Below are 230,686 nucleotides of genomic sequence, written 5' to 3'. Positions count from 1 at the left end.
GCTTCGCCTAGACGCATGATGGCGTTGCCTTTGTCGAGGGCCAGCTGGTGGCGGCGCAGGTGCTGGTCGCGCTTTACGAGCAGCTTGCCCACCTTCACCGAGTCGGGGCGGGCGGCCTGAATGCGCTTGCGGTATTCGAGGCGCTCATCTTCGAGGCGCTTCTGCACCTTGGCGCGGTCGTAGAACGTGCTGCCCAGCTGGTAGATGGCCAGCTTTGGCAACGGAAAGCGGGAGTTGGGCTCTTGCTGATACAGGGCTTGCAGGCTAAGCGCGTCGGCCTGCTCTACGCCCGTGAGCTTATTGGCGCGCAGCAGATTACGGCCGGGCGGCAGCAGGCGCGTGGGCGTACAGCTGTCCAGCAGCCCGATGAGCAGAACTGCCAGCCAGACAACGCGGCTTTTCTCCTTAAAAAAGCCCCCCAGCGGGCCTGGCAACGGCGAATATGGTTTCAAAAGCGGTAGCGAAGTACATGCACGTATGGCACCTGAAAAAGCGTCGGCTCCGGCACGCTGCTCTCCGGTGTGAGGAAAGCAAAACAGTGTTGGCGCTGCTAAATTCCACCTTTTTACTGGAATACGCTGGAATCGGTTAGCTCAACCAGATAGGAACCTGTTTTCCAGTGGAAAGCCAGGAAAGCAGACCGGACTAATTTAATCAGTTTCGCGCTTTGAAGGCATGGCAAAATGCTGCTTTATGCACCTGAGGGCTGCGGTGGTATAGCCGCATATCCTTTAATTTGTGGCAAAGCCTTTTACCTCAGGCTGTCGGCGCACTCATAAATAATAGTGGAGGCTTCGGCCTTGCAGCATCGCTAACGCTGCGAGGCCGAAACCTCCACGAGTGCATTTTCCTTACTCCTTTCCAGTATGATTTGTATTGTAATGGGCGTGTCGGGCAGTGGCAAAACCACCGTTGGCCGCGAGCTGGCCCAGGCTCTGAGCTTGCCCTTTTATGACGCCGACGACTTTCACTCGGCGGCCAACGTGGAGAAAATGCGCCAGGGCACCCCGCTGACCGATGAAGACCGGCACGGCTGGCTCGCGGCCCTGGCCGCGGGCATCACGAAGTGGGAAAAGGCGGGCGGCGCGGTGCTGGCCTGCTCGGCGCTGAAAGAGAAATACCGGGCCGTATTGCAGGCAGCCGCCGCGCACGCTGTTTTCTGGGTGGTGCTGGAGGGGAGTAAGGAGCTGCTGGTGTCCCGGATGCGGACCCGCTCGGGCCACTATATGAAGGAGCAGATGCTCAATTCGCAACTGGCTGACTATGAGTCGCCGACTTATGGGCTGCACCTCAGTATTGAGGCATCGCCCGAAGAGCTGGTGAGGCAAACCGTGGAGTTTTTGAGAAAACAAAAGGGTGAAAAAGCCCCCCGCTGATTCTATCCAACGGCCCCCGGCTTAAGCGGCTGGAAGCGCTACAAGGACGCCTGCTCGAACTGCTCCCGGTGGTCACTGTTAGGCCGCAGCAGCAGCCGATTGTGCGGGTAGTCGATGATCAGATCGAAGCGGCGCAGCACATCGAAGCCGAGCGTTCCACTGCGGGGCACCGTCACGCGGTCAACCAGATTGTGGGGGTCGGGGAAGGCCGTCAGCAGGGAGCGGAGTTGATAGGCGCCCAGCTGCAACAGCGCTATGGGGCCCAGATAGCCCTGAATCAGACCGCTGAAGCCATAGCCCAGGTCGGCACGCTGGCGCTCGGGGGGCAAAGACAGCCGCGGATCGGAAGCGGTTTCCAGCGAGAGGGCGTGGTTGGCGCCCGTATCCAGCATCAAGCGTAAGGGTATTGCCTGTGAGCCCGTTAGGGAAATATTGGTGGTAATGTAGGGTCGGGAGTCATCCAGCTCGATGGGCAGGCTGCTCCAGCTGTCGTCCGTTGTGGGGCGTGGAGCGGTGGGCTCAGTAAAGGTGATTTGACCCAACGTGGGGTGAATGGAAACAATGAAGCTGCGAAACAGATCATAGCCCAAAATGCCATGAATTTGTATGCCTAACAGCGCTTCGAACGCTACGACCTGTTTGGTGACGATGATAAAGTTGATGGACGGCGCTTCAATGCCCGCAAACTCAACCCGCACGGAGTTCGTTCTGTGGGCCAGAACCGGCGCTTTCTTTCCTACTCCGGATAAGTTGTAGGCTTTGGTTGTCTGTACGCCCAGCTGTCGGCCAAGCTTGGGGTTGGTAATGAGGGAGGTGGCAATGCCGGTATCGAGCAGAAAATTATACGGCCCTTTGCCATTAAGAAAAACCGGAATGATGAGCAGGTTGCCGTGGGCTTTATACTCCATGGAAACCTGCTGCTGGCTGGCCTTTTTGAAGCGAAACGGCGAATCGATAAAAACCTCTGCATCCGGTGGCGCCGCAGTGGCAAACGCCGGCCAGGCAGCCAGTAAAAAAAGCCCCCCAAGTAACCCACAGATACTACGGCAAGCCCCCAGGCTAATGCAAAAGGAAAGGAATTGCTGGAGGGTGGCTATCGGCGCTTCGAGCAAGCGCAGCCAAGGCGAGATAGTAGCCATAGAGGCAGGTGGCTCGGTGCCGCCGACACCCCCGTGGTGCCTTTTGCCCGAAATCCGCCCCTATACACTCACTTTCAGACGCCTGCTTCAATGATTATTCTTTGAGGTGCCCGATTCAGCCCGTAAGCTGCCCGTTTTGACGCCAGAAAGAAGAGCCAAAGTAGCACTAGCGAGCAGCTTTCTGCCACACAAAAAAAACGGCCTATACGCAACGGGTAGGCCGTTTTTGTAGATATTTTGACGGCTATTGAAAGGCGTCAAAAAAGCAAAAAAGGACACAGCGAGGCGTCCAGCTTTTGCTGGGGCAGGTGTGGAAATTCACTCACCATTTTTCTACGCCTGCCGGGGAGTTGCAGCTCCCTGCCTCGCTGTGTCCTTTTCTGCTACTGCCCTGGGGCAGCTATCGATTCTTGGAGGTGTGTTTGTTTGATTATTAATATAGGCCCAACCTGCGCGGTGGCTTAAACAAAGCCTGCTGCCAAGCACTGGGGGGCTTTTTAGTCAATATTTTCCGTGTCTTGCAAGGGCTGTAACTACTTGTTTCTGGTGATGAACGCCTTCACGTTATCGCGGTAAAAACGGGTCCATTTCAGCGTGTGGCCGCCGGTGAGCTTCACCAGGTACTCTCCGTTGAAATACCCCTCGAGCTCTTCCACATAATTCAGATTGATCAGATAGGAGCGGTGGATGCGCGCAAAGTCCGTCGGATCGAGGCGCTGGGCCAGCTGGGTCAGGCTCTCGTACAGCACGTAGGAGCGCTGCAGCGTGTGCAGGGTGATGTAGCTGCCGTCGGCATCGAAGTAGAGAATATCATCGACCTTAATAAAAAACAGTTTATGCTGCTCCTTGACCAGCAGACGCTTTAATGGGGGGCGCGGCCCTGGCAACTCCTCACCGGGCCTGCCCCCTTCTGGCGAGGGCTGGGATTGGGTTACATTGGCTTTCATAGGATAAAGCAGTTAACAATTCAGCGCTTAGTTTTTAAGGATAAAATCAGGCATTCCGAAAGGAAACCCGGCATCGCGCCGGCCTGCGGAGGGCGCTGGCTTTTTCGTGCCAGCACCCGCCCCATCAGGGGCGGCGCGTCATTCTGCTTGTCAGGGACACCTTTTGTTTCGGTACCGCCTGCCAAGACCGTGTTCCTGCTTTATTCCTCCACGTGAGGAGTAAATATGTGCTGTCGTGGTTAGTTAGTAAGTGAAAGACCAGTAGTCTGGAAAGAGGCTGCATCCACGATACGAATAAATTCGTACTATCTGTTCAGCTTCTTGATTTGCCCCCCACCAGCCGACCAGCCGCTTGTTAGCCGAAGGTGTAATTATCTGCTGCTCTTTGCATTCGGATAGGGGCGGAGTATGTGCGTCTGCCGGGGATACCGACCAAAGTGGCAAACGTTACAGAAAACCTCGATTTTATTTGTCTACGGCTTGCTACGGGTAGTACTGCGAGTGAAACATGGGGTAAGGTGCATGGCCGCTTTGTTGGTTTCAGGAAACATACAGGCAGCTGAAGCGCTCAAATATTCGCCTGTATACTATATGTTCAGAAAGATGATGCCATCAATATAACGTTCTTATTATCAGCGCTATTGCAAAGACGCAGCGTTGTTATAATCCTGATCTGTTCGATTTCGATACACCCGTTGTCCGGTTATGATACGCTGGTGATCGGCCACAAAAAAGCCGCTTCGGGGAAGAAGCGGCTTTCTGGTATGGGTAGGATAGGGGCTTACTGGGCCGTGAAGGTGGTGCGGGTGACGGTGGTTACGCCACTTACCGTTTCCGTGTCCACGAGGATAAGCCGGGTTTGGTTCAGTTCCTCAATCGTGCCGGTCAGCTCAACATCATAGACAAAGCCCGGAGCGGCGGTGAAGCTGACGGCGCCCGAAAGCGTCTGGTCGTTGTTGGACAGGCTCCATTGGCCCGTCAGGGTTTGAGGGCTGGCGCTGAAGCACTTGGTTTTGCCCTCATCCACAACAAATGCATTGCTGGCCTGAAACTTATACAAGTTGTCTTTAAAGCAGGCATCCTCGCTGGTAAAGATGTCTACGGCCGCCTTGGTGCCTTCCTTTTCCGTGACGGCAGTTACCATCCAGGTCTTGGCCATGAGCTTCTCGGTGGCCGTCTGGTTTGTGGGTTGAGGATCGTTGTTGTTGTCGTCGCCGCAGCTAACGAGTGCCCCGGTCAGGGCCAGGGATACAGCAAAAGAGAAGAGCTTGTTCATAAAGGGCAAACGAGATAAAAGGAATAAAATTACTGGCGGACAAACCTAGCTATACTACGCGTTGGGGCTGCACTATTTTGCCCCCCAGCGGCAAATCAAATGCCAGCAAGCTCGGCTATGGATAGAAAAGGTAGCTGAAGTTCAGCAACACAAAATCTATACAATACCGGCACCTTTTTTTGCCACGGCACGCGTCTTTGCCTGGTTGAGAGGCAAGGTGATCAGAATATCGGTGCCTTCTCCTTCCCGCGATTCAAAGGTGAGGGTGCCGCCATGCCCTTTGGTAACGATATCGTAGCTGAGGGAGAGGCCCAGTCCTGTGCCTTCGCCGGGGGGCTTTGTCGTGAAAAATGGTTGGAATACCTTCTTTGCCACGTCCGCGGGCATGCCCATACCGTTGTCGCGCACTCGCAGCTCTACTTGCCCATTGCTTTGGCGGGTGCTCACCTGCACCTGCGGCTGGTAGTCCGGATCAGTAACCGCGGCTTTCTGCTGCACGGCATAAAAAGCGTTGGTATACAGGTTCAGGAGCACCCGCCCGATGTCGGGGGGAACCAGTGCCACGGGCTCCAGGCCAGCCTCAAAGTCGGTAATTAGCTCTACTTCAAATGCGGGAGCTTTGGCGCGCAAGCTTTCATAGGCCAGATTCAGGTACTCTGTGGCCAGGGCGTTCAGGTCGGTGGGTTTGCGCTCACTGGTACTCGGCCGCGCATGTTCCAGCATGCCTTTGATAATAGCGGAGGCCCGCTGCCCGTGTTGGGTGATTTTGCTCAGATTCTGTTCCAGCTCGGCAGCCAGCTCTTCCACCTCCTGAAAGTTTCCCGCGCGGGCTTCGGTCTGCAACTCCTGGCTGATGTCGGCCGACACGTCGGCGAAATTGGTGACGAAGTTTAGTGGGTTCTGAATTTCGTGGGCGATGCCGGCGGTCAGCTCGCCTAGTGCCGCCAGCTTTTCCGCTTGCACCAGTTGCGCCTGGGTGGCTTTCAGTTCTTCCTGTTGGCGCTGAAGTTGGGCATTGGACCGCTGTTTTTGCTGATTGTTGAGCCAGAGCAGAACGCTCAGTCCGGCTACTATTACCAGGGCCGCCAACGAGCCCAGCAGGAGCAGACGCTGCTGACTATTTTGCTGGCGAATCAGCTGTTGGTTGTGCGTCAGGAGTTGAATCTGCGACTGCTTCTTTTCCAACGCATACTGGTACTGGAGCGCGGCCGTGCGGCGGGTCACTTCCTGATTGTCGAGGCTGTCACGGTAGGCTATGAACATGGCGAGGTAGCGATACGCTTCGTCGAAGCGGCCACGGGCTGAGCTAGCTTGGGCCAGCACATCACTGGCGTCGCGAATCGTGCTTTTGTTGCCGGTGCGCTGGCCCGCCAGCAGCGCCTCGCGCCCGTACACCCAAGCACTATCGGGCTGCTCCGTATCGAGGTAAGCGCGGGCCAGAATGAGCTGCACCAGGGGCATTCTGCCTACGTCATCCAGTTGCTTCATGCGTTGCAGGGCCCGAAAAGCCGCAGAAAAAGCTGCCCGGTAGTTGCCCAGACGCTCATCCATATCGGCAATGCTATATAGACTCATGGTAATGCCGCCTTGATTATTCAATTCTTTCGCCAGCACGGCGCCCTGCTCAAAATAGCTCCGCGCCTGCGCCCACTGGCCCTGAATGCGGCACAGCTCGCCTAGCCCCGATACGCAATGGGCAATGCCGTCCTGGTCGCCTACGCCCCGCGCCAACTTGAGGCCCCGCACAAAGTACTGCCGGGCCTTTTGGTATTCGCCCAGCGCGATGCTCGTATTGCCAAGCTGGCTGTTGAGAAGTGTCAGCCACTTCTGGCTGGGTATTGCATCTGCCAGCTTCAGGCCCTGAAAGCTATAAGCCATGGCCTGCGCATAGTTGCCCTGCCCGGAAGCGGTGTACGAGAGGTTGTACAAACACGAAATCTCATGCAGGTGGTCATTGAGCCGGACAAACAGCTTTCGAGCCTTATGAGTGTAGTCCAAGGAAAGCTCGTACTGATTGCGGAAGCGGTAATAAAAGCCTAAACCCAGCAAAGCGCGGGCTTCGCCAAACGTGTAGCCTATCTCCCGCGACAGGTTTAGGGCTTCTTCATAAGCGGTTTTGGTTTGCTGGGGGGCATTTGCGCGCTGTACGAATGCCAGCGTGTTGAGGCGGTTTACTCGGCCTGTATCACGCTGCGGATGCGCCTCCACCGCGGCTTGCCAGCGCCTGCCCACTGAGTCTTGCGTCCTTGCTTCAAAAGACAGGAAACTCAGCAAGCAAAGCAACAAGAGCGTTTTCATACATAATCACTTGTCCAAAAATAACTTGATAATAAGGTATTGATTCAAGCGGACTTAGCAAAGAAAGAAACTCTTGCCTAAGCTAAAATAGTCATATTAAATCTTGTTTTTTGAACACGTATTAATAGCGCGACTTCCATCTATTGCGCCAAAAAAGCCAACAGGAGCGAGGGCTACCAATGTCTTTGCGAACAGACCAGTAAATCTTCAGGTCGCGGCTCTCGACAAAGTGGCTTCGCTTTCGTATCTTCTCTTTCTCAGCGTAACCCTGCCGTGGTTGTGGCAAATTTCAGGTGTGCTGGGGGCAATTATGCTATACCAACTGTGCTACGTGAGTCGGGCCGTGACACCGCTGAGCTACCCGGAACTGCGCGCCCTGGTGGCCCAGGCCCGTGCCTATAACGCGGCGCACGGCATCACCGGCATCCTGTTTTATGGCGAGGGCAATTTTGCCCAGGTGCTGGAAGGCGAGCAGGCAGAGGTGGAGCGCCTGTTCGACTGCATTCAGCACGATGCACGGCACTACGACGTGACGGTGATTACGCGCGTGACCCGTCCCCGGCGCACCTATCCGCAGTGGGGCATGGCAGGCCATCGGTTGGCAGAAGCACAGTTTGCTGAGCTGGTTAAGTACCTGCCCGAAGAAGCAGACGCGCCGCCGTTGGAAGCTCGCCTGGAGGCATTCGTTAGTAAGAGTGAGCAATTGTAAGCTTTGCCTACTGCGCCTCAACTACCTAGCTCTACTGTACGTAAGGCAATGACCAATCCTTACACCTAACACCCCCTCTTATGAATTATTCTTTCCTTCGCCCGGCCGGTCTGGCTGGACTGATGGCTCCTGCCTTGGCGAGCTGCCTGCTGTTAAGCAGCTGTGATACCAAGCCGAAAGCCACCGAAACCGACACCCAGGCCACAGCGGCCGATAGCACTGCCACCGCAACGACCGGCGAAGTGAAGCCCACCGGCGCCAAACCGGCGTGGGGGCCAAATCTGAAGCCTGAGATGCAGGCAGTCATTGAGCAGCTAATGAGCTTCAACAATAAGCCGCTGCCTGAGTTGACTGCCGTTCAGGCCCGCAAGCAGCCGAGCCCTGCCGACGCGGCCATGAAGCAGATGCAGGCCAGCAATATCACGCCCCCGCCCATGCAGGTGGACACAGCCAGCCAAACCCTAATGCCCGGCGTGAAGGCGCGCATTTATACGCCCAAGGCCGGCGCAGCTCCCTTTCCAGTAATTGTGTATTACCATGGCGGCGGCTGGGTAATTGCCACCATCGACACATATCATGCTTCCGCGCAGGCATTGACCGAGCAAACCGGGGCCGTGGTAGTATCGGTAGAGTATCGCAAGGGGCCGGAGCATAAGTTCCCGACGGCCCACGACGACGCATTCGCCGCTTATCAGTGGGCGCTGAAAAATGCCGCCAGCATTAAAGGTGATCCGAAGCGAGTAGCGGTGGCGGGCGAAAGCGCCGGCGGTGGTCTGGCGTGCGCCGTGAGCATGCAGGCCCGCGACAAAGGCGTGGCGCTGCCCAAGCATCAGCTGTTGGTGTACCCCATTGCGGGCTCCGACACTAATACGCCTTCTTACCAAAAGAACACGGAGACCGCGCCGCTTAATAAAGCAGGCATGGAGTGGTTCTTCAAGAACTACCTGCGTACTCCCGCTGACGGAAAGGACCCACGCATCAACCTGGTGGCCGCGAATCTGAAAGGCTTGCCGCCGACCACCATCATCGCCGCCGAATACGACCCGCTGACGAGCGAAGGCAAAACCCTCGCTGATAAGCTCACAGCCGCCGGCGTGAAAGTGAATTATAAGCTCTACGATGGCACCACTCACGAATTCTTCGGGATGGCGGCTGTAGTACCCGAGGCCAAGCAGGCCCAGGGCGTGGCAGTAGCGGATCTGAAGGGCGCGCTGAAGTAAACCTAGCTGCTCTCTGTAAAAAAAGCCCCCCGCTTGTTGAAGTGGGGGCTTTTTTTGCGAAGTGTAAAAGCAGCAGCAGACTACTGCAATCGTGTGGTCAGCGTTCTTCTTACTCTCGTGAACAGCGGCGGCTAGGTTGGGCTAAAAGGTCAGATTGCCTTCGTTAGCTTTGTAGCGCGGCCGAGCGGCAGCTCGCAGGGGCCGTTGTTGGGGCAGAATTTCGTGCCTGACAGTGAAAAAAAAGGGGCGTAATCTCCGGCAAAGTAACAGGCAACAGCACAGCTCCTATGGTCAGTAAAGCGTTAAAAAGCCGCGTAGAGCAGCTCAAACAAAAGAAATACCGCAAACGCTTGGGGCTGTTTCTGGTGGAGGGCGGCAAAAGCGTGCTGGAGCTGCTGGCATCGGATTTAGTAACCGAACGCGTATTTCTGACGGCTGAGTACGCCGCCAAAATTCCGCCACTACCGACGGCTGTGCCTTTCGAGCTGGTATCGGAAGAAGAGCTAACTCGCCTCGGGACCCTGGCCACCAATACAACAGCCCTGGCCATCGCCCATCTGCCGGCCGAGCCGCCGCTTTTGTCCCCCACAAACACCTTATTGCTGGCGTTGGACCAGGTGCGCGACCCCGGCAACATGGGCACGCTCATTCGGCTGGCCGACTGGTACGGCCTACAAGGCGTGGTGTGCTCCGATACCTGCGCCGACCCATGGGCGCCCAAAACCATAGCCTCCACCATGGGCTCGTTCGCCCGCGTGCCCGTCTGGCAGCGCGATTTGCCCGAGTGGCTCGACAATTTGCCCCCCAGCGTGCCCCGCTACGGTGCCCACCTCGAAGGCGACAACGTGCACCGCCTCACCCTGCAACCGTCGGGCGTGCTCATCATGGGCAGCGAGTCGCACGGCCCGCGGCCGGAGGTGCTGGAGCGCCTCACGCAGCGGCTCTACATTCCGGGCGCTGGCGGCGCCGAAAGCCTGAACGTGGCTATTTCAGCGGCGATTCTGCTGGATAACTTTCACCGGGAACTGTAATGAGTAGTTGTCAGATCAATGAAATGATATGAAGCTCGTAGTTGAACTCAGCTGCAAGCTATTCGGCCATTACTTCCAGTAGCGACAACCAATTGTCAGTCATTGCGTCAAAACTGGAGAAGCTGTAAAAAAGCCCCCGGTAGCCTCTGCAGAGGCTACCGGGGGCTTTTTTACAGCTGCGCGAATGATTGCACAATGCATCACTTGCCTCAGCAAAGTGGCCGTGCGTCGGGGCTTTAGCCATCGATGGCTGGCACTACCAGCACGGGCACCGGGCTGCGCATCAGCAGCTGACTGGTGATGCTACGGTGAAAAAAGCCCCCCAGCACACTGCGCCGCCGGGCCAGCAGAATCAGACAGTCGGCCTTGGTGGAAGCCAGCGCTTCCAGAATGCCTAAATCGGGGTGAATGGCATAATAGCCTTCCACTGAAAGTCGGGGCCCGTCGGTGGGTAGTAGGCCGCTGTTGCCCACATAATGCAGGGCCGAGGCGCAGGCCATATCATTTTGCATAGCGGCTGCCGTGATAACCGTGGTGCGCTGGGGCCGCAGCTTGTGCAGAATGTGGGGCGCCAGCGCATGAGGCGGTAGCGCAAAGGCCTCGGCATCAGCGGCAATTGCCACGTGCTGCGGAGCGGCCGGACCCGTGTAGGATTGGGGCACCAACAGCAGCGGCAGCTCCACATTGCGGAGCACATCCAGCGTGGCGGCCCCCAGATCGAAGTCGGCGCGCTCCGCATGGGGGCGACCCAGCACAAACAGCGCCGGATGGTAGCGCCGGGCCAGGTCGTTGATGACAGCGGGAAAAAGATCGGTGGCTAACTCGATGGTGGTCGGCGAATCCAGGCCGGCGGCCATTTCCTGCAGCGCCTGCTCCAGGTATACGGTGGATTGCTGATCTGCCGGGGCTTTGCTGGTTTTCCGCAGCAGACCCCGATGATTGGAGTGCAGCAGCACCAGCCGGGCCCCGAGCGGCGCGGCCAATTCGTTCGCAAACTGCACCGCCCGCCTGCTTTCAGGGAAAAAACTGGTCAGCACAATGAAGGTGATAGTCGTGCTGTCAGCGGCCGTCGGCTCGGCGGAAGTAGCAGGCTTTGGGGGAGTATCCATCATGAGAGAAGCTGTTATCCGTGGTGAAGGCTTAGCGTTGGGAAGAGTGGGCCTACAGTGCGGAGCGTGAAGGGTAAACAGGCCGCCACCAGTCATACAGTGTCGGATGTTAAGTATAAGCAAAGCTGTACACAAATGGAGAGGTAATGCCATGATCCCACTCAGGCAGTAAGGTGAGGTAAGTCATGGCAGGTTTCGGTGGTCACAGCGATGTTTACGGACCAGGCTGGCCGGCTGGTGCCGACATGCTCGTGGGGGGCTTTTCTGGGGAAATTGAAGCCCCGAGCAACCGGAAAAACTCGGTTTCGCCTCTGTTATTCTTACTTCAATAGCTGCCCGCATGCTGAATCTGGCCACTGACATTCTGGGTTTTCTGTTTTGCACCGGCATCATTGTCGTAAGCGGTACGAAGCTGTCGAAATACGGCGATCAGCTTGCTATCCTAACCGGTATCAGTCGGGCGTGGCTGGGCCTGGTGCTGCTGGCATCGGTTACGTCGTTGCCGGAGCTGCTTACCAGCATCAGCGCGGTAGCCATCGTGGGCGCTCCTGACCTGGCCATGGGCAACATTCTGGGCAGCTGCGCCTTCAATATTCTGATTCTGGCCTGGGTGTATTTATTTGCCCCCCAGCGGGCGTTGCGGCTGCCGGTGAGTGCGGAACACACGCTTTCCGCCTCTCTGGGTGTGCTGATGCTGAGCGTGGTAGGAGTAGGCTTTCTTGCCCCGGAAGCCTTCGGAACCTTGGGCTGGATGGGCGGCTACAGCGTGGTGCTGGCGCTGCTGTACTTCCTGTCGATGTATAGCATTTTTCAATACGGAAACACCACCGCACCCGCATCGGAAGCAGGCCCCGCCGCATTTAAAGCCGATACTAAGCTGCAACCGGTGGTGCTTCAGCTGCTTCTGCACGCCGGACTGGTGGTGCTCAGCGCGCTGGCGCTCCCTTATTTTAGCGAGCATCTGGCCGAGGCCAGCGGTTTGGGCGAAAGCTTCTTCGGTTCATTTTTTCTGGCCATTACCACTTCCCTGCCCGAAATCGTGGTGTCGCTGGCGGCAGTGCGGCTGGGCAGCATCGATATGGCGCTGGGCAACTTATTTGGCAGCAACTTATTTAATCTATTTGTTCTGAGCCTGAGTGATATGGCCTTTCTGTCCGGCCCAATTATCGCGCACGTAAGCACCAGCCATCTGCTCACAGTGATGGGGGGTATTATCCTGACGGCTCTCAGTATTATGAGCCTGTTGCCGCACCCTGGTCAGGTTCTTCGGTTGTCACCGGGGGCCCTCAGTATAGTGCTCATCTATGGCTTGCTGACCCTGCTGCTGTATCACAATCGCTAGGGTTGGGCGGCCGGCTGCCTGCGCAATTTCTCTGCATTTTGCCCCCTATGCAGCAGCCATCCAAGTAGTTGGCCCAGTACCAGCACCAGCACAGCCGGGGCCAGAATCAGTACAAGCAGGGAGGTGCTCAGGGGCTGAATGCCCAGCAGATTGCGCAGCAGCGGCAGGAAGTAAGTCAGCAGCAGCAGACCCGTGCACAGGGCCAGGGCCAGCCACACGTAGCGGTTGCGCAACACGTCGTTGTGTCTCAAGGGCGTAGCAATACCGGCCATGTTGAACACGTGCAGCAGCTGCGCCCCGGCCAGGCCATAAAACAGAAGATTGTTGCCGACTTCTTCTGCTACCCCATAGTACTGACGGGCAATGTAATAGCTGCCCAGCAATACCACGGTCATCAGGGCCGCGTAGGCAACGGCCAGTCGCCAGTCGCCGGGGCGCATGATGGGGCCCTGCGGATCGCGCGGCGGGTGCTGCATCACTCGCGAACTACCTTTGCCCACGCCCAGCGCCAGCGCCGGGAACACGTCGGTAAGCAGGTTCAAAAACAGGATTTGCAGCGGCAGCAGCCCCAGGCCAGCCCCCAGCAAACCAGCCGCCGTCACTACCAGAATCTCGCTCAGATTGCAGGAAACCAGATACAGCACAAAGCGCCGGATGTTGGTAAAGATGATGCGACCCTGCTCCACCGCCGCCACGATGGACGCGAACGAATCATCGCGCAACACCAGGGCGGCCGCCTCACTGGCTACCTGCGTGCCCCGCAGGCCCATGGCCACCCCGATATCTGCTTTTTTAAGGGCCGGCGCGTCATTTACGCCGTCGCCGGTCATGGCTACGATGTGGCCGTGCTGCTGATATAGGCTGATCAAATCCAGCTTTTGCGCGGGGCTTACACGGGCAAATACGGCGGTGTGCGCCAGTCGGCCTCCCTCACCATCGGGGTCCGAAAACAAGCTGGGTAGCTCCGCGCCAGTGATGGCAATGGCTTCCTTGTCGGTAGTCAGGCCCACCTGATGGGCAACGGTGAGGGCAGTAGCTGGGTGGTCGCCGGTTACCATAATCACCCGGATACCAGCTTGTTGGCAGGAAGCCAGCGCCGGAATTACTTCGGGTCGGGGCGGATCCAGAAAAGCAACTATCCCCAGCCACACCAGCTCATTGGTCCAGTCGGATTGGTGCTCATCGGGCAACAGCCGGTAAGCGAAGCCCAGCGTCCGCAGCCCGCTTCGGGCCAGCTCTTCGGCGTGGAGCAGGTATTGAGCCCGCTGTTCCGCGCTAAGAGGCTGAGGGCCGCTGGGGGGCATTTCCAGATAGGTGCAGCTGCGCAATACTTCTTCGGCAGCCCCTTTTACGGCCACCCACACCTGCCCATCAGGGTGCTCATGCACCGTGGCCATCAGGCGGGTATCGGAGTTGAAGGGCTGCTCCGCCAGGCGGTTGGCGGTGGCGTGCGCGCCGGGTACATCGAAGCGGCTGGTATGGGCAAAGGTCAGCAGGGCTACTTCCAGCGGGTCGCCCAGGGCGGTATCCGGATCGGTGTGCGAGTAAGTGGCATTATTGCAAAGCGCAGCCACACGCAGCAGCTTCTGAAAGGTGTCGCTGCTGAGCAGTGCCGGTTCAATTTCGGCGGCGTCGGGCTTCACTTCCACGCGGCCCTCGGGAAGCCAGATGGTGTGCACGGCCATCTGATTCTGGGTGAGCGTGCCCGTTTTGTCCGTGAAGATGACGTCGGTGCCGCCGAGCGTTTCCACGGCCGCTAACCGCTTTACCAGCACTTTGCGCTCGGCCAGACGCAGCATGCCATAGGCCAGCGCCAGCGTAGCCACAATGGACATGCCCTCCGGAATAGCTGCCACGGCCAGCACAATAGCCGTTTTGAACAGCACATAAACCGATTTTCCTTCCAGCAGCCCCCCCACTACAAACAGCGTAGCCAGCCCGAAAGTGATAAAAACCAACTGCCGCGCCAGCTTATTCAGCTTGGCTTCCAGCGGCGTAGCGGTGTGCTTGGCCTCCTGCACCAGCTGGGCGATGGTGCCCAGCTGCGTTTTGCCCCCCACACCGGTTACAAAGGCCCGGCCCGTGCCATTGACTACGGCCGTGCCCTTAAATAAGTGGTTGGTCTGCTCGGCGAGGTGCGCCGCCGGGTCGGTAGGTTCCAACTGCTTGCTGACCGGCATCGATTCGCCAGTGAGGGCCGACTCGTTGACTTGCAACTGCTGGGCGTCGAAAAGCTGGGCGTCGGCGGCTACTACCTCGCCGGCTTCCACCAGCAGCACATCGCCCATCGTAATATCATCAGCCGGAATGGCGCGCACCTGCCCATCGCGCAGCACCCGGGCGCTGGTTGCGCCCATGCGGCGCAGGGCTATCATAGACGCCTGCGCATTCCACTCCAGCCAGAAGCCAATCAGGGCGTTAATGAGAATAACGGCCAGGATGGCGTAACCTTCGGCAAAGTCCTGAAACGCAAAGGAAAAGACAGCCGCGCCACCCAAAACGGCCACAATCATGCTCTTGAACTGGCGCAGCAATACCCGCGCCCAGCTTTCCTGTACGGCCGTTTCTACGGTGTTGGGGCCATAAATACTCAACCGCCGCTGGGCTTCCGCCTCAGTGAGGCCAGTAGTCGGCGACGTGGCTGAGTCAGTAAGGGGTGGTACGCTGTTGATGGTGGCTTGCTGCATAGAGTAAGGAGTAAGCAACGAGCACAGTGGAACCCCTGGTCCGAAGCGTACTCCAATCTAGCTAAAAAGCAGCTTTTGAGAACTGTGGTTCGCGCTTTAACGAGTAGAGGGGGACTCTTAAATCGCCCTGTCAAGCACACCGTTATAATAGTAATTAGCGCGAAGCCACCGACTAGTTTACGGGCAACACCAGCACTGGCACCGGACTGCGGGCAATGATGTGGGCCGTGACGCTGTGGTGAAAAAGCCCCCCAAGGTAGTTGCGCGACCGCGACAGCACCACCACTAAGTCGGGGCTGACCTGGGTAATGGCTTCGAGCACGCCCACCGCCGGATCGGAGTGGAGAAAGCCGCGTAAGTCCACCGACCGGACGCCCTTGGTTAGGCCGCTTGCCTGCACGTGCATCAGCGCGCGGGCGCAGCCGGCATCGTCTTCCAGAGCAGTTACGTGCACGACCGTTACCTCCGCTTTTATGTTTTGGAGCAGCTCAATGACGGCGCCGGCGTTGGCGAGCACAAAGTTCTCCTGATCCACGGCTATCATCACGCGGCGCGGCTGGACCGCGGCCGGGGTAGCGTCGGGCACGACCAGCACCGGAAACTGCGCTGCCCGCAGCAGATCGAGGGTGGTGGCACTCAACTGCTCGGGCGATGCGTGATTGGCCGCCGGCAATCCTACCACGAACAGGCCTGACGGATAGCGGGTCACCAGATCGTGCGCCACTTCCGGCAGCAGATCGGTGGCCAGCTCCACGGTAGCCGGGGTGTGCAGCTGTGTGGCCAGTCGCTCCAGCAAAGTCGCCGTGTCGGCATCCCGGTCAAGCTCCTGGCGCCGCCAGCCTTCCCCGGCAAACATATAGAGGTCGTAGAGGGAAGAGCGGTTTACGTGCAGCAGCACCAGTCGGCCGCCCTGGGCGCAAGCCAATGCATCGGCATAGTGCAGGGCCCGCAGGGCAGCCGGGTAAAAGTTGGTGAGCACAATCAGGGAAATGCCCATGGCAGTACCGGTTGTTAGGCGACGTGGGTGCGGCGTGAACTAATCCATAGCCGGAATCAGCAGAACCGGAATAGGGCTTTCGCCGATAATCTGGGCCGTAACGCTGCGATGAAACAGGCCGCCGAGCAGACTATGGCGCCGCGCAATCACGACCAGCAGATCGGCCTCCAGCTCGGCCGCGCCCTGCAAAATTCCCTCCGCCACGCTGGTGTGGTACACGATGCGAACCGGGTCAGTTTCTTTCACCGATAGCAGACCGCTTTTCCGCACACTGTGCAAGGCATCCTGGCCGGCGGCCGCGCCGGGGTCTTTTTGGTCCGTTACGTGGATAATGGTGAGCGTGGCCTGCAACGAGAGCAAGAGGTGCTGGAGGATATCCTGGTTTTCATACAGCATAAAATCCTCGCCATCAACGGCTAACAGTAAGCGGCGCGGTGGAAAAGTGTCCCAGCCCACGGTGGGCACCGTGAGCAGCGGGTGGGGCACATGGCGCAGCAGATCCATGGCCGCATTAACGATGCCTTCGGCCGGCATAACCGCTGTGCCCGGCCGCCCCAGCACCAGCAGCTGCGGATGATGCTGGCGCACGGCCTCCGTCACGGCATCGGGCAGGTAGCCTTCCGAAATTTCCACCTGAGTAGGCACGGGTTGGCTGCTGGCCAGCTTCGTCAGCGCTTCGAGGGTTTCGCGCTCATTGTGGTGGGCTCCGCGGTTGGTGTACTCTTCGGGCGAAAGCAGCCCGTCGTGGCGCACGTGCAGCAGCACCAGCTGCGACTGCAAGGGCAACGCCAAGCCAGCGGCGTAGGAAAGAGCGCGGTTGGAAACGGCGAAGAAATCGGTCAGAACAACGATAGGAGATGTCATGGTGGCGAGCTGATAGACGTGACAGACAGGTTTAAAACTGGCTTAAAATAACGCTGGGGGGCTTTTGTGGGGAACAAATACGCGACGTACGCAGGCGCTAAGCGGCCGCCAGCGCCTTGGTCGTGGTGTTGTCATGCGTGATATAGCCATCCCGATAGCTATGCTGTTGAGCCAGCTGCCAGTGCGCGAGCATGGTGGCCAGATTGAGCACGTGGCCCTGAGCGGCGGTGGCTTCGGGCCCCTCAAAATTGTGGTCAAAGGTGTATTTCAGCAGCCGGCACCAACGCTCATACAGCGGGCCGATGTAGGGATGCACATGGGTGGCCCGCAACGGCCGGCCCTGATAGCATTCACCCGCCAGCGCAGCTTCCCACCACGCCAGATGCTCCTGCTGGGCCGCGCTGCGGCTGTAGGCGTTCATGGGGTTGCCAAAAACCGAGCTCAGCACTTCATCATTAGCCAGCCGATCCATAAACTGGCTGACAAGCTGCTGGCGCCGGGCTGGCGTATCCAGATCAGGGAGGGAATGCATATTCATGGGGAAAGTGATGAAATGCAAGCTGTTAGCTCGCCGTGGAAGAATCGTGCGAAGCCTGACGCTGGTGCCAGACGATGCCGGTCAGCGTGAGGAAGAGGAGCCAGAACCAAAAAGCGGGTGTGATCATAGCGCAGAAATGAGGCAGTGAATACTTCGCTGTTAAGGGCGATTACAGGGTAAAATTCGGGATTGGAGGCCCACTAAAGAATGGCCTTCGTCACCGTAAGTCTTGATTTTAATCATCCTAAATTTTATTGCATAAATCATATTTTGCCAGAGGTTAGACCAGCATACTGCGCCTAGATTCCTGTGAACAGCTTGGCCGATTCCCGGTATTCGGGCACGATTACCGAAGACCATTTTAAGTCGTGACGCATACTCTCCGCCAGGGAGTTAGCTGCTGCGGGCTCGCCATGTACCACGAAAGTGCGCTTGGGGGGCTTTTTGAAATTGCGCAGCCAGCGCAGCAGCTCCGAGCGGTCGGCGTGGGCCGAGAAGCCGTCGAGCTCGGCCACGTGGCAGTGCACGGGCACCCATTGCCCAAACATCTTGATCTGCGGAGCGCCGTCTTGCAGGTCGCGGCCCCGGGTGCCTTCGGCCTGGTAGCCCACCAGCAAAAGCGTGTCCTGGGGCCGGGGCAGCCGATGATACAGGTGATGGATAATGCGCCCGCCCGTAAGCATACCGCTCGACGAGATGATGATAGCCGAACCCATCAGCTGATTCAGAGCTTTCGACTGCTGCTGCTCGCTCACAAACGTCAGGTTCTCAAAATAAAACGGGTTGTTCTCGCCCAGCCGGTGTGCCCCGGCATGGTGCTGAAAAAGAGACGTGACGCGGATGCCCATGGGGCTGTCGACGTAGATGGGCACCGTGGGCACGCGGCCTTCCTGCCGGAGTTTTTTGAGGTAGTAAAGCAGGGTTTGGGTGCGGCCCACGGCAAAAGCCGCAATGAGCAGTACGCCCCCGCGCCCCAGCGCCTCATTTACCAGCCGGGCCAGCTCCTGCTCGGGGTCCTGAATGCGGGTGTCCCGGTCGCCGTACGTAGACTCTACCAGCAGCACATCGGCCGTTTCAATGGGCGTCGGGTCGAATAATACGGGATTGTCGTAGCGGCCCAGGTCGCCGGAAAAAACCAGCTTTTTCGATTGCTGAAGCCCTTTTACGGTCATCTCGGCAATGGCGGAGCCCAGAATATGGCCCGCGTCGCGGAACACCACCTGCACCTGATCGGTGACCTCCACGGGCAGATCGTAGGGCACTGAGCGCAGGAGCGTAAGCACTTGCCGCGCGTCGGCGGTGGTATACAGCGGCTCGGCGGGGTGGTGCTTGGAGTAGCCTTTGGCGTTGGCGTATACGGCCTCTTCTTCCTGTAGCTTGGCCGAGTCGAGCAGCATTATCTCGAGCAGATCGGCGGTGGCATCGGTGCAGAAAATTGCCCCCCGGAACCCCTCACGCACCAGTCGGGGCAGGTAGCCGCTATGATCGATGTGGGCGTGGGTAAGCACCACGGCCTCCAGATCGGGAACGGGCAGCGGCAGCGGCTCCCAGTTGCGCAGGCGCAGCTCTTTCAGGCCCTGAAACAGCCCGCAATCTATCATCAGCTGCCGCCGCTTGGGGCCTTTGTCCAGGGTCAGCAGGTACTTGGAGCCCGTAACGCAATGCGCGGCGCCCAGAAAAGTCAGGCTTACATCGAGCAGCGACTCCTCAAAGGGAATCCAGGGCTCCACTATCGACTCAGCCGAGTGCGTGGCCGGGCGGGCTACCTGCGCCTTTTCACTCGAAGCAGACGGCATCAACCAGGGTTTAAAAGGGGAAAGCGGACGAATGGGACGTACCTGGCGCATGGCATCTGGGATAAGGGTGGCAGCGAATTGGAGAGCAGAAGAGATATGGTGTTCCGGACAACATCACATTTACAATATATTGAAGCCTGAACCCAGAGTCTATGATCTAAATCATCTCCTTGGGTAATCATTCTCACATAGTGCCCGCCATTGAAGAGGTAGCGTTTTGCAGGCCAGACTACCCAAAAAAAGCCCCCCAGCCTTATGGCTGGGGGGCTTTTTTTGCTTGTTGCGAGCCGTGATGAGAAAGCCAGATAAGCGACCAGCAAGCCCAGCCGGACGCAAGGTTCGCGGGCCAGCGCTTTCAGGTGAGGCGCCCCAGCCAGCTCGGCGTACTGGGGCCTTGCGCGGGGAGCAGTAGCACCGGTATCGGGCTTTGGCGCAGCACTTGGGCCGTGACGCTAAAGTGGAACAGCTGCCCCAGAAAACTATGCGGCCGGACGATGAGCACCAGCAAATCGGCCTGAACATCTGACACGGCCTGCATAATGCCTTCGGCGGGCGGCAGACTTTTTTCCTCGTACAGCTCCAGGGCCGTGGCGGGCGGAAGCAGCTGGCTCAGGCGCACATTTGCTAGGGCCCGCTGGCCCGGAAATGCCTGCCGCTCATTCGGCGCTTCGGCGTGCAACACGGTATACGCAGCTTGCCAGGACGCCAGCAAGGGCGCCATGGCCCGGCTGGCGGGGTTCAGCACAAAAGGATCGGCATCGACTGCCAGCGCGATGCGGCGCGGAACCTGCGTGGTGGTGGCCGCTTCCGGCACTATCAGCAAGGGCCAGTGCGTGTCGCGCAGTACTTGGTTTTGCCACAGCAGGTCCAGCAGGCTGGTGTCGGTGTGCGTGCCCATCACCAGCAGGAGCGGGTGGTAGCGTTCCACGGCCTCCGCCACCATCTCTACTTCCGCGTGGGTGGACGTCACAATTTGGGTGGTCGCGGGCAACTGCCGGGTCAGGCGCTGCAAGGCGGCGTCCATGTCTGCCTGACTGCGGTAAGTATCGGTTGCGGTCATGGTCACCAGTTCGGGGTCGGGAGTTGCCTCGCGGTACTGATGCAGCAGGATGAGGCGCGCCTGAAGCGGCTCACTCAGCACGGCGGCATACCGGGCGGCATGTTCCGAGGCCGCCGACAGATTAGCTAGCACAACGATAGACGGGCTCATATCAGGCATATACAAGTACAATAAGTGGCAAGAAACCGAAAACAGCCGCGGCTGGGGGGCTTTAGTCCTGGGCGGGCAAAATCAGCAGTGGAATCGGGCTTTCCTCAATAAGCTGAGCCGTGATGCTCTGGTGAAACAAGCCGCCCAGCAGACTGTGGCGGCGGGCTACTACTACCAGCAGGTCGGTTTTTTGGCGGGCGGCTTCCTGCAAAATGCCCCCCACCAGGGAAGGCTGATATACCTCATGCACCTTGGTTTCCGGCAAGGCCGGCAGCAGGTTGGTATCCTGAATGGTGCGCTGGATAGTGGCGGTATCCGGCCTCATGTGCTCGTCGTCGGTTACGTGCACCACATCCAGCGTGCCTTGGGTTGCGTGCAGCAGCCGGCGCATCACATCCTGATGCTCCACCAGGTGAAACGGCTCCCCGTCGACGGCCAGGAGCATGCGGCGCGGCGGGAGCGTATCGGCCCCATTCGCCGGCACAATCAGCAGGGGATGAGGCTCGTGGCGCAGCAAGTCCATGGCGGTGCTGGTCACAATTTCCGGCGGCAGGGTGGCCGGCGTCGGCCGGCCCAGCACCAGCAGAAGCGGATGATGACGCTGCACCATTTCCTGCACTGCATCAGGCAGAAATTCATCGGAGATGGCTACTTCAGCAGGCACTGGCTGGGTGGCGGCCAGCTGCTCAAGCTGGTGGGTGGTTTGGCGCTCCGCCCTCCGGGACCGACGGCTGCGGAACTCCTCCGGCGAGAGCGGCCCATCCTGGCGCAGGTGCAGGAGCACCAAATGTGCCTCCAGGGGCACTGCCAGGCCCGCCGCATACGTGAGAGCCCGGTTTGTGAGGTCAAAGAAATCGGTCAGGACAACAAGTGAAGGATTCATGGCCGGCAGATATTAGGAAAGAATAAGACAGCGTATCCGGGGTCTGGGGGGCATTTCGTCGGGGCTACGTAGCGCCGGCGGTTAGGCCGAAGCTTTATGACTGCCGCGCAGGTAGGAGCTCATCAGGGCCAGGGCCGTCAGGAGAAAAATGGGCAGGATGAGAAGGAAAGAGTTCATGAGGGTAGCGAAAGTGGGGCACAGCGCGCTGGCCCCGGGTGGAAAAAATGATACTATAAACATCCACTTTTCGAAAGCATAAAGCCATGATGTAAATTAGCTTAGTATCTGATTTATATCATGTTTGCCTTTCCCCGGTGCGCCTACCCAACAAGGCGGGCGGACAAGGCGCAGGGTCCTGGTGGGTATCCTCAACATTAACTTCTTGTCTATGCCATCCGACACCACTTCTGCCAGGTCTGCTGTGCGGGCCGAACGACGGTTTTTGGCGGGCCCGCGGAGCCGCCGCAGCGAGCTGCGCTTTATGTGGACGGTGGTGCGGGAGTTTTTGCGCGGCTTTCGGGTGCTGCACTTCGTGGGGCCGTGCGTATCCGTGTTTGGCTCCGCCAGAGTAACCGCAGGCTCGCCGTTTTATGAGCTGGCCCGGGAGTTGGGCGCGGGCCTTAGCCAGCAAGGATTTACGGTGCTTACGGGTGGTGGGCCGGGCATTATGGAGGCCGCCAACCGGGGCGCCCGCGATATGGGCGGCCCCTCCGTGGGGTGCAATATTGAGCTGCCCGAGGAGCAGCATCACAACCCCTACCTGGATACGTGGCTGAGCTGCCGCTACTTTTTTGTGCGCAAAGTGCTGCTGGTCAAGTATTCCTACGCCTTTGTAATCATGCCCGGCGGCCTCGGCACCCTCGATGAGCTGTTTGAAGCCCTGACGCTTATCCAAAACAAGAAGATTCTTGATTTTCCGGTGGTAGTGGTGGGCCGCGACTACTGGCAGCCCCTGCTGGAGCTGCTTACCCAAATGGAGGAGCACGGCATGATAGCGCCCGCCGATGTGCGGCTGCTCACCTTCACCGACTCGGTGGAGGAAGCCTTGGCCCACATTGAGCATCACGCCGTCGTGAAATTCAAGCTGTTACCCGGCCGCGAGCCCCGGCGCTGGTGGTGGTTTGGCGAGTAGCTAGTAGGCGTCCGTTTGGTTATACTCCAGCTCCAGGAGCTGAAATCTGGCGTAGGGCCGGGGCTGGCCATCTACTATCCAGCTCGCCTCTGCCTGCGTAGGCACCCGCACACCGCGTATGGTTTGATACTCGGCGAAACGCCCCACCCAGGGCAGGGCGGCGGTGTCGCTCTGGTAGCGTTCGGCTTCGCATTGCACTAGCTCATTGCGCTCATTAAAGCGCACCAGGTACGAAATTGCCTGCCCCTGATACGTGAAGGTGAGCGTAGCGGAGTGCTCGTCCTGAGCCATCCAGCTAACCCGCTCGCTGGGCAGCAGGGCAGTAGGGAGCCAGGCAAGCTCACCCAGCCAGCGCATCAGCTCTGCCCGGTCGTAGCGCGGGCCGCGACCGCACATGACCGGTGCCAACCCAAACAGGCGCACGAGCAGCTGGCCGCGCCCGGCTACATATTCATCCCGGGCAGCAAAGAGGGTGGTGGTGCCCTGCCAGATGAAGCCCGGCGGATCGGCAGTGAGGTATTCTTGCCCCGAAATTGCCCCCCAGTCGCCATCCAGTGAGGTTTTAAACTGGCCCGTATGCCGCAGCCGTACGGAGCGCAGGTAGGGCTGGCCGTTGGGCAGCACGTGGCGGAAGTAGCGCTGCACCGGCGCCGGCAAATCAGCCAGCTGCGTTTCGTGGTAGATGCTGGTGGTTACGTCGGTGGAATTGCGCAGGAGGCGCCGCGCATCCTGGCGTAATTGGCGCCCTACCAGGGCACGGCCAACGCCAAACCCAGCGGCAGCGGCCGCCAGCACCCCCGATACCAGCAGCCACGGCTTGTTTTCATTTATAGCCATAATCAATTTGGGTTTGTAGGAATGCCCTTTTTTAGAAGTAGGTGCTGATAATTAGCCAAGAATATGTTCGTAAAATTATATATATTACTCTCTCAGGTACATGACGACCATGGTAGTCATCGCATGATAAAAATCAAGCGCACAGGCGGATGCGGCGCATAGCGATGCTGCCGGCCTGATGGTTTCTTGCCAGTAGCTTTACTTTCTAGCCGCTCCTGCTCATGGTTCCTTCCCTGCTCATTCTGACCGATTTCTTTCAGGCGGCCAACCGGGCGCTCGACTACGCCACCAATCTGGCCGATCCGCTTGGGGCCCGGCTGGTGCTGCTGCACGTGCGCCGCAACTCCGTGCTGGACCCTGAAATGATGAGGGGAGAGTTGTCCAACCTTAGTAGGGAAGCTATTTCGCTGGCTATGAGCAGTGTAGCGCGCCAGCTGGCCGTGCCGGTAGTGGCTGAGGTAGGCTACGGGCGGGTGGCTGCCGCCGTGGCCGATGCCGTCAGTCGGCACCATCCCGAACTAATCGTGCTGGGCCGGCCCGATTATTCTACCACCCCCGCCGAAATGGTGGAAACTACGTCCCTGGATATTCTGCGGGCCGCCCCTTACCCCATGCTGCTGGTGCCCCACACGGTAGTGAGCAGCGCGCCGCCCTCGCGCCTGCTGTTAGCGGTTGATGGTCAGGCTTTTGATTTGGGTGAACACGCCGGCGTTGTCCACCGGCTGCTGGCCGAGCTCATGGCTTCGCTCACGGTGCTGTACGTAGCCGCCCACTCCGACTACGACAAAAAGCCCCCCACGACCCTGGAAACGGTAGTGCGCACCGGTCTGAAGCTGGAAGCGACGCCGATCGAAATTCGCACCATCAGTAGCCGCAACCCTGCACAGGGCATTTTGGAGGAAGCCAATGCGAAGGAGTTTGACATGATCGTAGTCATCTCTCGGCGCCGCAACTTTCTGGGGCAGCTGTTTCACCGCAGCGTCACGGCCCAGGTGCTGATGCACAGCGAGTTGCCCGTGCTGGTGCTGCCTGCTCTCTGATAAAGTGCTCCCTGCCCGCAACCCGAAAGCCTGGGCCGGGCAAGGAGTGATGAAGATCATGAATGGCTATGTTATTTCTCATTTTTATCGAGTGCCGGATCAAGCATTTTTGAGCTGAAAGCACCGCATCAAAGCGCCCGATCGGTCAGCCAAAAAGCCCCCCAGACGCGCTGCCTGCTTTCCGGATAATTGTCTGACTCAGAAAACGATGAACGATTAACTCGGGGAGAAGCCAGCTTTGCCTGCATGAAGCTTGACGCCCTTTTACCCATCCAGCACTCTATCACTATGGCACAGGAAACATACACGCGGTTTTTTCGGGAGCTCACCAATCAAAACGTGGCGCTGGTAGGAGGGAAGAACGCCTCCCTGGGCGAGCTTTTCAACCAGCTTACCCCGAAAGGAATAAATGTGCCCAATGGGTTTGCCACCACGGCCGCCGCCTATTGGCTGTTTCTGGATGAAAATCAGCTGCGGCAGCCCCTTACCGCGCTGCTGGCTAGCCTCGACGAGAAGGAGTTGACCAACCTGCCGGCCGTGGGCACCCAGGCGCGGGCCTTGATAACGCAGGCCAAAATGCCCCCCAGCGTGGCGGAGGCCATCGGGCAGGCGTACCGGGAGCTTTCGGCGGGCCACGCCGGCGGCCTGGCGGTGGCCGTGCGCAGTAGTGCCACGGCCGAAGATCTGCCCACGGCCAGCTTTGCCGGGCAGCACGACTCGTTCCTGAATGTGCAGGGCGAGGAGGCTGTGTTGCAGGCTTGTCAGAAGTGCTTTGTGTCGCTGTTCAACGACCGGGCTATCAAGTACCGGCTCCAGAATGGCTTTGATCATCTGCGCGTTGCCTTGTCGGTGGGCGTGCAGATGATGGTGCGCTCTGATGTGGGCTCGGCGGGCGTGGCGTTTACTATCGAGCCCGAAACCGGCCACGCCAACCTTATCTACCTCACCGGCAGCTGGGGCCTGGGCGAAAATGTAGTGCAGGGAGCTGTGAATCCCGACGAGTTTTACCTGTTCAAACCCTCTTTGCGGAGCGGTCATCGGGCCCTGGTAACCCGCAAGCTGGGCGACAAAGCCAAGACTATGCGCTACGCCCAAACCGGCATTGAAAACTCCGACACCCCACCCGAGAAGCGCGCGGCTTTCGTGCTCTCTGATGCGGAGGCGGAAGAACTGGGGCGCTGGTGTCTGCTCATTGAAGATCACTACGGCATGCCCATGGATATTGAGTGGGCCAAAGATGGCCTCACCAATACGCTCTACATCGTGCAGGCCCGGCCCGAAACCATTCATCATGGCAGCCAGGCGCTGCGCCTGCACGAGTACCACCTGACCCAGAAAGGCCCGGTGCTGGCTACGGGCAAGGCAGTCGGCAATCAGATTGCCACGGGCGTGGCGCGCATTATCGCCTCGCCCGCCGACGGGCACCGATTGCAGCCGGGCGAAATCCTGATTACCGACATTACCAGCCCCGACTGGAACGCGGTGCTGCGTAAGGCGGCCGTCATTGTGACGAACAAAGGCGGGCGCACCAGCCACGCGGCCATTGTGGCGCGGGAACTGGGCCTCTCGGCCGTGGTGGGCACGCTCAATGCCACCGAAAAAGTGCAGGATGGGCAGCTCATCACGGTTTCCTGCGCCGAGGGCGACGAAGGTCAGGTGTTTGCGGGCAAGCTGGCCTGGCAGGAAACCGACATCGACCTGGAGCGCGTGGAAATGCCCCACACTAAGCCCCTGCTCATTCTGGCCGACCCCGACCGCGCCCTGCAACTCGCCCGTTACCCCAGCCAGGGCGTGGGGCTGATGCGGATGGAGTTCGTAATTAATAGCGCCATCCGCATTCACCCCATGGCCCTGGTCGATTTTGATAAGCTGCAGGATGCGCCGGCCCGTCAGGAAATTGAGCAGCTTACCACCCACTATTCCAGCAAGCCGGAGTACTTCGTGGATAAGCTGGCACAGGCCATCGGGTTTGTAGCGGCCGCATTTTACCCGCGCCAAGTGATTGTACGCCTCAGCGACTTCAAAACCAACGAGTACGCTAACCTGGTTGGCGGTCGGCAGTTTGAGCCAGAAGAAGAAAACCCCATGCTTGGCTTCCGGGGCGCCTCACGCTACTACAGTCCGCAGTACCGCGAAGGGTTCCGGCTGGAGTGCGAAGCGCTGCGGCGGGTGCGCCTCGATTGGGGCCTGACCAACGTGAAAGTGATGGTGCCTTTCTGCCGCACCGTGGCTGAGGGCAAGCAGGTGGTGGCCCTCATGGAGGAGTTCGGGCTAAAGCGGGGCGAGCAGGGGCTGGAGGTGTACGTAATGGCTGAAATTCCCAGCAATGTTATTCTGGCTGAAGATTTTGCCGCTGTCTTCAATGGGTTCTCCATCGGCTCCAACGACCTCACCCAGCTTACCCTGGGCATCGACCGCGACTCAGCTATTGTGAGCCATCTGTTCGACGAAAACAACGAGGCCGTAACTCGCATGCTCGCCCAGGTTATTCGGACGGCCAAAGCCTGCGGCCGACCCATCGGGCTGTGCGGCCAAGCTCCCAGCGACTACCCCGCGTTTGCTCAGTTCCTGGTGGAGCAAGGCATTGACAGCATCTCGTTTACCCCCGATGCCCTGCTGAAGGGAATGACCAATATGGTGCAGGCCGAGCATGCTCTGAGCCCCCGCCAAGCCGCCCCGGAAGTAGGAGCGTAGGTATCGGGTTAAGCTGGCCTAGGGGGCTTTTTCAGCGCCGAAAGCAAAGAAGGGAGTCGAAGGTTCCGGCGCTAGTGCCGGAACCTTCGACTCCCTTCTTTGCTCTGAATATTGCCTTAAGCCGTGGTGGGCAGCACCAGCACGGGCACCGGGCTGCGGCGCAGGATATCGGCCGTGACGCTATGGTGAAAAAGCCCCCCAAGAAACGTATGCGGCCGCGCCAGCATTACGATAAGCTGGGCCTTCAGCTCCGATGCAGCGTGCAGAATGCCGTCGGCCGGCGCTTCTTCGCATACCTCGTACAGGCTGTTATCGGTCAGATGGCCAAACAGCCCCGTGCGCATTGCGGAGGCCAGGCCCACATCGGCACGCGAAGGGCCGGCTGCCTCGGCCACATGAACGACGGTAGTAGTAGGTTTCAGACTGGCCATAAGCTCGGTGAGGGCTAGCGAAGGCGCACTCAGCCAAAACGCTTTATCATCGGTGGCCACCACCACGCGCTGGGGCAGGGAGGTATCCTTCCACACTTCGGGCACCACCAGCAGCGGATGCTGGGCCTGCTGCAAAAAGGGCAGCGCCCAATTGCCCATCAGCCTGTCCAGCAGATTGAAGGGCTCCTCCCGCCCAAACGCCAGCAGCACGGGCTTGTGGCGTTTTACCACGTCAGCCAAGGCCGGGCTTAGCATATCCAACACTATTTCGGCCTCAGCCGGAACAGGCAGCTCCTCTGCTCGCTGTACCATGTACGCCATCGTCTCCTTGCGGCTGGTTACCGTAATGGGCGAGGCCATGGCGGCAGCCTCCGGCGCGAGCATCGGGTCGAGGTATACGTGGAGCAGCACCATCCGTCCATGCAGGAGTTGGGCCAGGCGGGTGGTATACGTCAGGGCTACCTCGGCGGAAGCTGACATATCCGTTAAGACAACGAAGGTAGGCTGCATATACAATAGAGTAATAGGTAGGGAAATGGAAGTCGGTGAGTGCCCTGTTTGCCGCTACGGCCATTACAGGGTAGCCACGGAAGCCACAGCGCAAGGTCGGCAAAGGCAGGCTTTATCAGCGAATGAAGTCAGCTCCGCGATTGGTGATGCGTGGCAATGCCCAGCAGGGAATAAAAGGGGCAATAGCCGGCAATGCCCGTCAGCAACAGCGTGAGCGGAACAAGCAGCCAGGCCAGTAGAACGGGAGTGCTGAAGCCTTGCCGTACCAGAAAGCCGGTAAGAAAGGTTGCCAGGAGAATGCGAATCACCCGGTCGTAGGAACTTAAATTCTGACGCATGATTGATAAGCAGTTAAGTGAAAATGAGAAGTGACAGCGGGGGCTGGCCTCCAGACCAGAGTGGTCTTGACAGCAGCCGGAAAAGCTTGCGTAAAAACAAGCAAGCGGGCGGCCAGCTACTCCCGGCTTGCTTCTCCAACTGGCCTGAGAGAAGCAGTTGAGCCGGCCATCCACTGATCAGAAGATTTTCTGAAAAACCGTGGGCGCGGGCCTCATCTGGTGGCGGCCTGCATCAACTGCGCCGCATGATTGTGTACATAGTAGGTGCTGGATTTTACTTCGAATATCCTTATTAATTAAGGATGGTAATATGATGGGTGTCAAGCAGCTGGATGATTTATGTTATGCGCTTTTCCGCCGCGCAGACCCGGTCGCCGATGCACATTTCCAGTTACACGGCAGTCGAGGCTATTGGGGGGTAATTCAGCCTGATTTGCGCTTTATCAGCCGGCGAAAAGAACACTATGGGTGAGGTAGGTAGCTGTTTCACCCCAAACACCCGTAGAGCTTGTCTATACTTCATTTCACGCACTATTCTACCAGCTCATTTACACAACCAGTGTGCTATGTCACTTACTAACAGTCTACTAAACACAGTCCTGCGTCAGGCCGGCCAGGAAGTATCGCGTAAAGAATTCTTGACCATGGCCGGGCGGGGCCTGGCCGTAGGAGTCGCCGCCAGCACGTTTGCCAGCTGCCAGGATAAGGCGGGTGGGGAGGCGGCCAAAGCCACTACCCCGACCACCGGCACCCCAGCCTCGGAGGCAACTGCCGCCACCGTCTATACGGGCCCCGGTGGCCAGCAAGTGCCCTCATCGGAAGCCGTGTCGCCACCAGCGAAAGTGCCGGCGGGGGTAGAGAAGCCCATTGAGCTGGAAGCCTGGAAGTCGGATGTAGACCCCCAATCGGGCCCCACGCCCACGCCTTTGCCCCCCGATCAGCGGGTGGGCTACGCGCTGGTCGGGTTGGGCCACCTCACGCTGGAAGAGCTGCTGCCGGCTTTCGGCGAGTGCAAAAAATCCAGGCCAATAGCCTTAGTCAGCGGCTCGCCGGAGAAGCTGCAAAAGGTGGCGAAGCAATACGGCATCAAGCCCGAAAGCTGCTACAGCTACGCGGATTATGACAAGCTCAAGGACAATGCGGAGGTGCAAGTGATTTATATCGTGCTGCCCAACTCCATGCACGCCGAGTACACCATTCGGGGGGCGCAGGCGGGCAAGCACATTCTCTGCGAAAAGCCCATGGCCAACTCCGCAGCCGAGTGCGAGGCCATGATTGCGGCCTGCAAAAAAGCCAACCGCAAGCTCATGATTGCCTACCGCATTCAGTATGAGCCCTACAACCGCTTGGTGCGCAGCATGGTGCGGGAAAACAAGTGGGGCAAAACCAAGTACATTCAGGCTCAGAACAGCCAAAGCTCCGCCAACCCCGACCATTGGCGCCATAAAAAAGCTCTGGCTGGCGGCGGCGCCCTGCCGGATATAGGCCTGTACTGCCTGAACACCTCGCGCTTCCTGCTGGGCACTGAGCCGACGGAAGTATTTGGCTACTCCTACAGCACGCCCGGCAACCCGCTGTTTAAGGAAGTAGAGGAAGTAATGTCGTGGCAGATGCGCTTTCCGGGGGGCATTTTGGTCGACTGCATCACGCACTACAACACCCACGACTCGCGCTTCTACCGCGTCAACGGGGAGAAAGGCTGGATGCACCTGAACAATGCCTACGCCTACCAGGGCCAGCAGCTGCAAACCTCCCACGCCGAGGGCCCCGCCAAGATGCAGAACCAGATTACCATCAGCCCGGTAAATCAGTTTGCGGCCGAAATGGACCACTTTTCCGCCTGCGTGCTGGAAGACAAGCAGCCCCATACGCCCGGCGAGGAAGGCTTACAGGACCAGCGCATTATGGAAGCCATCTACCAGTCGGCCCGCGAAGGCCGGCCGGTAAAATTGCCCCCCGTAGACGGTACGGACGTGTTTCGCGGGCCGGAGCCGAAGGATAACGCGTAGGCTTGCTTGTGAGTAGCTCACAAAAGTTTTCAGTGTAAGAAATATAAAAAGCCCCCGCTCAGGAGCGGGGGCTTTTTACTGAACTAGATAAAGCGAAATAGTAAACCTTAGAAGCCCAAGCCTAATGCGAAGCCACTAGGTATCCAATTCGATCCATCGATTCCAGGAATATTAATCGACCGAGCGAACGTACGCGCCCCTGTAGACAGGTTGAGCGTATTAATCTGGTACATATTGGGGCCGTTGACAGTGTTAACAAACATATAGGCGGTGTTGCTGGTGCCCCCAATATCCAGGTCGCGTACGTCGGCGGTTACATCACCTATTTGTCTCAGATTATCAGGCCCAGTTACGAGGGGAATAATTTGGTAGAGCTTACTGATGAGATTAACGGAGTATTCAATACCATAAAGGTTGCTTGCCGTGGCACCCACAAAATTATTATCGTGGGCAATTGTTCGAGGATTAACGGGTAGATTACTACCTACAGGAATACCGAAAGAAGGATCAGCAGTAGTGAAGCCGGTAGTTGGATTTACGCGGAAATTCTGGCCGTATGAACTCGCCAGGCGAATCATGTCTGTAACAGGATCAAAGTCAAAATTACCCGCACTTACTACTGTCACATTAGCGTTTAAATCAGCCACGCGGGTAGCTGCGCCAGTGGCCAAGTCAATGGTATAAAGCCGGCTACTTGACCTGTCTCTCGCTATTACGATGGTGTACAGCTGACCTGTAGCGGGCCTAAAGTCTACACCAATAGTACTTTCACCCACACCAATACCAGTAACGCTCTTTGTCGTGTAACTGTTTGAGTCCGTGGGGTCAATAATAGTAAACGTATTAAATGTTACATCGAGCCCGTTTCTTACATTGGTGACAATATAAGCTACAGGTCGTGTAGGAATAGCTAAACCAGTGTAGTTCAAACTTGTGCTGTAGCTAGCCAACGTGCGAGCTGCACCTGTGGTCAGATCCACGGTAAAAAGTGTGGGGCTGCCATTAACTGAATATAGGCCCAGCGCGGTACCCGTTTTGGCGTCAATATCAAAGCCACCGTCGCCACTAACGTTCAAGTTCAGATTGCCCACGGCTACGAGCGTGCCGTTGTTAGGCGGGTTAACCAAGTAAAGCTGCTGGTTCTGCGTGTTGATGCCATAGAGGGCAGTCGTGCTAGCACCGGCTACGTTGTTGGTGTAAGCCACACCCGTTACAGTCGCGCCTGCGGCCCCGTTGATATTGCCATCAGTAGCGGCCACTGCCCCGGTTTCTGGATGTATTCGCAGATTTTGGCCCGTACTCGTGACCAGCCGAATGCGGTCGACCGCAGGGTTGAAATCAAAACTCACCACATTGCCCCCCAACGCTGGCGAAAAGGCCCCCGCCCCAATAACGTGAGCCTTACCCGTGTTCTGGTTAATCACATAAATACGGCTGCCACTGCTGACCCCATAGAGCTGCCCAGTACCTGGCCGGAAGTCAATAGCTAGGATTCGTTCACTGCTCTGTAAGCCGGTTATAGAAACCGAGGCTGTACGGGTTGCAGGATCTTTTGTGGAATAAGCATCGAGCCTTGTGCCACCGGATAAGGCATAAAAGGGAATGTCTAATCCTAAATTTGGAGGAGTTGGATTAGTAGGTGGCGGGGTAGGTTTGGGAAAGTACTGCTCCAGGATGTCTTCGCAGCCTGTAAGCGACGACAATAACAGTACGGCCACGCCCCATTTGGCGAGGGATAAGTGTTTTAGCATACAAACAAGATTATAAAATGAAAGAAAGAATAAATTGAATGATTCGCTTTAACCACTACGGTGTGCTAAGGTCATAAGATGCGAGGTTGTCAAAATAAAATCCAAGTTCTCATTCTATTTGTTGCCTTCTTTTCTTCCCTCTCAACCTTTCATGTTGGACGCATAAAATGCTGCAAAGGCCACTGGTTAGAATTGCGAAAATCTCGAAAGCATTTGCCCCTCCACTAAGCTTGAGCCCTTGAACAAGAAAAAGCCCCCTGCTCTTAAGTAGGGGGCTTTTTCTTATTATCCTAAGGAAAGGAAAATTACAGGCCTAACCCGAGCGTGAAGCCTGTGATGAAGGGCGCGAAGACGAAGCCTGGCGTGGGCGACGGCCTGATAGGTGGAAAGCCGAAGTCTCCTAATTCTGTGGCCGCGCCGGTTGTCAAATTGATCGAATACAAACGCCCCACATTCGGGCCGCTCATGACCGCGTAAGCCTTCTTACTAGTGGCGCCAATATCGAAACTGCCATCGGAGAGGAAGTTGATACTTAAGGGACCAATTTCTGTGATCGTCCCGGCATTGGGCGGGTTCATTAAGTAAAGCTTATCCTCTGTGAAATCTAGCGCGTACAAGTTAGTGGAGGTAGCGCCAGCCACGTTATTATCGTAGGCTAAGCCCACCACTCTATTGGCGTTGCCTCCATTAATACGCCCATCTTCAATTGCTACGCCGTCAACCGGATTCACCCGAAGGTTTTGACCTGAGTTGGTCACAATCCGAATCCTATCCACGACGGGGTTAAAATCGAACCCAAGGGTAAGGGACCCACTGAGGGGAATGCTGACGGGTGCGACCAGCGTAGCAGCTCCATTGGCGGGGTTAATAGTATACAGGCGGCCATCGGTCGCACTGGTCGTGGCAACCAGAGCATAGAGTTGGCCGGTGGCGGGGCGTATATCGAGCCCAAAGATGCGGTCGGTTACAGCGCTCAAGCCCGTAATCGGCATTTCCTGGATTTTCGCCAGCGTAATAGGATTGAAAATAATCAATCCATTCTGCCATGCCCCATCGCCGGACCCTGGTGTAACAGCGTCAGCGTAGGTTGTGTATGCTACCGTCTGGATAGGACTAGTAGGTAGGGTAGGCGTGGGCTTGGGGAAATACTGGTCTAGTATATCCTCGCAGCTACTCAGCGAGGACAATAATAGCACAGCCACGCCCCATTTGGCGAGGGAAGAGAATTTTAGCATAGAACTGAGAAGATAGGATGGAAAGAAGAATGAATATGATTCATGTAATTTTTCATACGTAGCTCGGCAATTCATAGCTGATTGGGCTACTATAATTATTCAAATACCTGAATACAGATTGCGATAAAGCAGATTAGCATTCTTAAAAACCTGATCCTTTCTCTCATAGGCATTGGGTTTGCAAGGCTCAGCATAATTCTGTACCACACCAGCCTGCGCTGATTTGTTGACGATAAGGTGGTGTTTAATAAACAGCGTAGTAAGATCAGAAACCCAGCCCCACAGCTAGGCCAATGGGCGTGACGCTATTGTAGGAGGAACTGGCGAGCGTTACTTGGCCGGTCGCTAAATCAACCTTGTATAAGGCCGAGTTGCCGGCCGCGTTGAGAATGGCATAGCCCGTATTGGTGGTGCCGCCAATGTCAAAACTGCCCGTCAGGACGGCTGGGATGCCCAGATCACCGACTCTTACCAGTGTGCCCTCCTGGGGGGGCATCTGTTGATACAGCGTACCAACCGTGGGAAAGTTGCCCTGGCTCCCACTCACGCGGCCCATGACATAGAGCGTAGACGTTGGGGTACCCGTGAAGTTGTTCGAGTAGGCGGCTGTATAAATTCCTAGGTCGGGAGGCGTGAGGGGGCGCTCGACGGTGGCCGTACCATCGCTGGGATTTATGCTCAGGTTCTGGCCTGAACTGCTTACCACCCGAAGGCGGTCGGTAATGGGATCAAAGTCAAACCCGGGGTCGTCGGAGTCAACTATTACTGGTACATGGCTCACATAATCGGTATCCCCCGTGGCGGGATTAATAGTATATAGGTCATTACCACCCCCCACGATTCGAGCCAGGGCATAGAGCTGGCCATTCGAAGGTCGAAAATCCAGCCCTATCCACCTTAGAACGGCCGCGCCGCCGACGGCCGCGCCTATCCTGATGTCTATAGACGGGTTGGTCAAGTCAATAACCAGGAGCCCGCCGCGTGCTACCCCCCAAAAAGTATAGGCCACAGGCCGGGTCGGAATAGCGATACTGGTATAGCCCAGGCTGGCATTGTACTGGGCTAAGGGGCGGGCGGCGCCGGTGGACAGGTTCAGCGTGAAGAGCGTGGGCTTCTTATTGACCGGAAAAAGACCTAAGGCCGTGCCGGTCCTGGCATCAATGTCGAAGCCTCCATCGCCGCTGATAGGCAGGTTCAATTTGCCCACTGGCACCAACCGGCTCTCGTCCAGAGCAGAACTGGAGCTAGGATTGGGCGGGGTGAGCAGGTAGAGCTGTTGGTTCTGCGAGTCAATGACATATAGCTCTGTCGTTTTGGCTCCCGCGACATTGTTCGTATAGGCCACCGCTGTGAAGGTTGCCCCGTCCGGTCCGAAGATTGTTCCAGGAAATCTAATCGCGCCCGGAACGGGGTCTACGAACACTCTCTGGCCCATGTTTGTCACCAGACGAATGAGGTCTTGGGTGGGATTGAAGTCAAACCCGAATAAGTCGCCGGCAAGGCTGGGGTTGAAGGCTTGCGTTCCTAGCGCACGGGCTACCCCGGTGTTCTGGTTGATGACGTAGAGGCGGTCAGCGTTGCTGACCCCATAAAGTTGACCCGTGGCGGGGCGGAAGTCCATGGCTAGGATTCGTTCGCCGCTTGGTAAGCCGGTAATTGCCACGGAGCCCGTACGGGTTGCGGGATCTTTCGTGGAATAGGCATCCAGCCGCGTGCCACCGGATAAGGCATAAAAAGGAATGTCCTGCCCTAGGGGAGGAAAGGTGGGCGTAGCAGGTGGCGGGGGAGTAGGCTTGGGTAAGTAATGCTCCAAGATGTCCTCGCAGCTAGAGAGTGACCCCAGCAGCAAGGCCGCGGCCCCGAGCTTGGCAAGCGAAACACGTGTTTTCATAGCGGTATAGTAAAGAGATAGCATTTGAAGAAAATTTAACTAACCCGCTCATGCTGTGGCTGTAGCCTCCAACATCATCCGTAGCGCTTGGACTTCTGCATCAACATAGGGGTAATAGGTAATAGTTGAGGTAGGGAATGGCTGGCTAGAAGCCAAGGCCAAGCGCAAAACCAAAGCCGAGACTGGCAGGATAATGAGCCACAAATGTGGTGGGAGGGGCAGATGGCGAATTCAGATTAATGGTATAGAGATCGGGGCCACTCCCCGCGAATTTAATTAACAGGGCATAGGGCGTATTGCTGGTACCGCCAATATCCATACTGCCCCCGATAATTTGTTCCAGTCCCAATTCTCGCAGTTCTACCGACTGATTCTCACTGGGCCCTGTTAACTGAGTGATCCAAATTCTGGAATCATTCTTATTAAATGGCTCATATTTAAGGCCGTACAAAGTCGTGCTCGTCGCCCCGGCGAAGCTGTTAGTGTGGGCACAGGTAAAAGGAATATCCTCTGAAGGCGTGATAGGGGTGTCCTCTACCACCTCGCCAGTAGTGGGATTAATCAGTAGGTTACGGGATGGGTCATTGCCTCCTCTCCCCATAAAAAGGCGGATACGGTCGGTAACGGGATTAAAATCCATATCCCTTACGCTTAGGTTGGATCCGGGGAGACTAATTGGAGACACGAGCGTCGCGGCTCCCGTAGCCGGATTGATGGTGTAAAGCCGGGTCCTCGGGATATTAGACGAGGTCGCGAGGCCATATAACTGACCGGTGGCGGGGCGAAAATCCAACATGAACACGCCCCCATCCTCACCTAGTCCCGTAATAGGCTTAACAACGAGCGGGGCAGGGTTTGTGGCCGAGGATGGCGTGGTGGGATTAAAAATCACGAGGCTGCTCCCGGCACTGACATAGGCAACCGGCTGGGTAGGAATGGCAATCCCCGTATAGCCCGAACCGGAAGCATATTGGGCGAGGCGCCGCGCCGCGCCGGTGGCTAAGTCTACCGTGAAGAGGGTGGGGCTGCCATTAACTGAATACAAACCCAAAGCAGTACCCGTTTTGGCGTCTATGTCAAAACCCCCGTCGCCGCTAACGTTCAAGTTCAGGTTACCCACGGCTACGAGCGTACCATTGTTAGGCGGGTTAACTAAATAAAGCTGCTGGTTGTGCGTGTTAATGGCATAGAGGGTCGTCGTGGTAGCGCCGGCCGTGTTGTTGGTGTAAGCCGCCCCGGTCACAACCGCGCCCGCTGCGCCATTTATCGCACCATCAATGGCTGCGACGGTGCCCGTCTCCGGATTGAGGCGCAGAAACTGGCCGGTGCTGGTTACCACCCGAATCCAATCTGTGGTTGGATTAAAATCAAAGCCCAACAGATTACCCCTCAGCTCCGGAAAGAAGGTTCCCGTACCGATTGCGCGCGCTACGCCGGTACTCTGGTTGATGACGTAGAGGCGATCAGCATTGCTGACCCCATAAAGCTGGCCCGTAGCCGGTCGGAAGTCCATGGCTAGGATTCGTTCGCCACTAACTAGGCCGGTAATAGCGACGGAAGCCGTGCGCGTGGCGGGGTCCGTCGTGGAATAGGCATCAAGACGAGTGCCGCCGGACAAAGCATAAAAAGGAATGTCCAGGCCTAAGGGAGGGAAGGTAGGGATACTAGGCGGGGTAGGCTTAGGGAAGTACTGCTCCAAGATGTCTTGGCAACTCGTGAGCGAGGCTAGGAGCAAAGCAGCCACGCCACACCTAGCGAGATAATAGAAGGCTTTCATATAATATCATATTAATATTTTATTAAAAATTATAATAATTTTAATTATTGTACAAGTTAAAATGTGCATATCATTCTAAATCACTCGTATAGCTGCACACTGCATAACAACTTTATATGATACTAATAAGCTGTGTTTCAACATTTTATAATAACAAACTGAGCGGACGGGTTCATAAGCCAGTATAAGGCTAAGCGGTGTGGTCATTAAGTCCTGACATTAGTAAGTGCTTAATGACCATGTTCTTGTAGCGTAAGCACCCAAAAAAGCCCCCCAGACACGTCTGGGGGGCTTTTTTGGGTGCTTAATTGGAAGCTAAGCTTATATTCCTCCGAACGTTACACCGAAGCTGAGCGTCTGGGCCTGGGGGCCGCGGCCGTCTTTGAACAGCTCGTTCAGATTGTACTTGACGAACAAATCCATGCCGCCAATTCCGACTAAGCCTTGCAGGCCGTAGTTGAAATCTTCCAGGTTAAAGCTGCCGCGGTCTTTGTCTTTGCGATTGCGGCCGTCGTTGTCATATTTGATTTTGGTGTGGCTGCCCAGGCGGTAGCCTGCAAAGCCTCCTGCGCCAAGGCGGAAACCGTCGTCGTTGCCTTTCTTATTTTTGGTGTTGAGCACCAGCATGAGGGGCAGATTGATGGTGGTAGTAGAGAGCTTGCTTTTATCAAGGTCAAGGATTGGCTCTGTTTCGATGACCGTGCCGGTGCCGGTGGGCGGGTTGAACAGGCGACGGTTGTTATCGAACATGTAGTTATTGAAGGACAACTCGGGGCCGGTGAGCAGGCGCACGGGGCTGCCCTGAGGGCCTAGGCGGTACAGGTAGTGCCAGTTGAAGCTGATATAGCGCGAGCCGAAGGGGCGCAGGTCGAAGTCTTCGGCGGTGGTGGCATTGCGATTTACCAGCGCGTTCAGCCCCACGTCGATGCCGAAGTCGCTGTGGCCGGGGCGGGCGGCGCGCTCTTGCCGTTTGGCCTCACGCTGGGCGTTGCGGGTGGAGTCGTCGATGGCTGAGGTGCCTACTTTGATGGAAACGTGGTCATCATCGCCATTCTCCACTACCGATACCCCGAAGGCGCGGCCCAACACTACATCTACCCGCTCCGTGTCGCTCTTTTTGCCTTCGTCGGTGCGCACCGTCACCCGAATCTGCTCGGGTACCTGCTTGCCGGGCTGGTCTTTGGCGGGGTAGAACTCCATCGTTACCGTCTCCGTCTTGGAGGTTTTGCCGGCGGCTTCGGCCTGGGTGATGTAGGTATCCAGCAGGATCATCAGCGAGTCGAGCTTGTAGTTGCGCAGCTCGCGCAGCTGGGCTTTGTTCTTGACAAACAGCGTCATTGTAGCCTGGTTGGGCAGTTTTACCACAATGGTGTCATCGGGAGCAGGGGCGGCGGCCAGGGTGCGGCAAGGCGCGGCCAGGGCTAGCAGCACTACTGCCAGCAGGGTGTAGAAGCGGTTCATGATGGAGGAGAAATTAGAGTTGAATGACTAGGGCGTGGTTGGCGCCCGGAGGCCGTACCGTCACGGTCACGTCCTCGGGTAAGCGGGGTAAGGATACTGGTTCGCCGCGCAGAGCATTGGTTACCTGACGCATCACCTGCCCACCGAGGCGGCCCCGGCGCGGCGCCGCCTGGCTGGCTGCCAGGGCCGCCGTTGCTGACGACTGGCGCACTTCCACTTCTATTGGTCCCGTAGGCGCGGCTGAGGTAGTAGTGGCAGCGGCTACGGTTGGGAGCTGCTGGGGGGCTTTTAGCTGCGTTTCCTCGGCCACGGGGCGCTCCGGTTGCGCTTTGGTGGGGGTGAGGGAAGCTACCATGGTGTTCTGCGCGGGTTTGGTACTTAGCTTTTTAGGTGATGATGAGCGGGGAACTGCTGTAGCGCGGGCCAGTTGGCGAGTAGCGGCTGGCTTGGAACGAAGCGGCTGCGTTGGTTGCGCATCCAACGCGGGCTGTTTCGTAGGAGCCGTTGCTACGGCGGCTTCTGATGGGGTAGATGGCTGGGCGGTGGGAAGGGTTGCCTGAGAAGATGAATTTTTCGAAGAAACCGCTTCGGTCGTTTTAGCAGCGGGCTGCGTAGTAATTTTTGCTGCCGTACCCACAGCGGGGTCCAGATTTGCCCCCCGCCACAGCCACGCGCCGCCGGCCAGCATGAGCAGCGTAATCACGGCTGCCGAGGCGTAGAGCCACATAACGGGGCGCTTGCGGGCGGGCTGCAACTCGGCTTCGAGCTGAGCCCAGAGGTAGTCGGGCGGCGGGGGCGCGTGGCGCTCCAGCTTTTCCCGAAACAGCTTATCAATATCTTCCGGTTGCATAATATTCTTTGGGTGAGGAGGTGGAGGCTGCGGCATTGCTGGCCCCGCCTAAGCGGCGCTGAAGCATGGCCCGAGCCTTACTCAGCTGCGATTTACTGGTGCCCTCCGTAATGCCCAGCAGCTCGGCAATTTCGGGGTGAGTGTAGCCCTCTACGGCGTAAAGGTTAAATACGGTACGATAACCGGCGGGCAATTGGGTAAGCATGTGCATCAAATCGGCCGCGTTCAGATCACTTTCCGCGTCGGCCGCCGTGATGGCTACGTCTACGGGGTAATCGTCGATGGCCAGGTGGAGCGGTTCTTTGCGGCGGAGCTGGCCCAGGGCCTCGTTCACCATTATCTTCCGGATCCACCCTTCAAAGCTGCCTTCGTGGCGGTATTGATCCAAGGCTTTAAATACTTTCACAAAACCCATCAGCATCACTTCTTCCGCGTCTTCGCGGTGGCGCAGGTAGCGTGAGCACACCGACAGCATCAGGCCCGCGAACCGCTCGTAGAGCAGCTTCTGGGCGCGGCTGTTACCTTGGCGGCAAGCAGCAATGAGGTCGGCGTCAGTCACGAGAAAAGCGGAGTAGAAAGAGACAGTAGCAGGGCGTTTGATGGGGTAGATGCAACCTTTGCGGGAGGGGTTGCCTCTGGGGGGCTTTTTTTGTGAAAAAAGATTGCTTTCGGCTTTTTGGCAGTAGGCGCCGGGGGGTGAGGCCCACGCCAGAACCAAAAAGCCCCCCAGGAATACTTCTGGGGGGCTTTTTTATACATCAGCTTACACTTAGTAATTGCCAATCGACAGCATTACCAGCGTGCAGGCTTCTTCCGTTTGAATACCGCGCTCCTGGGCCATGCGCTCCAGTTCCGGGTTTTCAGTGCCAGGATTAAAAATGATGCGCTTGGGCTTCAAATCCAGGATGTAGTCATACCAGGTGGGCTGATTTTGCGGACCTACATAGAGCGTTACGGTGTCTATTTCGGAGTCGGTGGGGCGGTCGGTGTGGATGTCGATGCCGGCAATCTGGCCTTTGCGCAGGCCCACGGGCACTACGTCGTGGCCGTGGCGCTTCAGGGAGTGAACAGCTTTATAGGCATAGCGCGCAGGGTTGTCGCTGGCGCCAAGAACGAGAGTCTTTTTCATATGGCAGGAAGGTGCGTAGAAACGCACCCCATTAGTTGTATAAAGAGTAAACAGCGGAGCTGCCGTTGAGTGTTTATACGGTAAAGAGCAAGGTAGGGAGGATTTCTAGGCTAGCACCGCCAATACTGCCTCCGCGCACCGCTCTCCGTCCATTGCTGCCGACACGATGCCGCCCGCGAAGCCCGCGCCTTCGCCACAGGGAAACAGGCCCGTGATTTCCGGGTGCTGCAAGGTGGCTGGGTCGCGGGGGATGCGCACGGGGGCGGAGGTGCGGCTTTCTACCCCCACAATCTGGGCTGCGTTGGTGGTGTAGCCGGGAATCTTTTGGCCGAACGCCTTGAAGCCCTGACGCAAACGGTCCGTAAGCCCGACGCCCAGCACCTGACTCATGGGCACTGATACCAGGCCCGGCTGGTAAGAGGTTTCCAACAGTTCAGGAGAAAGCTTGTCTTTTAGAAAATCGCCCAGGCGCTGGGCCGGGGCAGCCTGCGAATTGCCCCCCAGCGCACAGGCGCGCTGCTCAATTTCCTGCTGCAAGCGCAAACCGGCCAGCGCTCCGTGTCGCTTCAGGTCCATTTCTTCCAGCTCCACGGCTACCACAATGCCCGAATTGGCAAAGCGCGAGTCGCGGCGGCTCGGCGACATACCGTTCACGACTACCTCGCCGGGAGCCGTGGCGGCGGGCACAATAAAGCCCCCCGGACACATGCAAAACGAGAAAACGCCCCGCTGCTGTCCGCGCCACTGCGTTTGGTGCACCAAAGAATACGAAGCCGCCGGCAGCGGCCCGCGGTCCTGGCGGCGGTACTGGGCCTGGTCGATAAGAGCCTGTGGATGCTCCACGCGCACACCGAGAGCGAAAGGCTTAGCCTCTACGCGCACACCGCGGCGGTGCAAGAGCTCATAAATGTCGCGGGCCGAGTGGCCGGTAGCCAGAATAACCGCATCCGCCTCCACCGCTTCGCCCGTGGCCGTGACAACCCCACGCAGGTGGTTTTTTTCGAGAATCAAATCTTCAACCCGCGTTTCAAACCGCACTTCGCCGCCGGCCTGGCGCACGGAGTCGCGCAGGGCAGCTACCACCTGGGGCAGCTTATTGGTGCCGATGTGGGGGTGGGCATCGACGAGAATATCGGGAGTGGCACCGTGCTGCACCAACAGCTTCAGAATACGGCCCACGTCGCCGCGCTTGGTGGCGCGGGTATAGAGCTTGCCATCGGAGTAAGTGCCCGCGCCGCCTTCGCCGAAGCAGTAGTTGGAGTCGGGATTCACGACGTGGTCTTTGTTCAGGGCCGCTAAGTCGCGGCGGCGGGTACGCACGTCCTTGCCGCGCTCCAGCACGATGGGCCTGATACCCAGCTCAATAGCCCGCAAAGCTGCAAACAAGCCAGCCGGCCCAGCTCCCACAATAATAACCGAGCGCCGAGCCTGACTTACATCAGGATACCGAAACCAGGGACCAAAAATATCGGCGGGCGGGGGCTGAAACCATATATCGGCGCGCAGGCGAACGAGGGGCTGCCGGCCGCGCGCATCGATGGAGCGCTTGCGCAGGTGCACAAAATCGGCCTCGCCGGGCTGGGCGCCCACGGCGTTGAGCAGGGCGCGGTAGCGGGCAAATTCGTCGTAGGCTACTTCGGGCGGAAGAAGCACTTCAATTTCTTTCTTATCGAACATGGGGCGAAAGGGAGTTAACCTTTAAACCGTGAGAAAACGTTGCTGGGGGGCAAATATACGCATGGAACACCGCCACGGGCCGCTTAGTGCACATGGTAGTTCCCTCGTAGCACAATCGGCTGAAAAAAGCGCTAACGGCGCAGACGAGGGGATTCCAACTATTGCGTCTCTACCCCGTTTCAGCGGACCTTCTAAGAAACTTTGCTTGATGAGTGGGGCCGTCTTTACTTACGCTTTGCGCGCTCATATTGCACGGGCCAGGCCAAATCCACATCGAGTTTCTGGGCCGCGTGCAGGGGAAAATATGGGTCGCGCAGAAACTCGCGGGCCAGCAGCACCAGATCAGCCTGCCCGCTGGCCAGAATCTCCTCTGCTTGCTCTGCCGTGGTAATGATGCCAACCGAGCCCGTAGGCATGCCGGTTTCCTGCCGAATGCGCTCAGCAAACTCCACCTGGTAGCCCGGTCCGGCCGGTATCTTGGCATCGGGCACGTTGCCTCCGGTTGAGGCGTCAATCAGGTCCACGCCGTGGTTTTTCAGTTCGCGGGCCAAGGCTACGGAATCGTCGATTGTCCAGCCCCCATCGACCCAATCGGTGGCCGAAATGCGGACGAATAGCGGGTACTCCGCGGGCCAGGTTTCGCGGACAGCAGCCGTTACTTCCAGCAGCAGCCGGATGCGGTTCTCGAAGGAGCCGCCGTAAGCATCGGTGCGCTGGTTGCTGAGGGGCGAAAAAAACTCGTGCAGCAGGTAGCCGTGAGCCCCGTGAATTTCTATCACCTTAAAACCAGCAGTCAGCGCCCGCTGGGTGGCGGCCCGGAAGTCATCTTTTACTTTCTGCAAACCAGCCTCATCCAGAGCCAGCGGCGTGGGGTCGGTGGGGCGGAAGGGGAGGGGGCTGGGCGCTACCGTCTGCCAGCCGCCTTCGGCAACTGGTACTGGCTGGTTGCCTTTCCAGGGGCTGCTGATGCTGGCTTTGCGGCCGGCATGAGCCAACTGCACGCCCGGCACGGCGCCCTGCGCGGTGATAAACGAGGTAATACGCTGCAAGCCAGCAATGTGCTCGTCTTTCCAAAGGCCCAGATCATCGGGCGTGATGCGGCCTTCGGGCGATACGGCAGTGGCTTCAAAGATGATAAGGCCAGCGCCGCCCACGGCTCGGCTACCCAGATGCACTATGTGCCAGTCATTGGCAAACCCATCCTCCGAGGAGTACTGGCACATGGGCGAAACCACAATGCGATTTTTCAACTCAACTCCCCGCAAACGCAGCGGGCTAAAAAGGGTAGCAGCCATATAAAATTGTCAAATGAATTTGTAAAAAAGCCCCCCAGATCTGATCCTACTACATCAGAACGTCATGCAGAGCGGTAGCGAAGCATCTCGCGTGCTGATGTGAGGAGTGCTAATCAACAAAAGAGAACGTCATGCTGAGCCTGTCGAAGCATCTCTACTGGTTACTAACCAATGGCATTACAACGAAGCGGGAGAGATGCTTCGACTCCGCTCAGCATGACGGTTAGCTTGGCAACCTCAGCACGCGAGATGCTTCGCTACCGCTCTGCATGACGGTCTGGGGGGCTTTTTTACCCCAAAATTTCCTCAATCGTGCTCAATTGCTCCGCGCTAAACTCCGGGCTTTGCAGGCACTGCAACGAATCCTGGAGCTGGGCGGGGCGGCTGGCGCCGATGAGCACCGATGTCACGCGCGGATCTTTCAGCACCCAGGCCAGCGCCATTTGGGCCAGACTTTGGTTGCGCTCCTGGGCCAGCTGATGCAGGCGGCTGATCTGAGTGAGGCGCTCGGGCGTGAGCTGGTCTTCTTTGAGCGATGGTCCGCCGCGCCCAGCCCGCGAGTCGGCCGGAATGCCGTGTAGGTATTTGTCTGTTAATAGGCCCTGGGCCAGGGGCGAAAACGGGATGCAGCCCACGCCTTCGGCTTCCAGCAAGTCCAGCAGGCCATCTTCTACCCAGCGCTCAAACATGGAGTATTTGGGCTGATGAATCAGGCAGTGCGTGCCTAGCTCGCCCAGAAGCTTGATGGCTTGGGCCGCTTCGGCGGGCTGGTAGTTGGATATACCCACGTACAGGGCCTTGCCCTGACGCACAATCAGGTCGAGGGCGGCCATGGTTTCCTCCAGGGGCGTTTCGGGATCGGGGCGGTGGTGGTAGAAGATGTCCACATAGTCGAGCTTCATGCGGCGCAGGCTTTGGTCGAGGCTGGAAACCAGGTATTTCTTGGAGCCCCAGTCGCCGTAGGGGCCGTCCCACATGGTGTAGCCCGCTTTGGTGGAGATAATCAGCTCGTCGCGGTAGGCCCGGAAGTCTTCTTTCAGGATGCGGCCAAAGTTGGTTTCGGCCGTGCCGGGGGGCGGACCGTAATTATTGGCTAGATCGAAATGCGTCACGCCGTGGTCGAAGGCCAGGCGCAGGGTAGCGCGGAAGTTTTCGAGCACATCAACGTCGCCAAAGTTCTGCCACAAGCCCAGCGACACGGCCGGCAGCTTCAGGCCGCTGCGGCCGCAGCGACGGTACTGCATAATGGAAGAATAGCGCTCCGGGTTGGCGAGGTAAGTCATACAGACGAGGTGAAAACGGACAAGATGGATGGCTTCCGGAGTGCTTCGGCGCTGGTTTGGAATTTCACAAACCACAGCCCCAAGCCCAAAAAAGCCCCCCAGTAAGCCAACCATACGGTTGAACCGGGTTTTAAGCTACAGGCGCCCTTCGGCAGGCCACAATTTTGGTGTCAACTACAACAACCTGTTGGTGAATATTGCGTCATTCACCCTGCTGTTCAATCCTTTACTCATTGCTCGTCTATAACAAAGCGGGCTGAGTTGGTTGTACTGGCATTTCTTTCACTCTAACTACCCAAAACCGTATGAAAACCCCCACTCCCAAATTCCTGCTTCTCTTCGTCTGGGTTATGCTACTGTTCGTGGGCAGCGCCGTTGCTCAAACGACCACCAAAAAAGCCCCCGAAGATAAAAGCAAGCGGCCTAGTCCGCCCGCCACGGTTACCGGCCCCAACTTTACCATCGAGTACAGCCGGCCATCCATGAACGGCCGCAAGATATTCGGCGAGCTGGAGCCCTATGGCAAAGTGTGGCGTACGGGGGCGAATGAGGCCACCACGTTTGAAGCCAAACAGGCCGTTACCATCAACGGGCAGACGCTGCCCGCTGGCAAATACGCTCTGTTCACCATCCCCAATGATCAGGAATGGACGATTATCTTCAATAAAACCGCCAACCAGTGGGGCGCCTTCAAATACGACGAAAAGCAGGATGCCCTGCGCGTAAAAGTGAAGCCCACCAAGACCGCGCAACCCGTGGAGCAGTTCACCATCAAAGCCGATAAAGCCGGCACCGTAACCATGGCCTGGGAAAACTCGCAGGTTGCTTTTAAAGTAGCTGGCGCTGCGAAGGCGCAGTTGTAGCTGTAGTATTTGCTACGGAAGCTGCTTAGAGAGTAACGTAGAATCCAGAATACAACAGAACGTCATGCTGAGCTTGTCGAAGCATCTCTACCGAGTAGTAATCAGTACTATCTCAACGAAGCGATAGAGATGCTTCGACAAGCTCAGCATGACGGTCTTTTAATTTCATAAAGTCTCCAGTAAACACATCGGCCGCCGTTCTTGCTTTGGAAGCAGGAGCGGCGGCCGATGTGTTTTAGCTAACGTGAGGCGTCAAGCAACCATTTTCTAATTTAAGTTATTCGGAACCTGCGCTTCCCCCAACACTTCCTCAACCCAAGCTTTGCCCCATTCCTCCAACTCCTGCTGGGTCCAAAGCTGAGGGTAGAAGATGCGGCGCTGGAACTTGGGGGGCAAATATTTCTTCCAGTTGGTGCCGCCCGTCGCGGCAATGGCGGTAGGGTCGCGCTCCAGGTAGCGCACCGCTGATTTGTAGTGCATCAGGGGCCAGTTCACGTTCACGTTGGCGTCGAGCTGGCGCAGGGCGCGCACCATGCGCGGGTGGCGCTGATCTTCGGCGGGCAGGCGCTCCAGCACGGTCCACACGTTGCGGGTGCGGTAGTGGGCGGCGTGGTCGTGGAGAGTTTGGGTGTATTTCTCCTCAAACTGAATCAGCGTCAGGGCTTTAGCGCCCGATTCCTCGATGGTGGCGCCGGCTTTCCAGTAGATGCAGCCCATCAGCTCCTCGTGGGCGGCCGCTTCGCCCAGCAGGCGGCGCTTCTCCTTATCCACTAGTTTATCGAGGGAAGTAGAAGCCAGCTCAATCATGCGGTACTGCACGCTTTGGAAGCCTGAAGCCGGCATCAAGGCCATGCGGAATTGCAGAAACTGCTGCTTGTCCATGCCGTCCACCATCACGTCGAACGAGTCGATCAGGTTCTCGAAGTAGCGGTTGATACGGTTGATGCGCAGTACTAGCTCGCCCACCGTGGGCTGCTGCAACTCGCCTATCTGTTCGTACTCGCAGAGGCAAAGCTTAAAGTACAACTCCGTGATCTGGTGATACATGATGAAAATCCGCTCGTCCGGAATCTGGGTGAGCGGGCGCTGTAAGCTCAGCAGGGTGTCCAGCTCAATGTAGTCCCAGTAGTTGACGTAGTCGGCGTAAAAGAGGCCTTCGAGGTAAGCAGCCAGGTCCTGGCCGTCGGCGGCGTACTTTGCTTGCAGGCGACGCAGCTGTTCCATCACCTGAGGCGTGAATTCGGACTGGTTGGGGGGCATTTCCATAGGAATAGGAGAGCTAAAAAGAACATTTGTAGAGACACATATTTGTGTCTTCTCGCTGAACAAAGGCGTTGTATGATTCACGACCGGGTTGTTCATCGAGGTGACACAAATATGTGTCTCTACCGCGTTCTGGTACTAGGTTTGGCAACAAAGAACGAAAAACCTATCGAAAGCCGGCAGCGCAGGCAACTCTTCTGCACTTACTGGTATCTATATCCATAAGGCCTGAAAAGCCCCCCACCCAGCTCCACCGTGGCGGGTCAGACCGCGCGTTGTTTTCCCGACCGAAACATCTACTTTTACCGCTATTATGGCCGAGAAAAGCAGCATTTTTGACATGATTGGACCGGTGATGATTGGGCCCAGCAGCTCGCACACGGCCGGAGTAGTGCGCATCGCGGGCGCCGCGATTCGCATTCTGGGGTCGTTGCCCACGCACGCGACCATCACTTTTTACAACTCTTTCGCCCGCACCTACGAAGGCCACGGCTCCGACCGCGCCATCGTGGCCGGCCTGCTGGGCTACGCCACCGACGACAAGCGCATCCGCGATGCCTTCGACCACGCCAAAGAAGCCGGCCTGCAATACACGTTTCAGAGTGTGGGCAACGCTTCTACCATGCATCCGAACACGATAAAAGTGCAGCTGCGCGACGAGCGCACCGGCCACGCGACGGAGGTTATCGGCCAGAGCAGGGGCGGGGGCGTCATTCGCATAGTGGAGGTAGATGGCTTTCCGGCCGACTTTTCCGCTTCTCTGCACACGCTGATTGTAGACGCCGACGACCGGCAGGGCTCCATTGCCTTCATCGCCTCCGTTATCGCTCACGACGACTGCAACATCGCCACCATGTTCGTGTCGCGCAAAGGCCGCAACGATTTGGCCCGTCAGTTTATCGAGATGGACTCGGGCATCAAGCCAATTACCCTCGAATATCTGCGCCAGCTCAGCTGGGTTCATCAGGTAACCTACATTCCCACCGTCGAATAGGCTGTGTGCGGGGCGGAAAAAGCCCCCCAGAAATCGGCTGTCTATATTTTATCAGATAATAACATAGGTACTTTGTGTTGCATAGTACCTTTTATTATATTTAGGCCCTGATCCCGCTCATACTCAGTTTCAAGCGAAGCCTAAAGTCCTAGTTGCCAGAACTCTTACGTCATCAAGACCAAACACACATGAAACGAACTCGTACTCCGCTTTTCTATCGAGTGGCTGCCGTGGGGGCAAGCACTTGGTTGTTGCTGGCCGTACCAGGGTTGGCTCAAACGACTACGCCCGCTCAGCCGCCCGCTGGCACGATTGCCGCCCCGGCGTCCGTGCCCAGCGGCCCCTGGACGCTGCAGCGCGCCGTGGACTACGCCGTGCAGAACAACCTGAACGTGCGTCAAAGCTCGCTTTCAGCTGAGCTCAGCGATGCTGATCTGCGTCAAAGCCGGGCGGCTTTACTACCTACGGCGAACGTGAATGGCACCCAAGCTTGGAACTATGGTACCGGCCTCGACCCGCTGACCAACGACTTCGTGAGTCAGACAATTCGTTCCAACAACTTCTCGGCTAATACCCAGCTGAATGTTTTCTCGGGGTTTCAGCTGCGCAATACCGTGAAGCGCAATGTATTAGACTACAAGGCAAGCCTGGCCGACATCGAGCAGGCCCGCAATGACTTGTCGCTGAATGTGGCCGCGGCCTTTCTGCAGCTTGTCTTAAATCAGGAGTTGGTGCGCACAAATGAGTTGCGGGTAAATACCACCCAGCAGCAGTTGGAACGGACCAAAAAACTGCTCGCGGCTGGCAGCGTGGCCGAAAGCAATCTGCTGGATACCCAGGCGCAGCTGGCTTCCGACGAGCTGAACTTAGTAACCGCGCAAAACCAGCGCGACATTTCGCGCCTGCAGCTAGCCCAGCTGCTTAATCTGGACCCCGCCAGTGCCGCTGCCTTCCAGATTGAAGTACCTAACCTGCCGGACCCCGACGAGCAATCGACGCTAAACTTTGATCCTAACGCCACCTACCAGACAGCACAGGGTTTTTTGCCGCAGATACAAGCAGCCGACCTGCGCGTGCAAAGCTCTATTCGGGGCGTTGAGGTGGCGCGGGGGGCTTATTATCCTCGCCTGTTTTTTGGAGCTAGCGTTTTCTCCGGTTTCTCCTCGGCCCGGCTTGCGCGGGTGCTTACCGGCGACTCCATAGCGGGCGCTGCGCTGCCTGTATTTCAGATTGACCCAATAGCTGGGCCGCGCCCCACTAATTTTGCGGTACTCACGCCTCGTCAGCCCAATTTTGAGTTGCTTCCTACCTCGTTCAGCGACCAGGTAAAGGATAATATTGGCCGTGCCCTGCAATTCTCCCTACAAATCCCGATTCTGAATGGCTTGCAGACCCGTACGAACGTGCAGCGCTCCCAGATCGCGGTAAAGCAGGCCGAGCTACGGGCCGCTCAGACGCGCTTGCAGCTTCAGCAAACCATTCAGCAGGCCTACGCCGATGCGGTAGCAGCCCAGCGCCGGTTTGCCTCGGCCAGCCGCCAGGTGGAGGCGCTGAACACCGCCTACAAGAATGCCGAAATTCGCTTCAACAACGGCCTGCTGAACGGCACGGAGTTTAACATTGCCAAAAACAACCTCAACGGAGCTGAATCGAGCATGATTCAGGCAAAGTATGAGTTTATTTTCCGTCGGAAGGTGTTAGAGTTTTACCAGGGCAACCCGCTGACTTTATAAGACTGCCGGAGTTCGGGCTTAGGGCAGAAAGCTGGGGGGCAAAAAAGCCCCCCAGCCATCAGAAGGCCCTCAGCGCGGCTGAAATAGATGGGTAAAAAGGCCGTGCGAAGCTCCAGCGTAAGACAGCCATAGAAAACCAGCTACAGGGACACTCTTAGTTTAGTATTAATTGATTTATTTGCCTTCTCTTTCCCTACGCTGGACTTCTTTTCGAACATGAAAAACAACCGCTTACTATACATTCTGCTGGGAGTACTGGTGTTATTAATAGCCGGGTACATGGTGGCCAAAAAGCAAGGATGGATAGGCCAGCCTGCTGGTACCGAAGTTATTACGGCGAAAGCCGGGCCAGCGACTATCGTAGAAAAAGTAAGCGCCTCAGGCAAAGTGCAGCCCGAAACTGAAGTGAAAATATCGCCCGACGTATCGGGGGAAATCACGGAGCTGTATGTGGCCGAAGGCGACTCGGTGAAAAAAGGCCAGCTGCTGCTGCGCATCCGGCCCGACAACTACCAAGCGATGGTCAACATGCAGTCGGCTTCGGTAAACACCCAGCGGGCCAACGTCGGTCAGACCCGGGCGCGGCTTCAGCAGCTGCTGGCTAATGCCAAGCAAACCGAGCTGGCTTATCGTCGCAACGCTTCGCTTTATAAGCAGAAGGTGATTTCTCAGGCTGACTACGAGGCCAGCAAAGCCGCCTACGACGCCAGCCAGGAAGAAATCAACAGTGCGCGCCAGAGCATTCGCGGAGCGCAGTCGGGGGTGGCCAGTGCGCAGGCCTCACTGGATGAGGCCCGCCGCAACCTGGAGAAAACCACTATTTATGCGCCCGTCAGCGGCACCGTCAGCAAGCTGAACGTGGAGCGTGGAGAGCGCGTGGTTGGCACCTCGCAAATGGCTGGTACCGAAATCATGCGCATCGCCGACCTGAACTCGATGGAGGTGCGGGTAAACGTAAACGAGAACCAGATCATCGACGTGAACCTGGGCGACTCAGTGAACGTGGATGTGGACTCGTACGCCAACAAGGACGAGAAATTCCGGGGCATCGTGACCAGCGTGGCCAACACGGCCAAAGACGCACTGACGGCCGAGGCGGTAACCGAGTTTGAAGTGCGGATCCGGCTGGTGCCCGAGTCCTATCAGCACCTAGTGCGCAATGTGGGTGGCCGTACGATTGTCCCGTTCCGCCCCGGTATGACAGCTTCCGTCGACATTATCACCGACCGCAAAAGCAACGTGCTGAGCGTGCCGCTGAATGCCGTAACTACCAAAACCGACAGCTCGGCCATTGCCGGCCCCGACAAAGCCGATGGTCCAAGCGTGCGTGTAGGCCGGGGCGGCGGGGGGAATGCGGAGGAAACCGCCCAGGCTGCGCCGACTGATGTGCAGGAAGTGGTATTCGTGATTCGCGACGGTAAGGCCGTGATGGTGCCCGTAAAAACCGGAATCAGCGACATCACCAATATTGAAATCCTCAGCGGCCTGAAAGCGGGCGACGAAGTAGCCAGTGGCCCCTACGCCACGGTGCATAAGAAGCTGAAAGACGGGGCAGTAGTCGTAGTGAAGGATGCAAAATCCATCAACAAAGCAGCCCTGAAAGAAGAAGTCGCCGATGCTGATTAAGCAACCTTAACAGGGCTTATTAGTAAGCAAATGAGAGGCTGGGGGGCTTTTTTACCCCAGCCTCTCATTTTTTTTGTCTAAACTCGTCCTTGCGACAAGGTTTGCCGCTGCTGCACCTGCGTTTGGATGCGAGGCCGGTTTAAGTCGTTTAACTAGAGAAGGTGCTACTGCGCCTTCCAATACGTTTGTTTGGTGGAAAAAATAGCCATGATCGGCGGGGGCTCCTGGGCCACTGCTTTGACAAAAATACTATCTGAAAATGGGGCTCAAGTGGGCTGGTGGCTGCGCTCCAAAGATGATGTGCAGCACTTGCTGCGCACCCGTCACAACCCGCGCTACCTCTCGTCGGTGGCCTTCGATTTGAATCGCGTTTTCCCCTCCACCGACCTGAAGGAAGTAGTGGAGGATGCCGACTGGCTGGTGCTGGCCGTGCCCGCCGCCTTTGTGCAGGGCGCCCTCGACAAGCTCGACCGCGACGCCCTCCGCGACAAGCGCGTCATTTCGGCCATCAAGGGCATGATTCCGGGCAAAAACGTGCTGGTAACTGACTACGTGGCCGAGCGTTTCCGCCTCGACGTGGAGCAGCTGGGCGTGGTGGCCGGCCCTTGTCATGCGGAGGAAGTAGCGCTGGAAAAGCAGAGCTACCTCACCATCGGCGGCCCCGATCTGGAACTGGCCGAAGACTTCTGCCAGCTCCTGCGCAACCGCTACGTGAAGGCGCACCCCGCCGCCGACCTCGACGGCATTGAGTACTGCGCCGTGATGAAAAATATCATCGCCCTGACCTGCGGCATCGCCCACGGCCTGGGCTACGGCGACAATTTTCAGGCAGTATTGGTCAGCAACGCGGTGCAGGAAATCCGGCGCTTTCTCTACGCCCTCAGCCCCAACCAGCGCGACCTCAGCGCCAGCGCCTACCTCGGCGACTTACTAGTTACGGCTTACTCTCAGTTCTCCCGCAACCGCACCTTCGGCAACATGGTGGGCCGCGGCTACTCCGTGAAGTCGGCGCAGATGGAGATGAACATGGTGGCCGAAGGCTACTACGCCGTCAAGAGTATTTATGAGCTGAATAAGAAACTGAAAGTGAGCATGCCGATTACCAACGCGGCCTATCACATTCTCTACGAGAAGATTTCGCCCGCCGTGGAGCTGGAGATTCTGAAGGAGAAGCTTAAGTAGGTGCCTAAAATCATTCGGCGAAATGCTGACCAATAAAGATGGCGATCATTACCGCAACTAAAAAGAGCATTAGATAGGGGGTAGCCCGCTCAAAATCTGAATCTAAGGTGAAGTTTTTGGGGTTACTAGCTTCATAGTAAACGGTTACTTTCTCCCCTTTACTATAGACCGGAATAGATATTCCGGTATACCCTTCAACCTCTATAACATCACCCAATTGGGTTGTAAATTGGATTCGTGGGTGCACAGTAGTCGTTCTGCTCCAACGTATTTTGGAGCCTATAACTACGCCAGTAGTTTTGATTCCGTCCTTTCTCAGCCTTGTTGCATCGCGGATATGCTTAATGATTTTAAAAATAAATAAGGCTAGAATACCTCCCCAGATAACAAAAAAGAAGTCCATACGGTAAAGCTACCGTACTAGCTATAAACCTTAACTATACACCGCATGGGAACCTGGGGCTACTACAACTTCGACAACGACGCGGCGGCCGACTTCGCCGAAGACTTCCGCGATAATCACAACGAAGCGAAACTGCTGGAAGCGCTGGTTGCAGTGGCTGAGGAAGAAGACTTTATCGATGGAGACGCGGCCAGCGAAGCTCTGGCTGCCGCCGAAATTGTAGCCGCCATTCTGGGCAAGCCGTCCCGCGATTTCCCCGCCGATCTGATTCCGGTGATCAAGAAGCTCGACGCCGCCGAAAGCGAAGACCTGCGCGAGATGGCCCAGCAAGCCGTGCAGGCCGTGGCCAAAAAATCGCAGCTGCAGGAGATGTGGTCCAAGAATGAGGCAGCCGAAGACTGGCAGCATACCCAGCAGGATTTATTACACCGCCTGACTTAAAGCCGGCTGCATGAACTGGCTTTTACTGGCGGTCATCACGGCCTTTTGCCTGGGGCTCTACAATTTCTTTATCAAGCTGGCCTCGGGCAATATTCACCAGGTTGCCGGCGCTGTGCTGTTGCAACTCGTTGCGGCGGCGGTGGGGGGCTTTTTGCTGCTTTATATCAAGACGACGCGGCAGACAGTGAGCATTTCCCAAACGGGCGTACTGTATTCCTGCCTGGCCGGCCTGAGCGTGGGTGTCGCCGAAATTCTGACCTTTTACGTGTTCACCAAAGGAGCGCCGACCTCGGTGGGTACGCCCATCATCGTGGGTGGCTCCGTGGCTATAGCCGCCGTGCTGGGCTGGTTGGTGCTGCGCGAGCAGATTACGCTGGGCCAGGTGCTGGGCGTGGGGTTGATAATAGCCGGCGTTGTATTGCTCGCCAGGGGGCATTGATAATTTCCATATGAACTATCGACGGTTCAGTTAAGTAGCTTCATGCAGAGCGGCAGCGAAGCATCTCGCTCGCGCCGTTAGATTAGTAATCCATCGTCAGCACGCCAGATGCTTCGGTTCCGCCTCTGCATGACTACCTCTTCTAAATAATTTGAACAGAAGAGACGGTCAATTGCGGCCTTCCGCGGTTATAGTGCCACGCGTCTGTTCTGGCGTTTGCTCACTAGCCCAACCATAACTAAGCGAATTAACTCCGCTCAATTTGCCCCCCATGAAGCGCATTCAAGCCCAGGATATTGAGGCGATGGAGAAGATTTTCCGTCTCAATCTGATTAACTCCATCACCGGCTACAAGCCTGCAAACCTCGTCGGGACGGCCGCGCCTGATGGCCGCACCAATCTGGCAATGTACAGCTCCGTGGTGCATCTGGGCTCCAATCCGCCTTACATCGGCATTTTTACCCGTCCTACCAGCGTGGCGCGCCACACCTACGACAACATCAAGACCAGCGGCTGCTACACCATCAACCACGTACACGCCGACTTTACAGCGGCGGCCCACTACACGTCGGCACCTTTCCCGGAGGATGAATCTGAGTTTGAGAAGTGTGGACTGGGGGCTGAATTTCTGGACGGCTTTCCGGCGCCGTACGTGCGCGAAAGCCAGATAAAAATGGGCCTGCGGCTGGTGGAGGAAATACCCATAAAGGCCACTGGAACCACCTTGCTGGTGGGCAAAATTGAACAAATATACCTGCCCGTCGATTTGCTGGCCGCCGACGGCACGCTTAATCTAGGTGAGGCTGGAACAGCCTGCGTCTCCGGCCTCGATACTTACCATACAGCCCAGGAAATAGGTGCGTATGCCTATGCCCGCGTAGGCGAGGGGCCGCAGCCAAAGTAAGCCTGCACCTTAGGAAAATCAGACAGCCACCAACCCCAGTTTCGCCAGCTCCTCCCACACCCGATGCACGGGCAAGCCCATTACATTGAAGTAGGAGCCTTCCAGACGCGTCACGCCTACCATACCCACCCAATCCTGGGCACCGTAAGCGCCGGCTTTGTCGAGGGGGCTGAAGTTGCGCACATAAAACTCAATTTCGGCAGGGGAGAGGGCGCGAAAATGAACGCGGGTCTGGTCGGAGAAAACCGTGCGCTGGCCGTTGCCGCTGAGCAAACAGACGCCCGTAAATACGTCGTGGGCGCGGCCTTGCAGGCGAGAGAGCATGTGTTTGGCTTCGGCCTCGTCGGCGGGCTTGTTGAGCACGTCATCTTCCAGACACACAATGGTATCGGCCGTGAGGACTACTTCGTGGGGGGCTAAATCGGGGGCGTAAGCGGCGGCTTTGTGAGCCGCTAAGTATTCAGCAACCTCGGCGCGACGCAGATGATCGGGGTAGGTTTCATCTACCTCCTGCAGGCGGATTTCGTAGGTCATGCCCAGATCGGTGAGCAGCTGGCGGCGGCGCGGCGAGTTGGACGCCAGCACTAGTTTGGTGACTACACTCATACCTGAAACGGGTGGTCAGCTTCCTCATCGTGAATAGAAGTGAACAGGAAACCACCGATGGTTTTGGGATAAAAGAAAGTGGACTTGGGGGGCATTACGGCTCCGCTATGGCACACGCGCTCCACCTCGGCCATGGTTACCTCATTGGTTATGAAGGCGGCACGCGCCTCTCCCCGGTCGACGCGGGTAAGGCATTCGGTGAAGCTGCGCACGTACGCAATGCCCGGCCACGAGCGCTGCGCATCGGGCCCTGCGATACCCAGCACGCGCTCCAGTACGAAGTAGTGCAACACGGTCAGATCCAGGGCTTTTACTTCAGGCGTAGTATCCCAGGCGAGTTGCGCGTGCACTTCGGGCCGCAGCCGGATTTTGTAAGAATTGCCCCCCAGATACAGTCCAAAGGCCCAAGGCTTGCCCGCAATTATTTCGGGTAAATCGTAGGCGTCGTCTTTGGGCAAAATGGTGAAATAAGGTTCGAGGCGGGTGATGAACTCCTCATCGCTGAGGGCATTGGGCATCTCGAGCAGCAAGCGGTGGGTAGGCAGAATGCGCAGGTCGTTGGCCGCCGAATTGGTCAGATACATCAAATGATAATTCCAGGGCTCTTTTCCCGTGGCCTGCGGGTCAGCGGCCAGGCGCGCCTGACGGTAAGCCAGACTGCCTTCGTAGCGGTGGTGGCCATCGGCCAGAATCACCTGCCGGGGTTCCAGAATCTCCTGAAATCGCCGAATAATAGCCGCATCCTGAATAACCGCCAGCACGTCGCGAGCGCCCTGGTAGTCTTCCTCGGTCTGATACAGCGGGTCGCGCATGGCCTCGTCGAGGTAGCGCTCCAGCTCAAAATCTTCGTCGCGGTAAAGCCCGTGGGTGGCGCTGGTTTGGAACTCGGTGCGTGCCAGCAGCTCAGCGCGGTCATTTACGGAGGCAGGCAAGGTGTTTTCGTGGCGTAGTACTACCTCATCACTCCAGTCATAGGCCCGGATGTGGCACATGAATCCTTTGCGGCAATACTCCTGGGTGTTGCCCGGCAACCGGAAATACTGATAATAGGCATAAATACCCGGCAGCTCATCTTGGCACAACACGCCCTTGGCCTTCCACACTGCCAACCGACGCTCCGCTTCAGTAGCGGCATCCTCCCCGCGTGGCACCGATAAATGAATGCTGTTTAACGGGTTGCGGTACAGCGCCTCCCGCTGCTTGGCCGATACTACATCGAACAATGGCGACACGTAATCATCGATATGCTGACTTAACTCTGAATTATAGCGCCAGCCGCGCACGGGTTGAATTTCAGCCACTCGGAAAGGATAAATATGGAGGCGTAAAGGTAGTAGGCGCGGTCTGACCGGCTAATTTTACTTGGTGTGATGCTCAGGGAGCCAAACGGCTGCGCTTCCACTTGTTGCCAACCCGCTCGTACAAAATGCGGTCGTGGAGGCGGCTGGGGCGGCCCTGCCAGAACTCCACGCGGTGGGGGCGCAAAATAAAGCCACCCCAGTGCGGCGGGAGCGGCAGCGGGTTTTCATTTGCAAAGCGCTGCTCTACTTCACGCTCCCGCTGCTCCAACTCCTCCCGGCTCCCGATTACCTGACTTTGCGGGGAGGCCCAGGCTCCTACCTGGCTGGCCCGCGGCCGGCTCTGAAAATACTGATCTGATAGCTCCTGGGGGGCTTTTTCCACGCGTCCTTCCACCCGCACCTGGCGCTCCAGGCCGGGCCAGAAAAAGTTAAGCGCTGCCTGCGGATGGGAGGCTAATTCGTGCCCTTTGCGACTGTTGTAATTGGTATAAAACAAAAACCCGGCGTCGTCGGGGAGGCCTTTGAGGAGCACCACGCGCGTGGTAGGCTGCCCGTCGTCGCCAACAGTGGCCAAGGTCATGGCCGTGGGCTCATCGAGGTGGGCAGCGAGGGCCTCATTTAGCCAGGTCCTAAACTGGTGCACGGCATCGGGCAGCACATCAGCCTCCGTGAGTGTGTGTTGAGCGTACGATTTGCGCAGGTCGGCCAGTTGCTGGTCAGTCATAGAATGCGAATTTTGAATGCGTTAACGGCACTTTGGGTACCAGGCATAAACCGACCAAGTCCCTTACCGATGCAGCAGATGCAGATTTTGCTCGCCAAAAAGCCGGCGCTACGTTCAAATATGGCCAGCTTATCGGGCATGGTTGCAGTTGATAACGGGCGCAAATTATTCAGAAATTAGTTCAGGCACCTTCACCATTTATATGCCACCGCGCCGTTGTAATGAGCATGGCGGGCACCAGGCTATTTTGCGCGGCCGGTTTATTTCCGGGAACCTTAGCCTATTCCCCCGACGTACCAATAATATATACCTGTAATTGAGGCAGACCACAGAATCGTAGCGGAAGGTCAGTGTTAGCGGTCTGTAAGGTTAGGCTGATTAAATTAACGTATTCTAAAAAGAAGCTTGACCTATGAAAGCTGGAAGCCTATTGATTTCGCAGCCCTTCCTGGGCGATCCTAATTTTGAGCGCAGCGTAGTGCTGCTGTGCCGCCACACCGATGAGGAAGGCTCATTTGGCTTAGTGCTTAATCGGGACACCAACCTGCTGCTGGGCGATGTGCTGGAGCTGCCCGGTGGCGATGTGCTGCCCGCCGCCCGCCTGCCCCTGGGCCTGGGCGGGCCCGTGCAGCCCGATACGCTCCATTATCTGCACCGCCGCGCCGATGTGCCGGGTGCCGTAGCGCTGGGGCACGATGTCTATTGGGGCGGCGACTTCGAAGTGCTGCTGGGCTTGCTGCTCAGTGGCGAGGTTGGGGAAGAAGACGTGCGCCTGTACGCGGGCTATTCGGGCTGGACGGCCGACCAGTTGGCGGAGGAGGTGCGCGAAAATGTTTGGATAGTGCATCCCAATGCTGCCGAGAAAGTCTTTACTTTGACTACTGATGCCTTTTGGCAGTCCATTCTGCGCGAAAAAGGCGGTCGGTACCGGATTTTATCTAACTATCCCACAGATCCACGCCTGAATTAGCCCCCCACTGCCGAGCCCATTGTTTTTTCGGGGCCGGCCTTTTCCTTTGAACTATGCTACCTGACAACCACACCACCGACCCCCTACACTCCGACGAAGCATCGGAGTCGCCGATGAGCATTCTGGAGCGTCGGCTGGCCGAGATTCGTGCTAAAGAAGACCCTGCGGCGCAGCCCGTGCCCCCCACGGAGGTGCCCGCTCTCGCGGCCAACATTCCGGCCGAAACTACCGCTACGGCACCTTCTACCACCACCGACGAAATCACGGAGCGTCCCTCACAAGGTACACCACCCATCGCAAATGCCCCCCAGGGAGCCGGCACAGCCGAGGCACCTGCCGCCGAGGTAGCGCCCGAGGCTTCGGGCCACGCAACGCCCGATGCGCCCTCAACTCAGGAGCCAATCTCTGAACCGCTGGCCCGGGCCGAAGCACATTATGGGCTGCAGAACCCCGGTGTGGAAACGGCTACGCACGCTGCTGCGCCTATTACGCCTGAGCCGGAGGCTATGCCAGCCAGCGTAGGAAGTGCGGCTAATGACTTATCGGATCAAAAAGCCCCCCAGGCAGCCATAACGCCCGAGCCGGAAGCTTTAACCGGGCAAACCACGGACCCTGAGGAGCCGGAATCGGAAGCGGCGCCAGTTATCGCGATTCGCACGGCCGAAGACCTGGAAAATGCTCCTGACGTGGTTGCTTCCTTGCCTACTTCCGCTACAGCATCAGCGGCCGTAGCGCACGAAGCAGCAGCTGCCCACGAAGGCGAAGAAGAGGAGGAACTGGTGGCCGAAATCCACGGCCCCGATTTCAGTCAGCTTGATTTGGCCGCGCAAGCGTCATTCCTGCTGAATATGGTGCATCGAGCTGATGCCCAGCGCAACCGCAAGCAGATCACGGATTTTTATCGTCAGTACGAAACCGCGTTGGCTGCTGATCGTCAGCGGGTGGAAGAGGCCGCCGCACCTGATGCGGATGCATCGTATCAGGGTCCGGCTGGTCACGCCGAGTTGGTAAAGGCCATGCAGGAGTTTCGCGAGAACCGCGCCCGCGACGCGCGTGCCGAAGACGAGCAGCGTGCCAAAAACCTAGCGCACAAGCAGGAGCTGCTGGCCCAATTGCGGCTATTGGTAGAGTCGGCGGAGACCAAGGATAGCTCTGCGCGCATCAAAACGCTACAAAACGACTGGAAAACCACCGGCCCGGTGCCTCAGAAGGATGCCCAGGAGCTGTGGAACAGCTATCACGCCCTGCTCGACATTTATTATAACAATCGCGGCCTCTTCTTCGAAATGAAGGAGCTGGACCGCCGCCGCAACCTGGAGGCGAAGGAAGCGCTGCTGCGCCGTGCCGAAGCCCTCAGTGAGCAGCCCAGCATTAATAAGGCCTTGCAAGAGCTGCGGCAGCTTCATGAAGAGTGGAAACATATTGGTCCTGTGCCAAATGAGCAGCGCGACGCTATCTGGCAGCGCTTTCTGCAAGCTTCTGAGCAGGTACACGACCGCAAGAAAAGCTTCCTCGATACGCGCTCAACCCAGGAAAACGAGAATCTGACCCGCAAAACGGCACTGCTGGAGCAGATCAGATCGTTCGGGGAGTTCCAGACGGAGCGGGTAAACGAGTGGCGCAGCAAAACCGACGAGTTGCAAAAGCTGAAAGAAGATTGGGATGCTGCCGGCCTCGTGCCGCGCGAAAAAGCCGATCAGCTCAACAAGCAGTTCTGGGGTGCTTATAAAGGCTTTTTCCAGCGCAAAAATCAGTTTTTTAAAGCCCTCGACGAAGAGAAAGGCCAGAACCTCAAGCGTAAGCTGGAGCTATGCGATCAGGCGGAGGCGGCTCTTGAAAATCCTAATTGGGAAGAGGGCCGCGAAATTGTTATTCGGCTGCAAAAAGAGTGGAAGCTGATCGGCCGCGTGCCCGAAAAGCAGTCGGATAAAGTCTGGAACCGCTTCCGCACCGCTTGCGATGCCTTTTTTGACCGTAAAAATCAGGAAGCCAAGCAGCGCGAAGTCAAGGCCCAAATTGTATCGCAGGAGCAGGCTGCCCACCTCGACCGTGTAGCCGACACCGTAGCCGCCCTTACTGCCGATAATCCCGGAACCATCGAAGGCTTTCGGGAGCTCGTAGCAGAGTGGCGCGCCTCCGGTGCCTCGGGCGGGCCACGGGCGGAGGAGAAATTCCAGACGCTCATGGGCAAATACCTCGACACGGTGCCGGGCCTTGCCTATGCCGAACGGGGTGATTTGCTGTTTCAACTGCAAGTTGAGCGCCTCAAGTCGGGTCCTGATGCGCAGCAGGCTCTTTACAAAAAGGAGCAGGGCTTGCGTCGCGACATCAACGAGCTGGAAAACGACATCGCCACGTTACAGACTAACCTTGAGTTCTTTGCGCGTTCCAAAAACGCTAATCAGCTGCGCGAAGAATACCAAGGCCGCATCGACGAAGCCAAACTGCGCATCGACGCGTTGAAAAAACAATTAAAAATTGTGCGTTCATAGTTTGCAAAATGGTCGCAAGGCACTAGTTTTGCGCCACCATTTCGCCTCCTTAGCTCAGCTGGTAGAGCAACTGACTTGTAATCAGTAGGTCGCTGGTTCGATCCCGGCAGGAGGCTCAAATGCTGCTTCAACCCCACCCATCTCGGGTGGGGTTGTTTGTTTTTAGAGGTTTGCAACCTTTCAGGCTCGCTGCGAATCTTACTCCTGAATCATAATTCAATGGAGTATGAAACGAGTCCTTTATGGCGTAATTGCCAGTCTTGTTCTGTTATGCGGAGGCGGAGCATGTACGCCTGAATCGGTGCAGCCTCAGCCTGAGTTTTATGTTAAGGCCAACAAGGACGGCACCGCCTGGCTCGTACCCGGCTCTGGTGTCTACGACAAAGCGCAACGCGAATTTTATGTGTTTGGGGCGCAAAGCGACGGCAGCGCCATACAAGCTTACCTGCGGCTGGGGTTCACCGTTCCTTCAGAGCAGCCCTTGGTAACGGTTGTTCAATCCCCCACCACGCTGTCGTCCATTCCGGCCACGTGGACCGCGCTCCTCGGCGGCGATGTGCTTGTCGATGGCTACACAGCCGATTCTCTGTCCGGAACGCAATTGCTGATTACCCGGCTTGATACGATCCAGAAAGTTGTGGAAGGCACGTTTAACACTGCACTGCGGCGCGATGCGCCCTGGTCCCAGCAAGGAGAGATGATTCGCTTCACCGAGGGTTCTTTTCGGGTCCGGTATCAATAAAGCCAACACAGGAGAAACGCTTGTAGTTGATACTTCTCAAAAAAGCCCCCCAACATCTGACTGGGGGGCTTTTTTGTGTGGCTTCATGATAGGTACATCTGTGTCCAGATAACCACTTGGGCTGTAGGCGCCTTCCGCTATTCAAGACTTGAGTTAAAAGAGTATTTAACTCAAACTCGTGGAGTATATGGCCGCATAATTCAAATGCTAAGTAGCACTATTAGCAGCTCGTCAATGGCGCATTAAATTTAAAGATTCATCTTTGAGCATGAGGCGCACTATTTGTAATGCCAAACTCAACTATTATCGGCTCAATCAGTAATAAGAAATTATGCTAAGTATGGTAGTAAATTCTGGTTACGCCAGTTTACTGCGTATTTGCTAACTGTATAGCTTTTAGGCGCACTTCTACGGATTAAAAGACTGAGAAAGCAGCCTTCGAAAGCGGCGTTCGATTCTGGTAAATTTTCGATTTCATGCAAGACAAAAAGACTTCTTCCCCTGCTGAGTTGCCTACCTTACCCAAAGCGCCGACGGGAATTGAGGGGTTAGATGAAATTACGGAAGGTGGCTTGCCCAAAGGCCGCCCGACGCTGATTTGTGGCAGCGCTGGCTGTGGCAAAACCCTGATGGGGATTGAGTTTTTGGTGAGGGGAGCACTGGAGTTTGGCGAGCCGGGCGTGTTGATGGCTTTTGAGGAAACGGCCGAAGAACTCACCGCCAACGTTACTTCTCTGGGCTTCGATCTGCCGGCTCTTCAGGAGCAGAAGCTGCTGCGTGTTGACCACGTACACGTTGACCGCTCGGAGATTGAGGAAACCGGTGAGTACGACTTGGAAGGCCTGTTTATCCGACTGGGCTATGCTATCGACTCAATCGGTGCCAAGCGTGTCGTGTTGGATACGATTGAGTCTTTATTTGGCGGTTTTCCGAATGAAGCTGTTTTGCGGTCAGAAATCCGTCGGTTGTTCCGCTGGCTTAAGGATAGGGGCGTTACTACCGTCATCACCGCTGAGCGGGGCGATGGTACACTAACCCGGCAAGGGCTGGAAGAGTACGTGTCAGACTGTGTAATTCTGCTCGACAACCGCGTTATTGACCAGATTACCACCCGGCGCCTACGCGTGGTAAAGTACCGCGGCAGCACCCACGGTACGAATGAGTATCCATATCTGATCAGTGAGGAAGGCATTTCCGTGCTGCCTGTAACTTCCCTCAAGCTGGAGCATGAAGTATCCGATCAGATCGTTTCCTCTGGTGTTCCGGCTCTCGATGAGATGTTTGGTCGGAAAGGGTTTTATCAAGGCAGCAGTATCCTGCTGACGGGCACCGCTGGCACGGCCAAAACCACGCTGGCTGCTGCTTTTGCCAACCAAATTGCCAGCCAGAATAAGCGCTGTCTTTATTTTGCCTTCGAAGAGTCGCCGCAGCAGTTGGTGCGCAACATGCGCTCAGTCGGCGTCGATTTAGCTCCCTGGATCGAGCAAGGGTTGCTGCATATTGAAGCGTCGCGGCCTACGCTGAATGGCCTGGAGCGGCACCTGGTTGTTATTCATAAGCTAGTGAAGGAGCTCAAGCCTGATGCAGTCGTGATTGACCCGATCAGCAATCTGATCAACGTCGGTAATGTTAACGAGGTGCGCAGCATGCTCACGCGCCTCATTGATTTCCTGAAAGTAAACAACATCACGGCCCTGTTTACGGCTCTTATCAGCGGCCGCACCAATCAGCTGGACGCGACTGAAGAGGGCGTGTCATCGTTAGTCGATACGTGGATTAGCGTGCGGGATCTGGAAGGCGTAGGTGAGCGCAACCGCGGCCTCAGCATTCTGAAATCGCGGGGCATGTCGCACTCCAATCAAGTACGCGAGTTTGTGGTTACTGACCACGGAATTCAACTCCTGGACGTCGTAATCGGGCCAACAGGCATTGTAACTGGGGCCAGCCGCCTTACTCAGCAGCTACAGGAGCAGGCCCAAGAATTGGCACTTCGGCAAGAGCTGGAGCGCAAAGACAGGGAGCTGGAGCGTCGGCGCCGCGTGTTGGAAGCCACTATTGCTAATTTGCGCACGGAGTTTGAATCAGTCGAAGAAGAGTTGCGGCAAATCAATAGTGAGGAGCTAACCCGGCACCAGACTTTTACCGAAGGCAGAACAGCCGCCGTAAGTGAAATGTCGGGTCGGGGAGCCCCTGGCCACAATACCAAATCAAATAATCAATAAGCCTCTTATCCTGTGATGGAAACGAACCCGGATACGACGACTGAGGGCATGGATAAGGAGTATTGGGAGTTGCGGCTATACGTGGCCGGTCAGACTCCCAAATCGGTGGCTGCCATAGCCAACCTAAAAAAGTACTGCGAACAGCACTTGCTAGGGCGTTATAAATTGGAAGTAATTGACCTACTGCAACACCCTCAGTTAGCTGAGGGCGACCAAATATTGGCTATTCCTACGCTGGTGCGGAAAGTGCCCGTGCCTATTCGCAAAATTATTGGTGACCTTTCTAATGAAGAGCGTGTGTTGGTGGGGCTAGACATCCGGCCTATAGAGAGCAAACTAACCCGATAGAATGGAGGCAGAAGGAAGTTTGGAACAAGAGCCGGAAGCGGCCGAGTACGTACTGCATCTATACATAACCGGAGCTACTCCTAATTCGACGCGGGCGGTGCGAAACATCAAGGAAATCTGTGAGTTGTATCTGCAAGGCCGATATGAGTTGATTATCGTAGATATATACCAACAGCCTGAGCTAGCCCAACAAGAGCAGCTTATTGGAGTACCCACGTTAGTCAAAAAGCGCCCTGGGCTGATTCGTCGGCTTGTGGGTGACCTCTCAAATCGGGAGCGAGTGCTGGCCGCGCTGGGGCTGACATCGCCATCTGACCGCAACAGCACGAATGGCTGAACACCTGCCGCCCTTATCTACTGACTTAGCCCGTGAAAACGAGGAATTGCGTTATCAGCTACAGGAAGCTGAGGAACTCATTTCTGCTATTCGGTCGGGGTCGGTAGATGCGCTGGCGGTGCAGGGAACCGATGGCCCTCGTATTTATACCCTGCAAGGCGCCGATCAGGTTTACCGAACTCTGATTGAGCAGATGAGTGAAGGGGCGCTGCTACTCAGCCAGGATTCCATGATTCTCTATTGCAACGCTAGTCTGGCCCGTCTGCTCGACTGCGCACTAGAGGAATTGATGGGGGGCTTTTTTAACGACTTTGTCCCCGCTGACTTTCGCGCCTATTGGGACGCTTTGCTGGTAGCGGGTTGGGCAGGCAAAAGCAAGGGCGAGCTGCCCCTGCAAACCCAGGCTGGCGTACTGGTGCCCTTCTCTCTGTCGATGAACGTGTTGGAATTCAATGAAGCGCCTGCCCTGGCCGTGATTGTAACCAACCTCTCGGCCCAACGGGAAATAAAGGCCATCCGAGCGCAGGTAGCTGAGCAAAACGAGGTTATTGACCGCAAAAATGAAGAGCTGAAGCGGCAGGAAGCCGCCCGCCTCATAATGGAGCAGGCTGCCGCCGAAGCCAACCGAATGCTGGAAGGAATTCCGCAGATTGCCTGGACGGCTAATGTGGAGGGTAAAAACACCTACCTCAACCGACGCTGGTTTGATTTTATTGGTAAGCCCATTCAGTCCGGATTAGATGAGGGCTTTGAAACTCGCCTACACCCGGATGATGCGGGCCTGGCAAGGGCGCGCTGGCAGCACTGCTTGCGCACCGGGGAGGCATTTGAGATAGAATACCGCTTTCGCGACGGCGCCGATAATTACCGCTGGATGCTGGGCCGAGCGCTACCTTCCTACAATGATCAGGGGGCAATTATGCAGTGGATTGGCACTTTCACTGATATTCACGAGCACAAGCTGGCACTGGAGCGTATAGATCAGGCCCAGCGCCAGCTACACGAAAATAACGATCAGTTGACGCGTGCCAACGTGGATCTGGACAACTTCATCTACACTGCTTCCCACGACTTAAAAGCGCCCATCAGCAATATTGAAGGGTTGTTGCAGGCCTTGCTGGTAGAAATACCGAGTGGCGCTTCTGACAGTCAGCAGGCTGACCAGGTGCAGCCCATTATGGCCATGATGCAGGACTCAGTGGAGCGATTTAAGCGCACCATCGAACACCTGACGGAGGTAACCAAGCTGCAAAAAGAACAGGTGCAGCCCTTGGAGCTAGTGGAGCTGGAGCCTATTATTGAGGATGTGCGGCTGGATCTGGAACCGCTGCTGCGCGAGGCGGAGGGCCTTTTGGAAGTAAATGTGGCCAATTGCCCGGCGGTATCCTTTGCCGAAAAAAACCTGCGCAGTGTCATTTATAATCTGCTCAGCAATGCTATCAAATATCGTTCGCCGGAGCGGGCGCCGCACGTGCGGCTACAGTGCCGCGAGGAGGATGGCTACGCGGTGCTCACAGTGCAGGATAATTGCTTAGGTATCAACCTAGCCAATAATGAAAAGCGGCTCTTTGGCATGTTTCAGCGCCTCCACGACCACGTAGATGGCAGCGGCATCGGTCTGTACATGGTTAAGAAGATGGTAGAGAATGTGGGGGGCAAAATTGAAGTAGAAAGTGAAGTCGGCGTAGGCTCTACCTTCACCGTTTACTTCAAGCGGTAGGTTGCGTTACAGAAGCTCAGCGCTACGGAATTTTGACATACAAAAAGGGCCTTTCCATATGAGGAAAGGCCCTTTTTGTATGCTGTAAATAAGCGGAATGCAAGGGAAGCCTACTTAGGCAGCATCACTTTGTCGATGACGTGAATTACGCCATTGCTTTGCATTACGTCGTAGGTAGAGATGGTAGAAGTATTGCCCGATTCGTCCATCAGGACTACGTTTTTGGGCCCATTCATGGTAGCTTTCAAGGTGCCGCCGCTTACTGTTTTGAGTGTCGCAGTGCCTTTGCCGGCCTTGATGGCAGCCATGATTTTGTCGGCGGTCATGCTGCCGGCTACCACGTGGTAAGTCAGAACTTTGCTTAGCTGAGCCTTATTTTCTGGCTTCAGCAGCGACTCGACTGTGCCAGCGGGTAGGTTTTCGAAGGCATCATTCACTGGAGCAAATACGGTAAAAGGACCCTTGCCCTGCAGCGTTTCAACCAAGCCGGCAGCTTTTACAGCGGCTACAAGCGTGGTGTGGTCGGCAGAATTAAGAGCATTGGCAACAATGTTTTTGCTAGGAAGCATAGCCTGGCCACCTACCATTATATTGGCCATAGCCATCTGGGCCTGGGCGTGAGCCGATTGCACTGTTGCGGTACCAATTAGGCAAAAAAGGGCAATAGAAAGCTTTTTGCGTTTCATGCTTTAGGATGAATTGAAGGTGGGTTTTTGAGGTTGATGGCATTTACGCCCCAACTATGGCAACCGGATTTACCCAAAGCAGAAATATTTTACTTCGCCTATCTACTTTCTGTCAATTCATTCGAAATGAGCCTGTTTCGGCTTTCAAAATAACTGATGCACCTGCGCATCCAATCACTTTACATGCTTGCAACCAAACAGCTAAAAGGAAATAGCTATGGAGGAAGTGAGATTCGCATACCCGCTGACCAGGCGTTTGGAGGAGCGCAAAAAGGTTGGATCGGCGGCCTGGAGCGTGCGGCCTTCCAACCGAACCAACACCTGAGGGCTGGGCGCATAATCCAGATTGAGCGAGCCCCCAGCTACCAAAACATCAGAATCGGTAGGAGCCGGCGCTATGGATGCAATAATGACCCCATGAGCGGCTGCGTAGTATTCGGCTCGGGCGGCCATGGCCCAGGCATCGTTGAATTGGTAGCGCGCCAGTATTGCCGCCGTGTGCCAGGTATCGTAACCGGTGCTCTGGGGGGCTTTTTCTTGCTTGCCTACGTCGAAAACGACCGCTAAGCTAACCTGTGAGATAGGGGTGTAGCGTAAGTAAAAATCATGAAAAAAACGAGGGCGGCGTACGGAGTCGGTAGGCTGCTCATTGCCCAAAAAGGTGCTGGAATTCAGCAGTAGCTTGTCGTTGATTTGCCACTGAACTTGTGTGCCAAATGCTTTGCTGCGGTTGTTTTCGCGGATGTTCTGCCACCCGTTGAGTACCAAGCCGGTGAGCGTAAGTTGGGGGGCAAATTCGTAGGTGAAACGTACGCCGGCTTCGTAGTAGGGCGAGTTCTCGGCCATAAGCGAACGGGTCAGCGTCCAGTTGTCCTTACTCACGGCCGATTCAAAGCCCAGGTGTGACGTGAAAATGCCAGCGTCAATCCAGGCGTGTTCAAAAGGCCGAAACCCAGCGTAGGCCTCGTAGATATGCTTGAGAACAGGATCTTCGGCCGCGTAGTTGGCCGCTACATACGTGCCCGCATGCAGGCCAAAAGCCCCCCGAACCCGAAGGTTTTGATAGCGCACGCCCAGCAAGGCGTTATTCACCGCAAACTCGTTTTGACGGTCGTGTGAGTAGAGAAACGATGGTCGGTCGGGGGTAGGTGGTTGGGGGACATCGTAGCCATGATAAGCATCCAAGAAGCCGTAGAACGTGAGCGGATTAGGTGCTGAATGGGCTGAATCAGGAGCGGCTACTGACGTTTGAGCCAGCACCAGCTTCATAGGTAGCAGGCTCAAAAAGCCAAAGAGCAGAAGCTGAAATTTCATGGCGAAGCGAAGGCGCAGGATAAGCTGCGGTGGATGCAATCGAGATATAATAAAGAAGTTCTCTACGGATGAATGGCTTTTCCTGCCTGAACTCAGGCAGGAAAAGCCATTCTGATTTTGGCTCATTCGAAACAATGTTGCCTGGAGGAGCTAAATTTGACACCTTCGTGCTATTCCAAAAGTAGCCGCTCACTTCAATTTCTAACTCCTTGACTGCTCCGCTACACCTCATTGAAGTTTCGACGCCCGAGCACGCCCGCGAGTTTCGGGAGTTTCCGGTGCGCCTCTACCGCTCCGACCCCAACTACATTCGCCCTCTCGACAAGGATATTGAGCAAGTATTCGATACTAAGAAGAATAAGTATTTCCGGGCCGGCGAGCTTACGCGCTGGTTGTTGCAGAATGCTCAGAGCCAGACGATTGGGCGCGTAGCAGCCTTCATCAATAAGCGCACGGCCAAGACTTTCGAGCAGCCCACCGGCGGCATGGGATTTTTTGAGTGCATCGATGATCAGACGGCGGCCAACACGCTATTCGATGCTTGCCGCACTTGGCTCGCTGAGCGTGGCATGGAAGCCATGGACGGCCCCATCAACTTCGGCGACCGTGACCAGTGGTGGGGCCTGCTCATCGATAATTTTGGCGCCCCGCTTTACGGGCAGAATTACAATCCACCTTACTATCGGCGGTTGCTCGAAACCTATGGCTTTCAGGTGTACTTCGAGCAGTTTACTTACTTCCGGAAGGTAGGCGATCCGCTCACGCCAGAATATCAGGAAAAGGCACAACGGATGCTGCTGCATAACTCAAAGTATAGCTTTGAGCATCTTCGGTTAAAAGAGCTAGAGAAGTACGCCGAGGACTTTCGAATTGTGTACAACCAGGCGTGGGTGAAGCACGATGGCGTGAAAGAAATGCGCCCCGAGCAGTCGCGCAGCATTATGAATAAGTTGCGCCCCGTAATTGACGAAAAAGGCTGTTGGTTTGCGTATTACGAAGGCCAGCCAGTGGGTTTTTTTATTGCTTTGCCCGAATTGAATGAGCTTTTTCGGCACGTAAACGGCAACTTAAATTGGTGGGGCAAGCTCAAATTTGCCTACCACCGCTGGCGTGGCTCGGTGCGCACGCTCACCGGCATCGCCTTTGGTATTGCGCCCGCGCACCAGCGCCGCGGCGTAGAAGCTGCCATGGTGCTGGCTGTTGCTAAAGTAGTGCAGGACCGCAGCAAAGTGCAGTACGAGGACTTTGTGATGAACTGGATCGGCGACTTCAACCCCCGCATGATGGCCGTAGCCCAGCAAATCGGCGGCCGAATCTGGCGCACCCACGCAACATTCCGCTACTTGTTCGACCGCGAAAAAGAGTTTAAGCGCGCCCCAATCATTCGGTGATGTTGTGCAAAGCTTAGTTAAGATTATACAGTAAAAAAGCCCCCCATATCTGTTGGGGGGCTTTTTTCGTAGGTTCATGCATTCTCCTAAAGTTCTCTCACTTTCGTCACTCATGCGAGTTCTGATCCGACAGGCCGTATTCGGTTTGCTGCTGTCTGCTGCTGCCTGCCAAACCGGCTGCGCCTACGTACGCTATTTCACGCCGCTTACTCTTACCTCCAAAAACAGCCGGCCCGTGAATCACGCGCCGTGGGATGCGCTGCTGAAAAAGCACGTCGATGCGCAGGGCATGGTTAATTATACTGCTTTTCAGGCTGATAGCACGGCGCTTAATACGTATCTGGTAACGCTCAGCGACAATGTGCCGAACAATACCTGGAGCGAACAGGAGCGCCTGGCTTACTGGCTGAATGCCTATAACGCGTTCACCATTCAGCGCGTCATCAGGGCGTATCCACTTAAAAGCATTCGGGATTTGGGCGGGAGCCTGACGCTGGTAAACACCGTTTGGGATCAGCCTTTCATCCGCCTTGGCAACGAAAAGCATACGCTCAACGACATCGAGCAACGCATTATCCGCAAGAAGTTTGAGGAGCCGCGCATTCACTTTGCCCTGGTGTGCGCCGCCATGTCGTGCCCCAGGCTGCGCAACGAAGCCTACATAGCCTCCCGTCTCAACGAGCAGCTTGATGATCAGGCCACTAACTTTATCAACGACCCCACCAAGAACAAACTCACGCCCGCCGACAAGCCCGAAGTTTCGAGCATCTTCAACTTCTATCCCAGAGACTTTGCTCAGGGTGACAACACCATTCAAAAGACCATAAACCGCTACGCAACGCAGAAGATTAACCCAGACGCTACACTGAGTTATTTGACCTATGACTGGTCGGTGAATGAGCAGAGGAAGTAACGCCCTATCCTGTCGATCCACCATACAAAAGCCCCCCAGATTTTTCTGGGGGGCTTTTGTATATGTTGTGAGAGCGATTTATGAAAAATAAAGTCGAAAAACAGGTTGAAAAATAAGGTTAAAATAATGTAATGGGAAGCTGGCTAATGCCATTATACAAGCGAGTCACCTAAGAATAGGTATAATTTGTTAGTGCTCTTAAGAAGCTTTTTGGCGGCGTAAACCGGAGTAAAAAGTAACCTCAAGTGTATGTTGTCGTAGAATTAAGTAGTTACTAATAAATGCATTACATAAACCATAAATGCATTATATAAACCCGGCTTCAATATAAACCGCTATGAAAACTGTTCGATCAATTTTGCCCATTCTAGCTTTTGCCTTATTTGCTACGGGCTGTGCCCAACAATCCGCTGTAACCGTTGGCAGTGACCAACGCGGCGATACTAACGCCACTGCTAGAGCTGTCGTCAATACCTCCGCCTCCGCCGACGCTCCCGATTTTGATGAGTATAAGACCTACTCTTGGGCCAGCCAAATAACCGATCCGCAAAACAGCGTTTATTTTCTCAATGATCTGCTTTTCAAGGTTATGGTACGCGATGCTGTCGAGCACGAAATGGTTAGCCGAGGCTACACTTACCAACCTACGGGCGGCGACCTAGTGGTTAATTTCCGCACCTTCGATGAACCCGTGGAAATTACGAGCAACTCTAATCTGGGTAATACTTACTGGGCCACTACTGAGCCCTACGCCTACAATGCACAGAACAAAGTAACCCTCGATAAGGGCAGTATTCTGGTACAGATGGTGGACCGGGAAAAGGGCGTGCAAGTATGGCAAGGCTACGCGTCTGGCCTTACCGATGGCAACCTCTTTAATAAGAATAAAGACAAGGTATACGTGGCTGTAGGTCAGATTTTTAACGAGTACAACCATCGCGCGCCCAGCCTGTAAGCGCACCCATAACACTGCTAACAAGCCGGAATATTTATTCCGGCTTTTTTATGCCGCATAATGAGGTGTAAACCCCCGGAGAATAGAACAGGCACGTAGCAGCATATTTCTTTTACTGGCTATACTGCATTTTGCGAATCTTTCTGCCGTCCGCAGATGTTTATCTTCGCATCCTATTCTTAACCTACTAGACGGCAACTGCTGCTTTTTCTTTGCTATTACCTTCCAATTTCGAACATAAAATAGGCTTTGCGCAGCTGCGCGAAATGCTGGATTCCTTGTGTCTGAGCGCTTTAGGTCGGCATTTTGTGGCCAAGATGCAGTTCCAGACCAAGCACGAACAGCTCCAGAAGCTGCTGCTTCAGGCCGATGAGTTCCGCGTCCTGCTCCAGTCGGGCGCCGACTTCCCCAGCCAGCACTACCACGATGTGCACCCGCACCTAGTGCGCGCCAGCATTCCCGGCGCCTACCTGGAGGTGACGGCTTTTTTTGCCGTTAAAATGAGTCTGCGCACCATTCGGCAGGCCCTTACTTTCTTCACCCACGCTGAAGAAACGCTGTATCCAACCCTGCGCCTACTGGGCATTGGGGTGCAGGTAGACCGTAACTTGCTGCTGGCCCTGGACAAAGTAGTGGACGACGAAGGCCAGGTGCGCGATAACGCTTCACCGCTGCTCATGCAGCTCAAGCAGGAGCTGATTGCCCGCCAGGGCCAGCTACGCAAGCAGATTGCTGGCATCCTGCGCCACGCCAAAACCGAAGGCTGGATACCCGGCGACGCCGAGCCCACCATTCGGGGCGGACGCCTCGTGCTGCCCGTCATTGCCGAGCATAAGCGCCGGGTGAAAGGCTTAATTCACGACGAGTCGGCCTCGGGCCAGACGGTGTACATTGAGCCGGAAGCGGTTTTTGAGTTAAACAACGACATCAAAGACCTCGAAAATGCTTACCAGCGCGAACTGATCCGCATTCTCACCCAGCTCACTGACCAGCTGCGACCTCACATCCCGGACTTGCGCAAAGCCTATCAGTACCTGGGCTTGCTGGATTTTATTCGGGCTAAAGCCTTGTTGGCCAACCGTCTGGAAGCGTCGTTGCCGACCTTGCATCCGCGTCCGCTGATCAAGTGGCAGAAGGTGCGCCACCCATTGCTCTACCTCACGTTTCGGGAGCAGCCCAAGGAGACGCGCCGGGAGGTGGTGCCCTTAAGCATCGACCTGAATCCTGACCAGCGCATTCTGTTGATCTCGGGGCCGAACGCGGGGGGCAAATCGGTGGCCATGAAAACTGTGGGTTTGGTGCAGTACATGCTACAATGTGGCCTGCTCATTCCGGCCGGCGACGGCTCCGAAGCGGGCGTATTCGAAGATATTTTCCTGGATATTGGCGACGAGCAAAGCCTGGAGAATGACTTGAGTACGTATTCGTCGCATTTGCTGAATATGAAGCAGTTCCTGCTTTTTGCCGGCAAGAAAAGCCTTGTGCTCATCGACGAATTTGGTACCGGCACCGAGCCTGCCTTGGGCGGCGCCATTGCTGAAGCCGTGCTCGATCAGCTCAATCGCGCCCGCAGCTACGGCGTGATTACGACCCACTACACCAACCTGAAAAACTACGCCGAGCGCTCGCCCGGCATCGTGAACGGGGCTATGCGCTACGACCCGGAGCGTTTGCAGCCGCTGTATCGATTGGAAATTGGCAAACCGGGCTCTTCCTTTGCCATCGAAATTGCCCGTAAAATTGGCTTGCCGGCTCAACTCGTGGAGCGCGCTACCCAGCTTGTAGGCAAAGACAAAATCCGCTACGACCGTTTGCTGGAAGGTCTGGAAAAGGAAAAAGCTGACCTGGAGCTGCGCACCGCCGAAGCCGAAAAGCAGGAGCGTCGCCTCAAAAAAGCCGCCCAGGAATATCAGGACCTCAAGCGCCACCTCGAAGACACCCGCCTCGACGTATTGCGCGATGCGAAAGCCAAAGCCAAGCTGCTGCTCAAGGATACGAATCAGCAAATTGAGGCTACCATTCAGGAAATTCGCACGGCTCAGGCCGATAAGGAGCAAACCAAGCAGGCCCGCCAGAAGCTGGACGACTACGTAAAACTGGAGCTGCAAATCGAGCCCCCCAAAGCTCGCCCGACCCGCGAAACTGCCGATGCCGCCACCCTCAAGGCCGGCGACAAAGTGGCGTTAATCGGGCAGGATGGCTACGGGGAAATCATGAGCGTGAAAGGCAAAACGGCGGAGGTATCGTTTGGTGGAATGAAAACCATCGTCAAGGTTTCTCAGCTCGAGAAGCTGGGCCGCGCCGAAATCAAGGAGCGCGAGAAGAAAGCGGAGCGAAATGCCCCCCAAAGCTCCGGCATGGACATGACCGGCCGCATGGCCAACTTCAGCCCCAACCTCGACCTGCGCGGGGAGCGGGCCGAAGACGCCCTGCAAAAAGTCATGGCCTTCGTGGACGACGCGGTGATGCTCGGCATTCCTGAAATCAAGTTTGTGCACGGCCGCGGCAACGGTATTCTCCGCCAAATAACCCGCGACTACCTGCGCTCCGTGCGCTCCGTGGCCAGCGTAGCCGACGAGCACGCCGAACGCGGCGGTGATGGGGCCACGGTGGCAGTGCTGAAGTAGCCATCTGCTTATGTAAGAACGACCAGCTCCCCTCCTCCGCGGAGGAGGGGAGCTGGTCGTTCTTACATAATATTCACCTCCGGGTGCAGCTCCACGCCGAATTTCTCCCGCACCGAAGCAATAATCTCATGAGCCAGATCCCGAATATTTGCCCCCTGCGCGCCGCCGTGATTTACTAATACTAAGGCTTGATTCTCATGCACGCCGTGGGGGCCGAAGCGGCGGCCTTTCCAGCCGCACTGCTCGATCAACCAGGCAGCGGGCACTTTCACGCCGCCGGGCACGGGGTAGCCGGGCAGGTCGGGGTACTGAGCTTTCAGCTCGTCGAATCGGTGCTGGGAGAGTTCGGGGTTCTTGAAAAAGCTGCCGGCATTGCCGATTTGAGCTGGGTCGGGGAGCTTGCTGCGGCGGATGCGGATGACGGCCTCGCTCACGTCTTGGGGCGTGGGGTCAGACTCGATGCCCATATCGGCGAGGGTGGTGCGCAGGGCGCCGTAGCTGATGTTGAGCCGGTGCTGACGCTGGAGCCGCAGCACCACGCTCGTTACGATAAACTGATTTTTAAGTGGACCCTTGAATACGCTTTCGCGGTAGCCGAAGCCGCACTCCTCGCGGGTAAACGTGCGCAGGCGGCCGGTGCTGATTTCCAGGGCTTCCAGGTGGTCGAAGGTGTCTTGCAACTCGGCCCCGTAGGCGCCGATATTCTGCAAGGGCGCCGCGCCCACCGTCCCCGGAATCAGCGACAAGTTTTCGATGCCGCTCAGGTTTTGCTGCAAGCTGTACTGCACCATGCCGTGCCACGATTCGCCGGCGCCGGCGCGCACCAGAGCGGTGCCGGCGTCTTCATCCTGGGCAATAACTTCGAGGCCTGCTATCTCATTTTTGAGCACTACGCCGTTGAAATCCTGAGTGAAAAGCAGGTTGCTGCCGCCGCCCAGAATAAGTTTTTCGGCCTGCTGCACTTCGGGCAATGCCAGCAAAGCGCGCAATTCGTCTACGCTGCGGAAGCGGGCAAACAAGCGCGCCTTGACGTCGATGCCGAAGGTATTGTAGGGGCGGAGTGAAACGTCGTGTTCGAGAAGGGAGGCCGAAGACATAGGGAAAGCAAAAAGGTAATGCTGCAGTAAAAGTAGCGCCGCGGCCGCGAAAAAAGCCCCCCAGCAGCGATTCACGGCCCCAAATAACTACCGCACCCGGTAGCCGCTTGCCGCATAGTACAGCAGATACGCGTAGCAGAGCGCGGGCACCACGAAAGCCACGCGCAGTCCGCCGCCGTCGGTAGCCAGCCAGCCCATGAGGGGTGGAATAATAGCTCCGCCCACGATGGCCATGATCAGGTAGGATGAGCCTTGCTTGGTGAATTGGCCTAACCCCTTGATTGCTAGAGGGAAAATAACAGGCCACATGATAGAGTTGCAAAGTCCGCAGAGCACAATCAGCCACAAAGCGGCTTCGCCAGTTGTTAAAATAGAAGCCACGACCAGCGCCACGCCAGCCGCGCACACGGCTATCAGCATGCCACGGTTGTTGAAGCGCAGCAAAAGTGGAATTCCCACCAATCGACCTACCAGCGAGCCAAACCAGTAAGACGAAACCAGTACCGCGCCCACCGCTTTTGTAAAGCCCCCCGAAGTGTCGATAGGAGCAGGCTCTTGGCCAAAAAATACCAAGGCATAATTAGTAGCGACATTCAGCCCTTGCACCAGACTTTGGGTGAAGTCGCTAAGCTGCTGGATTCCCTGCGACTCGCCATAGCGAATAAGGAATGAGCCCAAGCCAACCTCCACGCCCACGTACACGAAGATAGCCACGACGCCTAAGGCTAGATGCGGAAACCCTAAGGCATTTTTCCTAGGGGTTACTTTTAACTGTCCATCCTCACTCCACTTCGCACCTTTAACCGCTTCTTCGGCCGGCAAGCTTTCGATTTCGGGTAGTTTTAACAAGAAGAACACCCCGGCCAGAACCATCAGGAAAGCTGCCAAGCCCAGGTACGGGCCCTTCACCAGTTGGGCTTCCTGATCTAAACGCTGCGCTACGGGTAGGGCCGCCAACTGGGCCTTCAGGGCCACTGAGCCGCCGAATAAAATCAACCCGCCAACCAGCGGCGACAAGGCGCCCCCGAAGTTGTTGGCTACTCCTACAATGCTCACCCGTGCCGCGGCATTGCGCGCCGGCCCTAATACCGAAACGTACGGGTTGGCCGCCACTTGCAGCAACGTGATGCCAGCACCTAGTAATCCTAAAGCGGTGAGGAACAGCGCAAACGTGCGCGAATTGGCTGCCGGCACGAACAGCAGGGCTCCGCATGCCATCACCAGCAAACCCAGCACAATTCCATTCTTATACCCCAGCCGCTTCAGCACAAAGCCCGCCGGCAGCGACATTAGAAAATACGCCCCAAAAAAAGCCGATTGCACTAACGACGACTGCAAGTCCGTGAGCTGGCACACGTCCTTGAGGTAGGGCATGAGCACGTCGTTGAAATTGGTGACGGCCCCAAACAGGAAAAACAGGGCCGTCATGGCCATCATGGGCACGACGAAGCTGCGGGTAGTATCGGCCGCGCCGGTGGCGGTGGGAGAGGAGGAAGTAGTAGGAGCAGCCATTGCGGGCAGAAAGGGAAAAGTTGTGGGCCTTAAAGATAGAAATAGTGTGCGAAGCACGAAGGAAGATGCTAGAACGACCAGCTCCCCTCCTCAGCTAAGGAGGAGATGCCGTGCCGCCGGCGCGGCTGGGGTGGTGCCACCGGAGGGGCTCGTTGCTGATGTTGTTTGTGTGTTTAGAAAGGCGGCCCTGCTAGGGTATTCGCTGTTTAAAAGGCCGTCATGCAGAGCGCAGCGAAGCATCTCGCGTGCTGATGAGAGATTACTAATCTCACTACCGCGAGCGAGATGCTTCGCTCCGCTCTGCATGACGGCCTTTATTATCCTTCCTTCAAACAGCTAAACCACGCCCGCAACCACCCCAGCCCCCGCTGCGCGGTGGCGTCCCCTCCTTGGTAGGGAGGAGAGTTGTTGTTCTGTCTGGCTTTTGCCGACCTTTGCCTTTCACCACCTAAAAAAGCCACCCATGGCCGAAAACCGCCGCGACGAACCCTTTTTCATGACGGCTACCACGCAGTTTGGCCTCGAAGACGTGCTGACCCAGGAGCTGGAGCAGCTGGGGGCCAAAATTGAGCAGGTACACAGCCGCGCAATTGAGTTTATGGGCAACAAGCAATTGCTCTACGAAGCAAACCTGTGGTGCCGCACGGCCATGCGCATTCTCAAGCCCTTCGCCGCCTTCTATGCTCCCGACGAAAAAGCCCTGTACCGCGAAGTAGGCCGCGTCGATTGGAGCCGCTACATCCGGCCCGATCAAACCTTTGCCATTACGGCGGTGGTCAATAAATCCACGTTTGAGCACTCGCTGTTTGTGGCCCAGCTCACCAAGGATGCCATCGTGGACCAGTTTCGCGACCGTACCGGCTCACGGCCCAGCGTGGACGTGAACAAGCCCGATATCCGCCTGCATCTGCACATGCTGGACAACGAAGTGACCTTGTCGCTCGACGCCTCGGGCGAGTCGCTGCACCGGCGCGGGTACCGGCAGCAGACGAATGCGGCCCCGCTCAACGAAGTGCTGGCGGCTGGCCTGTTGCTGCTCACCGGCTGGGATGGTAAGAAGACGCTTATTGACCCTATGTGCGGGTCGGGCACCATCCTGACCGAAGCAGCGCTCATTGCCCAGCGCATCGCGCCCGGCCTGTATCACCAAGGCAAATTCGGCTTCGAGAATTGGCCCGACTTCGACCTTGCCCTCTGGGAATCGGTGCAGCTCGACGCCCGCAACGCCCAGATTGAGGAGCCGCAAGCCTACATCGGCGGCTCCGATATTTCACCCGAGTTTCTGGAGCTAGCCCGCCAGAACGTGGAAGCTGCTGGCCTTGAAGATTATATCCGGCTGGCCGTGCGCGACATGCGCGAAGCCAAAGCGCCCAAAGGCGACCCCGGCCTCGTAATTATGAATCCGCCCTACGGGGAGCGAATAGGAGAAGAGGAGCAAATGGCCGAGCTCTACAAAATGATCGGTGACACGCTCAAATCGAATTTCCAAGGCTACGACGCCTATATATTCACCGGCAATCTGGATGCAGCCAAACGCGTGGGCCTGAAAGCCTCTCGCCGCATCCCGCTCTTCAACGGCCCCATTGACTGCCGCTTACTTAAGTATGAACTCTACCAAGGTTCACGTAGAGTAGCCCGGCCCGAGTAAATGATTCAATTATAAGCAAAACAGTAGACCGTCATGCAGAGCGCAGCGAAGCATCTCGCGTGTTTATCAAGATTAGTAATCCAAAGACCGCACGCGAGATGCTTCGCTGCGCTCTGCATGGCGGTCTACTGTTTTGCTTATAATTGTTTGTAATCACAGCACACCCCGGTCCTTTCAACCCACAATCCCACCTTCCAACATGAAAAAACTCTATTCAAAGCTGCTCTTGCTGGTGCTGCTCCTGCCCCTGTGGGCCGTGGCGCAAACGCCGGCTATCCAACGTGTAAACCCCACCAACTGGTGGGTAGGTATGAAGGAGCCGAAGCTACAGCTTCTGGTGTACGGCCCCAATGCCGGCACCCTGACCTATAGCGTTAACTACCCAGGCGTTAAGCTGGTGAAAACCAACACCGTCGAAAACCCGAATTACGCGTTTCTGGACCTGACTATTGTCGGTTCCGCTAAGCCTGGCACCGTTCAGATCGTCGGCAAAAAAGGCCCCCAGACCGTAACACAGACCTGGGAATTGAAAGCCCGCGATAACTCGCCAAAAGGCCAGGGCGTCACGCAGGCAGACTTTATCTATTTGGCCATGCCCGACCGCTTTGCCAACGGCGACCCGAGCAACGACAAGTTTGCCGACATGCGCGACCCCAACCACGACCGGAGCAACGGCTTCCTGCGGCACGGCGGCGACCTGGCGGGGGCTGCGCAGCGCCTGCCGTATCTCAAAGACCTGGGTGTCACGGCCGTGTGGTTTACGCCCGTCATCGAAAACAACCAGCCGCTAACCAATGAAGGCGGCACTATGCGCGCCTCTTACCACGGCTACGGCTTCACGGATCATTACAACGTGGACCGCCGCCTGGGGGGCAATTCGGCCTACAAATCCTTTGTCGATAAGGCTCATGCGGCCGGTATGAAAGTGGTGCAAGATGCTGTGTATAACCACATTGGTAATACCCACTGGTTTATTCAGGATCTGCCCATGAAAAGCTGGCTGCACCAATGGCCGAGCTACACCAACACGTCTTACCGGCAGCAGCCCATCACCGACCCGTATTCTTCCCAGATTGACCGGAAAGTGACGCTCGATGGCTGGTTTGTGCCCTTTCTGCCTGACCTGAACCAGGAAAACCCTTATGTGGCAAACTTCCTGATTCAGCACGCCATCTGGTCGGTGGAGAACTTCGGGGTGGATGCCTGGCGCATTGATACCTATATGTATAACGACCAGCCATTTATGAACCGCTGCAACGCGGCTCTGCTCGCGGAGTATCCGCGCATTCACATCTTCGGGGAGTCGTCGGTGAACAACGTGGTGGATCAGGCGTACTACGTGCGCAACAACATCGACTTCAAGTTCAAGTCGAACCAGCCGGGCGCCCTCGACTTCGTGCTGGAAGGCGCTATGGTTGAAGGCCTGAAGCACGACGGCAGCCCCCAGCGCATGTACGAAGCGCTGGCGCAAGACGCAGTGTATCAGGATCCAGGCAAGTTTGTGACCTTCCTCGATAACCACGACCACGACCGGTTCCTGTCGGTGATGGGCGACGATTACGACAAGTACAAAATGGGTCTGACCTGGCTGCTTACTACTCGCGGCATCCCATCTATGTACTACGGCACCGAGATTCTGATGAAGAACCTAAAAAACCCCACGGATGCGGAAGTACGCAAGGACTTCCCCGGCGGCTGGCCCGGCGACAAGCAGGATAAATTCACGGCTGCCGGCCGCACAGCCAAGGAAAACGAAGCCTTCCAATTCGTGCGTACCCTAGCCACCTACCGCCGCGACCACCCCGTGCTGCACTCCGGCAAGCTCATGCAGTATCTGCCCCAGGATGGCCTCTATGTGTACTTCCGCTACGACGACAAGGGTACAGTGATGGTGGCCACCAACGCCACCGATAAGCCCGTATCGATGCCCACGGCGCGCTTCTCGGAGCGCATGACCGGCTTCACCAAGGCCCGCAACGTGCTCACGAATGAAGCGGTGAGCGATCTGAAAACGTTGAGTCTGCCCGCCAAAACGGCCGTGGTACTGGAGCTTGTGAGGTAACCAAAAAGCATGTTGTCATCCTGACAAAGGAAGGACCTTATCGCAGTTCAACGAGTCGTTGTTCTACTGTGATAAGGTCCTTCCTTCGTCAGGATGACAGCCGATTTACATAGCCTTTTAGCTAATGCTATCCTGCATAGCTCTTGCAGGCTTCCACGCAGGCGCGGCAGGCGGCGGCACACTGCTGGCAGTGGTCATGATCATGTTTGCCGCACTCGTCGGCGCACTTCTGGCAAATTTCAATGCACTCGCGCATGACGTGCTGGGCGTGAGCGGAGCCGCGGGCAATGAAGGCGGCAGTGAGGCGGCAGATATCGGCGCAGTCGCGGTCGAGGCGAATACAGGGCACCATCATCTGGATATTTTCTTCGCTCAGGCAAGCGTCAGAGCACATTTCGCAGGCGGCGATGCAGCGGCTGAGGGCGTCAAGCGCGGCTTGAGCATTTTGGTTTTGGGTGGCGTAGGTGCGGGACTGATTCATGATGAATAGAATTAAAGAGTGAAACAATAGGTACTCCCTATACTTACGGGACAGCTGCTGCAAGAGGACGTGTAGGATTGGGATTAAGATGTATACAATCCTGCTTTAGCGCACGAAAAGCCCCCCAGGCAGCACCCACTGCCCTAATAAGACAAGGCGGCACTTTGCGCCAAGGTGTAGCTGTTACCAACTGCCAGTCTTTCCCGAAACGCAGTGCCGATTCATGAAACCCAAGGCGTTTTATCCGGCGTGTTGCCTTTCAACTACCGCTTAGCTAGCGTATTTTTACAGAATGTTATTTGCCCCCCAAACCTATTCGCCGACTCTGGAATCTGCTCGAAAAGCCTTAAAGCAATACTACGGTTACGACTCGTTTCGCCCTATGCAAGAGGATATTATCTCTTCTATTCTAGGCGGGCGCGATACGGTAGTGCTGATGCCGACGGGGGGCGGTAAGTCGGTGTGCTTTCAGGTGCCGGCCGTAGTGAGCGAGGGCGTATGCGTGGTTGTATCACCGCTGATTGCCTTGATGAAAGATCAGGTGGAGGCGCTGAAGGCCAACGGAATTGCGGCGGCGGGCATCAACAGCAGCATCGGGCAGAGCGAGCAGAACAACATCGGGGCGGCGTGCATGAGCGGCTATCTCAAGCTGCTGTACGTGAGCCCCGAGAAGCTGCTTTCGCCGGGCTTTCTACAATTTCTACAGCGCCTCAAAATCAGCATGTTTGCCATCGACGAGGCGCACTGCATCTCGTCCTGGGGCCACGATTTCCGGCCCGAGTACACCCAGCTGCGGCTCTTGCGCGAGCAGTTTCCGCAGGTGCCCATCATTGCCCTTACCGCCACCGCCGACCGCCTCACCCAGCGCGATATCCAGCAGCAGTTGCGCCTGAGCGAACCTCAGGTTTTCACCGCCAGCTTCGACCGGCCCAACCTCAACCTCATCGTGCGGCCGGGCCAGGACCGCGTGGGGGGCATTTTGGAGTTCCTGGACCGTCATCCTGACCAGCCCGGCATCATCTACTGCCTCTCGCGCAAGCAGTGCGAAACCCTCTCACAGAAGCTGATAGCGAAAGGGTACCGCGCTGGCCACTACCACGCCGGCATGACGCCCAATCAGCGCTCGGCGGTGCAGGAAGGCTTTTTGAAGGACGACTTGCAGGTGATTATCGCCACCATCGCCTTCGGTATGGGCATCGATAAGAGCAACGTGCGCTGGGTGATTCACTATAATCTGCCCAAAAATATCGAGGGCTATTACCAGGAAATCGGGCGCGCCGGCCGTGATGGTACCGATGCCACGGCCGTACTTTTTTACAGCTTCAGCGACGTGATGAGCCTGCGGGAGATGCTGACCAAGGACAACCCGAACCTTACCCAGCTCAACCTAACCAAGCTTGAGCGCATGCAGCAGTTTGCGGAAGCCGCCAGCTGTCGGCGCAAAATTCTGCTCAACTACTTCGGCGAAACCCTGGCCACTGACTGCGGCAACTGCGACATCTGCCGCAACCCGCCCACCACCTTCGATGGCACGCTCATCGCCCAAAAAGCGCTGTCGGCGGTGGTCAGGATGCGGGAGCGGGCCAGCATTGGTCTGCTCATCGACGTGCTGCGCGGCATGCGCAACCAGGCCGTGCTCAGCGGCGGGTACGACCAGATAAAAACCTACGGCGCCGGCGCCGATCTGCCTTACCTGGATTGGTACAGCTACGTGCACCAGATGCTCAATGACGGCCTGCTTTATATTGCCTACGAGGAAGGCTACGCGCTGAAAATCACGGAGCTGGGCAAGGAAGTACTGCAAGGCCAGCGCCAGCTGCCGCTCAAGCAATTCAAGCCCGCTGAGAAAGCCGAAAAAACCACCCGAGTCAGCCGCAAAGCCGCCCAGGCCGCTACCAAGCCGACGGACGCTACGGCCAAGCTATTCGAGCGCCTGCGGCAGCTGCGCAAGCGCATTGCCGATGAGCAGAACGTGCCGCCCTACGTGGTGTTTACGGATGCGACGCTGGAAGAAATGGCTGCCGAGAAACCCGTTTCGCGGGTGGCCATGCTGGCTATTTCGGGCGTGGGCATGAAGAAGTTTGAAACCTACGGCGAGGCCTTTATCAAGGAGATTCTCGAGCATCGGGGTGGGGGCGCACCCGACGCGAGCAACGCTGTGTACGCGGATATTTCGGAGGGACTGGAAGAAATGCCCCCCACGCCCGCCCCGCGCAAGCGCGAGGTAGGCGACACTCACGAAACAACGTTTCAGCTGCACCGGGTAGGGCTGAGCGTGGAAGCCATTGCCGAGCGGCGCAACCTGAGCACCGGCACCGTGCGCGCCCACATCGAAACGCTCTACGCCAAGGGCTACCAGATTCGGCTGGAGGAGTTTCTGACGATGGACGAATTTGCTGAAATCCAGACCGCCCGCGACCAGCTCGGCGGCGAGCCGCTGCTACGCGACCTGTTTGACCACCTGCGCGAAAAGCACGACTATTTTAAGCTGCGCCTGGCCGTGCATTATCAGAAACGGCTGCGCGGAGAAGCATAACGGCTAAAAAAGCCCCCCAGAGCTACTCTGGGGGACTTTTTTATAAAAAATTACCCAGGCGAAGTGCACTAATAATGGGCGCCGAACTAAGCGTAACTTTTCTATTAAGAATCTAGCAATTTCAAAAAAATAATAGCTAATTGAATTAGTAAAGCTGCTTGCTTGTTGCTAATTTCACGAGCCGGTAATGTTTTGATGTCGAAGCCTTTCCCGCCTCTTTTTTAGCGATGATCAATACGAACTTAAAATTCTGGCGCCGTGAGCTGGGCCTCACCCAGGCGCAAATGGCCGAGAAGCTAAGCATAAAACGCTCATTGGTAGGTGCCTACGAAGAAGGCCGAGCCGAGCCAAAGCTCACGACCCTCGTGAACATGGCCCGCCTGTTCGGCATTACGCTGGACGCGCTGGTCACCACTGACTTTAGTAAAAAGAGCGTGGCCAAAGCGGCCCTGCGCCACCTGGAGCCTTCGCTGCAAACGCCCGAGCCGCCCCGTCCCGCCGACCGCCTGCGCGTACTGGCCCTCACGGTCGATAAGGAGCAGAACGAGAATATTGAGCTGGTACCGTTGAAGGCTAGCGCCGGTTACCTCAATGGCTACGCCGATGCCGAGTTTATTGAGGAACTGCCCAAGTTCCGCCTGCCTATGCTGGGCTCGGGCGGTACCTACCGCGCCTTCGAGATTGAGGGCGACTCGATGCTGCCTATTGCCTCGGGTACCGTTATTGTGGGCCGCTACGTAGACGACTGGTTAACGCTGAAGGATGGCACGCCTTGCGTGGTAGTGAGCAATAAGGAAGGAATCGTGTTTAAGCGCGTATTCAACCGGCTCAAGCAGGGCGCTATGCTGACGCTGCACTCCGATAACCCCGTGTACTCGCCCTACGAGATTGACGTAGAAGATGTGCTCGAAATCTGGGAGGCCAAAGCCTACATCAGCAGCACGTTCCCCATTGCCGACCTCTCGCTGAACCGCCTGGCCAGCATCGTGCTGGACTTGCAGCAGCAGATGACGACGTTGAAGAAAGCATAAGCTTATCTGCACACTCAGCAACAAGAAAAGGCCCGGACCAAGTTGGTCCGGGCCTTTTCTTGTTGCTGACGCTCAATATATTAGCAACCATTTAGCTGTGGGGGCAAAATGTTAAGCAGGAGTGGGGCGCCAGCGGAATGAGTGCGGATCAATAGCGCGCATGGTGCACAAGATGCCGTCGAGGTGGTCGCACTCGTGCTGAAGCAGCTCGGAGATGCCATCCTGCACGGTCCAGCTTTGGAGTTGCCAGTGTTCATCGCGGTAGCGCACTGTTACCTGCTGATGGCGTTGTACGCGCACCAGCAGGTTTGGAAAGCTCATGCAATCGTCCCACAGCTCAAACGTGGCCGGGCTTAGGTCTACCAGCTCTGGATTGAGCAGCACAAGGGGCTGCCCGTCGAGGTGCAGGTACACGAGGCGCTTCATCACCCCAATCTGGGGGGCGGCAATGCCTCGGCCAAAATGGTAAGTGGCTCTGATATCGGCCATTACCGCGTGCAGATCGGCAACCCAGCCGGCCACCAGCGGCAGTTCGGCCTCCAGCACGGGCGCGCACTGCTCATAAAGGCGCGGGTCGCCCAGCAACACAATATCGGCTATGGTTTTCATGTCTCTAAGAAAAGGATAAGTTGCTTATTTTTAATTAATGCCTTAGGCAAGCTGCTGCGGGCTTTTTACTTATAAAAGCCCCCCAGCACCTACCGGAAGATGTGGCGCTAACTTACAACCACTTGCTCGCGTATTGCTAAGCATTGGCCATCAATCCAACATAGCCCTATGCTTACATATATCCCCGCCACCGCGCGCCACCACGCCGCACCTGTACAATGGCTCAGCAGCTACTTCCTGTTCTCCTTCGCCGATTATCACGACAAGGATAACATGCAGTTTGGCCCTTTGCGCGTGTTCAACGACGATACTATAGCGCCCAACTCCGGCTTTCCGCAGCACCCGCACTCCGATATGGAGATTATCACCTTGGTGCTCAGCGGCGAAGTAACCCACGAGGATACGATGGGCAACCGCGCCGTCATTAAGAAGGGGGAAGTGCAGCGCATGACGGCCGGCACTGGCCTGGCCCACGGGGAGCGCAACGAAACGGACGAAGAGCTGCGGATTTATCAGCTTTGGTTTATCCCGAATCAGAAAGGCTTGAGCCCCAGCTATGAGCAGAAGGATGTTGACTTTCTGGATAGCAAGAATGAGCTGATTCCGTTGGTGTCGGGGCAGAAAGTGCTGGAAGATGTGGTGTTCATGAACTCCAACTCGACTGTGTATTGGGCCAATCTGAACGCCGAAAAGACGATTACATTCAAGACCTTTCCCATTCGCAATACCTTCATTTATGTGCGGCAGGGCACTATCTACGTCAATGGCTCCGAAATCGGCCCCAGCGACCAGGCCCGCCTGAGTGATGAGCACGTAGTAGAAATTCGGGCCGAAAAGGACGCGCAGTTCATTCTGATTGATTTGCCTGCAAGCGAGGCAAATTTCTAAAATTAACAGACTACAGATCAGCAGCCGGGCTACCCTCTAGCCCGGCTTTTTTGTGCGCTTGAATCTGCTTTCAGATCGTTTTTCGCTGAGCTCTGGATGATGAGAATGCCTGCGTTCTGCAAGCGCCACAGCAACATTACTACCCCGAGAAAGGTAGAACCGCATGGTTTGACAGAGGAGTTTTTTCTAAAGAGCGTCATGAAAGTACCCCGCCCCAAGATATGGGTAGTCGCAGCTACGGTGCTTTTGTTCTTGCTGGTGATGGGCTTCGAAAACTACCTGACTACCTCCAGGCGAACTGCTTCATCAGGCTTCACGTCCGAAGGCGCGAAGCCGCTGGCGGTGCTGGCTAATCTTATCATACCTCAAAAAACAATCCGAATGGAGCTACCACACCACCCACTTCGCTCCGAGGCCGACCTGGACATATTGCTGCGCGAAATAGGCGATGCGCGCGTGGTTTTGCTCGGCGAGGCTTCGCATGGCACCGCCGAGTATTATACGTGGCGGGCGACCATCACCAAGCGCCTCATTCAGGAAAAAGGATTTGATTTCATTGCCGTAGAAGGCGAATGGGCCGATTCGTACCGGGTCAATAACTTTATAAAAGGCTCCCAGCAGGACAACGCGGCGGCCGTGCAGCTCCTGCGCCACTACAACCGCTGGCCCACCTGGATGTGGGGCAATTATGAAGTTGCTGACTTAGTAACGTGGTTAAATAATTACAACCAACAGCCCGCTGGGGGGCAAAAAGCGGGTTTCTTTGGCCTTGATGTTTATTGCCTCTGGGAAGCTCTGGAGGATATAATGCCGTATCTGGAAGGCACTAACAAAGAGGTGCTGCAAGCCGCGCAGCAGGCCCACCGCTGCTTTCAGCCCTACACCGACGATGCCCAGGCGTATGCTATGGCTGTGGCCCGCGCCTCGGATAACTGCCGCACCGAAACCAACCGCTTGTGGCGCCATATGCAGGAGCTGACCAACAACGGTGTGCCCCAAAGCGAAGAGCTGTTTGTGGCTCAGCAGCACGCCCTGGTTGCCTTGAATGGTGAGCGGTACTACCGCGCCATGGTGAGCGACAACTCCGATTCCTGGAACATCCGCGACCGGCACATGGCCGAAACCCTCGACCGCCTGCTGCAACTGCACGGCTCCGGCAGCAAGGCCATCATTTGGGAGCATAACACCCACGTCGGCGATGCTCGCTACACAGATATGGCCCAACGAGGCGAGGTAAACGTGGGCCAGCTGGCGCGCAAGGCATACGGAGAGGAAAATGTGTACATCGTGGGCTTCGGATCTTATCAAGGCTCCGTTATAGCCGCCTCGCGGTGGGGTGCGCCCATCAAAAAGATGCCGGTTCCCGCCGCGCAAGAGGGTAGCTGGGAGCAGCTGCTGCACGCCGACGGCGGCACCGATAAGCTTTTGTTTTCCAAAGATATACGCGATAATAAACGCCTTAAGCGCTCCATTGGTCATCGTGCTATTGGGGTGGTTTATAATCCAAGCCTGGAGCGTTTTGGCAACTACGTGCCATCCATCATACCACAGCGCTACGACGCCTTCATGTTCTTTGATCAAACCGAGGCGCTCCATCCATTAGATACTCCCGTGAAAGGTAACGAACCCCCGGATTTGTATCCATTCGGAACATAAGGCAAGTGGCACCACACTGTAAAGCACAGACTAACAGATGATCTTTTGCTGCTGGCACATTTTGCCGATCTGTTGTCAGCCGAAGTTGAATCCTGAAATATTTAAAACTTCAGCCCCTGGTTGCTTGCGGTGTGCCATCTTGGGGGCATTTTGCGGCTCATTTGGTGCCAAAAATGTACGTGATGAGCCGCTTCTCCTATATCACCCGCGCCGTCTGGCTGCTCTCGCTTATCAGCCTCTTCACCGATCTGGCCAGCGAGATGCTGTACCCGATTATGCCGCTCTACCTGCAATCAATCGGGTTTTCCGTGTTTTTTATTGGGTTGCTCGAAGGGGTGGCCGAAGCCACGGCGGGCCTCAGTAAAGGCTATTTCGGGCAATGGTCTGATCGACTCGGACGCCGGGTGCCGTTTGTGCAGTGGGGCTACGGACTGAGTGCCCTCTCCAAGCCCATGCTGGCAATACTGGCCACGCCAGTTTGGGTACTGCTCGCCCGCACCCTCGACCGATTGGGCAAAGGCCTGCGCACCGGAGCCCGCGACGCCCTCTTGTCCGACGAAACCACCCCGGACAACAAAGGCAAGGTTTTCGGATTTCATCGGTCAATGGATACGCTGGGAGCCGTTTTTGGTCCTACTGTGGCCCTTCTGTGGCTGACCTCACAGCCCGGCGAGTTCCGCCCCTTATTCCTGATTGCTTTTTTGCCTGGTTTGCTGGCCATCGGTATTGCTTTTTTACTGAAAGAGCGCCAAACCGTGCCCTCAAACCGTCCGGTTCAGCCGTTTTGGGCCTCGTTTAGCTACTGGCGGGTAGCCTCGCCAGCGTATCGGCAAGTGGTGGGAGCGTTGGTGCTCTTCGCCTTGTTCAACAGCTCCGACGCCTTTCTGCTGTTGCTCGCCCGACAACGCGGCCTCTCCGATGCCACGGTGGTGGGCCTTTATATCTGGTACAACGCGGTGTACGTGCTCAGCGCTTGGCCCCTCGGTCACCTCGCCGATAAGCTGGGGTCGCGCCGGCTGCTGGTAGCTGGGCTTCTGGTCTTTGCCCTGGTGTACGGCGGCGTAGCGGTGGCGCATACCACCTGGGCCTTCGCCGCTATGTTTGGCCTATACGGTGTGTATGCCGCCGCCACGGAAGGCGTGGGCAAAGCCTGGGTAAGCAACCTCTGCCGCAAAGCCGATGCTGGGGCCGCCCTGGGTACATTCTCCGGGCTCAGCAGCCTGGCCACGCTGGGCGCCAGCGTCGGTGCTGGTCTGCTGTGGCAATGGCGCGGACCAAGCCTTACGTTTGGAGTCACGGCCGTTGTGGCCCTTGGCGTGGCAGGTTACTTAGCCGTAGTACGCCTTCGCGAACAGGCCGCGTGAAGATGTGTATTAGCGTCTCATTATTGAGGAACCGGATCAGCTCTGTATATATAAGCCGCTTGATAAGTTAATACCTCAAGCTTGTCTGCCGTTTGCGCTGAATTATAGTGTAGCGCCAATGTACAGCGTCTATACCCAGGGTTACGAGCAGCGCGTGCGGTAGGGTCACGATTGAAGCCACGAGTAGCGCCAGGCTCACAAAGACAGATTCGGTAGCCGCCTGCCACCAGGCTACTCCGTAAAGCACCGCCAGCCCAGCCAAACTGAGGGCTAACAAGGGTGCTGATCGCCGAAGGAAAAAGCCTAGCTCAGGCCCCAAAAGTAACCGACGACTGAGCATAGGGCGGCCCATGAGCTGGTTCATCCGCAGTACGTGGTGCAAGCTGTGCCAAAACACGAAGTACACCCCCGCTGACAGAAGGGGAGGAAGCACCACAAGCAAGGTGATGAGCAGCCCTGCTTCCAGCATATCCGTGCGGGCCGTTGAGTGGTGGCCGTGGCGGAAGTAGCTGCCCCAGAGCAATAGGTGCCCGCCCGCTACGAGGATGCCCAGCACTAGGGCAATTTGGGAAATGGCGACCGCGCTGACGGGGTCGGCGCCCCCAAGGCTGAGTAAGCCATTTATAATTTCGCGCGTTTCGTCTGCCCAGTATCGCAGCGGCACCGTGAACAGCAAACCGCCCCGCAGCAGGCTGTGCGCTATCCAGTAGCGGGGATGAGTGGCCAGGGTTGGAGCGTCAGCTGAGCCCCAGTGCCAAGCGGTCAGACCAAAGAAAAGTGCCACCGTTACTGCCGGCTGCCACCACCATAAAAGGCCAACCAGCGCGGCCAGTCCCAGATAGCCAACCAAAAAGTACACCCAATAGCGCAGTTGGCTTTGCGACAGTGCAGGATGGGTAGCTGGCACTACAAATTGGTCGCAGGCGCCGTGGGCCACGCCTAGCAACAGCGCTCCAACCAGCAGCAGGGGCGTCAGCAGCCAGAGGGCTAGGCCGGGTATCAGCAGCCATGTGGCTACCGCCGCTAGCACAATCAGGTAGGAAGCGCGGCGCGGTACCGCGCTGCTTCCCAGAGGCAAAGTGACCGAATCAGGCAGTGACATACTCTTTCATACCAAGATCTCTGTATGCGTATTCACATCCACATCGTGGGTGCCAGAAAGTAAGCAACTCCAACTTGTTAAAAACTTATTTCCACCTTCTGCAAAGCATTTGTAGAAGGTGGAAATAAGTTTTTAACAGTTGCAGGTAACACACTACAAATCTGGACGTTTAGCATGGCATGGCGTTTTTGCCCAGCCTGGCTGTTTCCAGTATTAAGGCCAGCGGCTAAGCGGTGGGAGCTAGCTCACGCACGGCCGCCGCGCTTTTACCAGACGCGGCGATGCCATACACCACCAGGCCAAACCCGATTTTGTTGATGGCATCGGCGATGTTATAAAACAAGTCAACGTTAGCCGCCTGCCATCCTAAGCCCGTGTTCAGCCAGCCTCCCGGCATGCACATGTAGCCAATAGGATAGATGGCCCACCCCACCAATACAAACCAGGCCAGCGCTCGGATGCCTTTGATAACAATCGCGTCGCCGGTTTTGCTGGCCAGCTGTGCTACTTCCCCGAACCAGGCAGTATACAGGATGTATACGTATCCCAACGTTGACAGAGACCCCCACAACACCGAGTGCCCCGTAGTGCCATCCGTGAAGGCCTCGCCGATATACCCCGTTACCAGCATAAAAACGGAGGCTGCGACAAGCTTCCACAGTAAGCTAATGCGAGCTCCCGCCGCTTTCGTCAGCAGGTAGAACTCTACGCACATCAAGGGCACCGTAAGCGTCCAGTCAATGTAGCGCAGAGCTGTGGGCGTTTTACCCGTTGCCAGGTAATAGTCCCGCATGTAGTAATAGTGAATGGCAGCAATGCCCGTAATGAGTCCGGAAACCAGCAGCGAAAGCTTCCATTTGCCTTCTACGCTCCCACGCTCCGCGAAGAAAAAAACGGAGGCGGCCAGCATCGCCATGTAGCCTGTAAAGAAAGTAAATGCAATCGGGTCATCAACCCGAATGTCTACCAGCCCGAACAGTGAAGTCGTGTACATTTTGTTTAGGTTTTTGAGTTAAAAAGTTAAACAATATACATATATATTTAACAATTGTTTAGATCGTGGTTAAGTAAATATTTGCGCCTAACTATCTGATTTCTTATAAGATAAAAATGCCATGGAGGAGCTTGCCTCCCAAGGATGCAACAAGGCAAATAGCAGCGAATACCAGATGGGCCTGCCTAATGAAACGGAGATATGCTTAAACAAAAAAGCCCCCCAGAGTAGTAGTTCTGGGGGGCTTTTTTGCAACGACCTTTCCGGCAGGTGTTCAGAGGCGGTGTCGCGTTGCTACATCGTGTACTTACGCCCTTTGTTCTGTTCCTTCAGATACGCCATTAACGGCTGAAAATAATCGACCATGGCGCGGGCGGATAAGTCTTCGCCAGTCTTTTCTTTCAGCACGGTGCGCCAATCTTTGCTGGCACCGGGACGCATGATGTCGGCCAGAAAAGCGCCTACTTCTTTGCTGCCATAATAATTGGTGACGTGCGGGTCCTGTTTCAGGATCTTCTTCGCGATGTGATCGTGGAGCTGAAATAGGATGACGTAGGAGAGGGCGTAGTCATAATACTGCGCTGGGTCGTCGTTGATGTGGGTTTTGGTAGCGGGGTCGAGGAAGTTTTCACCGCGCGCGGTGGGCGGCGTAATGCCCTGATACTTCTTCACCAGCTCCCACCATTTGGCGTTGAGCTGATCGGGGGGCAAATTCTCGGCGTAGAAGCTATTTTCCCACTCGCTCATCACCCCGGAGGCAAACGGCAGGAAAGTCACGTAGTTAAGCGCTTCCTTGAGCAGCGTCTGCGTCTGATCCGTTTTGGCCGAGGCCGGCACTAGGTCTAAACCAACAAGGAAAGGCTTCTGGGTAGCCGCCAGGCCCATCAGGCTGCCCATGGCCTCGTGGTAGGCGCGATTGGCCCCGCTGCGCAGCAATACTGGCACTTCGGGGTTGGTGTAGCTCATGTAATAGTAGATGTGGCCCAGCTCGTGGTGGGTCGTCTCGTACCACTCCGTGTTGGGCTCCACGCTCATTAGGCTGCGCACGTCGTTCTCCAGGTCCATGTGCCAGGCCGAGGCGTGGTTGTTCTTCTTGTAGTTGGCGCCAGCAGGCAATGGGTACAGACTGCTCTTTTCGTAGAAGCTTGGGGGCAAAGCCGCAAAGCCTAAGCTTTGGTAGAAGCGCTCGGCTTGCTTTACCTGCCACTCCGCACCCTTTTTGGCTAATACCGCGTCCAGGTTCAGGCCTTTCACGTCCACCATCGCGCTCCAGTCCTGGCCCCAGCGGTTGGGCAGCCAGTGGGCGGGCAAGTAGTCGGGTACCTGCTTCTGACCGTATTTTTTGGCCAATTCGTAGCGGGCGTACGTGTGCAATTCGCGGTAAAGCGGGCGCAGCTCGTCGTTGATCTGCCGTACCAGCTGCATCATTTCCTCCCGCGTGAGGCCGTAGTCGGAAGCCTGGTACGTGAAGTAGTCGGGGTAGCCGAGGGCCTTCACCGTCTCGTTGCGCAGGCCGCGCAAGTTGAGCAAGCCTTCCTTGAGCGTCGGGCCGATGGCTTTGCTGGCCTCCCAGGCCGCCTGGCGCTTGGCCGGGTTTTTCTCCTTGCGCAGCACTTCGTCAATATCGTTGGTCGTCACCGACTTACCCTGGTATTTATAGTCGAAGCCGTAGAGCTTTTCCACCTGCGCCGTTTCGGCCTTGATGCGGCGCGTTACTACGTCTGCAATAGTCTGGGGTGAGTTGGCAGCGTTGTAAAGAGCGGCTTTCAACTGCTTGACCTGCAACTCACTAAGGTCGGCCTGGTGCTCCAACAGCTCCCGCAAACGGGTAATATTCTCGGTGCTGCCAGTGAAAGCGGCCATTGCCTGATTGGCGCGGGCCGTAGCCGCCGCATTGGTCGTGTCGCCGGGCACGATACGGGTATTCGAGCGCCACTCCGCCTCCGCCGATTGCGTGTAGAGGCGCTGGTATTGGGTGGAGTACTGCTGGAGGAAAGCATCGGCCTGGGTGCGCCAGTCGGGCGCGGCAGGCTGCGTTGCCGCGGGTGTTTCGGTGGCCGTACTGGCCGTGGGGGGCGTTTTGGCGGTAGGCGCACACGACCATAGCGCACTGCCAAGAGCAACGCCGGCCATTCCGGTTAAGAGCGTTTTTTTCATAAATGCTGGAATAGGAACAGAGGTGGGTGGAGTGATGCCCCTAAAGTAATGACTAGCCGACAAGTGCCGACAGCACCTTGATGCCAGCAGATAGAAAGATAGCGTAACGGTCGCGAGTGAGGCTTACGCTGCCGCCTGCTGCTGTAGCAAATGGCAGTCTTTGTACTTCTTGCCGCTGCCGCACGGGCACGGGTCGTTGCGACCAAACTTGCGCCGACTCCGCAGCGTTTTCAGCCATTCGCGCGGATCGACGGCAAAGCGCAGAAAACGCTTCTTGGGGTTTTGGCGCAGCGCACGGCTCAACAGCTGATACAGCTCCGGGTGGTTTTCCTGAAGCTTCTCGGGCTTCTCAAAAAAGTACTCCGTCACGACCGCGAAAAACTCGGCTTCGTTGGTGCCGGCGTAGGAGTTGATGTCGGACTTGCCGTCGCGGATGGCTTCGATTTCACGCTGCATCACCTCGGCCCAAGGCTGGAGCAGTTCGGGGGGCAAAGCCATGGAAGGTACGCCGTCAATTACGCCATCGGCCTGGTCGAGCAGGTGAGCGAACTCATGAATACCTACGTTTTGCTTGTCCAATGAATCCTTAAAGCCTTGCTCTAACGAAGCCTTGGAAAGATGCATATAATGAGACGTTTGAAAATTACGGACGCTACCCAGCAACTGGCCTTGCAGGGGCGTCATTTCCTTGTTTGGGTCGTGGGCCTCGCGCCAGGCATCGGGCACAATAAGCACTTCACTCAGGTTGCCATACTCCCAATCGGGAAAGCCAAAAACCGGAATGATGGCCGATGCCGCCACCAGCACCCTCGTGGTATCATCTACTTCGGTCTGCACGCCAGTGATGAGCGTTTGGGCCAGAAAAACCTGCACCGATTTTTCAAACCGCTGCTTTTCATTTTTGGTGAGCGAGAGATAGAAAGCCACGCGCTCCATCAGAATTCGCCGCCACTCGACGGGAAATTCTTCGGCCAAAGCTTCCGTCCGCACGCGCGCATCGCGGGTGATGTAGCGGTAGAAGAGAAAGATAAGGCCGCCGATAATGGCCAAAAAAATAGCGTAGCTCATGAGGGTTCAACTAAATAAACAGGCCTCGTGTACGCACTTATAGCGTTAGTAGCTGAGCTGGGGGGCTTTTTTCTTCATCTTTAAGGTTAAGCTTCCATAAAAAGACGAGGACACTGTATTCTGACTGCTCGACCTGCGCCTTATGCTTAATCGCAAAGGGTTGGTAAGTTGGGGTTTTGAGCGAAGTCAAGCATCTGCTCCAGTTGGCATAGGGTCACCCGGTCGGTGGATAAGGTCAGGTGGTGCAGCTCCGTGCGATGCACCCAGCGTACGCCCACCGTTTCGGGCGTGTCAGCTTGCAAACTGCCACCTACTATATCGCAGAGAACGAACGCTTTGTATACGTACCAGGGCTGCGGCGGGTGCGGGTGCTGCTTCTTATCGAAGAGGGCCAGCAGGCGCACTGCTTGGGTTTCAAGGCCCGTTTCTTCCCGTGCTTCCTTCACCGCTACCTCGAAGGGTGTGTAGCCTACATCGGCCCAGCCGCCGGGCAGCGTCCAGCGGTTTCCGTCTATTTTTTCCTGCACCATCAGGATTTCCTCGGTGCCGCGAAACAGCACCGCCCGCACATCTACTTTAGGAGTAGGGTAGCCCGCCTCGTTAGCAAACAAGGCGTTAAGCTTTGCAATGGGCTCGTTGGTCAGGCTGGCCATCATTTGGAGGCTGAGCGCCTGCACTTCCTCATAGCGCTCAGTATCATAGGCACTGAGCGCATAGGTAAGGCCCGCCTGCGCTAGCGCCTGCAACCGTTGGGCAACAGCCAGCAAGTCGGTAGCAGTCATTCGATTGGGTTTTATCTAGCTAAGAATTTCAAATTATAGCTGAGCGCTACACCACCACCGAAACCCGAATCTTGCGGCCTTTCACCTTAGCGCCCGTTACGCGCTGCGCAACATCCTGCGCAAACTGGCGCGGGACGGCCACGTAGCTGTAGTGGTCGAATACCTCAATGTGGCCTACCGCTTCGCGCTCCAAGCCGCCGTGGGCCACAAAGGTGCCTACCAAGTCGTGGGCACTGACCTTGTCCTTACGGCCGGCAGATACGTGCAGAGTCACGTTTTCGGGGCGGGGCGCTTTGGGCGCGGCGGGCGGCAAAGCCGGCGCGTGCATGGTTTTCCACTTGATACTTTCGGACACGGGCCACTTTTGCACGTGGTTTTGCTCGTGGGGCGTGGCCAGAATGTGAGCCGTACCGACGGCGCCAGCGCGCGCCGTACGACCGGCGCGGTGCTGGAACGAGTCGGCCTTGTCGGGGGCGTCGTATTGGATAACGGTGTCGAGGGCCGTTACGTCGAGGCCGCGCGCGGCTACATCGGTGGCAACCAGGGCCTGAGCCGAGCCATTGCGCAGCTTCATAAGGGCTTTGTCGCGCTCGGGCTGGGGCATTTTGCCGTGCAATACTTCGGCGGCCACGCCACGGCCTACAAGGAAGCGGGAAAGCTCGACGCACCGGTCGCGGGTGTTGCAAAAAATGAGGGCGCGGCCGGTTTCTGGCTGATGCAGCAGGTGGAGCAGGGCGGCGGGCTTTTTCTCAATAGGGCCTACCTGGCCCAGCAACGTCAGGTTTTCGGGCAGCTCATCCGTATCCTCGCCGGCGTTTACCACGCGCGGCCGGGTCAGGTTGGCCCGAATCAGATTCAACACCTTATCCGACATCGTAGCCGAAAACAGCATGGTCTGGCGACGACGGGGCAGGCGCTTGATTATTTCGACCAGCTCATCCTGAAAACCTAGCTCTAGCAGCTTATCAGCTTCATCCAGAATCAGGGTTTTGAGCTGATTGGGAATAATGGTGCGCCGCTCCAGGTGGTCGAGCAGACGGCCCGGCGTGGCCACTACCACGTGGGGCGTCTGCTTCAACGATGCAGTTTCCTCGCGCATGGCGTGACCACCGTAAAAGGCTGTTACGCGCAGGTTGGGAATATATTTGCCTAGTTTTTTAAGCGCGTCGCGCACCTGCAGAGCCAGCTCGCGAGCGGGCACCAGCACCAGAATCTGCATGGTGTCCTGGGTGACATCAATGTGCTGGAGTACGGAGAGTCCGTAGGCGGCCGTTTTGCCCGAGCCGGTGGGCGCCTGGCCCGCTACATCCTGACCGGCCAGGGCCATCGGAATTACTTCCGTCTGTACGGGCGTAGGAGCGGTAAAATTCAGCTCTTCCAGGGCTTGGAGCAGCGAGGGCGCAAGGCCGAGGTCGGAAAAAGAAGTCATAGAAAGCACAAAAGGATACCACAAAGGTAGGCAGCCCGGCGGCAGCAGCCGCAACCCTTTGTGCGGTACCCCGTACCTGCGCTCCGTACCTTTGCACCGGCAGATACATATTCTGCTAACAAAAAAGCCCCCCAGGCGCTTTTACGGTCTGCTGAACAGATGCAGCGAGCCTGGATTTACCCGCGCAGCGTGAAGAATGAAGTTGTGATTACTCAAAACAGAACCCAGCACCCAACCGCCGTATTACTCCCAGCTCAGGCCCCGTTCACAAGCGGACTCGTGTGGCTGATGGCCATTACCTGCGGCTTGGTGGTGGCCAATATTTACTACAACCAACCGCTGCTGGTCGAGATTGGCCGCACGTTTCAGGTATCTGATAGCCGGGTGAGCTGGGTTGCTACCATCACGCAGGTGGGCTACACACTGGGACTGCTATTTGCCGTGCCATTGGGCGATAAAGTAGAGCGTAAAGGACTGATTCTGTTACTGCTGCTGTGCGCGGCAGCTTGTTTGGCCGGGGCTGCGTTGGCGCCATCCTTCGTGGTGCTGGTGGCTGCCAGCCTTTTAATTGGCATCTTTTCCGCCGTGCCTCAGCTATTGGTGCCCATGGCCGCCTCTCTGGCCACCGACGCTGAACGGGGCAAGGTGGTCGGTAAAGTGATGAGCGGTTTACTAATCGGAATTCTGCTCTCGCGCACCCTGAGCGGCTACGTGGGAGCGCATTTTGGTTGGCGCACTATGTTTGGCGGCGGCGCTCTAATGATGCTGGTGCTTGTGGCTGTTCTGGCGCTGAGCCTGCCCCGCAACCAACCATCGTTCAAAGGCACCTACGCCAGCCTCATGAAATCTTTGCTGACGCTGACCCGCGATTTGCCGACGCTGCGCCGCTCTTCGCTAGTCGGTGCATGCATGTTTGGCGGGCTTACCGTTTTCTGGACTACACTAGTGTTTTTCCTGGAGGGCGCCCCTTATTTTTATAAAAGCGACGTGGTCGGCTTTTTCGGCGTAATTGGCGCTTGTGGAGCTCTGGCCGCACCTTTAGCGGGCAAATTAGCTGATAAGCGCGGCTCAGACTACGCTTTGAGTATGGGTATTCTGCTGGCGCTGGGGGCTTACCTGTTGCTGGGGGTAAGCGGGGTTTACTTGGTAGGTCTGATTCTCGGAGTTATCATTCTGGATGTGGGCCAGCAGGTGACACACATCTCTAATCAGTCGCGGATTTTCTCTTTGATACCCGAAGCCCGGAGCCGACTGAATACGGTGTACATGACCAGTTCTTTTATTGGCGGGTCATTGGGGTCGCTGGCCGGTGGGTTTGCGTGGGCGCATTGGCAGTGGCCGGGCGTGTGTGCCACGGGCCTGCTTTTCGTAGTAGCGGCATTTCTGATTAACCGATTTTATGGCCGCGCCAATGGCTAGGGGGCTTTTTTAGCCTTTAATCCGCCGTACGCCGTCCTCGGTGATGTCGACTAACCGGTAGCGAACCGCCGACTTCTTGGGCCGAATATCTATGCCGGCATAATGAGCATACACCTTCGTGAAGCAGGCGCCGAAGTAGAAGATCATGGCCGAGTAAAACACGAACAGCAGCACGAGCACAATGCTGGAGGCGGGACCATAAATTGGGCCTAAGTTGCGCGGTACCAGTAGATAGCCGAGGATAAGCTCACCGATGTCGATGCAGACGGCCGTCAGAATTGCCCCCCGAAGCACGGCCCGCCAGGGTACATACGCGCTGCTCAGGTTGCGAAACGTGACGGCAAACCAAGTGGACAAGATCAGCAGCGACGTCGCCAGGCTCAGGCCCTGAAACAGGTAGTAGCCAAAGGTGGCGTCGAAGTCGCGGGTGTAGTCGGCTAAGAAGGCCAGCACGGCATCGGTCAGGAAGGCCAGCAGCGTAAGCAGGGCCGTGGCCAGCAGTACGCCCAGCGAGCGCGCCCGCTCGTGCAGCACTTTGTGAAACTGACCCTCCGTGCGCTGGGGTCGAACCTTCCAAAGCTGGTTTAGCGAATGCTGAATAACGACGAAGAGCGTAGTGGCAATAAAAACCAGAAAGGCTGACCCCAACCACGTCATCAGGCGGCTGCGCTCGATATTGCTTACGTTTTGCAGAATTTGCTCTACCAAGCCCGCCGCCGGATAGCCCAGCAGATTAGAGATTTTTTGCAAGAGCAGCCCGCGCACCGTGGAGGCCGAATAAATGCCTCCCAGCACCTGAATGAGGATAATGAGGATGGGCGGGAGGGCAAACGTGGCAAAGAAAGCAGTAGCCGCGCCCAAACGCAACGGGTCGTTGGCGCCCAGTTCGCGGGCGGCACGCCGGAGCAGAACAAAAAAATCAGTCCAGACTTTGCGCCGGGGCTGACCCGGCTCGCGTACTTTTGTCATGTGCCTCATCTGGTCACTGTGCGGCTACACTATTTACGCGCTTTGCGGCGCCCATTGAGAATGCTAGCGATTCAGATAGTAAAAAAACTCGCCTGCGCTGGCTCCGGCTTTGAAGATGAAATAAGCGGAAAGAATGCACAAAATAACCTTGGCGGGCTTCTGTTCCAGTAAATGAGCGTAGCTACTGAGGTCTTTCATGATCTGTTGTCGTGATGTATGAGTGAGCAAATAATTCCGCAGACATCACCTCCCGACACGTCCACCACGCCGCCCCGCGCCGGTTGGCTGCGACGCCGGATACTCATGCCGCTGCTGGGCTTGCTACAGCAAGGGCTTTCTCCTACGCAGCTGGCCCTCACGGTAGCTTTGGGAGTGGTGTTCGGGCTGATTCCGGTTCTGGGAGTCACGACGCTGCTCAGCACATTTGCGGCCGTAAGGCTGCGCCTGAACGTAGCGGCATTATTACTCATCAGTCATCTAATGAGCCCATTGCAGCTGCTGTTGCTCATTCCGCTGCTCCAACTCGGAGCCCGCGTGGTGGGCGACGGGACGGATACTGAGCTAACCCTGACGCAGCTGCAGCACCTGCTCAGCACCGACTGGGTGGAAGCGGCCCGTTTGCTTTGGCGCGCTAGTCTGGGGGGCTTTTTGCTGTGGCTGCTGGCGTCCGTAGTATTGGTACCCGGCTTGTTCTACGGGTTGCGGCCCGTGTTCGACCGCGTAGCGCGCCAGAAGGCGAAGTAACCCTTTCGGGCTACTCGCTGCGCTTATAAATGGGCTCGTTCTGGTAGAAATAGTGGCTTAGCGGCTCCTCCGACTCGGGGCTAATAAGCACAATATCAACGAACTGATGGCTGGCATCGAGGTGATGCTGAATGACGGCACCAATTTCCTGTAGGAACGAGGTGTCATCGCCTTCTACCTCAAAGCCAAGCAGCAAACGAGCCGGCTCCGGGCTGTCGGGGAGTTGCAGTTCAGCCAGATAAATAGCCCGAATCAGCGGCTGATCGGCGGCATACGTGCTCAGCGATTCTATCAGAGCCGTGGGCACCTCCGCGGGCTGACCCAGGAGTACCTGCGTGTCAGGCGGAATCTGGTGGGCAGGGGCTTGAAATAGATGACCGGCTAATAAATCCTCTAGCTCGTTGGCCATCAGTAGCTTGCCCAGGCTGGAAAACGGGTTCAGCGCACAGTCAGCGCCTTTCACCATCTGAAACAAATCGAAGCCCGACAACCGCAGGTAAGGCACTTCCTCCTTAACGACGCTGCTATCAAAAATCCGCCCTGGCGACGTGAAGACCGGAATTTTGCCATCGTGCAATACCTGTAGCTGCACTTCCATGTTCTCCGTCACGGGTATTTCGCCCCCTGGCTGGCCTTCCTTGGGTTGGGTAAGCACCAATACATCTTCCTGCAACAGAGCCTGATAGAAACCGGGGCGCGCATCGGGGTCGGCGGCGGCGTGCAGCAGCATTTCTTCGAGGCGGTTCACGGGCTCGAAAGAAGGCATGGGAGGAGGTGGGGGTGGCAATACCGGAGCGGGCGGTGGAGGCGCTACGGGCGAGGTAAAATTGGCCCCCTTATAGCGCGGACCCGTAGCTGGCGCAGCGCTGGCAGGAGCAGGATCGGCGGGTGCCGGGGTTTGAACAGGTTGTTTTTTGGATTTCAGAAAGTCGAACAGACCCATAACACTACAGTAATTTGAGATGGCAAGCTAAGGAGGAAAGCTGAGGATAACCGTGAAAAATAGGGGCAATTACAGGTTTGAAGAATACAGTGGCGGGTATCAAACTTATAAATCAGCAAGTTGAAGTGATGCAGGCTTACACTGCGCCTTGCATCATCTGCCCTAATACCAGCTACTGTCCGTCGCTGCCGGCACAGGCCTGGAGCTTCTCCGACACCTCCCGAATCGTGAACGGTTTGCCTTTATTACCCCATGACGACTGCACAAAGTTCAGCAGATTAGTAATTTCCGAATCGGTTAGGTCTTCGTGGCCGGGCATTACCTGGTTGAAGGTGATACCATTAACGACCATGGGCCCGTTCACCCCGCGGCGCACCAGGCAGGCCAGAAAATTGCGGTTTTCGGCCACGTAGTCGGCGCCGGCCAGGGGCGGGATGAGGCGTTTCAATCCTTGGCCCTCGTCGCCGTGGCAGTGCGCGCAGTGCTGGGCATAAAGGCGCGCGCCGGCATTCTGACGATCAGTGAAGCAGCCGGCAGCCAGGGTTCCGGCCGCCAAAAAGCCCCCCAGCCGCAACAAATCTGCTGCGCGCCACCTCATAGCTTAGCCTGGGAAGCGTTTTCGGCTTCTTCTTTCAGTAATACCGGCAAATCCTCCATCAGGCGGGCGACTTCATCTGGGTTCATGCCATCGTAGAGGCCCCGCACGCGGCGCTTGGAGTCAACGAGGGTGAAAGCGCCGCTGTGCGCAAAGCCTCCGGCTACCTTATCGTCTTTTTCGGCCGGCACGTAATAGGCACGAGCCAGGCTGAAAATAGTATCATGCGGAGCGGTGGCGAAGTGCCAGCGGCTGGCGTTCTGAATACCCAAGCGCTGGGCATAGTCGCGCAGCACGGCTACCGAATCGTGCGCCGGGTCGATGGTGTGGGAAAGGAAAAGCACCCGCGGATCATCCTTGAACTTCTCGTACACGCGCAGCATTTCACTCTGCATTTTGGGGCAGATGCTGGGGCAGGTGGCGAAGAAGAAATCGGCCACGTACACCTTGTTTTTGAAGGTGTCGTTGGTGATGGTGATGCTGTCCTGGTTGGTGAGCGTAAAGCGGGGAATGGTGGCGTAGAGCGTGTCGGCCGGGCCGCCATCAGCACGTGGTACTACCTCACGTTCACCCAGATACGGTAGGCGGTCAGCAGCAGTATCGGGTTGGCTCTGACAGGCGGCGAGCAGGAGCAGGGCACCACTGCCCACTAGAATGCCGGCCCGGCGGGCGCGGGTGAAAAGCAAATTTATCATTTGGTAGACGAATTAGAGGAATTACCTGCCTTCGTACCAAGTACCAGGCGGGCCGAATCGATACTGTTGCGCATCAGGCGACCCACAGAATCGATTTTGTGCTCCTGAGCGGCAAAATAAGCCATTACCTGCTCGTGCGCTACCGTGTCGGCGGGGCGACGGTACTGGTGCATCCAGCCCATCATGGCCGCGTCGGCCCGCAGCAGGGAGCGGCGGCGCCGGCCAGCTTCGGTAGTATCGGGCAGGGTGGCGCGCTGAAGCTGCTGGCGCAGCGTATACAGCTGATCCATCTGGGCCATAAACTCATCGTGCTTGGCCATCACAGCTTTTTCAGCGGCTTCGGCCTGCTGCTCCTCGCTTTGCAGCGACAGGCAGGAGGACAGCAGTAAAGCGCCCAGCAGACAGAAAAACGAGGTTGATCGGAAGAATTTCACGGGGCAAAAGTACGGCGCGAACGCTTGCGCTGCGCCTATTTACCTTACTAACAAGTCAACCTTCAAAAACTCTCCCGACTACCACCAGTTTTGCCCCCCATACGTCCACAGCCACTCTACCGCTTCCCATAGTCCCCAGGCCAGCAGTCCAAAAATGATGATCATACCTACCAGCACCACCGCCAGCAGCCCCTTACCGCTGCCTTGGTATTTGCCCTCGGCATAATGGCGGCGCAGCAGGCGCACGTTGCGGTCGTTGGCTTTATAGGCGAAGTCAAATATGTTGCCCAGCACCGGAATGGCTCCGATAATAGTATCGAGCAAGATGTTGAGCACCATGCGAATAACCAGGCTGCCGCTGGCTCCGTGGCGCATCATTGTCAGCACTAGTGCCCCTGATACGGCCATACTCGTCAGGTTGCCCACCACGGGCAGCAGACTCAAAATAGGATCGAGGCCGAAGCGAAAACGGGTACCGGGCAGGGTAAACTGGCTGTCCATGAGGTGAGCGATGCTCTGCACCCAGCGCAGGCGTTCGTCATTTTCGAAGGTTGGGTCAACCGGTCTGGGGGGCATTTTGGGTTGCATAGGGAGAGGGCTTTGCTCGTTAAACGAAAGAACGGCGCGGGCGGGTGCGTTCGGCAAGTTTAGGTCGTTGGCCAGGTTTGCTGAGGGTGAGAAAACCAAATTTTGTGTTTGCCAAACTCAGCCTCCGTTGCCTTTCTCTGCGTTAAGAATGCAGCTAGTCTTATCAATTTGTACCTAATAACAACGATATGCAAACGCGCACTCTAGGCCGCTCAGGTTTAACTGTTTCAGCCATTGGCTTAGGCTGTATGGGTATGTCCGATTTTTATGGAAAGCGCGATGATGAGCAGAGTACGCGCACTATTCATCGTGCTCTGGAACTGGGCGTTACCTTCTTTGATACGGCCGATATGTATGGGCCGTACACCAATGAAGAGTTGGTGGGCCGGGCCCTACGTGACCGACGCAACCAGGCCGTTATTGCCACCAAATTTGGTATTCAGCGCGACCCGAACGACCCGACTAAACGCGGTATAAATGGTCGCCCCGAGTACGTGCGCCAAGCCTGCGAAGGCAGCCTGCGCCGCCTCGGCACCGACTATATCGACCTGTACTATCAACACCGCGTCGATCCGAGTACGCCCATTGAGGACACGGTGGGTGCTATGAGCCGGTTGGTAGAAGAAGGCAAAGTGCGCCATCTGGGCCTTTCGGAGGCCGCTGCCGAAACGGTGCGGCGCGCCAATGCCGTTCACCCCATTGCGGCCCTGCAGAGCGAATACTCACTCTGGAGTCGTGACCCCGAAGATGGCGTGCTGGCCGCTTGCCGCGAATTAGGCGTCAGCCTAGTGGCCTATAGCCCGTTAGGCCGGGGTTTTCTGACAGGCCAGATTCAGCGCTTCGAGGATCTGGACGCGGATGACTACCGCCGCAACACACCCCGTTTCCAGGGCGAAAACTTTCAGCGCAACCTCGATGTAGTTGCACGCATTAAGGAAATGGCAACGCAGAAAAATTGCACTCCGGGTCAGCTGGCACTCGCGTGGGTACTGGCTCAGGGCAACGACATCGTACCGATTCCGGGCACCAAGCGTATCGAATATTTGGAAGAAAATCTGGGTGCGTTGGAAGTACAGCTATCGGCTGCCGAACTGGCGCAGATAGATGAAATTGCCCCCCAGAGCGCTATTGCTGGGTTGCGCTATCCGGAAGCTATGATGGGAAGTATAAATGGTTGATAAGCGGTATGCTACGGATTGTCAATAAAAGTTTTGGTTGAAGATGGATTGCGCTTGCCTTCCCTCAAATATTTATGCAGCGCCCTTGCCACAAGGTATAGCACATACACCCCGAAAATTTGCAGCAGAAGAGTTAAAAGCTGAGCTAGAAACATTATGTAATATCCGAATTCTAAGAAAAGTGAAGGCATAGCTTATGTGTGTTAGATGAGTAGGATAAATAGAGATATAAAGTTATCTGAAAAATTGGGTCTGAGCTACTTAACTCACCGGCGGCAGCAAATCAATCAGGCCATCTTCGCTGACCACCACGGCTAGCACGGCGTACTGGCTACTTTCCACGTAGCGCAAGGCCGAGTTGTAGCGGGAGCCGCGGGAGGAGTCGCCTTTGGCAGTGGCCAGGCCGTCGAGAATGGCGCCAATGGCATGGCAGATGCCGTGTTGGTCTACGAGCACGGCTCCGTCAATATTCGTAACCAGGCGTAGAATGGCGGGCGTCATCAGGCGGGGCACTACCCGGAAGCACTGACGGGTGAGGCGCTGGGCTTCCTGCGCCGCACCTGCCGAAATCACCAGAATAGTGCCGGTAGATTGGGTGCTGGCTTCCTGGGTGAGCCGCCAGAGATACGAAATACCGGCATCTAGTAGCTCGGGCCACTGCTTGCGCACGGCATGCGCGAAATTATCGGCATCGACGCGGCCCTGGGGCAGGCGGGGAGAATTCGACACCACCTTCATCATAATATGATCGGCGTGGGTCAGCTCCCAGCTGTAGTGCTTGGTGAAGTGCACCATAAATAAAGGCTCATAGCTGGGGTGCGTTTCCTCCACCAGATACCCCAAACCGAAGACATGGGTGGCGTCTGTTATCAGCGCCGTATTGTCTTCGCTCAGCTCCAGAAGCTTCCGAATGGAACGGTGGTCGCGGAGGGTAATGGGCGTTTCAAGGGTCAATACGGGCACAATGGCGGGATGGTGGCGGCGCGCCACAATCATCAGCCCGATACCATCGTCGCCTTCGTGCCGAAGCGCGGCCACGCCGTTACAGGCATCGTAGAGGCCGTGGGTGCCGGCTGCCGCTCGCAGCATAAAGCGCCGACCAGCGGCGCGCAGCATCTCGTTGTAGTCGCGGTCGAGGACGGGGTGGGCGTCGTCGGAATCGGATTCGCGCAGGGCGCGGGCGCAATCCTGCAAAAACTCCTGCACGGCCGCGGCCAGCAAGGAGTTGGCGCGGGCCACAATCTTGTCGGGCAGGGCATAATAGCCGTGATATGCTTCGGACGATAGCTGCAATACCACCAGCACCATATACCCATTAAAGCTGACAGGTAGCGAGCAGAAAGAGACGCGCTTCATCGGCTCGGGGGGCATTTCATTCAACGTCAATTCCGTAGCCTGACGGAGCAACTCGTACCAGCGCTGCTTCTCAAAGCGGTCCTGGTCGGTGGGGTGCAGGTGATACACGACCTCGCGGGGCCCTTCAGCCGATTCCAGCGCAGCGGCGCGCACCTTCACTTCCGTAAACTCGGCGCTGGGGTAGCGGTGGTTGGCGGGCTCAAGTACGACAGCCTGTGGCTCGTCGGGTTCTTTTGCGGAGGCCAGGCCAAGTAAAAAAACTTCGGGCTTTAAATTTCTATCCAGCAGATTAAAAACGCCTTCGGCAAACAGCTGGGCCGAGACGCGAAACAGACTTTGGTGCTCCCACATAGGGCGATTTGGGCGGTCAGGAGAAGGAAAGAGCCAGAAAACATTACGGCGTACGCGAAAATGCCCCCCAGGGTGGTATATCAGGGCGGCAACATTCCGGCCAGATTAAGGCAACATCCAGCCGCCCGCATAGTTATAGCCAGTATACCGAGGATTGTTGCGCGTTGGGAAACTCTCGCCAATCGCGTATCTTCACAATACCGCTCATCCCATAGCTGCCACCGCCATGTTTGTTGATTTACTGCTGGGCTTTTTGTGCGCTATGTCGTTTCTGCCCCTCACCACCGGGTATTGTGCCCATAGCTATGGACGGTCGTTCTGGCTGTGGTTTGCGTTGGGCTGGGTGTTGCCCATTGTCTCGTTCTTTCTGCTTTTTGCCCTTATCTGCCGCAAGCAGCTGAACCCCGGCGAGTGCCTTCTGGACGAAGCAAAAGCCATTCTGGCCGACGCCGAGCAGAAGGCTATTAATAAGTAGGAAACCGCGTTTCTACGCCAGCCGTTTTGTAACGGCATCGGCTACCCAGGCGCCCGTGCTAAAGCAGCCTTGCAGCAGATAGCCGCCCGTGGGCGCTTCCCAATCCAGCATTTCGCCGGCCACAAAGGTGCCGGGTCGCCGGCGCAGCATCAGGTTTTCATCCAGCTCTTCCCACGCTACGCCGCCCGCCGTGCTGATGGCCTCATCCAGCGGCCGCAGCCCACGCACGGGCAAGGGCAGCTGCTGAAGCAGTCGGGCCAGACTTTCGGGTGAACTGGTAATGGTGTCAGGTGGTGCTACTTCACGCAATAGGGTTGGTACGGGTGGGCCTAAGTGTAAGGTTTGCTGCAAAAAAGCCCCCCACGACTTGCTGCCCCGCGGTTTGCTTAGTTTTTGCACCAGCTGATTATGTGTCAGGTCGGGCTTGAGGTTCAGCCACAGCGTTGCCGGTGTTTCCCGACTGAGCGCCGTGCGTAAGGCCGGCGTGAGGGCGTACACCGGCGTGCCTTCCACCCCGTAGTCGGTTAGCATAAGCTCGCCGCGCATGGTTTGGCCTTCGCAGGTCAGGGCAATGTTTTTGAGCGGAGCGCGGACTACTTTTTCTTTGAAAAAAGCCCCCCAGGCTATCTCGGCGCCACAGTTAGCCGGAGCGAAGGGCGTGCAGCGCACTCCTATTTCGGAGAAGGCTGAAGTCCAGCCGCCATCGGAGCCGGTTTTGGCCCAGCTGGCCCCGCCTAAGGCCAACACCACCGCTGGGGAGCAAATTTCCAGCTCCTCGCCGGTCTGCTCATTGCACACGAGCAAGCCGTTGGGTGAGTCGGGCACGAAGCCCAGCCAGCGGTGCCGCGTTTTGATAACCACGCCCAGTGCGGCCAGGCGTGTCAGCCAGGCACGTAATAGTTGGGCAGGCTTGTAGTCAGCCGTGGGAAATATGCGGCCGCTGCTGCCGACAAAGGTTTCTACGCCCAGATCGGCGGCCCAAGCGCGTAGCTGCTCGGGGCCAAAATGCGTGAGAAACGAAGCAAATGGCTCTTGGTGAGCACCATAGCGCTTGCCAAAGGTGGGCAGCGGCTCGCTGTGCGTTAGGTTGAAGCCGCCGTGTCCGGCCACCAGAAACTTGCGCCCCACGGTAGCTTGTGCCTCATACACCGTCACGCGGTGGCCCGCTTCCGCCAAGTGCTGAGCGGCCAGCAAGCCCGCCGGGCCGCCCCCAATAATGGCGATGCTGGGATGGTCAGACATAAATGCAAAGTGGAAAGTAGCGGCCGGCAAGATACGACACTACCGCGCCGCCGTCTGGGCGGGCTCCGTGCATATTAATCCTGCCGCAATTTATACCCGGTGACTATGCCTCTTGGGTTACATCCAAAATGCAAAACGTTTTAATTTGTCGGCGTTCAGGGTTTAGATATGTTAACTTTCCAGCGCCACCGTATAGAAGGCAGTTCTGTCCACGAATTTTCCCAACATGGGTCCTTATACCATCCTGATTGGCCTGAGCCTGGCCGTTGTCTTATCTTACTTGTTTGATCTCGCGGCAAGGGCCACAAAAGTGCCGTCGGTGCTGATGCTACTCTTCACGGGTATCGCGCTAAAGCAGGCTGCCGACTACGGCGACGTGGGCGTATTGATACCCAAAGTAGTACTGGAGATATTTGGTATCATTGGTCTAATACTCATTGTGTTGGAAGGGGCTCTGGATTTAAAGATTAGTCGCGATAAAGCCCCTTTGATCCAGCGTTCCTTCGCGGCGGCCGCACTAATTCTGGTAGTGCAGGCCCTTATTATTGCCGAGCTGCTTCAGCTTTATCTGGATGTCCCATTTCAGACGTGTTTGATTAATGCCGTACCGCTGGCTGTCATCAGCTCGGCTATAGCCATTCCGAGCGTATCCAATCTGGGCGGGGAGAAGCAGGAGTTTATTGTGTACGAAAGCACTTTTTCGGACATCCTCGGCATCATGCTTTTCAACTTTGCCTTGCAGGACAACTTTGCTCAGGGAATATCCATTCTCACGTTCCTTCGCGATGTGGTATTTGTGTCCATTTTAGCCGTCATAAGTACCGCTGTACTGGCTTTTATGCTGGACCGCATCCGACTACACATCAAGTTCTTCCTGATTTTTGCCTTCCTGGTCCTGATTTATAGCTTGGCCAAAAAGCTGCATTTGTCATCCCTGCTATTGGTTCTGGCCTTCGGACTAGCCGTGAACAACGCAGAATTATTCCTTCGGGGACCACTGCGCCGTTTGCTGCACCCTGAGCGTCTGGCCGAGGAACTGCACCAGTTTAAGAGTATCACGGCCGAGTCGGCGTTCCTTATCCGCACGTTCTTCTTTTTGCTGTTTGGCTACTCCATCACCCTCACCAATCTCATCAGTGTCACGCTCCTATGGCAAGGACTCTTGATTGTAGCGGTGCTCACTGTTATCCGCTTTTTCTACCTGCGCTATATCGCCAAATCGGACCTGATACCTGAGCTGTTTATAGCCCCCAAAGGCCTAATTTCCATTCTGTTATTTTATAGCATCCCCGATAATCATCTTATTGGGCAAGTCAGCGAAAACATCCTCTTTGTCGTAATTCTTCTGACGGGCCTGCTCATGATGGTTGGCCTGATGCTGGCCCGTAAGGAGCCGGAGCTGGGCGAGTATTAAGCCTGCTGCCCTGCAATAGAGTAAATTTCTATGTTCAGCTGGGCTTGAAAACACGGCTACCTCACAGAAAATTTTGCGCCTATGGATTTTTCAATTGCTTGGCAGAAGCTAAACCAAATTGGCCGCGACCTCATGGCCGCGTTGCCCAACATTGCTATTGGGATAATTGTATTCTTGCTGTTCATGTTGCTGGCCCGCGGCGTGCGCGCCGGGGTGCGACGCGTTACGCGCGGGATGCGGCAGAATCAGAGTCTGCCGCTGTTACTGAGCCGTCTGGCCTACGTGGCCATGATTATTCTAGGCATCCTCGTAACGGTGACTATCATTCTGCCCGGCTTCACACCCGCTAGTCTGGTGAGCGCTTTAGGCGTGGGCGGTATAGCTATTGGCTTCGCTTTCAAGGATATCTTTCAGAACTTTCTGGCTGGTATCCTGCTACTGCTTACCGAGCCCTTCAAGATTACCGATCAAATTAAGTACAAGGACTTTGAGGGTACCGTAGAATCCATTCAGATGCGTGCCACCACCATCAAAACCTATGATGGCCGCCGAGTGGTTATTCCCAACGCGGAGCTGTTTACCAACGCCGTGACTGTCAATACGGCCTACGACATGCGCCGCTTGCAGTATGACGTAGGCATTGGCTACGGCGACGACATAGCCCAGGCGCGCAAGCTAATGCTGGAAGCAGTGGAAGAAGTAGAAGGGATACTGCGCGAGCCGGCACCCGAAACGCTGGTAATGGAGCTGGCGGAGAGCAGCGTGAACATTCGGGTGCGGTGGTGGGTTAATCCGCCGCGCCAGGCCGACGTGCTCGATGCGCAGGATAAAGTGCTGGAAAGCATCAAAAATAAGCTTACTGCTAATGGCATCGATATGCCATTCCCGACTCAGCAGATCCTGCTACACGACCAGACCGAAGTGACGGATGGTGACCGCCGTACCCAGCGCGAAGGCTGGCCCGCCGGCAAGGGCGATGTGCCGCTTGCCCGTGCCGCGGTACCCGAGCCTAAGCTGAAGGAGGAAGCATAGCTTCGCTCCGGGCCCATATCCAGATAAAATGCCCCCCAAGGCTTACTGCTACTTTTGCTTCAGGGGCACATCCTGCAACACGGACTGTGGGCCGTCGCTCGTGTTTTTGAGAATGCTCAGGTCGCCGCCGGTTTCTAGTACCACTGCGGCGGCATCCGCCAAGCTGGCCACGCCTTGTTCGCGTAAGCCCGCCAGAATCTCTGCTTCGGTAACCCGTTCAGCCTTAAGCGCTGCCGACAAAAAAGCCCCCTGATACACCAAAAGCGTCGGCTCGGACTTAATGAGCTTGCTCACCGTTTTAGAGCGCACAGACAGCCAGGTTAAGGCATATTGCAGAAAAATCAGCAGGGCAAACGCGGTAAGCCCATCGGCCAGCGGGACGCTTTTGTTGAGCAGTACAGTGGCCAGGGTAGAGCCGAGCGCCACGGTAACTATTAAATCAAAGGCGTTCATCTTGGTCAGCGTTCGTTTGCCTGACAGGCGAAGCAGCACAATTAGCCCAGCGTATGCCGCCATTCCAATGACCAGCGTACGGGCGATGCTTGTCCAGTTTGAGAAGAAGAATTGTTCCATAGCATAGGTGGGTTAGGTCGGTTTATATAAGCTACAACGCTTATGCGGTGTACGATAGGTGAACTAGCTCAAGTAAGCAGGCAGCGCAGTTCAGGGCATCTTCGGAGTCAGAAGTTGCTGCTGGCTTGGCTGCATTTTCAGGATTCAAGCAATGCTAGCCGCTCGCGTACCTGGGTGCGCTCGTACTCTGTGTGGAGCGTACGCTCAGCCGCCTCACCGATCAGGCCCCGCTGCTGGTGCAGTACCAGTATGCGCCTGGGGTCGTTGGTGCGCTGCCCGATAACTGAAAGTGCCGTAAGCAGGCGCAGGTAAATGGCCACGTTGCCGTCGGCACAGACACAGATCTGGTCGAAAGCGGTGGTTACGAACTGCTCGAACGAGGGGCGCACTGCCACCACGCGCACACGATTGTTGTTAGTGCGCAGGGGGCTGGCAAGCTGGCGGTCGGCCAGCTGCGCGACCAAAGAGCCGAGATGGTCAATGCAGATGATGGCCGTAGTGGTGTCGTTGACGCCCGGCGAGAGGGCCTTCAGGGCAATATCCACGATTTGCCGCAGGCCAAAGCCAGCATCCTGTTCGATGGTACGCTGACTGCCCAAGCCAAACCTAGAATTGATCTGGTCGGTTAGCTTGTCATCCAGCGCGGGCGCTTCCCCCTGATAAACGGCCACCGATGCCAGCGCCGCACCGCGCGCTACAAAACCGCCGATGCCGTGCTCCATGCGTATCACGCCGTGCAGGTTGCGCGCTAAGTCCAGCAGGCCCTCTTCATCCACGCTCTGCACGTACCCATTCGTTCGGGAAGGAACGGTCAGCCAGCTGAGCTGGCCGGCCTGGCGCAGTAGCTTCTGAGCTTCGTCTGCATCTGCTTCTTGTCCAAGCTGTTCGGGAAACAGGCGTTTGATGGCGGCTTCCGTTTCTTCGGTTGCGTTGCGCACAATATTGGATGCCTGAATGGAATTGGCGATGTGGTGGATAAAGAAAATAAGCACCCCAATACTGACCAGGGCCAGCACCAAACCCATCAATACCGCCAGGGAGGGAATAAAGCTGCCTTCGTCGCCACCGCGGATGGTGCGCAGCACGATGAGGCAGTACACGAAAATGCTGACAAAGAAGCCCAGCACCATCTGATTGGCCCGGTCGCTCATGAAGTTGCGTAGTACCCGCGGGGTGTATTGGCTGGATACCTGCGCCAGTGTGCTCAGCGTAAGCGAGAAAATCAGGCCGGCCACCGTAATCATGGAGCCGGCAATGGCCGTGAGCACGCCGCGCGCACCGTCGGAGCCGGCCCCAAACAGTAAGGGGTATTCCTCCAGCCAGTCGTGCTCAATGCGTAAATCGATGAACACCAAAGCAAAAGCCAGCAAAATGGCCCCCGCAACCATCAGAGTTGGGATAAACCATAAGCTGGCATCCAGATTCAGCCAAAGCGCGCGAAGTCGGTTCATACCCTAGTAGGTACTGCCGAGTATGCGCTAAGGTTGTTGCTTGCTGCTAAGTTGAAGGCTGCTACTCGATTTCCTTTAGCAGCTGCCGCCGATAGTTGGCCAGAATAGTGGATTTGAGCAGGAAGCCCAGATACAGGCCATTGCGAACCACGGGCAAGGCCCAGGCATCGTGGTGTTCCATCTCGCTGAGCGTATCGAGCAGGCTATCTTCCGGTTGGACAACTGCCACCGGCGGCGTCATCAGGTCGCTGACGTAGGTGGTAGTGTAGTGCTCGTCGTCGAAGAGGGCGTCGCGCACTGTGTCGAGCGAGACGATGCCCACGAGCTTATTATCGGCATCGACTACCGGAAACAGGTTGCGGGTGGCATGACGGAAAATATCGACTAGCTCGCCTAGGGTGGTTTCGGGATGGACTGGTACGAAATCGTTTTGTACCAGGGAAAGCGGCTCCAGCTGCGCGAGCAGGCCTCGGTCGCGGTCGGCGTGCATATGCACACCGCGCTGTACCAGCTTGCGGGTGTACACGGAATAAGGCTCGAAGTATTTGGTAATCAAGTAGGAGCTGGAAGTAACCACCATCAGGGGCACAAACAAAGCGTAGCCGCCGGTAATCTCAGCAATCAAGAAGATGGCTGTAAGGGGAGCGTGTACTACGCCGGCTAGCGTGCCCGCCATGCCCAGCACCACAAAATGTACCTCCGATACGGGATACCAGCCGCTCATATTAATCAGGCGGGCCAGCAAAAAGCCCCCCAGCGCCCCCGTAAACAGAGATGAGCCGAACATACCACCATTGCCCCCCGAGCCGATGGTGACGCAGGTAGCAAACACCTTAAGCAACATGCTGCTGGCTACCACCAGCAGCAGCAGCCACACGTTCTCGTCGCGGTAAACGGCGAAAATGGATCCTTCTACCAGTCCTTCCGGCCGCCCTTGGAGCAGCATCTCTACAATGTTGTAGCCTTCGCCGTAGAGCGGCGGAAACAAAAACACCATGATGCCCAGCGTGAAGCCGCCAAACACCACCTTGCGAAAAGTGCCGGGAAACCGCTCAAAGTACTTGTCGGAAGCAAAATAAATGCGAATCATGTACACCGACAGGAGCGCGGTGAACAAGCCCAGCATCAGGTAGGAGGGCACGGCTTCTACTGGCCAGGTAGTGGTAATCAGCACGAAGGGCTGGCCCGCGTACAGGGCCTTGGAAACCACCGTGGCTGTAGCCGAGGAAATAAGCAGCGGAATAAAAAACGGCGCCGACAGCTCCGACAGAATTACTTCTACTGCAAACAAAACTCCCGCAATAGGGCTGTTGAAGATAGCCGCTACGCCAGCCGCTGCGCCGCAACCCACTAGCAGGCGCCGCTCGCGGCGACCCACGCGCAGAATGCGCCCGATGTTAGACCCCAGGGCCGAACCCGTTACGGAAATAGGTGCCTCCAGACCCGCCGAGCCGCCAAACGTGACAGTGAGAAAGGAGGAAATGGCCTGCGAATACAGCTTACTGCGTGGCACCACGCTGCCCTGACGGGCAATATTATAAAGAATGGGCCCGATTCCCCGGCTCAACGTGCCGCCCAGCGCATAGCGCGTAAATAGCACCGTGAGCCCGATGCCAAGCATGGGATATAGGAACAGGGCAAAGACCCGATTTTCTTCGGGTACCCAGGAGTACAGCAGGTTCTGGGCCGAATGAACGGAGCTTTTGAGTGCCACCGCCGCCAAACCTGCCCCAATTCCGACCAGCACGCTCACCAGAATCAGGTAGACCCGGTCGTTGACGTGGCGTAGTCGCCACAGCAACAAAGGACCTATTAAACGGTGAAAGGAACTCTTCGGCATGGCAAACGACAACTACAAGCAGCGCTCGATCCGCAAGAAACCGGCCACTAATACAATGTACAAGCAATAAAACGAATAAGCAGCCTCGTGCTGACTAAGTATTAATTCGCCCCCGAAACAACGTAGCCTTCAGCCACTAGCATCGCTTTGCTGCCCTTCAGCAAGTCACTTTTCAACTCCAGGGTGCCACGCCGGTATTCTTCGGAATAGGCCCAGAGATAAATACGCAAGTCGGCGGAGGTAGTCCCCATCTTTTCGACGATAATGTAGGGCGTATGAGGGTCGCGGGTTTCAACGCCTTTGTGGCTGCTCACGTACTTGAGCAACATCTCTTCGATGCGGTCGGAAGTGGTTTCAGTCCCCATATCAACGCTAATCAGGAAGTCCTGCCGGATGAAGCCGTCGCGGGTATAGTTGGTCAGCGGCTCGCGCAGCACAAGGGCGTTGGGCAGGAAGATGTGCTTGCCATCAAAGGTCTTGATGAGCGTTGTGCGCAAATTCAGGGCTTCTACCTCGCCCATCAGATCCTTTACCTGCACGGTGTCGTGGATGCGAAACGGGCGGTTGAAGGCCAGCACTACGCCGGCCAGAAAGTTCTCGGCAATGTCTTTCAGGGCAAAGCCCACGATGAAAGCCGAAAGCCCGGCACCCGCCAGCATTCCACTAGCTACCCCCGACAGGCCGAGGACGTGCATGGCCAGCAATACCCCCATCAGCAGCAGCGCCCAGCGGGTAAAGTTGGTCAGGAAATTGGCCAGCAGCGCGTCGTGGGAGCGCTTTCTGAGTCTGCTTCCCAGCAGCTGGCTTACGTGGTTGGCGATGGCCAACCCGATGGCCAGCACTATCAGAGCGATAAATAACTTAGGCAGTAGGTGCACAAACTGGTGCCAGTAGTCGATCAGCACCTCATTCAATTCGTCGATCATAGAGCAGTAGAAAACAAAATTTGCCCCCCAACTGGCGCTGGGTGGCATTTTTATAACCAAACACTAACAGTACGGCGGTAACTAACCCGAAGGTTGGGATTTGCCCCCCAGCAGCTGAGCGCAGTCGGGGCAAAGCCCGCTTGGAGCTTTGCTTTCCTGGTAACTTAGGAGGCGGGAGTGGCGGCTGCTTTTCTAGGCTTGAGGTATTTGGTGGCCTTCGTTTTCAGGTAGGTAGCAGCGGGTACCACGTGGTAGTTTGGGTTGACCGCAAACAGCTCCTGCTGCACGCCCACGTGGGTTTGGCCCAGAATAACCATCACACGCTTGGCCTTCGTTTTGTGCTGGGCCCGCAGAATATTGGAGTAGATTTTCAGGTTGCGGTTGTAGAACAACGTGATGTAGTGGGCACCAATGTAGGCTGTATCCACCTTCCCCAGATCGTTGGTGTTCGGGCCGGTGGCTGAGAAAGTGCCGTTGGTCACCATCGCGGGGTTATTAAACACCACGCGGTGGCTCATCGCCACCAGGTCGGGGTGGTTGGCCAAGGCGATGTAGTCGTAAATCGATAGGCTATCGTGTTGGGCCATCCGTTGCAGGGGGCGGGAGGTAATCTGCATTTCCTTCAGGCCTTTGTTGAAATAGTCGATACCATCGCCGGTGCTCAGCAGCGACTGAGAGGTAGAAGCGTAGTAATCGATGCAGGAGGGGCTGGGCAGCTGGAGCTGTTTGGCCATCGCAAACGCTACCTGGTAGCGCTCGCTGCGCCCGGTGCCCGAAGGCAGCGTGGTCAAATCAAGCTTTCCGTCGCGGTACAGCGCATACAAGCTGTCTATCCGGCCCTGTTCCGACGGCTCGGCTTCTATCATAATGGCATCGGGCCGGAACTTGAGCAGATGCTCCCGCAGCTTGGCTATTTCCGCCTGCTTCTTAGGATTGAACACGTCTGACTGGGGCTCCTTATTATAAATCCCCGCTAGGTGCGCAAAGCCCACTACCATAATTTCCGTGCGATCTTGCTTACCGTTCTGAGCAATGGCTCCGGTACACAGCAACAACATGATGAGGCTGAGCAAACCAATAAACTTCTTCGTAATACGGCTTTGCAGTTGATACAGTATCATAGAATAGAAGGGTGGATAAGGTTCGTGACAAATAAAGCATATAGTACCTTGTAAAACAAGCTACCTGATTTAAAATATCTGTAACGAGAAGTATATAGCGCCTTAACAGCGACAACTACCGGCTCGGAACGCAATATTATTCTTTAACTAAAGCGGGCTTATTCAGCCAAAGCCGAAAAGCCACAGTGCCCACAGCGTAGGCCACCGCATCAAATGGATCGGCAACGGCAGTGGTGGAGAAGTAAGGCAAGATTCCTTCAAACCACAGCGATACGTAGACCCAGGCGGCAATCAGCCAGGTGTTGGGAAACACGAAAGTGCGGGAGTGGGCCACAAAGCGCCGCTGCGCGGCCAGCGCCAGGCTAAGCATGACGGGCATGGCCGCAAGGTCGCCTAAATAGGAGGTGAGCAGCGCGGGCAGAGGCCAGTGGAGCAGATAGCGGTTGAGCAGGTAGCCTGCATACAGAAGCACGGCGACGATAAACAGTGGATGTCTGAATTCGGGCCAGCGCTTCATATCAACCTGCGACCACTGTCACCACCCAGATAATGAAAGACAGAATGGCCGCGAATGCCAGCTGCCCGCCCCGAACGATGGTTTTGAAAAAGCGCGCTAGGCCCTTGTCCTCTGGCTTTATTTCCATTAGAATAAGGGACGACGTCTTCTGGTTTTCCAGCTCGTTGCGTTGGATCGCACTTTGATGGGCCCGCGGATCGAGTAGCTCGCCGCAGTGCTCACAGCGGTCAGTTGGGTTGTGCTGCCACGCGGACCACTGCTGGCAGTGCGGACACTTTTTGGAAGCAAGTAAAGGAGTATCAGCCATCTGTAGAGTACGCACAACTAGGGCGGCAAGGTTAAATAACGTAAAAAAGACCCAAGCCGCTGTATAGTGGAGCTTGGGTCTTTTTTACGTTATCGGACCAGTTTTCCGGCAAAATCAGGAGGTATTACAGCTCCATAATATCCTCGTTCCACAGCGTGGGCTCGGCTTCAATGAATTCCTGCATCATCTGCACGCACTCGTCCAGATCCACGATTTCGACCTCCACGCCGTGCGACTCCAGAAACTCCTGCGACTCGCCAAACGTGCGCGACTCGCCCACCACTACTTTCGGGATTTTGAACTGTACGATGGTGCCCGCGCACATAAAGCAGGGCATGAGGGTGGTGTACAGCACCGTGTCGCGGTAGGTGCGCTGGCGGCCGGCATTGTAGAGGCAATCCATCTCGCCGTGCTTGATGGGATTATTTTCCTGCACTCGTTTATTGCGCCCGCGGGCCACAATTTGCCCCCCACGCACCAGCACCGAGCCAATGGGAATACCACCCTCCCGGCGGCCCTGGCGCGCCTCGTCGATGGCGGCTTGCATGAATTCGTCCATAAGTAAAAGTCGTAGGAACACGCTATGGCGCGTTCAATTGTTGAGTGAGATTATGCCGACAAAGAACGGTTATTCGATTTGGATACCGAACGCGACGGTCAGGTTTCTACCGTGCACAAATGCCTTTATAGGGGCAATACTGACACCTTAACAGATCATCCGTTTTGCGAATCGGCTCGGCGGGGTCCAGAATGCGGTGCACGAAGTTGGTCAGCAACTCTTGGCCTTTGTCGAGAAAAGAAGTGCCGTCTTCGGTCAGAAAACCCATGTCGGCCGTCATGGGACCGGCGCTGAGGTTACGTAGTGAAATGATGGCGGCATCGGCGGCGGGGCGGCCGGAGCGCTCCAGCATGAAGCGGTAAAGCCAAAGCTGCCGCACCTTGTCGGCGGAGGGCGTGGCGTCGGTGAGCAGGCGTTGGGTGGCGGCCGTGGCGTCTTCGCCCCGCTTTTGCAGACGCAGCTCGTGGGCGTGTACCAGGCCGGTTTTGTAGTCAACCACGCGCAGACGGCCGTCGGGCAGCTCGTCGAGGCGGTCGGCGATGCCGTAGAGGCGCAGTTGTAAGGTGTCGCCGCCGGGTAAGGTGACAGGAATTTCGGCCTGCAATATTTCTTCTAAGCCGCTGATTTGCAGCGGTAAGGCACCGACTTGCTCCGGTAAGCCTTCGAGGTAGCGACGCACGAGCTGAGCGGCCACCTGGCCCAGTACGTGGTTCAGCCCTTCATCGGGGCGGGCGTGTCGCTCGTCTTCTTCCTGGCGCATGGCCTGGGCAACTTCGGTGGGCACTTGCTGAAGCAGGGCAGGCAGATCGGGGGCCGTCAGGGGGCGTTTTTCCTGGGCGAAAGGCCGCAGCAGGTTTTCCAGCACTTCGTGCACCACCGTGCCGAAGCCATCAGCGCCAAGCTTTTCTTCTACTTCTTCGGCTTCCTGAAACTTAGCCAGGCGGGCAAAATAGAATTGGAGAGAGCAGTTCAAAAACTGATTCAGCGCCGAAGGTGAAAGACCACGAATAAGCACCCCGCGCAAGGCGGTGAGCATGTCGAAATCCTTTTCCAGCACAAGGTCACCGACGGGCGTTTGGGTAATTGTGTCACCTTCTACTGCCTCATTATCAGCGCTGTCGGCCATAACCGTGGCGACTACATCGCGCAGCACCAATCCTGGATTCTGGGGGGCTAAATCGTTCTCAATCTGAAGCAAAAAGCGGCTTCTCTCGCCCGTGCGGGTGCCTTCGGCGCCCGGCAGTACGTGCAGCAGATCCACCTTGCGGGCGCGCTGAAGCAGGCGCCAGAACTGGTGGGCGGTGGCAGCTTCGTGGTCGGCGTAGGTGGGCAGGTTGAACTCGCGCAGCACGTCGTAGGGAAAGAGCGAGTTGCTGCGCTTGGGCGCGGGCAACACGTTCTCGTTGCAGCTCAGAATAATGACGTGGTCAAAATCCAGAGCGCGGGTTTCGAGCAAACCCATCACCTGCACATCGGCAATGGGCTCACCGCTGAAAGGCAAGCGTGTGCGGGCCATTTGCTCGTACAGAAACCGCCGAAACGAGCGCACCGACAGGCGCTGCTCCCGGCAGTCGAACACCGAATCGAGCCGCTTAACTAGGGTAAAAAACAGGTATAGATATTCCGCCTCCATAGCCGAATGCTGGTCCTGGTAAGCTTTTTTAAGCAGATCAATGAGCGTGTAGCAGGCGGCAATAATATCGTCGCAGGTATCCCAGGTAGCGAATAAAGCGTCCACGAGCGGGTGCTGCTTGCCCAGCTGCAGCAGCTCGCTGGCCGGCAGCAGCACGGCGTTGCGCTTGATAATCTGGTTGCACACCTGTTCGAGCAAACCGTGATACTGGGGGGCATTTTCCTGCTTGTCGAGCCACTGCTGATAGCGGCGCAAAAACGGGTGCTGGAGCAGCTTCGTGACGGCTAGGTGGTGGTAGCGCGGCACCCCGTAGCCCGTCTCGGGCGAGCCTTCACGGATGCCGGTCAAATGCACCTCAAACAGCAGATCCACCAAGTTGAACAGGGGCGTGCTCTGGAAGCTCAAACCCATGGTCACGTTGTACTCGGGTACGGCCTCGGGGGGCAAACCGTGCAGCACGGGCAGCAGCAAGGTCTCGTCGGGCAGCACGATGGCGACTTTGGCCCGCGGGTTTTGCAGGCGCGAGGCCGCCAGCAGCTGGCCCGCCACTTTGCCCTGCATGCTGGCATTGGCGACGCCCACAAACTGGATTTCGCGTGGCAGCGTGCGCAGCAGATCGGGTAGGGCGCCGGTGGTGCTGGCGAAGCTCTCGGGGGGCAAATCCCACTTGGTGCGGTAGCGGCGCAGGTGCTGGCCGGCCCTGTTGGGCGAGTCCTGCTCCAGGTAAAACGCGTCGCCGTCGAAGCGGACTTCGGCGCGGCCTTGCTTGAGGAGCAGGCGAATTAGTTTTTCTTCGGCTTTGGATAAAGAACCTAAGCCCAGAAATATGTGCTGGGGGGCTTTTTGGCCATTGTTTAGCATGTTTTGCACATGCTCCACGGCCAGTCGGTAAGCTAGGCCGGGGTAGGCTACGCCCTGTTGCTCCATGCGCTTACGCAGGCGCCAGTACACTTTTTCCAGGTCGTCCCAGAAGCGAAAGTAAGCGACGGTAGTGCTGGCCGGCGCGGGCATTTGCTCCAAGGCCCAGCGCTCCAGTGCTTTAGCTTCGGTGAGATAATCGAAGACTTTGGCAGGATAAGCCAGGTTTTGGTCGAGATTGGAAAAGTCCTGCAACAGCAGCCCCGACCAGCCCACAAACTGATCGAAATCCAGCTTCTTGTCGATGTCGCGCAGGATATCGAATAGCATGAGCTGCAAGGCAATAGGCTCTTCTACCTGCACACCGGCCAGCTCCACCATGTAGTCTTCCATGGCCGCGATGCGCGGGCTCCACAGCGCCGTGCCTACTTCCGTGGCCAGGGCCAGCTCGTTTTTCAAGTACACCACGGCCCGCCGCGTAGGCACCACTACTACCACATCCGACAGCTCCGAGCCCGGATAGCGCGCCACCAGGTCGCGGGCCGCCTGGGTCAGGAAGGCTACGGGAGCGGCCTCGGCAGCGGCAGGCGAAAGGGAAGCGGCAAGGGCAGGAGAGGTGGTATAAGACATGGAGGTAGAAGATGATAAATGCCCGTGCGCTGATTATCCTAATGAGGAGCTTGCGTGCGGAGGCACGAAATATGCTGTTAGTCCGATAAAGTACAATTATTGAACACTCCGATTATGCGTCCGGTTCGTTGCTTACTGCTCATTATCTTAATTCTGGCTGCTTTTAACAGCTATGCGCAAATGGGCCGGCTGGGGGCAACCAGGTCCGTTGAGGAGTTTAAATTTAAATCCATTTTTGGTGCGCCCAAGAAAGATAGTACCCTGGCGTACTGCCTGCTGGGAACCGGCTTTTTCAAAAGCAGGCAGGCGCAAGGTGCCGACACGCTGATTGCCAGATGGATAAAGCAGCACCCAGCGGCGCGGGTAATACCCGTATCAACTATTCAATCAACGATGCTTGGAGCCGCCAACTCCAGCATGACCTACTGCTGGATAGTTGATAAGGAGGAAAATCTGAACGTGTACCTGATCCGAAACGGCTATTTTCCGGGGGGCACCATGCAGAAGCCTAAGACCGATGCGAAAACCTACATCAGCAAAAAGGATTACGAAGAGTTTATGCGCCAGATCCGGCTGGCAGAACTTTACGCCCAGAAAAAAAAGCTCGGCGTGTGGGTGAAGCAGTAGGTTGCGGTAACCCTCACGCTGGTTTGTAAATAATTTACGTACAATACTTTAGCAGCATAAAAGGCTGTAAAAAGGCTCGTCGGGTCAGGCTTCGCATACAATGCGCGCCTGGCCCGACGAGCCTTTTTTAGGCCGTGTACCAAAAAAAATTAATCAAACATTTAAAACATTCTCATAAAACGTGGGTTTAAGTCTCCAATCCTGCTCCAGGAAAAGCGAAGCCACTGGCTGGGCGTTTCAGAACATTGGCTGCCAGACCTGGCGAAATTTAACCTCACCGATTACTTTATGTCCGACGAAAACCCGCAGTGCACCGAGCAAAAAATAAAGGAAGCGGCGCGCAAGGTGTTTATAGTGAAGGGGTTCGACGGCACTACTACCCGCGACATAGCCGAGGTAGCCGGTATCAATCAGGCCCTGACGAACTATTATTTCCGCAGTAAGGAAAAGCTATTCAGGTTGATTTTTGAGGACATATACCGGGAGTACTTTCAGGAAATCTTCTGCATCATGGTCCAGCCCGTAGAGTTGCGAGTCAAGATTCCGCAGCTGGTAGAGGCGCACTTCAGCTTGTTTGATCAGAACCCGGATTTGCCCCTGTTTCTGCTCTCCGAGATGCGTCGGCATCCCAATTTGCTGACTCCGGCTAATTATGCGAATAAGGAAAGGCCAGTGTTCGTTTTCCTGCGCCAGCTACAGCAGGCTGCCGACGAAGGCCAGATTCGGCCGGTGGCGCCTATGCATGTGCTGCAGCTGGTAATGGCCAATATTCAGTTTATGTACCTGTCGCGGCCCATCACCATGGAAATTTCGTCCCTGGATGAGGCAGCTCACACCGAGTTCACGCGTCGTCATAAAGACATCGTTATTGATATGCTGATGAACTACCTCTTCATTTATTAAAAAAGCCCCCCAGGCCGCAGGAGTTGGCTTAGCCAGCGCTACGGCGGCTGCTTTTTAGGTTGAATACTGATTACAAGATGAAGCATTTATTTGCCCCCCAGCGGTTTGCAGGCCGTGCGTTAATACTTAGCGTAGCACTAGTGTGTAGTTCGCTCTTTGGTTGGGCTCAATCGGGAAGACCGGGCGCGCCGGCGGCGTTGCCCGCCAACGCCACGCTGGAAGAGTGCGTGCAGTTTGCCCTGCGCAATCAGCCGCTGGTGCGGCAAGCGACGATTGATGAAGCTATTGGCGAGCGGCAAATCCGCATCGGCCTGTCTGATTGGCTGCCGCAGGTGCAGGGCGTGGGCTCGTATACCCGCAACCTGATTCTGCCCACCACCGTGCTGCCCAACTTTCAGGACCCCACGGCCGGGCAGCAGCTGGTGCGCATTGGCCTCAACAATACGTCGACCATAGGTTTGCAGGGCACTCAGCTATTGTACAGCAACGACGTGCTGCTGGCGGCCCGCTCCATGCGCTTTGTGAGGCTGAATAACAGCCAGAATACCACCGCTTTCAAGATTGACGTGGTAACCAACGTGAGCAAGGCGTTCTACGATATTCTGCTCACCCAGGAGCAGCTGCGGATTCTGGATGAGGCCATTGTGCGCCAGGAAAAGCAGCTCAAAGATGCTTTTGCGCAGTACGAGGTGGGCATTGCCGACAAGATCGACTACAAGCGCGCCTCCATTTCGGTGAAGAATGCCCGTGCCCAGCGCAAAACCACGGCCGAATCGTTGAAGGGCAAATACGCCACCCTCAAGCAGCTGATGGGCTATGCGCCCGAAAACAACCTGGCGCTGGCCTACGACACGGCCCGCATGATTCAGCAAACCCGCCTGGATACGACCCAGCAGCTCAGCTTCGAAAACCGCATTGAGGTGCAGCGGCTGTTGACCCAGAAGAAGCTGCAGCGCATTAACATCGACTATTACCGGCTGGGGTTTCTGCCCTCGCTTTCGGGCTTCGTGAACTACAACCGCGTGTATCAGAACAACGACTTTTCGGTTCTCTACGACCGCGCGTTTCCGAACTCTCAGGCCGGTTTGCAGCTGGCGCTGCCCATTTTTACGGGCACCCGCCGCACCCAGAACCTGAAAATCGCGGAGCTGCAGGATGAGCGCCTGGATCTGGATTTGTTCGACACCAAAAACCAGATCAACTCCGAGTACGAGCAGGCGCTGGCCACGTATAAAAGCGCTCTCAACGACCTGAGTACGCAGCAGGAAAACGCCCGCGACGCCCAGGAAATCTACGGCATCGTGAAGCTGCAATATGACGAAGGCATCAAAACCTACCTGGAAGTGATTGTGGCCGAAACCGATCTGCGCACTTCACAGCTTAACTATTACAACTCACTGTTTGCCGTGCTGGCCAGCAAGCTGGACGTGGAGAGGGCGCTGGGCACTATTGCGCTGAACTAATGATAATGGAAACTATGGTCGGTGTAGAGATGCAACATGTTGCGTCTCTCACGCCTTCGGATTATGTATCAATAAGAATTTGATCAATCAAAAAAGCCCCCCAGCCCCTTGAAATTACCCCAATACCCTACAAACATCAACCCCATGAAGTGGAATCTAGTCCGGCTGCTGCCCTTTGTTATTGGCTCGGTAGCGGCTACGGCCTGCGGCTCGAAGAAAGAGGAAGCTGCGCAAAACGCCGCTCCGGCGGCCGTGCCCGTAACGGTGTACAACGTGACCGAGGAAAGCGTGGTGGGTATCGATACCTACCCCGGCACGGTGGTGCCGCTCAATGAGGTGGAGCTGCGGGCCGAAGTGAGTGGCTACCTGACCAAAAGCTACGTGCAGGACGGACAGCGCGTGACCAAGGGCCAGAAGCTCTACGAGATAGACCAGAGTCGCTACGCGGCGGCCTACCAATCGGCGCAGGCGCAGTTGCGTATCACGCAGGCCAACTATGAGAAGGCTGCCAAGGATGCTGAGCGCTACAACCGCTTGGCCGAGCAGGACGCCATTGCACGCCAGCGCGTCGACTACGCCACCACCGACGTGGCCAATGCCCGCGCCCAGATCAGCGCCGCCCAGGCCAACCTCGCCAACGCTGCCACCGATCTGCGCCGCTCCGTAATTATCGCGCCCTTCAACGGCACTATCGGGTTGGCGCAGGTGAAGCTGGGCTCATTAGTAACGCCTGGCACAACCCTGATTAACACCATCTCATCGGACAACCCCATTGCCGTCGATTTTCCGGTGAACGAGCAACTGATTCCGCGCTTCGCTAAGTTTCAGCAAGCCGCGGGGGGCAATTCTGACTCGCTGTTTACCCTGGTGCTGGCCGGCGAGGAGCGCTACCCGGCACCCGGCAAAATCAACACCATTGATAGGGCCGTGGACCCGCAAACCGGTACCATCACCGTGCGGCTGCAATTCCCGAACACCGAGCGCACGCTGCGGGCCGGCATGAACGCTACGGTGCGGGTATTGAACGAAGACACTGGCCGCCAGCTTGTTATTCCGAGCAAAGCGGTAACGGAGCAGATGGGCGAATTCTTTGTGTACGTTGTCGGCGACAGTAGTAAGGTAAATCAGCGCAAAGTGCTGACCGGTACGCGCGTAAAGGATAAAATAGTAGTGCGCGAGGGCCTCAAAGCCAACGAGGTAATTGTCAGCGAAGGAATGCAGAATCTGCGTGAAGGCGCCACAGTGAAGATTGACGAGCCCGCCGCCCCGGTAGCCCAGGGAACGGCAGCAAAGTAATAAGTAGTGAGTACAACATTAGAACGTCATGCAGAGCCAAAGCGAAGCATCTCGCGTGCTGATGTTGGGTTACTACTCCAGCTAAACACGCGAGATGCTTCGCGGTGCTCTGCATGACCGGCTTTGCACTAAAAGGCACAACGACCGCAATGATTCACCAACTGAAGTCCAGCTAAGCTGACGCTTGGTGTTATAATTTTTAGAGTATGATATCTGACGTTTTTATTCGGCGACCGGTCACGGCCATCGTCATTTCGATAGTGATTGTGCTGCTGGGGGTGCTTTCTATCCTGAACCTGCCCGTCAGCCAGTACCCGAACATTTCGCCGCCGGTAGTGCAGGTGGCGGGCAGCTTCACGGGGGCTGATGCCCAAACGGTGGAGCAAACCGTAGTCACGCCCATCGAAACCCAGATCAACGGGACGCCGGGCATGGCCTACATGCAAAGTAATGCCACCAACGACGGCCGCATGAGTACCAACGTCACCTTTGATATTGGTACGAACATCGACATTGCCACCCTTGATGTGCAAAACCGCGTGAGCGTGGCCCAACCCACCTTGCCCGATGAGGTAAAGCGCCTGGGTCTGACGGTTAAAAAGCGTAACCCGACCGTGCTGATGGTGCTGGCTATTTACTCGCCGAAGCGCACCCACAGCACGGCCTTCCTCGATAACTACACCAACGTGTACGTCCGCGACGCCCTATTGCGCGTGCCCGGCGTGGGCGACGTAACCGCTCTGGGTCAGGACTTTAGTATGCGCGTCTGGCTCCAGCCCGACAAAATGGCCCAGCTTGGCCTGAGCGTAACCGAGGTGACCAACGCCCTGCGCGAGCAGAACGTGCAGGTGGCGGCTGGCTCCGTCGGCACGGCCCCGCAGTTCAGCTCCCAGGCCTTTCAGTACACGATTTTTGTGAATGGCCGCCTGAATCAGGTGGAGGAGTTCGAGGAAATTGTGGTGCGTACCAACCCTGAAGATGGCTCGGTGGTGCAACTCAAAGATGTGGCTCGGGTCCAACTCGGGCAGTTCGATTACTCGCGCTACAATACCACCAACGGCATCCCGACCACGCTGCTGCTCGTCAACCAGACGCCCGGCGGCAACGCCCTGCAAACGGCCGACGGAATCTATGCTACCATGGACGCCTTGCAGGAAAAATTTCCGCCTGACGTAGTGTATAGCGCAGCGTTTGAGTCGGTGACGGTGGTGCGCGTATCCATTCGGGAAGTGTTGCAAACGCTGGGCGAAGCGTTGTTGCTGGTGACGCTCGTTGTGTTTCTATTCCTGCAAAGCTGGCGCGCCACGCTTATCCCGATTCTGGCTATTCCGGTGGCTATTGTCGGCACGTTTATCTTCTTTATTCCGCTGGGCTTCACCATTAACACACTGACGCTCTTCGGCTTTGTGCTGGCCATTGGTATTGTGGTCGATGACGCGATTGTGGTGGTGGAAGCCGTGCAGCACTACATCGACAACGAGAAGATTTCGGCCCGCGAAGCTACCATGAAGGCCATGAAGGACATTACGGCCCCGGTTATTGCCATTGCCCTGATTCTGGCGGCGGTGTTCGTGCCGGTGGGCTTTATTCCGGGCATCGTGGGCAAGCTCTACCAGCAGTTTGCCATCACCATTGCCATTTCGGTGGTCCTGTCGGCGTTTATCGCCCTCACGCTGACACCAGCGCTATGCGCCCTGCTTATGCGCCCCACGGAGCAAAACGCCGACTCAAAAGGCCTGAATAAGCTGTTCTACCGGTTCAATATGTGGTTTGGCCGCACCACCGAATCGTACTCGATGGGCGTGCGCAAAGCACTGAAATTTGCCCCGATGGTGATGATTCTGCTGGCCTGCATCTACGCGGGTACCGTGGGCCTTTTCACCGCCAAGCCAACCGGCTTTATTCCGACGGAGGATGAAGGCCGCCTGTTTGTGTCCGTAGAATTGCCGCAGGGTGCGTCCAGTGCCCGCACCAAGCAGGTGCTCGATCAGATGTCGGAGATTATGCGCACCAAAGCGCCCGCCCTGCGCACCTACACGGCTGTGGGGGGCTTAAATGCCCTGAACTTCTCCTTCAAACCTAGCAGCGGCACCTTCTTTATCCAGCTGAAGCCCTGGGATGAGCGCAAGGACGAGTCGTTGCAGCTAGCGGCCGTTATTGCCGGTCTGCAAAAGGAGTTTTCGGTAATTAAGGGAGCCAATATTGTAGTTGTGCCGCCGCCGGCTATTCCGGGTTTGGGCAACACGGGCGGCTTCAGCTTTCAGTTGGAGCAGCGCGAAGGCTCTACTGATATTAAGGCGTTCGAAGCTACCGTTAACAAGTTTGTGGCGGCGGCCAATCAGCGGCCCGAAATCGGACGGGCGTTTACCTTCTTTACCGCCAAAACGCCTGGTTATCAAGTAACCGTAGATCGGGAGAAAGCCAAAAAGCTGGGCGTATCCCTGTCGAACGTGTTTACCACGATGTCAACATACATGGGTTCGGCCTACATCAACGACTTCACCAAATACGGCCGCAACTTCCGCGTCGTGGCCCAGGCCGATACCTTTTACCGAAAGGATATTGAGAATCTGGGGGGCTATTATGTGATGAATCAGCAGGGCCAGAACATCCCGCTGCGCTCCATCATCACGACCAAAGTGGTGGAAAATGCCCCCCTGATTTCGCACTACAATCTGTTCCGCTCGGCGGAGATAAACGGCGACGCGGCCCCCGGCTACAGCTCCGGCCAGGCCATTAAAGCCCTGGAAGAAGTGGCCGCCGACGTGCTGCCTGCCGGCTACGGCTACGACTTCTCCGGTTTGAGCCGCGAGGAAATCAGCTCCGGCAACAGCACAATCATCATTTTCGGCCTCTCGATTATGTTCGTGTTCCTGCTGCTGGCGGCATTGTACGAAAGCTGGTCGGTGCCGTTTTCGGTGCTGCTGTCGGTGCCGCTGGGTGCGTTTGGGGCCATGGTGGCGCTGATTTTTCTGCCCAAGCTCACCAACAACGTGTACGCCCAGATTGGTCTGATTACCCTCATTGGTCTGGCGGCCAAAAACGCCATCCTGATCGTGGAATTTGCTAAGGAGCGCGTCGATATCGGCATGAACCTGATTGAAGCTACCATCGACGCGGTGAAGCTGCGCCTGCGGCCCATTATCATGACCTCGCTGGCCTTTATTCTGGGCGTGCTGCCGTTGGCGTTTGCTTCGGGCGCCGGCGCCGTATCGCGCCAGACCATCGGCTGGACGGTGACGGGCGGGATGCTGGCGGCCACGTTCCTGGCCATCTTCATCGTGCCGGTGCTCTACGTGCTCATCACCAAGTTCGCCTACGGCAAAAACCGGCTGGCCGAGCTGGAAGCCAGCTACGACCCCGCCGCCCACGGCCATGAGCAGCACGGTTCCAAAGAGCCAAATACGCCCCCCACAGGTCCGGCCGGCCCCAGCAGCAACGGCCACGACATTGAGGAGCGCAAGCGCCGTAAGCAAACGCCCCCCGAAATCGGAACATAAGGGATTTGCGCTGCGCAGTATCAGCAAACAAAAAGGCGAAGCTTCTTCTGACATGTCAGGAGAAGCTTCGCCTTTTATAATCAGTAAATCGCGGGCCTATTGTCGCCTTATAGCCAGCACGACGCGCTTATCCTCTTTAGGTACATCATTTCCCTTAGGGTAAGGCATAACTTCCTTTAAAATAATGTTGTACTGCTGGCCATTAGCTTGCACGGGTGCCACTGTATCATTGATGCCGCCTAAGCTTAGTGTGAGCGTCTGGCTGGCTCCGCTCTGGTCCTGGATGCCTAGGTTAGTATATACTACACCTGCCCAAAAGCAAATGACATCGGACGGGCAACGACTGTCGTTTACATCCTTGACGGTGATGGTCAGTTCCGGGGTGTTTTGGTTGGGCAGGGCCGCGCTTTGCTGAAAGCGCAACGTCACGGGCTGATTAAAGGCGGCCGTGAGTAGCGGGGTAGCATCTTCTTTTTGGCAACTAGCTAAGCCTGCGAGGCCTACAACGAACGAATAATAGAGCAACTTCATCGGGAAAATATAAAAGTCGAACCAGGAATGGTCAGTTATAGGGGAGAGTCTATCGGACGCCGCTTGGTTGCAAAGGGGAGTTAAATTGATTAGGACGTATTTGAGTTAGAAGCTAACATTGTGCACCATTTTCCCGACCCTAATGGCGAGAAGCGCCAGCAACTGCCGTGTTTTACACAATGTCAGTGCGTCAATAGCTGCTGAAAAGGAGAAGTAGAGAAGCCCGATCATAAATGCAACTTTGTTGCATTTATGATCGGGCTTCTCTACTTTTGGGTTGAAGGGTATTCTATTGGCTGCATGGCGCAAGCAGTTACCCTGTCACTCTCATGTCTGTAACTATGGCTTCCTCCTTTTCGAAACCGGCACCACAAGCAACCTACGATGTACTAATTATCGGCGGCAGTGCGGCTGGGCTGAGCGCGGCGCTGATGCTGGGCCGCTCGCTTCGCAAGGTGCTGGTTATCGACAGTGGCCAGCCCTGTAACCGGTACACGCCCCATTCACACGGGTTCATGACTCAGGATGGGGAGACGCCCGCGCAACTTTTGGCGCTGGCCAAAGCCCAAGTATTAGCATATCCAACGGTAACATTTTTGGAAAGCTTCGTCACTAGTCTCGCGCAGAATGAAAGCGGATTTATAGTGCAGACCGCCGAGCAGGTAGCTTTTTTGGCGCGCCGCGTATTGTTGGCAACGGGTGTTAAGGACCTGATGCCGCCGATTGAGGGGTTTGGGGAGTGTTGGGGCAAATCGGTGCTGCATTGCCCGTATTGCCACGGCTATGAGGTTCACAGCCAGCCATTAGGACTACTCGGAAATGGCGACGCGGGCTATGAGCTCGTGCGGCTGATTCAGAACTGGAGCAAGGACCTAACGTTGTTCACGAATGGCCCATCCACGTTGAATGAAGAGCAACGGCAGCAGGTACAGCAGTTGGGCATTCCCATTATGGAAGCGCCCATTGCACGGATCGAGCACCAAAACGGGCTCATGCAAGCCATTCATTTGCAAGATGGTTCTCGCGTGCCGCTAACCGCCGTATTTGCCCGCGTTCCGTTTCGACAACATTCCGATCTGGCGGAGCAACTAGGCTGCGAACTGACTGCTACCGGGCTCATTGCCGTGGCGGAGTTTGGCCAAACCAGCGTGCCGGGCGTGTATGCGGCCGGGGATAATAGCAGCCCCATGCGCCAACTAACCATGGCCAGCGCCAGCGGCGTGAAAGCAGGCAGCTGGATAAACCGCGAATTGATTGATGAAGACTTAGCCGCGGTACCTGCTATTGCGCCGAAAACCGAAACGCGGCCGGCGTAACGCCCGTCTTGTTTTTGAACAGGCGAGTGAAGTACTGCGGATACTCGAAGCCAAGTTGAAAGGCCGTTTCGTTGATGGAAAGCGAGGTGGTGAGCAGCAGGCGTTTCGCTTTTTCAATCAGACCGTGGTGCAAATGCTGCTGGGTGGTTTGCCCCGTCAGGCTGCGCAGCATGTCGCTGAGGTAGGCCGGCGACACCCGCAGCTCGTCGGCAAAGTGCTGCACGGTGGGCAAGGGCTGCTCGCCTTCCTCGGCGAAATACGTAGTAAGCAGGGCCTCAAAGCGGGTAAGCAGGTCGTGCTCGGCCGTGCGACGCGTAAGAAACTGCCGGTGATAGAAGCGGTTGGCGTAGTTGAGCAACACCTCCAGCTGGCTTACCAGCACATCCTGGCTGAAGGTATCGATGGGTTGCTCGTATTCGCTTTGAATTCCGTGCAGGATGTCATCCAGCAGGCTTTCCTCGCGGGCCGATAAGTGCAGGGCTTCGTGCAGTTCATAAGAAAAGAAGCCGTAGCTGGCTATTTTCTTACCCAGAGGGTATTTCAATAATAAGTCCGGGTGGAAGACCAGCATCCAGCCGCTTATTTCGGAGGTGTCGAGGGTTTCGCTGACCGCAAACACCTGGCCCGGCCCCAGGAAGACCATGACGCCCTCGCTGAAATCGTAGGATTGGTGTCCGTAAAATAGCTGGCCCTTAAGGTTGCGCTTCAACGAAACAGTATAGAGCTGCTGCACTACGGGCGTCATCACCCGCGGCAGGTTGCGGCAAGCCGCCAGGTCGATGAGCGTGAGCAAGGGATGCGCGGGAGCAGGCAGACCGTAAAACCGGGTATAGTCGGTGACGGTAGACAGTACCCGAAACTCTTTCGTGGGCTGTTTCATGATCTTAAAAAGTGACTGCTTTTCCGCCGTTCGGCTTTGCATACGTGTGGCTGAGCAACAAACGGCGGAAAAGGACAGTAGAGTAATCGATACTAAAAACCAGCCGGATAAGCCGCTCCGGCCGCGCTGCCCACGGGCATAATGGCGTCCAGCGCGGCCAGCTCAGCGGCGCTTAAGCTAATACTGGCGGCGGCCACGTTGGCTTCGAGGTACTTGCGGCGCTTAGTGCCCGGAATGACGACCACATCCTGAGCCAGGACCCAGGCCAGCGCCAGCTGTGCCGCCGTTACGCCTTTCGTTTTCGCCAGGTCAGTAAGCTTCTCAACCAGCCGAATGTTTTTGTAGAAGTTCTCGCCTTGGTAGCGCGGAAAAATGCGGCGCGAGTCGTTGGCCTCGAAGTCGTCGGGGGTTTTAATCTCACCCGACAAAAAACCGCGTCCCAAGGGTGAATAGGCCACAAAGCCAACGCCCATTTCTTTGGCCGCTGCAATTATTCCTTCTTCTACGCGGCGGTCAAACAGGGAATACTCGCTTTGCAGGGCCGTAATGGGGTGCACCTGGTGCGCGGCGCGCAACACATGGGCGGGCACTTCAGATAGGCCCAGGTAACGCACTTTGCCTTCCTCCACCAGACGGCTCATGGCGCCCACGGTTTCCTCAATGGGCGTATTGGGGTCTTGGCGGTGCAGGTAATAAAGGTCCACGTAATCAGTGCCCAGGTTGCGTAAAGAGCGTTCAATGGACTTGCGCACGTAGTCGGGGCGGCCGTTGTAGCTGCCAGTCCAGGTTTCGTTGTCGTCTACTTCGAAGCCAAACTTGGTGGCCACGATATACTGGTCGCGCTTGCCGGCAATGGCTTTGCCCACGAGGCGCTCGTTGTGCATGGGGCCGTACAAATCGGCGGTGTCCAGCATGGTTACGCCCAGCTCCAGCGCCCGATGCAGGGTAGCCAGGCTTTCCGCTTCATCGGCTTCGCCGTAGATACTCATGCCATTCACGCCGCCGGTCATGCCCATGCAGCCGAGCCCTTCCACGGCCACTTCCAGCCCTTGGCTTCCTAATGCTACTTTTTTCAGTGTGCTCATCTTGTGGTTTGGTTAGCGTAAAAATGAATTGCTTTCTTACGCTACAAAGGTGAGGCGGCGCCCTGCGGCCGGACTTACACAAAAACCGGTTTCTGCAACACAAAACGCTGCCGTTGTTTTGCTCTTCCCGTACTTTGGTAGAGTCTTCCAGAATGCTTCTGCCTCGGTCTTTATGTTGCTGTTTATGAAAAAGCTGGTTTCTGTAGCCCTGCTGTGCTTCGTTGCCCAATCCGTTGTTGCTCAGATTCAAACCCTGCCGCTGTATACGGGCACCATTCCGAACTCCAAGCCCAGCAGCGTGCAGGAATCCAGCGTGACGCTGCCCAATGGCGGCGTGCGCATTTCCAACGTGGTGCAGCCCACGCTCACGGTATTTTTGCCCCCCAGCGACAAAGCCAACGGCACCGCTGTGGTAATTTGCCCAGGCGGCGGCTACGCGCGTCTTTCCATCGACCACGAGGGCTACGATGTGGCCAAGCGGCTGAATGAGATGGGCGTCGCGGCCTTCGTATTGAAATATCGTTTGCCCAATGACCAGAGCCAGCCCGACAAGTCTATTGCACCCTTACTCGATGCCCAGCAGGCCCTGCGACTGGTGCGCCAGCAGGCCAACAAGTTTAACATCAGCCCCAGCCGCGTCGGGCTGATGGGATTTTCGGCTGGGGGGCATTTAGCTTCTACGGCCGGCACTCAGTTTGCCCAGCCCGCAGGCCAGCCCACCGACAAAACCACGTCCGTGCGCCCCGATTTTCTGGTGCTCATGTACCCGGTTATCAGCTTCACCGATAGCCTGAAGCACGCCGGCTCGCGCACCAACCTGATCGGCGAGCAGCCCACCGCCGCCCAAATCCGGCTTTACTCCAACGAAACCCAGGTGACGGCCCAAACGCCCCCCACGTTTCTGGTGCACGCCCAGGACGACGCCACGGTGCCCGTGATGAACAGCATTGTTTTCTATGAAGCCTTGCTGCGCCACAAGGTGCCCACCGAAATGCACCTGTACCCGCGCGGCGGCCACGGCTTCGGCCTGAAAAACAATACCACCCAGGAAGATTGGAGCGCCAGTCTGCAAAACTGGCTGGGGTCGAATGGATGGTTGAAAAAGTAGCTACGCTTTATTAAATCACCGCTTAATTGGTGACACGGGAGGGTCCCAATGTCTAACATGTTGCGGCATTTGTGACAAGCTCGGTTTCTGTCGGTACAATGTCATTGTACAAAAATACCCGTCCAAGCTGGACGGGTAGTTTTGCAGAAGGAGGTACGGAATACCTTATTTACTCACGGCAATACGCTTGGATTGGGTTTTGCCGTTCGCTGTTACTTTGTAGTAATATATGCCGCTGGGTAAGTCAGATCCATTCAGAATAACCGAATTAGTTACTCCGGCTTTGGCCTGCCCATCAAACAATGTGGCTACGCTAGCACCCTTTGAGTTATATACTTTCACTAAGGCGTGGCCACTCTTTGCAACCGCGAAAGTGATGGTGGCATTGCGACCTGTGGGGTTGGGGTAAGCTTCGGTTCGAATCGCATCCTGTGAAATTGCTTTAACCGAATTAGCGCTGGTGACGGCTTGTGAAGATGCTTTTGCCGACGTTGGGGCGACAATAGAGGTGGTAGCTACGGGACAAGTGTTTGTTTTATTATCACAAGTGGTAGCTTCTGAAGTACAACCATCAACGGTTGCGGTAACACTAAAGCCTATACCCGCTACTAAATCTTTGAACTCCAGCGCGCCCGTGGTTGCGTTCACCGTAGGACTTTTAGCAGTACCACCTGGTTGTATAAGTGAATAGGTTGCTCCTGTTATGGGACAGAGTACTGTTATATAGGGTTTTGCTACTGGTCCGCAAAGGGTAGCCTCTGTTATACTTATAACTGGTCTGGCTACTACTGCCGGCTCAATGATAGTTGCCGAATAGGTTGCAGTACAATTGGCAGCATCAGTTACCGTTAAGTCATATGTCCCAGCACCGAGGTTAGTGCGATCTTGTGGATCATTTGTGCCTGGAAGGTCAGCCCAGTCATAAGTAAAGGGAGCTACGCCGCCAAAAACACTGATGTCAATAGCACCCTTGCCTCCATTACAAGCTATTTGAGTTACCAGACCACCAGCACTTAAGCCAGTAGAGACTGCAATGGCTGGCAGAGTCCCACATTTGGGCGCGATTAAGGAAGATTCAAGTGGGCAAGTGCTTTTTGGCGATGCATCTGTCCAGGCTAGGAATAAATTGGTAAGGTCTATTGTCTCGCCGCACTCATACGTAATTTGGTTTCCGGTTATACCGGCGTCAGAATTAGTTGAGTCAATCTCTACATCAATTACATTAACACCAAAGGGCAATTCCGTAGTGGTGTTTTTCAATATCTTGCCGTCACAGCCTGATACTTCAGCTTGATAAACCACATTTCCATATTTGCTTGTGATTACTATATCCCCCCAAAAAGCAAAGCTGGTCCGAGTGGAACCTGTCTTGTTGGCAATGGCTAGCAACAACGGCGCAGTTATCGCTTCACCTGGTTGACAGGATTGACACGCCTCAACGTCCAGCCTAGCACTAACTAGTTCCAAATCTTTGGAGGTACACCTGTCTTCAGAGGGTAAAACTACTGATTGGGCAGAAGAAGTACCAGCCATTAGCAAAAAGGCCACAAATGTCAAGGCAACCCGCCACGTTGCTTTTGGCAGGAGACCAGTAAAAGATTTGTTTTCTGATGACACTTTAGTACTGCCATTCTCTGCAGTAGTGAAAAGCATTAGACAAGGAAAGAAGAGCTTTTTCATGATTTGTGGTGTGTGAAATAGAGGGAATGGGGTAGGAATCGAGAAAGCAGCATACCAAGGCACCAGTAATAGATTCTTAGCCCTGGACCAGAAGAGCGAAAAGCGTGAGTGGGTCTGAAGACTCTTATTGCTTGCTTTTTACTATGCACAAGCACAGCCGTATAATCGGGAAATGGGCGAGGAGAAGGCGCCAGGAAGAATAAAAAGCGCAAAGCAGTAGCATTCTCACGTCCGTGCGTGAGTAAAAAAAGTCTAGGCGAAAGGCGCTAGTGTATCAATCAGGTGCCTAAGAATGATTCATCCTACAGCAAAGCACCAGCCTCCTGCACTTCGGCGAAGTAGCCTAAGAGCAATGCCAGAACAGCTGCTTGCGCTATTCCAGCAGAAGCCTCCTCCAAAGCACAAAACCCCGTAGGCATGCTTTAATCACTATGCTTGCTCAGGAGCATCAGAGGAGAAATATAAAACGATAATGGGGCAAACATTTTTGCCAGTAACATCACATTCAACTATTGAAATGGCAAAGCTCAACCGTACTATTATTGCCAGATACTTTTTAAGTGATGTACACGGCTTTTATTAGATTAACCTAAATTAATATATAAATCATTATAAAGCAATGAGGTAAAAATTAAATTTTAAGGTCAGGTACACCCGTATTCTGCTATTTGAAATGCAGCTATGACAGGTCTTAATTTGCTCGGATCGCGACTTCTACGGCTGCTAGCCCAGACCCGTAAGTGCACTAGTTTATGCTTTCAAGCAGTTAGTCATTTCAGTCAGCTTAATCCAATGGAAAAGGCTAATGCTTAACAACCATCTGGAGCCAATTGAATGCGGATTAAAGCAAATCTGCCTCGCCGGACCACCAGATTTCGGTGCTGGGGGGCAAATCTGCGACGACATCTGATTCTATGAGCAGTACTGCATCCGTTTGCGTTGCTGCTGGCGTGTTGGGCGAAGCTGCGTTGGCTGTCCGCGACATTTTTCCACGCTAGCCACCACCACTTGCTGGCGCCCGTCGGGATAGTGGAGTCGGACTTCGAGCTTGGTGTGTAAGGCAAATTGCTGCAACACGGGCTCCGACGGCCTACCAATAGCCAGCACGCCTAAACCCGTTAGGCGGTAGCTCTCTGCTACGATTAGTAAAAGCTGGGACGTCATACGCACTTAGGATTCCTTTATCTGGACCAGCTTTTCCGGCCGGATGGGTAGCGACCGGATTCGTTTCCCGCAGGCCTGAAACACCGCATTCGCCAGCGCTGCGGACGTAGGACCTTGGGCGGCTTCGCCGGCGCCGAGCGCCTTTTCATTGGGCCGGTCGATGATGGCGACGGTTACGGCGGGTACTTCGTCGAAGCGGAAGATAGGATAGGTTTCCCACTGCCGACTCGTGACGTGCTGCTCATTGAAGAGCACTTCTTCTTTTAACGTCCAGCTGGAAGCCTGTATCATGCCGCCTTCGGTTTGGTTTTTCAGACCATCGGGGTTGATCGTTTCGCCCGCGTCGATGGCGGCCCACAGGTGCAGGGCGCGGATGGTGCCCATTTCTTCGGCCACGTGCACTTTGGCCACCACCGCGCAGTATGCCGCCTGGTTTTTGTATTGGGCGAAGCCAAGGCCGAAACCTTCGCCGGGGGCCAATTTTTCGTTTTTGATCATCTCCCGCGTCCGCCGAATAACGGCTTTGGCGCGCTCATCGGTGAGGTGGCGCAACCGAAATTCCCACGGATCCTGCTTGGCCTGCAAGGCCAATTCATCCATAAACGACTCCAGCGCAAACACATTCCCAAAAGCCCCCAGCCCCCGCAGTGCCGACACGCGCAGCGGCCCCTGCACGTAATGCGCATCAAGGCGTTGGTTGGGAATGGCGTACAGCGGCTCACCATTGCGGTAAATCGCGCTGCTCACTTCCGTCGCCGGCGCGGGCAGGGCCGGCTGCGCCAGCAGTCGGGCGGCCAGCAAGGACTCCGGTTTGCCCCCCGGCCGCGTGCTGTGCGTATCCGACCAGATATTGTTTTGCCAGTGCGTAATGCGACCTTCAGCATCAAGGCGCGCATCGAGTTGCATGAGCATGGCGCTGCCGTAAGGCTCCCAGGCATGCTCATCGTCCCGCGACCATTGCAGGCGCACGTGGCGGCCAGGGTAGGCGCGGGCCAGCAGCGCGGCGTCGGCGGCCACATCATCGGCGCCGTTGTGGCCGTAGCAGCCCGAGCCCGGCACCGCCTTCACGTGAATACGCTCGGGGGGGATTTTTAGCAGCGCAGCCAGGGTTGCACGCAATGGATATACACCCTGGCTATGTGTCCAAATGTGTAAACTTTCTTCCGAGTCAACTAGCGCCACCGCGCAGCTTGGTCCCACCGAACCGTGCATGAGATAGGGCTTGAAGTAGCGGGCACTAAGCGATGCGGCGGCAGGAGATAAGGCGGTTTTAGCAGTATCAAAGCTGCTCATGTCGCCCTTATTTACGGCGCGCCTGGTAATAGCCGGCAATGTAGTCAGCAGCTCCGGCAAGGGCTGTTTGGCGGGCAAATTGGGGCCATTCGTCCACTGGGCGTGCTGTATACCGTAGTCCTGAGCCTGCTTGGCTTGGTACTCTTTTTTAGCAATAAACCCCACAAAACTGCCGTCAATCACGGTTTTGAGCAAACCTGGTATCTGGTGCTGCATTGCGGCGGTGTCCAGCTTTGCTAATTGCCCCCCATAAGACGCCGGACGCAGTACGCGGGCGTGCACCATGCCCTGAAACCGCAAGTCCTGCACGTACACCGTTTCGGCCCGCACCATACGCTCGATATCATCGCGGAGCACGGGCTTGCCTACGTGTCGGTACTCACTTCTGGCTTTAAGCTGAACCGGCAGTTTTACTTCACCCTGTAAATGTTTGCCTTTTAACAATTGGGTAAAAGTAAGCCGGTGCTTGCCATCGGTGGTGTGTATCACGCCATCGGTCAGGCGGAGCAAGCTGGCTTTTACACGGAGCTGTTGTGCGGCCAAACCAAGTAGCTGCTGCCGTGCCGCAGCCGCGGCGTAGCGAATGCTCATTCCGCTGCTTTCAATGGAGGCGCTGCCGGAAGTGTAGCGCTCATCGGGGGTGCGACCAGTTTCGGCCAACACTACTTCGACGCGCTCCATGGGTAGGTTTAGCTCCTCGGCCGCAAGCTGGGCTACAGCTGTGCGGATGCCCTGACCGATTTCGGTTTTGCCGGTAAGTACCCGCACGCGCCCGTCGGCCAGCACTTCCAGCCAGGCATTGATGCGCGGATTTTTGGCCAGAATTTCCGGCAGCTCGTCCGCCGCCCGGCTTGCGCCCGCCAGCAAATTGGGGCCGCTGCCCAGCACAAAGGCAATGGTCAGGCAGCCGGCGCTTTTCAGGAAATCGCGGCGGGAAGAAGCGGGCTGGGGGGCAATTTCGGGTGTCATTTACACAAATGAGTAAAGTTTGTATAGCTACGATTCCATTGAATCTGCCGCTTTTTTGATGGCTGCTAGCGCCCGCGAATGCACGCCGCAACGGCACAGCACCCGAAACAGCGCATTGCGGATGGTTTGCTCATCGGGCTTGGGGTGCACCGTCAGCAGGGCTACCGCCGATATCACCATACCGTTCAGGCAGTAGCCGCACTGGGCTGCTTGCTCATTTACAAAAGCCTGCTGCACGGGGTGGAGGCTGCCATCGGGGCGAGTGAGGCCTTCCAGGGTGGTGATGGCGGCATTTTGCACATTGGCCACCGGCAGCTGACAACTGGGCCAGGCAATGGTGTCCAGCAATACCATGCAGGAGCCGCACTGCTGCAAGCCGCAGCCAAACTTCGGCCCGTTCAGCCCCAGATCGTCGCGCAGAACATAGAGCAGGGGCGTGGCCGGATCGGCGCGCACCGTGCGCGGCTGGCCGTTTACTTGTAGGGTGAATTCGGTTTCCATACTCAGGCGTTTCCAGAAAATACTCCGACCAGCCGCAAAAGGATATGCTGCGAAGCTCAGCCATTGCCCGGTTTCCTTCCTGTTACCTTCCTGAACCGACATTGGTTCGCCAAAAAAGCCCCCCAGCCAGGGATTCAGGGCAGAAGCTAGCCCCGGCGCCGGGGCTAGCTTCTGCCCTGAATCTTCCGCCCAACTTACCCTCACTGATGCGCGTACGCCAAAGTGTATCTATCTGCCTTTAACCTCAATGCTATGAATCCGACCCAATTAAGCGACGAGCTCCGCAACGCCGACACGCCCGACCTGAACCGTCGGCGCTGGATTGTGGGCCTTTCCATGCTCGGCGCCGCCGCCGGCCAGATTGTGGGCCTCTACCAAACCGGCATCATCAAAACCCTGCCCGATCCGCCGTCTGGGGGGCTTTTCAACTCGTCCAAAGTCGACGCCTCCGACTACGCCTACAAGCGCTTCGACACACCCGATGCCCTGATGATGATCGTGAGCTACGGCATTACGGCCTGGCTGGCCGGGGCGGGGGGCAAAAACCGGGCAGCGCAGGTTCCCGCCTTGCCCATTGCCATGGGCCTCAAAACGCTGGGCGATACGCTGACGGCCGTGAAGCTGGGGCAGGAAGAGTGGGCCGAAAACAAGGCTTTGTGCTTTTACTGTCAGGTAGCTACGGTGGCCTCCGTCGCCTCGGTGGCGCTGGCCGTGCCAGAGGTGATAAAAGCGGTGAAGAATATCAGTAACAGCAGCAATCAGGCTTAGCCTGCTGTTAAATACATACTGCACTACACAACCTAAACAGAGCGCCCCGGCATGCCGGGGCGCTCTGTTTAGGTACCACCAGGGAGGAATAAAACCTCGAAGATTCTAGGCTTCACCGCCCTTCAACGCAAGGTCCTGATCTGGAATAACTGCGTCTTCGGTGGGTACTGCATCCGCGGGCGGCACGTAGCCCGCCAGCGAGCGCATAACAAAGAGCGTACTCACGACCGTAAGCACGGCCCCCGTTAGAAACGCGGCACCCGGAAGGTGCACCGGCGCCTGCGGCCCGCTGAAGTAGGAGAACAGGTTGGTCATTAGCGGCGGCCCTACAATGGACGTGACGCTAATTACGCTAGTTAGCGCGCCTTGCAGTTCGCCCTGCTCATTGGCTGGCACCAGCCCCGACATAATGCCTTGTAAAGCGGGCACTGCAATGCCACCTAAGCCGTATGGTACCAGAAAGACAAACATCATCCACCCTTTCGAGGCAAATGCAAACAGCGTGAAGCCAATAGCATACAGCGTCATACCGACCAGTACCGAGCGCTTAGGCCCCAAGCGTGGGTTGACAATCCGAATAAGTAGTCCTTGTACCAGCACCGTCATTGTGCCCACAGCACCAAGTGAATAGCCAACCCAGGCCTCGTTCCAGCCAAACTTATACATGGTATAATAGGACCATGTACTTTGGGTAGCATGGGCCGCAATGTAAAGCAGTAGCATAGAGCCCACCAGTCCTAGAATAACCGGGTAGCGCCGCAGCTGCTTCAAGGTGCCCACGGCGTTGGCCCGCTTCCAGTCAAATGGTCGTCGGTTTTCTACGGGCAGTGACTCAGGCAGAACGAAGTAGCCGTAGAGCCAATTAAGCATTGTCAGGCTCGCAGCCGCAAAAAAAGGTACTCGTGGACCAAATTGACCCAATAAGCCGCCTATTACTGGCCCAATGATAAAGCCCAAGCCAGCAGCCACTCCAATCATCCCAAAGTTCTGGGCCCGCTTTTCAGGGGGGCTTATATCGGCGATGTAGGCGGAGGCAGTGGTGAAGCTGGCGCCCGTGATACCCGCAATAATGCGCCCCACAAACAGCCAGCCCACGGTAGGAGCGAAGGCCAGAAACAGGTAATCGAGCCCAAACCCAAATAAGGCAAACAGCAGCACCGGGCGCCGGCCGTACTGGTCGGAGAGGTTGCCGAGTACCGGCGAAAACAGAAACTGCATGCCCGCAAACGCAAACAGCATCCAGCCGCCGTACTGCGCCGCCTCGCTCAGCGTACCGCCCGTCAGTTCCCGAATAAGTGTAGGCAGCACCGGAATGATAATGCCGAACCCAATTACGTCCAGCAGCAGCGTGATGAAAATGAAGCCAAGCGCGGCTTTACGGTTTTCGGCCATTGGGGGGCTTTTTTATGGGTGAGCAATAAGAAAACCTGACGCCCAAATAACGTCATTAATTGCTAAAATAAATAGTAATAATACTAAATATTGTGGCAAGTGTTTTGAGGGCCTAAAAGATAATTACCTCCTCTGAATCAAAGTAATAGAGAACGTGCTGGACATCGGTGTAGCCTAGCTGCTTGAAAAGCCCCCCATACTGCTGAAGCAGGCGGCGGTGCTGGGGCTCGGGTGGCGGAATACGGAAATCGATCAACGTTACGCGGCCGGGCGCGGGGCCCACATTGGGCTCAAACACGATGCGGTCGGGCTTGTAATCCTGGCGGGGGACGCCCCCAATCAGAATTTCGCGCTCTGTCTCGGCTGATACTGCGCGGCTGAAGTAGTGCGTCAATTGCGGGTTTTCTACCGTGCGACTCAGCAGCTTCAGTAGCACAGGACGCTCTTTGGTGCTCACCAGTCCCTCCGCCACGAGGTGAGCGGCCACGCGCTCCACGTCGGCGGCCAGGATGGTGCGGCGCAAAGCGTAGTGGAGCTTGCGGTTCCACTCGCGCTGCACCTGCTGGTCGTCGAAATCGAAGACCGTATTGGCATGTCGGCGCAGGCGCAGCCGTTCTTCCCAAGGTGTGCTGGTAAGGTTGAGCAGGGGCCAATTGCTGGTCGTGGCCGCGTTGCTTTTTACGGCCGGCACCCGATGCTGAGCGTCGGATAGCACGTAGGCGGTACGCTCGTCGTCCCATTGATCGGTGCTGAGCAAGTAGCGATGCAACAACTCAGCTATAGTCTTGGCTTGCTCACTGGGGGGCATTTCTGTCTCAGCGGAGCGCGAGGTGCTGCTTTTCGTTGGCTTAGGCCGCCGGCTGATGGCGTACAGGCGGTGGCGCGGGCGGGTAAAGGCCACGTAAAGCATGTTTAAGCCTTCGAGGAAGGTCTTTTCCAATTCCTCCGTGTATTGCTGGGCCAAGGGGGTTCGAGTCAAAGCTTGCGTCTGGCTGACGACGGCTATGGGGGGCATTTCTGGTACTGGCTTTTCCTCTTCAGTCAGGCGGCCCCAAAGCAAGGTGTTGCGGTGGGGTGTCAGGCTCCAGTCGGCGAAGGGCACAATGACCACGCCGTAGGCTAAGCCCTTGGCTTTGTGGACGGTGGTGATGGTGATGGCGTCGCGGCCGGCGGGGGCGTTGATGCTCAGAGAGCTTTTCTTCTGCTGCCAGTAAGCCAGGAAGTTATTGAGGTTGTTGCCGAAGCGCAGACTGAACTCCAGGGTCAGATCGAGGAAGCGGAAGAGGTATTCGCTTTCTGCATTGCGCCCCAGCAGCCCAAACATGCCGATGAGGCGCTCGGTGAGCTCGTAGAGGCCAAGGTTGCCGGTTTCGCGCTCCTGCACGTCGTAGCCCAAGGCACGCAGCTCGTCGAAGAAGGGCAGAGCTTTCTCGTGGTTGGCCAGCTCCGCAATATGGCGGGCGCGGGCCGGCGTGGGGGGCAAATGTCGCACAACTTTATCCACCAGCAACAAAGCTTCGGCCCGCGCTAGCGTATCAGCCGGCTGATTAAGCACCCGAAACACAGCCACCAGCAGATTCACGACCTCCGCAAATTCCAGAGACAACGAATCGGCCGAAATAATGGGGTAGCCACGCTCCTTCAAAAACTTCGCGACTCGCCGGCTACTGTCGCGACGGCGGCAGAGCACGGCAATATCCTGGAGCCGAAACCCATCGGCCAGAGCTTGCTCTACGAGTTGTAGGGTGAGGTAAAGCGTGCTTTCCTCGTAATCGAGCAGGTGCGTAGGTGGCAGGCCGGGGAGGGGCTCGTCGGAATAGGTGCCGGTGGCAGGAGAGTAGCGGCGGGCGGGCGCGGCATCTTCGGTGAAGAGTAATTCCACGTGACCAACCCCGGTAGCTGATGGACTAGGCTGTGAAGCACCAGGTCCTACCTGCCCAAACTCCTCGTCATAAATGCCCCCCACCAGCGGCAACCCCTCGTGCCCCTTGCTCACGAACTCAAAAAACGAGTTATTAAACGCAATAATCCCCGCCGCCGAACGATAATTCACATTCAGATTCTTAGGCTCCAAAGCCTGATCCAGCGTGAAATACCGATCCTCTAACAGCCTGCGCAGTTCATCGTCCGCGACGCGGCCGTACAGATACTCCGTTTCATTCTTGTGCAGACGCAGAATCTGCTCCATCTCGCCGCCCCGCCAGCGGTAAATGGCCTGTTTAGCGTCGCCCACGGCCAGGCTCAAATTACCCCCCGACACGGCATTTTCTACCAGCGGCAGCAGGTTGTTCCATTGCAGCACCGACGTATCCTGAAACTCATCAATCAGCAGGTGCAGGTACCGCTCGCCCAGACGCTCGTAGAGAAACGGCACCGGCTCGCGCAGCACAATGCTGGCAATGCGGCGGTTGAATTCGGCGATGAGCACCACGCCCCGCTCGCGGCTGAGCTGGTCCACGGCCTTGCTCAGCTCGCTCAGCAGCGACACATGAAAAAGGTAGGGCATCATGCCGCTCACCAGCACATAATCGGGTAGGAGAGTAGCGCGCAGGGTTTCCAACTCCACGAAAGCATCCGTCAAATCCGACTTCACGGCGTCGACGCGCTGCTTGTCGGCGGCGGTTTTTACTTTGCCGCTGTACCATTTGTCCTGCTCCATGGTGGCGCGCACGTAGCTGTTGGCCTCCTTGTCGGGCTGCAGGCGCTCGTCCCACTTCGTGAAATAGCCGATGATGCCATTCTTACCCTGGTATAAGTCGGCGTCGGTTACGCCGGCCGCGTCGAGGGTGGCCAGGGCGCGGGTGGCCACAGCTTGCACTTGCTGCTCAATGGCTTCCTTGCGCTGGCGCAGCGTCTCGTGGAGGCGACGGTAATCCTGGAGCGACATCTTCTGCAACTGCTCCACGGCCTCGTGCACGGGCTCAGAGAGCAGGAAGCGACCAAACTGCACCAGCTCGTCGGGGAGGGTGTTCCAGCTGCGGCCTTCCTCGGCTTTGCTCAGGGCGTAGTCGGCCAAGGAGCGGGAAAGCAGGGCCGAGTTGGGGTCGCGGTTTACTTTGTCGAGCAGCAACGCCACGGCGCTTTGCAGCACCGCGTCGCCGTCCAGCTCCACCTCAAAGGTGGCGGGCAGACCCAACTCCCGCGTGAAGGCCTGCACAATGCGCTGCACAAAGGAGTCGATGGTGCTGACGGCAAAATCGGCGTAGTGGTAGAGCACCAGCCGAAACGTGGCCGCCGCCCGCCGCCGCAACTCCTGCTGTTGCTCCTGGGGCGTCTCGGCGAGGCGCGAAAACTGACCCTCGGCGGCCAACTCCGCCGCAATATCGCGCAGCAGCGCATCGTCCTGGTTTTCGGCTGTGGGGTACGCAAACCGCCTTAGCGCCCCAATAATGCGCTCCTTCATCTCCCCGGCCGCATCGTTGGTAAACGTAATGGCCAGAATGCTTTTAAAGTAAGCCGGATCATCGGCCCCCAGCGCCAGCTTCAGGTATTCCTTGGTAAGCTGATAGGTTTTGCCGGAGCCGGCGGAAGAAGAATAGATGCGGAAGGTGGCGGGCATTTTGGGGAGGATCGGGGGGCTTTTTTGCAAAAGTAAAGCGGAAGTAGTGGCACTACAGCCGGTTTGGGTAGATTGCTCCGTAATGCGCAATCGGCTAAGATTTGCCGCAGATGTTACAAGCAGCTATTAAGGGGAATTATCACAGGCTCAATGACCATAAACACCATAACACAACCCGGAGATATAATCTCTTACAATGAGATGTGCCTTGAAGTAGGATACTCTTTACAAAGAGGAATGAATTTTCAAGTAGGTGGTGGGACAACTGTGATATTAATGTCGGTACGGAAAGGTGCTCCTTATGCTGATAGAACTGAGGATAATGGAGAAATACTCATTTACGAAGGACATGATGTTCCAAAAAATGAATCACCAAGTCCGAAGACAGTAGATCAGCCCATGACATTGCCCAGCGGGAAACTGACGCAAAACGGTAAGTTCTTTCAGGCGGCAGAGGCCTTTAAAAAGGGTGGCTTACCGGAGCTTGTCAAGGTATATGAGAAAATAAAAGATGGTATCTGGGTGTATAATGGCGTGTTTGAACTGATCGACGCTTGGGTTGAAGAGTCAACTTTAGAGAATAGAAAGGTTTTTAAGTTCAAGCTAAATGTGACCGATAAAAGCATAAATCAGAAGAACAAGAGAGTAGAGGAGCTAAAAGATATTAGTCATAATAGAATGATACCTACCTCGGTCAAACTGGAGGTATGGAAACGTGATAATGGAAAATGTACCCAGTGCGGTAGCGATGATAATTTACACTTTGATCACATTCTGCCTTTCTCAAAAGGCGGGACGTCTTTAAGGTCTGATAACATTCGATTACTCTGTGCGAGACATAATTTGCAAAAGAGTAGTCATATTATTTGACCACTTTAGGCAGACCTATCACCCCACCGGCTCCCACAACCGCTTCTTCACGTCCTCTTCCACGCGCTTGGGCCGTTGCGACTTCGGGTCCAGGAGCACCCATTGGGTTTCGGCTTCGCAGAGCAGCACGTTATCGGCGGCCCGCTCGATGCGTACGAAGCGCTGGGACTGGGCCCCGCGCACTTCTCCAACCCAAGTAGTGCAGCGCAGTTCCTCACCCAAAAACGCGGGCTTGTGGTAGCGGATGCGGTGTTCCAGCACCACCCAGATATACTGCTCCCGCTCGCCCTCAGGGATGGCGGTCAGCCAGTGCGCCGCCGCGGTATCCTGCACATACTGTACGTACTGCACATTGTTGACGTGGTTTAGCTCGTCAATGTCGGAGGCTACGACGGTAATCAGGCGGGAAAAGCGGAAGGCAGGCGTGGGTTCGGACATGAGCGTAACAGAATAGTTGTTGCTAACAACGGCTGGCACGCTCTGGCGTTCGGTTGAATACACATCCTCCCGCTTCCGTGCTACAATAACGCTTCCTTGCTTTACTAGCGCCGTAATGCTGTCAACAGCGGATGCCACTCCGTAAGCGTGCCTGCCACACTTATATAAGCGTGTGTTTGAGTATTGTAATGCTGAGCTTGCCGAAGCATCTCTCCCGCTTTGTTAATTATACCAACCAGTAGAAATGCTTCGGCAAGCTCAGCATGACCTAAACGGTGTTTCGCCAAATTTCTAAACACGCTCTAAGTAGTAAGCAAGTTATTTTTTGCCCGCAACATTCATCTTTCGGCTCCACACGCGGGCTAGGTAATCGCGGATGTCGAAGGTTTGGCAGTTGGTGTCGCCGTGGTCAATAACTACTTCGCCAATGCGGTCGGCGGCCTGCTCTGCTAGTTCCCGCAGGCCCTCCGAGCGGCTCCCGATGCTGATAAACGCGGTATTCATGGCTTCCTTGGCGCGGTTGGGCGCTTGGTGAATCGCAGCTTCCATTTGCGGCAGATAGCCCTCGAAGTAGGCGTTCGACACATCTTGGTTATCCAATGCCAGGCGGCTGAGCAAAGCGTAGCCAATGCGCTGATGTCCTTCGTCGGACGCGGCGGTCCATTGCGCTACTTTGGTTGGTGCTAAGGACGTTTGGGCTACCAGCGCGGCAAATAAATCGGCGAGGACGTGGTAGTGAATATCCTGAGCCCAACTATCTGCCTCTGCTTCCGAAAGCTGCTGCGGATCGGCAATCATAGTAGCCAACGACTGCGCGTCGATATTCTGAGTAGGCCACAGTTGCCGGGCTACGGCGTGGGCGTGCGATTTGTCTTTGCCACGGCCCACAAACTCCTTTTTCAGCGCCCCATAGCTGGCAAAGCTCACTCCATAAACATTTGGCCCACTGCCGTGGCGCTGATAGGTTTTGCGGATTTGTTCCGAGCCTAGGGCGCGAAGCTGAGCAATGGTTTCTTCAAAAGTCATAGAAAAAGAAGCTAGCGGATGGCGTTTGGGAAAACGAAATCCGGTTGGAACTAGGCGGAGTCGAAGGAGTGTGATCTAACGCAATTTAATCTTAATCCTAAATCACTAATACTACGTGATTTATGCGGCAGAAATTGCCTGTACATAAATATGCTCGACTATAGCGGAACGCGAATTTTTAAATGGTGTTATAGCACCTCACAGTAGGTAAAGCAGAATATTGGCGTACCATTCAATTTGCCCCCCAAGGCTGGCTAAGAGAGCTAAACTTGACACTGGGGGGCTTTTTTACGAAATAAAATCGTATCTTTGCACCCGCATTTGAGAATGGCCCCGTTCCGCGCAGCTACGGCTGCTTTTTGTAAATTTCTGGCCGTCACCGTCTTCCGTCCGTTGCTTCCGTCGCTTGTCGTTGTTGAGAGTGTGGGTGAAGAACGTCGCTGAATCTGCTGTTTTCAGAGCTAGTTCATCTCATTCCATCTAAAGACAACATGGAAAAAGTAAAATTTGAAGAACTGTCGTTATCGACAGAAATGCAACGCGCAATTACCGAAATCGGCTACGAAGAGGCTTCGCCGATTCAGTCAGAGGCAATTCCCGCGCTGCTCGCAGGTCGCGACGTGATTGGCCAGGCCCAGACGGGTACCGGCAAAACGGCGGCCTTCAGTATCCCCGCCATCGAAGGCGTCGATACCAATTCACGCAATACCCAAGTACTCGTTCTCTGCCCCACGCGTGAGCTGGCCGTGCAGGTATCGGGTGAAATTCAGAAGCTAGGTAAGTACAAGTCAGGTTTGGCCGTAGTGCCGATCTATGGTGGCTCATCTTACGATCGTCAGTTTCGCGCCCTGGAGCGTGGTGTGCAGATCGTAATTGGTACGCCTGGTCGCGTAATGGACCACTTGGAGCGCGGCACATTGAAGCTGGATCATTGCAAAATGATCATCCTCGACGAAGCCGACGAAATGCTGGACATGGGCTTCCGCGAAGACATCGAGACGGTTCTCAAGCGTATGCCTGAGGAGCGCCAGACGGTTTTCTTCTCGGCTACCATGAGCAAGCCTATCATGGAAATGACGAAGCGGTATCAGAAAGATCCGCAGATCGTGAAGGTAAACCACCAGGAGATGACTGTTTCGAACATCGAGCAGTCGTACTACGAGGTGCGTGGCCCCCAGAAGAAAGACGTTCTTGCTCGCCTGATTGACATGTTCAATCTGAAGTCGGCCATCGTGTTTGCTAACACCAAGCGCATGGTTGACGAAATCGTGGGCGACCTGCAGGCCAAAGGCTATTTCGCTGAAGGTCTGCACGGCGACATGGGCCAGCAGCAGCGTCAGAATACACTCGATAAGTTCCGTAAAGGCACCCTGGAAATCCTCGTAGCCACCGACGTAGCCGCCCGCGGCATCGACGTGGAGAACGTGGAGGCCGTTATCAACTACGACCTGCCCGCCGACGAGGAATACTACGTGCACCGTATCGGCCGCACCGGCCGCGCCGGTAAGTCGGGTCGCGCCTTCACCTTCGTGAGTGGCCGCGACATCTACAAGCTGCGCGACATCATGCGCTTCACCAAGGCTACCATCAAGCAGGAACGCGTTCCGTCGTTTGAGGATGTGACCGAGGTGAAAACTACGCTGTTCCTGACCCAAATCAAGGATGTCATCGAAAAAGGCAACCTCGAGAAGTACGTAGGCCGCGTGCAGCGCTTGTTGGATCAGAGCGAAGAAATTACTTCGCTTGACATTGCTGCTGCCTTGCTCAAAATGAGCATGAAGGAAGAGAAGCGAGTGGAGCAAAGCCTCGACGCTGGTCGTACCCAAGGTGCGCCGCGTGCTGGTTACACCCGCATGTTCGTGACCATGGGCAAGAAGGATCGGATTCACCCACGTGATATCGTTGATCTGATTGCTGAGAGCACGGGCCTGACTGCTGGTAAAGTAGGCGACATCGCCCTTTACGACAAGTTCAGCTTTGTGGAAGTGCCTTCGGAGTTTGCCGAAGAAATTGTTGCCAACCTCGGCCGCGCCAGCATTAATGGTCGTCCGGTTGCCTTCAACGTGGCTACGCCCGTGCAGGAAGGTGATGCCAAGCAGGAAGGTGGTCGTGGCGGCTTCGGTGGCGCCAACGACAACCGCCCCGCGCGTCGTGGTCCAGGTGGCTTCGGTGGCGGTGAGCGTCGCGAAGGAGGCTCCAGCTACGGTGGCAACCGCGGCGGTAGCTACGGCGACCGTCGGGAAGGTGGCTCTAGCTATGGCGGCGGTAGCCGTGGTGGTTCCAGCTTTGGTGGCAACCGCGGTGGCTCCAGCTACGGTGGTGGTTACAAAGGTAACCGCGACGGTGGTGGCTCTAGCTACGGCGGCGGCTATAAAGGCAAGCGCGATGGCGACAGTGGTGCCGGCAATGCTGGTAGCACCGGTGGTGGCTACAAGCCCCGCAGCACTAATGACTTCGACGAATAGATCGTTAAGACTGAGTAATGCTCGCAGCTTATAGCAGCGAGTATTACTAAAAAAGCCCCCCAGACCAACGTCTGGGGGGCTTTTTGTGGTTATAAAACCAGTATTACTTCTTGCTCGCGTCGCGCAGAGACCTGATGGTGTCATGGGCTTCGCGTACGCCTTGGTATTGCTTCTCGATGATAGACTTCAGCTGGCCGGGCAGGTTTTCCGCTTTCAGAGCCGTCTGGTAGGCTTTTACGGCGTAATCCTCGCCACGCTCGCACTCGTTGAGGATGCTTTCGCGGTCTTTGCTCGTAATGGCCGCTTTGATATTGATGAACGCGCGGTGCACGGTGCCGGTGATGGACGTGTCTTCCTCAGCCTTGAGGTTGAGCTGATGCATCTGGTCTTCGATCTCCGTGAGGTAGCCATCGCGCTGGGCGGCGTATTTCTTGAATACCTCTTTCAGGTCCTGATCTTCAACATCAGTGAGGGCGGTGGCGTAGCCTACTTCGCCGTCTTTCAGGGTTTGAACGAGTTCGTTGAGTAGGGCTTGGGTTGCTTTGGAATCCATGGGGCGTAAGGTTGGGATAGGTAGAACATTAACTGGTATGCTTTACTGTGTCCATACCCGCAAGGTTGCAATCCGGCTATGCGATGCCTAGTACAGCACTGGAGCTGTTCACTGAGCTGCCATTATGCAGGAAGTTGCCTATGGCCGCCAGGGTTTCGATGGGAGCGCTTAAGTGCGGGCAGTGTCCGGTGGCCCGCAAGGTGATTAACCTAGAATCGGGAATGGACTGGTGCACGAAAGCGCCTACTTCGGCGGGCGCAATCATATCCGAGGAGCACTGCAGAATCAACGTCTTGGTCAGTACCTTGGGCAGATCCTGACGATTGTCCGAGAGAAAGGTGACCCGAGCAAACTCCTTGGCAATCGCATTATCGGCGCGGCAGAAGCTCTCCATTAATTCCTGAGCAAGAGAAGGACATTCGGGATTACCCATGATTAAGGGCGCAAATGTGTTGGCCCAGTCCCGAAAATCCTTATTCAGCATGTCTAGCATCGCCTCGATATCAGCCCGCTCAAACCCTCCAAAATAGTCGTGGTCGTTAATGTAGCAAGGCGAAGGGCCGATGAGAATCAGCTTTGAAAAAAGATCCGGCTCCTGAATCGCGCTCAAGACGCTAATCATGGCTCCCACGGAGTGACCCACCAGAATAACATCCTGTAGACCGAGCGTGTGACACACCTCCACTATATCGGCCGCGTAGCCATTTAGTGTTGCGTATTTATCCGGTTCATAGGCAGATAGATCAGAATTGCCAACCCCGACCTGGTCAATAAGCACCAGTTGATAGTTGGCTGATAAGCCCGCCGTGATATAGCGCCAGATGTTTTGATCACAGCCAAAGCCATGAACCAACATCATTGTCTGCTTACCCTGGCCAATAACCTTGACGTTGTTCCGTGTGCGTGCATCCATAGTCCAAGGCAAACTAGATGACCCGGTGCCAGTGGGTACTTTCCTTCTAAAATATGTAATGATTTGCTATCAAAGGATAAAGGCGCACCATTTTTACTTTCGTTGCACAGCAGTATTGGAGATAATAGGCACTTACAAGTCAACAGTGCCTACTTATGGTTTGAATAAAAAATTAAGGTGTTAGGGTTCAGCTCCGTGCTGGCTAACTAAGAATTGCTTGCTGCCATTGCCCGGCCCGCCAGATACCCGGTAGTCCAGGCAGCCTGAAAGTTAAACCCGCCCGTAATGCCATCAATATCAAGGACCTCGCCCGCAAAGTAGAGGCCCGGTACCCGGCGGCTTTCCATGGTATGCATATTTACTTCGCCAAGTACGATGCCGCCACAGGTTACAAACTCCTCCTTGTAAGTGGTTTTGCCCCGCACGGGCAGCGGTGTGCGCAGCAGACTTTCAATCAATCGGTTTTGCAGCTTGGCCGGTAATTCACTCCAGCGCATTTCCGCGCTGATGCCCGCCTGATCAGTGAGCGTGCGCCACAGCCGCTGGGGCAAACCAAATAAGGGGTTGCTCTCCACGGTCTTGCGCCCGTTCTGGTCGCGGAAGGTATGCAGCCACTGGCGAAGCGTTTCCTCGGTATGCGCCGGCACCCAACTCACCAGCGCCGTGCTTTCATAGTTTAGCTCGTGGAGGCGGCGGGCGCCCCAGGCCGACAGCTTGAGTACGGCCGGGCCGCTCACCCCCCAGTGCGTTACCAGAATCGGGCCCTCATACTCTAGTTTTTCGCCCGCCACCCGCACGCGCACGTTGGGCACGCTCACGCCTGGCAACTCCCGCAGCGGCGACTCCGGCACGTTGAACGTAAACAGCGACGGCACCGGCTCGGCCACCGTGTGCCCCAGCTGCCGCAACCATTGGTAGCTCTCCGACTTAGGCGCGCCGCCCGTGGCTATGAGCAAGCGGGCCACCTGCATTTCCTGGGCTTGGGCGCCGGTAAGCCGCAAATGGAAGCCGCCGCCGGACTGGGGGGCAATTTCTTCGGCGTTGGTTTGTTGCAGGATGCGTACGCCGGCTCGTTGCGCCGCGTCGAGGAGACACTGGGCAATGGTTTCGGAGGAGTCGGTGGTGGGAAACATACGGCCGTCGGATTCTGTCTTGAGTGCCACACTGCGCTGCTCAAACCAGGCAATAGTGGCGCGGGCATCAAATTCCCGGAAAGCTTCCTTTAGCTGCTTGCCCCCGCGCGGGTAGTGCTGGGCCAGCTGCGTGGGCGACTCGCAGGCGTGGGTCACGTTGCAGCGTCCGCCGCCCGAAATGCGCACTTTGCTCAGCAGCTTGCCGGTTTTTTCAATAAGATACACCATTAGGCGTGGGTTGGCTTCGGCGCAGGCAATGGCCCCGAAAAAGCCCGCCGCGCCCCCGCCCAGCACGGCTACGGTGTTGGAATCAGAAAGAGTTTGCACAACTCAAAGATACGAAGCCCGCTGCCTAAAATCTCTCCCCAAAGCAATGGGAGTAAGGCTAGCAAGCCGCCAGTGCCACCTCCAGATCGTCGTGTTGAAAGCGGTAATCCAGGGTCTGCCGAATCAAGGTGCTGTCAATGGTTTTGCCCCCCAGGGCATCGTCCAGGCGAAAATCAGGCGGCTGCAAACCCAACTGCCGGGCAGCTTTCGGATAGAAGTCGCCGCGCACGGGGTGGGAGATGGCGCACGCGTTAAACGTGTATCCCCAGGCTTGCTGGCGAATGATAGCCGAAAGCAAACCCACACAGTCGGTGAGGTGAATCAGGTTGACAGGGGCGTTTGCCTGAGCCACATCCAGCCGCCCGGCCAGAAAACGGCCCGGCGGACGCTGGGGACCAAACAAGCCCGCAAGTCGCACCACGGTATTGCCCGGCTGGCCCTGGCTGGCATCGTGGGGGGCAAAAAGGTCTTCGGCCCGCAGCATATCGGAAGCAGCGTCGGATGCGGCCTGGGCATCCGCTTCGTGCATGGCGCGGGGCTCGTCGGGGTACACGCTGGTCGAGCTGACAAATAGCACGTGACTTACGCGACAAGCCTTGACGGCTTCGGCTACGGGGTGCAGCAGGTTGGAATAGCTGCTGGTTGAGGCGCCACGGCGTGGGGGCACATTGAGTACCAATACATCGGTGCCGCTAAGCAAGGTGTGCAGGGTGTCGCGGTCGGTAGCCGTGAATTTGCCCCCCAGACTCAGCAGATACGGCCGGATGCCGGCATGGCGCATTGTGAGCACACGCGAGGGCGTGGTGGTGGTGCCGCCCACGGAGTAGCCGTCGGCCACGAGAGCCTTGGCGAGGGGCAACCCCAGCCAGCCGCAACCAAGAACGGCTACCGTCGGACGAAGACTTTGAAACGAATCATTCATGTGCGGATCAAAGGTGGCAAAAAATCATTACCGACCAAGCGGCCCACCTCAACCGACAATTCGCGTTCTTGTGCCTTTCCTGATCTTCGTCTTTTAATTTTTCAAACCTCGCCTAACTCTACGCTTTATGTCCGCTCCCTACACCCAACCCATGCTTCGTGATAACGCCCTGCAAGGCAAAACCATCGTCGTGACTGGCGGCGGCACCGGCTTGGGCCGCGCCATGACCACGTATTTTCTCCAGTTGGGAGCCAATGTCACCATCAGCAGCCGCAAGCTGGACGTGCTGGAAAAAACCGCCGCCGAGCTGCGCCAGCAAACCGGCGGCAAGGTGCTGGCCGTGCAGTGCGACGTGCGCAAATACGAGGAGGTGGAAAACATGCTCCAACGCACCATCGATGAGTTTGGGGGCGTCGATGTATTGCTGAATAACGCGGCCGGCAACTTCATTTCGCCGACGGAGCGCCTCAGCCACAAAGCCTTCGACGTAATTGTAGACATCGTGCTACGCGGCTCCTACAACTGCACCCTGGCCTTCGGCAAACGCTGGATTGCCGACAAAAAGCCTGGCACCATCCTCAATATCGTCACTACCTATGCCTCGGTGGGCTCGGCCTACGTGGTGCCCTCGGCGGCGGCCAAAGCCGGCGTGCTGGCCATGACGCGCTCCCTGGCCGTGGAGTGGGCCAAATATGGCATTCGCTCCAATGCCATTGCGCCCGGCCCGTTCCCTACGGAAGGCGCCTGGAGCCGCTTATTTCCCGAGCCGCTGGCCAAAAAGCTTGATCCGGCCGCGTCTGTGCCGCTTAAGCGCGTAGGCGACCACCAGGAATTGGCCAACCTGGCCGCCTACCTCGTATCCGATTTCGCCGCTTATATGAATGGCGAAGTCGTGACTATCGATGGCGGCGAGTGGCTGAATGGGGCGGGCGAGTTCAATAAGCTGGAGCTGATTCCGGCCCCCATGTGGGATGAAATCGAGAAAGCCATGCGCCGCTAGATCGCAGCTTGCGCCGATAGCATCGGTTCCGCTGATGCAGGCGGTAATCCTACGTTAGAGGCATAAAGGTAATTGCGAAACACAAAAAAGCCCCCCAGATTGTATCTGGGGGGCTTTTTTGACCTAAAAACAGATTGTCGCCTGCATCGGCGCAAGCGGCGATTACAAGTTATAGTTCTTGAACTCCTTCGTGAACTCTTGGGCTGGAATGGGCTGGTTGGCCACTACATCCAAAAACGTGAACTGCTCGAACAGCCCTTTATCATCCTCGGCCCGAATCAATAAGGGCAGATACAGCTTTTTATCCACGCAAATTAAGGTGCGCGAGCCGTAGCTATTCGGTACTTGCAGCACTTTGCCGGTCGGGATGGGTGCGTCGGCGGCTAGCCCGTTTTGCTCCATAATACGGTATTCCCCGCAGCCAAACTTGTCGGCTACCTGGGTTACGGTTTCGCCCTTGCCCGCAGTGTAGGTCACGTAGCGAAACTTTGGGAAGTCGGAGCTGAGCTGATAGCAGGGGCGGCCGGCAATAGTCGTATCGCCGGTGTAGCGAAACGACCGTTCATAAGACTTATCTGGGCGCTGCGCCGAGCCGCGCAGAATATCCGCTATCATGCCATAGCCGGCATCCAGCACGCTATGGTGCTGACCACGGCGCATCAGCATGCCATTCGGGTCGAGGCTCAGCGTGACGTACGGAAAGCTATTCGGATACACCCAGGCATCGCCATCATTCTGGCCCGTCACCCAAAGCACTTCCACGCCTTTTTTATTCCGCAGAAATATCCGCAGGGGAGCGTACCCCAGTTTCATGGTGGAGTTAGCCTGTGTGTATTTGTCCCCCAGGCGTTCCTGGGCATGCACGGTGCACCGCAGGGTCTTTAAATTATCAATGGCCAATCGAAGCTGCGAGACTAGCCGTTCAGTGGTCATGCCTTCCGTAGGTGGCGCCGCCGGCGCAGCACCTGGCAGGAAAATTATAGTAGCAGCTAACAGGCTGGCAGCAGGCACTAATAGCCGGTGATATAAAGGCATAAGGAAGAAAGAAGATGTTTTACAAATGAGTAAAACAAATGGGTAACGTGTAAAGCTGCTATAAAAACTGCGCTTGAATCAGTTAATTAAGACTGAGCCGGGGGAAGCGCGATTTAGCAGAATCAAAAATAAAAAGTTCGTCGATTTCTACCTCCGTTATAAACGAGTAGAGCGGAAACTGTTCAACTACGGCCTGTACTGCTGCTGCATCGTCCGCGTTTATGGTAATCCAGCCACGCGTACGGTCGGCGCTGATGGCGTAGGTTTCAATCACGTGGTCCTCAATGAGCTGCTGAATAAGCGCCCAATGCGATGGAATGAGCGCTATGAACTCTTGGGTGAACAACGCGGGTAGCCGCAAGCTAACTACGAATCTGGGCATAAAGGCAGGAGTGCGGAAAAGAAGCAACGGGGTTATGGCTGCAGAACGCCAGCAGCTGGTGGAAAGTTGATCTTTTACGCTGTTGCCAGTAACTTTTTGAGGCAAAAGGCAGAATAGAGAGCCATGCACTTTTCCGTTATTACTCCCAGCCACAATCGCCGCCAGTACCTGCCCGAAGCGGTGGCCAGCGTACGGGCCAGCATCAGCGCCCCGCTCGACTTTTCATTCGATCATCTTATCTACGACAACGGCTCAACCGATGGCACTGGTGCATGGCTCCGTCAGGCTGCGGCTGAAACGCCAAACCTGCGTACCTGGAGTTATCCTGAGCCGCTAAAGGCAGGGGAGGCCCGCAACCGTATTATCCGCGAAACGCCCCCCGATGCCTGGCTGGTGCCCCTCGATGATGACGATATTCTGCTGCAACGCACGCTCTACCACTATGCCGACTTGGTGCAGCGCCACCCCGACGCGCCCTGGTTTGTGGCCGATTTCCTGCGCATTGACCAGGATGGACGCTATCTGCCGAACGAAGACTATTATGCCTGGCGCTTCGATTCGCCGGCTGACATGCTGGGGGCCATTTTTCGGGCCGAGCATTTCATTCAGGGCAACGTGTGCTACAGCCGCAGCCTGTTTGATCAGGTGGGGGGCTACGATGGGCAACTGCCCATGGCCGAAGACCTGGACTTATATGTACGCTTCCTGCTAGCCGGCCATTTGCCGGTAGTCTCGCCCCATATCAATCATTTGCACCGGTTTCATACCAGCAACGTCAGCATCGGGGTAGACGGGGAGAAGCATGGAGAAGATTTGCAGGCGATTTACGCTAAATATGCCCCCCAGCTGGAAGCGCTCGGGGTTATTGAGCCCGGCCATTAACTTTGTTCGCTTAAAAGATGGCGTAGTTTGATTTTGTACATTTGAATAAGAATACATTTGGATAATAGAGAAGTTGTTGCCCGGACTGCTGGCTTCATCGAAGCTAAGTTTTTAAACGAGGGCTCCGGTCACGATTGGGCCCACATTCAGCGCGTGTGGTATACAAGCCAGGCGCTTGCCACCCAGACGCCCGGCGTTGATCCTTTTGTCACGGAGCTAGGCGCACTGCTCCACGACGTGGCCGATTGGAAGTTTCACGCCGGCGATGAAGAGGCCGGTCCCCGGGCCGCCCGTGAATGGTTAAACAATCTGGGCGTAGAGGAGGCCGTTATTCAGCGCGTGGAGATGATAATCCGCGAAATCTCCTTTAAAGGAGTGGGTGTGCCTACACCCATGAGCACGCCTGAAGGGGAGATTGTGCAGGATGCCGACCGCCTCGATGCTATCGGCGCCATTGGGGTGGCGCGGGCTTTCGCCTACGGAGGTCATAAAGGGCGTCCGCTCCACGACCCAGCGGTGGCGCCCATTGCCCACGACTCGTTCGAGAGCTACAAGCAGAACACCGCGCCAACCATCAATCACTTCTACGAGAAGCTGCTGCATCTGCAGGAGCGCCTGCACACGCCAGCCGCTCGGGCGGTTGCCAGGCAGCGGCATCAATTTATGGAGGAGTTTCTCGCTCAGTTTCTGCGTGAATGGGAAGGGGAAGACGTTAGGGCAAACGCTCCGGTAGAGTGATAGTTTTACCTAGTGCAAGCTGAACCTTTAACTGAGCGCGCTATAACTCGCAGCGGATGGCTACTTTTAGGGCATGAATCTACGTTTTCTCTATGTTCGGTTGGTGGTGGCCATGTTTCTACTGGTCGCCGCAGCCTCGTGTCGTACCTGCCCAATTGTGTCATGCCACACGCGCAAGCAGCATTTTCACGATGGCACCAAGTTTCGGGGCCAGCCTTTCTTTAAGAAGCAAAACCCCGCTATTGGCGAGAAAATCAAGGTCCACAACGAGGGCAACAGCAAGCGCCGCAAGGCCGACAAAAGCAAGCCGCTGAAATAGGCTGCAATTAGGCAAAACGGCCGTTTTTTCGTACCTTGCGGGCTTCACAAAGTACTCATTCACTGGTGCCGAAATTGCCCCCCAGGGGGCTTTTTTTCGGCTTACTTAGATTTCTCTATGGCGGAAGGCGAAAAGATCATTCCGATTAACATTGAAGATGAGATGCGCGGAGCCTACATCGACTATTCGATGTCGGTTATTGTATCCCGTGCTCTGCCAGATGTGCGCGACGGTTTGAAACCCGTGCATCGGCGCGTGCTTTATGGCATGAGCGAACTGGGCGTATCCTATAATAAATCCTACAAGAAAAGTGCTCGTATTGTGGGCGAAGTGCTGGGTAAATACCACCCGCACGGCGACTCCTCAGTATATGATACCATGGTGCGTATGGCTCAAGAATGGAGCCTGCGTTATCCACTGGTTGACGGGCAGGGTAACTTTGGTAGCATCGACGGCGACTCGCCGGCGGCCATGCGTTATACCGAGGCTCGTCTCAAGCGTTTGGCGGATGAGCTTTTAGGTGATCTGGACAAAGAGACGGTTGACTTCCAACCCAACTTTGACGACTCCCTGGAAGAGCCATCTGTAATGCCTGCCAAGTTTCCCAACCTGCTGGTAAACGGCACGACGGGTATTGCGGTGGGTATGGCCACCAACATGGCGCCTCACAACCTGACGGAAGTGGTCAGCGGTATCATTGCCTATCTCGACAACTCCGAAATTACCATCGCCGAGCTGATGGAGCACGTTACGGCTCCTGACTTCCCGACGGGGGGCACTATTTACGGCTACGAGGGCGTAAAGCAAGCATTCGAAACTGGCCGTGGCCGGGTAGTAATGCGAGCCAAAGCCCACTTTGAAACCCTGCCCAGCGGGAAGGAGCAAATCATCGTCACCGAGATTCCTTATATGGTGAATAAGGCGTCGATGATTGAGAAAACCGCTGCCCTGATCAATGAGAAGCGCATTGAAGGTATTTCGGACCTGCGCGATGAGTCAGACCGCGACGGTTTGCGCATCGTGTACGATCTGAAACGCGATGCCATGCCCAACGTGGTACTCAACAATCTGTACCGCTACACACAGTTACAAAGCAGCTTCGGCGTCAACAACGTGTGCCTGGTAAAAGGCCGCCCGATGACGCTGAATCTGAAGGAACTGATTCACTACTTTGTAGAGCATCGTGCTGATGTAGTCGTGCGCCGTACTCGCTATGAGTTGGCGGAGGCCCAGAAGCGTGCTCATATCCTGGAAGGTCTGCTCATCGCTCTGGACCATCTGGACGAAGTAATTGCGCTGATTCGCGGCTCGCGCGATGGCGAAGTTGCTCGTGCCCAGCTTATCGAGCGTTTCAAGCTCAGCGAAGTACAAGCCCGTGCTATTCTGGATATGCGTCTGCAGCGTCTCACGGGCCTGGAACGCGACAAAATCGTGCAGGAGTACGATGAGCTAATGAAACTCATCGACCATCTTAAAGCGGTATTGGCTTCGGATGAGTTGCAGCGGCAAATCATTAAAGACGAGTTGCTCGACATTCGGGAGCGTTACGGTGATAAGCGCCGGACCATGATTGAGTATGCCGGTGGCGACTTCAGCATGGAGGATATGATTGCCGACGAGAGTATGGTGATTACCATCTCCAACGAAGGCTACATCAAGCGCACCGCCCTCGACGAATACCGGGCTCAGGGTCGGGGAGGAGTTGGCTCCCGCGGCGCCTCATCCAAGCAAGACGACTTTACTTCCAATCTGTTCGTAGCTACTACCCATGAATACCTTTTGTTCTTCACAGAACTGGGTCGTGTGTTCTGGCTGAAAGTATACGAAGTGCCAGAAGGAGGGAAGAACGCCAAAGGCCGCCCCATTCAGAACCTGATTGAGATTCCCCGCGAAGATTCAGTGCGTTCCGTATTGAACGTACGCGGCCTGCGCGACCCGGATTATCTGGAAAATACCTTCCTCATGTTCTGCACCGAGCAAGGAACCGTGAAAAAGACTCCATTAGAAGCTTATTCACGTCCACGCACGGCGGGTATCAATGCCATTACCATCAATGAAGGTGACCGTTTGCTGGACGTGCAGCTCACTACGGGCAGCAGCGAAATAGTGGTGGCCTTGCGTTCGGGTCGGGCAGTGCGTTTCCCCGAAGGCAAAGTGCGTTCGATGGGCCGCAACGCTGCCGGTGTGCGCGGTATCACATTGGCGAATGCTAATGACCGCGTCGTTGGTATGGTGTGCGTATCAGATCCAAGTCAGGAGCTATTGGTTGTATCCGAGAATGGCTACGGCAAACGCTCCGAGCTGGAGGAATACCGTATTACTAACCGTGGCGGTAAAGGTGTGCAGGCGATGAAGGTGACGGAAAAGACTGGTGCACTGGTAGCCATTAAGGATGTAAATGACACGGACGACTTGATGATCATCAACAAGTCGGGTATCATTATACGTCTGCGGGTGGCTGATCTGCGCATAATTGGTCGTGCCACGCAAGGCGTACGTCTACTCAAAATCAGCGCGGGTGATGAAATATCATCGGTTGCTAAAGTAGCCGCTGAGGAAAAGGAGGAAGAAATTCTGAATGGCACTGGCGAAGATCAACCCATTAATGTAGACACGCCAGCTGATTTAGCTACCTTAACTGATCCTGAGCAGCTTAGCGATAACTAAGCGTACTTTTATGGCTGAAAACGGATAGTAATGATGGTTTTTCTGTCGTTACTGTCTTTTTTCAGCCATTTTTGTTTTTCAACCACCTTACTTACAACCCACGGCTGAACCAAGCACATATTTTCCGCGTTTGGCCAGCAATTCCTTTCTTTCACCCTAATTCTTGAGTATCATCTCTATGAAGAAGATTCTTTTGACCCTGGTTGCTGCAGCTACTCTTCATACTGCATCAGCACAGAACTCGGCCGTTACCAACGCGATTCTATTTCAACGTCAGGGCACGCTTGATAAGGCTCGCACGGAAATCGACAAGGCTGTTCAAAATCCGAAGACCTCAACCAAGGCTAAAACCTGGTATACGCGCGGCGAAATCTATGACGGTATGGCTGCCAGCCCCATCTACGGTAAAGCTTTGGGCGCCGGGGAAGGGGCTAAAATTGCGTTCGAATCCTACCAAAAGGCTATTGAGCTAGATGGCAAGGACGGCGAATTCGGTAAGCAGGCTGTGGCCAAAATGGACAACCTGTACGGCCTGGCCCTTAACGCCGGGGTAGAAAGCTACAACGGTAAGAATTTTGATGAGGCTATCAAGTCGTACCAGATGGCCCAGCAGATCCGGCCTCAGGATACAACTGCCTACCTATACGCAGCTTATGCAGCGGAAGCCAAGCAGGATTTTGCGTCGGCCAAGGCTACGTATAGCAAGTTGCAGGCAATGAACTACAAGTCGCCCCAGATGTATGGCCGCTTGTTGCAGATTGCCCGTGAAGAGAAAAACGATGCCGAAGCCATGAAAGTGGTTGAGCAGGCTTTGAAGGCATATCCTAACAACAAGGCATTCATGCTGGAAGAGTTGAATATGTATCTGGCTGCTGGTCGTGGTAAGGAAGCGTTGGACAAAATTGACCGCGCCATTGCTGCTGATCCAACCAACTCTAATCTTTATGCTGTAAAGGGCTCCATTTTGGATTCGAATAAGCAGCCCGAGCAAGCGCTAGCCGCTTACCGCAAAGCCGTTGAGGTTAACCCTGATAACTTTGACGCTCAGTTCAATATGGGCGTATATAACTACAACAAAGCCGCCGAGAACTATACAAAGGCTAGCAAGATGGACATGGCTTCTTACCAGAAGTCTGGCAAGAAGCTTGAAGCAGAAGGCAAAAAATACTTTGAGCAAGCGTTACCGCATTTTGAGAAGGCTTTGCAATTGCAGCCAGACGATCGGGCTACCATTTCGTCCTTGCAGAAAGTATATGTTCGCTTAGGCCGCAACGCTGATGCGGAGAAGATGAACGCGAAGCTTGAGACACTGAAGAAGTAAAGGATAACTACTCCAGCAATGGGGGAGTGAAAATAAAGCAGCCCGGGTATCAGATTGGTGCCCGGGCTGCTTTTCAGAAACACTACTTAACATAATATAAATTATAAGACAAATCAAATGGGGTGTATCTGGGATAGTCAGCTCGCCCGAATATGATCAACAATGATCGGTTTAAGTAACTTATACAGAGATATTCTGGTTGTTATCACTTGGTTATCGTCAGCGGAAACCATTTGATTCACAGCGGTGCGGCTGCATCATTTGGCTCTAAAGAATCTTGGTTAGCAGAACGCAACTCTAGCAGTAAGACATTCCAGCCACAAAAGCGATTAGCTGATGAATTAAACAACAAAGCCTATGACGTGGAACACCGTTGCTACTCTAACATCAATCAGTTATTCTCCAAACATAAACCGGTTCTTATTCATATGAGCACTTATACTGCCTTTCACGCTTACCTATGATTTAACGCTGAATAATGTATCCCACACTAATTTAATCGATTACAGGGCCCCTACTATGCCTATAGCCCCTGTTTACCTCACCTCCTCCCCGTCCTGGGCCGCCTACATTAGGTTAGTATTTAAATATATATGCTATGAGAGGATAGAGTTAAAGTAAAGTGTGTATAAAATAAATCAATATTAGTATAAAAAAGCATAAAATGATATAAATAAGTATTACTTTTTTATACTTTGTACTGCTATTATATACTTATATTGTTTATACTTGTACTTTCATTGTTTATACCTCATCATCTTATATGCCTAAGACCATTGACTATCCCCGCACTAGTTATCTGAGTGCCTGGGAAGTTGCTGAAGTAGTTGATGATACTGGCGGCAAGTGTGCTATTGAAACATGCGCACGCAAGCTTAATAGAAAGGTTAGTGGCTCTTTCAAAGCTATTATTGGTTCCGCTGTTAAGTTTGGCCTTATAACTAGTAAACGAGAGCTACTCACTACTACAAACCTGTTTCGTCGGATCAAGCATGCCTATGACAAGCAGGAAGAGAAGGTTTTCCACCGGGAGGCTTTTCTACATCCGCCGCTATTCACTCAGATCTGCCGTAAGTTCCGGAGCCGCGAGCTGCCAGTGCATATGCTGGATGTAATGTTGATCAGGGAATTCGGCGTTGAGGAGATCAACGCTCAAAATGTAGCGAAGGCCTTTGTGGAAGGCGCTCGGATGGTTGGGGTTATGGACGAGCGTAATGTGGTAGCGGATATCGATCAATTAGCTGCCCAACAACCTCCACGACGCGAACTGGCCAGCACGGACATGCCGATGAACTTGTTCCGGGCGCCCGCTACGGCGACTGCAGGCGCTTCTGTCACTTCAGATACTAGTGCTACAAAGCGAGCCTCCGAAACACCTAGACCCCAAACTACAGATAGTATTAGCTCCATAGGGAATCTTGTACCAAAGGTGTCTTCCAAGGATGCTGTATCTGCGCTGTTTGGACTGGATACTGACGACTTAGAGGAAGAGACGGAACAAATGCCCCCCAGATCGCCTGAACTGGCGCCGTCGGCCTTTATGACTGAGCCTACAGTATCGGGTGCCGCACCCATGAATACTCCGCCGTCAGCGAATATGAACGGCGCTGTTCCAAAGGTTAGCAACAGCGCAGTACCTACACAGACTCAGAGAGTAGTTTCTAATTCCGGGTCAGCACCTTCATACTCTATCCGTATCACCGGACCGGGCATGGATACGCAGTTCAATATTCAGGATCTGGATGATGTGGAGATCGTACGGATACTGTTGGAGAAGATTAGGAGGCAATTGGCTGGCTAAAGCTGACTTCTCCTGCCCTATTGTCAGTAAGGATCTATGCAGGCGATTCCACGCTTATAGATAAATTATGTTAACCATATTTCTCCCTCTTTAGCTTCTTTTAAAATGTCCTTTTTGAAGTTCCGCATACTACTTTCCATCCTGAGCCTGGCTTTACTGGCTGCTTGCGAGCCACAACAAACCACAACTTCCAACCCGGCGGATAGCACCCAGGCTATGCAGCAGGAGAATGACCGACTTAAGAGGCAAAATGATAGCCTTCAGAAGCTGTTGGAAAGCGAACGCATGACGCCTCGCTCAGAAATGCCCCCCACTACCCTCCCGCCAGCATCCGACTCAGCGGCAACGACCAATCCTTAAGCTTCTGTGACATTCTCAACTGCTGCGCCCGCCATCTCTATCGCTGAAGCGTGCGCAGTAGTTGAGGCACGTTGTCTACCTCGATGGCGTCGGGGTGGGCAGCTACCAAGCGCCGGATCGAGCCGGCCGAACGCCCCCCAAACAGCACAGCATCGAAGCCCGCAGCCTGTACCTGTGCAACTTGCGCCGGCGTCGCCAACGCTTTTGGTATCACGATGGCTTGCACCCCGATACCTTTAGCGGCGGCCAACCCAGCCACAAGGTCTTCGCCTTGGGTAATCTCCAGGCCCAGTGGAACCTGCGGAAGCGCCTGCCTGAGTTGGCGCAGCGTGGGTTGATAGGTTGTTAGAATAAGTAGACGGTCGGGGGGCACTTGATAGCGACGTATCAAAGCCGCCAGGGCCCGAGCCAACGCGGGTGAACGGGAATACTCCCCGCCGCACCCATCACGCTCGTGCAAATCGAGATGCAGGTAAGGATACTGAGGATACCGCGCTACGCGCGCCAACAGCGTTTCCAGGGTTATAAGCCGTTCGTTGTGAAACAAATCGTAGCCCCACCCACCCCGATACGGTAGCTTCACCAGTGCCGCCGCTGGCTGCTGACTTACGCAGCCGCTGTCGGTAGTCATGGAGTTGAGCGTTGGATCATGGTAGAGCATAGGGATGCTATCCTGACTTAATTGCACATCAATCTCCACGCCGTCGGCCCCCTGCGACAGGGCCTTCTCCACACCTGCCAGGCTGCTGGGCGGCAAGGGGTTGAAAGGATTCAGGGGAGTAAAAAAGCCGGAGCCAGCGTGCCCAATCACCTGAATATGGCCCGCATGACGGTTGGTGAGCGGGCCGGGAACGGACGCGTTAGACTCCCAAATCAAGTGGCCGGCACCCAGCAGGCCAGCCAAAAGCAGTATGCCCCCTCCTATCCGGCGGGCTCGTTTTGTTCGACGCATAGCGCGCAAGTTCGCAGTTTAAGCTGGCTTCCTGCTTACCCTCAACTGCATAATTCATTCTACCTTTAGCCCCACTTTCCTGCTTTTCCCCGCTTTGCTTATGCCTTCGGTTCTGGTTACGGGTTGCGCCGGCTTTATTGGTTCTCACCTCTGTGAACGCCTGCTGGCCGACGGCTATCAGGTGGTGGGCCTCGACAACTTTGACCCCTTTTATGCCCGCAGCCTCAAGCAGGACAATATGGGGGGCTTTTTGCAGCATCCTTCCTTTCGCTTTCTGGAGCTGGATCTGCGCGCCGGCTCCGAGGCCCTGACCCAGGCCCTGGGTGCTACGCCGATCGGGCTGGTGGTGCACCTGGCGGCCAAAGCCGGCGTCGGGCCCTCAGTGCGCGAACCGGCCGCCTACCTGGACAACAATGTGCTGGGCACCACCCATCTGCTGGAATGGATGCGGCAGCAAGGCATAGGCAAGCTTTTTTTTGCCTCCTCGTCATCCGTGTACGGCAACTCCCCCCAGCGGCCCTTTCGCGAGGACCAATCCCTTCTCCAGGCCTGCATCTCGCCGTACGCGGCCTCCAAGCTGGCCGGCGAACAATTAACGTATACCTACCATCACCTCTACGGCTTAAGCGTGCTTAATGCCCGCTTTTTTACGGTCTTTGGGCCACGTCAACGGCCCGATCTGGCCATTCATAAGTTTGTGCGCCTCCTACAAGCCGGTGAGCCCATTCCCGTGTTTGGCGACGGCACCACTGCCCGCGACTATACCTATGTGGGCGATACCGTGGAGGGCATCGCCCGGGGCGTGGCGTACTTACTTTCCCAGCCCCCTGGCTTTGAGACAATCAATCTGGGCAACAGCCACCCGGTAGCGCTGCTGGAGTTGATTCACGCCGTCGGGGAAGCGGTCGGAATTGCCCCCCAGCTGGTCTTTCAGCCCATGCAGGCCGGCGACGTGGACGTGACGTACGCCGATAGTAGCAAGGCGCAGGCGTTGCTGGGCTATGCGCCCCAGACTTCCCTGGCGGAAGGCCTCAGGCAGTTTGTAAGCTGGCAACAGAATACTAACGGCTCACCGCTGCAAGCCTAAAGCTTACGCCGCCACGCCGGGCAGCATCTTTTCATTCTGAAGGCGCAGGCGCTGGCAGAGCACGCGCATAATGTTGCGGGCAACCTCTGAGCACTCTTCCATCACATCGTAGAAGTCCTCCTGATCAATGCGGAAGGCTACCACCGGGCTCTGCGCCACGGCCGTGGCGGAGCGGGCTTCGGCATCCAGCAAGGCCAGCTCCCCGAAGAAGTCGCCTTTACGGAAAGTCGTGAGATGAAGAGGCCCGTCGAAGATTCCGACTTCCCCCTGACTTACAATAAACAGGGAGTTGCCCAGGTTTCCTTTAACGAAAATCCCCTGATCGGGCTGAAATGCCACCTCCTTCATGATAGGCACAATGGTACCCAGAACGTTCTCGGGGGTTTCGGCAAACAGGGCGGTGCCTTTCAACAGCAGTACGCGCTCCCGCGCCGATACGCAGGAAGCGGAAGCGTGGGGAGTATTCATAAGCAGCTGATGGGAATCCGGGTACACAGAAATCAGTTGGTCGAAAGCCGCGGGGCGCTGCAGGGGCAGCTGGCGCAGCACCACCATAGCACTCTCCTGAATAAGAATGTTGGCGGACAGCAGGTGTGGATGTAAATACAGGACGGTTTCGGGGTTCGGGTGCCACTGCAGCAGCGCCACGCTAATCGTCCAGGCCGAAAAGGAGGCAGACCCGCGCCGCACAATGGAGGTTTGAATAGGCTCGGCGGAACTCCGAGGACCCAGTAAGCTATCGAAGGTTTGCACCTTATCACGCAAGCGGCCGGTATCGAGCAAGGCTTGCAGGCCTTGGTAAAGCGGACGGGGAATCAGGTTGTCCAGAATCTCCAGGGCATTGGCCTGCCGTTCGCCTGCCGAGTGGGCCACGCCGCGCTGGGCATCCAGAATATGCTGGCGCTCGTAAATCTGCATGAGCAGCCAGAACAGGCGCTGCTGCCCTTTTTTTAGCTCGTAGCGCAAGGCCGCGCGCAGCTCGGCGTTGGCGCTGCTCATGCCATGCAGCACTTGCTGGGCCAGCCGCATTTCCTTCTCTACCAGGCGCTGAAACAGGGGCGCCTCGGCGGGCACGGTGGCGTAGCTGCTCAGCGCCCGCAGCACCGCCGCTCGGGCGTGCAGATTGGAGCTTTGAGCCACCTCCACCAACACCTGCCGGGCTGCCGGGGTAGCCAGCCGGGCACATACCTGCGCCAGCAGCTGCAGGTAGCGCCCATCCGATTCCTTCGTTAAAGAGTCTTTGATCTGGGGCAATGCCGGCGCCCCGATTTCCACCAGGCTGTCGGCCACCGAATGCCTTACCGTTTTGTTGCGCAGCAAGTGCAGCAGATCATCCGTCAGGGCCGGATTGGTCGTGTCAGCGGCGGCGGTTACGGCGGCCTGCACTACCTCCGGAAACGGGCTGTGCAGGCAAGTCGTCAGGAGCTCGCTTTGCTGCTCGGGGGCTAAAAACTGGATCAGCCCCAGCGCCAGAAGGCGGGAGTTGGTGTCGGAGGCAGTCAGGATAGCTCGTAGGCTTTCCCGGGCCTGAACGTCATCGGGCGCTTGCGCCAGCCGGCCCCGCATGGCTCCCCGACGCACCACCATATCCGGATGAAGCAGTAAATCATTCGCCTCGTGGTGGGCTCCGGCCAGGGTGCTGGCGGCTTCGCGCAGCTTCGGGTCGGGGTCGTCGAGGGCCAGACGCCGCAGCAGGCCCGCGTCGGCCTGGTGGCCCACCAGGCTCAGCACGCGCGTGCGCACCCGGCTATCGGTGTGCGAAAGCAGGGCCTCCGCGTTCTTGACCAGCCCGCCGGCTTTCAGCAGCTCATCAATGGCCTGCAACGCTTCCTCCACCCCACTGTCAGGTTCTTCCTCTTCGGGCGCCAGGGAGCCGCTGGGGGGCAAATTTGCCTCGGTGCTGGCTCCAAAGCGCAGGCCCAGCGCGTCTTTCAGCTCATCCAGATATTTCCAGTACGTGCGCTGCAACAGGAAAACAGCCGCCAGCAGCAGCAGCCCCATCCACACAAACGGCACCCACTGGTTAAGGGCCGGTGAGCCATGCAAGCCCAGCAGCAGTAAGCCCCCCAGACCCAAGCCCAGCGGCTCGTAGAAGCCTTTAGCCAGGGTATGTCCTTCTAGGCGCTCCAGGGGCGTGAGGGGTTGAAACAGCACCAGAAACACGGGCTCAAACAAGGCCTGGCGCAGTACTTCCAGCGTCAGATAAAGCCCCCCAAAGTACACCAGCAGCACGGCCGGACCGACGGCCGCCACCTCCAAGGCCCCGAACAGCAGAATACCCGCCAGGGCCGTGAGCGGCAGCAAAGCCAGGGTCCAGCGCACCCCAAGCCAGTCGATGCCGCGGCGCGTAAAGAGCAGCTTGAACAGCATGGCCAGCAGATAAGTAAGGGCCAAAACGCCCCCCACGTACTGCAGAATCGTGGTTTGATCCTGCAGCTTGTACTTCACGTTCACAAAGAAGATATACTCCACGCCCACCGCTACGGCGGCAATAGCCGTCAGGCTCAGGCCCATGGCATGAATCAGGGGGCTGGCCCCAAATACCTGGCGTACCAGCGCCGACTGTTCCGGACGCGCCACCCGGGGCGCCCCCGGCCGGGCCACCACCTGCCGCGATTTAAACGTGGCCCGCTGAATTACGGAGGCCAGCACATAGGCCCCGCAGGCGGTCAGCAAAAGCACATACAGCTCATTATAAGCGTGCACCACCACGGCAAGCACGGCACCAATGGCTTTGGCGGGCATATCGCCGGCACTGATGATGCTGAACAGCCGCCGCCCTTGCCGCACGTTGAAAACCACCGCCGACATACCCCAAAACTCAAGGTTGGTAAGCAGATAAATCAGGCGGTAGCCTGTCATAATGGCCACGGCCGTAGTTACGGATGGGCCCAGCAAGAGCAGCAGTGTCAGCACGAGCGTGAGCACCACCGCCACCAGCAGCGCCCGCACGGCCAGCTTCTGCAATAGCCAATGGTGTTCAAAGTGCGCGTACAATTTGCCCACGGCCATCATAGCCAGTGCGCCCACGCAGTACGCGAGGGGCAGATTGCGCTCCGGGTTCACTTCCAGCAGCAGCACGTTGGCCGTCACGTACACCAGAATGGTGCCCATGCCCAGCAAAAAGTTGTGCGCAAAAAACAACCAAACCGTCTTGGTCTCGCCGGGTCGTATTCCCAGAAACCGGGTTAGCTTCTCCATGAGAATTGATCAGTTAAAAAAGCCCCCCAACAGCTGCTGGCAGGCCCTTGGCAGGCTGGGCCAGTCCCGACGAGGCGGCTTAGTGCAAGGCGCGCTTCTTGACCAGTCCGCCCTTGGTGTCGTTGATGCTTTGCATGACCACAAAAGCGTTCGGATCGATTTTATGAATCTCATCGGTCAGGCCCACAACCTCCAGGCGGGTAACGACCGTGAAAATGGCTTCTGTTTTCAGGTGCTGATGACCGTGCGAGCCGTAGCCCTGGGTAACCTCGTACACGGTAGCGCCGCGGCGCAGCTTATCGGTTATCATCTGCCGGATTTCGGTGCTGTGGAAGGAGATAATCGTCAGGCCGGTGTATTCCTCAATGCCCACCAGCACAAAATCCACGGTTTTGGCGGCGGATAAGTAGGCCAGAATGGAGTACAAAGCGGTTTCGATGGATAGCAGCCACGCCGCCACGCTAAAGATGATGATATTGATAATCAGTACAATATCGCCAATCGAGAGCGGCAGCTTGCGACTAAGCCAGAGAGCCAGAATTTCGGTGCCATCGAGTACGCCGCCGCCCCGCATGGCCAGGCCAATGCCCGCCCCCAGAAAGAAACCGCCAAACACGGCAATCAGCAGCTTATCCTCCGTCACGCTGGGAAAGGAGACGATCAGCAGCGCCCCAGACAAGGCCATAATGGTAAGCAGGGTTTTAAGCGCAAACTTTCGTCCTAGCTGATAATAGCCCAGAATAATAAAGGGAATATTGATAACCAGAATCAGCACCGACAGGGACATCCCGGTCAGATGCCTTACCAGCAGGGAGATACCCGTAACGCCCCCGTCGATAAACTCGTTGGGCAGCAGAAAGCCCTTCAAACCCAGCGCGGCCGAAAAAACCCCCGCCAGCAGCAGCAGCGTCTGCACTATCGTGCGGCGTACCCAGCGTTGCGACAGCGTATAAAACAGCCTATAATTGGTCGGCTCCGCTGCCGCGTCTTCCACGGGGGCCGCTACCACTTGCTGAGCGTAGCGCTTGGTGCGAAAGCGAGAAGGAATGAGATGATCGAGCAACATTGCCGCCAGCAAAAGCCAGGTGTTCACTACCGATATATTCGCCGCAGGCCAACCAGCCGGGGCTGCGGCCTGACGAAAGCAGAAAACGCCAGTAACGAGCTCCACGCTTGCACCGGCACCGAAGAACCAAATCTGATTTCGTGCCCTTTTTCTCCGCGGAAGACGAAGGGGCACTACTTGAAAATATCGGATTAATTTAATTAAATCGCAAAATAATACTTGAGCTAGGCCAGGCGCTTTTTAGGGTCAATAGGCAGGGAAATGGTAAACTCTGTGTATTCCCCTTCCTTGCTGTCCAGGCTGAGCGTGCCGCCGTGGCCTTTGGTAATGATATCGTAGCTCAGAGAAAGGCCCAGGCCGGTACCCTCGCCGGTGGGCTTAGTGGTGAAAAAGGGCTGGTATATCTTCTCACGTACCGCCGCCGGAATCCCGTTCCCGTTATCGCGCACCCGCACCTGCACCGTGTTGCCCACCGGGCGGGTTTGCACGCACACTTCCGGGCAATAGCCGGGCGGCGCCTGCCGGCTCTTTTCCGTCACGGCATAAAAGGCATTGGTGAGCAGATTCAGAAAGACCCGGCTCAGGTCCTGAGGCAACACCAGTACGGGTTGCAGGTTGGGGTCAAGCTCCGTGAGGAGCGTGGCGTTCGAGTCCTTATTCTTGGCCCGCCAGCCGTGGTAAGCCAGGCGCAGGCTTTCTTCCACCAAGGTATTAATATTTGTGAGCTGGCGCTGGGTGCTGCCGGCCCTGGAGTGCTCCAGCATGCTTTTCACAATGCGGTCGGCCCGATTGCCATGCTGATGTATGCGGCTTTGGTTTTGAATAAGCTCCTGCAGCAGCACCTGGATATTTTGCCTCCCATCCTCCGACAGGTGCTCCTTGGCCAGTTCCTCCTCCAGCTCGGCCACCAAATCCACGCTCAGGTCGGAGAAGTTATTCACAAAGTTCAGCGGGTTCTGAATCTCATGGGCAATGCCGGCCGTGAGCTCGCCCAGGGAGGCCATTTTTTCGCGTTGCACCAGCTGGGTTTGGGTTGTTTTCAGGTCCGCGAGTGCCTGCTCCAGGTCGTTGCGCTGGGCAATTATCTCCGAGGTGCGAGCCGCTACCTGCTGCTCCAGCTGCTCATTCTGCTGGGCCAGAATCTGCTGCTTTTCCTGCTCCTGCACCAGGCGCCGCCGCTGCTCTCGGATCAGAATGGTCACGATGCCCAGGGCCAGCAGCAGCAGGATGGGACCAACGAGCAGAAAAGGAATCAGGGCATCGGGCATGGCACTAGCCAGCTAAGCACAACGTAAAAAAAACGAAGCTATGGTTCTAAGTTAAGCATCTGGGGGGCAAATTCAGCGGCTCTCCGGTTGCTCATTTATCTTGAAGAAGGTGTACCGATTTGGCAAGGTCGGAAGGTGCGCGCAGACCAGCACTGGCCGGCAGTAGGGCCGTAAGCTGCTGGCCCAGCAGCCAATAGGGCCGCCGGCGCCAGCTGCTGTAGTGCAGCCAGCGCGGCAAGGCCGCGCGCGCCGACACGCTTATCGGAAAGAAGCGGAACATCCAGGCAAACAACGCCATGTGCACGGCGGCCAGAAACGTATCGGGGCTGCTCAGGAGCGTGTCGAGGCGGATGATAGTGGCCACATCGTAGTATTCGGCGCTATAGATGATATTGATAGCCGCATACGTTACTACGGAGCAGGAACAGTACACCAAAATGGCGACGCTGAAAAAGAACTCCGGCTGCTTTTCCAGCTCGAAGGGCGAGCTTCGGGTCAGGTACACCACGTGGAGGAGAGCCAGCGTAACCAGAATGGTGCAGCCCAGGGCCTGCGCGTAGCTGTTCACGTCCGTAATAAAACCATTAAGCACGGTGGCATCCAGTAAGGCCACAACCAGAAACATGCCTATACTGAGCCGGATAAGCTGATGCACCCGCCCGGCGGGCAACAGGCGCTGATAGGTGCCCGCCAGCAAAACCACCATGAGCACCGTGCTCAGGTGGAAAAGGTACACGTTGTTGCGAATGGTGATGCGGCTGAGCGTGTCCATGGGAAACAGCACCACTTTGGCGGCCACATAATAGAATACCAGCCGGAAGCGATACGGAATGTGCTGCCGGCGCAGGCATGCGCACGCAAACGGCAGTATAGGTGCAGCCTCCAGTACCCGGTTAATCAAATGAACGACGACCCAAGCATCCATTCGCGTTACTTAATTCTGATCAAAAAATCCGCAGTTTTCAGGACACCTCTCATAGCTTACTCCCATTTTGTAGTCTGACTCAAACACACCGGGTGAAATCTCCTTGTTAATAGGTATCTCTTTACCTGTTTTGTCCACGCCAGTTATGATAACTTTCAATTTGCCTTTTGGCCTGCCCTGGCTATCCTTCTCCTGGCTCCGATAAACACGAAGACCTCTCACCCTTTCGTCTGCTAAAAGCTTCACTATAAGATCTCTACTAAAATAATTACTGGTAATATTTCCATCATATTTTTTTTTGTATCGCCTCACATCCGCAATAGCAGTATCACGGTCTCTCTTACTGGCTATTAACGTACCAGCATCAGGATCAAATGGATCAGGCTCTAGGTTCAATGTTGAGTCAAGCTCTGCTGGTACCACCCCAGTTTCCATAGTCGTACTTGACGAATCTTGAGTTATAGAATTCTGAGAGGCTTGGTTTGCTTGTTGGGACTTATTCTCACACCCAAAAAGCCCCCCAGCACATACTATCAATAAGCAGCCAACCCAACGCAGATTCGTACCTGTTTTCATAGAAGTCAAGATGCAGTGGAAAGTAAAATGATGGGTTATTTTCTTATCTGCGCGCTACTTACTCATATAAAGTAGCGCCAATACAATTCTCCGGGCATTTGTCTTCCGTTATGCCAAACAGATATTTGCCCTGGCTTTTGAGGCCGGTTTGGTCTTCCAGATTTGTGGGAGTAACTAAGTCAGCGCCATCCTTATCCACGCCTATCACCACCATTCTCTCCTGCCCGGCACTATCGGCCAAGTACACGCGTATGCCTTCGCATTTGCCGCTGGATATTAGGTCCTTGACTACCTGCTTGCTGAGGTAGCCATTATGCAGGCCCCCGGCCGAATGCGTTTGCCGGTATTTTTTGACCGATGCAATGGCACTCTCGTAGTCTGCCTTCGTCTTGGGCTTACGGCCGGGCTTGGGCTTTTTGGTCGGTTTTTGCTCTTCCGATTCTGCCTCAGAGCGAAGAACAGCCAGCTGGTACAGCGAAGCATCGGCACTGGCAGGCGGCGGCTGGCTACGGGAAGTCTGGTTGCATCCGGAAAGCGTTCCGCTGGCGACGAACAGTAAACAGCCCAGCCAATAGTGATTAGAATGTGTAGGCATAGAACGGAGCGTAGGTGTGAGGTGAATCTCGGCGACGGAGTGCTGGTTTAAGCGACTTACATTTGAGTGGACTCGTAAGCTTCGATTAAGTGAGCTAAGCCCGTCTAATATCACTAAATTTTCTTTAAATAATATAGCATTGCCATTTACCTATGCTTCGCTGGTACCTGAAGCAGTTTCATCCTTACCCGCCGCCGCAAATTCACTGTTTTCTTTGATGCTGACTTTCACTCGCCGTTTCCCGTTGCACGCGCTTAGAGTCCGTGTGGCTGGGCTCGTATTGCTGCTGGGCACAGGCACGCCGGTATGCGCCCAAATTGCCCCCCAGACGCCCGCCGACACCCTTCGCAAGTATGAATCTCCGGCTGGGGTCACCAGTGCCAAACCCTGGTATCGGGGCAAGCTGGTGCGCGCCACCATTGTGCCGGCGGTGATGATTGGCTACGGCTTTTATACCCACAAGGGCGGAGGGTTTTATACCAACGAGCAGGCCAACCGCGACATTCACAAGCTCTTTCCCACCTACCGCACTCGCCTCGACGACTACCTTCTGCTGGCTCCCTACGCTGAGCTGGGCCTCGTGGCGCTGGCCGGCGTGGAGTCGCGCAGCGACCGGATAAACACGCTGCTTGTCATGGTCAAAGCAGAGGCGATTATGCTCACGTCGGTATTTGCCCTGAAGCATATTACCCGTCGGCCCCGCCCCGATGGCTCCGACAATGAGGCCTTTCCCTCCGGCCACACGGCCCAGGCCTTTCTGGCCGCCAGCATCGTGCACACCGAGTTTCGCGATAAAAGCCAATGGTACGGCATTGGGGCGTATACTATTGCCACGGGCGTGGGCGCGCTGCGCATGATCAACACCAAGCACTGGCAAAGCGACGTGGTGGCCGGCGCGGGCTTTGGCATTCTCTCCGCCCACCTGGCCTACCTGACCCACCGCAACCGCTGGGGACGGAAGCCCCGCCTGCCGGAAGGCATGACCCTGACGCCTACCTTGTATGGAGGAGCTACGGGGCTGTGCTTTACCTGGCAGCCCCGCTAACCTTTCGGTAAATCAGGCACAAAAAAGCCCCCCACTTGAGTAGTGGGGGGCTTTTTTGTGCCTGATTTACGGACAGTAAATTATTCACTAGCACATAGCTGCATCACGTATTACTTCTCAATCTCCTCTACGCGCAGCCCCTTGATTTCGCGGCGCAGCAGCACCACGTTGCGCGCGTACACCACAATGCCCGGCACGTTGCCCAGAATCAGCACATAATCCACGGGGCGGCGCAGCACGGCGTAAGCCAGAATCAGGGCCGAACCGATGAGGCTGACGAGCCAGAAACCCAGCGGCAGCACCGACTCGCCCTTGCGCTCCGAGTACAGCCACTGGTACACAAAGCGCAGCAGAAAGATGGTTTGCCCCACGGCTCCGAGCGCCAAAACGCCCCCCGGAATCCGGTTTTCGAGCATGGTTTTGAGGCTAAAAAACGAGGTGCCCGCCACAAACCAGCCGATAGCCGCTAGGGGAAACGTGTAAGCCCCTGCCCGAAAAGCGCCGTGCAGTTTGCTCCACTCACCCAGCAATTGCAGGTTGCGAATGTAGATGGCGTAGCTGATAAGCTGAGCCGCCAGAATAATCGGGTCGTGGCGAAGCATGCCGTAGAGAATCATCAGAAACGACGACACCAGGCTGATTTGCCAGAATAGCACCGGCACCAGCACCCGCTTGGCCCGCTCGCTCTGAATCCATTGCAGAATAATCCGGCTCGAAAACAACAGCTGGGCAATGAGCCCCACCCCGTACGCGACGACTTCGGTTTTCATGCTCTGGGGCTAGCCTTCGAGCGTGCGGCTGGCCTGAGCCTGCTCTTGGCGCTGCTCCTCCCCGATGGCATAATTCAGCCAGCGGCTCCGAATCCAGCGAAAGCCAAAGGTATCAACCAGGGGCTTCCAGGCGCGGTTCCAGAGGTTGTACTTGGCCGTGCCGGCGAAGCGCGGGAAGTGGCGCACGGGCAGCTGCTTTACTTTGCCGCCCTGCAATTGCACCAGCGCGCCCAGAAAGCGATGCATGCCATGAAACAACGGAATGCGTCGGGCATACTCGATTTTGATGATTTTCAGCGGGCAGCCCGTGTCCTGAATGCCGTCGTTAATGAGCGTACGCCGTACCGTGTTGGCCACCTTCGAGGAGAGCTTCTTGACCAGCGTATCCTGGCGCTTGGCCCGGATGCCGTTCACCATATCGTGCTCGGGCAAAAACTCGAAAAAGGTCAGAAAGTCGAGCGGCATGGTTTGAATGTCGCTGTCGATGTAGCCAATAAGCGTCGTGCGGCAGTGGTCGATTCCGGCTTTGATGGCCGTGCTCAAACCGCGGTTTTGGGCCAGACTAATAAACTCATACTGGCTACCCGCGCGGCAAATATCGCGCAGCAGCGACAGGGAGTTATCCGTGGAGCCGTCGTTGACAAACAAAACGGTGGTCGTAACGGGCGTTTGGGCCAGAAATTTATCCATCTCCACCACAAACTGCGGCAGGCTTTCTTCCTCATTATAAACAGGAACAAGCACCGTAAGCGACTGGGTGGCAAGGTAAGCAGAAGGGGCAGCAGACATAGAAATGCGGTAATGCGGCCGCAAGGTAAAAAGGATTTAGCGCCAGCAGCTTATTAGCAGGTACTGAACGCGAAAATGCCCCCCAGAATACTCTTACTTTAAAAAGGCGGTCATGCAGCGCAGCGCGAAGCATCTCGCTCGCGGTCGTTGCCTAACTAAACAACGAAGCAAGCGAGATGCTTCGCGCTGCGCTGCATGACCGCCTTATTTTGGAAGCCTACTTCTCATTAAATGTAAAGCCCTACTCCCGGCGCACACCCGCCGAAATCGTGCTGTGCCGCTCGCGCAGCACGGCTACTACATCGTCCAGCGTCAGGTTGGAAGCGGCCAATAGCACCAGCAGATGATAGAGTAAGTCGGCGGCTTCGCCTTTTAAGCCTTCAAAATTGCCCCCCACGGCGTCGATTACTGTTTCTACGGCTTCCTCACCTACTTTCTGGGCGATTTTGGGCATGCCTTTGCGAAAAAGTGAGGCCGTGTACGACTTCGGATCTTCATCGGGGATGTCGCGGCGGCGCTGCACGAGGCGCTCCAGCTCGGCCAGAAACCCGACCGGGGCGGCGGGAATAGCCGTTTGATCGGGTTGCTCGAAGCAGCTGACGGTGCCGCGGTGGCAGGTGGGGCCGTCGGGCCGGGCGCGGATGAGCACCGCGTCGCCGTCGCAGTCGGGGTGCAGACTTACTACTGTCAGGAAGTTGCCGGAGATTTCGCCCTTGGTCCAGAGGCGGTTTTTGGAGCGGGAGAAGAACGTCACGCGGCCTTCCTGCTGAGTTTTGGCTAGTGCTTCCTGATTCACGTAGCCCAGCATTAGCACCTGGCCCGTCTGGTCGTCCTGCACCACGGCGGGAATTAACCCATCGGGCATTTTATCGAAATCGAATGTCATGGATTAATACCGAGTAGGGAAATAAGCTCTTTGTCAACTTGCACTGCTTCTCCTTTATAGTAGCTATTGAATTTGCCAATACAAAGCGTGTCACTAGTTTGGTTGTTATAGAACAAAATGGCTTTTGCACGAATATCTACTTCGTTGTTTTGCGTGTGTGGCTGAAGACTTCGTAAGTATTTGTCAATGGCCGTAAGCTTCTCTTTGTCAATTATTGAAAATGGTCTGGCCGAAGGGAACTGCTTCTCATATCCTGCGCAGGGTATGGCAATAAATGAACGAATATCAAAAGAGACCGAAGAGCCCTCCACTCGTGTCAATTCCTTTCCATTCACATTAGAATTAGATTCAGGTTGCCTAGAGTTTATTGCCCCCGAGGAACGACCATCTGGTGTATTACATGCGCCTAGAATCAGCAAGCAGACAGTCCTTAACCATTTCATTCCTTCTCGACTTTAGCTATACCAATGCACTACAGTCGCACCGGAATCCCATCCTGGCGCAAGTGTTCTTTTAGCTCCCGAATACCGATTTCGCCGAAGTGAAAGATGCTGGCGGCGAGGCCCGCATCAGCCTGGGCATTCTGGAATACCTCCGTGAAATGCTGCTTGCTGCCCGCGCCGCCCGAAGCCACCACGGGCACGGATACGGCCCGGCTTACGGCCCCGGTGATATCCAGCGCAAATCCGTCCTTGGTGCCGTCGTTGCTCATGCTAGTGAGCAGGATTTCGCCCGCGCCACGCTCAGCGGCTTCCCGACACCACTGCACGGCGTCGCGGCCGGTGTTGTGCGTGCCCGCGCGAGTATAAATCTGCCAGCCTTCGGGCTCGTGAAAGCGGGCGTCGGCGGCCACTACGATGCACTGGGAACCGAAGCGGCGGGCCAGCTCGTCGATCAGCTCGGGGCGATGCAGGGCGGCGGAGTTGATGCTGACTTTATCGGCCCCGTTCATGAGTAAAGCTTCCACGTCGGCCACGGTACCGATGCCGCCGCCCACGGTGAAGGGAATGTCCAGCTCGCGGGCCACGTCGCGCACCAGGGCTACCAGGGTAGCGCGCTTCTGGTTGGTGGCCGTGATGTCGAGAAACACCAGCTCGTCGGCGCCTTCGCGGGCGTAGCGGGAGGCCAGGGCCACCGGGTCGCCGGCGTCGCGCAGGCCCTCGAAGCGCACGCCCTTTACGGTGCGGCCGTCTTTTACATCGAGGCAGGGAATAATACGTTTGGTAAGCATTGGGGGGCTTTTTTATGTATGAGTTAGCTTATAGCAAAGCTTGCAGCTGCTCCAGCGTGATGGTGCCTTCGTACAACGCCTTGCCGATAATAGCGCCGTGCATGCCAATGGCGGCCAGCGCCTCCACGTCCTGCATGGTCGTTACGCCGCCGCTGGCCACAAGCTGGGCCTGCGGATATTGCTCCCGCAGCTCCTGATACATGGGCAGCGAGGGGCCTTGCAGCTTGCCGTCCTTACTCACATCAGTGCAGATGAAAGTAGTAGCGCCGGCCTCCAGGTACTCCCCAATAAACGCGCTCAGCGTCCATTCCGACTGGTCGGCCCAGGCATTGATGGCAATATGGTTGTGGCGAAAATCGGCCCCCACGATAATCTTATCGGCCCCAAACGTGGTCAGCCAGTGCTGCACCACGCCCGGCTCGCGGACGGCAATGCTGCCGGCCGTAATCTGCGCCGCGCCCGCATCAAAGGCCTGCCTGACCGACTGCTCGCTTTGCAGCCCGCCCCCAAAATCGATGTGTAGCTGGGTGTGGCGGGCGATTTTCTCCAGCACCGGCAGATTGACCGGATGCCGCGCCCGCGCCCCGTCCAAGTCTACCAGATGCAGCCGCCGCACGCCCTGCTGCTCAAAGCGCTGGGCTACAGCCACCGGATCGGCGTCGTAGGTGGTTTGCTGGGCGAAGTCGCCTTCCGTAAGGCGGACGCACTGCCCGTTGATGAGGTCGATGGCGGGGATGATGTTCATTTGGCAAATGGGAATGCTAAGTTTACACTTAGGGTTTCGTCGGATTGTCGTAGCGCGAACTTGTAGTTCGCCTTTCGTTGCACACCTACACTGGGGGGCATTTTTAGAAACATTTGCTTATTCATTGCAACGAAACGCGAACTACAAGTTCGCGCTACTATCGCGCTAAGCACAAGCTCAACGTTAGAGCTTGAGAAAGTTCTCCAGAATCCGCGTGCCTACCGGGCCGCTTTTTTCGGTGTGAAATTGTACGGCGTAGAAGTTCTTGTGCTGTACGGCCGCGCTGAAGGGTGCAGGATATTCCGCTTCGGCAATCGTATAGTCACCGACCGGCGCGTAATAGCTATGCACGAAGTATACGTAGTCTTCCGCGCCAAGGCCTTCAAACAGTGGAGAGCGCAACCGCTGCAACGTGTTCCAACCCATGTGCGGCACTTTGTACTCCGGCAGCTTTGGGAAGCGTTTTACCTCAAAAGGTAATATACCCAGCATGGTCGCGTCGTTCTCTTCGCTGTGTGTGCCCAGCAGCTGCATACCCAAACATACCCCCAGAAAAGGTTGGGTAATCGTGGGCAGTACTTTATCCAATCCCTGCGCCCGTAGCTCGCGCATAGCCGAGGCCGCTTCACCCTCGCCGGGGAAGATCACCTTGTCGGCCCGCCGTATTACTTCCGGGTCGGCAGTGAGAGTTGGTTGGCATCCCAAGCGTTCCAGCGCAAACAGCACTGACTGCACATTGCCGCCTTTATAATCTATGACTGCTATTTCCATTTGATACTTATTATTTACTCATTTGTTTAAACATTTGAGTAATTATCAATAACCCATATCATGCGGGCCACGTCTGCCCAAGGCCATCAGAACGGTGTAAAAACGCGTATTCGCGTCTCATCATTGAACGACTGGCAGCGCGCCATTTGCATAATTAACCTAAATAACGACCGCGACGGTTAGACGCGAGTACGCGTCTCTACGATGATCTGATGAACTTAGGAATATTATCCAAATGTTAAAACAAATGGGTAATCTTACAAAACCCCTTTGGTACTGGGTATCTCCATCTTAGATGCATCACGCACTAAGGCCATCTTCATAGCTTTGGCTACAGCCTTAAAAATGGATTCGATTTTATGGTGTTCGTTGTCGCCGGCGCACTGAATATTGAGGTTGCAGCGGGCACCATCGGAGAAGCTTTTGAAGAAGTGATAGAACATCTCGGTTGGCATATCGCCTACCCGCTCCCGCTTAAACTCCGCCTCCCACACCAGCCACGGACGACCCGAAAAGTCTATAGCAGCTTGTGCTAACGCGTCGTCCATGGGTAGTAAAAAACCGTAGCGGGCCAGGCCGCGCTTGTCGCCGAGAGCTTGGGCGAATGCTTCGCCGAGCGCCAAGGCAGTGTCCTCGATGGTGTGGTGCTCATCGATGTGCAGGTCGCCTTGTACCTCGATTTTCATATCGACGCCCGAGTGTTTGCTGAGCTGGTCGAGCATGTGGTCGAAGAAACCCAGGCCGGTGTGCATGCTGGGACGGCCCTGCCCGTCGAGGTTTAGCTCGACGCGAATTTTGGTTTCGTTCGTGTCGCGCTGCACGAGGGCCGTGCGGGCCGGCAGGCGGAGGAAGCGGTAGATCTCGTCCCAGCTTTGGGTGGTGAGGGCGGCGCGCTCATCGGCCTCCGCACGGAGCAGTATGGATTGGCAGCCGAGGTTCTGGGCCAGCTCTACATCAGTGAGGCGGTCGCCAATGACGAAAGAGTTTTGCAGGTCGTAACCACTTTCGTTTCCCAGATATTGGGAAAGCATGCCAACGCCGGGTTTGCGGGTAGGCAGATTTTCGTGGGGGAAGCTGCGGTCGACGTGCTCGCGGGCAAACTCCACTCCTTCTCCCCGCAGAATATCGAGCATCAGGTTGTGGGCCGGCCAGAATGTTTCTTCAGGAAAACTGGTGGTGCCGAGGCCATCCTGGTTGCTGACCAGCACCAGCTCGTAATCCAGCTCGCGGGCAATGCGGGCCAGGTTGCTGATAGAGCCGGGCAGAAACTGAAACTTATCTGGCGTCAGCGCATCAATCTGCTGACTCGGCTGCGGCTCGATGAGGATGGTGCCGTCGCGGTCGATAAAAAGAACTTTTTTCATGAGTTGTAAAATAGCACCAAGCTTTGGCGGTGTTCCCCGTGAGATGATGCCTCGATACAGGGAGCAAAAAGCCCCCCAATGGATATTTACTTTAATACGCGAACTCCCGCAGCGCCGCCAGCAGCTGCTCGTTTTCGGCGGGCGTGCCCACGGTGAGGCGAAGCGTGCCGGCGCAACCAGGCTGAGTAGTGCGGTTGCGCACGACAATACCGCGCGCCAATAAGTAGTCGTACACGGCAGTGGCATCGGGCTTGAAGCGCACTAGCAGGAAGTTGGCATCGGAAGGGAAAACCTCCTCGACAATTTCTACTGCGGGCAAGCGCTCGGCCAGCCACTGCCGGCCCACCAGCAGATCATTGCGCAGGTTGTCAAAATGCCCCCCAGCGGCCAGCGCGGCCAGCGCGTGCTGCTGCGTAGCTTCCGATATATTATAAGGAGGCTTGATTTTGTTGAGATAGACAATGATTTCCGGCGAGGCGAAAGCCATACCGAGGCGCAGGCCGGCCAGGCCCCAGGCTTTGGAGAAGGTTTGCAGAACCACCAGGTTCGGGAACTCGGCCAGGCGGGTGGTCCAGCTGGGCGCGGAGGCGAAGTCGGAGTAGGCTTCATCCACCACAACTAGGCCGCGGAAGCCGCGCAGGATTTCCTCAATGGCGTCGGCGTGGAGCAGGTTGCCGGTCGGGTTATTGGGCGAGCAGACGAAAACCAACTTGGCATCCGAGGCGATGATGCCGGCCACGACTTCGGGGGAAAGTTGAAAATCGGCGGTCAGCGGCAGACGCTGAATGGCTACATCATTGAGGTTGGCGGCCACCTCGTACATGCCATATGTGGGGGGCAAAATCAGGATGCTGTCCTGGCCGGGCACGCAGGTGAGACGCACGAGCAGGTCGATGGCTTCGTCGGAGCCGTTGCCGAGGAAAATTTGCCCCCCAGTTACGCCTTTGATCTTGGCCAGCTCCGCTTTCACGGCCCGCTGCTGCGGGTCGGGGTAACGGTTAAAGGTGGCGGGGCCAGCGCTGCCGAGACTGTTTTCGTTGGCGTCGAGCATCACCTGCGCGTCGCCCTGAAACTCGTCACGCGCCGAGGAGTACGGTTTCATTGCCCGGATATTGGGGCGGACCAGAGATTCTAAATCAAACATTGATTAATCAGTTACGCTATTTCTTAACAAGAACGTCATGCAGAGCGGCAGCGAAGCATCTTGCGTGCTGACGAGAGATTAGTAATCTAACGGCGCGAGCGAGATGCTTCGCTGCCGCTCTGCATGACGTTCTATTTTATTTAATGTGAAGTGTCCAAACTCTCCAGTCGCAACGTGACCGCGCGGGCGTGGGCGTGCAGGCCTTCCGCTTCGGCCATGGTCTCGACGATGGGGCCCACATTGCGCAGGCCTTCAGTGGTCAGGCGCTGGAAGGTAATTTTCTTCAGAAAGGAATCGAGCGAGACGCCGCTGTAGTTGCGGGCGTAGCCGTTGGTGGGCAGCGTATGGTTTGTGCCGGAGGCGTAGTCGCCGACCGCTTCGGGCGTCAGGTGGCCCAGAAAAACCGAGCCCGCGCTGGTGACGCCCGCGCTGTATTGCTCGGCGCCCTCCACGGCCAAAATCAGGTGCTCCGGCGCGTACTGATTGGAGAAATACAGCATTTCCTCGGGCGTACGCAGCAAAATGGCGCGGCTTTCCTGCAAGGCCAGGGCCGCCACTTCGCGCCGCGGCAGCGTGGCCAGCTGGCGCTCCACTTCCGCCGTAACGGCCGCTAGTACCGAATCGGAAGTAGTGAGCAGCAACACCTGGGAATCGGGGCCGTGCTCGGCCTGGCTGAGCAAATCGGCAGCGACGAAAGCCGGATTGGCAGTTGAATCAGCAATAACCAGCACTTCAGAGGGGCCGGCGGGCATGTCGATAGCCACGCCGTAGCGGGTAGCCAGCTGCTTGGCCGCCGTGACGTAGCGGTTGCCGGGGCCGAAGATTTTATCCACGCCCGGCACGCTTTCCGTCCCGCCCGATAAGGCCGCAATAGCCTGTGCGCCACCCGCTTTAACAATGGTGGTGATACCCAATAGCTGCGCCGTAAACAGAATAATGGGGTTCACGGAGCCATCCTGAGCGGGCGGCGTACTGAGCACAATCTCAGAGCACTCGGCCAGGCGGGCGGGCACGCCCAGCATCAATAAGGTGCTGAACAATGGTGCCGAACCACCGGGAATGTATAAGCCTACCCGCTGCACGGGCACCGCGCGGCGCCAGCACTCCACGCCCGGCATAGTCTCGATGCGCTCTTCCACCGGACGCTGGAGAGTATGAAACATGACCAGATTGGCATGCGCCTGCCGAATAGCAGCTTGCAGCGCGACCGGCACCTGGGCAGCGGCCGCGGCCAATTCTTCAGGGCGGACGCGCAAATCGGTGAGCATGGCGCCATCGAACCGTGCGCCGTACTCGCACAGGGCTTCGTCGCCGCGCTGGCGCACATCCTCAAAAATCAGGCGCACGCGTTCTTCCAGTTCGCGGGCCTCGCCAGCGGCGGCGCGCTGCTGCAAAGCCGGCCACTCGGCCAACTCAGGATAGCGGATGAGTTGCATTTACTAAATGGTTAAATGGCTATGGGTTAAATGGTTGATGGTTGAATAAGTAAATGGCTGAATTGCTAAGTGATCAATCGCTTAACGATCAACCATTTAACTTCTAACCATTTAGCCATTCAACCATTAGCCATTTAACTAATCATTTTTTCAATGGGCAGCACCAGAATGCCTTCGGCGCCAACGGCCTTGAGTTGGCCGGTGATGTGCCAGAAGTCATCCTCGTTTACTACCGACTGCACCGATACCCAACCTTCCTCGGCCAGGGGCGTGACGGTGGGCGACTTGATGCCGGGCAGCAAGGCAAATACCGCTTCCAAGGCACTCTGGGGGGCATTTAGGATGATGTATTTGTTGCGGCGGGCGCGGCGCACGGCCTGCATCCGAAAGCGCAGCTGATCCAGAATCTCCTGCTTTTCGGCCGACAGATTTTGGGTGGCAATAAGGACTGCTTCCGAGCGAAATACCGTTTCCACTTCGCGCAAACCATTACCTAGCAGCGTGGAGCCCGAGGATACGATGTCGCAAATAGCGTCGGCCAGGCCAATGCTGGGCGCTATTTCCACCGAGCCGCTGATGGTGTGCAGCTGGGCTTGTACGCCTTCGCCGGCCAGATAGCGACCCAGAATCTCGGGGTACGAGGTGGCAATGTTCAGGCCCTGCAAGTCGGCCACCGATGTATAATTTGCCCCCCGGGGTATAGCCAACGACAGGCGGCACTTGCTGAAGCCCAGGGCTTCCACCTCCAGCTCGGGGTGGCCAGCTTCCACCAACACATTCTGGCCCACGATGCCCAGATCAGCCACACCGTCCTGGACATAGCCGGGAATATCGTCGTCGCGCAAAAACAGGATTTCGAGGGGAAAATTGGTGGCTTCGGTCTTGAGCTTGTAGGTGCTGCTGACGAAGGAAATACCGCACTCACGGATCAGATTCAGGGAATCTTCGCTGAGGCGGCCTGACTTCTGGATGGCCAGACGAATCATGGGGTCAAATAAAAATGGAAAATGGGAAAGCAAGAAGAGACGCAGGGGCCAAATTCGTACTTCTCTGAACAGAACCACAAAAACCAGGAAATGGCTACAATGTGGTTTAAAATCGGGCAGAAAAGGTCAAAACGACCAGGGCCACCTTTGATGGGTAACCGGGTGGCCAACTGCGGCACACCCCACGGGGACGATATGCTTGTATAATTCCTCTAGAAAGAGGAATGATGCCCGTGATGCAGATGATGCGGCGCGCCTACGCCAGCAACGGCCCCTGAATGCAGGGCAGCCGTGAGGCTTAGGGAGGAAAACTGGCGCGAGGCGAAGGGCATAAAGGCGGATTGCTGGGCAAAAGTACACGCAGATACGAGGTTTGAAAACTTTTGGCCTAAAAAGTTTCTGTCGAGCTGCTGTTGCGTATATAGTAAGTGCGGTGAGTACTTTGGCACTATTGTTACGGATAGAACAAAAGATTCCCGCTTCCGCCCTATTTCACCACCTTGTTGCCTTGTCTGTTATGTTGTCATTGCTTTCACGCTCGTTCTCCCGACTGCTGACTGGCAGCGCTTGCTGCTTGTTGCTGGGACTAGCCAGTGCGCCAGTCTTGGCACAACAGCAGCCAGCAGCCGATATCCCGCAACTGCCATTGCCGCAGGCTAGCCCGCGGGCATATGTGCTGCAAACTATTGGCCTCACCGATGTGTCGGTGGACTACCACGCGCCCGGCGTTCGGGGTCGGCAGATCTGGGGGCAGCTGGTACCGTGGGGGCAAGTGTGGCGGGCGGGCGCCAACGAAAATACGCTCATCACATTTTCGGCCCCGGTAAAAATAAACGGTGAGCCCGTACCGGCGGGCAAGTACTCCTTCTATGTATTGCCCCAGGATAATCAGGACTGGCAGCTTATTCTCAACCGCGTAACCACGCATTGGGGCAGCGAAGGCTACGATGCAAAAGACGATTTGCTTCGGGTGCCGGTTTCCTCCGAAACGGCCCCCATGTATGAAACGCTGGTGTACTGGTTTTCGGAGGTAAAGCCGACGACGGCCCGCCTCAACCTATCCTGGGAAAAGCGCACCGTCAGCATGACCATTGAAACGAATGTGCATGAGCAGGTAGTGAAAGGCATTCAACAAACCCTGGCCGCCGCGCCCAGCAACTGGCAGCTCCTGGCGCAGGCCGCCGACTATCTGGTGCAGAACAACCTTCAAGGCGAGCTGGCTCTACGCTATATTAATGAGTCGATTCGGTTGAAGGATGTGTACACCAATAACTGGATAAAGGCCCGTTTGCTGGCTTCCAAGCAAGATTATAGCACTGCCATCGTGTACGCTCGCAAGGCCATTAAGCTCGGCGACAAAAGCGACGACACATTTAAGGCTCAGCTCCCAGGCATGCGCGTGGCCCTCACTGATTGGCAGGCGAAGGCATATTAAGTGACTAACAAAAACGGGCGCTGGGGGGCAAAATACTGTGATTTTGCCCCCCAGCGCCCGTTTTACATTTATTTGATGGCTACTTCCTTGCCCCTGACTGATGCCTATTGTGCCGCCCTCGCCCCTTCTTGCTTTGCTGGAAACCATGCAGCCTCTATCGGCGGAGCTGCGGGCTGAGTTGGAGCGGCTGATGCGCCGGGAGCAGCTGCCGCGCGGCACGCACCTGCTGGAGCCGGGGCACGTGGCGCATCGGTTGTATTTTGTGGAGCGGGGCGTGGTGCGCGGGTTTTACCTGAAAGATGGCCGGGAAGTGTCTTCGTGGTTTATGAAGGAGAATGACTTTATCATTTCCATCGTCAGCTTCTTCACCCAAACGCCTTCGCTGGAATATGTGGAGCTGCTGGAAGATGCCACGCTGTGGTCGTTGAGTTATGGGCAGTTGCAGCACCTATACCAGCAGTTTCCGGAGTTCAATTCTATTGGTCGCCGCCTTACCGAGAATTATTACGTGCTCAGCGAACGGCGCACCCTTAACCTGCGTCTACAATCGGCGCCCGCTCGCTACGATCAGTTGCTAACCGATTTTCCGGCCATTTTTCAGCGCGTGCCGCTCAAGCACATTGCCTCCCATCTCGGCCTGACGCCCGAAACGCTAAGCCGCCTGCGCGGCCGGCGGTAAGTGGCCACTTCACGGACGCACCATTTTGCGTCTCCTTGTTGAACGATTGGTGCCGTACCGCTTGGGTAAATGTACCGCTTGGGTAAATAACTTCAGCAACGACGAGATTCCAACTGTTGCGTTTCTACCGCGCATTCACCACTGTTTAGCTTAATAAAAAGCCCCCCACCGAACTTGATCTGCGTCAATTTCGCCTTCCGGTAATGCCTCCACCTTTGGATCAGTCATTCACTTAACCCCAAAGGCCATGCAATTGCTACTTCTCGCCTGCGAATTCGGATTTCCTACCTGGACATGGAGCGCGCCGCCCACTTTGCTCATCATTTTTCTGGTATTCGTAGGCTGCTTTATACTTGAGCGCATCGTTCCAGGCTGGAAATTGCCCCCCGTACCAACCTGGACGCGGCGCGTCCTGGCCCTGAATTTTCTGCAATTGCTGGTAGTGTTGCTGGCCGGCGTGAGCTGGGAGAAGTGGTTTTCGGCTTACTCTGTGTTTCACCTGTCGGAACACGTGAGCCCCGTGGTGAGCGGAATGGGGGCTTATTTCGTGGCCACGTTTATTTTTTACTGGTGGCACCGCTGGCGTCATACCGTTGACTTTCTCTGGCAGCACTTCCACCAGATTCACCACAGCCCTCAGCGCCTCGAAGTCATCACGTCCTTTTACAAGCACCCGCTGGAAATGACGGCCAACTCCCTGCTCGGCGGACTCCTTATATATACGCTGCTGGGCTTGTCGCCGGTGGCGGGGGGCATTTATACGCTCTGCACGGCCTTGGGCGAGTTTTTCTACCATACCAACGTGCGCACCCCGCAGTGGATCGGCTACATTTTTCAGCGCCCCGAAATGCACCGCATTCACCACGAGTACCAGAAACACGCCCACAACTACGGCGACATTGTGTGGTGGGACATGCTTTTCGCCACCTACCGCAACCCCCGCGAGTTCCGCGCCACCTGTGGCTTCGACGCCGACAAGGAAGAGCAGCTACTGCCCATGCTTGGGTTTCGGGATGTGCATAAGGAAAAGAGTACGTAGGTCCTCTAAAGCCAGTGCTACCGGGCGGCCCGCTTCCTGGTAGCACTGGCCGGTGCCAACTCAGCCGAAAGAAGTATACTTGCTCCTACTTCTATTTTATCTACCGGCCCGGTATGTTTTCTCCCAGCTCTATCGTAGCCCTTCGCAAAGAGCGCGGCTTTTCCCAGGAAGTATTGGCCGAGCGCTCGGGCGTGAGTTTGCGCACCATTCAGCGGGTAGAGCGGGGTGAAACCGTGCCCCGAGGGTACACCTTACAAGCCCTGGCCACGGCTCTTGAAAGCTCCATTGCGAACTTTCAAATGACAGAAGAACAGCCAATGCCAGCAGTCCCATTAGCGGATTTGCGCCCCGATCCGCAATTTTTGCAGCTGCTCAATCTGAGTGCCTTAAGCTTTCTGCTGCTTCCACTCCTTAATATTATAGTGCCGGTCGTGCTGTGGCGGGCCCGCAAGCACCAGGTTCAAGACGTGGCCGAGCTAGGTCGCCGGGTCGTTGGCTTCCAGATTCTGTGGCAAGTCGGGTGTTTCTTCCTCTACTTGCTGGCTGTGGCAATGCATCTTGTGGGGGGCTTTTCTACTAAATCAACGTTGCCATTTAGCTTACTCAGCATCCTGTTTGTCACCTATGCGGTGAACGTGGGGGTCATTTGCTACAATGCTTTTCGCCTCCGCCAAGGCCACCTCAACCTGTACCCGATCCGGCTTTGAGCTAAGATTTTCGTGTCTCGAATTTTACCAATAAAGCGCTTTACAGGCTGAGAACAGCTAATGGCGGCCAAATGACGGGAAATTGACGCAAGGTAAGAGGGAACAGCGCGCCTACTTTTGGCTCAGCAAATCACTCTCACTTCTGCTGCATGAAGCCTGCTCTTAAAATTGTCGCTGCTCTAGTATCGCTGCTATTCCTTAGTGGCATCGGTGGCTACTTCTACGTCCGCAAAATGTATGAAGCGCCCGCTAATCAGCTGCAGATAGCTCGCCTGCCTGTAGCCTCATCATTTGTGTGGCTGGCTGATACGCAGGGTACACGCCCGGTGGCACATGCGGCTTTACTCGTTCCGGTTGTTGTGCCTGGCTGCGCCCAAACCTGCTACCTGCAATTCGATTCGGGGGCACCCTACTCCCTACTCTACTCCCACCCACTCACGGCCCTTCAGCAGCAATATCCGGCCATGCGCCTCGCCTACACGGCAGGCCATGATACAGTAACTGATTTTCAGTTCGGTTTAGGCAATGGCCAAATTACTTCCCGAAGCATACAGGTAAGACCAATGGGCGCCCGCCAGCTACCTGCACCTGACAGCAAAAACTATCTTATCATTGGTACCCTGGGCACTGATATAATGGATGGCCGGGTGCTGCTCATCGACTACGCTCGCCAGCAATTTCGCCTTTCCACTGCCATTCCCGATAGCCTTACCCAGCGCCTTGCGTTTGTTCCGCTCTCGTTTGAAAGTCGGCGGGTACAGCTCACGCCAGAGTTGCAAGGCAAGCCCCAACAACTCCTGTTTGATACCGGATCCAGTGCCTTTGCCTTGCTGACCAGCGAAAGCACATGGCAGGATTTAGCCAAAGCCGGGGCTCCTGTTCAAGCGGCCTCCGTCAACTCGTGGGGCAAAAAGCTCACTTCCTATACGGTTCCCAGTACGGCTCAGCTTGGCTTTGACAACCAGACAATTCCCCTGGGCACCGTCACGCACATCGAAGGCACTACTTTCTTTCAGAATGTACTCATGCGCTTTTCCGGCATGGGCGGCATGCTCGGCAACGAACCATTCGCGAACCAAATCATCGTTCTGGATGTGAAAGGCAGACGCTTTGGAATCCTACAACCCAACTAAGTACCAGATTCTTGCCGCTTAATCCTGTGGATCAGAACCGCGCAATCACGCGCAGATTCACCAGGCGCTGCGACAGATAATTCGGGACGGAATAGGTGTCGCCGTTTACATCCTGCAAGTAGCTGTAGCCGCCCACGTTGTTTGCGGCCAGCACATTCAGAATTTCCAGACCCAGCCACAAGCTTTCTAACTGACCCGTACGACGTGGCGTAGCGCCGGCGGTGCGCAGGGTGAGCACTTTGGAAACGCCCAAATCGACGCGCTTGTAGGAGCGGCTGAGCTTGGTGGTGCCGCGCTCTTCAGGCAGGTTGGGCGGGCTGAACGGCAGGCCCGAGCCAAACACAAAGTTCACGTAGCCCTTTACTGAAGGGTTGTTGGGCAGATGGTCCTGAAAGAAAATACCCACGTTCAGGCGCTGGTCGGTGGGGCGGCGGATGTAGCCTTTTTCTTCCCTCCCAATCTCCTTGCCCTCCTCGTCGCGCAGGGTGACGAAGTCGTCGTCCAAGTTTTCGCGGGTGGTGAGCACGCCTAGGCTAAACCACGACTCCGTGCCGGGCACGAACTCGCCGGCCACGCGCGCGTCGAGGCCGGCGGCGTAGGCGGTGGCGTTGTTGCGGGCAAAGTAGCGCAGACGCACATTGTCCAGGTCGTAGGGCACCACGTCGGTGAGATATTTAAAGTAGACTTCTCCGGTGAAGCGGAAAGGCCGCCCCCACTGCTGAAACTTCAGATCCTGGCCGGCGATAACATGCAAGGAGCGCTGGGCCCGCAGCTCCGGGTTCAACTGGCCCAGTTGGTTACGCAGTTCGCGATAAAACGGCGGCTGATAATACACGCCCGCTGCCACTTTGAACGCCAGCTCCGGGTTGCGGCGGGTAATAAACGAGTACTGCACACGGGGACTAAATACCAGCTGGCGGTTTACGCTCCAATAGTGCGCGCGCACTCCATAAGTAAGCGTGCGCAGCGAATCGAACGTAATAGTATGCTGGGCGTAGCCTTGATAACGGTCGCTATTAAGCGTCAGATCGGTGCGCAGGCGAGTATTCCGCGCATCGGGCACAAAGCCTGCCGAATCGACAAAGCCGTACTCATTCAGTGTATCCTCGATGTGCTCGCGGCCCGCTTTTGCCCCCCAGCGCACCGTGTGGCGGCTGGTCGGCGTCCAGGTGCCGCGGGCTTCGAGAGTTGCCAGGCGGGCGCTGAGGGTGTTGCGCGAATGATCGAAGCGCGAGCCCAAGTCGCGGATGCGCACGGGCCGGTTGAAGTCAGGTGAGCTCGGGTCAACGTTGATATCGGCGAAGCGGTAGCTGGCTTCCACGTCCCGAAACTCCAGTTCCCGCGAAATAAGCCCCCCAGCCAGCAGCTCCCCCGTAAACTTGGGGCTGAACTCGTGGCGCAGATTCAGGCCACCCTGGTAGGTGTCGTACTGCATCCGTTCGCGGCCGTCGTAAGCGATGAACAGACGTGTAAACTGGTTGGTGGCCGTGCTGAATGTGCTTTGGCCGGTTTCGGGTGTGAAGCGGTAATCGTTGTGGGCAAACGACGTCAGCAAACCCAAAGTCGTCCGGTTCGGCTCCGATTTGCCCCCCAGCGCGGCGTTGATGTAGAGTTGGCCGTCGTAAAAAGTGGGGTTGTAGCCGCCCTGCGCCTGCCGCAGCGAGCGGAGCACGTACTGAGCATTTTTGTACCGAATTCCGGCCAGATAGCTCACGCGCTTATTGGGCGAAGTGGCTTCTACGTGGGCCGTGCCGCCCACCAGGCTGGCCGTGGCCGAGGCGCCAAATCGAGCGGGCGTTTTGTACTCCACATCCAGCACCGACGAGAGCTTATCGCCAAACTTGGGCTGCCAGCCGCCCGTCGAAAACGCCACCTGGCTCACCAGATCAGGGTTGATAAAGCTCAGGCCTTCCTGCTGGGCAGCCGTTACCAGAAACGGCCGGTACACCTCAATGCCGTTCACGTACACGAGGTTTTCCTCGTAGTTGCCGCCCCGCACCGAGTAAGTGCTGGTCAGCTCATTGTTGGCCACCACACCCGGCAGCGTGGTCAGTATTTTGTTGAAATCACCGAAGGCGGAAGGCAATTCCTTTGCCGCCCGCGGGTTGATGCGCGTCAGGCTGACTTGCTCCCGCGTATCAGCACCTTCTCCCCGGCCGCGCACCGTCACATTGCCCAAGGCGCGGGCATCAGTAGCGAGTGTGAGCCGTTGGGGGGCATTTTTGGTTAAATCCAGGGGCGTGCGCAACACTTTGTAGCCTAGGCGGCGCGCCACGAGCACAGGGGCCGGCGCCCCGGGCGCGGGAGGCGTTACGCGCAGCGAAAATTGCCCCCCAGCGTCGGTGGTGGTACCGCCGGGCTGGCCTTCCACGCCTATATCGACAAGCTCCAGTGGCTGCCCATTCGCGTCGCGGACGCTGCCGCTGACCACGACGCGAGTGGCAGTTTGTTGGGCCATCGCCCCCGCCCCGACCAGTACCAGCAGCAAGGTCAGTAACAGAGTAAAGGACTTGTTTATCAGGCGATTAATCAAATGCATCAGGCGTTCAGGCTCTCCTCCGATTCATCCTCCAGCAGCTCGCTTTCGCTTAAGTGCGCCCGCAGGTCAGCCAGCGTAGCCACCGGGTCGGGCGAGCCGAACACGAAGTTACCAGCCACCAGCACATCGGCCCCGGCTTCCACCAAAGCAGCGGCATTATCGAGGCTCACGCCCCCGTCAATCTCAATCAGAGCCGAAGAGCCGCTATCTACCAGCAGTTCCTTCAAAGCGGCCACTTTGCGCAGGGTATTCGGAATAAATGCCTGTCCACCAAAACCTGGATTCACCGACATTACGCACACCAAATCCAGATCGGCCGCAATATCTTCCAGCAGCCATACCGGCGTATGCGGATTCAGCGCCACTCCCGCCCGGCATCCGAGCGCTTTGATTTGCTGAATGACGCGGTGTAAATGCGGGCAAGCCTCATAATGCACCGTGATGTTGGTTGCGCCCGCATCGCGCACGGCGGCCAGGTAATTCTGGGGGTCCTCAATCATCAAATGCACATCCAACGGCTGCTTGGCGTGCCGGCCAATGGCTTGCAACACCGGCACCCCAAACGAGATATTCGGCACGAAGCGGCCATCCATAATGTCGCAGTGCAGCCAGTCGGCGGCGCTGCCGGCGAGCCGCTCAATTTCAAATTGCAGATTGGCAAAATCGGCGGCGAGCAGCGAAGGAGCCAGTAATGGGGCTAGGCGGCGGGTAGAAGTCATACCGCGAAGGTAAGCGTTTGGGCGCGAGCTTGGATGCAGTTTTCACTCAACAATTGTCTTACTTAAACTTGCTATCCAAAAGTGAAGATTAACAGCCGTTCATCAAATAAGGCGGTCATGCAGAGCGGTAGCGAAGCAGCTCCGCGTGTTTAGCGGGATTACTAACCTAAATGCCTGAGCGAGCTGCTTCGCTCCGCTCTGCATGACCGCCTTTATGTTAGTCGTTGTTGAGATTATTCCTGATTTTCCGCTTTAATCCGTGGGTCGAAGGCAAACTCCTCGCGACTGCTGATGCGGATCCGGGCAAAGTCGGGGTGGCGGGCGTGCAGAATGTAGTTGAACTCGCTGGCAATAATAGAAGACGGCACCCGCAGCACAGGTGCCGTCTTGCCTTCATACCACGCGTCGCCCAAGGGCTGACAAAGGGAGTAGTTGCGGGTTTTGTGCCAGTTGGGGGGCAATTTTTCCAGCGCAATGGTCTCCACGGTTAAGTCATCGGGAATCTGAATGACTATCACCTTGAACCGCTGATTTAGTCCTTCCCCGCCCCGGTGTACCACGTTTTCCAGGCATGCCAGCGCCCGACTACTGGCCGTATAAATCACGAAATGACCTTTGGAATTCCAGCGTCCGCGGTTGCCTGAGGCATACAAATCCTGTGCGTACTCCGCCAAGCAAATACGGTATACTTCCACCCTACTGCGCGTTTAAGCCAAGTCGCCGTAGGCAATCCGATCCAACTCTTCCAACACCAGATCGATACCACCGCTGGTTTCCAGCAACGTGAGTGGCACTTGCCCATCGAGGCCGTAGGAAGGCTTTTCGAGCCAACGCACAAAGGCATCGGCTTCGCCAAATACCTGCTGCCCGCGCAGATGCAAAGCCAGCAGCTTCAGAGTCTGCTCGCTGTGAGCGGGATTCAGGTTTTTCTGCTCTTGGCGGTAGGTACGCAAGGTTTTGGTTGTGATGTTGAGAATGTCAGCCAACTGCTCAGGGTGCAGATGGAGCAAGCCAGCCACAGCAATAGCCGTAGCAGCCGAAACGCCCTGCCGCGCAGCCATTACCAAAGAGAAAGAATCTTTTACCACCTTCTTAAGCGCCGTCAACTCCGACCCAGCCATGGGAAGGCTGACGATTCCGCCTGCTTTGCGAGTTGTTGCTATGCTGCTCATGATCGAAGTAGTTCTTGGTGTTATTCCAAAGTTAGGAATATTTTCCCTTTAACTCGGAAATTTTTCTTTTTGTTCGGTTATGTTGTCGATTGACTCAGAGCTTGAACCAAATCACCTTATTAAAACAAACCTCCACGAACGTCATGCAGAGCGGCAGCGAAGCATCTCGCTCGCGCTGTTAGATTAATAATCCCTAGCACGCGAGATGCTTCGGCTCCGCCTCTGCATGACCGCCTTGTTTAAGTAGATAAACACATAAGTACAAGCGCACAAAAAAGAAGCTCGAAGCAAATGCTTCGAGCTACGTTCAAACTATACTCTTTATCAACCTTACTTCTCCCCTTTCTTCCAGGGCTGCCAGTCTAATTCGCCATTCTCGCGGCGGCGTAGGAACACGGTTTGGTCGTCTTTTTGAGTTTTGCCGAAGGTCACGTCGCCGCGGCAGTCGAGGCATTTGACGGATGTGTATTTAAATTTATCCTGAGCCACGCGGGAGGTAAGATCGAGGTTATCGGAGCCGCAGAGGCCACAGGCAGGCACATCGGCGAAACTCAGGCGGTCGTACTCGGACACCACGTCGTGGAAGTTGCCTCCCTGCACGGTGAAGTGAAACTGCCGGCGCCCGATGCGCTTGGTAATCATGAGTTGAAGCACAGCAAAAACGTTGGAAAGTGAATACTACTATTGAGGTAAGAATAACAGTTTTACTGCAAACAAAAGTCCACAAAAAAGCCCCCCAGGCCGGAAAAACCGTTGCTGGGGGGCTTTTTTTGGAGAAAGAATTTAAAGCTTCACGAAACGCACAGTGCGGCGCACCCGGCCTGCACTCACGGAGCAGGTATAGGTGCCTTTCGCCAGCATACCCGGCCGCAGTTCTACCTGCTGAGCGGAGGTCGCGGGCACTTTTTGCTCTACCACCACGCGTCCACGAGCATCGATCAGGCGCACTACCAGTGCTACCTTCTGGAACTCGGGCGTGAGCTGTAAGAACAATCCATCATCGCGCGTTGGGTTGGGGTAAACGGCCAGCTGGCCTGGAGCGGGAGTTGGCGCGGCCACGGGCAGCAGAGTGCCGGCGGCAAGGGTTTGAGCCCGACTAAAATCAGGAATGCCGTAGCCCAGCTCATTATCGGGGCGGGCGGCTTGGGAGCCGGAGCGCTGCAACGTGGCAATTACCTGCTGCGCCGTAAGCGTAGGATTGGCTTGCCAAAAGCCCGCCGCCAGGCCCGCCAGCGTAGGACAAGCGTAGGAAGTTCCGTTGCCATTCACCACCGTACCCCCGGCCGTCAGCACAGCCGAAGCTCGCCCTTGTGCCGCCAGCGCGGGCTTTATGCGCCCGTCGGCCGTAGGCCCAACCGAGCTGAATACGGCCCGCTGGAGCAGCACCGAATCGACAGCGCCAACTGTAAGAATGGAATCTGCGTCGGCGGGAGCGTTCACGTAGCGCCAGGGGCTGCTGCCTTCATTGCCGGCGCTGTTTACCACCAGCATCCCCACGCGTGCCGCCACCGTAGCCGCCCGCGACGAAAGGGCCGTGCGGCCGTTCAAATCGGAGTAGGTATAGTCAGGTGAGGGCTGATCGAAGTCGTTGTAGCCCAGGGAAGAGCTGATAATGTCCACGCCCACCGAGTCGGCGTACTCGGCCGCGAGCAGCCAGTTAGCTTCCTCCACCTGGTGCTCTGATTTTACATCTTCCGTAACCAATAAATGGTAGCTGGCCTTAGGAGCCGTGCCCACAAAGAAGCCGGGCTGGTTGGCGCCCATCGTTGATAAGCACTGGGTTCCGTGCTCATTACGGCCGTACACCGACGTATTATTTTCTACGAAGTTATATGTACTGAGCAGGCGCTTTTCTTCGAACAGAGGGGCAAAAGCCGGTAGGCGGTCAACGCCCGAAAAGCCACCGTCGAATACGGCAATCTGGATACCCTCCCCCCGAAAACCAGCGTCGTGCATGGCCACGGCCCCCAGCATCTGGGCTTGCCCGTATGCTGGCCCGTAAGTAGGACGCCCCGGCGCCGTAGGAGTTGCGGGCGGCACCGTAGCCGGCGGATTGGCCGCTATGGGCGCGGCGGCGGCTGCCTGCGTCCGAATAAGGGTTTGGGTGCCCTGCACCGAAGGAAGCTTGCGAAGGGAAGCCAGCGTGGCGGAGTCGCAGACCACCACGGCGGCATTAAACCAGCGCGATGTATACCACACCTGCACGCCCGGCACTGCCTTCAGCTGGGTTACATAAGCAGGATTGACGGGCAAATCGCGGGGCTGAATAGCAATATTCTGGCGCGTACGGCGCGTAATGGCGCGGGCCGATAAATACGCTTGCGGCTGCGTGATGCTATAAGGAGAATTGGCTTTATCCCGAAAGAAAACCAAGTGCCTACCCACCACGGCCGTTACCTGCGGCGGACCGGCAGGACCCGATGGGGTATTAGCACTACTCAGGTGGCTACTGAGCCCCATCCAGAATAAGACAAGCAGTGAAAGTCGCATTAATGGCGCGGAAAAGAAGCAGAAAAAGAAACAAATCAACGGCTGGCTAGCAGAAAAAAGCCCCCCAGACCACATACAGCACATGCTGAAAACTGTACTAATATCCTACAAAGCCTAACTGCATGTAGTAGGACAATAACACGGATGCCGGCGAAGTCGTTGCATGATCGGGGGCGGTAAAAAGCCCCTCAGCAGTTCAACCTATATGTAACAGCGCCCGACAACGGTAGTTATAAAATCTACCATTATCGGGCGTTGCTTCAAACGTTATTTTCACCCTGCCAATGGCTACAGTTTTCCAGCCTCGATCAACACCTCGACCCGGGAGCTGCCTGCCAGTCGGTAGCCGGGTACTAAAGAGCAATCGGCGGGTGAGCCGGGTGGGCAACCATATTGGTAGCGACGACGCCAGCGATGGATAGGGCCCACTTCGCGGGCATACACCTGGCGTTGAATATTAAGGTTAAACAGATCGTAGGCAGTTGTGTCGGCGGTCGTAACGGTCTGCTCGTAGCGCTGGGGCTGGGCAGAAGTCGCTAACTCAAAAGGCTCGCCAACCCGGTCGTAGCCCCGTTTTTCAGCCGTAATCGTATCGCCAGAATTGTAGGCGTTGGAGTTCCATTTACGGCCCGTGCGCACCGGAAATACTAGTTCTACGGTCCGGCGGTTGCTACGGGTAAGCAGCAGCGTGTTCGGGGTGGTCTTGATAATAAATACGCTGTCGTCGCGCCAGGCCGCGGCGGGAGTAGTACGGCGCGACCGCACCACCCGGTAGACGGAGTCGCCGGCGGCATCAATAAACGTTTCGTCTATCCGCTCCCGAAACTGAAAGCGGGTAGCCGTGCCCGTGTTATTCTGATAAATGGAATCTACCACTGCATAAATCCGGTACGCTCCCACCTCCACCGGATAATACTCCAGGCCCATGTCGGGGCCGGGTTCTGTTTCGCGGGTGCAGGCCCCCGCCACTCCTAGCGCCAGCAAACCAGCTATGAAAGCGCGTCTACTCCTAGATAATTTAAAGAAACGCGAACGATAGAAGTGGCTCATGCAAAAGCAGAATTATAGGGCCGAACCGGCAAGCGCCTCAGCCTGAGAAGTAGGATCAGATATCACGTGGCGCTCAATCCAGCCGCCACCCAGCACATCATTGCCTTCGTAAAAAACGGCGGCCTGACCGGGAGTTACAGCATGAACAGGCTCCTCAAAATAAGCATATACTTTGTCGCCAATCTGTTCGAGGAAGGCGGCGGCACCGTCGTGGTTATAGCGAATCTTGGTGGTGGAAGGCACCAAACCCATACCTACCAGCGAAGCATACTTGCCCATATTCAGCTTGCCAACTACAGTCGTGGTGCTGGCCAGATCGTCGAAGTTACCGAGCACAACCTGGTTGGAGTCGGGGCGAATTTCGGTGACGTAGGCCGGAAAACCCAAAGCAATACCGAGCCCCTTGCGCTGCCCAATCGTATAGAACGGGTAGCCCTCGTGCGTACCCACCACCGTGCCATCGCGCAGTACAAATTGCCCCCCAGCCACGCGCGCCTCCAATCCTTCCACGCGCCGCTTCAAAAAGCCGCGGTAGTCGTTGTCAGGGATAAAGCAGATTTCGTAGCTCTCGGGCTTGTTAACCAGTTCTGTGAAACCGCGCCGGCGCGCCTCGTCGTAAATCTCGGTTTTGCGCATGCCGCCCAGCGGAAACAGCGTCCGCGCCAAGCTTTCCTGCGACACGCCCCAGAGGGCATACGACTGGTCTTTATTCTCATCCAGGCCTTTGCTCACCACATAACGACCGTTTTCCTGGCGTATGTTGGCGTAATGACCCGTGGCAATAAACTGACAACCCAGCTGATCGGCGCGGCGCAACAGCGCGTCCCACTTGATGTGTGTGTTGCACAGTACGCACGGATTAGGCGTGCGGCCGGCCAGGTATTCGTCGGTGAAGTTATTGATGACGAAGTCACCAAACTCGTCCCGAATGTCGATGATGAAGTGGGGAAAGCCGAGCTCAACGGCAATCTGCCGAGCGTCGTTGATGGAGTCGAGGGAGCAGCAGCCGGTTTCTTTTTTGGAGCCGCCCGCCGAGGCGTAATCCCAGGTTTTCATGGTCATGCCCACCACTTCATAGCCTTGCTCGTGCAAGAGCACAGCTGCTACAGATGAGTCGATGCCGCCGCTCATAGCGACGAGAACGCGCCCGCGTGGGGACGGCGTTGAGGAAGTATTTTCAGTCATAGAGAAGCGCCCGTGAGGTCAAGGCTCCGGCCGCGATGGCAAAGATAACAGCTGGCACCGACCTACGGTTCAGCACTCGCCTATTAAGCTGTACAAAGTACATGCCGGGCGCTGCAATAGCTCATATTCCTTACTTTCGCGCTTCGTCAATCCCAGATCTGCCTTCCCGCCGGACTTCTATTATTCTAATTATGGCTCTGCTTACTTCCGTGCTGGTGCGCGGCATCAATAACCTTTCCGACGCCCGCTATTGCGCCGGCATGGGCGCCGACGGCCTGATTTTCACCCTAGACCCTGCCCTGCCCGGCGCTGTTGATGCTGCTACCGTACGCGAGCTGGCCGGCTGGGTAGCCGGTGTGGAGCTGATTGGGGAGTTTGACGAGATGCCCGTATCCGAAATCAACCGACTGGTAGAAGAGTGCGGCCTACAGCGAGTACTGCTGCACCAACGGCCCGAAGCGCCGCTCTCGGTACCGGCGCTGCTGCACGCGCCCCTCTTTCTCATCACTTCCAATAGTCTGAGAAACGAGATGCTGCTTCAGTACAGCCCGATTTTTCCCGCTGGCCTGGGCGTGGCCGCCTCCTTGAATATTGACGACTTGCCTGAGGCGCGGCAGGAAGCCCTGGCCGAAGCAGCGACGCAGTTCCCTTTGTGGCTCAGCGGCGCCATTACCGCCGACAATGTAGCCGGTTTGCTCAACGCCATTCACCCAGCTGGCCTTATCCTGGAAGGTGGCAACGAAATCAAGCCGGGCCTGCGTGATTTTGAGGAATTAGAAGCGGTCTTTGAAGCGTTGGAGGCGGAATAGCTGGGGGGCTTTTTTAGCCCATCACCGTTACTAAGTTATACACCTGCTCACCCAAGCGTTCGTCGCCCGTTACCTGTATATGGGCTGCGGCCTGGGTGCGCGGCAGACTTTTGGTAAATAAGCGCCAAGCTACGGCGCCATCAATGGTAACTACTGCCTCGACAGCACCCGTCGCGCTTTCCTGTAATTCCCACTGCCCACCGCTGCTGTACACCAGAAACCAGGTGCCGCCGCCCGCGCCCGTTACCGTGAATTGCAGCGCATGCCCAGGCTCAGCGGCCAGCTGACGGTAGTGGTGCGGCAGCGCCCGAATGCAGGTAGCCAGAAAGGGCTGATACAATTCCGGCGCTACTAATTCGTCTTCGCCCCGCCCCACGGCCTGGCGGATTTGCTGCTGGTGGTGCCACTTTTCAGTGTAGTCGCGGGCAATGTGAAACCAGTTGAGCGAGGTTTGCTCCCCGGCCCAGCCCACGGCAAAAGCGGCCGGCTCCCAAGGGTCTAACGTATGTAAAAAGGCTGTATACTCGCTCCCCGTCGACTCCAACAGCTCTAGCACAATGCGCGGACTCAGCCGCCGGGTGGCTTTTATCCAATCAGCATTCAGCTCGTTCAGAAACCGCACGATACCTTCGTAGCTGTTCGGATCGGCAGGCGTCACCCCAAAGTAGCCGTCGCGCAGCATGGATAGCGTTTGTAGGTTGCCAGCCAGCAAGTGCAAAGCCACGTCCATCACCTTCCATTGCGGTGCCAAAGTTTGTAGCTCCCACTCTGCGGGGTCCAAACCTTTAAGAAACGACAGCAGCTTCTCATCCAGGATGGAAAATAAAGGCAGGGTTTCGATAGGTATAGGGCGCGCAGCGGACATAAATCGACTTTAACTCAGCGTAAACTGAATGTACTTGATAGCGATGCCCTCGCCGCGAAATCGACGCTCGTAATGGGTTTGGATATCTTCGGCGTGGGGCAGCAGCTCAGGCGTGGCGTAAATATCGGCGGTATGGGCTAAAATACGGGCTCCCGGACGGGTTTGCAGCGTTTCAAGTGTGTATTCATACAGCGGCGTATCGTCCGTTTTGAGGTGAACAAGCCCTCCCGTGCGCACTATTTCCTGATACAAATTGAGGAAGCGCGGCGACGTGAGGCGGCGCTTGATATCCCGGTCGCGGGGTCGCGGGTCGGGGAAGGTGACCCATATCTCGGCTAGCTCCTGGGGGGCAAAATGCGCATTCAGCGACTCGGCCCGCGTGCGCAAAAAACCTACGTTCGTCAGGCCCAATTCCTCGGCGCGGGTACTGCCCCGCCAGATTCGGTCGCCCTTGATGTCAAGACCCAAAAAGTTGCGCTCCGGGTAGCGAGCGGCCAGGCCCACCGTGTAGTCACCCTTGCCGCAGCCCATTTCCAGCGTAATGGGGTTATCATTCTGAAAGAAATCCTGATGCCAGCGCCCCCCCAACTGCTCATAGTTGGATTTGCCCGGCTCTACAATATCGGTCCGCTCCGCGTTGTGGGCGAAGCGTACAAGTTTCACTCGACTCATTTATTTGATTATTTATCTTATTAATCCCTCAGGGAGAATTGACTGTCATGCAGAGCCGAGGCGAACCATCTTGCTCGCGGTCGTTTAATTAGTACTCCTACTAAACACGCGAGATGCTTCGCTACCGCTCTGCATGTCAGACGGATTGAGATGGTGATTAATCACACCACTAAGCCCCATTCCTATCCGTAAAGCTCCTCGACCTCAGCTACCACAAAGGTACTTCCACCGATAAAAACCACATCATCCGGCCCTGCAGCAGCGCGGGCAGCTTTCACCGCCGCTGCTACAGGTCCATAAATTGCCCCCCGGAGCCCAACTACGGCAGCCCGCTCCGCTAGTTCAGCGGCGGGCAAAGCACGCGGAATGCTTGCCTGGCAGAAATAATAGGTGGCCGTGGGGGGCAAAAGCGTGAGCATTTTGGTCACGTCCTTATCGTTTACTACACCCAACACTACGTGCAGCTGATGGTACTTGAGTTGTGCCAGTTGGGCAGTTACCAGGCGTAACCCTGCCTCATTATGGGCTGTATCGCATACCACCAACGGGCGGCGCCCGATAATACTCCAGCGCCCTCGAAGCCCCGTAAGCTGGCTCACTTGGCTCAATCCCTGACGCACTGCTGACTCAGGAATTTGGAATCCCTGCCGTTGCAAATCGGCTAAAACGGCTAACACGCCAGGTAAATTAAACCGCTGATATTCACCCAGCAAACCTATCTCAAGCTCATTCAGTACTGGAAGTTCATGTAGCTTTATAGTAAAGCGCTGTGTTTCCGTATCCGATGACTGGGGGGCATTTTTTTCAACTTGATATTGCTGGTCGGCAAACGTCAGGGGCGCGGCCAGTCGGTGGGCTTTTTCCTCAAAAACAGCAGCTACTTCCGGCTGCGTCTGGCTAATAACAACGGGCACGCCCGGCTTGATTATTCCGGCTTTCTCAGCAGCGATGAGCGGCAGCGTGTCTCCCAGCAACGCCTGATGATCGAAGCTGATGTTGGTGATCAGCGAAACCAGTGGCGTAATGATGTTAGTGGAATCCAGCCGGCCGCCCAAGCCCACTTCCACGATGGCGATATCTACTTTCTCTTCGGCAAAATATTGGAAAGCCAACGCCACGCACATCTCAAAAAAGGACGGCTTTACTTCCTCAAACAACGGACGCCATTGCTCCACAAATGCCACCAGATAGCTGGGGGGCAATTCCTGGCCATTGATTTTGATGCGCTCCGTGAACTCACGCAGATGAGGTGAAGTGTACAAGCCTACTTTATATCCCGCCGCCTGCAACACAGCCGCCAGCATGTGGGAGCTACTCCCCTTACCGTTGGTACCGGCTACGTGCACGCTACGAAAGCGACGCTCCGGGTGACCAAGGGCCTCAGCCAGTACTTCCGTATTCCCCAATCCTTCCTTATAGCCTGCTGCTCCTACCCGCTGAAACATAGGCAGTTGCTCGTACAGGTAAGCCAACGTTTCGGCGTAAGTCATGGGAAGTAGAATCAATAAGTAGGTCGAACCCTGCTCAATTATTTTGCTAATGAGCGCTGATGTGAGCGCAAAAGAAAACCGCCGGCCGGATAAATCCGACTGGCGGCTACGTGAATGAAGAAAATAGCTAACTATTCCAGGCGGAACCGAAAGGTAATATACCCTACGCCCCCACCCGGATCAGGGCGCGTTTTGCGGAAGGAGAACTGCTCGCGAATCGTTTTGATGCAAGCCTGCACCTGGGCTGCTGACATGGTGCCGGCAACTTTACCAACCGAAATAATCTCGCCTTCTCCGTCAATTGTAATCTTAAAACGCAAATAACCACCCTGATTATCGACGAGCGGCGGCTGCGGCTTGTTGGCAAATGCCCAGCCACCGTTGCCGAAGCCGTCACCGGAGCCGCTGCCGCCCCCCGAGCCGCCACCATCGCCACCGCCACTGCCGGGCGTACCGTAGAGGGCGCGGGCATCAAGGCTGCCTTTAGGATTGCCCTGGTCGCCTGTCGCGCCGGGGCGGTCGCCGTTATTGTTGCCAGTGGGTGTATTGCTCGTACCGGCAGAACCATTGCCACCGCCATCATCGCTGCCCTTGGGCGTATATAAAGTGCGGGGTTTGGGGGCAGGAGGAGCTTCGCGCACAACTTCCTTCACCGGCTCTGGCTTTTCTACGGGTGGCGTTTCTCGTACAACCGGCTTGGGCGGCGTAGGACGCTCTACTGGTGAAATTTTGACGGGGCTTTCCTCCGCCTCACTAGTCACTATTTTTTCCTCCGCGGCATCGGGCGGCGTGGGGGCTGCAGCCCGCGCTGGCTGTGGTGTGGGCTGCGGATCAGGGTTACGAGCCGGGGGGCGGCTGTCCTCGGTATTGCGTGAGTTATTGGCCTGGGCCAGCGTTTGGATATCGCCATAGCCGGCTTCATCCACGCCATAGTTCAGCTCAACACCACCACCACCCATTTCCGTTAAGGGCGGATCTGGCCCCTTGAAAACGGTAAATATGAACAGCAATAACAGCAAGACATGAACGATCACCGTCCCGACTAGCGCCTCCCGGCGGTGATGTTCGCGGTAATCGAGTGCCATGAGTTATCTATAATTAAGTATCGAGTTGTTCAACGCAAACCATAAAGGGCGCGTTCCTACCCGCGCGCGGCGCTTTGCTGTGCCTGCGTGGCCATCACCATTTTCACTTTCAGCCGGTTGCCGATTTCGAGAATATCTACCAGCTTCTGCACGTTCAAAGATGCATCGACGCGCAAGACCACTGTAGGCTGATCGAGACCAGTTATGCGCTTGCTAAGGGCCGATTCCAAATCGGTTGAAGTTACAGGCTGACGATCTAGGAAGTACTGCCCAGCGGCATCAACGGAGATATTGATTGTCTCTTTCATCACGGCCTTGCCTGAGCGGGCATTAGGCAGAAGCAGCTTAATCACGTTGGGATTTACCATCGTACTCACAATCAAAAAGAACAGCATCAGGAAGAACATGATGTCGTTCATCGAGCTAGTCTCGACGTGCGAGGAAAGCTTGCGGCGGCGGCTTAAATCCATTTTTAATTGTTAGATGGCTGAATGGTTAAATAGCTGCATGTTATGGCAAGTCGTGTAACGCCCAGCCATTCACCCTTCAACCATTTATTTTTAATTATCCTGCAGGATGTCCATGAACTCAATGGCCGAGTTTTCCATGCGGAAAACCAGGCGCTCAACCATGATGCTGAGCCAGTGATAGCCAACGTGGGCAATGATGCCGACGATAAGACCAGCCGCTGAGGTTACCATTTTAGTATACAAGCCGCCCGAAATCTGGGCGATACCGAAGTCGCCGGTGGTGCTGATGGCGTAGAAAATTTTGATTACACCGATAATGGTACCCACGAAACCAAGCATGGGTGCAATACCAGCGATGATACCCAAGATGCTGATGTTCTTCTCTAAACGAGCAATCTCGATTTTACCGACGTTCTCGACACTGGTTTCGATGTCTTTCAGGGGCAAGCCAATGCGGCGAATACCCTTCTCAATCATGCGAGCTAAGGGCGAAGCATTTTGCGCGCACAGCATTTTTGCCCCCTGCAAGTCACCTTTCACCATCAGCCCCCGAATGCCCCCCATGAAGGAATCAGGGTTGCTGGTGGCTTTGCGAATGGTGATGTAACGCTCCAGAATAATAAAAACAGAGATCGAGAAGAGAATAAAAATGGGAATCATTACCCACCCACCCTGCAGCACCAAATCAATCAGGGACAGTTCGGGGGCAGCCGCGTTGGCCGCAGCATTGGCGGCAACAGCCGCAGTATCAAGGGGAGCAGTGGTGGTAATTTGCAGGAGCAACGATGTCATTTTAGTACTTAAGAACCCAGAGTGATGAGCCGTATTGTTTGCGTAATTGAGAAAGGCTGCGGTCGGCGGAAGCGCGGTCGGCAAATTCGCCTACAGTGAGGCGGTAAAAACGGCTGCCAGCGGATGCGCGCGTCGCACGCACGGGCCACAATATCTGCGCAGGACGGTTTTTGCGGGCTAAAGCGGCCCGTGCTTTTTCCACGCTCCGAGGAGTGTCAAAGCTGCCGGCTACCACGTAGAAACGACCTGTCCGGGTTTTAATTGTTGGAGTCGAGGCTGCTGTAGCCGGCGTCGCCGTTGCAGCCGCTTTTACTGCTGGCGCAGGAGCAACAGCCGGTGCCGAGGAGGCTAACGGTTTAACTACTTCTGTCGGCTTTACTGGAATTGCTGGCTTTGCAGAAGGTTTTGCACTAGCCTCGGCAATGGGCTTCTCTACAGTATCTGAAGTGGAGGCAGGCGTATTGGTTGGCTGATTCTTATCCCAGTCAGCAGTTTCGGGAGTCACAACGGCAACCGGTTCGGTTGAATCGGCTGCACCGTCGGGCACGAATTCTTCGCTCCAGCCATGGTTGGCCAACGTAGCCTGCTGCGTGGCTCTGGATTGCGGTTTAATAGTGCTGGGGGGCATTTTCTGCTCTTGGGCCACCCACGAGGCCGGCACCGCCCTGAAGCTATCAGGCAAGTGGCCCAGGCGCAGAGCAAACAAGTAACCAGCCGATAACATCAGACCGGTAAGTACGGTGGCGGCGGCAACGTTGAACACCCGAGCTGCCCTCCGTGAACGACCCGCGACGGTGAGCTGGGGCGCCGTAGGCTGCCGCTCGCGAGCCAGCAAGGCATCCGTTGCCCGCACTGGCCGCGATACTAATTCGGGTAGTCCATAACTGGCCGAGAGCAGATTTTGGGTGCCCGTGTATTCAAACTCCAATCCTCTTCCAGCAGCCCGGCGAAATACTCCAATGCCCGGCAGTTCCGTGCGCTGGGCGCTTTCCAACTCAGCCTGCAGATTAGCCACCGCGTTGCGCACCATCTGACGGGCTTCCGAAGCGGGCACATGCAGCGCATGACTCAGGGCATCAACCAGCAAGCCATCGTTGCGGGTCAGAGCACCATTGAAGGCGACGGTTTTGGTTGGTGGAGTCAGCGTGTGGCGCACCGGATGAATCCGGGCCGGCGCATAATCGGCGATAAGGCCGCCGAAACCGGGAATAATCACGCAGTCGTGGTCCCGAAGTAAGCTGAGAATATGGTTGGAAATCGGCAAGGTCGGTTGTGTTTGTGGTGCGTTAATCTTTGCTGCGTTAAGGCTGTAAACAGCTTACTTATCGGAAGTAAGCTTCGGAATATCCTACTATTTACAAGTGCATCAGCGCAGTAAAAAATTAAAAATCATAGGTCACGCCCGCCAGTACGTTGATGCCCTTCACCGGGTAGTTCAGGAAACGCTCGTACTTGCGGCCCAGCAAATTGTTGCCTAAAGCAAAGATTGACAGATTTTCTGAGAAACGATAATCGCCACGCAGGTTCAAATCTACCACTGTGTCCGTAGGACGCACCACCTGCACCAAGTCATCAGCAATGCCGCCGGCCTTATAGCCTACTCCGAAACTAGAGCTATACGTATATAACTCCGCCCCTAGCAACAGTTTATCGCCAACGTTGTGAGTTCCGAACAGCACCGACTGGAAAGCAGGCCGGTGAAAAGCTTCAGCCAAGGTCTTGGTGTTATAGCCATTGTAATCAGCCTTTACGCCCAACCGAAATTGCTCAGCAGCATTATAAATCACTTCCCCGTGCACATTAAGCAATTGTGTTGACTTGCGGTCGTACACTAAGTCAAAACGAGAGGTATCGGTAGGGCTGTTAGCGTAGAAATACAAGTTGCGGTCGTTAGCGGCCGTTACTTTGGCACTTACTGACAGACCCCGAGCAGGTGTCGCCGTAAAGCCTCCGTAAATAGTTGGCCCCCGGTGCGTATCGGCCACGCGCTGGTTAGGAGCCAGCCAGGGGTTTTCGGTGGTCAGATCGTACATAGTCACGCGCTGCAATGCCCCTCCCAGTCCGCCAAACACCACAAATTTATCCTCGGCCACGGTGTAGCCCAAGCGAATTGCCGGATACACATTGAACTGCGAAGCTGTACCAATGGTGTCACCGGTGTAGCCCAGGGTAGCGCCCACCGATACGGCCAACCGGTTCAGATCGGCTTCAAAAGCCGGCGTGAACTGTACGAATGGCCGACTAGTAGTAGTCAACTCGTCCTTTTGCGATATCAGGGATACATCACCATTCAATGCGATTCGACCTTTCTCACCCAACGCATAGCCTGAGCGGAGCGACGCATTGAAGTTGCTTTCGCTAGCCGCAAACCGATCTTTCCAATAGTTAAAGCCTACGCCAAAGTCGTACTGAAAAGCCGCATCGGCGGCGCGGTTGCGGGCATATACCTTCGCGGCGGCGCGGGTGAACACTTGCTTGATGTCATCGACATCGGGGGGCAAATTCTGGGTCTCACGGTTGTAGCCGTAAAAATTATACCGCTCCCGCCCCAAATCTAGCTTGGCGCCCAAGGCAGCAGTACCACTGTAGGTTTCGCCATTCAGCCCCAGGCTGGTCTGGCTGAGGCTGGAGTTCTTACGGTCAACGGGTCCGCGTGAAGAAGAAATGTGGCTAAAATCGAGGCCATAGGAAGCGGCCTCATTGCGCGTGTTATGCAGGTAAGCCTTGCCGTAGATGGTCCCGTAGTTGCCCAGCGCGCCCTTCAGGTAGTTGCCGGTCTGGGGGGCTAATTCTTCCTGTTTGATCGTGAGAACGCGCACCGACGGATTGAGGCGGTCGGCAGGCAGCCGAAAGTCGGGATAAGTGAACTGTACCGTTTGTGCCTGCGGGGTTGGTGCCTCTACTTTGATCTTATCAAAGTTGCGCGTCGCCTCGGGCAGCTCGTTCACGCGCTCCTTTACAATTTCAATTTCAGCGTCTTCAATTTTGCCCCCCGGCCGCTGCTGTGCCCACGAATAGCGGGGCGCGGCCACGGCCAGCAATGTGACCAGAGCCAGGGAATAAGGCGAGCGAAGCATCATAGCAACGGAGTTGGGTTTAATATAAGCTTAGATTTAAATCAGCTTATTCAACCATTTATTAATCAGTTATTTATTATTTCAGCAAAACAGAGTCGCCCTATTCTTCTACGGGTACTGGGGAAGTTGTAGTATCGGTTGGCTGAGTCTGAGTAGGCTGCAAAGCCTGACGCGCAGCAGCCCGACGAGCGGCTGGCGAAGCTGGTTTGGCAGGAGTTGTTTTGGTGCCCGCCGGCGATGTGCTTGTAGGCTTGGCACCACTCGTTGCAGGCGCCGGTGCAGCGCCATCGGCGGGCAGAGCAGCTAGTCGCTGCTTAGCGCCTTCGATGATTTCCGCCACCGGGAATTTGTTGTCGATGATGGAATTCAGCGTGGCACGTGCCTGGAAATTATCACCCTGCAATGCGTAGATATCGGCGATAAGTAGAAAGCCCCGACCCTGCCACAGCTCATATTTGGAGGCGTTGGTTTTGTAGGCCGCATCCAAGGCCTCAGGGTATTTCTTCTGGTCGAATAATACCTGGGCCAAAAGGTATTGCGCCTCTGCGCCATTTTCATCTGTGGCCGTGCTGGCTGCGGTAGTCAGCTCGGGAATGGCTTGGTCCAGGTTGCCAGCTTTGTAGCTGGCTTTGCCCAAATAAAGCAGTGCCGCATTGGTCGCGTTCAGCGAAGCACTACCCAACGCCCGTAGATCCTGAGCCACGCGGCGGGTGCCGTCGTAGTCACCACTTTCGTAGTAGCTCCGCATCAGCCCAATGCCTGCATCAGCTACTTCCCGCTTGTTCTGCGATACTTCTCGCAAACGAATGTAGTATTTGATGGCCTCCGGGTAGTTCTTATTGGCATACTCCAAGTCGGCAACCCGACCTGCGGCGCGGTTGACAAACTCGCTCTTGCCTTCCGTTACCACATTTTTCAACCCAGCTAGGCCCTCGGTTTGCTTACCCGTTTTCAGGTAAGAGTCACTGAGGAAATAGCGGCCATCGGCGGCCAAGGACGTGTTGGGATATTGCTTGAGGTAAGCTTCCAGCCTCGGAATTGCCTGCGCGTACTTCTCAGCGGTGTAAAGTGATTTGGCTGCTTCGAACTCTACACTTTCAGTAGCACCACTCTGTGGGTTTTGCTGCTTGTATTGTCCAAGCGCCTGGTCAAATTCTTCGGTCTTACCCAACGCGGCTAAGCTTTCTTGCAAGCCCGATAGCGCATTGGTTGCCGATTTGGTGCGCGGATACCGCTCCAATACCTGGCGAAAGTCAGCCACGGCCTTATCATGCTGATTGAGGTTGGCGTACGCTACGCCACGCTTCTGTAAGGCCTGCGGAATCAGGGCGCTGTTAGGCCGAGCCCGAATCAGGCGCGAAAAGCCATCAACGGCGGGCTGAAAATTACCAGCCTCAAACTCAAACTGCGCCTGCTGAAATACGGCATTGTCGGCGTAGCGCGACTGGGGGGCAGTTTTGAGCAGGGTATTCAACGTATTGGTAGCTTCACCTTGGCGACCTAATAAGCCCAGTGTTACGCTCTTTTGGTAATAAGCGTAATCCTTGTCGGGCGCATTGGAAGCAATAACCTTGTCGTAGCCAGTCAGGGCCTGCTTGTAGTCTTTGGCCACATAATAAGTATCGGCCAAGCGCAGGGTTACGTCGTAATAGTTGGGGTCATTGGCCGGCTGGCGGGTTTCGGCATCCTTCAGATACGCTTGAAACTGCGGCCGCGCCCGATCATACTGCTTGGTGTTGTAATAAGCATAGCCGAGGCCATAGCGGGCTTTCTGGTCGAAGTCCGTTTCGGCCGCGCTGCCGGAACGGGCCGTGCGGGCCGCTGCGGTATAGCTCTGAATGGCTTCCGGATATTTCTGCCCGATACTGTAAATCTCACCGCGCAGCACCTGAGCGGCGGCCCGCAGGGCGTCGTCCTGGGGGTATTTCAGCGACTTGTCCAGCAACGGCAGTGCCTCGTTGAACTTGCTGTTGTTGTACAGCGTGGCCGCTTGCAAGTACGTTACGCGCTGATAGGTAGCGTTCAGGCGGCTGCTCCGGTTATCCAGGCCTTCGAGGTAAGAAATGGCCTGCGCGTAGTCGGATGAGTTCAGAAAGCTTTCACTCAGAATATCATCGGCGGCAGCCGCATTTTTGGAGCCGGGAAACTTCTTGTTGAAATCCTTTAATGAGGCAATTACTTCCCGACCATTACCCAGCTGGTAGTTTACCTGAGCGTATTTGATGGTGGCATTCTCTGTGATGTTGCGGTCGAAGGTGGCATTGCGGGCCGCGTCGAAGGCATTCAGGGCAGGCTGATTCTGCTTGAGCTGCAAGTAGCTCAGACCCATATGATAGGCCGCGTTCTGGCCCAGCGAGTCCTTGCGGGCGGCTACTCCCTTCAGGCTGTTTACCGCACCCTTGAAGTCGCCCATCTTATAGTTGGCGTACCCGATTTTGTACTGCACCGTCGGGTCCATCTTCTTGCGGCCGGCCGCGTAGCGGTTGAAGTACTCGGCCGCACTCTGGAAGTCGCTTTTCTGGTAGTAAGCATCGCCTACGAGCAGCTGAATTTCATCGGCGCCCTGGGGCGGCGGGGTTTGCGCCAATGCCTTCGATCCATAGGCAATCAGACCCTCGAAGTCGCCTTCCTTGTAATAAATCTGCGTCATGACGGCGGGCACTACGAGGCGGTAGCCGTCGCTTTCCTCGGCCACGGCCAAATCGCGGCGGGCACCGGCAAAATCGCCCGCCCGGAATGCCAGATAGCCCGCGTAGTAGCTGCTGGCGTAGCGATACTCGGAGCTGCCTTGCTTGGTGCGGTCGAACAGCAAACGTGCCTTATCGAATTCCTTCTGAGCGAAGTAGCTGTAGGCCAGTTTAAACTCCGATTCTTCACGCTGCTCCAGCGTCAGGTTATCGGGTCCCACGCGCTGCATGTACTCAGCGGCTTTGGCGTAATTCTTCTTGTCGAAATAGAATTTACCGAGCTGAAAAAAGGCCTCCGCTGCCTTCGGGTGGGCCGGATTGTTGGCCGCGAAGGCTAGAATCCGGTCTTCGGCGTCGGGGTGAAACAGGTAGAGGCCCGACACGGCGTAGTAGTATTCGGCGTCGGTGGTGCGGTCGCGCTGTTCGCCGGTGCGGCGCTGGGTAAGGTCGAGGTAGCGCTGGAAAGACTGTTGCGCGGCGCCGTACTTGCCACGGTCGAAGAGTTCAAGGCCTTCCTGGAAATGACGCTCGTCGGCGGCAAAAACCTGGGTTTGCTGGGCTGCGGCCACCAGTGGGGCCGCCGTGCTAAGCGTGGCGGCCAGCGCCAAGCGGGGAAATAACTTCATTGCGGGGCGTTACAAGAAAGGGCGCTGCGGGCCCGGGAGTGGCCAAAAGTAGCGAAAAAGTGGTGGAGGTTGCACAGAAAAGGCATTCTCACAGCTTGGCAACGCGCTGGGGGGCTTTTTTGGTATAATACCGCCGCACTAGTAAGCTGCCTACAGAATAGCACGGCTTTAGATCAGGCCAGCAAGGCTGCTCCTGCATACAGGGCAAGGCATAAAGGCTACTGAGCCGGCTGGGGGGCTTTTTTACAAGCCAAAATGCATGGTGTAGTCGCCACCATCAGTGATGTGCACGCGCTTAAAACCAAGGGCTTTGAGCTCGATGCATACCTGTTTGATTACCGTATCCTTGCTCTGAGCATCAAAGGATCGCGACGACATAATAATTACGTCGGCTTGTTCCCCTACCACGTTGATCGTGGCTTCCATGCCTTTTTGCAGCAGTTCCTTGGGCAACTGGGCAGCATAGTTCTGGCGCTCCTCTATAGCCACAACGTCTTTGGCTACCACCGTTTTGGGCGTGATGCTTTCAGTAGCCAATGCCGAATCAGGGGCCGTATCAGCCGCTCCGGCCGACGCGGCGGAGGCCAGCAGCGCCGTATCAGATGAGGCAGCCGATGCGGGAGCAAACTTCCTAGATATCTCTTTCGAGCGGGCTTTAGTATCGGCCCTCAACTTGACTGAAGCGGTTGGCGCGTTGAGCGCCAGGTATTCTTCAATGGCTTCTTCCTGGTAGGCTGCAGTTCGCATGGCCGCCAGCAGCCTGTCCGATTCCGCGTCTGCATTCATTGCGTTCGACTGCTCCGTTGTAAATGCTGAACCGGACGCCCCTGCTGCCTGACTCGCGCTGTATAAGGGCGCCGGCCGCGTCCATCGTCCTAGTATAAAGGCCCCTAAAAATGTAAGCAGCGTAATTCCTAACAGACCAAAAAGTGAGTTCCGATTCACAATACAAGAAGTAAACAACTAGTAAAATGCTCGCCGTTGCAGCCACCAATACGCTTACAAGGCCAGAAAGTATACTATGGCAATCGACAAGCCAATTGTTTAGCTTATGTGTTTCATTTCGCCTTCAGTCAGCTGCCACCCAAAGTGTTTCCTGAGCATTTCCCTCACTTTTTCCTTGGTTAGCGGCTTGGTCAGAAAGTCGGCTACATGAAGCTGCTGTCCGCGCTCCACGTCCTGAGAGTTCACCGACGTGGTGAGCATAATGATGACGATGGCCTCTTTGCGAGCCAGCGGCAACTGCTGATAGGAAAACAGAAATTCGAACCCATTCATCACGGGCATATTCACGTCAAGCAGAATCAGGGCCGGACAGGCGGCATCAGGGCATTGCTGATCCAATAAAGCAAAGGCTTCCTGACCATTCAGCGCCACCATTAGCTGGTCAGCAATGGCTAAATCTTCCAGTAGTCGTTGATTAAGAAAGTTGTTAATCGGGTCATCATCAACTAAAAGGATACACGGTAGCTTCTCCACGCAAATACCTAATTATAAATGTTGGGCTAAATAAAAAACGGTTGTTCCCTTGAGGCTAACTCGTTGGGGGGCAAATCTAAGGTTTAAACTGAACAGCGGACTAATAACTGGCCAATGACGTAGTTATTAAATGCTTAGCCCGCTATGGCACTCAGCGGCACGGGGTGCAGCATCAGGAATACCAGCTCGCGCAAAATCTCCCCTTCCGTCATCGAGCCCGACTCGATACCCTTGCTCTGCGCATCGGCGCGGCGCAGCAAGTGAATGATGTCGCGGGTGCGCTGAAAGCTGTAGTTGCGCATGGCCAGCTGCGCATCTTTCTGCTGGAAGCTGTTCACCATGCCCAGTTTTTTGAAGTCAGCATCGGAGGGGCTGCCGATCTGGTGCAGCACGAGCAGCTTGGTAAAAAAGCCGAAGAGCAAGGTAAGGTTCGGGATAATGGGATTAGCCTTCGGGTTAGCTTCGAAGTAATGCAGTATCCGATTGGCCTTAAGCACATCGCGCTGCACCAGGGCGCGCTGTAGCTCAAAGATGTTGTAGTCTTTGCTAATGCCCACCAGGCGCTGCACCAGGTCCTCATCGATGGCCTGGCCGGGCTTCACGTTGAGCAGCAGCTTATCTATTTCATTTGTCAGCCGGCCTAGGTCGGGACCGATATACTCGCTGAGCATCGCCACGGCCTGGGGGGCAATTTGCTGCTGCTTGCTGCGCACGTAGCCCGTCAGCCAGGGTGCTACCTGGTTGTCGTAAAGCTTTTTGCTGGTCAGCACGGCCGCGTGCTTGGTCATAGCTTTGGACAGCGCCTTGCGGCCGTCCAGCGTTTTGTGCTTATAGCAAAACACCAGCACCGTGCTGGCCAGCGGATTTTTCAGGTACGCCTCAAAAAACGGATAGCTACTCTCCCGCTCCAGGTCGGCCACCGACTGCGCTTCCTTCACAATGACCACCGAGCGCTCCGCCATCATCGGAAAGCGCCGCGCCTGCCCCAGAATAGTGGCTATATCCACATCCTTGCCATAAAGCACCACCTGATTGAAGCCGCGCTCATGCTCCGGCATCACGCTTTTCTCAATGATGTCGGCAATCAGATCGATGTAGTACGGCTCCTCCCCTTGCAGGAAATAGATGGGCGCAAACTGCCGTTGCTGGAGCTGCTTCAGAATCTCGTCGGGGCTGAAGTTGGGCACTTCGGTAAAGCGTTGAGTTGAAATATTGCCTGGATACTTTTCTTCCTAAGCCAGGCAAAGGTAAAGCTACGACGCGCCTCACCGCTTACCTTTGCCGCAGAAATGGTTGAATGTGGGCTCACGGTCGTCATTCAACAGTTAACAGTCAAAACTTCTTCTTGCTTTGAATTTACTCGACGAACTCCGCTGGCGCGGAATGCTGCACGATACCATGCCTGGCACGGCAGAGCATCTGGCCGAACATCAGCCCATCAGCGGCTACATCGGCTTCGACCCCACGGCCGCTTCCCTGCACATTGGCAACCTGGCCACTATCATGCTGCTCGTGCATTTGCAGCGGTCGGGCCACCGGCCGGTAGCACTGGTAGGCGGCGCCACCGGCATGATCGGCGACCCCTCTATGAAGTCGTCGGAGCGCAACCTGCTGGATGAGGAAACACTGCGTATAAACCAGGCTGGCATTAGGGCTCAATTAGAGCGGTTTCTAGAGTTTAATGACGGCCCGACTGGCGCTGTCGTGGTCAATAATTACGACTGGTTTAAGGAATTTGGCTTCCTGGAGTTTCTGCGTGATGTAGGCAAGCACATTACGGTAAACTACATGATGGCTAAGGATTCGGTTAAGCGCCGTTTGGGAACTCCCGAGGCGGAAGGCGAGCAACGTGCAGAAGGCCTATCTTACACGGAGTTCAGCTACCAGCTCCTGCAAGGCTACGACTTTAGTCATCTTTATAAAACGCTGAACTGCACCCTGCAAATGGGCGGCTCCGACCAGTGGGGCAACATCACGACGGGCACCGAGCTTATCCGGCGCCTCGACGGCGGCAAGGCGTTCGCTCTTACCTGCCCGCTGGTCACGAAGGCCGACGGCACCAAGTTTGGCAAGTCGGAGGGCGGCAACGTGTGGCTTTCGCCCCAAATGACTTCGCCCTACCAGTTCTACCAGTTCTGGCTCAACGCTGCCGACGCCGACGCCAGCCGCCTAATCCGGGTGTTCACCTTACTCAGCGAGGCCGAAATTCTGGATCTGGAAGCCCAACACGCGCCGGCTCCGCACCAGCGCATTCTGCAGAAGGCCTTGGCCAAAGACGTCACTAGCCGCGTCCACTCCGCCGAGGCGTATGAAGCAGCGGTAGCTGCTTCTGAGATTCTGTTTGGCAAAGGCGACCTCGAAGATCTGCAACGCCTCGACGAAGCTACGCTGCTCGACGTATTCGCCGGCGTGCCGCGCCTTGAAGTGCCGCGCGAGCAAGCTGGCAGCTTGCTGGTAGCTGATTTGCTCAGCGAAGCCACCCAGTACCAGATTTTTCCTTCGAAAAGCGAGGTTAAAAAGATGATTCAAGGCGGTGGCGTGAGCCTGAACCGTCAGAAAGTGGCTGCCGCCGATCAAGCTGTATCTGAGCTTCCTTTGCTCCAGGATAAGTATCTGGTGGCCCAGAAAGGCAAGAAAAATTACTTCTTGATTTCGCTTGTCTAAGGCTCTGCTTTCATCACCCTTTTAGAGCAGGCAGATAAAAGAATTCATTCTATGAGTACGAAAAAGCCCCCCAGATCATGTCTGGGGGGCTTTTTTACAGAACAATAAACATGGATTATTTGCCTACCGCGCCGGCAGGAAGCTGTAGCAAAAACTGGCTGCCGCTGCCGCCGCTACCTGAGGTATAGGCCGGTACGGCGCTTCCACCCTTTTCCCAGGCTTCAATCCAGCGCATTTGCACGAGCAGCGGCGTCAGCGACTGTTGCTGCTTTTCGTTGGCATACGCCTGCGCGTCGGCCGCAATGCGAATCGATTTGGCCCGGCCCTCGGCCTCCGCAATGTTGATGCGCGCCTGGGCTTCGGCCTGCCGAATGCGGTTTTCGGTTTGCAGGCCGGTTTGTACGGCGGTGTTTTTCGCGTCGATGGCGGCTTTCAGGCTGGCCGGCGGCTCCAGCTTGGTGGTGATTTGCTGCACGGTGAAGCCCATGGTCTGGAGCTGACCGACGAGGTTGGCCTTCACCTGCGCCTCGTAGCTGCCCCGGTTGCTGATCAGGCTATCGGCCGTGTAGCGGTTGGTAGCTACGCGGTAGGCTTCGTACACGGCCGTTTTAAGGAATCCGTCCTCAATATCGGGCAGCGGGCGCCGGTACTGGCGGAAGATGTCGTCCACCTTATCCGACTGAATAAAATAGTTGAGGCTGGGTGCCACCCCAAAGCCCGAGCCGTCCTTGCTCTGCACCTCAAACTCCTCGTACTCCTTGTGCTGGGTGTACACCGGAAACTCATACACGGCTGTGCTCAGCGGCGTGTAGAATACCCAGCCGGTGGTGTACGTAATATCGTCAACGCCGCGCGAGGAGCCCGCCAGGTTTACTTTAATGCCCACGTTGCCCGCGTCGATGCGCTCTACTTTAATCAGACTGCACCCGGCAATAGTTGCTACTAATAATAAGCTGCCAAAAACGATAGGCTTCAGCCAGCGACGGTTAGAATTTTGTAGAAGATCGGTCATTAAATGAAGATGGTGGAGTAGAAGATGAATGGGATAAGAAGCGGACAAGGCCCCGTGCGGCCTGATACATGGAGAAAGCTACGCCTACAGCCAGTACCGAAAGCCCTGCTATTCCCCAGCCCAGCCACCAGTCGGAAGGGCTGCTAAGCCAGTGGAGGAACATCGGCACGGCATAAGGCAGCACACCAGCGTAGAACAGCGCCCAGGCAGCCATCCACAGATAATAAGTGCGTTTAGTGGGCATAATGAAGTAGCTGAATCAATGGGACAGTGCCGCAATATCTGAACTGTTGCATACACCACCTAATGCTGTCTCTTGGCGTTTCGCCAGAATCCTTACAATCAATAAAAAAAGCCCCCCAGAAAATCCCTGGGGGGCTTTTTAGCAGTAGCAAGGTTCACGGAATAGGCGGAATCTAAAAACTCCGCATAGGGCCGTGAATTACTTCTTCTTTGCTGGAGCGGCTTTTTTGGCAGCGGCTGGAGCAGCTTTCTTAGCAGCTGGAGCAGATTTAGCGCCGGCAGCTTCGCCGCCAGTGTTCTTCATGTTCTGCACTTCGGTGCGGATCTCTTGGGCCATGTTCTTCAACTCCTGCATTCCCTTGCGCACACGGGTACCGGCGGCTGAGTTCTGCTTATCGTAAAACTTGTCGAAGTCACCCTCGAGCGACATTACTAGGTCCTTGAGCTTGCTAAAATTGTTCATTGGAAAAGGGTTTATGGGGGAAGAAAGGTTGTTATTGACTGGCTCTAATATACAGGGATTTCAAATACAAGCAATATTTCTATTTTTTTTCTAAAACGCCCCCCAGCGCTTTATAGGGCGATTTTTGCCCCCCTTACAACCAAATAACACCTCCCCCAACCATGACCATACAACGGGATAATACAAAAAATAACACCGACAACCATTATGATTGTCGGCGTTAACGCTTCCACAAATTGCTAAACTGACTAGGCTTGCACGGATGCAGTAGTCTTAGAATACAGGCCCTTATTGAGCTTTTCAGCCACCGCTTCGAAGGCCGTAATGGTCAGGCGCACGTCTTCGAGCGTATGCACGGCCGTTGGGATAAGGCGGAGCATAATCACGCCCTTTGGAACTACCGGATAAACCACGATAGAGCAGAAAATACCGTGATTCTCGCGTAAATCGAAGGTTATTTGCGTTGCGTCGGGGATTTCGCCGCTCAGGAACACAGGAGTCACCGGCGACTGCGTAGTACCGATATTAAAGCCCTTTTCGCGCAAACCGCTCTGCAAAGCCCTAACCACCGTCCAGAGATTCTCTTTCAGCTCTGGTTGCGTGCGGAGGAGCTCCAAACGCTTCATTGCACCCACTACAAGCGGCATAGGTAGCGATTTGGCGAAAATCTGGCTACGCATATTGTATCGCAAATATTCAATTACGCTCTCAGGGCCCGCTACGAAGGCTCCGATGCTCGCCATGCTCTTCGCAAACGTTGAAAAATAAAGATCAATGCCGTCCTGAACACCCTGTTCTTCGCCCGCTCCAGCGCCGGTAGCGCCCATTGTGCCGAATCCGTGCGCATCGTCAACGAGCAATCGGAACTGATATTTTTCCTTCAGAGCCACCACATCGCGCAGGTTGCCCTGGTTGCCTGACATGCCGAACACACCCTCCGTAATCACGAGAATACCGCCGCCGGTTTCGGCCGTCATGCGGGTGGCCCGCTGCAGCTGCTTTTCGAGGCTTTCCATATCATTGTGCGGATACACAAAGCGCTTGCCCTGGTGCAGCCGTACGCCATCAATAATGCAGGCATGCGACTCGGCGTCGTATACAATCACATCGTGGCGGTTCACCACGGCGTCGATGATAGACACGATGCCCTGGTAGCCAAAGTTGAGCAGCAGGGCATCGGGCTTCTTCACGAAGTCGGCCAGCTCAGCCTCCAGTTGCTCGTGCAGGTTGGAGTTGCCACTCATAATACGGGCGCCCATGGGCGTACCCATACCCCACTCCATGGCAGATTCACCGTCTACCCGGCGCACCTCCGGGTGATTAGCCAAACCTAAGTAGTTATTGAGGCTCCAGGTAAGCACTTCCTTCCCGCGAAAAATCATGCGGGGCTTGATCTCGCCTTCTAGCTTGGGAAAGGTAAAGTAGCCGTGCGCATAGTGCGAGTGGCTGCCCAATGGGCCGCGGTTGGAAGCAATCTTCTCGAAAAGATCCACGGAGGAATAAATTAAATGTGAAACGAATACGGCAGTAGTATGCTGGACACAACCACCGGTCTTGTGCAAAGTTATGGCAATTCACGAAGGTAACTGCGAAAGCCGTGGCTTTCTACTTTGCTGACGCAGCATAAAAATGCCCCCCAGCACTTCCCCGAGCCAACAGAATGGTGTTTCTTTGAGCTAAGTTAGCGGTAAATTGTTCCTTGTCAGTTTCCAGTATAGCACAAAAAACTGACTTTATTGTCCTCCTAAGCTGGCATCTGGTTTCTATTACCAGCCATTTCCCACCCCCTTACATGAAGCAAATCAAAAAACTACTGGTTGCCAACCGGGGCGAAATCGCACTCCGTGTGTTGCGCTCGGCCCGCGAGATGGGCATCCAGACCGTAGCTATTTATAGTGAGGCCGACCGCCAGGCCCTGCACGTGCGCTACGCCGATGAGGCCGTGTGCGTGGGGGGTCCACAATCAAGCGAAAGCTACCTGCGCGGCGACAAGATTCTGGAAGTGTGCCGCCAGCTTGGCGTCGACGCCATTCACCCCGGCTACGGCTTTCTGAGCGAGAATGCCGCCTTTGCCCGGAAGGTAAAGGAGGCAGGCTTAATTTTCGTTGGTCCCTCGCCTGAGGCTATGGAGCTGATGGGCTCCAAGCTCGCTGCCAAAGCCGCGGTGGCCGACTTTGATATTCCGATGGTGCCCGGCACCGAGGAGGCCATCACGGATGTGGAAGCCGCCAAAGTAGTGGCGCGCCAGGTTGGTTTCCCTATTCTGATTAAAGCATCTGCGGGCGGTGGCGGCAAGGGCATGCGCATCGTGAATGCGGAAAGCGAGTTTGAGGAGCAGATGCAGCTGGCCGTATCGGAAGCTACCAGTGCTTTTGGCGATGGTGCTGTATTCATTGAAAAGTACATCGGCTCGCCTCGCCACATCGAAATTCAGGTGCTGGGTGATGAGCACGGCAATATTGTACACCTTTTTGAGCGCGAATGCAGCATTCAGCGCCGCCATCAGAAGGTGATTGAGGAAGCGCCCTCCTCCGTGCTCACGCCTGAGCTACGCGAGCAGATGGGCCGCGCGGCCGTGGATGTGGCCCGCGCCTGCAACTATACCGGAGCCGGCACGGTGGAATTTCTGCTCGACGAAAACCACAATTTCTATTTCCTGGAGATGAATACGCGTCTGCAGGTGGAGCACCCCGTCACGGAGCAAATCACAGGCTTGGACCTCGTGAAAGAGCAGATTCGGGTGGCTCAGGGCGAGCCCCTGCCCTTCCAGCAGGATGATCTTACTATTACCGGCCATGCCCTTGAGCTGCGCGTGTACGCCGAGGACCCGGCCAACAACTTCCTGCCCGATATCGGCACGCTCTCTACCTACGTGCGACCCCAGGGCCCTGGCGTCCGCGTTGATGACGGCTTCGAGCAAGGCATGGATATTCCGATCTATTACGACCCCATGATTGCCAAGCTCGTCACCTTCGGCAAAGACCGCGCGGAAGCCATTGCCCGTATGCTGCGCGCCATCGATGAGTACCAGATTACGGGTATTGAAACCACGCTCTCCTTCGGCCGCTTCGTACTTCAGCACCCGGCCTTCGTGGGGGGCAATTTTGACACAAACTTCATCCGCGACCACTTCACCCCCGCCAATTTGGCTATTGGCACCGATGATGAAGCGGAAATCAATAAGCTGGCGGCCGTGCTCGGCGCGACGCTGCTCGCCGAGAAGAAAACGCCAATTGTTGCCGCTACGCCCGAATCTTCCGCTACAGGTTCAGCCTGGAAGCGGAATCGGTTGGGCACGCGCTAACAGAACATTAAGTAAGCATCCTAAAAAAGCCCCCAGAAACATTCTGGGGGGACTTTTTTAGGATGCTTACTTAATGGCAGAGAAGCAGAATTCAATTTTTATCGAAGCTGATTTAAACCAAATCCGACAGCTGCCGCACCCCCAGTGTCCGCTCGCGGGTGAATCCTTCGCCGAACTCTACTCCTATTAAGTGCCCGAACTCACGGGCGCGAGCTTCCATAAACTTCGAAAAGGCCGGCGTAGACAAATACGTAACGGGTTCGGTGCTGTTCGCGTCGAAGAACTGGCTTTTGAAAGCCTGAATTGCCTCCCACTTCTTATCCCAGAACTCCGATATATCAACCACAAAATCGGGCGCAATTTGCCGGTCCTGTATATAGTGATATACCAGTTGGGGCCGCCAGGCGGCCTGGGGCTGGCCATTTTCATCCAGCGTTTCAATCATCTTCAGCCCCGACAGAAAGCACGATTCGGAAGCCAGCTGGGAACCCCGGCCGTGGTCTGGGTGGCGGTCGTGAATGGCATTAAGCAGTACAATATCGGGTCGATAGCGTCGCACGGCGGCAATTATCGGCAATTGGTGTTCCCGGTCGTTATAAAAAAAGCCGTCGGCCAATCCCAGGTTCTCGCGGGCGTGCAGGCCCAGTATTCTGGAAGCGGCGGCGGCCTCTGCAGCTCGTATTTCGGGAGTGCCCCGCGTGCCAAGCTCTCCCCGCGTTAAGTCTACTATTCCTATCTTCTTGCCTCGGGACGCTTCGGCTAGTAAAGTACCGGCACAGGACATTTCCGCATCGTCGGGGTGGGCGGCGATGGCCAGAATATCTAATTTCATGTTGCAGGGGTGGTTAAAACGTCAAATGACTTAGCCGGTAAAAGCTGAGGCGTCTGCTGTTGTAGCAGAACAACCAGCGCTTTACCGGCTAAGTCAGTGAAGAATTCTAGAGGGCAGATTATTTAATACGCAACGTACGACCGATACGTAAGGTTGACGTGCCACCATTCAGCCGCTTAATCTGACTAACCGATACGCCGTATTTTTCAGCTATTTCGGAGAGCGTATCGCCACTTCTGATCCTATGCGTTACAATCCGCCGTGCGGCTGTTGGCTTGCTGCTACTGCTGGAGCCAGACCGTGAGCGGCTCTGTAGGGCTTTACTGTAATAGTTGAACAGAGCCGAGGTAATCTGAAAATTGTCTTGCCGAAGCTTATAATCCGGAAAGTCATACATCCGCTCGGGGTCTATGGGGTTGCCTTCGTAGCGCACCTCATAGTGAAGGTGCGAGCCTGTGCTGCGGCCCGTATTGCCCCCCAGCCCGATAACTTGTCCAGCTTTCACAAAAGTGCCCGTCGTAACAAGCGACTTGCTCAGGTGGCCATATAGGGTTTCAATACCGTTATAGTGACGCACCAGCAGATAGTTTCCGTAGCCGCTTCCGTCCCATTTCGAGATCCGCACTACCCCATCGAAGGCGGCGCGCACGGTGTCGCCGGTATTCAGATCCAGGTCAACGCCATAGTGCCAGCGGCTACCACGAAACCCAAAATCGGAAGTGGTAGGCGTCGTACCCAGAGGCATTTTGGCATATCGCTTCCGCGGCGGATCTACCAGCTTCAGCGTGAGCGTATCGCGCAGCCGGCGACCATCAACGCGATATGGATTGATGTTGCGCGTATCCCAGATGGCGTAATAGCCAGCCACTTTCACCCACGAGCTGTCAATGCGAACCTCGTCAGACACTTCCACGATATGCTGCTCGCCTTCATTCAGTGAGGTGGTATCCTCACTGACCATCGACAGCTTTTTGGCGGGATTGAAGAAGATTGATTTGGCTGCTTCCGAGTTGTCATCGGGCAAATCTTCCGTCTTTATAAGAACAGTCGTATCGGGCCGCACGTAGCGGATCGTGGGCGATTTCATGCGGAAGAAATCCTTCCGCTGGCCCGCCGAGCCACCCTTAGCTTTTGGCTGGGGGGCTTTTCGGCGTTGGGCCTGGGCTGAGTTGGGCCACGCAAGCAGCAGCCCAATCATCAACAGGGGCAGTAGCCCATATTTCAAAAAATTCAACAAAAGCGAATGACGTTGAGGCGTTCCTCGCCCCTAAGGGCAGTTTTCAAGATAGCAAGTTAAGCAACCAAACGTGAATGCCTGGTGGCTAGTGTGTGGCTTATAGGCAAAGAGCCTGGAAAACTTAAATTAAAGAGATGTCATACCAAGCTGAACAAAATGTTTTGCCCGGCTTGGTATGACGTGAGTTAAAAAATCCTTTAATGCTCACCTAAAGCAGCCAGATACCGTTCTGCGTCCAAAGCAGCCATACAGCCTGTGCCAGCCGCCGTCACCGCCTGACGATAGGTGTAGTCCTGCACATCACCACAGGCAAACACACCATCGACGTTGGTTTTGGATGAGCCAGGAATCGTTTTCAAATACCCTTGCTCATCGTGGTGCAGAAAGGGCTGAAAAATCTTGGAATTAGGTTCGTGCCCGATAGCAACAAAAAAGCCCTCCACCGGAATTTCACGCGTTTCATGAGTCATCGTATTCTTCACGCGCACCGCTTCCACGGCATGCTCGCCCAGAATTTCGTCGGTTACCGTGTTCCACAGAACCTCTATTTTGGGGTTGTCGACTACACGCTTCTGCATGATTTTCGAAGCGCGCATCTCACCCTTCCGCACAATCATGTACACTTTCGAGCACAGGTTGGCTAGATACGTTGCCTCCTCAGCCGCCGTATCGCCAGCGCCTACAATGGCAACTTCCTTACCGCGATAAAAGAAACCGTCGCAAACAGCACAAGCCGATACACCCGAGCCATTCAGCCGTGCTTCTGACTCTAGGCCAAGCCACTTAGCCGAAGCACCAGTAGCGATAATCACAGTATCGGCGGTGATGGTTTTATGCTCGTCAATAGTTACCTGGTGCGGATGACCCGAAAAGTCCACTGCCGTGGCCAGACCATAACGGACATCCGTTCCAAAGCGCGCCGCCTGGTTTTTCAAGTCTTCCATCATAGCCGGCCCCATCACCCCATCCGGGTAACCAGGAAAGTTCTCGACGTCGTTAGTAATAGTAAGCTGTCCACCGGGCTGCAAACCTTGATACATAACGGGCTGCATATTAGCACGGGCGGCATAAATAGCTGCTGTATAGCCGGCTGGTCCCGAACCGATAATCAAACACTTTACGTGTTCCGAATTGGTATTTTCCATTTCTGGTGAAAGCGGAGATGCAATAAAAAAATTGAATATGGCCTGGGTGCTCGTTTGAGCTTCAAACGCCACAGCAATAGTAGCAAAAAAGCCCCCCAGTTATCATTTCAGAGTACATCTGAAGGAATGCTACTACCACGTGTAACAAAAAACCCCAACGAATAGGCTGGGGTTTTTGAGGCTGGGGGGCAAAATTTACCCCAGATAAGGCTTCAGGGCTTTGGAGCGCGAAGTGTGGCGCAAGCGGCGAATAGCCTTCTCTTTGATCTGGCGAACCCGCTCCCGAGTCAGGCTAAACTTCTCACCAATTTCTTCCAGTGTAAGCGAATGCTCGCCATTCAAACCGAAGTAAAGGGTAATCACATCCGCTTCACGCTTGGTAAGCGTAGAGAGGGCGCGCTGCACTTCTTTGCGCAGTGAGTCGTTCATTAGGCCCGTATCAGGCGATTCCTCGTCTTCATTTTCGAGCACGTCGAGTAGGCGGTTCTCTTCGCCTTGCACGAACGGCGCGTCTACGGACACGTGACGGCCTGAAATCTTGAGCGTATCTACTACCTCAGAGGTAGTCAGTTCCAGTACTTCGGCAATCTCTTCGGGCGAGGGCTCCCGCTCAAATTTTTGCTCCAGTTCAGAGAAGGATTTCGAAATTTTGTTTAGGGAACCAACCCGGTTCAGCGGCAAGCGCACAATGCGCGACTGCTCGGCCAAGGCTTGCAGAATGGACTGACGAATCCACCATACGGCATAAGAAATAAACTTAAAGCCGCGGGTTTCATCAAAGCGCTTAGCTGCCTTAATCAAGCCAAGGTTGCCCTCATTGATCAAGTCGCCCAGCGAAAGCCCCTGGTTCTGATATTGCTTGGCTACTGATACCACGAAGCGAAGATTGGCTTTGGTAAGCTTTTCCAGTGCTTGTTGGTCACCTTCCCTAATCCGCTGCGCCAGCGTTACCTCCTCGTCGGGGGTGAGCAAATCCACTTTGCCAATCTCCTGGAGGTATTTATCCAGCGACTGGCTTTCGCGGTTGGTGATTTGCTTGCTGATTTTAAGCTGTCTCATTGCGGGCGCGAAAGAGTTGTATTATGATAGTTATTGAACATTACTGATACCTTTTACGGGTACTGGCTAGTTTTGGGCAACATGCCGGTACCCGCGAAAGTTCGAAGACTAGGCTTGGGCTTCACCATTATCGGCGGCTGTACGCTCGGGCCGTGGCAATAAAACCTTGCGCGAGAGACGGTATTTGCCGGTCTTCTTATCGATATCAAGCAGTTTTACGTCAATTTCCTGACCAACTTCCAGCACACCTTCCAAGCTATTCAGGCGCTCGTGGCCTACTTCTGAAATGTGCAAAAGGCCGTCTTTGCCAGGCATAATTTCTACGAAAGCACCATAAGGCTGGATGCTGCGAACTTTACCCTTGTAGGTTTCACCTATTTCTGGCTGAGCTGCAATAGCACGGATGCGGCCAATGGCTGCTTCCATATCCTCTTGGTTCGATGCGTAAATGCTTACGTGACCTTTCTCGTCCTTCTCCTCGATAATTACCGTAGCGTTGGTGTCCTTCTGGATCTGCTGAATGACTTTGCCACCGGGTCCGATAATAGCACCGATAAACTCTTTCTCAATCAGCATCTTGTGCGAACGAGGTGTATGCGGCTTCATGTCGGCGGCGGGCTGGCTGATGGTTTTAGCCATTTCGCCTAAGATGTGCAGACGGCCTTCGCGAGCCTGGTGCAGAGCAGCAGTCAGGATTTCGCTGCTCAACCCCTGGATTTTGATATCCATCTGGCATGCCACGATTCCTTTCTCAGTGCCCGTCACTTTGAAGTCCATATCACCCAAGTGATCTTCATCACCCAAGATGTCAGACAACACAGCATACTCGCCGGTCTCTTTATCTTGTACAAGGCCCATTGCGATACCGGATACTGCGGCGCGAACTTTCACACCTGCATCCATCAGTGCCAATGAACCAGCACAAACCGTAGCCATCGACGAAGAGCCGTTTGACTCCAGAATATCCGATACAATACGAATAGTGTAAGGGTTCTCGTCTTCACCTGGTAATACACGCTTTAAAGAGCGCATAGCCAAGTTACCGTGGCCAATTTCCCGACGGCCAGGACCGCGGTTAGGTTTTACTTCGCCAGTCGAGAAGGCCGGAAAGTTGTAGTGTAGCATAAACTTGCTATAGCCCGAAAGCATAGCAGAGTCAATAATTTGCTCATCCAATTTAGTACCCAAAGTCACCGTAGTCAGCGACTGAGTTTCACCGCGTGTAAACAAAGCAGAGCCGTGTGCACCGGGCAGATAGTTAATTTCGCTCCAGATAGGACGGATTTCCGTGAGTTGACGACCATCTAAGCGCGTACGCTCCTTGATCATCATGTCGCGGATAGCCTTCTTCTCTGCTGATGCGTGGTAGCGGCTGAACATTTTCATGTTCAGTTCGGGCTGCTCAGCTATAAGTGTTTCGAGCAACTCCTTCTTGATAGCACTAAAGCCTTCCTTACGGCCCGCCTTGCTAGTATTGCCAGAGTAAGCTACGGTATAGGCCTTCTGATAAACAGCATCAGTAATACGCTGCTTCAGTTCGGCATCCTCTTCGTATTTTGGATAATCACGCTTTACAGCAGCCTTCTCCACTACAGCGCCCAGCTCCATCTGCACGCGTACCTGCTCCTTAATCGCTTCATGAGCATAAGCAATGGCTTGCACCATTTCCTCTTCGCTCACTTCATTCATCTCGCCCTCTACCATCGCCACCGAGTCGGCGGTAGCACCAACGATGAGGTCGATGTCTGCGCGGGCAATGTCGGAGGTTTTGGGGTTGATTTGCAGCTTACCATCGATACGCGCTACGCGTACTTCTGAAATAGGGCCAGCAAATGGGATATCAGAAACAGACAGTGCAGCTGAGGCGGCTAGAGCAGCCAAGGCATCAGGCTGGACATCCTTATCTGCTGATATCAGCGAAATCATCACCTGCACCTCATAGTGATAATCCTTGGGGAACATGGGGCGCAAAATGCGGTCGACCAAACGGCTAACGAGGATTTCGGAGTCCGACAAGCGACCTTCGCGGCGCTGAAATGAACCAGGAATTTTGCCGGCCGAGCCAAACTTCTCCTGATAATCAACTGATAAAGGCAAGAAATCAACGCCTTCGCGCTGGCTGGGCTGCGAAACCACCGTAGCCAGCAGCATGGCATCGCCAAGGCGTACCACTACCGCCCCATCGGCGAATTTGGCCAATTTGCCAGTTTCAAGGGTTATCTGCCGACCATCTGGCAGCGTAATAGTTTTGGTAATAGCGTGGTAATTAGGCATCGGAAAGATTGCTTAGAAAAGCGACAGCGGGCGAGCAGCCAAAAAAACAGTACCGGCCTCCGGTATTATTTTACTCTAGAATTGTCTGGGGGGCTTTTTTATAATGTAACAGTTTGCCTTACCCAAAAGGTGACCCAAGGGGTCAAAAAAAGAGCAGGGAACCCTCTAAAGAGGGCTCCCTGCTCCTACGGACGGGATTACTTGCGGATACCCAGCTCCTTAATAATTGCGCGGTAGCGGTTGATCTCGCGGTGCTGCAGATAGTCAAGCAGGCGACGACGCTTACCTACAAGCTTAAGCAAGCCTAAGCGAGTCGAAAAGTCTTTTTTGTTAACCTTCAGGTGCTCCGTCAGGTGATTGATGCGGTGCGTAAACAGCGCAATTTGTGATTCAGCCGAACCGGTATCGGTGGCAGACTTGGATAGGCTATTTTCAGCGAAAATAGTCTGTTTTGCTTCGGTAGTGAGTTTCATCGGCAGATAGGAGTTACCCGTCTGGAATTAAAATATGAGAAAAAAGGCCACCCCGCATCTCGGAGTGGCCGCAAAGGTAAGAGTTTTTATGGCTCGTTGTTCGTTTTTGACCGTTCAGATTTGCACTTCTGGCTTTGGAGCTTGGATTAGATGCCACAAATAAGTAAAAGCAACTAGGATGCGCGGCGGTAACCACGAAAGGGCCAGCGAATTTTGGCTGGTAGTCGGCGCCAGAAATCCACTTCAAGTACGCCCGAGTCGCGCCGTGCTTGGTATAGAAAAAACAGTCCTACAGGCAACAGCAGTGCATCAGCAATCCACATGCCTAGCCCTACCGGCAGCACACCTTCGCGCCCATACTTCTCTCCCATGATGGAGGCCACGTAATAAATAATAAAGAACAGTATAGAAATCAGCACTGGCACGCCCAAGCCACCTTTCTTAATAATGGCCCCCAGCGGTGCGCCAATCAAAAACATAATCAATACAGCAGCTGACTGCGTGTACTTGCGGTAAATCTCAATGCGATAGTTGCCGGTTTCACGGGCTAATGTTGAAAGGCGCTCAACTGAGCTACTCAAGTAGCCACGCAAGTTGCGGGCCCGGTTGGTGGCCTGTTGCACTTGGTTGAGCGTGAGGGGGGGCAATTCTTTGGTTGATACCTGCCAGTTCGCCACCCGCTGATTGGCAGCTTGCCCAGTAGTATCAAGCCGCATATGCACATAATAGGGGTTCAGCATCCGCACTTGTTGTTGTCGCTCGGTACCAAGGCGCTTATGCAGCGAATCAGTGTACTGATGCAGACGCGGCAGATCCATCATCATTTTGTTCTCCGTGAACAGCTCCTGCTGCGTCCGGTTCAAATCAAAAGACGCTAAAGAGAACGTAATCAAGTTGCGCGAAAAAGCTTGGCGCACGAAGCTCGCTCCTGCCCTATTTCGAACATCGGGCTGCTCCAGATACATGACGCCATCGAATAACTCCAACCCCAAATATTGCCCCCCAAAGCGCATAAACATCCGGCCAGAATCAGCCAGAATAACCTTGGAGTTACCGTCTGTATTGGTGTGGTCATAAATCATGACGCCCTTAAGCAGGTCGCCATTCTCACCAGCCTTCTGATTCACCTTAATAGTATAGCCGGGAATACCGTTATAGAACACACCCTCCCGAATATCCAAGGACAGTTTCTGTTGGCGCACATCCCACAGCAAGCTGTAGGCGTTCAGATTAGCCTTTGGAACGATGGTATTATTAAACCAGAATGCTCCAACGGCCAACACCAAGCTTACCAGCAGCACCGGTCTCAGAATACGGGTTAGCGAAATTCCAGAAGTCTTGATAGCAGTCAGTTCCTGGTGTTCGCCCAATGTTCCATAAGTCATGAGCGACGATAGCAGCACCGCCAAAGGCAGCGCAATTGGTACCATCAGGACACTAAAAAAGAATAATAACTGGCCAATGACCGCGAAACCGAGGTCTTTGCCAATTATATCATCCATGTATTTGAGCATATACTGCGTCAGCAGGATAAACTCCACCACTGCGAACGTAAGTAAAAAAGGGCCAGCAAAGGCCTTCAGAATCAGTTTGTCGAGTTTTTTCATTGATCAACCAGAAATGTACCGCTGGGGGGCATTTCCACTAAAAAGGAGCAGTAGGTAAACGTAGCTACTGCCCGTTTAGCTTCTGCTCCTTCAATTTTTATAATTAACCCGACTTATCCGCCTACTTGTTCCCGCAACTTAACAATCAGGCTATCCCACATTTCCTGCAACTCCTCCTCATCCGTTTCTTCCGAGTAGTCTAGCACCCGCAGATATACCTCTTGTGTTAGCTGAGATTCTTCCAACGTAAAGTCGAGGTAGCTCGCATCCGGCGTCAGTCGTTTGTTCTGATCCAGAAACACATAGCGCACCGACCGATTGGTGCGATGTGAACTCATCTCGGCGTAGTGAGGCTGATTATCCCAGATAAAATTGAAGCGGTGATCCTCATCAATGCGCACGTCCTGACAAAACCACTGCGTCAGCCCTGATGCTGAAGCCAAATATGGGTACAGAATTTTGGTTGATGCATTAATAGGGTATTCCACCGAAAAACGGTGTTTTGAGCGAGTTGCAGAGAGAGGCATAAGGTAGATATATAAAAGAACGGCATCACTCCTACCCAAGACATATGGCAGGTAGTGGGCAATATACACGGGTTTTTTTTTACTAAGGATTGCGTCGGGTCAAATCTTGTGCCTACCTTTGCGGCACCAAAAACCCGGCGGGGTAGCTCAGTTGGTTAGAGCACAGGATTCATAACCCTGAGGTCACGAGTTCAACTCTCGTCCCCGCTACAAGAAAAGGCCTTCCTAACATAGGAAGGCCTTTTTTGCTTTTCCGGGAGATATTTTGAATAGTTCCCTTGTTCAAATCTGAACATACTCGACCTTTCACTACAGCACCAGGCTTTGCTCTTTTTAAGGGGACGTTCAACTAGCATCGCCTTACCCTGCTGAGGTTCTATGGATACTCAATCTTCCAAATCTGATTTATCGTTAGTCTTATTCATCATTCATCGGGCGATTATCAAGGTTCTATAGTAAATCAGTAAGTATAAACAGATAAGCATAGACAGATGAATATAATATTCCAACCCACCCATGCATTGTTCAGCATTGGCAAGAAGTTTTTAAGGAGTCATCATTATAATTTGAATCACTATAATACTCTAAAACATACAAATGTCCCACCTTTCACTACGACGCACTAAACTAGTTTCAAAAAATATTTGCGACATCTATTGCATTGTTAAGAGACATTTTTACCTTTGCACCCCGATCACAGAAAGACTCCATACGGGAGTCGCAAGCTGAAAAAATATTTAAATTTTTTTTGGTTTATCGATAAGGGTTTCTACCTTTGCACCCCCAATCAGAAAGAAGCTTTGTACGAAAGCAAATTTCCTGGTGGTTAAGCGAACTAATAACATTGAGTAAGCTGTTTGTTAAAAGCTCGTTATGAGTTTAAGAACACCAGCAAAAAGAGGTTCCGGCTAGTGGAGGGAAAGGGCTATGGGAGTAGCGGCAAGGTTAGCTCAACAGGAGCTGGCGCACGTTCTTTGAATGATTGGAAAAGACAAATTGGTAAGGCTGCCGGCGGTAGGCAACTACCCACGGTAGCAAGCGTAACAAACGAGTTCAACACAAAGAGTTGGATCAAGCACTCGACAGCAGCTTAGGTTCGCCTAAGTGAAGAGAATTTATACAATGGAGAGTTTGATCCTGGCTCAGGATGAACGCTAGCGGCAGGCCTAATACATGCAAGTCGAACGGGCGGTAGCAATACCGCTAGTGGCGCACGGGTGCGTAACGCGTAACCAACCTACCCACAACTGGGGGATAGCCCGCCGAAAGGCGGATTAATACCGCATAAGCTTGATGACCGGCATCGGTTGTTTAGTAAAGATTTATTGGTTGTGGATGGGGTTGCGTAGCATTAGCTAGATGGCGGGGTAACGGCCCACCATGGCGACGATGCTTAGG

196 protein-coding genes, 2 tRNA genes, 1 rRNA gene and 1 pseudogene (1 of these 200 cut by a window edge) are annotated in these 230,686 nt (G+C 55.9%); 72 read left to right on the top strand and 128 right to left on the bottom strand.

The window, feature by feature from the left end; all coding sequences use genetic code 11:
- On the bottom strand, positions 1-452 hold the 5' portion of the coding sequence (gene tamL / locus IEW06_RS15595; protein ID WP_188548554.1) for a translocation and assembly module lipoprotein TamL. 2,038 nt of this gene lie to the left of the window's left edge; the window shows 452 of its 2,490 coding nt (coding positions 1-452); it begins with the start codon at positions 450-452; the stop codon falls past the left edge of the window.
- 414 nt (positions 453-866) lie between these two features.
- Between tamL and IEW06_RS15590 the strand changes: the two genes are divergently transcribed.
- Positions 867-1,376: a gluconokinase gene (locus IEW06_RS15590; RefSeq protein ID WP_187731880.1), complete on the top strand. Its 510-nt coding sequence runs from the start codon at positions 867-869 to the stop codon at positions 1,374-1,376.
- A 38-nt stretch (positions 1,377-1,414) separates the two neighbouring features.
- Here IEW06_RS15590 and IEW06_RS15585 read toward each other — a convergent pair whose 3' ends face one another.
- The 4 genes from IEW06_RS15585 to IEW06_RS15570 form a co-directional block, all read right to left on the bottom strand.
- Positions 1,415-2,515 carry a pepsin/retropepsin-like aspartic protease family protein gene (locus IEW06_RS15585; protein WP_187731881.1) on the bottom strand — a complete coding sequence of 367 codons (1,101 nt, stop codon included), beginning with the start codon at positions 2,513-2,515 and terminating at the stop codon, positions 1,415-1,417.
- A gap of 533 nt (positions 2,516-3,048) precedes the next feature.
- Positions 3,049-3,462, bottom strand: coding sequence for a LytR/AlgR family response regulator transcription factor (locus IEW06_RS15580; RefSeq protein ID WP_187309408.1), 414 nt, complete (start codon positions 3,460-3,462; stop codon positions 3,049-3,051).
- 781 nt (positions 3,463-4,243) lie between these two features.
- Positions 4,244-4,738, bottom strand: coding sequence for a lipocalin family protein (locus IEW06_RS15575; protein WP_187731882.1), 495 nt, complete (start codon positions 4,736-4,738; stop codon positions 4,244-4,246).
- A 156-nt stretch (positions 4,739-4,894) separates the two neighbouring features.
- The gene (locus IEW06_RS15570; protein WP_188548553.1) at positions 4,895-7,036 is read right to left on the bottom strand and encodes a tetratricopeptide repeat-containing sensor histidine kinase; all 2,142 of its coding nucleotides are present in this window, start codon (positions 7,034-7,036) and stop codon (positions 4,895-4,897) included.
- Positions 7,037-7,346: 310 nt separating this feature from the next.
- Between IEW06_RS15570 and IEW06_RS15565 the strand changes: the two genes are divergently transcribed.
- From IEW06_RS15565 to IEW06_RS15555, 3 genes are all read left to right on the top strand, one after another.
- Positions 7,347-7,745, top strand: a complete 399-nt coding sequence (locus IEW06_RS15565; protein WP_188548552.1) for a BLUF domain-containing protein — start codon at positions 7,347-7,349, stop codon at positions 7,743-7,745.
- An 80-nt stretch (positions 7,746-7,825) separates the two neighbouring features.
- Positions 7,826-8,965: an alpha/beta hydrolase gene (locus IEW06_RS15560; protein WP_223284518.1), complete on the top strand. Its 1,140-nt coding sequence runs from the start codon at positions 7,826-7,828 to the stop codon at positions 8,963-8,965.
- A 287-nt stretch (positions 8,966-9,252) separates the two neighbouring features.
- Positions 9,253-9,996, top strand: coding sequence for a TrmH family RNA methyltransferase (locus IEW06_RS15555; protein ID WP_187731884.1), 744 nt, complete (start codon positions 9,253-9,255; stop codon positions 9,994-9,996).
- Between the two features lie 236 nt (positions 9,997-10,232).
- Here the strand turns inward: IEW06_RS15555 and IEW06_RS15550 are convergent, their stop codons facing one another.
- Entirely contained in the window at positions 10,233-11,108 is an 876-nt protein-coding gene (locus IEW06_RS15550) for a universal stress protein (RefSeq protein WP_187731885.1), read from the bottom strand.
- Positions 11,109-11,445: 337 nt separating this feature from the next.
- On the opposite strand from IEW06_RS15550, the gene IEW06_RS15545 reads away from it, so the two are divergent.
- Complete coding sequence (locus IEW06_RS15545) at positions 11,446-12,447, top strand: sodium:calcium antiporter (RefSeq protein ID WP_187731886.1); 1,002 nt, start codon at positions 11,446-11,448, stop codon at positions 12,445-12,447.
- On the opposite strand, the gene IEW06_RS15540 is transcribed toward IEW06_RS15545, so the two are convergent.
- From IEW06_RS15540 to IEW06_RS15510, 7 genes are all read right to left on the bottom strand, one after another.
- Positions 12,444-15,134, bottom strand: a complete 2,691-nt coding sequence (locus IEW06_RS15540; RefSeq protein WP_188548551.1) for a cation-translocating P-type ATPase — start codon at positions 15,132-15,134, stop codon at positions 12,444-12,446. The two genes, IEW06_RS15545 and IEW06_RS15540, sit on opposite strands and share 4 nt — an antisense overlap.
- Before the next feature lie 172 nt (positions 15,135-15,306).
- Entirely contained in the window at positions 15,307-16,131 is an 825-nt protein-coding gene (locus tag IEW06_RS15535) for a universal stress protein (protein ID WP_187731888.1), read from the bottom strand.
- 39 nt (positions 16,132-16,170) lie between these two features.
- A complete protein-coding gene (locus IEW06_RS15530; protein WP_187731889.1) occupies positions 16,171-16,995 on the bottom strand; it encodes a universal stress protein in 825 nt (274 codons plus the stop codon).
- Positions 16,996-17,092: 97 nt separating this feature from the next.
- Positions 17,093-17,527 (bottom strand): globin family protein, encoded by a 435-nt coding sequence (locus IEW06_RS15525; RefSeq protein ID WP_187731890.1) that lies wholly within the window; start codon positions 17,525-17,527, stop codon positions 17,093-17,095.
- A 305-nt stretch (positions 17,528-17,832) separates the two neighbouring features.
- Positions 17,833-19,329 (bottom strand): MBL fold metallo-hydrolase RNA specificity domain-containing protein, encoded by a 1,497-nt coding sequence (locus IEW06_RS15520; RefSeq protein WP_188548550.1) that lies wholly within the window; start codon positions 19,327-19,329, stop codon positions 17,833-17,835.
- A gap of 355 nt (positions 19,330-19,684) precedes the next feature.
- Entirely contained in the window at positions 19,685-20,539 is an 855-nt protein-coding gene (locus IEW06_RS15515) for a universal stress protein (RefSeq protein ID WP_229743141.1), read from the bottom strand.
- A gap of 61 nt (positions 20,540-20,600) precedes the next feature.
- Positions 20,601-21,422 (bottom strand): universal stress protein, encoded by an 822-nt coding sequence (locus tag IEW06_RS15510; RefSeq protein WP_187731892.1) that lies wholly within the window; start codon positions 21,420-21,422, stop codon positions 20,601-20,603.
- Between the two features lie 388 nt (positions 21,423-21,810).
- On the opposite strand from IEW06_RS15510, the gene IEW06_RS15505 reads away from it, so the two are divergent.
- Positions 21,811-22,554: an LOG family protein gene (locus IEW06_RS15505; protein ID WP_187731893.1), complete on the top strand. Its 744-nt coding sequence runs from the start codon at positions 21,811-21,813 to the stop codon at positions 22,552-22,554.
- Here the strand turns inward: IEW06_RS15505 and IEW06_RS15500 are convergent, their stop codons facing one another.
- Complete coding sequence (locus IEW06_RS15500; protein WP_187731894.1) at positions 22,555-23,391, bottom strand: DUF6544 family protein; 837 nt, start codon at positions 23,389-23,391, stop codon at positions 22,555-22,557.
- A gap of 221 nt (positions 23,392-23,612) precedes the next feature.
- Between IEW06_RS15500 and IEW06_RS15495 the strand changes: the two genes are divergently transcribed.
- Together IEW06_RS15495 and ppsA are read left to right on the top strand one after the other, a co-directional pair.
- Positions 23,613-24,431, top strand: coding sequence for a universal stress protein (locus tag IEW06_RS15495; protein WP_188548549.1), 819 nt, complete (start codon positions 23,613-23,615; stop codon positions 24,429-24,431).
- A 288-nt stretch (positions 24,432-24,719) separates the two neighbouring features.
- Positions 24,720-27,125: a phosphoenolpyruvate synthase gene (gene ppsA / locus IEW06_RS15490; RefSeq protein WP_223284521.1), complete on the top strand. Its 2,406-nt coding sequence runs from the start codon at positions 24,720-24,722 to the stop codon at positions 27,123-27,125.
- 116 nt (positions 27,126-27,241) lie between these two features.
- Here ppsA and IEW06_RS15485 read toward each other — a convergent pair whose 3' ends face one another.
- Together IEW06_RS15485 and IEW06_RS15480 are read right to left on the bottom strand one after the other, a co-directional pair.
- A complete protein-coding gene (locus IEW06_RS15485) occupies positions 27,242-28,066 on the bottom strand; it encodes a universal stress protein (RefSeq protein ID WP_188548548.1) in 825 nt (274 codons plus the stop codon).
- A 128-nt stretch (positions 28,067-28,194) separates the two neighbouring features.
- Positions 28,195-28,404 carry a YgaP family membrane protein gene (locus IEW06_RS15480; protein WP_187731899.1) on the bottom strand — a complete coding sequence of 70 codons (210 nt, stop codon included), beginning with the start codon at positions 28,402-28,404 and terminating at the stop codon, positions 28,195-28,197.
- Positions 28,405-28,970: 566 nt separating this feature from the next.
- On the opposite strand from IEW06_RS15480, the gene IEW06_RS15475 reads away from it, so the two are divergent.
- Entirely contained in the window at positions 28,971-30,413 is a 1,443-nt protein-coding gene (locus IEW06_RS15475; RefSeq protein ID WP_188548547.1) for a Gfo/Idh/MocA family protein, read from the top strand.
- 107 nt (positions 30,414-30,520) lie between these two features.
- Here IEW06_RS15475 and IEW06_RS15470 read toward each other — a convergent pair whose 3' ends face one another.
- The 11 genes from IEW06_RS15470 to mgrA all read right to left on the bottom strand — a co-directional run bounded on the left by IEW06_RS15470 (position 30,521) and on the right by mgrA (position 44,762).
- Positions 30,521-32,164 (bottom strand): DUF4394 domain-containing protein, encoded by a 1,644-nt coding sequence (locus tag IEW06_RS15470; protein WP_188548546.1) that lies wholly within the window; start codon positions 32,162-32,164, stop codon positions 30,521-30,523.
- A gap of 305 nt (positions 32,165-32,469) precedes the next feature.
- Entirely contained in the window at positions 32,470-33,399 is a 930-nt protein-coding gene (locus IEW06_RS15465; protein ID WP_187731902.1) for a DUF4394 domain-containing protein, read from the bottom strand.
- A 265-nt stretch (positions 33,400-33,664) separates the two neighbouring features.
- Positions 33,665-35,290, bottom strand: a complete 1,626-nt coding sequence (locus IEW06_RS15460; protein ID WP_188548545.1) for a DUF4394 domain-containing protein — start codon at positions 35,288-35,290, stop codon at positions 33,665-33,667.
- A gap of 145 nt (positions 35,291-35,435) precedes the next feature.
- Entirely contained in the window at positions 35,436-37,067 is a 1,632-nt protein-coding gene (locus IEW06_RS15455) for a DUF4394 domain-containing protein (protein WP_187731905.1), read from the bottom strand.
- Positions 37,068-37,388: 321 nt separating this feature from the next.
- Positions 37,389-38,528 carry an outer membrane beta-barrel protein gene (locus IEW06_RS15450; RefSeq protein ID WP_187731906.1) on the bottom strand — a complete coding sequence of 380 codons (1,140 nt, stop codon included), beginning with the start codon at positions 38,526-38,528 and terminating at the stop codon, positions 37,389-37,391.
- Between the two features lie 13 nt (positions 38,529-38,541).
- Positions 38,542-39,378: a hypothetical protein gene (locus IEW06_RS15445; protein WP_188548544.1), complete on the bottom strand. Its 837-nt coding sequence runs from the start codon at positions 39,376-39,378 to the stop codon at positions 38,542-38,544.
- Positions 39,359-39,937 (bottom strand): RNA polymerase sigma factor, encoded by a 579-nt coding sequence (locus IEW06_RS15440; protein WP_187731910.1) that lies wholly within the window; start codon positions 39,935-39,937, stop codon positions 39,359-39,361. Before IEW06_RS15440 ends, IEW06_RS15445 begins: the two co-directional genes overlap by 20 nt.
- A 210-nt stretch (positions 39,938-40,147) precedes the next feature.
- Positions 40,148-40,507, bottom strand: coding sequence for a CoA-binding protein (locus tag IEW06_RS15435; RefSeq protein ID WP_187731911.1), 360 nt, complete (start codon positions 40,505-40,507; stop codon positions 40,148-40,150).
- A gap of 105 nt (positions 40,508-40,612) precedes the next feature.
- Positions 40,613-42,184: an NAD(P)/FAD-dependent oxidoreductase gene (locus IEW06_RS15430; RefSeq protein ID WP_187731912.1), complete on the bottom strand. Its 1,572-nt coding sequence runs from the start codon at positions 42,182-42,184 to the stop codon at positions 40,613-40,615.
- Positions 42,185-42,408: 224 nt separating this feature from the next.
- The gene (locus IEW06_RS15425) at positions 42,409-43,479 is read right to left on the bottom strand and encodes an NADH:flavin oxidoreductase/NADH oxidase (protein WP_187731913.1); all 1,071 of its coding nucleotides are present in this window, start codon (positions 43,477-43,479) and stop codon (positions 42,409-42,411) included.
- 290 nt (positions 43,480-43,769) lie between these two features.
- Positions 43,770-44,762, bottom strand: a complete 993-nt coding sequence (gene mgrA / locus IEW06_RS15420; protein ID WP_187731914.1) for an L-glyceraldehyde 3-phosphate reductase — start codon at positions 44,760-44,762, stop codon at positions 43,770-43,772.
- Between the two features lie 305 nt (positions 44,763-45,067).
- Here mgrA and IEW06_RS15415 point away from each other — a divergent pair, with 305 nt between their 5' ends.
- Positions 45,068-45,625, top strand: a complete 558-nt coding sequence (locus tag IEW06_RS15415; RefSeq protein ID WP_223284522.1) for a DUF2911 domain-containing protein — start codon at positions 45,068-45,070, stop codon at positions 45,623-45,625.
- Positions 45,626-45,892: 267 nt separating this feature from the next.
- On the opposite strand, the gene IEW06_RS15410 is transcribed toward IEW06_RS15415, so the two are convergent.
- A complete protein-coding gene (locus IEW06_RS15410; RefSeq protein WP_308422027.1) occupies positions 45,893-46,891 on the bottom strand; it encodes a tryptophan 2,3-dioxygenase family protein in 999 nt (332 codons plus the stop codon).
- A gap of 310 nt (positions 46,892-47,201) precedes the next feature.
- Between IEW06_RS15410 and sdaAB the strand changes: the two genes are divergently transcribed.
- From sdaAB to IEW06_RS15390, 4 genes are all read left to right on the top strand, one after another.
- The gene (gene sdaAB / locus IEW06_RS15405) at positions 47,202-47,882 is read left to right on the top strand and encodes an L-serine ammonia-lyase, iron-sulfur-dependent subunit beta (RefSeq protein ID WP_187731916.1); all 681 of its coding nucleotides are present in this window, start codon (positions 47,202-47,204) and stop codon (positions 47,880-47,882) included.
- 188 nt (positions 47,883-48,070) lie between these two features.
- On the top strand, positions 48,071-49,615 hold the full coding sequence (locus IEW06_RS15400; RefSeq protein WP_188548543.1) for a TolC family protein: 1,545 nt from the start codon (positions 48,071-48,073) through the stop codon (positions 49,613-49,615).
- A 216-nt stretch (positions 49,616-49,831) separates the two neighbouring features.
- Positions 49,832-51,241 carry an efflux RND transporter periplasmic adaptor subunit gene (locus tag IEW06_RS15395; protein ID WP_188548542.1) on the top strand — a complete coding sequence of 470 codons (1,410 nt, stop codon included), beginning with the start codon at positions 49,832-49,834 and terminating at the stop codon, positions 51,239-51,241.
- Between the two features lie 207 nt (positions 51,242-51,448).
- A complete protein-coding gene (locus IEW06_RS15390) occupies positions 51,449-52,423 on the top strand; it encodes an NAD(P)H-dependent glycerol-3-phosphate dehydrogenase (protein WP_187734313.1) in 975 nt (324 codons plus the stop codon).
- Between the two features lie 10 nt (positions 52,424-52,433).
- Here the strand turns inward: IEW06_RS15390 and IEW06_RS15385 are convergent, their stop codons facing one another.
- A complete protein-coding gene (locus tag IEW06_RS15385; RefSeq protein WP_187731919.1) occupies positions 52,434-52,826 on the bottom strand; it encodes a DUF3592 domain-containing protein in 393 nt (130 codons plus the stop codon).
- Positions 52,827-52,871: 45 nt separating this feature from the next.
- On the opposite strand from IEW06_RS15385, the gene IEW06_RS15380 reads away from it, so the two are divergent.
- The 3 genes from IEW06_RS15380 to IEW06_RS15370 all read left to right on the top strand — a co-directional run bounded on the left by IEW06_RS15380 (position 52,872) and on the right by IEW06_RS15370 (position 54,610).
- Complete coding sequence (locus IEW06_RS15380) at positions 52,872-53,267, top strand: DUF4259 domain-containing protein (RefSeq protein WP_187731920.1); 396 nt, start codon at positions 52,872-52,874, stop codon at positions 53,265-53,267.
- Positions 53,268-53,277: 10 nt separating this feature from the next.
- Positions 53,278-53,706: an EamA family transporter gene (locus IEW06_RS15375; RefSeq protein ID WP_187731921.1), complete on the top strand. Its 429-nt coding sequence runs from the start codon at positions 53,278-53,280 to the stop codon at positions 53,704-53,706.
- Positions 53,707-53,977: 271 nt separating this feature from the next.
- Positions 53,978-54,610, top strand: a complete 633-nt coding sequence (locus tag IEW06_RS15370; RefSeq protein WP_187731922.1) for a flavin reductase family protein — start codon at positions 53,978-53,980, stop codon at positions 54,608-54,610.
- Between the two features lie 18 nt (positions 54,611-54,628).
- Here IEW06_RS15370 and IEW06_RS15365 read toward each other — a convergent pair whose 3' ends face one another.
- The 3 genes from IEW06_RS15365 to pdxH all read right to left on the bottom strand — a co-directional run bounded on the left by IEW06_RS15365 (position 54,629) and on the right by pdxH (position 57,241).
- Positions 54,629-55,216 (bottom strand): Maf family nucleotide pyrophosphatase, encoded by a 588-nt coding sequence (locus IEW06_RS15365; RefSeq protein WP_188548541.1) that lies wholly within the window; start codon positions 55,214-55,216, stop codon positions 54,629-54,631.
- Complete coding sequence (locus tag IEW06_RS15360; RefSeq protein ID WP_187731923.1) at positions 55,213-56,517, bottom strand: DUF1015 domain-containing protein; 1,305 nt, start codon at positions 56,515-56,517, stop codon at positions 55,213-55,215. Before IEW06_RS15360 ends, IEW06_RS15365 begins: the two co-directional genes overlap by 4 nt.
- Before the next feature lie 73 nt (positions 56,518-56,590).
- Positions 56,591-57,241 (bottom strand): pyridoxamine 5'-phosphate oxidase, encoded by a 651-nt coding sequence (pdxH, locus tag IEW06_RS15355; RefSeq protein WP_188548540.1) that lies wholly within the window; start codon positions 57,239-57,241, stop codon positions 56,591-56,593.
- 412 nt (positions 57,242-57,653) lie between these two features.
- Here pdxH and IEW06_RS15350 point away from each other — a divergent pair, with 412 nt between their 5' ends.
- The 8 genes from IEW06_RS15350 (at position 57,654) to IEW06_RS15315 (ending at position 66,072) form a co-directional block, all read left to right on the top strand.
- Entirely contained in the window at positions 57,654-58,211 is a 558-nt protein-coding gene (locus IEW06_RS15350) for a YqgE/AlgH family protein (protein ID WP_187309461.1), read from the top strand.
- A gap of 53 nt (positions 58,212-58,264) precedes the next feature.
- Positions 58,265-60,703, top strand: a complete 2,439-nt coding sequence (locus IEW06_RS15345; protein ID WP_188548539.1) for a DUF349 domain-containing protein — start codon at positions 58,265-58,267, stop codon at positions 60,701-60,703.
- A gap of 43 nt (positions 60,704-60,746) precedes the next feature.
- A tRNA-Thr gene (locus tag IEW06_RS15340) sits at positions 60,747-60,819 on the top strand.
- A 110-nt stretch (positions 60,820-60,929) separates the two neighbouring features.
- The gene (locus tag IEW06_RS15335; RefSeq protein ID WP_187731926.1) at positions 60,930-61,445 is read left to right on the top strand and encodes a hypothetical protein; all 516 of its coding nucleotides are present in this window, start codon (positions 60,930-60,932) and stop codon (positions 61,443-61,445) included.
- 476 nt (positions 61,446-61,921) lie between these two features.
- On the top strand, positions 61,922-63,667 hold the full coding sequence (gene kaiC, locus IEW06_RS15330; protein ID WP_187731927.1) for a circadian clock protein KaiC: 1,746 nt from the start codon (positions 61,922-61,924) through the stop codon (positions 63,665-63,667).
- A 15-nt stretch (positions 63,668-63,682) separates the two neighbouring features.
- The gene (locus IEW06_RS15325) at positions 63,683-64,015 is read left to right on the top strand and encodes a circadian clock KaiB family protein (protein ID WP_223284525.1); all 333 of its coding nucleotides are present in this window, start codon (positions 63,683-63,685) and stop codon (positions 64,013-64,015) included.
- Position 64,016: 1 nt separating this feature from the next.
- Positions 64,017-64,352, top strand: coding sequence for a circadian clock KaiB family protein (locus IEW06_RS15320; RefSeq protein WP_187731928.1), 336 nt, complete (start codon positions 64,017-64,019; stop codon positions 64,350-64,352).
- Positions 64,345-66,072, top strand: coding sequence for a sensor histidine kinase (locus tag IEW06_RS15315; protein ID WP_187731929.1), 1,728 nt, complete (start codon positions 64,345-64,347; stop codon positions 66,070-66,072). The genes IEW06_RS15320 and IEW06_RS15315 overlap by 8 nt, the downstream gene beginning before the upstream one ends.
- Before the next feature lie 110 nt (positions 66,073-66,182).
- Here the strand turns inward: IEW06_RS15315 and IEW06_RS15310 are convergent, their stop codons facing one another.
- Both IEW06_RS15310 and IEW06_RS15305 read right to left on the bottom strand, forming a co-directional pair.
- Positions 66,183-66,758 (bottom strand): fasciclin domain-containing protein, encoded by a 576-nt coding sequence (locus tag IEW06_RS15310; RefSeq protein ID WP_187731930.1) that lies wholly within the window; start codon positions 66,756-66,758, stop codon positions 66,183-66,185.
- A gap of 201 nt (positions 66,759-66,959) precedes the next feature.
- Positions 66,960-68,072 carry a porin gene (locus IEW06_RS15305; RefSeq protein WP_188548538.1) on the bottom strand — a complete coding sequence of 371 codons (1,113 nt, stop codon included), beginning with the start codon at positions 68,070-68,072 and terminating at the stop codon, positions 66,960-66,962.
- 209 nt (positions 68,073-68,281) lie between these two features.
- Here IEW06_RS15305 and IEW06_RS15300 point away from each other — a divergent pair, with 209 nt between their 5' ends.
- The 4 genes from IEW06_RS15300 (at position 68,282) to IEW06_RS15285 (ending at position 73,958) form a co-directional block, all read left to right on the top strand.
- Positions 68,282-69,463, top strand: coding sequence for a GNAT family N-acetyltransferase (locus IEW06_RS15300; protein ID WP_187731932.1), 1,182 nt, complete (start codon positions 68,282-68,284; stop codon positions 69,461-69,463).
- Between the two features lie 112 nt (positions 69,464-69,575).
- Complete coding sequence (locus IEW06_RS15295) at positions 69,576-70,376, top strand: DUF547 domain-containing protein (protein WP_187731933.1); 801 nt, start codon at positions 69,576-69,578, stop codon at positions 70,374-70,376.
- A gap of 337 nt (positions 70,377-70,713) precedes the next feature.
- Positions 70,714-71,331, top strand: a complete 618-nt coding sequence (locus IEW06_RS15290) for a DUF4136 domain-containing protein (protein ID WP_187731934.1) — start codon at positions 70,714-70,716, stop codon at positions 71,329-71,331.
- A gap of 212 nt (positions 71,332-71,543) precedes the next feature.
- A complete protein-coding gene (locus tag IEW06_RS15285) occupies positions 71,544-73,958 on the top strand; it encodes an endonuclease MutS2 (RefSeq protein ID WP_187731935.1) in 2,415 nt (804 codons plus the stop codon).
- 62 nt (positions 73,959-74,020) lie between these two features.
- Here the strand turns inward: IEW06_RS15285 and murB are convergent, their stop codons facing one another.
- A complete protein-coding gene (gene murB / locus IEW06_RS15280) occupies positions 74,021-75,055 on the bottom strand; it encodes a UDP-N-acetylmuramate dehydrogenase (RefSeq protein WP_187731936.1) in 1,035 nt (344 codons plus the stop codon).
- An 87-nt stretch (positions 75,056-75,142) separates the two neighbouring features.
- Positions 75,143-76,567, bottom strand: a complete 1,425-nt coding sequence (locus IEW06_RS15275) for a sugar MFS transporter (RefSeq protein WP_187731937.1) — start codon at positions 76,565-76,567, stop codon at positions 75,143-75,145.
- A gap of 463 nt (positions 76,568-77,030) precedes the next feature.
- On the opposite strand from IEW06_RS15275, the gene IEW06_RS15270 reads away from it, so the two are divergent.
- Both IEW06_RS15270 and IEW06_RS15265 read left to right on the top strand, forming a co-directional pair.
- Positions 77,031-78,215 carry a THUMP domain-containing class I SAM-dependent RNA methyltransferase gene (locus IEW06_RS15270; protein ID WP_187731938.1) on the top strand — a complete coding sequence of 395 codons (1,185 nt, stop codon included), beginning with the start codon at positions 77,031-77,033 and terminating at the stop codon, positions 78,213-78,215.
- Positions 78,216-78,414: 199 nt separating this feature from the next.
- A complete protein-coding gene (locus IEW06_RS15265; RefSeq protein WP_187731939.1) occupies positions 78,415-80,277 on the top strand; it encodes an alpha-amylase family glycosyl hydrolase in 1,863 nt (620 codons plus the stop codon).
- A 127-nt stretch (positions 80,278-80,404) separates the two neighbouring features.
- On the opposite strand, the gene IEW06_RS15260 is transcribed toward IEW06_RS15265, so the two are convergent.
- Entirely contained in the window at positions 80,405-80,758 is a 354-nt protein-coding gene (locus IEW06_RS15260) for a four-helix bundle copper-binding protein (RefSeq protein ID WP_187731940.1), read from the bottom strand.
- A 292-nt stretch (positions 80,759-81,050) separates the two neighbouring features.
- Here IEW06_RS15260 and recQ point away from each other — a divergent pair, with 292 nt between their 5' ends.
- On the top strand, positions 81,051-83,294 hold the full coding sequence (gene recQ, locus IEW06_RS15255) for a DNA helicase RecQ (protein ID WP_188548537.1): 2,244 nt from the start codon (positions 81,051-81,053) through the stop codon (positions 83,292-83,294).
- Between the two features lie 227 nt (positions 83,295-83,521).
- The gene (locus IEW06_RS15250; RefSeq protein ID WP_187731941.1) at positions 83,522-84,325 is read left to right on the top strand and encodes a LexA family transcriptional regulator; all 804 of its coding nucleotides are present in this window, start codon (positions 83,522-83,524) and stop codon (positions 84,323-84,325) included.
- Between the two features lie 111 nt (positions 84,326-84,436).
- Here IEW06_RS15250 and IEW06_RS15245 read toward each other — a convergent pair whose 3' ends face one another.
- On the bottom strand, positions 84,437-84,934 hold the full coding sequence (locus IEW06_RS15245; protein WP_188548536.1) for a peptide deformylase: 498 nt from the start codon (positions 84,932-84,934) through the stop codon (positions 84,437-84,439).
- A 168-nt stretch (positions 84,935-85,102) separates the two neighbouring features.
- Here IEW06_RS15245 and IEW06_RS15240 point away from each other — a divergent pair, with 168 nt between their 5' ends.
- The 3 genes from IEW06_RS15240 to IEW06_RS15230 all read left to right on the top strand — a co-directional run bounded on the left by IEW06_RS15240 (position 85,103) and on the right by IEW06_RS15230 (position 88,842).
- Positions 85,103-85,822, top strand: coding sequence for a pirin family protein (locus tag IEW06_RS15240; protein ID WP_187731942.1), 720 nt, complete (start codon positions 85,103-85,105; stop codon positions 85,820-85,822).
- Between the two features lie 198 nt (positions 85,823-86,020).
- Positions 86,021-87,478, top strand: a complete 1,458-nt coding sequence (locus tag IEW06_RS15235) for an erythromycin esterase family protein (protein WP_229743140.1) — start codon at positions 86,021-86,023, stop codon at positions 87,476-87,478.
- A gap of 182 nt (positions 87,479-87,660) precedes the next feature.
- The gene (locus tag IEW06_RS15230) at positions 87,661-88,842 is read left to right on the top strand and encodes an MFS transporter (protein WP_187731943.1); all 1,182 of its coding nucleotides are present in this window, start codon (positions 87,661-87,663) and stop codon (positions 88,840-88,842) included.
- Between the two features lie 67 nt (positions 88,843-88,909).
- Here IEW06_RS15230 and IEW06_RS15225 read toward each other — a convergent pair whose 3' ends face one another.
- From IEW06_RS15225 to IEW06_RS15200, 6 genes are all read right to left on the bottom strand, one after another.
- A complete protein-coding gene (locus IEW06_RS15225) occupies positions 88,910-89,944 on the bottom strand; it encodes a Brp/Blh family beta-carotene 15,15'-dioxygenase (protein ID WP_187731944.1) in 1,035 nt (344 codons plus the stop codon).
- Positions 89,945-90,170: 226 nt separating this feature from the next.
- Complete coding sequence (locus tag IEW06_RS15220; RefSeq protein WP_187731945.1) at positions 90,171-90,938, bottom strand: bacteriorhodopsin; 768 nt, start codon at positions 90,936-90,938, stop codon at positions 90,171-90,173.
- 294 nt (positions 90,939-91,232) lie between these two features.
- Positions 91,233-93,095, bottom strand: coding sequence for a M2 family metallopeptidase (locus tag IEW06_RS15215; protein ID WP_188548535.1), 1,863 nt, complete (start codon positions 93,093-93,095; stop codon positions 91,233-91,235).
- A gap of 123 nt (positions 93,096-93,218) precedes the next feature.
- Positions 93,219-94,163, bottom strand: coding sequence for a M90 family metallopeptidase (locus IEW06_RS15210; RefSeq protein WP_188548534.1), 945 nt, complete (start codon positions 94,161-94,163; stop codon positions 93,219-93,221).
- A gap of 146 nt (positions 94,164-94,309) precedes the next feature.
- Positions 94,310-94,945, bottom strand: a complete 636-nt coding sequence (locus IEW06_RS15205) for an NUDIX hydrolase (RefSeq protein ID WP_187731946.1) — start codon at positions 94,943-94,945, stop codon at positions 94,310-94,312.
- Between the two features lie 46 nt (positions 94,946-94,991).
- Positions 94,992-96,374, bottom strand: a complete 1,383-nt coding sequence (locus tag IEW06_RS15200) for a DEAD/DEAH box helicase (RefSeq protein WP_187731947.1) — start codon at positions 96,372-96,374, stop codon at positions 94,992-94,994.
- A 189-nt stretch (positions 96,375-96,563) separates the two neighbouring features.
- Here IEW06_RS15200 and IEW06_RS15195 point away from each other — a divergent pair, with 189 nt between their 5' ends.
- A complete protein-coding gene (locus tag IEW06_RS15195) occupies positions 96,564-97,793 on the top strand; it encodes an MFS transporter (protein WP_223284527.1) in 1,230 nt (409 codons plus the stop codon).
- A 9-nt stretch (positions 97,794-97,802) separates the two neighbouring features.
- Here IEW06_RS15195 and IEW06_RS15190 read toward each other — a convergent pair whose 3' ends face one another.
- The gene (locus IEW06_RS15190; RefSeq protein WP_187731948.1) at positions 97,803-98,762 is read right to left on the bottom strand and encodes a YihY/virulence factor BrkB family protein; all 960 of its coding nucleotides are present in this window, start codon (positions 98,760-98,762) and stop codon (positions 97,803-97,805) included.
- A 216-nt stretch (positions 98,763-98,978) separates the two neighbouring features.
- Here IEW06_RS15190 and IEW06_RS15185 point away from each other — a divergent pair, with 216 nt between their 5' ends.
- The gene (locus IEW06_RS15185) at positions 98,979-99,506 is read left to right on the top strand and encodes a DUF2062 domain-containing protein (RefSeq protein ID WP_187731949.1); all 528 of its coding nucleotides are present in this window, start codon (positions 98,979-98,981) and stop codon (positions 99,504-99,506) included.
- A 10-nt stretch (positions 99,507-99,516) separates the two neighbouring features.
- On the opposite strand, the gene IEW06_RS15180 is transcribed toward IEW06_RS15185, so the two are convergent.
- From IEW06_RS15180 to IEW06_RS15160, 5 genes are all read right to left on the bottom strand, one after another.
- Positions 99,517-100,449: an enhanced serine sensitivity protein SseB C-terminal domain-containing protein gene (locus IEW06_RS15180; protein WP_187731950.1), complete on the bottom strand. Its 933-nt coding sequence runs from the start codon at positions 100,447-100,449 to the stop codon at positions 99,517-99,519.
- 172 nt (positions 100,450-100,621) lie between these two features.
- Positions 100,622-101,047 (bottom strand): c-type cytochrome, encoded by a 426-nt coding sequence (locus tag IEW06_RS15175; RefSeq protein WP_187731951.1) that lies wholly within the window; start codon positions 101,045-101,047, stop codon positions 100,622-100,624.
- Positions 101,044-101,739, bottom strand: coding sequence for an SCO family protein (locus tag IEW06_RS15170; protein ID WP_187731952.1), 696 nt, complete (start codon positions 101,737-101,739; stop codon positions 101,044-101,046). The genes IEW06_RS15175 and IEW06_RS15170 overlap by 4 nt, the downstream gene beginning before the upstream one ends.
- Complete coding sequence (locus IEW06_RS15165; protein ID WP_187731953.1) at positions 101,736-102,173, bottom strand: hypothetical protein; 438 nt, start codon at positions 102,171-102,173, stop codon at positions 101,736-101,738. Before IEW06_RS15165 ends, IEW06_RS15170 begins: the two co-directional genes overlap by 4 nt.
- 78 nt (positions 102,174-102,251) lie before the next feature.
- Positions 102,252-102,761, bottom strand: coding sequence for a DUF4112 domain-containing protein (locus tag IEW06_RS15160; protein ID WP_223284528.1), 510 nt, complete (start codon positions 102,759-102,761; stop codon positions 102,252-102,254).
- 188 nt (positions 102,762-102,949) lie between these two features.
- On the opposite strand from IEW06_RS15160, the gene IEW06_RS15155 reads away from it, so the two are divergent.
- The gene (locus tag IEW06_RS15155; protein WP_187731954.1) at positions 102,950-103,939 is read left to right on the top strand and encodes an aldo/keto reductase; all 990 of its coding nucleotides are present in this window, start codon (positions 102,950-102,952) and stop codon (positions 103,937-103,939) included.
- Positions 103,940-104,200: 261 nt separating this feature from the next.
- Here the strand turns inward: IEW06_RS15155 and IEW06_RS15150 are convergent, their stop codons facing one another.
- Entirely contained in the window at positions 104,201-105,646 is a 1,446-nt protein-coding gene (locus IEW06_RS15150; protein WP_187731955.1) for a diadenylate cyclase, read from the bottom strand.
- Between the two features lie 226 nt (positions 105,647-105,872).
- On the opposite strand from IEW06_RS15150, the gene IEW06_RS15145 reads away from it, so the two are divergent.
- The gene (locus tag IEW06_RS15145) at positions 105,873-106,121 is read left to right on the top strand and encodes a hypothetical protein (RefSeq protein ID WP_187309497.1); all 249 of its coding nucleotides are present in this window, start codon (positions 105,873-105,875) and stop codon (positions 106,119-106,121) included.
- A 12-nt stretch (positions 106,122-106,133) separates the two neighbouring features.
- On the opposite strand, the gene IEW06_RS15140 is transcribed toward IEW06_RS15145, so the two are convergent.
- Positions 106,134-107,363: a BaiN/RdsA family NAD(P)/FAD-dependent oxidoreductase gene (locus IEW06_RS15140; RefSeq protein WP_187731957.1), complete on the bottom strand. Its 1,230-nt coding sequence runs from the start codon at positions 107,361-107,363 to the stop codon at positions 106,134-106,136.
- A gap of 226 nt (positions 107,364-107,589) precedes the next feature.
- Between IEW06_RS15140 and IEW06_RS15135 the strand changes: the two genes are divergently transcribed.
- Both IEW06_RS15135 and IEW06_RS15130 read left to right on the top strand, forming a co-directional pair.
- Positions 107,590-108,777 (top strand): cation:proton antiporter domain-containing protein, encoded by a 1,188-nt coding sequence (locus tag IEW06_RS15135; RefSeq protein ID WP_187731958.1) that lies wholly within the window; start codon positions 107,590-107,592, stop codon positions 108,775-108,777.
- 81 nt (positions 108,778-108,858) lie between these two features.
- Positions 108,859-109,809, top strand: coding sequence for a mechanosensitive ion channel family protein (locus IEW06_RS15130; protein ID WP_187731959.1), 951 nt, complete (start codon positions 108,859-108,861; stop codon positions 109,807-109,809).
- Positions 109,810-109,857: 48 nt separating this feature from the next.
- Here the strand turns inward: IEW06_RS15130 and IEW06_RS15125 are convergent, their stop codons facing one another.
- From IEW06_RS15125 to IEW06_RS15085, 9 genes are all read right to left on the bottom strand, one after another.
- The gene (locus IEW06_RS15125; protein ID WP_187731960.1) at positions 109,858-110,382 is read right to left on the bottom strand and encodes a DUF421 domain-containing protein; all 525 of its coding nucleotides are present in this window, start codon (positions 110,380-110,382) and stop codon (positions 109,858-109,860) included.
- Between the two features lie 137 nt (positions 110,383-110,519).
- Positions 110,520-111,833, bottom strand: a complete 1,314-nt coding sequence (locus IEW06_RS15120; RefSeq protein ID WP_187731961.1) for a DUF2254 domain-containing protein — start codon at positions 111,831-111,833, stop codon at positions 110,520-110,522.
- Positions 111,834-111,894: 61 nt separating this feature from the next.
- A complete protein-coding gene (locus IEW06_RS15115; RefSeq protein ID WP_188548533.1) occupies positions 111,895-113,673 on the bottom strand; it encodes a chloride channel protein in 1,779 nt (592 codons plus the stop codon).
- A 101-nt stretch (positions 113,674-113,774) separates the two neighbouring features.
- Positions 113,775-114,599 carry a mechanosensitive ion channel family protein gene (locus tag IEW06_RS15110; RefSeq protein ID WP_188548532.1) on the bottom strand — a complete coding sequence of 275 codons (825 nt, stop codon included), beginning with the start codon at positions 114,597-114,599 and terminating at the stop codon, positions 113,775-113,777.
- A 164-nt stretch (positions 114,600-114,763) separates the two neighbouring features.
- Complete coding sequence (locus IEW06_RS15105) at positions 114,764-115,720, bottom strand: DUF5694 domain-containing protein (RefSeq protein WP_223284529.1); 957 nt, start codon at positions 115,718-115,720, stop codon at positions 114,764-114,766.
- A gap of 136 nt (positions 115,721-115,856) precedes the next feature.
- Entirely contained in the window at positions 115,857-116,237 is a 381-nt protein-coding gene (locus IEW06_RS15100; protein WP_188548531.1) for a hypothetical protein, read from the bottom strand.
- 1 nt (position 116,238) lies between these two features.
- Positions 116,239-116,559 carry a hypothetical protein gene (locus tag IEW06_RS15095; RefSeq protein ID WP_187731967.1) on the bottom strand — a complete coding sequence of 107 codons (321 nt, stop codon included), beginning with the start codon at positions 116,557-116,559 and terminating at the stop codon, positions 116,239-116,241.
- 109 nt (positions 116,560-116,668) lie between these two features.
- On the bottom strand, positions 116,669-117,103 hold the full coding sequence (locus IEW06_RS15090) for a nucleoside deaminase (protein WP_188548530.1): 435 nt from the start codon (positions 117,101-117,103) through the stop codon (positions 116,669-116,671).
- A 106-nt stretch (positions 117,104-117,209) separates the two neighbouring features.
- Entirely contained in the window at positions 117,210-120,224 is a 3,015-nt protein-coding gene (locus IEW06_RS15085; protein ID WP_188548529.1) for a PD-(D/E)XK nuclease family protein, read from the bottom strand.
- A 114-nt stretch (positions 120,225-120,338) separates the two neighbouring features.
- Here IEW06_RS15085 and IEW06_RS15080 point away from each other — a divergent pair, with 114 nt between their 5' ends.
- The 5 genes from IEW06_RS15080 to IEW06_RS15060 all read left to right on the top strand — a co-directional run bounded on the left by IEW06_RS15080 (position 120,339) and on the right by IEW06_RS15060 (position 128,013).
- A complete protein-coding gene (locus tag IEW06_RS15080; RefSeq protein ID WP_187731968.1) occupies positions 120,339-120,851 on the top strand; it encodes a hypothetical protein in 513 nt (170 codons plus the stop codon).
- Positions 120,852-121,139: 288 nt separating this feature from the next.
- Positions 121,140-121,754, top strand: a complete 615-nt coding sequence (locus IEW06_RS15075) for a TetR/AcrR family transcriptional regulator (protein WP_187731969.1) — start codon at positions 121,140-121,142, stop codon at positions 121,752-121,754.
- Positions 121,755-121,831: 77 nt separating this feature from the next.
- Positions 121,832-123,217: a TolC family protein gene (locus IEW06_RS15070; protein WP_188548528.1), complete on the top strand. Its 1,386-nt coding sequence runs from the start codon at positions 121,832-121,834 to the stop codon at positions 123,215-123,217.
- A 144-nt stretch (positions 123,218-123,361) separates the two neighbouring features.
- A complete protein-coding gene (locus tag IEW06_RS15065; RefSeq protein WP_188548527.1) occupies positions 123,362-124,513 on the top strand; it encodes an efflux RND transporter periplasmic adaptor subunit in 1,152 nt (383 codons plus the stop codon).
- 206 nt (positions 124,514-124,719) lie between these two features.
- On the top strand, positions 124,720-128,013 hold the full coding sequence (locus IEW06_RS15060; RefSeq protein WP_188548526.1) for an efflux RND transporter permease subunit: 3,294 nt from the start codon (positions 124,720-124,722) through the stop codon (positions 128,011-128,013).
- A gap of 96 nt (positions 128,014-128,109) precedes the next feature.
- On the opposite strand, the gene IEW06_RS15055 is transcribed toward IEW06_RS15060, so the two are convergent.
- Positions 128,110-128,544 carry a hypothetical protein gene (locus tag IEW06_RS15055; RefSeq protein WP_187731971.1) on the bottom strand — a complete coding sequence of 145 codons (435 nt, stop codon included), beginning with the start codon at positions 128,542-128,544 and terminating at the stop codon, positions 128,110-128,112.
- A 341-nt stretch (positions 128,545-128,885) separates the two neighbouring features.
- Here IEW06_RS15055 and IEW06_RS15050 point away from each other — a divergent pair, with 341 nt between their 5' ends.
- On the top strand, positions 128,886-129,860 hold the full coding sequence (locus IEW06_RS15050; protein ID WP_187731972.1) for an NAD(P)/FAD-dependent oxidoreductase: 975 nt from the start codon (positions 128,886-128,888) through the stop codon (positions 129,858-129,860).
- On the opposite strand, the gene IEW06_RS15045 is transcribed toward IEW06_RS15050, so the two are convergent.
- A complete protein-coding gene (locus tag IEW06_RS15045; RefSeq protein WP_187731973.1) occupies positions 129,826-130,740 on the bottom strand; it encodes a helix-turn-helix domain-containing protein in 915 nt (304 codons plus the stop codon). The two genes, IEW06_RS15050 and IEW06_RS15045, sit on opposite strands and share 35 nt — an antisense overlap.
- A gap of 92 nt (positions 130,741-130,832) precedes the next feature.
- Positions 130,833-131,825 (bottom strand): aldo/keto reductase, encoded by a 993-nt coding sequence (locus IEW06_RS15040; protein ID WP_187731974.1) that lies wholly within the window; start codon positions 131,823-131,825, stop codon positions 130,833-130,835.
- 184 nt (positions 131,826-132,009) lie between these two features.
- Between IEW06_RS15040 and IEW06_RS15035 the strand changes: the two genes are divergently transcribed.
- Positions 132,010-132,933: an alpha/beta hydrolase gene (locus tag IEW06_RS15035; protein ID WP_229743139.1), complete on the top strand. Its 924-nt coding sequence runs from the start codon at positions 132,010-132,012 to the stop codon at positions 132,931-132,933.
- Positions 132,934-133,098: 165 nt separating this feature from the next.
- On the opposite strand, the gene IEW06_RS15030 is transcribed toward IEW06_RS15035, so the two are convergent.
- From IEW06_RS15030 to IEW06_RS15015, 4 genes are all read right to left on the bottom strand, one after another.
- Entirely contained in the window at positions 133,099-134,613 is a 1,515-nt protein-coding gene (locus IEW06_RS15030) for a T9SS type A sorting domain-containing protein (protein ID WP_187731975.1), read from the bottom strand.
- Positions 134,614-135,525: 912 nt separating this feature from the next.
- Positions 135,526-135,777 carry a hypothetical protein gene (locus IEW06_RS15025; RefSeq protein WP_187731976.1) on the bottom strand — a complete coding sequence of 84 codons (252 nt, stop codon included), beginning with the start codon at positions 135,775-135,777 and terminating at the stop codon, positions 135,526-135,528.
- A gap of 6 nt (positions 135,778-135,783) precedes the next feature.
- Entirely contained in the window at positions 135,784-138,039 is a 2,256-nt protein-coding gene (locus tag IEW06_RS15020; protein WP_188548524.1) for a xanthine dehydrogenase family protein molybdopterin-binding subunit, read from the bottom strand.
- A 27-nt stretch (positions 138,040-138,066) separates the two neighbouring features.
- On the bottom strand, positions 138,067-138,642 hold the full coding sequence (locus IEW06_RS15015; protein ID WP_229743138.1) for a (2Fe-2S)-binding protein: 576 nt from the start codon (positions 138,640-138,642) through the stop codon (positions 138,067-138,069).
- A gap of 150 nt (positions 138,643-138,792) precedes the next feature.
- Between IEW06_RS15015 and IEW06_RS15010 the strand changes: the two genes are divergently transcribed.
- Complete coding sequence (locus IEW06_RS15010; protein ID WP_187731978.1) at positions 138,793-139,308, top strand: vitamin K epoxide reductase family protein; 516 nt, start codon at positions 138,793-138,795, stop codon at positions 139,306-139,308.
- A gap of 105 nt (positions 139,309-139,413) precedes the next feature.
- Here IEW06_RS15010 and IEW06_RS15005 read toward each other — a convergent pair whose 3' ends face one another.
- Together IEW06_RS15005 and IEW06_RS15000 are read right to left on the bottom strand one after the other, a co-directional pair.
- On the bottom strand, positions 139,414-140,700 hold the full coding sequence (locus IEW06_RS15005) for a TCR/Tet family MFS transporter (RefSeq protein WP_187731979.1): 1,287 nt from the start codon (positions 140,698-140,700) through the stop codon (positions 139,414-139,416).
- A gap of 112 nt (positions 140,701-140,812) precedes the next feature.
- Positions 140,813-144,259 (bottom strand): UvrD-helicase domain-containing protein, encoded by a 3,447-nt coding sequence (locus IEW06_RS15000; protein WP_188548523.1) that lies wholly within the window; start codon positions 144,257-144,259, stop codon positions 140,813-140,815.
- 237 nt (positions 144,260-144,496) lie between these two features.
- Here IEW06_RS15000 and IEW06_RS14995 point away from each other — a divergent pair, with 237 nt between their 5' ends.
- Positions 144,497-145,129: an HNH endonuclease gene (locus tag IEW06_RS14995; protein WP_187734318.1), complete on the top strand. Its 633-nt coding sequence runs from the start codon at positions 144,497-144,499 to the stop codon at positions 145,127-145,129.
- An 18-nt stretch (positions 145,130-145,147) separates the two neighbouring features.
- On the opposite strand, the gene IEW06_RS14990 is transcribed toward IEW06_RS14995, so the two are convergent.
- Together IEW06_RS14990 and IEW06_RS14985 are read right to left on the bottom strand one after the other, a co-directional pair.
- Complete coding sequence (locus tag IEW06_RS14990; protein WP_188548522.1) at positions 145,148-145,705, bottom strand: acyl-CoA thioesterase; 558 nt, start codon at positions 145,703-145,705, stop codon at positions 145,148-145,150.
- Between the two features lie 180 nt (positions 145,706-145,885).
- Complete coding sequence (locus IEW06_RS14985) at positions 145,886-146,593, bottom strand: DNA alkylation repair protein (protein WP_187731984.1); 708 nt, start codon at positions 146,591-146,593, stop codon at positions 145,886-145,888.
- 491 nt (positions 146,594-147,084) lie between these two features.
- Between IEW06_RS14985 and IEW06_RS14980 the strand changes: the two genes are divergently transcribed.
- Positions 147,085-149,058 (top strand): DEAD/DEAH box helicase, encoded by a 1,974-nt coding sequence (locus IEW06_RS14980; RefSeq protein ID WP_187731985.1) that lies wholly within the window; start codon positions 147,085-147,087, stop codon positions 149,056-149,058.
- Between the two features lie 103 nt (positions 149,059-149,161).
- Here IEW06_RS14980 and IEW06_RS14975 read toward each other — a convergent pair whose 3' ends face one another.
- The 4 genes from IEW06_RS14975 to IEW06_RS14960 form a co-directional block, all read right to left on the bottom strand.
- A complete protein-coding gene (locus tag IEW06_RS14975; RefSeq protein ID WP_187731986.1) occupies positions 149,162-149,611 on the bottom strand; it encodes a PA2169 family four-helix-bundle protein in 450 nt (149 codons plus the stop codon).
- A gap of 76 nt (positions 149,612-149,687) precedes the next feature.
- Positions 149,688-150,524, bottom strand: a complete 837-nt coding sequence (locus IEW06_RS14970; RefSeq protein ID WP_187731987.1) for an alpha/beta fold hydrolase — start codon at positions 150,522-150,524, stop codon at positions 149,688-149,690.
- 206 nt (positions 150,525-150,730) lie between these two features.
- Entirely contained in the window at positions 150,731-151,984 is a 1,254-nt protein-coding gene (locus tag IEW06_RS14965) for a BaiN/RdsA family NAD(P)/FAD-dependent oxidoreductase (protein ID WP_229743137.1), read from the bottom strand.
- A 58-nt stretch (positions 151,985-152,042) separates the two neighbouring features.
- Positions 152,043-152,906 carry an NAD(P)H-binding protein gene (locus IEW06_RS14960; RefSeq protein WP_187731988.1) on the bottom strand — a complete coding sequence of 288 codons (864 nt, stop codon included), beginning with the start codon at positions 152,904-152,906 and terminating at the stop codon, positions 152,043-152,045.
- A 127-nt stretch (positions 152,907-153,033) separates the two neighbouring features.
- On the opposite strand from IEW06_RS14960, the gene IEW06_RS14955 reads away from it, so the two are divergent.
- Positions 153,034-153,906 carry an SDR family oxidoreductase gene (locus tag IEW06_RS14955; protein ID WP_187731989.1) on the top strand — a complete coding sequence of 291 codons (873 nt, stop codon included), beginning with the start codon at positions 153,034-153,036 and terminating at the stop codon, positions 153,904-153,906.
- Positions 153,907-154,068: 162 nt separating this feature from the next.
- Here the strand turns inward: IEW06_RS14955 and IEW06_RS14950 are convergent, their stop codons facing one another.
- Positions 154,069-154,941: a DUF1571 domain-containing protein gene (locus IEW06_RS14950; protein ID WP_187731990.1), complete on the bottom strand. Its 873-nt coding sequence runs from the start codon at positions 154,939-154,941 to the stop codon at positions 154,069-154,071.
- 82 nt (positions 154,942-155,023) lie between these two features.
- Complete coding sequence (locus tag IEW06_RS14945; protein WP_187731991.1) at positions 155,024-155,323, bottom strand: hypothetical protein; 300 nt, start codon at positions 155,321-155,323, stop codon at positions 155,024-155,026.
- Between the two features lie 123 nt (positions 155,324-155,446).
- Between IEW06_RS14945 and IEW06_RS14940 the strand changes: the two genes are divergently transcribed.
- The 7 genes from IEW06_RS14940 to IEW06_RS14910 all read left to right on the top strand — a co-directional run bounded on the left by IEW06_RS14940 (position 155,447) and on the right by IEW06_RS14910 (position 163,411).
- The gene (locus IEW06_RS14940) at positions 155,447-156,205 is read left to right on the top strand and encodes a glycosyltransferase family 2 protein (protein ID WP_188548521.1); all 759 of its coding nucleotides are present in this window, start codon (positions 155,447-155,449) and stop codon (positions 156,203-156,205) included.
- Between the two features lie 57 nt (positions 156,206-156,262).
- The gene (locus IEW06_RS14935; protein ID WP_187731993.1) at positions 156,263-156,943 is read left to right on the top strand and encodes an HD domain-containing protein; all 681 of its coding nucleotides are present in this window, start codon (positions 156,263-156,265) and stop codon (positions 156,941-156,943) included.
- Between the two features lie 73 nt (positions 156,944-157,016).
- Positions 157,017-157,262 carry a hypothetical protein gene (locus IEW06_RS14930; RefSeq protein ID WP_187731994.1) on the top strand — a complete coding sequence of 82 codons (246 nt, stop codon included), beginning with the start codon at positions 157,017-157,019 and terminating at the stop codon, positions 157,260-157,262.
- 117 nt (positions 157,263-157,379) lie between these two features.
- The gene (gyrA, locus tag IEW06_RS14925; RefSeq protein WP_188548520.1) at positions 157,380-159,929 is read left to right on the top strand and encodes a DNA gyrase subunit A; all 2,550 of its coding nucleotides are present in this window, start codon (positions 157,380-157,382) and stop codon (positions 159,927-159,929) included.
- A 178-nt stretch (positions 159,930-160,107) separates the two neighbouring features.
- A complete protein-coding gene (locus IEW06_RS14920; RefSeq protein ID WP_187731995.1) occupies positions 160,108-161,250 on the top strand; it encodes a tetratricopeptide repeat protein in 1,143 nt (380 codons plus the stop codon).
- 763 nt (positions 161,251-162,013) lie between these two features.
- Entirely contained in the window at positions 162,014-163,051 is a 1,038-nt protein-coding gene (locus IEW06_RS14915; RefSeq protein ID WP_187731996.1) for a hypothetical protein, read from the top strand.
- A 105-nt stretch (positions 163,052-163,156) separates the two neighbouring features.
- Positions 163,157-163,411: a hypothetical protein gene (locus IEW06_RS14910; RefSeq protein ID WP_187731997.1), complete on the top strand. Its 255-nt coding sequence runs from the start codon at positions 163,157-163,159 to the stop codon at positions 163,409-163,411.
- 37 nt (positions 163,412-163,448) lie between these two features.
- Here the strand turns inward: IEW06_RS14910 and IEW06_RS14905 are convergent, their stop codons facing one another.
- Positions 163,449-164,363: a glycerophosphodiester phosphodiesterase gene (locus tag IEW06_RS14905; RefSeq protein WP_187731998.1), complete on the bottom strand. Its 915-nt coding sequence runs from the start codon at positions 164,361-164,363 to the stop codon at positions 163,449-163,451.
- Positions 164,364-164,463: 100 nt separating this feature from the next.
- Between IEW06_RS14905 and IEW06_RS14900 the strand changes: the two genes are divergently transcribed.
- On the top strand, positions 164,464-165,450 hold the full coding sequence (locus tag IEW06_RS14900; protein WP_188548519.1) for a GDP-mannose 4,6-dehydratase: 987 nt from the start codon (positions 164,464-164,466) through the stop codon (positions 165,448-165,450).
- A 3-nt stretch (positions 165,451-165,453) separates the two neighbouring features.
- On the opposite strand, the gene IEW06_RS14895 is transcribed toward IEW06_RS14900, so the two are convergent.
- The 6 genes from IEW06_RS14895 to IEW06_RS14870 all read right to left on the bottom strand — a co-directional run bounded on the left by IEW06_RS14895 (position 165,454) and on the right by IEW06_RS14870 (position 173,081).
- On the bottom strand, positions 165,454-168,651 hold the full coding sequence (locus tag IEW06_RS14895) for a cyclic nucleotide-binding domain-containing protein (RefSeq protein ID WP_188548518.1): 3,198 nt from the start codon (positions 168,649-168,651) through the stop codon (positions 165,454-165,456).
- Between the two features lie 79 nt (positions 168,652-168,730).
- Positions 168,731-169,717, bottom strand: coding sequence for a YitT family protein (locus IEW06_RS14890; protein WP_187734319.1), 987 nt, complete (start codon positions 169,715-169,717; stop codon positions 168,731-168,733).
- Between the two features lie 224 nt (positions 169,718-169,941).
- Positions 169,942-170,985 (bottom strand): sensor histidine kinase, encoded by a 1,044-nt coding sequence (locus tag IEW06_RS14885; protein WP_187732001.1) that lies wholly within the window; start codon positions 170,983-170,985, stop codon positions 169,942-169,944.
- A 91-nt stretch (positions 170,986-171,076) separates the two neighbouring features.
- Positions 171,077-171,910 carry a hypothetical protein gene (locus IEW06_RS14880; RefSeq protein WP_187732002.1) on the bottom strand — a complete coding sequence of 278 codons (834 nt, stop codon included), beginning with the start codon at positions 171,908-171,910 and terminating at the stop codon, positions 171,077-171,079.
- 9 nt (positions 171,911-171,919) lie between these two features.
- On the bottom strand, positions 171,920-172,345 hold the full coding sequence (locus IEW06_RS14875; protein ID WP_187732003.1) for a hypothetical protein: 426 nt from the start codon (positions 172,343-172,345) through the stop codon (positions 171,920-171,922).
- Positions 172,346-172,544: 199 nt separating this feature from the next.
- Positions 172,545-173,081 carry a hypothetical protein gene (locus tag IEW06_RS14870; RefSeq protein ID WP_187732004.1) on the bottom strand — a complete coding sequence of 179 codons (537 nt, stop codon included), beginning with the start codon at positions 173,079-173,081 and terminating at the stop codon, positions 172,545-172,547.
- A 217-nt stretch (positions 173,082-173,298) separates the two neighbouring features.
- Here IEW06_RS14870 and IEW06_RS14865 point away from each other — a divergent pair, with 217 nt between their 5' ends.
- Entirely contained in the window at positions 173,299-174,126 is an 828-nt protein-coding gene (locus IEW06_RS14865; RefSeq protein ID WP_188548517.1) for a phosphatase PAP2 family protein, read from the top strand.
- 110 nt (positions 174,127-174,236) lie between these two features.
- Here the strand turns inward: IEW06_RS14865 and IEW06_RS14860 are convergent, their stop codons facing one another.
- The 11 genes from IEW06_RS14860 to hisG all read right to left on the bottom strand — a co-directional run bounded on the left by IEW06_RS14860 (position 174,237) and on the right by hisG (position 184,248).
- Positions 174,237-174,896 (bottom strand): lipid-A-disaccharide synthase N-terminal domain-containing protein, encoded by a 660-nt coding sequence (locus IEW06_RS14860; RefSeq protein ID WP_187732006.1) that lies wholly within the window; start codon positions 174,894-174,896, stop codon positions 174,237-174,239.
- A gap of 9 nt (positions 174,897-174,905) precedes the next feature.
- On the bottom strand, positions 174,906-175,685 hold the full coding sequence (locus tag IEW06_RS14855; protein WP_187732007.1) for a glycosyltransferase: 780 nt from the start codon (positions 175,683-175,685) through the stop codon (positions 174,906-174,908).
- Between the two features lie 241 nt (positions 175,686-175,926).
- Positions 175,927-176,571 (bottom strand): bifunctional phosphoribosyl-AMP cyclohydrolase/phosphoribosyl-ATP diphosphatase HisIE, encoded by a 645-nt coding sequence (gene hisIE, locus IEW06_RS14850; protein WP_187732008.1) that lies wholly within the window; start codon positions 176,569-176,571, stop codon positions 175,927-175,929.
- Positions 176,568-176,906 (bottom strand): hypothetical protein, encoded by a 339-nt coding sequence (locus IEW06_RS14845; RefSeq protein WP_187732009.1) that lies wholly within the window; start codon positions 176,904-176,906, stop codon positions 176,568-176,570. Before IEW06_RS14845 ends, hisIE begins: the two co-directional genes overlap by 4 nt.
- A 137-nt stretch (positions 176,907-177,043) precedes the next feature.
- Positions 177,044-177,802, bottom strand: coding sequence for an imidazole glycerol phosphate synthase subunit HisF (gene hisF, locus IEW06_RS14840; RefSeq protein WP_187732010.1), 759 nt, complete (start codon positions 177,800-177,802; stop codon positions 177,044-177,046).
- 28 nt (positions 177,803-177,830) lie between these two features.
- The gene (gene hisA / locus IEW06_RS14835) at positions 177,831-178,547 is read right to left on the bottom strand and encodes a 1-(5-phosphoribosyl)-5-[(5-phosphoribosylamino)methylideneamino]imidazole-4-carboxamide isomerase (RefSeq protein WP_187732011.1); all 717 of its coding nucleotides are present in this window, start codon (positions 178,545-178,547) and stop codon (positions 177,831-177,833) included.
- Between the two features lie 183 nt (positions 178,548-178,730).
- A complete protein-coding gene (gene hisH, locus IEW06_RS14830) occupies positions 178,731-179,318 on the bottom strand; it encodes an imidazole glycerol phosphate synthase subunit HisH (RefSeq protein WP_187732012.1) in 588 nt (195 codons plus the stop codon).
- A 257-nt stretch (positions 179,319-179,575) separates the two neighbouring features.
- Positions 179,576-180,682, bottom strand: a complete 1,107-nt coding sequence (gene hisB / locus IEW06_RS14825; RefSeq protein WP_188548516.1) for a bifunctional histidinol-phosphatase/imidazoleglycerol-phosphate dehydratase HisB — start codon at positions 180,680-180,682, stop codon at positions 179,576-179,578.
- A gap of 91 nt (positions 180,683-180,773) precedes the next feature.
- Positions 180,774-181,826 (bottom strand): histidinol-phosphate transaminase, encoded by a 1,053-nt coding sequence (hisC, locus tag IEW06_RS14820; RefSeq protein ID WP_187732013.1) that lies wholly within the window; start codon positions 181,824-181,826, stop codon positions 180,774-180,776.
- A 140-nt stretch (positions 181,827-181,966) separates the two neighbouring features.
- A complete protein-coding gene (gene hisD, locus IEW06_RS14815; RefSeq protein WP_187732014.1) occupies positions 181,967-183,262 on the bottom strand; it encodes a histidinol dehydrogenase in 1,296 nt (431 codons plus the stop codon).
- 134 nt (positions 183,263-183,396) lie between these two features.
- The gene (hisG, locus tag IEW06_RS14810) at positions 183,397-184,248 is read right to left on the bottom strand and encodes an ATP phosphoribosyltransferase (RefSeq protein WP_188548515.1); all 852 of its coding nucleotides are present in this window, start codon (positions 184,246-184,248) and stop codon (positions 183,397-183,399) included.
- Positions 184,249-184,765: 517 nt separating this feature from the next.
- On the opposite strand from hisG, the gene IEW06_RS14805 reads away from it, so the two are divergent.
- The 5 genes from IEW06_RS14805 to IEW06_RS14785 all read left to right on the top strand — a co-directional run bounded on the left by IEW06_RS14805 (position 184,766) and on the right by IEW06_RS14785 (position 189,241).
- Complete coding sequence (locus IEW06_RS14805) at positions 184,766-185,683, top strand: DUF2911 domain-containing protein (RefSeq protein ID WP_188548514.1); 918 nt, start codon at positions 184,766-184,768, stop codon at positions 185,681-185,683.
- A gap of 145 nt (positions 185,684-185,828) precedes the next feature.
- Complete coding sequence (locus IEW06_RS14800; protein WP_229743136.1) at positions 185,829-186,362, top strand: Crp/Fnr family transcriptional regulator; 534 nt, start codon at positions 185,829-185,831, stop codon at positions 186,360-186,362.
- Between the two features lie 247 nt (positions 186,363-186,609).
- A complete protein-coding gene (locus IEW06_RS14795; protein WP_187732017.1) occupies positions 186,610-187,401 on the top strand; it encodes a sterol desaturase family protein in 792 nt (263 codons plus the stop codon).
- A 113-nt stretch (positions 187,402-187,514) separates the two neighbouring features.
- Entirely contained in the window at positions 187,515-188,108 is a 594-nt protein-coding gene (locus IEW06_RS14790; protein WP_187732018.1) for a helix-turn-helix domain-containing protein, read from the top strand.
- A 149-nt stretch (positions 188,109-188,257) separates the two neighbouring features.
- Complete coding sequence (locus IEW06_RS14785; RefSeq protein WP_187732019.1) at positions 188,258-189,241, top strand: hypothetical protein; 984 nt, start codon at positions 188,258-188,260, stop codon at positions 189,239-189,241.
- Positions 189,242-189,272: 31 nt separating this feature from the next.
- On the opposite strand, the gene IEW06_RS14780 is transcribed toward IEW06_RS14785, so the two are convergent.
- The 8 genes from IEW06_RS14780 to mnmA form a co-directional block, all read right to left on the bottom strand.
- Positions 189,273-191,780: a TonB-dependent receptor gene (locus IEW06_RS14780; protein WP_188548513.1), complete on the bottom strand. Its 2,508-nt coding sequence runs from the start codon at positions 191,778-191,780 to the stop codon at positions 189,273-189,275.
- Positions 191,780-192,499, bottom strand: coding sequence for a ribulose-phosphate 3-epimerase (gene rpe, locus IEW06_RS14775; protein ID WP_188548512.1), 720 nt, complete (start codon positions 192,497-192,499; stop codon positions 191,780-191,782). The genes IEW06_RS14780 and rpe overlap by 1 nt, the downstream gene beginning before the upstream one ends.
- Before the next feature lie 233 nt (positions 192,500-192,732).
- The gene (locus IEW06_RS14770) at positions 192,733-193,194 is read right to left on the bottom strand and encodes an RES family NAD+ phosphorylase (RefSeq protein ID WP_187732022.1); all 462 of its coding nucleotides are present in this window, start codon (positions 193,192-193,194) and stop codon (positions 192,733-192,735) included.
- 12 nt (positions 193,195-193,206) lie between these two features.
- Positions 193,207-193,671 (bottom strand): Xre family toxin-antitoxin system antitoxin, encoded by a 465-nt coding sequence (locus IEW06_RS14765; protein ID WP_223284536.1) that lies wholly within the window; start codon positions 193,669-193,671, stop codon positions 193,207-193,209.
- Between the two features lie 330 nt (positions 193,672-194,001).
- Positions 194,002-194,313 carry a hypothetical protein gene (locus IEW06_RS14760; protein WP_084447429.1) on the bottom strand — a complete coding sequence of 104 codons (312 nt, stop codon included), beginning with the start codon at positions 194,311-194,313 and terminating at the stop codon, positions 194,002-194,004.
- A gap of 141 nt (positions 194,314-194,454) precedes the next feature.
- On the bottom strand, positions 194,455-196,161 hold the full coding sequence (locus IEW06_RS14755) for a S8 family serine peptidase (protein ID WP_188548511.1): 1,707 nt from the start codon (positions 196,159-196,161) through the stop codon (positions 194,455-194,457).
- A gap of 288 nt (positions 196,162-196,449) precedes the next feature.
- The gene (locus IEW06_RS14750; RefSeq protein WP_187732024.1) at positions 196,450-197,145 is read right to left on the bottom strand and encodes a hypothetical protein; all 696 of its coding nucleotides are present in this window, start codon (positions 197,143-197,145) and stop codon (positions 196,450-196,452) included.
- A gap of 78 nt (positions 197,146-197,223) precedes the next feature.
- Entirely contained in the window at positions 197,224-198,396 is a 1,173-nt protein-coding gene (gene mnmA, locus IEW06_RS14745) for a tRNA 2-thiouridine(34) synthase MnmA (protein ID WP_187732025.1), read from the bottom strand.
- Positions 198,397-198,587: 191 nt separating this feature from the next.
- Between mnmA and IEW06_RS14740 the strand changes: the two genes are divergently transcribed.
- The gene (locus IEW06_RS14740) at positions 198,588-199,205 is read left to right on the top strand and encodes a beta/alpha barrel domain-containing protein (RefSeq protein ID WP_187732026.1); all 618 of its coding nucleotides are present in this window, start codon (positions 198,588-198,590) and stop codon (positions 199,203-199,205) included.
- A gap of 13 nt (positions 199,206-199,218) precedes the next feature.
- Here the strand turns inward: IEW06_RS14740 and IEW06_RS14735 are convergent, their stop codons facing one another.
- The 12 genes from IEW06_RS14735 to holA form a co-directional block, all read right to left on the bottom strand.
- On the bottom strand, positions 199,219-200,070 hold the full coding sequence (locus IEW06_RS14735) for a maleylpyruvate isomerase N-terminal domain-containing protein (protein ID WP_187732027.1): 852 nt from the start codon (positions 200,068-200,070) through the stop codon (positions 199,219-199,221).
- Positions 200,071-200,079: 9 nt separating this feature from the next.
- Positions 200,080-200,742 (bottom strand): tRNA (guanosine(46)-N7)-methyltransferase TrmB, encoded by a 663-nt coding sequence (gene trmB, locus IEW06_RS14730; RefSeq protein WP_188548510.1) that lies wholly within the window; start codon positions 200,740-200,742, stop codon positions 200,080-200,082.
- 182 nt (positions 200,743-200,924) lie between these two features.
- Positions 200,925-202,232 carry a bifunctional folylpolyglutamate synthase/dihydrofolate synthase gene (locus IEW06_RS14725; protein ID WP_188548509.1) on the bottom strand — a complete coding sequence of 436 codons (1,308 nt, stop codon included), beginning with the start codon at positions 202,230-202,232 and terminating at the stop codon, positions 200,925-200,927.
- A 131-nt stretch (positions 202,233-202,363) separates the two neighbouring features.
- Complete coding sequence (locus IEW06_RS14720) at positions 202,364-203,317, bottom strand: hypothetical protein (RefSeq protein WP_188548508.1); 954 nt, start codon at positions 203,315-203,317, stop codon at positions 202,364-202,366.
- A 56-nt stretch (positions 203,318-203,373) separates the two neighbouring features.
- The gene (locus IEW06_RS14715; protein ID WP_187732030.1) at positions 203,374-203,787 is read right to left on the bottom strand and encodes an ExbD/TolR family protein; all 414 of its coding nucleotides are present in this window, start codon (positions 203,785-203,787) and stop codon (positions 203,374-203,376) included.
- Between the two features lie 90 nt (positions 203,788-203,877).
- Positions 203,878-204,579 (bottom strand): MotA/TolQ/ExbB proton channel family protein, encoded by a 702-nt coding sequence (locus IEW06_RS14710; RefSeq protein WP_084447443.1) that lies wholly within the window; start codon positions 204,577-204,579, stop codon positions 203,878-203,880.
- Between the two features lies 1 nt (position 204,580).
- Positions 204,581-205,843 carry an HU domain-containing protein gene (locus IEW06_RS14705; RefSeq protein WP_188548507.1) on the bottom strand — a complete coding sequence of 421 codons (1,263 nt, stop codon included), beginning with the start codon at positions 205,841-205,843 and terminating at the stop codon, positions 204,581-204,583.
- Positions 205,844-205,961: 118 nt separating this feature from the next.
- Positions 205,962-207,659: a TonB-dependent receptor gene (locus IEW06_RS14700; RefSeq protein WP_187732033.1), complete on the bottom strand. Its 1,698-nt coding sequence runs from the start codon at positions 207,657-207,659 to the stop codon at positions 205,962-205,964.
- A gap of 97 nt (positions 207,660-207,756) precedes the next feature.
- Positions 207,757-210,969, bottom strand: coding sequence for a tetratricopeptide repeat protein (locus IEW06_RS14695; RefSeq protein ID WP_187732034.1), 3,213 nt, complete (start codon positions 210,967-210,969; stop codon positions 207,757-207,759).
- 243 nt (positions 210,970-211,212) lie between these two features.
- On the bottom strand, positions 211,213-211,716 hold the full coding sequence (locus IEW06_RS14690) for a hypothetical protein (protein ID WP_188548506.1): 504 nt from the start codon (positions 211,714-211,716) through the stop codon (positions 211,213-211,215).
- 297 nt (positions 211,717-212,013) lie between these two features.
- Entirely contained in the window at positions 212,014-212,448 is a 435-nt protein-coding gene (locus IEW06_RS14685; protein WP_187732036.1) for a response regulator, read from the bottom strand.
- Between the two features lie 134 nt (positions 212,449-212,582).
- On the bottom strand, positions 212,583-213,635 hold the full coding sequence (holA, locus tag IEW06_RS14680) for a DNA polymerase III subunit delta (RefSeq protein WP_187732037.1): 1,053 nt from the start codon (positions 213,633-213,635) through the stop codon (positions 212,583-212,585).
- Between the two features lie 163 nt (positions 213,636-213,798).
- Here holA and tyrS point away from each other — a divergent pair, with 163 nt between their 5' ends.
- Positions 213,799-215,112 carry a tyrosine--tRNA ligase gene (tyrS, locus tag IEW06_RS14675; protein ID WP_187732038.1) on the top strand — a complete coding sequence of 438 codons (1,314 nt, stop codon included), beginning with the start codon at positions 213,799-213,801 and terminating at the stop codon, positions 215,110-215,112.
- Positions 215,113-215,227: 115 nt separating this feature from the next.
- Here tyrS and IEW06_RS14670 read toward each other — a convergent pair whose 3' ends face one another.
- The 4 genes and pseudogenes from IEW06_RS14670 to IEW06_RS14655 form a co-directional block, all read right to left on the bottom strand.
- Positions 215,228-216,124, bottom strand: a complete 897-nt coding sequence (locus IEW06_RS14670) for a prohibitin family protein (RefSeq protein WP_187732039.1) — start codon at positions 216,122-216,124, stop codon at positions 215,228-215,230.
- Positions 216,099-216,368 carry a hypothetical protein gene (locus IEW06_RS14665; protein ID WP_187732040.1) on the bottom strand — a complete coding sequence of 90 codons (270 nt, stop codon included), beginning with the start codon at positions 216,366-216,368 and terminating at the stop codon, positions 216,099-216,101. The genes IEW06_RS14670 and IEW06_RS14665 overlap by 26 nt, the downstream gene beginning before the upstream one ends.
- Before the next feature lie 291 nt (positions 216,369-216,659).
- Positions 216,660-216,830 (bottom strand): annotated as a pseudogene (locus IEW06_RS20935) (BF3379 family histone-like protein); the annotation flags it as partial.
- A 248-nt stretch (positions 216,831-217,078) separates the two neighbouring features.
- Complete coding sequence (locus IEW06_RS14655) at positions 217,079-218,323, bottom strand: aminotransferase class I/II-fold pyridoxal phosphate-dependent enzyme (RefSeq protein WP_187732042.1); 1,245 nt, start codon at positions 218,321-218,323, stop codon at positions 217,079-217,081.
- Positions 218,324-218,622: 299 nt separating this feature from the next.
- Here IEW06_RS14655 and accC point away from each other — a divergent pair, with 299 nt between their 5' ends.
- Entirely contained in the window at positions 218,623-220,134 is a 1,512-nt protein-coding gene (gene accC / locus IEW06_RS14650) for an acetyl-CoA carboxylase biotin carboxylase subunit (RefSeq protein WP_187732043.1), read from the top strand.
- Between the two features lie 112 nt (positions 220,135-220,246).
- On the opposite strand, the gene bshB1 is transcribed toward accC, so the two are convergent.
- From bshB1 to IEW06_RS14610, 8 genes are all read right to left on the bottom strand, one after another.
- Positions 220,247-220,966 (bottom strand): bacillithiol biosynthesis deacetylase BshB1, encoded by a 720-nt coding sequence (bshB1, locus tag IEW06_RS14645; protein ID WP_187732044.1) that lies wholly within the window; start codon positions 220,964-220,966, stop codon positions 220,247-220,249.
- Between the two features lie 118 nt (positions 220,967-221,084).
- Positions 221,085-222,191 carry a M23 family metallopeptidase gene (locus tag IEW06_RS14640; RefSeq protein WP_229743134.1) on the bottom strand — a complete coding sequence of 369 codons (1,107 nt, stop codon included), beginning with the start codon at positions 222,189-222,191 and terminating at the stop codon, positions 221,085-221,087.
- 209 nt (positions 222,192-222,400) lie between these two features.
- Complete coding sequence (trxB, locus tag IEW06_RS14635) at positions 222,401-223,348, bottom strand: thioredoxin-disulfide reductase (RefSeq protein WP_187732046.1); 948 nt, start codon at positions 223,346-223,348, stop codon at positions 222,401-222,403.
- Positions 223,349-223,543: 195 nt separating this feature from the next.
- Positions 223,544-224,407 carry a sigma-70 family RNA polymerase sigma factor gene (locus tag IEW06_RS14630; RefSeq protein WP_084447456.1) on the bottom strand — a complete coding sequence of 288 codons (864 nt, stop codon included), beginning with the start codon at positions 224,405-224,407 and terminating at the stop codon, positions 223,544-223,546.
- A 108-nt stretch (positions 224,408-224,515) separates the two neighbouring features.
- The gene (gene pnp / locus IEW06_RS14625) at positions 224,516-226,681 is read right to left on the bottom strand and encodes a polyribonucleotide nucleotidyltransferase (protein ID WP_187732047.1); all 2,166 of its coding nucleotides are present in this window, start codon (positions 226,679-226,681) and stop codon (positions 224,516-224,518) included.
- 197 nt (positions 226,682-226,878) lie between these two features.
- Positions 226,879-227,154: a 30S ribosomal protein S15 gene (gene rpsO, locus IEW06_RS14620; protein ID WP_133272904.1), complete on the bottom strand. Its 276-nt coding sequence runs from the start codon at positions 227,152-227,154 to the stop codon at positions 226,879-226,881.
- A gap of 173 nt (positions 227,155-227,327) precedes the next feature.
- Positions 227,328-228,761, bottom strand: coding sequence for an LptF/LptG family permease (locus IEW06_RS14615; RefSeq protein WP_188548505.1), 1,434 nt, complete (start codon positions 228,759-228,761; stop codon positions 227,328-227,330).
- Between the two features lie 113 nt (positions 228,762-228,874).
- Complete coding sequence (locus tag IEW06_RS14610; RefSeq protein WP_084447460.1) at positions 228,875-229,288, bottom strand: START-like domain-containing protein; 414 nt, start codon at positions 229,286-229,288, stop codon at positions 228,875-228,877.
- 136 nt (positions 229,289-229,424) lie between these two features.
- On the opposite strand from IEW06_RS14610, the gene IEW06_RS14605 reads away from it, so the two are divergent.
- A tRNA-Met gene (locus IEW06_RS14605) sits at positions 229,425-229,498 on the top strand.
- Positions 229,499-230,407: 909 nt separating this feature from the next.
- Positions 230,408-230,686: ribosomal RNA gene (locus IEW06_RS14600) — 16S ribosomal RNA — on the top strand; the annotation flags it as partial.

Source organism: Hymenobacter qilianensis, from assembly GCF_014638675.1.
In the GTDB taxonomy this organism is placed as follows: Bacteria; Bacteroidota; Bacteroidia; order Cytophagales; family Hymenobacteraceae; genus Hymenobacter; species Hymenobacter qilianensis.
Note: the sequence above shows the minus strand (reverse complement) of the source record. Positions and strands in the feature narration are given on the sequence as shown.

Bases quoted from the DNA above. Each gene is read 5' to 3' on its own strand.
- IEW06_RS14930 (WP_187731994.1), top strand. From the start codon at position 157,017: ATGAATCTACGTTTTCTCTATGTTCGGTTGGTGGTGGCCATGTTTCTA.
- pnp (WP_187732047.1), bottom strand. From the start codon at position 226,681: ATGCCTAATTACCACGCTATTACCAAAACTATTACGCTGCCAGATGGT.
- rpsO (WP_133272904.1), bottom strand. From the start codon at position 227,154: ATGAAACTCACTACCGAAGCAAAACAGACTATTTTCGCTGAAAATAGC.
- IEW06_RS14720 (WP_188548508.1), bottom strand. From the start codon at position 203,317: ATGGCACTCGATTACCGCGAACATCACCGCCGGGAGGCGCTAGTCGGG.
- hisA (WP_187732011.1), bottom strand. From the start codon at position 178,547: ATGAACATCATCCCCGCCATCGACCTCATCAACGGGCAGTGCGTCCGC.
- accC (WP_187732043.1), top strand. From the start codon at position 218,623: ATGAAGCAAATCAAAAAACTACTGGTTGCCAACCGGGGCGAAATCGCA.
- IEW06_RS14880 (WP_187732002.1), bottom strand. From the start codon at position 171,910: ATGGATGCTTGGGTCGTCGTTCATTTGATTAACCGGGTACTGGAGGCT.
- IEW06_RS15425 (WP_187731913.1), bottom strand. From the start codon at position 43,479: ATGGCTGCTACCCTTTTTAGCCCGCTGCGTTTGCGGGGAGTTGAGTTG.
- recQ (WP_188548537.1), top strand. From the start codon at position 81,051: ATGTTATTTGCCCCCCAAACCTATTCGCCGACTCTGGAATCTGCTCGA.
- sdaAB (WP_187731916.1), top strand. From the start codon at position 47,202: ATGGCCGAGAAAAGCAGCATTTTTGACATGATTGGACCGGTGATGATT.
- IEW06_RS14695 (WP_187732034.1), bottom strand. From the start codon at position 210,969: ATGAAGTTATTTCCCCGCTTGGCGCTGGCCGCCACGCTTAGCACGGCG.
- IEW06_RS15470 (WP_188548546.1), bottom strand. From the start codon at position 32,164: ATGCTAAAACACTTATCCCTCGCCAAATGGGGCGTGGCCGTACTGTTA.
- IEW06_RS14690 (WP_188548506.1), bottom strand. From the start codon at position 211,716: ATGCGAACTGCAGCCTACCAGGAAGAAGCCATTGAAGAATACCTGGCG.
- IEW06_RS15260 (WP_187731940.1), bottom strand. From the start codon at position 80,758: ATGAATCAGTCCCGCACCTACGCCACCCAAAACCAAAATGCTCAAGCC.
- IEW06_RS15525 (WP_187731890.1), bottom strand. From the start codon at position 17,527: ATGCATTCCCTCCCTGATCTGGATACGCCAGCCCGGCGCCAGCAGCTT.
- IEW06_RS14760 (WP_084447429.1), bottom strand. From the start codon at position 194,313: ATGATTACCAAGCGCATCGGGCGCCGGCAGTTTCACTTCACCGTGCAG.
- hisB (WP_188548516.1), bottom strand. From the start codon at position 180,682: ATGAAAAAAGTTCTTTTTATCGACCGCGACGGCACCATCCTCATCGAG.
- IEW06_RS15315 (WP_187731929.1), top strand. From the start codon at position 64,345: ATGGCTGAACACCTGCCGCCCTTATCTACTGACTTAGCCCGTGAAAAC.
- IEW06_RS15190 (WP_187731948.1), bottom strand. From the start codon at position 98,762: ATGACAAAAGTACGCGAGCCGGGTCAGCCCCGGCGCAAAGTCTGGACT.
- IEW06_RS15445 (WP_188548544.1), bottom strand. From the start codon at position 39,378: ATGCAACCGGAAGATATTGATAAGCTGTTTCGGGAAAAGCTGGAGCGC.
- IEW06_RS15015 (WP_229743138.1), bottom strand. From the start codon at position 138,642: ATGTCGGTTCAGGAAGGTAACAGGAAGGAAACCGGGCAATGGCTGAGC.
- hisIE (WP_187732008.1), bottom strand. From the start codon at position 176,571: ATGACATTCGATTTCGATAAAATGCCCGATGGGTTAATTCCCGCCGTG.
- mnmA (WP_187732025.1), bottom strand. From the start codon at position 198,396: ATGACTGAAAATACTTCCTCAACGCCGTCCCCACGCGGGCGCGTTCTC.
- IEW06_RS14985 (WP_187731984.1), bottom strand. From the start codon at position 146,593: ATGACTTTTGAAGAAACCATTGCTCAGCTTCGCGCCCTAGGCTCGGAA.
- IEW06_RS15565 (WP_188548552.1), top strand. From the start codon at position 7,347: ATGCTATACCAACTGTGCTACGTGAGTCGGGCCGTGACACCGCTGAGC.
- IEW06_RS15125 (WP_187731960.1), bottom strand. From the start codon at position 110,382: ATGGAACAATTCTTCTTCTCAAACTGGACAAGCATCGCCCGTACGCTG.
- IEW06_RS15390 (WP_187734313.1), top strand. From the start codon at position 51,449: ATGATCGGCGGGGGCTCCTGGGCCACTGCTTTGACAAAAATACTATCT.
- IEW06_RS15050 (WP_187731972.1), top strand. From the start codon at position 128,886: ATGGCTTCCTCCTTTTCGAAACCGGCACCACAAGCAACCTACGATGTA.
- IEW06_RS15105 (WP_223284529.1), bottom strand. From the start codon at position 115,720: ATGATACTGTATCAACTGCAAAGCCGTATTACGAAGAAGTTTATTGGT.
- IEW06_RS15250 (WP_187731941.1), top strand. From the start codon at position 83,522: ATGATCAATACGAACTTAAAATTCTGGCGCCGTGAGCTGGGCCTCACC.
- IEW06_RS14885 (WP_187732001.1), bottom strand. From the start codon at position 170,985: ATGCCCGATGCCCTGATTCCTTTTCTGCTCGTTGGTCCCATCCTGCTG.
- IEW06_RS15065 (WP_188548527.1), top strand. From the start codon at position 123,362: ATGAAGTGGAATCTAGTCCGGCTGCTGCCCTTTGTTATTGGCTCGGTA.
- IEW06_RS14860 (WP_187732006.1), bottom strand. From the start codon at position 174,896: ATGAAAACCGAAGTCGTCGCGTACGGGGTGGGGCTCATTGCCCAGCTG.
- IEW06_RS15240 (WP_187731942.1), top strand. From the start codon at position 85,103: ATGCTTACATATATCCCCGCCACCGCGCGCCACCACGCCGCACCTGTA.
- IEW06_RS15530 (WP_187731889.1), bottom strand. From the start codon at position 16,995: ATGACATCTCCTATCGTTGTTCTGACCGATTTCTTCGCCGTTTCCAAC.
- IEW06_RS15295 (WP_187731933.1), top strand. From the start codon at position 69,576: ATGCGAGTTCTGATCCGACAGGCCGTATTCGGTTTGCTGCTGTCTGCT.
- IEW06_RS15215 (WP_188548535.1), bottom strand. From the start codon at position 93,095: ATGAAAAAAACGCTCTTAACCGGAATGGCCGGCGTTGCTCTTGGCAGT.
- murB (WP_187731936.1), bottom strand. From the start codon at position 75,055: ATGTCTTCGGCCTCCCTTCTCGAACACGACGTTTCACTCCGCCCCTAC.
- IEW06_RS15320 (WP_187731928.1), top strand. From the start codon at position 64,017: ATGGAGGCAGAAGGAAGTTTGGAACAAGAGCCGGAAGCGGCCGAGTAC.
- IEW06_RS15270 (WP_187731938.1), top strand. From the start codon at position 77,031: ATGGCCGAAAACCGCCGCGACGAACCCTTTTTCATGACGGCTACCACG.
- IEW06_RS15000 (WP_188548523.1), bottom strand. From the start codon at position 144,259: ATGCCCGCCACCTTCCGCATCTATTCTTCTTCCGCCGGCTCCGGCAAA.
- IEW06_RS15410 (WP_308422027.1), bottom strand. From the start codon at position 46,891: ATGGAAATGCCCCCCAACCAGTCCGAATTCACGCCTCAGGTGATGGAA.
- IEW06_RS14900 (WP_188548519.1), top strand. From the start codon at position 164,464: ATGCCTTCGGTTCTGGTTACGGGTTGCGCCGGCTTTATTGGTTCTCAC.
- IEW06_RS15370 (WP_187731922.1), top strand. From the start codon at position 53,978: ATGAAGCGCATTCAAGCCCAGGATATTGAGGCGATGGAGAAGATTTTC.
- bshB1 (WP_187732044.1), bottom strand. From the start codon at position 220,966: ATGAAATTAGATATTCTGGCCATCGCCGCCCACCCCGACGATGCGGAA.
- mgrA (WP_187731914.1), bottom strand. From the start codon at position 44,762: ATGACTTACCTCGCCAACCCGGAGCGCTATTCTTCCATTATGCAGTAC.
- IEW06_RS14735 (WP_187732027.1), bottom strand. From the start codon at position 200,070: ATGTCCGCTGCGCGCCCTATACCTATCGAAACCCTGCCTTTATTTTCC.
- IEW06_RS14755 (WP_188548511.1), bottom strand. From the start codon at position 196,161: ATGCGACTTTCACTGCTTGTCTTATTCTGGATGGGGCTCAGTAGCCAC.
- hisH (WP_187732012.1), bottom strand. From the start codon at position 179,318: ATGGAAATAGCAGTCATAGATTATAAAGGCGGCAATGTGCAGTCAGTG.
- IEW06_RS14970 (WP_187731987.1), bottom strand. From the start codon at position 150,524: ATGGATGCACGCACACGGAACAACGTCAAGGTTATTGGCCAGGGTAAG.
- IEW06_RS15520 (WP_188548550.1), bottom strand. From the start codon at position 19,329: ATGCCGTCTGCTTCGAGTGAAAAGGCGCAGGTAGCCCGCCCGGCCACG.
- IEW06_RS15450 (WP_187731906.1), bottom strand. From the start codon at position 38,528: ATGAACCGCTTCTACACCCTGCTGGCAGTAGTGCTGCTAGCCCTGGCC.
- IEW06_RS15430 (WP_187731912.1), bottom strand. From the start codon at position 42,184: ATGTTCGATAAGAAAGAAATTGAAGTGCTTCTTCCGCCCGAAGTAGCC.
- IEW06_RS14950 (WP_187731990.1), bottom strand. From the start codon at position 154,941: ATGCCTTTATATCACCGGCTATTAGTGCCTGCTGCCAGCCTGTTAGCT.
- IEW06_RS14790 (WP_187732018.1), top strand. From the start codon at position 187,515: ATGTTTTCTCCCAGCTCTATCGTAGCCCTTCGCAAAGAGCGCGGCTTT.
- IEW06_RS15350 (WP_187309461.1), top strand. From the start codon at position 57,654: ATGAAAGCTGGAAGCCTATTGATTTCGCAGCCCTTCCTGGGCGATCCT.
- IEW06_RS15145 (WP_187309497.1), top strand. From the start codon at position 105,873: ATGTTTGTTGATTTACTGCTGGGCTTTTTGTGCGCTATGTCGTTTCTG.
- IEW06_RS15235 (WP_229743140.1), top strand. From the start codon at position 86,021: ATGAAAGTACCCCGCCCCAAGATATGGGTAGTCGCAGCTACGGTGCTT.
- IEW06_RS15100 (WP_188548531.1), bottom strand. From the start codon at position 116,237: ATGAAGCGCTGGCCCGAATTCAGACATCCACTGTTTATCGTCGCCGTG.
- IEW06_RS15480 (WP_187731899.1), bottom strand. From the start codon at position 28,404: ATGCGTCAGAATTTAAGTTCCTACGACCGGGTGATTCGCATTCTCCTG.
- IEW06_RS14975 (WP_187731986.1), bottom strand. From the start codon at position 149,611: ATGGATTCCAAAGCAACCCAAGCCCTACTCAACGAACTCGTTCAAACC.
- hisF (WP_187732010.1), bottom strand. From the start codon at position 177,802: ATGCTTACCAAACGTATTATTCCCTGCCTCGATGTAAAAGACGGCCGC.
- IEW06_RS14980 (WP_187731985.1), top strand. From the start codon at position 147,085: ATGGAAAAAGTAAAATTTGAAGAACTGTCGTTATCGACAGAAATGCAA.
- IEW06_RS15245 (WP_188548536.1), bottom strand. From the start codon at position 84,934: ATGAAAACCATAGCCGATATTGTGTTGCTGGGCGACCCGCGCCTTTAT.
- IEW06_RS14665 (WP_187732040.1), bottom strand. From the start codon at position 216,368: ATGCCCACTAAACGCACTTATTATCTGTGGATGGCTGCCTGGGCGCTG.
- IEW06_RS15055 (WP_187731971.1), bottom strand. From the start codon at position 128,544: ATGAAGTTGCTCTATTATTCGTTCGTTGTAGGCCTCGCAGGCTTAGCT.
- IEW06_RS15485 (WP_188548548.1), bottom strand. From the start codon at position 28,066: ATGCAGCCTACCTTCGTTGTCTTAACGGATATGTCAGCTTCCGCCGAG.
- IEW06_RS15555 (WP_187731884.1), top strand. From the start codon at position 9,253: ATGGTCAGTAAAGCGTTAAAAAGCCGCGTAGAGCAGCTCAAACAAAAG.
- IEW06_RS15130 (WP_187731959.1), top strand. From the start codon at position 108,859: ATGGATTTTTCAATTGCTTGGCAGAAGCTAAACCAAATTGGCCGCGAC.
- IEW06_RS14995 (WP_187734318.1), top strand. From the start codon at position 144,497: ATGAATTTTCAAGTAGGTGGTGGGACAACTGTGATATTAATGTCGGTA.
- IEW06_RS15495 (WP_188548549.1), top strand. From the start codon at position 23,613: ATGGTTCCTTCCCTGCTCATTCTGACCGATTTCTTTCAGGCGGCCAAC.
- IEW06_RS15140 (WP_187731957.1), bottom strand. From the start codon at position 107,363: ATGTCTGACCATCCCAGCATCGCCATTATTGGGGGCGGCCCGGCGGGC.
- IEW06_RS15510 (WP_187731892.1), bottom strand. From the start codon at position 21,422: ATGAATCCTTCACTTGTTGTCCTGACCGATTTCTTTGACCTCACAAAC.
- IEW06_RS14920 (WP_187731995.1), top strand. From the start codon at position 160,108: ATGAAGAAGATTCTTTTGACCCTGGTTGCTGCAGCTACTCTTCATACT.
- IEW06_RS15210 (WP_188548534.1), bottom strand. From the start codon at position 94,163: ATGAGCTACGCTATTTTTTTGGCCATTATCGGCGGCCTTATCTTTCTC.
- IEW06_RS15175 (WP_187731951.1), bottom strand. From the start codon at position 101,047: ATGAGGTGGCGCGCAGCAGATTTGTTGCGGCTGGGGGGCTTTTTGGCG.
- IEW06_RS15475 (WP_188548547.1), top strand. From the start codon at position 28,971: ATGTCACTTACTAACAGTCTACTAAACACAGTCCTGCGTCAGGCCGGC.
- IEW06_RS15185 (WP_187731949.1), top strand. From the start codon at position 98,979: ATGAGTGAGCAAATAATTCCGCAGACATCACCTCCCGACACGTCCACC.
- hisD (WP_187732014.1), bottom strand. From the start codon at position 183,262: ATGCAACTCATCCGCTATCCTGAGTTGGCCGAGTGGCCGGCTTTGCAG.
- IEW06_RS15220 (WP_187731945.1), bottom strand. From the start codon at position 90,938: ATGTACACGACTTCACTGTTCGGGCTGGTAGACATTCGGGTTGATGAC.
- IEW06_RS14670 (WP_187732039.1), bottom strand. From the start codon at position 216,124: ATGACCGATCTTCTACAAAATTCTAACCGTCGCTGGCTGAAGCCTATC.
- rpe (WP_188548512.1), bottom strand. From the start codon at position 192,499: ATGACTTCTACCCGCCGCCTAGCCCCATTACTGGCTCCTTCGCTGCTC.
- kaiC (WP_187731927.1), top strand. From the start codon at position 61,922: ATGCAAGACAAAAAGACTTCTTCCCCTGCTGAGTTGCCTACCTTACCC.
- IEW06_RS15265 (WP_187731939.1), top strand. From the start codon at position 78,415: ATGAAAAAACTCTATTCAAAGCTGCTCTTGCTGGTGCTGCTCCTGCCC.
- IEW06_RS15385 (WP_187731919.1), bottom strand. From the start codon at position 52,826: ATGGACTTCTTTTTTGTTATCTGGGGAGGTATTCTAGCCTTATTTATT.
- IEW06_RS14955 (WP_187731989.1), top strand. From the start codon at position 153,034: ATGTCCGCTCCCTACACCCAACCCATGCTTCGTGATAACGCCCTGCAA.
- IEW06_RS14940 (WP_188548521.1), top strand. From the start codon at position 155,447: ATGCACTTTTCCGTTATTACTCCCAGCCACAATCGCCGCCAGTACCTG.
- IEW06_RS15225 (WP_187731944.1), bottom strand. From the start codon at position 89,944: ATGTCACTGCCTGATTCGGTCACTTTGCCTCTGGGAAGCAGCGCGGTA.
- IEW06_RS15570 (WP_188548553.1), bottom strand. From the start codon at position 7,036: ATGAAAACGCTCTTGTTGCTTTGCTTGCTGAGTTTCCTGTCTTTTGAA.
- IEW06_RS14875 (WP_187732003.1), bottom strand. From the start codon at position 172,345: ATGGAAACTGGGGTGGTACCAGCAGAGCTTGACTCAACATTGAACCTA.
- IEW06_RS15010 (WP_187731978.1), top strand. From the start codon at position 138,793: ATGAATCCGACCCAATTAAGCGACGAGCTCCGCAACGCCGACACGCCC.
- IEW06_RS15575 (WP_187731882.1), bottom strand. From the start codon at position 4,738: ATGAACAAGCTCTTCTCTTTTGCTGTATCCCTGGCCCTGACCGGGGCA.
- IEW06_RS14725 (WP_188548509.1), bottom strand. From the start codon at position 202,232: ATGACTTACGCCGAAACGTTGGCTTACCTGTACGAGCAACTGCCTATG.
- IEW06_RS15515 (WP_229743141.1), bottom strand. From the start codon at position 20,539: ATGAGCCCGTCTATCGTTGTGCTAGCTAATCTGTCGGCGGCCTCGGAA.
- IEW06_RS14905 (WP_187731998.1), bottom strand. From the start codon at position 164,363: ATGCGTCGAACAAAACGAGCCCGCCGGATAGGAGGGGGCATACTGCTT.
- IEW06_RS15560 (WP_223284518.1), top strand. From the start codon at position 7,826: ATGAATTATTCTTTCCTTCGCCCGGCCGGTCTGGCTGGACTGATGGCT.
- IEW06_RS15505 (WP_187731893.1), top strand. From the start codon at position 21,811: ATGCCATCCGACACCACTTCTGCCAGGTCTGCTGTGCGGGCCGAACGA.
- IEW06_RS14865 (WP_188548517.1), top strand. From the start codon at position 173,299: ATGCTGACTTTCACTCGCCGTTTCCCGTTGCACGCGCTTAGAGTCCGT.
- IEW06_RS15550 (WP_187731885.1), bottom strand. From the start codon at position 11,108: ATGATGGATACTCCCCCAAAGCCTGCTACTTCCGCCGAGCCGACGGCC.
- trxB (WP_187732046.1), bottom strand. From the start codon at position 223,348: ATGGAAAATACCAATTCGGAACACGTAAAGTGTTTGATTATCGGTTCG.
- IEW06_RS15170 (WP_187731952.1), bottom strand. From the start codon at position 101,739: ATGATAAATTTGCTTTTCACCCGCGCCCGCCGGGCCGGCATTCTAGTG.
- IEW06_RS15200 (WP_187731947.1), bottom strand. From the start codon at position 96,374: ATGACTTCTTTTTCCGACCTCGGCCTTGCGCCCTCGCTGCTCCAAGCC.
- IEW06_RS15030 (WP_187731975.1), bottom strand. From the start codon at position 134,613: ATGAAAAAGCTCTTCTTTCCTTGTCTAATGCTTTTCACTACTGCAGAG.
- IEW06_RS15345 (WP_188548539.1), top strand. From the start codon at position 58,265: ATGCTACCTGACAACCACACCACCGACCCCCTACACTCCGACGAAGCA.
- IEW06_RS14855 (WP_187732007.1), bottom strand. From the start codon at position 175,685: ATGTCTGCTGCCCCTTCTGCTTACCTTGCCACCCAGTCGCTTACGGTG.
- IEW06_RS15155 (WP_187731954.1), top strand. From the start codon at position 102,950: ATGCAAACGCGCACTCTAGGCCGCTCAGGTTTAACTGTTTCAGCCATT.
- IEW06_RS14910 (WP_187731997.1), top strand. From the start codon at position 163,157: ATGTCCTTTTTGAAGTTCCGCATACTACTTTCCATCCTGAGCCTGGCT.
- IEW06_RS15375 (WP_187731921.1), top strand. From the start codon at position 53,278: ATGAACTGGCTTTTACTGGCGGTCATCACGGCCTTTTGCCTGGGGCTC.
- IEW06_RS15115 (WP_188548533.1), bottom strand. From the start codon at position 113,673: ATGCCGAAGAGTTCCTTTCACCGTTTAATAGGTCCTTTGTTGCTGTGG.
- IEW06_RS14795 (WP_187732017.1), top strand. From the start codon at position 186,610: ATGCAATTGCTACTTCTCGCCTGCGAATTCGGATTTCCTACCTGGACA.
- IEW06_RS14630 (WP_084447456.1), bottom strand. From the start codon at position 224,407: ATGAGACAGCTTAAAATCAGCAAGCAAATCACCAACCGCGAAAGCCAG.
- IEW06_RS15305 (WP_188548538.1), bottom strand. From the start codon at position 68,072: ATGAAATTTCAGCTTCTGCTCTTTGGCTTTTTGAGCCTGCTACCTATG.
- IEW06_RS15580 (WP_187309408.1), bottom strand. From the start codon at position 3,462: ATGAAAGCCAATGTAACCCAATCCCAGCCCTCGCCAGAAGGGGGCAGG.
- IEW06_RS14945 (WP_187731991.1), bottom strand. From the start codon at position 155,323: ATGCCCAGATTCGTAGTTAGCTTGCGGCTACCCGCGTTGTTCACCCAA.
- IEW06_RS14805 (WP_188548514.1), top strand. From the start codon at position 184,766: ATGTTGTCATTGCTTTCACGCTCGTTCTCCCGACTGCTGACTGGCAGC.
- IEW06_RS15465 (WP_187731902.1), bottom strand. From the start codon at position 33,399: ATGCTAAAATTCTCTTCCCTCGCCAAATGGGGCGTGGCTGTGCTATTA.
- IEW06_RS15085 (WP_188548529.1), bottom strand. From the start codon at position 120,224: ATGTCTTATACCACCTCTCCTGCCCTTGCCGCTTCCCTTTCGCCTGCC.
- IEW06_RS15395 (WP_188548542.1), top strand. From the start codon at position 49,832: ATGAAAAACAACCGCTTACTATACATTCTGCTGGGAGTACTGGTGTTA.
- IEW06_RS15535 (WP_187731888.1), bottom strand. From the start codon at position 16,131: ATGGGCATTTCCCTGATTGTGCTCACCAACTTTTACCCGGCTGCCCTG.
- IEW06_RS15400 (WP_188548543.1), top strand. From the start codon at position 48,071: ATGAAACGAACTCGTACTCCGCTTTTCTATCGAGTGGCTGCCGTGGGG.
- IEW06_RS14960 (WP_187731988.1), bottom strand. From the start codon at position 152,906: ATGAATGATTCGTTTCAAAGTCTTCGTCCGACGGTAGCCGTTCTTGGT.
- IEW06_RS15060 (WP_188548526.1), top strand. From the start codon at position 124,720: ATGATATCTGACGTTTTTATTCGGCGACCGGTCACGGCCATCGTCATT.
- IEW06_RS15110 (WP_188548532.1), bottom strand. From the start codon at position 114,599: ATGATCGACGAATTGAATGAGGTGCTGATCGACTACTGGCACCAGTTT.
- IEW06_RS15415 (WP_223284522.1), top strand. From the start codon at position 45,068: ATGAAAACCCCCACTCCCAAATTCCTGCTTCTCTTCGTCTGGGTTATG.
- IEW06_RS14765 (WP_223284536.1), bottom strand. From the start codon at position 193,671: ATGAGCAGCATAGCAACAACTCGCAAAGCAGGCGGAATCGTCAGCCTT.
- IEW06_RS14610 (WP_084447460.1), bottom strand. From the start codon at position 229,288: ATGCCTCTCTCTGCAACTCGCTCAAAACACCGTTTTTCGGTGGAATAC.
- IEW06_RS15020 (WP_188548524.1), bottom strand. From the start codon at position 138,039: ATGACACCCGAAATTGCCCCCCAGCCCGCTTCTTCCCGCCGCGATTTC.
- IEW06_RS15080 (WP_187731968.1), top strand. From the start codon at position 120,339: ATGCGTCCGGTTCGTTGCTTACTGCTCATTATCTTAATTCTGGCTGCT.
- IEW06_RS15150 (WP_187731955.1), bottom strand. From the start codon at position 105,646: ATGTGGGAGCACCAAAGTCTGTTTCGCGTCTCGGCCCAGCTGTTTGCC.
- ppsA (WP_223284521.1), top strand. From the start codon at position 24,720: ATGGCACAGGAAACATACACGCGGTTTTTTCGGGAGCTCACCAATCAA.
- IEW06_RS15325 (WP_223284525.1), top strand. From the start codon at position 63,683: ATGGAAACGAACCCGGATACGACGACTGAGGGCATGGATAAGGAGTAT.
- hisC (WP_187732013.1), bottom strand. From the start codon at position 181,826: ATGTTTGATTTAGAATCTCTGGTCCGCCCCAATATCCGGGCAATGAAA.
- IEW06_RS14915 (WP_187731996.1), top strand. From the start codon at position 162,014: ATGCCTAAGACCATTGACTATCCCCGCACTAGTTATCTGAGTGCCTGG.
- IEW06_RS15435 (WP_187731911.1), bottom strand. From the start codon at position 40,507: ATGAAAAAGACTCTCGTTCTTGGCGCCAGCGACAACCCTGCGCGCTAT.
- IEW06_RS15460 (WP_188548545.1), bottom strand. From the start codon at position 35,290: ATGAAAACACGTGTTTCGCTTGCCAAGCTCGGGGCCGCGGCCTTGCTG.
- IEW06_RS15120 (WP_187731961.1), bottom strand. From the start codon at position 111,833: ATGAACCGACTTCGCGCGCTTTGGCTGAATCTGGATGCCAGCTTATGG.
- IEW06_RS14700 (WP_187732033.1), bottom strand. From the start codon at position 207,659: ATGATGCTTCGCTCGCCTTATTCCCTGGCTCTGGTCACATTGCTGGCC.
- IEW06_RS15025 (WP_187731976.1), bottom strand. From the start codon at position 135,777: ATGACGTCCCAGCTTTTACTAATCGTAGCAGAGAGCTACCGCCTAACG.
- IEW06_RS14715 (WP_187732030.1), bottom strand. From the start codon at position 203,787: ATGGATTTAAGCCGCCGCCGCAAGCTTTCCTCGCACGTCGAGACTAGC.
- gyrA (WP_188548520.1), top strand. From the start codon at position 157,380: ATGGCGGAAGGCGAAAAGATCATTCCGATTAACATTGAAGATGAGATG.
- pdxH (WP_188548540.1), bottom strand. From the start codon at position 57,241: ATGACTGACCAGCAACTGGCCGACCTGCGCAAATCGTACGCTCAACAC.
- IEW06_RS15075 (WP_187731969.1), top strand. From the start codon at position 121,140: ATGTCCGACGAAAACCCGCAGTGCACCGAGCAAAAAATAAAGGAAGCG.
- IEW06_RS15585 (WP_187731881.1), bottom strand. From the start codon at position 2,515: ATGGCTACTATCTCGCCTTGGCTGCGCTTGCTCGAAGCGCCGATAGCC.
- IEW06_RS15380 (WP_187731920.1), top strand. From the start codon at position 52,872: ATGGGAACCTGGGGCTACTACAACTTCGACAACGACGCGGCGGCCGAC.
- IEW06_RS15310 (WP_187731930.1), bottom strand. From the start codon at position 66,758: ATGAAACGCAAAAAGCTTTCTATTGCCCTTTTTTGCCTAATTGGTACC.
- IEW06_RS15180 (WP_187731950.1), bottom strand. From the start codon at position 100,449: ATGGGTCTGTTCGACTTTCTGAAATCCAAAAAACAACCTGTTCAAACC.
- IEW06_RS15545 (WP_187731886.1), top strand. From the start codon at position 11,446: ATGCTGAATCTGGCCACTGACATTCTGGGTTTTCTGTTTTGCACCGGC.
- IEW06_RS14740 (WP_187732026.1), top strand. From the start codon at position 198,588: ATGGCTCTGCTTACTTCCGTGCTGGTGCGCGGCATCAATAACCTTTCC.
- IEW06_RS15035 (WP_229743139.1), top strand. From the start codon at position 132,010: ATGAAAAAGCTGGTTTCTGTAGCCCTGCTGTGCTTCGTTGCCCAATCC.
- IEW06_RS15290 (WP_187731934.1), top strand. From the start codon at position 70,714: ATGAAAACTGTTCGATCAATTTTGCCCATTCTAGCTTTTGCCTTATTT.
- IEW06_RS15590 (WP_187731880.1), top strand. From the start codon at position 867: ATGATTTGTATTGTAATGGGCGTGTCGGGCAGTGGCAAAACCACCGTT.
- IEW06_RS14890 (WP_187734319.1), bottom strand. From the start codon at position 169,717: ATGTTGCTCGATCATCTCATTCCTTCTCGCTTTCGCACCAAGCGCTAC.
- IEW06_RS15230 (WP_187731943.1), top strand. From the start codon at position 87,661: ATGAGCCGCTTCTCCTATATCACCCGCGCCGTCTGGCTGCTCTCGCTT.
- IEW06_RS15205 (WP_187731946.1), bottom strand. From the start codon at position 94,945: ATGACTGCTACCGACTTGCTGGCTGTTGCCCAACGGTTGCAGGCGCTA.
- IEW06_RS14870 (WP_187732004.1), bottom strand. From the start codon at position 173,081: ATGCCTACACATTCTAATCACTATTGGCTGGGCTGTTTACTGTTCGTC.
- trmB (WP_188548510.1), bottom strand. From the start codon at position 200,742: ATGAGTCGAGTGAAACTTGTACGCTTCGCCCACAACGCGGAGCGGACC.
- IEW06_RS15500 (WP_187731894.1), bottom strand. From the start codon at position 23,391: ATGGCTATAAATGAAAACAAGCCGTGGCTGCTGGTATCGGGGGTGCTG.
- IEW06_RS15045 (WP_187731973.1), bottom strand. From the start codon at position 130,740: ATGAAACAGCCCACGAAAGAGTTTCGGGTACTGTCTACCGTCACCGAC.
- IEW06_RS15090 (WP_188548530.1), bottom strand. From the start codon at position 117,103: ATGGACGAATTCATGCAAGCCGCCATCGACGAGGCGCGCCAGGGCCGC.
- IEW06_RS15040 (WP_187731974.1), bottom strand. From the start codon at position 131,825: ATGAGCACACTGAAAAAAGTAGCATTAGGAAGCCAAGGGCTGGAAGTG.
- hisG (WP_188548515.1), bottom strand. From the start codon at position 184,248: ATGATTCGTCTGGCCATCCAGAAGTCAGGCCGCCTCAGCGAAGATTCC.
- IEW06_RS14895 (WP_188548518.1), bottom strand. From the start codon at position 168,651: ATGGAGAAGCTAACCCGGTTTCTGGGAATACGACCCGGCGAGACCAAG.
- IEW06_RS15005 (WP_187731979.1), bottom strand. From the start codon at position 140,700: ATGGCCGAAAACCGTAAAGCCGCGCTTGGCTTCATTTTCATCACGCTG.
- IEW06_RS15540 (WP_188548551.1), bottom strand. From the start codon at position 15,134: ATGCAGCAAGCCACCATCAACAGCGTACCACCCCTTACTGACTCAGCC.
- IEW06_RS14800 (WP_229743136.1), top strand. From the start codon at position 185,829: ATGCAGCCTCTATCGGCGGAGCTGCGGGCTGAGTTGGAGCGGCTGATG.
- IEW06_RS15455 (WP_187731905.1), bottom strand. From the start codon at position 37,067: ATGAAAGCCTTCTATTATCTCGCTAGGTGTGGCGTGGCTGCTTTGCTC.
- IEW06_RS14785 (WP_187732019.1), top strand. From the start codon at position 188,258: ATGAAGCCTGCTCTTAAAATTGTCGCTGCTCTAGTATCGCTGCTATTC.
- IEW06_RS15275 (WP_187731937.1), bottom strand. From the start codon at position 76,567: ATGGCTGCTCCTACTACTTCCTCCTCTCCCACCGCCACCGGCGCGGCC.
- IEW06_RS14780 (WP_188548513.1), bottom strand. From the start codon at position 191,780: ATGCATTTGATTAATCGCCTGATAAACAAGTCCTTTACTCTGTTACTG.
- IEW06_RS15365 (WP_188548541.1), bottom strand. From the start codon at position 55,216: ATGAGTGTAGTCACCAAACTAGTGCTGGCGTCCAACTCGCCGCGCCGC.
- IEW06_RS14615 (WP_188548505.1), bottom strand. From the start codon at position 228,761: ATGAAAAAACTCGACAAACTGATTCTGAAGGCCTTTGCTGGCCCTTTT.
- IEW06_RS15070 (WP_188548528.1), top strand. From the start codon at position 121,832: ATGAAGCATTTATTTGCCCCCCAGCGGTTTGCAGGCCGTGCGTTAATA.
- IEW06_RS15160 (WP_223284528.1), bottom strand. From the start codon at position 102,761: ATGCAACCCAAAATGCCCCCCAGACCGGTTGACCCAACCTTCGAAAAT.
- IEW06_RS14710 (WP_084447443.1), bottom strand. From the start codon at position 204,579: ATGACATCGTTGCTCCTGCAAATTACCACCACTGCTCCCCTTGATACT.
- IEW06_RS15135 (WP_187731958.1), top strand. From the start codon at position 107,590: ATGGGTCCTTATACCATCCTGATTGGCCTGAGCCTGGCCGTTGTCTTA.
- IEW06_RS15335 (WP_187731926.1), top strand. From the start codon at position 60,930: ATGAAACGAGTCCTTTATGGCGTAATTGCCAGTCTTGTTCTGTTATGC.